Origin of the sequence: Bradyrhizobium lablabi (assembly GCF_900141755.1) — a bacterium.
In the GTDB taxonomy this organism is placed as follows: Bacteria; Pseudomonadota; Alphaproteobacteria; order Rhizobiales; family Xanthobacteraceae; genus Bradyrhizobium; species Bradyrhizobium lablabi_A.
The window spans coordinates 7,280,681-7,503,759 of the sequence record NZ_LT670844.1; the positions used below are offsets into that span (position 1 = coordinate 7,280,681).

Genomic DNA, 223,079 nt, shown 5'->3' on the forward strand with positions numbered 1-223,079 from the left:
CGTGCTTCCACTGGTCCCAGTGGACGACGACATCCTTGATGAACGGCGCCGAAGCTATCCATAGATTGCTTATGGCGGGCACGAAACCGCCCGAGCCTCCCTCGGGGCCACAACCGCAGAGCGAGTGCCAGGCCGACTCACCGGGGTAGGGACGGTCGAAGTTCGATGCGGTCCGCAGCACGGCAACGCGGTCGAGATCCACCAGCCCGGAGATGGCCCCGCGGGTAAGGGCCATGTAGGTGGCGTTATCCTCCTGTTGGGTGGTGCAATAGGTCCCTTTGCCGTTGGTCCACAGCGTGGTCCATGCCGTGGCGCGCTCGCCAAGCTTGATGCCGTGAAACCAGGTGTCGCCCGCCATCGTGTCGCACTGAATGACGCTGGGCGGGGCCTTGGCCTTCGCCTCGGCATAGCGGGCTCGATAGGCCTGGGCGGTCGGATTGTCGTTGACCGTGAGATCCACCTTGCTGGTCAAGGACAGGATCTTCTGCAGCAACGGTTCGTTCAACTGATACATCTCGCTGTGATACGGGGTGGGGATGCTGGGCAGCGAGTTCCAGGGCTGCGTGGACGTATCGGTCGGAAAGATCGCGGCGTATCCATAGGGCCAGACCGGGAAGGTCGGATCGGCTGCGCTTCCCGGAATCTCGCGCGCGTCGATCTCCCATGAAATGCCGTAGTCGATGAGATAGCGCGCCCACGCCGCCGAGCCGGTTGTCCCCTCGTGAGGATCGATCCCGGCAATGCCTGCGATCAGGAAGTAGGTGCGGCGCAAGTCGAACTTTTCGCTGAGGATCAAGGCCATGGTCGATGCGGCCACGTTCGCGTGACCCTCGCCGGCGACCATCTGGCACACATCGTCGGAGTTGCACAAAATGTTGGGATAGTCGGGCGACAGGCCCCGAACTTGTATCGATTTCGTCAACCCGAGATTGGAGGTGAAAGCCGACGCCTCGGAGAATGGGAAGGGGGTGCCGCCGAACATGTTGATGATCATGACCTTCACGGGTCGTGCGTCATCGTCGGCGAACGACGGACCGGCGAACAGTGCAGCAACGAGGACGCTTGCGCCGGCTAGCAAGTATCTGGTTATCGACAGGACAGTTTCGAACATCCTATGGCTATGCATGGAAGCGCCTCCTTTTTGGGTGTCGATATTTGCGCAATAGAGCCCAGCGAACCTTTCGGCCTTTTGGTAAGCGGTTGCACGATTCCGGGATGTTACAGTCGGGATGTGATGGTTATGTATCGGCCAGGTTTGGTTGGCGGCTCTCCTCTCTGAACAACCAATTCGCTTTGTCCGATTCTTAGTCGATCTGCTCAAATGTGAGGCGATGGTGCGCGAGGTTTTGCTTGAGGCCGAACCGTCCGAACACGATCTGATGCTTAAGATCGTGTTGAAAACGATGACGGTCAGCAAAGCTGCGACACGAGAAATCGCCGCATCGTCGCAGTGACGCTGTTCATTTGGGGTGAGGGTTGGCCGCCCCGCCCGGGCTAGTGCGGATGTCCCGCAATCTTGGCCGCGAACACGGTAAGGCCGGCGCAGAGCAGGTGAAAAACGAACGCCACGAAATAGACTGGCCCTGCGAGGACGTTTCTGATGGAGAGACTTCGGTGGTCGGGCGCGCGGACGATCAGTGCGGGAGAGCTGATGTTGTCGGGCTCGCCTCGCTCATTGACGTACCAGCGCCCTCTCAAAAACAGGCTCTCTACCAGAAAGGGATAATTCCCGGCCTTGCCGCCGGAAGGAGGTTCGATCGCACGGGCAGCGAATCCCGGAAATTTCAAGCGATAGATTTTACCTACCTGAAGCCCGCGCCCAGGTGCGATGATCTTCCCGTCTTTCACTGGAGCCGGCCAGTTGCCGGTCTCGCCTTGAGAGATATTTCCGTACATCATCGCCGCTTCGCCCAGATGCCGAATCACATAATAGCGCAAAAATGCGGCCCGCTCTGCGGCAAAGGCTTTCCCCAACCGGGAATTATCAAATCAGGAGCATCGCCGTGGCCCATCGATCAGCAGGCGATGATCGCCCGCACGAACGGAGCCGCGGTGCTTCAAAACGAGAAATATCCTCAGCCACCTTGGCAAACTCCCAGCCGCTACCCAATAGCACGCCTCAAACCCTAACGCGCTGTTCCGGACAGTTGGTCAGGCGCGCCGGAACGCCGACAGCGGTGCAGCCGGCCGGCACATCCTTCGTGACAACCGCTCCGGCGCCGATTTTGGCAAAGTCGCCGATGCTGATGTCGCCCAGGATCGTTGCGCCCGCGGAGAGGTACGCGCCGCGGCCGATTCTCGGTGCGCGACCGCCGAGCGCATCTTTCCGTCCCACGGTGACGCGCTGCAGGATCGTCACCTCGTCGCCGATCTCCACAAGACGGCCCACGACGATTTCAGTCGCATGATCAAGAAAGACCGGCGTTCCGATTCTTGCGGATGGATGGATGCTCACCTGAAGCGAGTCGGAGGATTGGCTTTGCAGCAACAACGCAAGATCGATCCGGCCGTTGCTCCAGAGCCAGTTCGACACACGAAAGACTTGCAGTGCGATGTATCCCTTGAAGTTGAGAAGCGGCAGCAGCAAACCCATGGTCGCGGGATCACGAACTGTAATCCAGCGCAGATCACGGCTCGCCGCCTCAACCAGATCGGGTGCAGCCAAAAATGCCTCGCGAGCTATCTGCGCAAACCGTCCGCGCTCGGTGCTGTTTTTTCCAAGCCGCCCGCCGATCTGGTAGGCAACCGCGCTATCAAGATCGGCGTGATCAAGGATCGCGGATGACAAGGAGCTGCCAAAAATCGGATCGATCGCACCGGCCACTACTGCCTCGTGCCGGATCGACTGCCAGAGGTCGTCGCTGGATGCAATTCCGTTGGGATTCATGGCCGCCAACCCGCCCGTTCGCCGCTTGGCCAATATAGGCTCGCCCTGCCGCAGCGCCAATACCGGCTTTCATGGAAGCCCGCGTTGGAATTCCTTGGCATTTCTCTATCGGTGGAGACGTTGCCTCCGATGTTAAATTGTGCAGTCATGGTCGCTAACCGCTTATCAATGCGCTGCGGAAGCGCTGAGTCAGTAACCGGCCATGTTATCGATGGCCGTCTGACACGGTGGCAGAATTCGAGGCACGCCCATATGACCCGCTCGTTCCGGACGACAGCCATTCCCGCATGACGTACGAACGCGCCCATCTCAAGGCCATGCAGGGCTACACGCCGGGGCAGCAGCCTGACACGCCAGCCATTAAGCTGAACACGAACGAAAATCCCTATCCACCCGGCCCCGCCGTTGCGCACGCCTTGAGCTCCTTTCCACTCGACATGTTGCAGCGCTATCCGGATCCGCTTGCCGGTAATTTCCGCGCGAGCGTCGCTCGCCTGCACCGCCTCGCTCCTGCAAACGTCATAGCGACCAACGGTGGTGATGAGCTGCTCAGGCTGGCCTTGACGACATTCCTCGATCCCGGAAAGCCGCTCGGGCTGTTGACGCCGAGTTACGGTCTCTATTCCGTTCTGGCGACCATCCATGGCAGTCCTCTCGCCAGCGTACCGCTTGGCAACGATTGGTCGGTTCCTGATAACACCGCCGAACGATGGAATGCGGCGGGAGCTCCTCTCGCCATCATGACAAATCCTCACGCACCATCAGGCGCGCTTGCCTCGGCAGCCGAACTCCATAAACTCGCGCTGACCTTCCGCGGCGTGCTGCTCGTCGACGAAGCCTATGTCGACTTTGTCGATCCCGAGATCGGACATGAGACATCCACGATGGTCGCCGCCTATCCCAATGTGCTAATTCTGCGAACGCTCAGCAAAGGCTATTCGCTCGCGGGCCTGCGGCTCGCCTACGGCCTCGGAGCTAATGAACTTGTCGCTCCCATGCTGTCGAAGACGAAGGATTCCTATAACGTCGACGCCATCGCACAAGCCGTTGGGACAGCCGCGCTCGAAGATGTCCGATCCGCGGCCAGAAGTTGGGAGGCGGTGCGCCATGAGCGGAGAGCTCTTGATCGGGCCCTGACCGCGATTGGTTTGCCATGCTCGCCGTCGCAGGCGAATTTTCTCCTCGCCACTGTTCCCGCCGGCGGGCGATGGCACAGCGCGGAGAAAGTCTATCGCTCTCTCATGGCCCGAGGCATCTTTGTGCGATGGTTCGATGAGGAGGGATTGCGCGATAAACTACGGATCAGCATCGGTACGCCCGACGAAAACCAGCACCTTGTGGAAGCTCTCCGGCTGCTTGGCGGATCGCAGTAGATTGGCGCGCCATTCGGGATAAAGATGGGCACTCAAATAACCGGGAAATCCAGGTCGTCCGATAGCACGCTTAGCTAATTGATTTTGGAAAGCCTATCGGGTGCCGGTGTGCTGTCCAATATCCGTTACTGGATATTCCGCTGATTTGGCCATGTCCGCTTTTAGGATGAGGACAACCCACGACCCCGATTTCGAAATTCGCGCTACGTCTAGGCCGAGCTCGCGATCGTCATCCGCACTTTACTCTTTGAACCCTCCATAGGTCCCCGCGACTTCAGCTGATAGCCGTCATCCACGTCGAGAAGGCTTCGATGACAGGCGCCCGCGGACTATGGGCCATCGAGACGAGATAAAACCCGTAGCCGGGCAGGGAGAGCGGATGCGTCTTCACGAGCAGCCCACTCCTCAGTTCATTGCTGACGACCACGTCGCTGCAGATCGCAACCCCCTGTCCACCGACAACGGCGTCAATCGCGTGCAGCTCCTCGCGGAAACTCAGGTCCCAGACCTTTTCGAGGGGTTTGAAATCGGGATCGATCGACCGCGCGACCGCCAGCCATTGCCGCCAGGTCGGCGCTTCCGGATCGCGGTTCATCCAATCATAGTGGATCAAAGGAAGACGCTGGAGATCTGCAGCCCGCTCGATCGGGCCATAGTGCTCCAACAGACGCGGGCTGCAAACGGGAACGTACACGTCCCGAAACACCTCGTGCGCTACAAAGTCGAGCGGCGGCTTTCGTGCATAACGGATCGCTACGTCTGCGGCGCCCGCTCTCACATCGAGTACCGCATCCGTGCCGATGATTTCCAAAGGGACCGTGGGGTTTTCTTCACGCCATTTCGGCAGTTGCGGGACCAGCCATTTGCTGGCGAATGCGCTCGGGCTCGTCACGCGAAGCGGCGCTTGCACATCCTCTTCTGCCAACAACGCCACCGCCGAGGCCAGCGCATCGAAGCCATTGCGCAAGGCCGGATAGAGGCGTGCCCCAGCGCTCGTCAGGAGCAAAGGCCGCGGGCGGCGCTGGAACAGCTTTACTCCGCAGGCCTCTTCCAATTGTCGTATCTGGTGGCTGATTGCCGTCGGCGTGACGCCGAGCTCCTTCGCGGCAGCCCCGAAGCTATGATGCCGGGCAGCGGCCTCGAAGGCATGGAGAGCTCGAAGGGGCGGAAGCTTCCTCATGCAATCAGTGTAGATGAGGTTTTCTCATCCAGCACCTGAATTCTATGATTTTGCAATGGTTTGGCGCTCCGTGAGATGATGGCATGGGCATCCATGGCCGGAAGCAAATCGTCTGTTTCGAATGGCCGCCCAGCTCTCCGTTTCCGGTATCGATGCGATGACTGAGGAGCCCGACCATGCCGCTGACCCGCATTTCCCTCCGCCGCGGCAAACCCGCCGCTTACCGCAAGGCGATCCGCGACGGCCTCTATCGCGCCATGCGCGAGACCTTCAACGTGCCGGAGGTTAATCGCTTCATGCTGATCACCGAGCATGAGGAGGTCGATTTCGACTACGGCGCCAACTATCTCGGCATCGCCCGCAGCGACGACCTCCTGATCATCCAGCTCACCGTCAACAACACCCGCACCCTCGCCCAGAAGAAGGCGCTCTACCGCCGCATCGTTGAGTTGCTGACCGAGAGCCCCGGCCTGCGGCCGGAGGATATCTTCATCAGCCTGGTCGAGGTGCTGCCCGAGAACTGGTCCTTAGGCCATGGCGAGGCGCAATATGCGCCTCTTAATGTGCCTGCGCCCACGTAAAAGGGCGGCCGGCCCGAGAGTCTGACCGCCGCATCGGTGCGTCGCGACCAGGATCAGGGCTTCGATCGCGGCTTCCCATGCCGGGATGGCGCCGCGCGGCCCGAAGGGACTAGCAATCGCCCAACATATGGGGCTTGCGTGGCGGGCCTACCGCGCATCGTGGTGCATCGCCTCTTTGCGATGCTTTAACCTACCGTGGGGTGAATGGCTGCCCGACTCCTAGGCTTCCTCCTCCCGGTTGCGCGGTGATGCCTGGAACAGCAGCGGGCGCGTTTGGGCCAACTCCAACGGGATTCTGGGATAGCGAATTGCCCGTTTGGACCACCGAAGCTCCCGGGAGAGCGGTCACGTTACCCACGACTGACCCGACCGAACTGGGCGCCGCCACGTTGCCACGCGAGCCGCCGCCAAGCGACCCAGTCCCAACGCCGCTGGATACCCCGCCAGTCGTAACGCCGCTGGACACCCCGCTTCCAACGCCGCTGGACACCGCGCCGCCGGACACCCCGCTTCTAACACCGCTGGGCGCCCCGACAGTCGCAACGCCGCTGGACACCCCGCTTCCAACGCCGCTGGACACCGCGCCGCCGGACACCCCGCTTCCAACACCGCTGGGCACCCCGACAGTCCCAACGCCGCCGGACACCCCGCCAGTCCCACCGCCGCCGGACAGCCCGCCAATCCCACCGCCGCCGGACACCCCGCCAGTCCCATCGCCGCTGGACAGCCCGCCAATCCCACCGCCGCCGGACACCCCGCCAGTCCCAACACCGATGGACACCCCGCCAGTTCCAAAGCCGCCGCCGGACATCCCGCCAGTCCCAACGCCGATGGACACCCCGCCAGTCCTACCGCCGCCGGAAACCCCGCCAGTCCCAAAGCCGCTGGACATCCCGCCGCTCACGCCGCCAGTCCTTTGGGCTAGGACGCCGTAGGGCGTGCATAGAAGGAAGGCGGCGGTTAACAATCCAAGTTTATAAGCGACCATGGCCTACTCCTGTGGCTGAGCCCCAGGATTTGAGCGTCATCGCTGAGCACGGCGACACTGAGGCCGTCACGCATGAATGATCGCGAGCCCCGCGATAAACATCGTGCACATGATGGTGCGGCGGCCGATGCGGTTTCACGCTCGATGTTCCCGATTTTGGCGCGCGGCCTCATTGACTTTGGCGCGGTCGCGCGGCATCGGGCATCGGATTTCTAAACGGACCCTGTACTACCCACCGGGAACCCGCCTATAAAACCGCAGTCACAAAGTTTTTATCCTCCCTCCTGCCAGCTGGTGGTGCAAATCTGCGAGGGACCCCCAAATCTCCGAGCGCGGATGGCATGACGTTCGTCATGGCATCGTCCCGAATTTCCTGCCTTGGATCGCACATGGGCGAAGTTGTTCAATTTATCCCGAAGCGTGAGGTCGAACGGGCCCGTCTTATTGAACAGGCCCGCGCGATATACGAGCGCATCTTCCCGACGGAGGGCCCGGCCAGCTTGCAGTCCAGGACATAGTGGCGCAAGGAAACACGGCGATGAAGCGACTGGCTCTGATCCTGCTGCTCCTCTGTACTCCTGCGCTCGCCCACGTTGCCAACCATCCCGAGCTAAATAGCTGGTTCGATCATCTCGCGAGCGGTAAAGGGTTGTGCTGTTCTATCGCGGATGGCCATGCGGTCGCCGATCCAGACTGGGATTCCAAAGACGGCCATTACCGCGTCCGTCTCGACAACCAATGGATCGTCGTTCCTGACGACGCCGTGATCACGGAGCCGAACCGCGCCGGCCGAACGATGGTCTGGACGTGGTTCTTAAATGGTCAGCGAGCGATCCGCTGCTTCATGCCCGGCAGCATGACGTAGTCACCCACGCCCCGCCGCCTCGATCCAACGCAGCACGGGCCGTTTCTGATCCGGCGACGAACATTGCAAGATGGGCGAACGGTGATGCTGGAAACGTTGGACTACGCGGCGATGATCCTGCCATTTGTCGCGGCGGTCTGGAGCGGCTGGAACGCATATGACGTGCGGGACAGGGGGGAACCCAACTTGAGCCGAAGGTTGTCGAGGAGTGCCGGTTATGCTACAATTTGGCAACGCTCCAGGGGGATATCTCAAAGGAGCTGACGATGACCAAAAGCATTCTTGTCAGTCTTGCTATCCTCACTCTCTCTACTTCTGCCGTTTTGGCCGCGCAGCGGACTCATCATCGCCAGGCGATGAACGCAAATGCCGGTGTGGGTGCTGCCGGTGTGGGTGCTGCCGGCGTGGGTGCGTCTCCGGTCTTCTGGACGGGCGGTGTGAGTAGCAGCGACCACGCCATGTATATCAAAAATCTGCACGACTCCGGGTATAATACGAAGAACAATTTCAACGCGAGCGGGAACGTGGCGCAATAGCGTCAGGTCTCGTCGTCCATCGTCCATCTTCGTCTTCCCCTCGGGCTGGGCTGACAGCATCTTGGGGAAGGGCTTTTTTGCGTTTGGCGACCCTAAGCGCTACCAATTTGTCGCCTCGCAAATGCGCCTTGATGTGCTCGGGCATGTCGGCTCTATGGCGCGGCCTTCGAACGCACCAGCGCGCTCGCCAGCGCCAGCGCGGAGAAAGTCTATCGCTCTCTCATGGCCCGACGCATCTTTGTGCGATGGTTCGATGAGGAGGGATTACGGGATAAACTGCGGATCAGCATCGGTACGCCCGAGGAAAACCAGCACCTTGTGGAAGCTCTCCGGCTGCTTGGCGGATCGAAGTAGATTTCAAAATGATACAAGCGAAGTAATCGACGAGGAGGATAAAGTCTCGCGGCACGACCAATCGGCGAAACGCGCACGGCTCTGTCTAATCGAGCCATTCTCCTCGAATAGGGATGCCCCAGTCCTCGGCGATGCGCCCCTCCTTGAATCGGTAAATTGCCATCGATGCGATGGAGAGTGGTTCGCCACGGTAGGTTGCGGATAATTGCCAGCGAACGGCGACACGGTCAGCTTGCTCGACCATATCGAGCGCAACGTATCGCACGGGAGGGGTGAGCGTCCTGAAAAGGTCGAGTAGCTTGCTGGCGCCCTCGTGTCCCCGAGGCCAGTTGGGCTTGGTTGGCTCAACCAGTCTGAAATCCTCGGTGAACCACTGGTCTATCCGATAGGGACCGTTGCTGGTAATGACCGACGCAATCTCGCGCAAAATTTCCGTTTGCTCCGACATTACCTCTCTCCGTCATGCCGCGATCGAATTGAGAGTCCGCTCAAATGTTGCCGAGTGGCGCGCCACGGCCGATGAAGATGGGCACTACTCCCTCGCGATTCCCCTATGATGCCGAAGCCCGCGATACGCTACAATCGGCAAGTCTACGATGCTCTGCCATCTAGCACTACGCATCGTGGATCCCCCGATGTTGCGGGGTGCTCCGCTTACCCCTCAATAGCGGTAATCTCGATCAGCCTCCCAGATAGACGCGAAGGGCCAATGCACAAAACGCGACATTGCGTTGCTTTCCGGGTCTACGCAAGTCCCCGTTCGCGATCTATAACTGTTTCAGGAATTCCAGGAGCGCATTGCTTACGTCATTGGCGCGCTCTTGCTGAGTCCAATGACCGCAACCTTTCAAGACTATTGTCTCGCGAAGCAAGGGCACGAACTGTTTCAGGCTAGGGACGAGATGGCTCCAACTCGGCGATCTGTAAACCCCGTCTCGATCGCCAACGACATAGAGTGCCGGGACCTGAACCTTTGCGCCGGACCATGGTGCGAGCAACTCCCAATTGCGATCAATGTTGCGATACCAATTCAAACCTCCTCCAAAGCCGGTGCGCTTGAACTCTTCAACGTAAAATTCGATGTCACTGTCCGTGAGCCACGTCGGCAATGATTGGGTTGTAGGCTTCCCATCAAGCCAACCCCCCTCACTAGGAAGCATCGTGAGCGACGCAGGATCTTCAACCGGCGCATCGCCAGATAGGGCGAACAATGTCGTCTTGATTGCGTTGTGGACGTCTTTTTCGAGTTCTGCCTCGGCAACGCCCGGCGTCTGGAAATACAGTTGATAGAAGCGCTGCTTTTCGGTCCTCGGCATGACGGTGCTTGGTCGGTTGGGACCACGCACCTGAAACGGCACGCTCAAGCCAACGACGGCCCTAAATCGATCCGGTCTGAACAGAGCGCAGCGCCAAGCGACCGGCGCTCCCCAATCATGTCCGACAACGACTGCTTGATCCGTGCCGATCGCGTCGAGCAATCCGACCATGTCTCCGGTCAAATGCAATAGAGTGTATTGATCGATCGCATCAGGTTTGTCCGTCTGCCCGTAACCACGCATGTCGGGCGCGATGGCGCGATATCCGGCGGCAGCGAGCGCTTCCAATTGGTGCCGCCACGAATACCAGCACTCCGGAAAGCCATGGCAGAGAAGCACGGTGGGGCCGCTCCCTGCTTCGGCCAGGTGCATTCGAATGCCATTTGTCTCGATAAATCGATGCGAGATCGTCATTGCCAACCTCCGTAAGATCCAGTCACATTGTGAGCTCCAGCCACAACCGAAGTGGCTCCGCCGACACCCAGTCGAACGGCGGACCGCCAAAACGACATGCTCTACGAATTTATTTTCGAGCCCGCACCGTGCCTCCGGCAGCATCGGCGCAAGGTCGGCTTCGGGTCAATCGCGTCGATTTTGCGACGTCTGCTTTAGCGTCCGCTATCCACAATACCGGACATTCACGTCCGATTGGGACTGGCCTGCCTGTCGCCTTGCCGCGCCCGAATTGCAAACGACCGGCGCAGCCGCGGCAGCTCCGGCGTTCTGCCCTCGACCGGCTAAGAGACATGAGCTGCACCTGCGGTCGACAAAGACCCGGCATATCAACTGCGCCAAATCCACGCGGAAGCTGCTCGCGTCATGCTTGTCCTGGTTTTTGTCCGATGGCGGTTTGGCGAACGATAGCGCAGGACCGGCGAGGCGCAGACAACCGACCGCTTGATAGCAGGATAAAAGGGCAAGGTGCGCCGTGGTCGATCTTCAGACAGTGCAGAAGCTTATCGCAATTTTTCTGGCATCTCCGCACATTGCAAGAATCCGGGTTCTCCTTTGCGCTCATGAGGTCAGTGCAATGTGCGGCCGAGACCGACCTGGCTTGGCGTTGCTGAGCGATCGGCGCTTGGAATGGCGCTGCCGGACCAGGCGACGCCGGTCAAGGCTCGCGCTCGCGCGCGCCCGGCTCTGCCGGCTCACGGCCTTGACGGGCCTCGCCTGCGCCGGCGTTTGACGGCCACGCGCTGATGGCTCAGCGCGAGCGAGTTGCCGCTCCTCGTCGAATGAATCGGCGGACAAACTTGCGCCGTTCTCTCGATTGAGTCTGCTTGCCGAAGGGGCGCCATGGCTCATCATCAGAAATCTCGGCCGAGGCGAACGCGGTCATTGGGTCCGTTGCCCGACGACCTCTACGACCATTTGCGGCCACCAGTTCGACGAAGGGGCCGCCCGGCAAAGAAGAAGCAATCTGAGTGGACCGTGACCGACGACTGGCCTGATGAGGTCCCGATCACCGAGGCCGAGATCGAGGTATTCGAGGCCTGGTTCGGCGACCTGTTCGACGAATTGTTTTCAACCCGCCACTGAGCCCTTTGCTTTGGAGATCGCCATGACGATGCCGGTTCGTGCAGCCCTCTATCTGCGAGTCTCGACAGGCCGGCAGGCAGAGAATGATCTTTCCATCCCGGACCAGCGCCGCCAGGCGAAAGGCTATTGCGCGTCTCGCGGATGGGAGATCGTGGCTGAATATGTCGAGCCCGGCCTGTCCGCGACCGATGATCGGCGGCCGGAATTCCAGCGCATGATCGACGCGGCAACCACCAAGCCGCCGGCGTTCGACGTGATCCTGGTTCACAGCTTCAGCCGCTTCTTCCGCGACCAGTTTCAGCTCGAGTTTTACGTGCGCCGCCTCGCCAAAGCTGGTGTCCGGCTGGTGTCGATCACCCAGGAGCTCGGTGACGATCCCATGAGCAACATGATCCGCCAGATCATGGCGCTGTTCGACGAGTACCAGTCCAAGGAGAACGCCAAGCACACGCTCAGGGCCATGAAGGAGAACGCGCGGCAAGGCTTCTGGAATGGGGCCTTACCGCCGATCGGCTATCGGATCGTGGAGGCCTCCGAGCAACGCGGACACCGGACCAAGAAGACCTTGGAAATCGACCCGGTCCAGGCCGAGACCGTGCGCCTGATCTTTCGTCTGGCGCGCGAGGGCAGCGGAAGCTCGGGGCCGATGGGCGTCAAGTCCATAGCCACGCACCTCAATGCATCAGGAATTCGCACCCGCGACGGCGGACGCTGGGGTGTCGATGCCGTCCACAAGGTGCTGACCCGAACGACCTACATCGGCCGGCACCGTTTCAACACCAAGTTCTGGAAGACCCGCGAGCGCAAGGCGGAGACTGAAATCGTGGAAATGGCGGTGCCGGCAATCGTCGACGCGGAGGAATTTGAGGCCGTCCAAATGCTGCTCAAGAGCCGGAGCCCAGCGATGATCGCACCGAGAATCGTCAGCGGCCCGACCCTCCTTACCGGCATCTGCTTTTGCGCCGCGTGTGGTGGAGCGATGACGCTGCGCACCGGCAAGAGCGGCCGTTACCGCTACTACACCTGTTGCACCAAAGCCCGGCAGGGGGAGACCGGCTGTCCGGGTCGCACCGTCCCGATGGAAAAACTCGACAATCTGGTCGCGGAGTACATCGAGCAGCGTTTGTTGCAGCCCAAGCGTCTTGAGCGGCTTTTGTCGCACGTACTCGATCGTCGCACCGAGCGCGCCGAGCGACGAAAGTCGCATATCGCCGAATTGCGCAAGCGGGCGACTGAGGCAGACGCCAAACTCAAGCGGCTTTACGACGCCATCGAGAACGGCGTCGCCGATCTCTCCGATCCCCTGCTGAAGGACCGCATCGGTGAACTGATGGCCACGCGCGATCAGGCCCGCCTTGACGCAGAGAGGGCCGAGGAAGCGATTGATCGCGCCGGCCCGACCATCACGCCACAGACCCTCAAGACCTTTGCCAGGACAGCCCGCAAGCGGATGCGAACCGATGGCGGTGGCTACCGCCGCGATCACCTTCGCGCGTTCGCCCAACGCGTCGAAGTCGACCAGAAAGAGCTGCGCATCATAGGGTCGAAAAGCGTGCTTCTGCGCACGCTCGTCGCCGCTGAAAGCGCAAAAACGGCAGGTTTTGGCGTGCCCAGTTCTGTACCGAAGTGGCGCGCTCGGAGAGATTCGAACTCCCGACCCTCGGATTCGAAGTCCGATGCTCTATCCAGCTGAGCTACGAGCGCGTCTTTTCAATGGGTTAGCAAAGGCGTCGATTTGCACTAGCCAACGCTCGCTAGTTCGCATTTAGCCGCCGCCATTTCAAGGCGATTTGCATACGACAGTCGGCTCGACGATGTCAGACGGGGCCGCGATTCGCGCTTTATTGCCCGCGCAACCGCCGTTCACAACACATTCAGCTTGGACCCCTAACTTAAGCGCATTCAATCGGAGGCTGCCCCCATGCGACTTCTATTGAGTGTCATCCTCGCGGCAGCCTCACTCGGCTTCGCGATCGCGGCTGTGGCGCAATCCACCACGCCGTCTGTTCCGGTCAATCCCGCACCTGCGGTGCCGGTCGCGGGCGGCAAGCGATTTGCCTGCCAGGCCGCGTCGCAGGGATTCAAGGGCCAGGAGCAAAAGGACCAGATGCAGCTCTGCATGGCACAGGCGCGTCTCGATTGCCTGAAGCAGGCGATCGATCAGAAGATCATCGGTCCGCAGCGACGGGATTTTATCAAAAACTGCGTGCAGGACGTGCCCGAATAGAAGCAGCGATGCGGCGATCGCGGCCGCCGATTTTTCAACACTGAACCGTCGCGCGGCTCCTCAGAAGCAGGGGTGCCTCTGGCCGTCCTGGCCGATATAGGCCGCCGAGCCCTGATAACAGTAATTGGTCGAGGGACCGTCATAATAGGCGAAGGTGCCGGGCAGGGCCCCCGGGCCGTAATTGTGGAGGTAGCTGATCGGGTAGGGTAGGCCGTAATACCGGCCATGGGAGTGGTGGTGGTGATGGATCCTCGCCTGCGCCAGGCTCGGCGCCGCGGCGAGTGCGACTAGTACGGCGGCGGCTGAAAGGAGTTTCGGTCGGGTCATCTGGGTCTCTCCGGCAGGGGCGTGAAAAGAGGGCATTTTGGGCAAGGACTTAGGCGAAATACGGGTTCCGATCCAGACCACCATGCCCTGAAAAGATGAGGGAAATTCGTCACAACGCGGAATTTTTGGCCGTTTCGGCATGCTTAACCAAATTCCAACACACTCCAGCCAGAGTTGTGCCGTCTGGTCCGCTCCGGGGGGACCGGCTTTCCCGTGTTCCCGTCTCCTGGGGGTTGCCGACCGATCCATGCGCATCACGCCCGTTGCCCTGATCTTGCTCTCGCTTCTCGCCGCGGTGCCGGCGCGCGCCGATCTGCATATCACCCGCGATCACGGCGGCTATGTTGAGGAATACAAGGCGAAGTACAAGCACATCAGGGATCGGCATGAGCGCGTCATCATCGACGGCATCTGCAATTCGGCCTGCACGCTGGTGTTCGGCATCGTGCCGATGAACAAGATCTGCGTGACCCCGCGCGCCAGTCTCGGCTTCCACCAGGCCTATTACGACAAGGCCTTCACCTTCGGCATCAAGGTGACGAGCTCGGAGGGGACCTCCGACCTGATGTCCTATTATCCCGACACGGTGAAGGACTGGATCCGCCGCAACGGCGGGCTGACCACCGAGATGAAAAAGATCAAGAACGGCGAAGATCTCTGGAAGATCGTCGATCCCTGCCCGGAAGAGTGGTGATCTGGTTTGGCGACGGCGGCTCGCCCTCCAGGCGGGCCTCTCGATCGCATCAGCTATTTTCGGTCCGCGATGTCAGCGGCGAAAACCCGCAGGAAGATCGCGCGCCGGGCGGTCTCGCGGTTGTTGCAATACCTGATCATCGGATTAGCCATCATGCCCTGGAAATAATCGTACCAGAACCCGCAGGTCAGATCGCGGGTCTGGATCCATGATCGCTGCATCTCGCGCAGCTTGGCCTGCTGGTCGGGATCGAGCGCGTTCATCATGGTCTTGTAGGAATCGTTGACGATCTTGTCCCAGACCTGCTGCTCGCGATCCAGGCAGTCGATCTTGCGCCGGTCGGCCGCGCTTGCTTCATCGCCGCCCATGCATGGCTTCGCTACCGTCATGAGGCAGGCCGCCTCTTCGGCTTCCTGCGATGTCCCCCCCTTCTTCTTCTCCTGCTTGCGCAGGCAGTCGCCGATCGTGGCGACATCCTTTGCCGCCGGATCATCCGCCCGCGCCGGAAGCGGGCCGGCAATGATCAGCGCGACAGCGAGCGACAACAGATGACGGAATGGCATGTGCCCTGAACCCACCGACAAACACAAAGAAGGATCTCCTGCGATAGGTCGTCTCTGCCCGACCACCGGTTCGAACATCGCATATCGGTCCACGACCTCCTCGAATGGCCGCTTGTGGACTTGCGCCAAAACGAAAAATTGTTGAACAAAATCAGGCTGATTTGGGTCGTCCAGATCTCTGCGCAAAAATATTCCGCTTCGCGATTTGCCCAAATCACCTCTAGGACTCACCCCGTCCTGCTCCACAGAGGGGCGGCTCGCGATCGTCACGGACGCGGGGCGGGATGCGGTGGACGCAGGTGGTGCCAAAGACGAGGGCGCTGTCCTGCGGACGGCGAAGTCGTGTGGTCCTGACACCCCGACGCTGGTGTCAAGTCGGTGGAAGCAATTCCGCCGGCGACGGTGGCAAAAGAGCCCGGTCGCCGGGGAGAGCACGAAATAAGCCGTAAACCATTGCGCGGGGAGTGCCGGGTGATTCCGGTGTGACCTGACTAACGCGTGTGCGCTCTCACACTATCATTGCACACGCGGCTATCGGGCGCATCGGGCGCCCGGCATTCCCTGCGCCCTCTGATTTAAGAGGGCGGGAATCAAGAGCAAAACTCGGGCGCAAGGCGCCGCGAGATCGCGAAACTGTAGCTGTTTGAAATTCGAATCCGTAGGACCCCCCCCCCGCTGTCATCGTCCGCGAAGGCGGACGATCCAGTATTCCAGAGACGCCAGCGATAGAACCGAGAAGCCGCAGTGTGCTGGATACCCCGCATGCGCGGGGTATGACGACCGATGATAATGGCAGCACCCCCGACCAAAAACCGCAAATTGGCGTTGCCGCCCGATGCGTGATCGGGCATCCAAGCGGGCAATGAATAAAAAATTCGAAAAACTTGCCGCGCGCGCGGCGCCGGCGGTTTTTGTCGTGCTCTGGAGTACCGGATTCATCGCCACCAAATACGTGCTGCGCGATGCCGAGCCGCTGACCTATCTCGCGATCCGCATGGCCCTGGTGGTTGGCTTGATGGCGATCATCGTCGCGATCGCGCGGCCGCGATGGCCCGACGCAACCGGCATCGCCCACAGCGCGGTTGCGGGCATTCTGGTGCATGGGATTTATCTCGGCGGCACCGCGGTCGCGATTTCGCATTCGATCCCGGCCGGGTTGTCGGCGCTGATACCGGGGCTGCAGCCGATCCTGACCTCGACCTTGGCGAACCGCTGGCTCGGCGAGCGGGTGACGCCGCTGCAATGGGGCGGACTATTGCTCGGTCTCGCAGGCGTGGTGCTGATCCTGCATGACCGTCCGATGAGCGGGGAGGCGGGCTGGGGGTGGCTCGCCTCCGGCGTGTCGCTGGTCAGCATCACCTTAGGGACCCTGTATCAGCGGCGCTATTGCGGCAAGATCGACTGGCGCGCCGGCAATCTCGTGCAATACATCACGGTCACGGTCCTCTATGGCATCGGCGCGCTTCTATTCGAGAACAATGTCGTGCACTGGACCACCGAGTTCGTGCTGGCATTGGCCTGGCTTGCGGTGGTGCTGTCGATCGGATCGATCGGGCTGCTGTACTGGTTGATCCGGCGTCAGGCGGCCACGTCAGTGGCGAGCCTGTTCTATCTGGTGCCGGCGGTGACTTCGGCGATGGCCTATCTCTTGTTCGGCGAACGGCTCGATGCGGTTGCGATCGCGGGCATGGTGGCGTGCGCGGCCGCAGTGTTTCTGGTCAACCGGCGCGGCTAATTGGATGAAGCGGAAACCAAAAGCAAAAGCCCCCGGCGCTGGTCCGGAGGCTTGGTGCGAGAGAGGCTCGGCGCGAGTGAGGCTTGCGCGATGCGCTCAGCGCTTCGACTTCTTGGCCTTCTTTTTCTTCTTGGCGGCTTTCTTGGGCGCTTTCTTGACCGCTTTCTTGGGCGATTTCTTCGCCGAAGATTTCTTGGCGGCCTTTTTGGCCTTCTTGGCTTTCTTCGGCATCACCTTTTTCGCGGTCTTCTTGACGGCTTTCTTGACCTTCTTGACCGCCGTCTTGGCGGCTTCCTTCGTCGCCTCGACAGCGCTGCCCATCGTATCCGTCATGTGCTCAAGAACAGGTTTCTCGTCGTCCATATGGTCCCCCAGGGTTTAAACGAAGCGATCACGATAGCGGGATTCGATCGCGGGTTAAAGAGAGGCGGTGGGTTACGCCGCGCGGAGCTTCGCGTAGGCCTTCAGCGCGCGCTCGCGCCCCTTGCTGTGATCGATGATCGGCGCGGGATAGGTCGTGCCGAGATCGACTTAGGTCCGGGGAAGACATTGCAACTCTCTCAAGCCCGATCCGTAGCTGAAATCAAGATGCCCGGACGCACTGGAGGTCGCCGTGAAACGGTACATCGTTCTCTATCTGGCGACGCTGATCGTGCTGGTCCCAGTGGATTTTGTCTTTCTCGGCATCGTCGCCAAGGGCTTTTTCACCGCGCAAGTCGGCGACATGCTGGGCGAGATCAGGCCTCTCCCGGCGATCCTGTTCTATTTGCTCTACGTGGTCGGCATCCTGATTTTCGTCAGCGGCCCGCGCGAGGCGACCTCGCAATCGGCGCTGCTTTACGGCGCGCTGTTCGGATTGTTCTGCTACGCGACCTTCGAGCTGACGTCGCTGTCGCTCTTGAAGCACTGGACCTGGCCGGTCGCGGCGGTCGATGTGTCCTGGGGGTCGTTCGTCACCGCGGTGTCGGCGACCGCAGGGCTTGCGATCGCCGATTGGCTGACGCCGCGAAACTAGCCGCCGTCATTCCGGGGCGATGCGAAGCATCGAACCCGGAATCTCGAGATTCCGGGTCTGGTGCTGGCGCACCATCCCGGAATGACGGTCTCGATTGCTTCGCTTCGCTTGCAACCGCGAACCGTCACTTCGGCTGCGGCACGATCCGGATGTAAGGCTTCGGCGATTTCCAGCCCTGCGGATAGATCGTCTTGGCCTCGTCGTCGCTGACCGAGCCTGCGATGATGACGTCCTCGCCCTGTTTCCAGTCGGCGGGTGTCGCGACGCGATGCTTGGCGGTCATCTGCAACGAATCGATCGAGCGCAGGATCTCCTGGAAATTGCGCCCAGTGGTCATCGGATAGACCATCACCAGCTTTATCTTCTTGTCCGGACCGATGACGAAGACGTTGCGGACGGTCTGGTTATCGGCAGCGGTGCGCGTCGCGGGGTCGCCGGAGGTCGAGGCCGGCAGCATGTCGTACAGTTTCGACACGTTGAAATCGGTGTCGCCGATCATCGGATAGTTCGGCGCCGCGCCTTGCGTCTCCCTGATGTCCTCGGACCATTTCGCGTGTTTTTCCACGGGGTCGACGCTAAGCCCCATCAGCTTGACGCCCCGCTTGTCGAATTCCGGCTTCAGCTTGGCCAGCGCGCCGAGTTCGGTGGTGCAGACCGGCGTAAAATCCTTCGGGTGCGAGAACAGGAGCGCCCAGCTGTTACCGATCCAGTCATGAAACTTGATCCTGCCGTCGGTGGTTTCGGCCTCGAAATCCGGGGCCACAGCGCCTATCTGGAGAGCCATGTTACGACCTCATGTCATTCGAGTTGCAGGTGAATTTTGTCTGTTGATTATAGGAGGAGGGGACGCCATAGGGAACGGCCGCCGACAAAATGGCAAATCCTTCTCCCGACCGCGGGACCTCTAGCATCTTCTTTTGATCCGCGTCCCTGCGGCGAAAAGACCACAGCGGCGGCAAAAGTTCCCTCCGCCCCGATATTGCCGCTTAAAGCCCCCATCACCCCGCCTCCGGTTGTGATAACCCCGAACCATGACAGTGCTCACAGCGACAAATAAGCAACCATCTAAGAATCTCGCGAACCGAGTTTCGAATCATTAACCACTCGTTTACGCCCGCACCGACATGCTGACCCAGAGCAAGAAACTGAGAAGAAGTAGTACCCAATGTCTGCCCCTACGTTGAAGTCCGCCGAACCGATCGGCGCGGTCGAACCGACGAAGATTTCCTGCCGCGATACCGCAGCCCTTGCCCTTACCGTCGTGCGCGATGGCGTGATCACCGGCGAGGGCCCGACCACCAGGGGCCGTGTTCATTTTTCGCGTGAGTTGGACGCCGATGACGCTGCCTGGTGCGCGCGCATCCTGACCGCGACCGCGGTCGAGCATCAGCCGGTCAGCCGGGCAGAGGCCGAGGCGCTGTTCGAGATCAATGACGCGGCCACGGAGCGCAGCGACGACGGACGCTTTGACGATCTGCTGGCCAAGGCCGTGGTGCACCACGCCGCCTCCGCCTCCGGCCTGCCGGTGCCGCCGCGCACCGTGGCGCTGTCGCCGGAAACCGCGATCGAGAGCTGGGCGCCGGCGCATGCTACCGGTGTCGATATCGAAGTGCTGGAATGGATCGCAAGCCAGATGCGCGGCAAGCGCCGCAGCAACCGCACCCTGATGTCGCTGGTCGCCACCATCGTCGGCGTCGCGGCGCTGCCGCTGGCGCAGCTGCCGAAGGTTTTCGACATCGGGATGTGATCGGCAATAAATGCAGAGATCGCGACGGCGGGGTTATTTCCCCGCCGTTTTTTGTTTGCCGCTTTCCGCGTCGAGCCCGACCGTCCGGCCCGGAAATCCCGCCACGTCGAAATAGCGCTGCGACAGCACGCGCTGGTACTTCACGACCGTCTGCAGGCCGTTCGAGGCCGGCTTGGAGACGATCTTTGCGTCTGACGCCTTCGGGGTTATGCCGTTGGGCAGGGCTTCCGACATCACCCGGCCGACCAGTCCGCCTGCGGCAACGGCGTGCAAGCCCATGAGCTGGGCGATGGTCATGCCGACATCGGCATTGCTGACCGGCAGCGGATCGACATAGCCGGCTTTGAAATCCGGCCCGATCGCGGCCATGAAATTCATGGTGTCGCCGCGACCGAAACTGCCATGCATGCCCTGGCCCTGGCGCAGCACGGTGTCGGCGACTTCGACCGAGCAGTTGGTCGGCTCGTCGCATCCGGCCACATAGGAACGGAAATTGACCACGATCGACGGGTTCGGCGTCGCCGCTTTGCCCTTCAGCGCGATCTCCGACATCGGCAGCGTGCCCGGGAAGCGTCCGAGACTGTCGTCAACGAATAATCCGCTGACATAGTCCTGCTCGAGCAGCGCCTTGATGGTGCGCTCGGCGAGCTTCTTGTCCTTGTTCGGCAAATAGATCAGGTCAGATCCGCCATTGGTGGCAACCACCAGATCGGGTTTTGCCGGGTCTTGCCCGAGCACGCCGTTTCCGGCCTTGGGGTGAGCATTGTCGGCGACGGGTGCGTTCTTGTCGTTGGGATCGAACAGCGGCAAGCCAAGCGCTTTGGCGAGATCGATGGCGACAAAGCCCATCGGCAGGAAATCCTTCGGCGTATCCTCGTAGCTTGCTTTCGCCGCGGGGCTGGTCTTGCTCTCCTTCGAGATCGTCGAGAATCCGTGATCGGCCGACACCATGACGTCGGTGGTGGCGGAGAGGCCGAGATCGTCGAGCGCCTTGCGCAACTGCGCCAGATTGTTGTCGGCATTCTTGATACCGGCCATCGATGTGGGGCCGTTGATCCCGGGTGTCACGGTGTTGAGGCTGTCGCCGGTATTGTGCTGGGTGCCGTCGGGATCGCGCGACCAGAACACCAGCACGAACGGCTTCTTGCGGTCCTTGAACATCGGCAGCACGACCTTGCTTGCGACGTCGGCGAAATAGGCCTGCTGCGCGGTATTTGCGACCAGCGTCCCCGGCGTCTTGGCGTCACCGGCCTTGCCGTTGTCGCCGCGCGAGGGTGCGACCAGCGGAAGATTGGCTTTCGTCAGCGCCGCCGTCATTTCGTCGGAGAGCGGCACGCCGTTCTTGGCGCCGGTCGAATCATCGATCACGATCGAATGCAGTCCGGGACGGTCGGCGCGGTCGGTATGGTCGAAAATCAGCGTCGGGCCGACCTTGCCGATCGCCGCGGTGCTGAAGCCTTGCGCCCGCGCCAGCTTCAGGATCGTTTCCTCGTTCAGATAATTGCCGCCGAAATGCTCGTCGATATCGCCGATCACCGCATCGTTTTCGATGAAGGGGACAACGGTATCGCCGGCAGGCTTGACCGTGTAGCCGGTGAAGATCGTGTTGCTGAAGGTTCCGGTGTCACCGAGAAAATGCCCGGTCGACATGCCCGAGGCATTGGCCATGGTGAAGGTCGGGAACAGCGAGTGCGGATTCTTGAAGTTGACACCCTTGTCGCGGACCGCGGCCATCGCAGGCGCGGTCTCGGGGGTGACTTTCAGCGCGCGCAATCCGTCGGGCACGAACAGGATGAGATTGTGGGGCGTGGCGTTTTGCGCAAGCGCGGTACCGGCGGAAAGCAAGGTCAGGCCGGCGGACAGCAACGCGAGTGAGCGGCGCATCAACATCTCCCTGGGAAGGTGGATTTCCGGCCAGTCAGGCCGTCGCCTCTGTTTAGTTTTGCTGTGTGACAGATTTGTTACGGCGCAGCTTGCATGCCTTTAGAGCGGGTCCGCGGCAGCCGCAGGTGCGGCGACAGGAAGATTCAGCCGAAGGTCTTGTTTGTTGCCCGCAGCCGCTGCGCGAGGACACGCATCACCTTGAGGGCGAAATAGGGGGTCTGGCTTACCAGAAACAGGAATTGCTTTTCCGACACCGCGACAAGCTCGACATCGGTGATCGCGATAGCGGTCGCGCTGCGCGGTTCGTTGTCGATCAGCGCCATTTCGCCGAAAACGCAGTCCGCGGTAAGCTCGGTGATGGTTCGGTTGCCGATCTGGATTCGGACCTCGCCGCTTTTGATGACGAAGAGTTCGTGAGCCTCGTCGCCCTCCCGAAAGATGACGCCCCCGGCTTTCACCGGCCGGGCATCGATATTATTGCCCGTCAATACGCTAAAACTCGCATCATCCTTCATCGCCGGCCCCGCTTGACAGTTTTGTGACATGCTAGGGGTCTGAGGGCTTTGGAGCAAGAACTCGCAAGCCGCGCTGCCGCCTGGCGGTCCAGGCAAGGGGATCGTCAGGTCCGCCCGCGGCAATTGTAGGCCCGCCGGAATCCTGCCGCCTGGGCGTCGTCTTCGGAACAGAACCAGCGATCCGGTTGTGTCAGCGCGGGGTAACTGCGGCAGCCCTGCAAGTGATAGACCCCTACATTGCCGGTGAAGCGGGCGCGCACGGCAAACTTGCCCTTGATGCTGCAACCCGACGGCATGGCCGGCTCCTCCGGAAACAGCGCCGCGCGTATCTCGCGGTCCTTGTCGGCCCGGCACGAGGCGCCCAACAGGGCGCCATCCTTTCGCCCATGGCGAAATTCCTGCGGGGCGACGAAGCAGCCTTTCCAAAGCCCGCGGCGATCGTCCTTGGCGCCGGCCTCGTCTTCCCTGAATCGTCCCCTCGCATAAGGTTCGAAATTCAAGGCAAAACCCTGACGGACCAGAAGCTGGTTCAGATTGGCCGTTTCACCCTCGACGGTGCAGATACCGACATGTCGTTTCTTGTAGGGCGTCGCCAGGCCCAGATCCTCGCAGCGCACCTGGCGGCCACCAATCAGTTTCGATAATTGATCGCGCGCTTCGACGCCGCAGGCCCAGGGGTCGGCGTGCTCGTCGATGCACATCTGGTCCAGCTCCGGTGCATCGATCCCGTCGAGCCGGTACGTCGTATCGGCAAGCTGAAGGGTAGCGCCGTCCCTGACGATCGCGCCGGCGGCGAAGCTTTGGACAGGCGAGAAAAGTAGCAGAACCAGGATGAAGAGCATCCAGGACGTCGAACTCGCCTGGATGGATGCTCGTGACCGCATTTTCTTCTCGCACAGTTCGTGTTTGGTCAGAGCTTACTAGCATGGGCGGGCATTCTGTAACCAACTTCCGGCTTGCCAACAGCGAACCCGGAAGGGGCCATCGGGCGGATCGCGGGCTCAACGCCCCTCAGCTTTCATTGTTCTGAAAGTGATCGAGTATCGACGCTGCTCGACCGCGGGGATGCTGTGCTCCCACACGTGGCGGGATTCGCCGCTCATCATGTAGAGCGAGCGCGGTTCGGCGGCGAGCGCGAAGCGCTCCCATTTGTCTCCGACGGCGCGGCGAAACCGAAACCTGCAAGAAGCTTCCAGCGAGAGCCCGAACACTTTGTCGAAGTGTGGCTTATCGCGGTGCCACCCGATGCCGACGCCGACATCGTATTCGGTGCAAAGGATCTGGCGAACGCTTCCGCCCGGCAGATCGCCGAACTTCTCGACCGCAGCAATGATCGGTGTGAGCCATGTAGGGATTGGGTCAGCTTCTCGCAGCTTTCTCTGCTCGTAATCGTAGCGGAAGCCGAACGAGGCGACCCGCCTTTTGCCCTCGAACGCGCCGAACTGAAACGGCTGCAGCGGCAGCTCCGAAATGCGGGAGACGAGTTCGCGTTCAGTCGTCTGCGAGATGAATTCAGGCTGGTAGCGCAGGCCCGCGGGGCCGGTGCGGGGGTTCGGAAAAAGGGCAAGCTGCGTCACGGTGGAGCACTCGTTGCGGACGCTCTGGAGAACGTTCCGCTTCCGGAACCGTTCCCGACCGTCGTTTGCGGGCATTCAAAATGCACTGATGACACCCATATTTCTCCCATGAGCAGAGCCTTTGTAAACGAAGACCATTTCGTCGAGGACTTGCCGGATCGCGCCCTTTCCGAGCATCCGAATTATGTCACCCAGCGTGGATTGGAATTGATCGAGGCGGCGCTGGAGGTGGCACGGCGGAGCCATGGCGAAGCCCAGGCGGCGGGCGACCGCGATGCGCTGGCGAAGGCCGCGCGCGATCTTCGTTACTGGAATTCCCGACGCGCCAGCGCGCAGCTCGTCGCCCCCGATCCCGATATTTCCAATGTTCAGTTCGGAAGTACCGTGACGATCGTTCGCGATGATGGACGGCAGCAGACCTTTCGCATCGTCGGAGAGGACGAGGCCGATCCCGCGCACGGAACGATCTCGCACGCGTCTCCGCTCGCCCGCGCACTTCTCAGGAAGGCCGTCGGAGATGTCGTCAGGGCCGGGCGCGACGAGGCCGAGATAACGGCAATCGAATAAGGTCATATCGAAGACTGCAACGAACTCGCTTCCATCTTGACATAGTCAGAACAAAATAGGAACATTCGGGAATAGCAAATAATTGGAACACGTCATGTCCTCTCGTTCACAGTCGAGCACGCAGGATGATGACGGGTTGGAAGCCGCCGTGGACCAGGCGATCACGGCCTGCGGCGGGGACGTGCGCGCCACGATCCGCGCGCTGATCGTTGCCAATGATTATCTGGAGTCCGAGGTGAGCGAGCTGATGAAGGCCGTTTCGCACGCCTATACCCGCGGCAGATTTCACACCTATTCGGGCTGACGTGCCGCTGACGCGAATGAGAGAACTCGCAAGTCTGATAAGACTGCCGATATAGACCGTTGCCTCCCGTTCGTTTTGCTGTACGACGGAATTGTTACGTCTGCCCCCGCGTGCCAGATTGCGGCCCTGTCCCGCTAGGCAAAGTCCCGCCCCAGAGGTTTTCAAGTAAGCAAGCAAATGTTCAAACGAATTCTGATCGCCAATCGCGGCGAGATCGCCTGCCGGATCATCAAGACTGCCCGCCGCATGGGAATAGAGACGGTTGCGGTCTACTCCGAGGCCGACCGCGACGCGCTCCATGTCGAAATGGCCGACGATGCCGTCCTGATCGGACCGCCGGCCGCGGCCGAGAGCTACCTCTTGATGAACAAGATCATCGAGGCCTGCCGCAAGACGGGCGCCGAGGCGGTGCATCCCGGCTACGGTTTCCTGTCCGAGCGCGAAGCCTTTCCGCGCGCGCTGTCCGAGGCCGGTATCGTCTTCATCGGCCCCAATGCCGGGGCGATCGCCGCCATGGGCGACAAGATCGAATCGAAAAAGGCCGCAGCGAAGGCAAAAGTTTCGACGGTGCCGGGCCACCTCGGCGTCATCGAAGACGAAAAGCATGCAGTGAGAATCGCCGACGAAATTGGCTATCCCGTAATGATAAAAGCCTCCGCCGGCGGCGGCGGCAAGGGCATGCGGATCGCGCATTCGAAGTCGGAAGTGGCGGAAGGGTTCAACCTCGCCAAGGCGGAAGCCAAGTCCTCGTTCGGCGACGATCGCGTTTTCATCGAGAAGTTCATCGTCGATCCCCGCCACATCGAGATCCAGGTGCTGGGCGACAAGCACGGCAAGGTGATCTATCTCGGCGAGCGTGAATGCTCGATCCAGCGCCGCAATCAGAAGGTGATCGAGGAAGCGCCGTCGCCGCTGCTCGATGAAACCACCCGCCGCCAGATGGGCGAACAGGCGGTGGCGCTGGCGAAAGCCGTCAATTACGATTCCGCCGGCACGGTCGAATTCGTCGCCGGCCAGGACAAGAGCTTTTTTTTCCTCGAGATGAACACCCGCCTGCAGGTCGAGCACCCCGTCACCGAGTTGATCACCGGGATCGACCTGGTCGAGCAGATGATCCGGGTCGCCGCCGGCGAGAAGCTCGCGTTGGCGCAAAAGGACGTCACGCTGACCGGCTGGGCGGTGGAGACGCGGGTTTATGCCGAAGACCCGTTCCGCAATTTTCTGCCGTCGATCGGCCGGCTGGTGAAATACCGGCCGCCCGCTGAAAGCACCGCGGATGGCATCACCGTGCGCAACGACACCGGCGTGCAGGAGGGCGGCGAGATCTCGATCTATTACGATCCGATGATCGCCAAACTCGTCACCCATGCACCTTCGCGGGCGGCTGCCATCGAGGCGCAATCGACCGCGCTCGATTCGTTCTACATCGACGGCATCCGCCACAACATTCCGTTCCTCTCGGCGCTGATGAACCATCCGCGCTGGCGCGGCGGCAATCTTTCCACCGGCTTTATCGCGGAAGAATTTCCGAAGGGGTTTGCGGTCCGAACCCCCGAAGGCGAGATCGCGCGACGCTTGGCCGCGGTCGGGGCTGCGATCGATCATGTGATCGGCGAGCGCAAGCGGCAGATTTCGGGCCAGATGAACGGCCGGCTGGTGCAGCGCGAGCGCCGCCGCGCGGTGTGGCTCGAGCGTGACGAGATCGCGCTCGATGTTGCCCGCGAGGCGGCCGGGATCGCGGTACGGTTTGTTGGCGCCGACGGCACGCTCGGCGCACCGCATCTTCTGGTCTCGCCCTGGGTGCCGGGTGACCCGGTTTGGCAGGGCACCATCGACGGGCATATCGTGGCGATGCAGGTGCGCCCGATCGCCAACGGCTTTCGCCTCGCGCATCAGGGGTTCGAGGTCGCGGTCAACGTCTTCACGGAGACCGAGGCTACGGCGGCGCGGCTGATGCCGGTCGGCGCCAAGGCTGATACCGGCAAGAAACTATTGTGTCCGATGCCCGGGCTCGTGGTGTCGATCGCTGTGACCGAGGGCCAGGAGGTCAAGGCCGGCGAGACGCTCGCGGTGGTCGAGGCGATGAAGATGCAGAACGTGCTGCGCGCCGAGCGCGACGGCACGGTGAAGAAAATCCACGCCGCCGCCGGCGCGACGCTGGCGGTCGATGCGCTGATCTTGGAATTTGCGTAATATCGTCATTCCGGGGCGATGCGAAGCATCGAACCCGGAATCTCGAGATTCCGGGTCTGGTGCTAACGCACCATCCCGGAATGACAGTAAGTCCTAAAGAGGTTCCCCGATGACTTTCCAAAAGCGCCGTGTTGCCTTGCGTTCGATCCTGTCGGGATCGACGTGCATTCGGCCCGGCTCGGTCTATGACGCGATATCGATCCGCATTGCCGAGGACCTCGGTTTTGAAGTCGGCATGTTCGGGGGATCGGTGGCCTCGCTCGCGGTGCTCGGCGACCCCGACGTCGCGCTGATCACGCTGACGGAGCTGGCCGAGCAGATGCGCCGGATGTCGCGCGCGGCAGCCTTGCCGGTTCTGGTCGATGCCGACCATGGCTACGGCAACGCGCTCAATGTCCGCCGCACCGTGGAGGAACTGGAAATTGCGGGCGCCGCCGGCCTCACCATCGAGGACACTTTGCTGCCGCAGGCCTTTGGGCAGACTGCGACGCAACTGATTCCGCTTAGCGAAGGCGTCGGCAAGATGAAGGCGGCGCTCGATGCGCGCGACGATCCGGAGTTGGTCATCATCGGCCGCACGGGTGCTGCATCGATCACCTCGCTCGATGATGCGATCGCGCGCGCCAAAGCCTATGAGGCGACGGGTGTCGATGCGCTGTTCGTCACCGGCATCAAGGCGCGATCCGAACTGGAGGCGATCGCCCGTGCGACGACACTGCCGATCGTGCTCGGCGGCGCGCCCGAAGAAATGTCCGATCTCGGTTACCTCGCTTCGCAACGGGTGCGGATCGCGCTGCAGGGCCATGCGCCGATCGCCGCCGCGACGCAGGCGGTCTACGAGACGCTCAAAGCCTTGGGCGAGGGCCAGTCACCGAAAAGCCTGAAGGGCCTGGCGTCCTCCGAACTGACCGGGCGCGTGATGCGCGATGCGGACGTCAAAGCGCGCAGCGCTGAGTTTCTCGGTCTGAAGAAATAGATGAGCGACGCGATCCGCCACGTGACGATCCGGGGCAGGGTGCAGGGCGTCGGCTACCGCGCCTGGGTCGAGCACCGGGCCCAGGCGCACTTGCTCGAGGGCTGGGTGCGCAACCGCAGGGACGGCAGTGTCGAGGCGGTGTTTGCGGGGCCTGCGGATGCCGTCGCCGACATGGTTGCGTTATGCCGTCGCGGGCCGTCATCGGCGCGGGTCGATGCCGTGCAGGAGGAACCCGCTGGTCCCGACGCGCTGAAGCTGCGGGCGGCCGGCGAGCGGTTTTCGGTACTCCCGACAATTTGACGAAAATCACCGCCAAGCGGGCGCACCGGGCCTGTTGACTTCCGTCTGTTTCTGTCAGATATTTCTGTCATGACAGAAATAACAGCCAAGAAGAAATTGCCGGCCGCGGTCGAACGGTTTGTCCTGCATTGGGGCGACATGGGCGACGAATGGGGCGTCAATCGCTCGGTGAGCCAGATCCACGGGCTGCTTTATTTGTCCGAAGCCCCGATGACCGCCGACGATATCGCGGACACTTTGGGCATGGCGCGGTCGAACGTCTCCAACTCCATCAAGGAGCTGTTGGCCTGGAATTTGATCCGGCGCGTGCCGATCCTCGGCGACCGCCGCGATCATTTCGAGGCCGAAACCGATATCTGGGAGGTCGCGGCGCGGATCGCCGCCGGCCGCAAGGTGCGCGAGATCGACCCCGCGGTCGAAGCGCTGCGCGCCTGCGTCACCGACGCCGCCGACGATCCGACGATGAGCCCGGTTGCGAGCAAGCGGCTCAAGGAAATGCTGGCGTTCACCGAATTGGTCGACCGCTGGTATACGCAAATGTTGACCGTGCCACGCCCGAGACTGGTCGCCTTGATGAAGCTCGGCGAAAAGATCGTCAGTTTCCTGCCGGCAGGGAAGTCCAGGTAAAGCGTAAGCGTGCTGGGGCGCATCATGGCGTTGCAAGGCAAACACTCCAGGCTTCCCGCGCCAACCGTTCCCGATCAAAATATCGTCCTCGACGATTTCAGATTCCGCGCGTTGCTGTGCCGCGACGATTGGGAGCGCTTGCCGCCGGCTACAAGGCGACGTTTCTCAAAGCGTCTCGCCGGGGGCGAGACCACCGTTTACGTCGGCGAGATCGTCGAGGCGAGGTTCGCTCCGGTCGGCTGGTGGCTCGCCCAGGCGGCGCGCCTGATTGGTGGACCGCTGCCGACCGGAAGCGAAACCCGTGTTCCGATGATCGTGACCGTGACCGAAGATGTGGCGACGAGCGGGCAGGTCTGGACCCGCATCTGCGCGCGCAGGCAGGGGTTTCCGCAGGTCATTCATTCATCGAAGCGCTTCGCGGGACCGACGGGTCTGGAGGAGTATGTCGGATGCGGCCTGTGCATGGCGCTGCGGATCCTGGTCGATGGACAAACCCTGTTGTTTCGCAGCGCGGGTTACTTTCTGCAGCTGGGGCGTCGCAGGCTGCGGCTGCCGGCGTTCCTGACACCCGGCGTTCTCACCGTTGGCCATACCGACCTCGGCCGCGGCGAATTCCAGTTCACGCTCGAAATCGTTCATCCCCGCTTCGGCACGCTCATACGTCAGTCTGCCGTGTTCAAGGAGGCATCGTCATGACCTCACCGTATCTCTGGACGTTGATCGCCATTCAGATCGCGATGGGCGCGTTCGATACGCTTTATCATCACGAAATGACGGAGCGGCTGGCCTGGCGGCCTTCGCAGCGGCATGAGCTTCAGCTCCATAGCGTGCGCAACGCGCTTTATGCGCTGCTGTTCCTGACGCTCGGCTGGCTGGAGGTTCACGGCATCTGGGCGATACTGGTGATCGCGGTGCTTGTCGTGGAAGTCGTCATTACGTTGATGGATTTTGTCGAAGAGGACATGAGCCGGAAACTTCCGGCGAGCGAACGGATCAATCACACTTTGCTGGCGCTGAATTACGGCGCCATCCTCGTATTGTTGCTGCCGATCCTGATCGAATGGGCCGGCGACGCAAGCGCCGTCAAACCTGCGTATCACGGTTTTTGGAGCATCCTTGCCGCGGTGTCGGCCATTGGCGTCGGCGTTAGCGGCTTACGTGATTTCGCGGCATCCAAACGTCTGGCGCGAATGACCCACGCACCAGCCGGCGGCCTCGCCAAAGAATTGTCCGGACGGCAGACCGTCATGGTCACCGGCGCAACCGGCTTCATCGGCAGCCGGCTTGTCGCGGGCCTCACTGAGGCCGGTCATCAGGTCATCGCGCTGGTCCGAAATCCGGCCAAAATTGATCTGCTGCATCCGCCGATCACCCTGATTACCAGCCTCGATCAGCTGCCGCCCGATGCCAAGATCGATGCGATCGTGAATCTGGCGGGTGAGCCGATCGGCAACGGGCTGTGGACCGAGGCCAAGCGCCGCAAGATGATCGATTCCCGGATCGGGATGACCGAGGACATCGTTCGCTTGATCGCGCGCCTCGAGCGCCGGCCCGCGGTGCTGGTCAACGGTTCGGCGATCGGCTGGTACGGTCTGTGGCAGGATCAGCCCTTGACCGAGTCGGCAAAGGCCCATGCGTGTTTCAGCCATGAACTCTGCGATGCCTGGGAGAAAGCGGCAAGCCGCGCGGCAGAACATGGCGTGAGGGTCGTCTACTTGCGGATCGGTCTGGTCGTCGGCACCGAGGGCGGGTTGCTGACGCGGATGCTGACGCCATTCGAATTCGGACTTGGCGGCCCGATCGGATCGGGACAGCAGTGGATGTCATGGATCGAGCGCGACGATCTGATCCGCCTGATCGTTCATGCCGTCGCAAGGCCCGATATCAACGGACCGATCAACGCGACCGCGCCGATCCCCGTCCGCAACATGAAATTCACCGAGGAGCTCGGCCACCGGCTTGGGCGCCCCGCGATATTTCGTGTTCCGGGAACATTGCTTCATTATCTGGCCGGCGATTTTGCGGACGAACTTCTATTGGGCGGGCAGCGCGTGATCCCGAACAAGGCCTTGAGCAGCGGTTTTGTGTTTCGGCATGAAACCCTGCGCAGTGCTTTCGAGGCCATTCTGTAAGGGAGCCGTCGGCGCGGGATTTGAATTTGCGGCGAACAGGAGTATCCGCGTCCCCTCAGGTCGCCGCAACCACGCTCCGGAATGTTGCCGCTAGCGTCCGCAGCGCGGCGAGTTTTAAGGGCTCGCTGACCTTCGAATGCAACATCACCTTGGAGAACCCAAGCTGCGGCAATCCGTTTGCGGGTCCGATATCGACCATGCCCGGTGGCGCGATCCGCCGCGCCAGGGGCGCGACCGCGAGGCCCGCGAGCGCGGCCGCGATCACCGCCGTCACGCCGCCGCCGACAAACGCCTCGTTCCACTCGATGCCTGACTTTTCCAGCGCGCGAACCGCGGTCGCGCGCACCCCGCAAGGTGGCGCCAGCGTCGCCAGCCGCAACTTTTCGCCGCGGTGCCATTGCAGCCGCGGCGCAGCGAACCAGCCGAATTCGTCCTCGGTCAGCTTCTCGCCGCCGCGCCGGCTGCCTTCCTGCCGCACGATCACCGCGTCCAGATCTCCGCCATCGTAGGCTTCCAGCAGGCTGCGCGAAAAACCGATGCTCACCGCGAGCGAAAGCTGGGGGGACACCGCATGTAGCCTTTCGAGCAGAGGCACCAGTTCCGGACCCGCGGCATGATCACTGATCCCGAGCGACATCTGCTGCCGGGCCGGCCGCTCGCCCGACAAAGCGCGATCGTGGGCCTCCATCAGGGCGCGCGCCGAATCGAGAAACCCCACACCGTCGGCCGTCAACCTGACCGCACGCGGCGAGCGTTCGACCAGCCGCTTGCCGGTCACGGCCTCGAGCCTCTGCAGCTTCATGCTGACGGCGGCCTGGGTGGTGCCGAGCGCTTCCGCTGCGCGGGTAAAGCTTTGCAGTTCAGCCACCAGCAGGAAGGCCTGTACCGTAGAAATATCGAGGGTGGTCATCTTATCATCACGAACAGTTATCATTACTATTTATATAGATAAGATACCAAAATGATGCGGGCGGGTCTAGGTTTATTGCACGCAATCAACCGCGTGCCGCTCACTAGGAGAACGATCATGCCGCTCATCACTGTCACTTATTCGAGCCCGCGCACCGCGCCGTCGCTGAAGGCCGACATTGCCGCCGCCGTCTCGGAACTCACCGCCCAAATCCTGCACAAGGATCCGAAGGTCACGGCGATCATCGTCAAGTCAGTCGACGCGGCCGACTGGTTCGCCGGCGGCAAGTCGCTCGCGGACGAGAGGCTCGCCAGCTACTGGCTCGACATCCACATCAGCGAAGGGACCAACACCAAGGACGAAAAGGCGGCCTATCTCGCGGCCATGTTCAAGCGCATGGGCGAATTACTCGGGCCGCTGCACAATGAGAGCTATCTCCACGTCGACGAAGTCCGGGGTGATGCCTATGGCTTTGGCGGGCTGACGCAGGAGCGTCGCTACATCGCCGGCAAGCTCGAGGTTTCGCCGCAACGCGCCGCTAGATGAAGCAAAGCCCAAATCGTCGTTTACGAACAGATGTGCACCACAGCGGTGGATGTGTTCATTCACGGCCTCGGCGCGCTTCGGTCCGAGCCAGCCTGAAGGCCCCCTAGACTGTCGCTACCGGCAGCCGCGCTTCCCGCGGACCGAACACTTCCTCGAAGGCTTGCCGGAGCGCGATGTCGACGTCCGCCATGGTCAGGACATGGCCGAGATCGGCAAGACTGGTGACGCCGTAGCGCGGATCGACCACACCACAAGGTACGATCGCGTCGAAATGTGCAAGCTCCGGCTCGACATTGATCGCGATGCCGTGGAACGACACCCAGCGCTTGAGCCGCACCCCGATGGCGGCAATCTTGTCTTCGAAGTCTTTGCCCTTGTCTGGCCGCTTCACCCAGACGCCGACGCGATCCTCGCGCCGCTCGCCGCGTACATTGAAAGCCGCCAGCGTCCGGATGATCCATTGCTCCAGGGCGGCAACATAGGCCCGTACGTCAGGCCGCCGCCGCTTGAGGTCGAGCATCACATAGGCCACCCGCTGGCCGGGGCCGTGATAGGTGAGCTGCCCGCCGCGGCCGGTGGCAAATATCGGAAACCTCGGCTCCAGCAGGTCCGAGGCCTTGCCGCTGGTCCCCAAGGTGTAGAGCGGGGGGTGTTCCAAGAGCCAGACCAGTTCCGGCGCGCTGCCGGCCGCGATCTCCGCAACCCGTGCCTCCATGGCCGCCACGGCCTCGGGATAGGCGACCTGGGAGCCGGAAATCCGCCATTCGACCGCGCCGCAAGCAGGGCCCGCGAACGTCGTCAAATCAAGGCTTTGGCGGTCATTAACCATTGGCTAACCATAACGTGGTGATCTCTCCTAAAGGCAATTTTGCAAGCGTCAGTCGGTCCAGGTTCCGGAAGTGCCAACCCTCGATAAAGTCAGTGTCGACCTCATGGTGGTCCTCGGGACCACCACGATGCCCATCCATCAGGTAATGCGGCTGAGCCGCGGCGCCATCATCGAACTGGACGCCACCGAGGCGGACGAGGTCAAGATCCTCGCCAACAACCTGCCGATCGCCAGCGGCGTGGTGCTGGTCGATCGCAACCGGATCGCGGTCGAAGTCAAGCAAATGCTGCCGAAATCCCCCGGCGTTCGGTAGGCCTCTAGGCCTTGTCCCTCCATCCCTGATTTGTTACATCGGCGCCGTTGATCCGGCCCGGCCTTCCCCGTGCCGATCTCTCTAGCGCTCGTGGCGGAATTGGTAGACGCGCTGCCTTGAGGTGGCAGTGAGTAACATCGTGGGGGTTCGAGTCCCTCCGAGCGCACCAAAATCCTAGCGATGGTGACGCACCGGCCGGAACGCCGGTACGTCAATGCCTGACATCCGCGCCGCTGTTCCCTGCGGAAACGGAACGGGGCAACCGGCGCCGAAACGCCGCGTCCGTTGCCTTGCTGCGATAACATTGGCATACATCGGCGGACGCGGGGGGAACATACGCATGAAATTTCTGGGCCACGCCTACCGGTTCGTCTCCAACTTTGTTTTCCTGGCGATGGTCTATTACGGGTTGAATTTCATCGACAAATATCCGCAGCGTGCGGTTCTCGCGCTGCTCGTGCTGGTCTATTCCGCGATGCGCGCGGCCACGACATTGCGTTCATTTTATTTCTTTCAGCGCGTCGAGCGGCTCGAGCTCGAGGCGCGGCGCCTTGCGGCCTTGGGCGGTGAAGGCCCCGCCGCATCGGCCTCGCGCAAGCAGATTGTCAGCGACGTCAGCGCGCTGCGCCGCGGCGGCGAAGTGAATGCCTATATCGACCTGCTGTTTCTGGCGATGGTCGTGCTGCTGTGCGTCTCGAAGATCGTGACGAATTAAGCCGTCACGCGCTTCGTTTTCTGACCTGGACCAAATGCTTCAGCTTGCCGCCATGCCCTTGCGCCGGATGCGGAGTTGCGTGACTGGCAATTTGGCGAGCGTGCCCGGAGTGAGGTTTGCCACGGCTGGCCCGCCGCGATTTGCCCTTCTCGATCGAACGGACTTCGTGCTCCGCAACGGTTTGTTCGGTACGGTGAGGCGGGGGCGCCGCGGCGCGCAAGGCGACGTGCAGCCCTTCCTGGACCTCGAAGATAATCTGCGCCGGCACCGGTAGCTCCGGCGCGGCGCGGTCCAACGGGAGCTCCATTTGCCGCGGCCAGGGGGCTTCGCGGGGCAGCGGAACGCCGCGCGCGTTGCCCCTTCCGTGATCGAGCGCCTCCGCAAGCGTCATCGCTTGCGCCTCACGCCAGTCCAGCTCCGGCAGCACGCGGGTGGACAGGGTTTCATCGCCGCTAAAGGCAAAATTCGGAACTTTGGGCCAGTGCGAGATCGCCACATTTTCCGATGGCGGATGCAACTGCCATTGCACCGGCTCGGTCGGCGTCGCCGGCCGCTCCGCCGTCGCCGGCACTACGTGGACGATGCGGTAGCCGCGCGCCTTCAGCTCGTGCAGGATCTTCGGCAATGCCGCGACCGTTCGCGCCTGGATGTCGTGGAGCAGCAGAATGCCTTTGCCCTTCTCCTCGAGCCGCTTGATCGCGAGATCGTACACGCGTGAGGACGAAATATGCCGCCAGTCGTCGGCCAGAAAATCGGCGCTCCAGATCTGGATGCCCTGCGATGCCAAATACTCTTCGACGCCGTCGGCGCGGAGCAGCCCGGGAACTCGAAAGAACGGCGCCAGGGCTGCGTCGTCACCAAGTGCCGTTTTCACCGAGGCAATGCCGTCATCGATCTCCTGCTTGGCGCGTTCGATCGGCATCTTATCCATCGTGAGCGGATGGTCCTCGGTGTGGGTGCCGATGCTGTGGCCGGCGGCGCGCAGCTTGCGGACGCCTTCGGGATAGGCCTGCGCCATGCGGCCGATGGTGAAGAAGGTCGCCTTCACGCATTGCGAGGCGAGAATGTCCAGGACCTGATTGCTGTTGCGCGGCAGCGGCCCGTCATCGAACGTCAGCACAACCTCATGGTCTTCGAGCGGCAAGGTTTCCGGATATTGCATGGTGCCGATCCGGGGATGCTCCCTCGGATCAACCACCAGGACCCGTGAGGTGCCGAGCGCGTCGGGATGGCCGGGACAATCGGCGGCAGCGACGGGCCGGCCGGTGATGCAGGCCAGCAGCAGTGTCAGGAATAGAGCGGCCCCTGGCCGCGTCCGGACGCCGACTGACACATTACCGATCATGAAACACCGTCTGCTTTCACATATTGGGGGCAAATCATTACATAGGGCGCGATGAACGGCGCCTTAATGTTCGACTTTCGTACATGATTTCGGATTTCAGGGCACGCCACTAAACTGGACCCCCGGCCGGGCCGGCACCAGATGGACCACGTGATAGTGATTGTCCCTGAGATAGCGGAGAAACGCCGGCAGCATGGCAGCGGTTTGCGCCTTGGGGTCGTGCAGCAGGATGATGCCCCTGCCGGCGCTCTTGAGCCGGTTGGTGAGCAGCCTCAATTCCTGCTTCGGCGTCATCTTATTCCAGTCGCTGGCCCAGAGGTCGGTGCCGAACACGACGATACCGCGCGATTGCAACAGCTCGAGCGTCGCCGGTGTCGTCTCGAAGCCGGGAAAGCGAAAAAACGGCGTGCTCGGGGTCGTGGTTGCAACCCCGTTAAGCGCCATTTCAACCGCTGATATGCCGTGGTCGATCTCGTCCGTGGTCTCGCTCGGGGGAATTTGCATCAAACTGCGGTGCAGCCAGGTGTGATGCCCGATGGTGTGGCCCTCGGCCGCGATCCGTCGCACCAAATCGGGGTGTTCGGAAGCCGGCTTGCCGATCAGGAAGAACGTCGCCTGCACGCATTCGTGCGCCAGTGCCGCCAGCACCTTCGGGGTAGTCGGCGGCCATGGGCCGTCGTCGAACGTCAGTACCACCTCGTGGTCGGCGAGCGGCAGCGTCAGCGGATAATTTTTCAATCCTACCCGCGGCCAGGTGGCGGCATCCATCTTGAGGACGCGCGAGGTGCCAAGCGTTCCCTGGCGCGGACAGTCCGCGGCCTGGGCCGCCGCGATCCCAGCCATCGAGGCGACGAAGCCGGCCGCGGCCAATTTCATGAACTTCCGAGCCGGTTTGCCGCGGCGCATCTTTGTCATTGCACTAAGCGTTGCCCATTGGGTAATGCGTGGAGCGATAGCTCAAACGAATTCTGCAAATCTGTCAAACCGGCGAGGCGTGGCATGGCCGAACGAATCGAAATTGCCCAACCCGCCGATACCACCGTGCTCGACCGTCTGCCGATGCGCGACGAAGACGGCGAAATTCGTCACGAATTCGTCGCGGAGATGACGCGTGCGATCCATGCCGCCGATACGCCGTTCTTGCGCGCGGAGGTCGCCGAACTGCACGAGGCCGATCTCGGCGATCTGGTCGCCGCGCTCGAGCCGCAAGATCGTGTCAGCCTGGTCGAACTGACCGGCACGGATTTCGACTTCTCGGCCTTGACGAGGTCGACGGCGCCGTCCGCGAGGAGATCCTCGAAGAGCTCGAGCCCGAGACGTTAGCGGAGGGCGTTCGCGAACTCGAATCCGACGACGCCGTCGAATTGCTCGAGGCGCTGGACCAGGAGGAGCAGGAGGAAATCCTCGAAAAGCTGCCGCCCTCGGAGCGCGTCGCACTCGAGCGCAGCCTGGAATTTCCCGAAAATTCCGCCGGCCGGCGGATGCAGACCGAATTCATCGCGGTGCCGCCGGACTGGACCGCGGGACAGGCGATCGACTACATGCGCGACACGCCCGACCTGCCGGATCGCTTCTACGAAATCTACGCGGTCGATGGCGCGCAGCGCTTGCAGGGCGCGGTGCCGCTCGACGCGCTATTGCGTTCGCGCCGGGCGGTGCCGCTCGCCGACCTGATCGAGGAAGACCGCCGCCGCGTATCGGTGCTGGAAGACCAGGCCGAGGTGGCACGGCTGTTCGAGAAATACAATCTGGTCGCCGCGCCCGTCGTCGATACCGAAGACCGGCTGGTCGGCGTCATCACGGTCGACGACGTGGTCGACGTGATCGAGGAAGAGGCGGATGAGGATTTGAAGGCGCTCGGCGGCGTCACCAGCGACGAAGAACTTTCCGACAATGTCTGGACCATCGCGCGGGGCCGCTTCAACTGGCTGCTGGTCAATCTCGCCACCGCCTTTCTGGCCTCTTCCGTGCTCGGCCTGTTCGAAGGCCAACTGGAGAAGATGGTGGCGCTGGCGGTGCTGGCGCCAATCGTCGCGAGCCAAGGCGGCAATGCCGCCACGCAAACCATGACGGTCGCGGTGCGCGCGTTGGCCACCCGCGAGCTCGGCTCCAACAACGCGTTTCGCGTGGTGGTGCGCGAGGGCCTGGTCGGCCTCGTCAATGGGCTTGCGTTTGCGATCATCACCGGCGTCGCCGCGGTGGCCTGGTTCAAGATCCCCGGGCTCGGCGTCGTGATCGGGCTTGCGATCATCTGCAACCTGGTGGCCGGTGCGCTCGGCGGCATTTTGATTCCGATGGTGCTGGAGCGGGTGCGCGCCGATCCGGCGGTCGCGTCAGGCACGTTTGTCACGACCGTTACCGACGTGGTCGGCTTCTTCTCGTTCCTCGGCATCGCGACGCTGTGGTTCGGGCTGAAATAGGCCCGCCGCGACAGCTATTTGTATCGTTAATCGAGTATTAATGCGCTTCGACGATGATCGGTTCGCGAGGGGATCGGGCATGCGGCGTTTGCGGCTGAAGGCGGACGGACGGATCGTCGAATTGCGCGACGGGCAGGAATTTCCGCTCGCGCCGGTGATGCCGGTCGACGCGGCTGCTCCGGTGGTGCGCGACCTTCGCCGGCGCGCGCGCCTCACCCAGCAGGAATTCGCCGCGCGATTAGGCGTGCCGGTCGAGACCATCCGCAACTGGGAGCAGGGCAAACGCATGCCGCGCGGACCGGCGAGGGCGCTTCTCGCCGTGATCGCGCACGCGCCGGAGACCGTGTTTGCCGCTTTGGCGAGAGCTTAACCACCGGAGCAAGTCCTTATCCCGGCACCACACCTGCGTCCCGGCCTTGTTGGCAGCGCGGCCGCCGCGGGACATAATGGGGCTCGTTTTGTTCGAGTTCCCAAGATGCAATATGTCGAGGCTAACGCCGTCAAAATCCCAGCCATCGGGCTCGGTACCTGGGAGCTGCGTGGGCGCACCTGCGCCCGGCTGGTCGAGCAGGCGTTGCGGCTCGGCTACCGCCACATCGACACGGCGCAGGTCTATGAGAACGAGCGCGAGGTCGGCGAGGCGCTTCGCGCCTCGCGGGTAAAGCGCGACGACGTCTTCGTGACCACCAAGGTCTGGACCAATCATTTCGCGCCGAACGATCTGGAGCGCTCGACCAAGGAGAGCCTTACCAAATTGCGGCTTTCCGAAGTCGACCTGTTGCTCCTGCATTGGCCCAATCCGCACGTGCCGCTGTCGGAAACGTTGGGCGCGCTGGCCAACGCCAAGAAGCTCGGCATGGCAAGACATATCGGCGTCTCGAATTTCACGGTAGCGCTGATCGAGGAGGCCGTCGCCGCCTGTCCCGAGCGGCTCTCCTGCGACCAGGTTGAATTCCATCCCTATCTCGACCAGACCAAGGTGAGGGAGGCCTGCGCGCGGCATGGTATGGCGTTGGTCGCCTATAGTCCGGTAGCGAAGGGCCGCATCAAGGGCGACGCGACGCTGACGCGGATCGGTCAGGCCCACGGCAAGACCGCGGCGCAAGTCTGCCTGCGCTGGCTGGTGCAGCAGAATGTTTCGGCGATCCCGCGAACCTCGAAGATCGAGCGGCTGTCGGAGAATATCGAAATCTTCGACTTCGAACTGTCGGAGGAGGAGATGAACCAGATCTCGCAGATGGGAAGCGCCAAGGGCCGGCTAACCGATTTCGGTTTCGCGCCGAAATGGGATTGAGGCCGCGCCAACGCCCGCTATGCTGGCGGCGGGCAGGGGCGCCCCCAAACGTTGCAAACGTTGATTGACTACTACGGTGGAACCACTGCGGTTCATACGGTCGGGCATCGCGGCGTCGGCGATCGGCCATCTGTCAATTTTGACAATGGTCCTGATTTTCACCGAGGTGCATCCGTTCGGCTCGGTCACGGCCGAGCCGATCACGGTCGATCTCGTCTCCCCGGCCGAGGTGACGGCGCCCCCCAAGAAGGAAGAGCCGCCAAGGCTGGAGCTGCCAAAGCAAGAGCCTTCCGACGCCTTGGACCTTTCCTCGAAATCAGCGCCTCCGCCAGCACCGGCATCTGCCGCGCCGCAGGAGGCCGCCGCCCCGCCGCAAAAGCAGGCCGCGCTGACGCCAAAGCAAGCGGCATCGACACATGCGCCCCCTGTCAAGCAACCGGCAGCCGCCCAGCCGCAGCCGCCGGCGACGTCGCCGGTGCCGGGCTTCGTTCCGCCTCAGCCCGACCTGACCATCAAGTACAACGTGCTGCTCGGTCTGCCCCCGGAACTGCCCCCAACGGTGCCACAAGACAAACCTGGCGACGGATTTGACGCCCCGGCATCACAGACCGCCGACATCGCTTCCAGCATGATCGCGGAGTTTCGCCGTCATCTTAAAGCATGTTCGAAGCTGCCGGCGTCGATCGCGCCCACCGATCCGATCAGGGTAAAATTGCGGGTATTGATGGCGCCCGACGGCAAGCTCGCCGCCGATCCGATCCTGATCGAGGCCAGCGCCTCCGCCAAGGGACCGGCCTTGATGCAAAACGCGATCGCAGCGCTCGAGGCTTGCCAGCCCTACGCGATGTTGCCGGCCGACCGCTACGGCGAATGGAAAGTGCTCGATCTGAGTTTTACGCCGCAGGATTTTACGGGCGGCTGACGGTGTTCTTAGTGGATTCTTGGCGTCAATGCGACGGCGGGGCGGGCGCTTATTTCCCCATCGCGCGCCAGGCGTTCGAGGCGAACTGCCGGCGCCAGGTGACGATCACGACCAGGGCGGTGGTGACAAACAATACCCACGGACTGACGAACCAGCCGAGATAGCCGAGCGCGAAGAAGAACGCGCGCTGGCCGCGGTTGAAATGCCGGCCGGCGGCTTCGAATAGCCTGGTGGTCCGGATCACATGCGCTTCGGCTTCCGGCGTGTCGCGCGCCTCCGCCGGCGGCATCGCGCCGAGCAGGATCGCGACGTAATTGAACAACCGGTAGGCCCAGGCGAATTTGAAGAACGCGTAGACGAAGATCAGCGTCAGCCCGACGCATTTGATCTCCCACAGCGCCGGCGTCGGGCTGAGATCGATCGGCAGTTCGCTCAATACCGCGAGCGCATCCCTGGTCGAGCGCAACAGCGCTAGCGCACCGCCGATCGCGAGCAGGCTGGTAGAGGCGAAAAACGCGGTGCCGTTTTGCAACGACGCCATGATCTGCATGTCGACCATGCGGGCCTGGCGGTCGAGCATGCGGCGGATCCAGACCTCGCGATAGGCATGCATGCGGGCGGAGAGGCTGTCGCGCCCGTATTTGGTATGCTCCAGCGTGACGGCGTACACGCTCCATTCAAGGATGAAGAAGGCAACCGCTAGGATATCGACCAAATATGCACGCATCGCCGCCCCCAATGGAGCGCGAATGCTGCCATGCGTGGGCAATCGCGGCAACCGGCACGGTGGCGGATGTGCGGTTGAACACTTCCGGCGCGCTATGGCAGGATGACGAACGGATTGAAGGGATTTTCTCGCATGGCCTTGACGCTCGTGATCGGCAACAAGAACTACTCGTCGTGGTCGATGCGGCCGTGGCTGGCGCTGCGCGCCAGCAACATCGCATTCGACGAAATCTTCATCCCGCTCTATACGGGTGCGGCCGACAAGCAGCGGATTCTTGGTTTCACCCATTCCGGCAAGGTGCCGGCGCTGATCGATGGCGACATCACGATCTGGGATTCGCTTGCGATCATCGAATACGTCGCCGAAAAATTTCCCGACGCGCGGCTGTGGCCGGAGGACCGCGCGGCCCGCGCGCATGCGCGGTCGATTTCAGCGGAGATGCATTCGGGCTTTGCGGCCTTGCGCAACGAATGCGGCATGAACCTGCATCGCCCGGTCGGCGCCGTCGCGCTGTCGGACGATGCGCGCGCCAATATCGCGCGCATCGAACAAATCTGGCTCGAATGCCGCGCGCGCTACGGAACCTCGGGGCCGTTTTTGTTCGGCGCCTTCGGCGGCGCCGACGCCATGTTTGCGCCGGTGGTGCATCGCTTCCGCACTTACGCGATTGAGGTGGCGCCGGAAGCAAAGGCTTATATGGAGACGATGATGTCGTTAGCGGCGTTTCAGGAATGGACCAGAGCGGGGCTCGTCGAAACCATCGTCATTGACAAATTTGAGACGGTGTAAGCGCTAATTTGCGCCAAGCTTGGTCATATTCGCAGCTTGACGGGAGCTGGCGAAAGCGGTCTGAATCCTAACAACCGCATCCAGCGAAAGGGCCTGGCCATGGGAATTCTCGATTCACTTGAAAATTCACCGGCGTTCAAGGGGATCCTCGGCCAGCTCGAGTCGGCCGTGGTGCCGGTCGTGCTGAGCGAAGTGCTCGGCAATGGCAGCCAGGGCGGGCTCAACGCGATCGTCGCCAAGCTGCAGCAGGCAGGCCTCGGCGATCAGGTCAAATCCTGGCTCGGAAACGGTCAGAACCTGCCGATCACGGCCGACCAACTGCAGCAGGTGCTGGGCAGCGACACCGTCAAGCAACTGGCGGCCCGGTTCAATATCCCGATCGATCAGCTCGGCCCGGTTTTGGCGCAGGTGCTGCCCGCGGTCATCGATCACGCTAGTCCGAACGGCAAGCTCCCACATACGGCTTAAAGCGGGGCAGAAGCGAGTTCGCGGCGGCGCCTAGTAGATTTGCCGGTTACCCGCCGAATTGCCTTTATCGTGCTGAAAAACCTGCAAAATCCGCGTATTTGCCATGTGCGGATGTAACTGGCCAACGCGGCCGCCGCCGTGCTATACCGCGCCCGGGTTTTCCAGTCAGCCGTTGCAGCGGGACCGTGAGCGCGGCCGACTTTTGTTGTGATGGAGAGGGTGTTGAAGCACAAATTCACCGTTGGAGAGACCGTCTATTTCACTGCCAGCAATGTCGCACGTCCAGCCGCCAGCGGCACCTATGAGGTGGTCCGCCTGCTCCCGACCGACGGCGACGACTGCCAGTACCGGATCAAAAGCTCGACCGAGGCCTTCGAACGGGTGGCCAAGGAAAGTCAGCTCGACATTAGCTGACAAATAGCGCGAGCTGACAAATAGCGCGGACCGACGGATGGTACACACGGCCGGGTGACGCGGATTCCGCGTCGCTGCCGTGAAAAGGCCCCGTTCGCAGAACCATTCTGCCAGAATCTGAGTGCGGAAATGGACGCACTCACTTTCGCTGAATGCGTTTGTGCTGCGTCGAGGGGACATCGCGCATGAACTGGGCCTGGGCTAGCTCGCTTGATCATATCTGGCGTTCGCCAACTTTCCCGATGTGGCTGACGCTGGCCGCGGCGGGATTCTTCGGGATCATCGTTCTGATCACGCTGTTGCGCGCCGAGAAATCGGTCGCCAACGGCGCGCTGACGGTGATCACGCTATTGGCGATCGGCATCGCGGCCGCCGCCACCATCCGCGGCTTCGGTCCTTTCGATAGGACAGCGTCTTCCGAGCCGCCATCTTCCCGGCAGGCGAGCATCGCGCTGCCGGCACTGTCGTGTATCGACGATATTGCCGGGGAGACCGTGCTGACGGCGTGCGAAAAAGCGCTGTTCGGTGCGCCCGAAACCGCGGCGGCGGCGCTGTCCTATGCGGCGTCCCAGATCACGCGGCTGACCGCGCTCGGCGATGTCACCACCGCCAACAAGAGCATGACGCCTGAATTGCAGATGGTGCGCCGCGCGATCGAACGCGACCGCTACGGGCTGATGGCTTACGTGCTCGCCGCGCGCGACCATTGCACCGCCGCGGACTGCGCGGCGTTCCGCGCGCTGACGGATTATCACCAGATCGTCGTCAACATGGACGAGCGGACCTATGAGGGCCTGATCGCGCGTTACGCGCCGTCGTGGAACGCGCCGCCGCCCACGGCTGCGGCTCCAGTAGCAGCACTTGCGCCGACCATGCCGACGGGCAAACCCACCAACGCCGAGTTTCCCTCCGCAGCCTCGACCCCGCCCGTCAGCATCATGACGCCGGAACCGGGCACGGCGCCTGCGCCGCGCGCGGCTGCGGCGGCACCGGCGGCGAACGCGCCGCTGCCGTCACCGCGTCCACCAGCCTCGGCCTTGGCGTCAGCGAAAAAGCCGGCTGCAGCCAAGCCCGCTCGCAGCGCCGCCGCCCCGGTTCAGATCGCGCCGACTGCGCCGGCGCCTGCAGCGTCAGCCCCGGCGGCGTCGAACGATTGATCCTCGCAGAAGCCGGCAATCTTTTGGGGAAAACCGGTTTCCACTTCGCAGGATCATGCTCTAACGTCTTTCCATGCCGCTACATCTCATCAAGCTTGCCGTCGGCTGCGAGTCGGTCAGGGAACTCAAAGGCTGGGTCGCCGAGCGGATGCAGACCGCCAGGAAAAAAGGCCTGCCGCTTCATCACATCCATATCACCCGGATGACGCCGAAGCGCGTCGACGAGATATTGGCGGGCGGCTCGCTATATTGGGTCATCCGGGGCGAGATCGCCGCGCGGGAAAAGATCATCGCGATCGAGCCGTTCCGTGATCGCGACGGTATCGGGCGCTGCCGATTGGTGATGCAGCCCAAGGTGATCGCGGTGATGCCGCGGCCGATGCGCCCGTTCCAGGGCTGGCGCTATTTTGCGCAAGCCGACACGCCGCAGGATCTCAAATCCGCCGGCACCGGCGTCGCCGCCATGCCCGAGCCGCTCCGCCGCGAACTGCGCGACCTCGGGCTGCTATAGAGCGTCCTAGAGCATGATGATTTTGAGTTGAATCGTCGCCTGTGCAAGTTCGATCACCTCGCCCCGCTTGCGGGGAGAGGCATAGGCCGCCTTGGCGGCCGTCCTTAGATAAGAAGGACGCCGAAGCGAAGCTTCGGCTATGTCGCGCAGCGATCCGGGTGAGGGGGATTCTCCGCATAATTTGTGCTTCACCATTCGCGGAAACAGCCCCTCACCCCAACCCTCTCCCCGCAAGAGCGGGGCGAGGGGGAAGTCACCGCTGCGCCTCAACCTAAAGTCATCACGCTCTGACCGCGATATTGTCGATCAGCCGCGTGGCGCCGATTCGCGCCGCGACCAGGATCCGCATCGGCCCATCTTTGACGGACGTGACCGGCGCCAGCGTCTCGGCGTGGCGGAGTTCGAAATAATCCAGTGCAAAACCGGCGCCGGTGACGAGGGCCGCGCCTTCGGCCATCGCCGCCGCGATCTCCTCGCCGGCGCGCAAGGCCTGCACGCTCGCCTGCATCGCGCGGTAGAGTTCCGGCGCGGCACGGCGCTGATCCGGCGACAGATAGACGTTTCGCGAGGACATGGCGAGCCCGTCGCGCTCGCGCACGGTTCTCGAGCCGATCACCTTGACGCCGAGGTCGAGATCGACGGCCATCCGGGTCACCACCCGCAATTGCTGGAAATCCTTTTCCCCGAAGATCGCAAAATCCGGCCGGACCTGGGTGAACAGCTTGCCGACCACGGTGGCGACGCCGGCGAAGAAATGCGGCCGGAAGCGATCCTCCAGCCCCGCGATGGCGGGTCCCTCAGTCAGGATCTTGGTGGCGAAGCCGTCGGGGTACATGGTCTTGACGTCTGGATTCCAAATCAGGTCGACGTCCTCATTGGCAAGCCTTGCGACATCGGCCTTCCAGGTGCGCGGGTACGAACCAAAATCCTCGGTCGGCGCGAACTGGGTCGGGTTGACGAAGATCGAAACGATCACCCGTCTGGCGCGGCGTTTTGCCAGCCGGACCAGCGACACATGGCCGTCATGGAGTGCTCCCATGGTTGGCACCAGCGCGGTGGTGGCCTTCTTCGCGCGAAGGCTGTCCATGGCGCGACGCAATGCGGGGATCGTGCGGGCGATCATGGGGGTTCGCGGCATCGGGGTTCGATCTTTGGGGGTTAAGGAACCGGCCGGCTCCGAGCCTCTCGGCGGGAACGAAGACCTTATCAACGCCAACGCTTGGTCGCCAAGCCGTCGCCGCGCGGACGAGACTTGCACGCGCGAGAATCAGCGCCCGGCAATTGTGCGTTCGATCACAGACGCGCCGATCCGGACGTGCGATCCACGATTAAGTCACACCATCAGCGATTCAAGAATCTTATCACGCAATTTACTTGACCGAAGTCGCGCGTAATTTGATGATGCTGCAAGGGTCGAAAAATGCTGCTGCAGGCTAGTCAGGGGCAATCGGGCTCGGCGCACGTGGTCGTGCTGGGCAACGAGAAGGGCGGGTCGGGAAAATCCACGACGGCCTTGCATATCGCCGTTGCCTTGATGAAAGCCGGCCAGCGCGTCGCCACCATCGACCTCGATTGCCGCCAGCAGAGTTTCACCCGTTACATCAACAACCGAAGCGCCTGGGCCCGCCGCACCGGGCTCGATCTCGAAATTCCCGTGCATTGCTGCATCAAGCTCGGCCAGACCATGCAGATCGCGGAGAATGAAACCTCCGAGTTCCAGCAATTCATGGATGCCGTCAGCGTGGTCGAGCGTATCTTCGATTTCATCGTGATCGATACACCGGGGTCGGACAGCTATTTGATGCGGCTGGCGCATTCGATGGCCGACACGCTGGTGACGCCGATCAACGACAGCTTTCTGGATTTCGACGTGCTCGGAACCGTCGATCCCCAAACCTATGCCGTGACCGGCGAGAGCCATTATGCGGAGATGGTGCGCGACACCAGGCGAAAACGCCGCCAGCTCGACGGAGCCACCTCCGACTGGATCGTGGTCCGCAACCGGCTGTCGATGCTGGGCTCGCGCAACAAGCAGCTGGTCGCCGACGGCCTCAACGAATTATCGTTCCGGCTAGGTTTTCGCGCGATCGACGGCTTTGCCGAGCGCGTGGTCTATCGCGAGTTCTTTCCGCGCGGGCTGACCGCGCTCGACGATCTCGATGAGGCAACGCTGGGCACCCGCCCGAACCTCGGCCATGTCACCGCGCGCGAGGAGGTCACGAGCCTGCTGCGCCAGCTAAAACTGCCGCTCGACGAACGCGGCCGCCGCCGCGCCGCCAACCGCGCCGAGTGGTTCACCCAGGTCGACAAGCCGCTCGAAGTGCACGACATTCTCGGCGCGTGATTTGCTATTGCCCAAATAATGCGCTCGCGCGATCGCTTCGCTGTGTCGCGACGGCAACAGCTCGGGCGCTTCCTTCGTCGTCAACGGCGCGGCGCAAGCGAGCGATTCCGCACTGACCACGGCCTCTGCCGAGATGAAATGGATGAACGGCTGGTCCGCCGCCGCGACCTTTGAAGGCGAGTTCTCTGATGTCACCCGCTCCTACGCCGGGAAGGGCGTCGTCCGGTACACTTGGTAAGCCCGTCGGGAGTTGAACCCGAAAGTCCCAGATTCAAAGCCGTGAACCTTTCGCTTCTAAGGCGAACGGCTCGATCAATTGTGCTAACGGGGCTTTGGCGGGTAGGGATGAATTCGAACCAACTATGTTCACCACACAGGGATCAGATTTACAGTCTGACGCAACACCGCCATCGTTGCCGCCTACCCAAAGGCAAAACGCGGAGGAGCGTCAGTAAGGTAACAGGAGGAGCGGGAGGGTCGGGGCGGCAGGATTTGAACCTGCGATCCCAGTATTCCAAGTGCGGCGGGGGCGGCCAAACTCCCCCACGCCCTCAGTCGAGCGCGGTTGTACGGGAGAATTGTTGACCATCGAAGTCATGCAAATCGCTTACCATCAACAACGTAATTTAAGCAAGTCCCAGATGCCCTACCAAATCCACGAGGTTAATGGCGTCAGCTTCGCAGCAACAATCAACGCCTTTAATAAACTCGTGCCAGCATGGCCGGAGCTGCAGCAGCGTCATTTCACTAACGGATATTGGTGGTTCGCTTATCTTGACGACAAACCAGTTGCATTCGCTGGTTTGGTTCCTTTCGAACCATTTCCCAATATAGGATATCTCAAACGCTGCTATGTCATGCCGGATCATCATGGGCATGGATTGCAGCTTAGATTGATGTCCGCGCGAGAAGTGAAGGCCAAGCAATTGGGCTGGACGCATCTCGTTTCAGAATGCCGCGCCGAAAATAAATTCTCAGTTGCCAACTTTCTCAAGGCCGGATTTGAGCTATGCGAGCCGGAGCAGCCCTGGGAGGAGAATTCGGTATATTGGGTGAAGAGGCTTTGATGGCACGATGAGCCATTGAAGTGGACGGCGCCGCCGCGATCGCGCTTCATACGAAGCATTTACGATTTTGTCCGCACCCATCAGACGCTCAAGCGATGGCCGCTGGGGTTTCGAAGAAACTTGGTCGGTCAAAAACTAGCCGGTGGGTAACTTTTCCAAACTGACCCCACTGCCGCGCATTCCGGCCGGGCGGAAACCGGCTGGTTCCCGGCGGGCAGTTCCATGGCCGCCACAGTTCCATGGCCGCCACAAGGAACCGCCTCAAAGAAACGTTCTATCTCCGGCTTTTACCGCGATTTTACCCAAGATTTGAACCGAACCTTGATCTGTCCCGTCTCACAGTGCGAGCACAAGCGGGGTGGCACTTTCCGGTTGTGCACTGCCCAATTATGGTGCGCCGCACAAGGAACAGGCGGTCAAGTCACAACATTTACTCTTCCCGTCACGGGGGCGTGACATATATCCTTAACAAGGGACCGAAGAGTCCCGGTACTGGAACAGGGCCCCTTAAGGGGACGGCGTAAGCCGAGGACAACATGAAGCGTGGAATTACCATTCTGCTTTCGCTTTGCGTGCTCGTGACCGTTGGATATTTCACCGCGAGCAAATGGGCGATCCGTCACGAGACGATCACCTTCCTTGACCCGACACGCGACAACCGCCCGGTGGCCGTCGACGTCGCGGTCAGGCGCGACAAGGAGCTGCAGGCCAATGCCGGCATGCTCACGCTGCCGGTTGCGATCCTCAATCACGGCAACACCGTCAAATTCACCGAATATTCCTTCCTCGCAAACGCGTTCGCCGCCCGCGGCTATCTCGTCGTGAGTATCCAGCACGATCTGCCGACCGATCCGCCGATGGTGACGAAAGTCGGCGAGCTTTATGTTGGCCGTCTGCCGCAGTACCAGCGCGACATCGCCAACATCAAGTTCGCGATCGAGGAAATGCAGAAGGTCCAGGCCAACGCCGACTACGACCATCTGACCATGGTGGGACACTCCATGGGCGCCGACGTCTCGCTCTACTTCGCCAAACTGTACCCCGACCACATCAAGAAGGTCGTGACGCTCGACAATCTGCGCGTGCCGTTCATGACCGACGGCCGATTCAAGATCCTCTCGTTCCGCTCCAAGGATCCTGTCTTCAAGACCGACCCCGGGGTCATTCCGGCCGACGATGTCTGCGAGAAGGCCGGCATTACGGTGGTCCGCACCGGCTTCCAGCACAACGATATGCGCGATACCGGTCCTGACGAAGCGAAGGCATCGATCCAGGGCATGCTCGACAAATTCCTGGATGATGACAGCCCGCTCAAGCCGGTCGAAACCACCACCCCTGTCATGACCGATGCCGGTCCGGTCGCGCCCTATGCGCCGGTTGGGCCGGTCCAGAACTGAAAAACTGACCGGCGCCAGCATCCTGCCCTGACCGAAGCTTCGATCGCGCTCCGCGGGCGTTGCCCTTTTGCGCCCTTTGCACGCATTGACCGTTCGCCGATCCCGGCCCACATAGAGCTTGCAGCTTTTTTGCGAGCCGCTGATGTCCCGCGAACCGACCAAACCGAAATCCGAGGGCGAAGTGTCGCCCGCGCAAAAGGCCGCGTCCGGCAAAGCCGGTTCGCTGCCGGAGACAAAAGCCTCGGCCTCGGAGGACATCGCCGCCTTTGTCGCCAAGGCGCACGCGATGTCGCCGCATGCCGCAGGCGCGCGGGGCCGGCTGGTGTTCGCGCTCGATGCCACCATGAGCCGGCAGCCGACCTGGGATTTGGCCTGCGCGCTGCAGGCCGACATGTTTCGCGAAGCGGCCTCGCTTGGCAGTCTCGATATCCGCCTGGTCTATTATCGCGGCCTCAACGAGTGCCGCGCCTCGGGGTGGATTTCCGACAGCGCGCAATTGGCAAAGCTGATGAGCAAGATCGATTGCCGCGGCGGCAACACCCAGATCGGCAAGGTGCTTTCCGAAGCGCGCCGCGAGGCGGTGGCGTCCGCCGTGCGCGCGGTGGTGTTCGTCGGCGACGCCATGGAGGAGCAGGTCGACGCGCTCTGCGTCAAGGCCGGCGAACTCGGGCTGCTCAAAGTGCCGGTGTTCATGTTTCAGGAAGGTCATGACGACACCGCCGAGCGGGCGTTCCGGGAGATCGCGCGTCTGACCGGCGGAGCCTGGTGCAGGTTCGATCCCGGCGCCGCGGCGCAATTGCGCGAATTGTTGCGCGCCGCGGCCGCCTATGCGGCCGGCGGACGCGAGGCGCTATTGCGATTGTCTAGAACCGGCGCCGGCGCCGCCAAATTGCTCGGCCAGATGAGGTGATGCCAATTGCTCTTTAGGGATCGAGATGGGCAACGCCCATCTGTTTGAGCAGCGTCAGATTATCTTCGATGTGCCAATTGTCCGCGATCTTGCCGTCTTCGACTTTGACGAGATCGGTGGCGATGAAGTCGATCTCCTGGCCGTGGCCCTGGGTTTGCCCGAGCTTGCCGGTGAAATGGCCGGTGAATTTCATGTGCACGGTAACGTAGCTTCCGGCGACGATCATTTTTTCCACGACCACTTTGAGGTCCGGTACCGCGCCGCGGAACTGCCGCGACGCGAAAGCCGGGCCCTCCGGTCCCTGGGGCCGGCCGGGCGGCAGCGTGTGATCGGTGAAGTTGGCGGCGATAGCCTGCTTCAAGAGGCTCTCGTCGCCGCTGTTCCAGAATTCGTAGAACGCGCGGACCGCTTTTAGGCCGGCTTCGCCTTGCGGACTGCCGATCGGCGCGGCGATCACGAGGTCGTTGATCTCTACGCTCTCGGCTGTGGTGGCCGACGCCAAGACCGCGACCGCCGCCACGACAAGACTGATCTTAATCGACATGGCGTTGTTCCCGATCACGACAAAGCCATCGCGCCAAAGCGCTAACCCGTCGTCGCGGCTTTTGCGACGGCAGCCAGCGCGCCCGTCATCATCTTGACCGCCGCCTCCGTCTCGCCGCCGAGCCCGTGCCGCTTCGCAAGCCAATCCGGGTCATTGTAGGAAAGCCAGGTCTTGCCCGAGGCATCCTGCCAAACCAGCGCCTTCAACGGCAGGTCGATCCCGATGGTCTGGACCGATTGCATCAGTGGCGTGCCGCCTCTGGCATTGCCAAAGATCAGAAGCTCGGTCGGGCGCAGCGGCAGTCCGACCGCCGCCGCGCCCGCGGCATGATCGATCCGGGCGAATACCGTCATGCCCTTTGCCTTCACCGCGGTCTCGAGCCGGTTCATGGTATCTTGCGGCCCGAAGCCGCTCGGTATCGTCGTCAGTCCGTCCACCGCCATCGCGCGCTCCCTGGCTATCCGGCTACGGTCATACCGAAGATTAATAAACTCGCGTTGACAACGCCACGCAGCTTTTCGCTCACCGGCCCTTTTGGGCCCGGAGGGGCGGCGTGTTTTTTGCCGCCGATCCCACTATATTGGACGCATGCCTACCCTGATCGCCGGCGTCGTGGCCGTCATACTTCTATACTCGCTGCTGCAGATGTTTCGTGCGGCCAATCCGGTCGTGCTCGCGCGCGCCATCAAGATCGGCGGCGGCATCGTAGCCCTCGCGGTTGCCGCCTTCACCGGCATCAAGGGCGAACTCGCCGTCGCCATCCCGCTCGGCATTTTCGGCGCCGGGTTATTGGGCTGGTCGCCGTTCGGGGCCTCGGGTTTCGCCAATATCGGTGGGCTGTTTTCAGGCGCGGGCGCGCAGCGCTCGGCGGGGCAGACCTCGCGGGTGCGTTCGCAGTTTCTCGATATGATCCTCGATCACGACAGCGGCGAACTGTCGGGCCAGATCGTGGCCGGCCCCCATGCCGGCCGTTTCGTCGGCGAATTCGACCTCGCGCAATTGACCGCGATGATCCCCGGCTTCGATGCCGAGAGCGTGTCGTTACTTGAAAGCTATCTGGACCGCCGGTTTCCCGCCTGGCGTCAGGACGCGCAGGGAAACCCGGCAGGGGGGCAGCGCCGCCCGGCGCCGAGCGGCAAAATGACGGACGAGGAGGCCTATCAGATCCTTGGCCTGCAGCCGGGGGCGGGGCGCGACGAGATCGGCCGGGCGCACCGCGCGCTCATGAAGAAACTGCATCCCGACCAGGGGGGGTCGACGTACCTCGCCTCCCGTGTAAACGAGGCCAAGGATACTCTGCTTCGCACGCATCTCAGCTAACTCCGGCAACGCTACCAAACGCTACGAACCGCGAGCTGCCTCTGTCTTGGTCTCTGGCCGATGCCCCTTTGTCGCCCGCCGTTCCGGCGTGGTCGATCGTTGATCTCAGTTCTAATCGCAAAGTCTTGACGAGAGGTTTGCAAGCGCGCGGATTTACGCCGGCACCGGGATCGTAGGGTGGGCAAAGCGAAGCGTGCCCACCATGGAGCCACTCATGCGCATGGCGGGCACGGCGCAAGCGCGCCTTTGCCCACCCGACGATTTCGGATGAATCAGTTCCGAACGGTGATGCAGGAGATGTCGGAATGCTTCAAGGTCCGGCACACCGCTTCCGCCTGATCGCGGTCGAGGCCGGCAAAACGGGCCCGGAACAGCTTTCGGTCGCCTTTGGCCACCACCGGTTCGGTGAACGGATCGGCCTTGGCGAGCAGGCCGTGGGCCTGACTGCGCGCCGCGTCGATGCGCTGCAGCGCTTCACTTTCGCTTTCCAGCGCGCCGACCTGAACGATCCATCCGGTGTGGACGGCGAGCGGCTTGTTGGCGGAGTTCTGCTGGGTGGCCTGCGGCTGCGGCAGTTGCGGGCGAGGGGTTGGATCGGCATAGGCCAGCGCCTGCGGGGCGGGAGAGGCGGCTACGCTCGATGCCGGAAGCACGCCAAGCACGCCGTTTCCGGTGCCGTGGTTTGCCGGCTGGGGCGGCATGCCCGGAACGTCGTCCTTGCTGGTTTCCACCTTGTTGATTTCAGCTTTGGCCACGAGCGCGCTCGAGGTCTCCGGCATCTCCGGACGCGCCGGGGGGATCGCGCTGGTGCTCGGGGACGCAGGCTGCGACGGTCCGGCGGAAGCTAGTTTGATCTGCCCGGCCTTGATCTGGACGGTCTTGACCTTGACAGGCTTCATCGGTTCGGACGAGCCGGGGATAGCGGCGATCGCCTGAGTCTGGATCACGCCGGAAGTTAGCGGGGCTGGTTCGGTTTTGGCTTGCTCAGGCTTAACTTGCTCAACCTTTGGTTCAGTCTTTGCTTGTTCAGTCTTGGCCTGCGGCGGCGGCACGGCGGCGGTGGCTTGGGCCATGACCGACCGGAAAGCCGGCGCGCGCGGTGTCGGGACGGGTTCGGGCGCGGCGGCGGCGGGCTCGGCTGCGCCCTGCGACGGGGCTTCGGATTCCGCCACCTCGACATTTGCGTCGGCAGAATTGCGCTCGGTGATCGCGGCAACCGTGCGCGTGGTCGCGGCTTTTTGCAGATTTTCGGCCAGCAGATTGCGCATGATGGCGTCGCGCGAGCCGCCGCTGTGGCCTCCCATGACAACGCCGACCAGATGGCGGTTGCCGCGGCGCATCGAGGTCACGAGATTGAAGCCCGACGCGCGGGTGTAGCCGGTCTTGATGCCGTCGACCCCTTCGACGCTGCCGAGCAGATGATTATGGTTGCGGATCGATTGGCCGTGATAGTTGAATGCCTCGGTCGAGAAGTAACGGTAGTAGCGCGGGAAACGGTCCTGGATGGCGCGGCCGAGGGTTGCTTGATCGCGCGCGGTCGTCACCTGGTCGTCGTTGGGTAGCCCTGAGGCATTGCGATAAACCGTTTTGGACATGCCGAGCGCGCGCGCCTTGCGCGTCATCAGCTTGGCGAAATCGTCCTCACTGCCGCCGATCGCTTCCGCGATCACGACGGCGGCATCGTTGGCCGAACGCGTCACCAGGCCCTTGATGGCGTCTTCGACCTTAATGGTCTGGCCCGGGCGCAAGTCGAGTTTGGTCGGCGCCTGTTCGGCAGCGTGCTCTGAAACTTCCATCTCGGTGTCGAGCTTCATCTTGCCGGCGTCGAGGCGCTCGAACAGCAGATAGAGCGTCATGATCTTGGTGAGCGAAGCGGGATGGCGGCTGCCGTCGGGATTGTTGGCCGACAGCGTCGCGCCGGAATTGCCGTCTACGATGATCGACGAGAAAGCGGGGCTGTAGCTCTCCTCCGCTTCATGGTGATGAGTGTGATGGGCATAATGGCGATGCCGGTAATGGCGCGCATCGGCGGTGTCGTTTGTGAAGACGACGGCTGATGCGATCGTGACCAGCCCGAACACGCCAACTCGCACCACGCGCGAGGAAGCCAAATTTGTACGAAGCATAGACTTCCCCGTCCCAATTTCTGTCTTGATCACCGGTTCGTGAGGCCAAATTATGCCCAACGGCCGGCGATGTTTCCCTGCTTGAACCGTTTGCGCCGGCCAGACTTCGCAGGACGCATCGCGGTTCACGCCGCTATTCTAGCTAAGAGACTGTGCGCGAACGACTTTTCGGGTGCCTGCCCGGACCGCGGACAAGTCGGGAAAGAGGTTAGGTTGCCGGAGTTTCCAAAAAGTTAAGAAACCCTTGCGTAATCCCCCTGTGTTTATAGCGAGTTGCAATTACCGATTGAAATATTATTGTGCGTCGCACAAGATTCTTGACTTTTTTGTGCATCGCGGTACACGTGCACGGCGTCGGAGGCGGGGACCTCCGGGCAAGGTCAATCGCACATCCAGTCCGGAAAGGGCGCCATGATGATCAAGGTTGAAGACATTCAGCAGTACGGCAAGGAACATCTCGAGACCTGCGTTGCTTCCGCGGCCACCGTTCAGAACGGCCTCCAGGCCATCGCAAGCGCCTATGGCGACTACACCAAGAAATCGTATGAAGACACCAAATCGTTTGTCGAAAAACTGTCCAGTGTGAAGTCGCTGGACAAGGCGCTCGAAGTGCAGACCGAATTTGCAAAATCGGCCTACGAGAGCTTCGTGGCGGACGCGCAGAAGATCGCGGGGCTCTATGGCGATCTTGCCAAGCAAACGTTCAAGCCGGTGGAAACCCTGGTCGCGAAATTCACGCCAGCCTCTGCCGCCTGACACCAACGCGCTTTCGAAAGTCAAAAGCCCGGCCGTCATCGCCGGGCTTTATTTTTTGGCGTTTCGCAGGCATCGCCCGCTGCGCCAGCCAGGCAGCCCAAGCCGCCGGCGGCTTTGCTTTGTCAAATCCGACAGAATTGATTAACCTTGGGCGGATTGCCGAACCTGGAATCGGGCCGGCCGCGGGCTGCATCCGAGCAAATCTACGCGCTTGCGGCGACCCGATGCTGGACCCATATTCCAAGCTGATCGATCCGGCTGATGGGTCGGGCCGGGAGCGGTGATCCGGAATTCGTGCCTGGGAACTCATGATGGCTCCGGCAGGAGTACATCAGCCGGCCGTTTTCCGATTTTCCGTGGGGATTTCGAACGCCTGTGCCATGCTGCAACTAACTTTCAGACCCGATTCGTCCGCGCCGTCAGTGCTTGCGGCATCTGCTCCCCGAATGGGCAATGATGAGAACCGCACAGGCGGGACCGGCGGCCCGGCGACATCCGTCATCGCCAAGGTCAAGCCGAAGACCAAGCGCCCGAATCTCTACCGTGTGCTGATTTTGAACGACGACTACACGCCGATGGAATTTGTCGTTCACGTCTTGGAGAAGTTCTTCCAGAAGGATGTCGAAGCCGCGACCAAGATCATGCTGCACGTCCATCACCATGGCATCGGCGAGTGCGGAATATTCACCTACGAGATCGCCGAGACCAAGGTGACGCAAGTGATGGATTTCGCGCGCAAGCACCAACATCCCCTGCAATGCGTGATGGAAAAGAAGTAACGCCGCGCGAAATCCGCCGGAAACGGGAACGGGTTTTGCATTAAACCTGCAGGCAAGCCTGCGGGAAGAACGCAGGAACAATGCGACGGATCAGGCCAGCATTCGCCGTCCCCGGGTGATTGTCCGTATTTGCCCGGGTATGGCGCATGTGGACTGCGCGGAAAACGAGAAGCGGGAACCGGTCTTTCGCCCCGATCGGGTGTAACTATATGACAAAGGTTGTTGTTGCCTGATCGGGCAACGGCGATCATGATGGCCCGGGGGCCATAGAGGACGCGAATGCCGACTTTTTCCCAAAGCCTAGAACAATCCCTGCATCGTGCGCTGGCGATTGCCAACGAGCGCCACCACCAATACGCGACGCTTGAACACCTTCTGCTCTCGCTGATCGATGACTCGGATGCGGCCGCCGTGATGCGCGCCTGCAGCGTCGATCTAGACAAGCTACGCACCAGTCTCGTCAACTATCTTGAAACCGAGTTCGAAAATCTGGTGACCGACGGCGCCGACGACGCCAAGCCGACCGCCGGTTTCCAGCGCGTGATCCAGCGCGCGGTGATTCACGTCCAGTCATCGGGGCGGGAGGAAGTCACCGGCGCCAACGTCCTGATCGCGATCTTCGCGGAACGCGAAAGTCATGCCGCCTATTTCCTGCAGGAGCAGGACATGACGCGCTATGACGCGGTGAATTACATCAGCCACGGCATCGCCAAGCGGCCCGGGGTGTCGGAAGCGCGGCCCGTGCGGGGCGTCGACGAAGAGACCGAGACCAAGGGCAACGAGGACACCAAGAAGAAGGGTGAGGCGCTGGAGACCTACTGCGTCAACCTCAACAAGAAGGCGCGCGACGGCAAGATCGATCCGGTGATCGGACGAAACTCCGAGATCAACCGCGCCATCCAGGTGCTGTGCCGCCGGCAGAAGAACAACCCGCTGTTCGTCGGCGAAGCCGGCGTCGGCAAGACCGCGATCGCAGAAGGCCTGGCGAAACGGATCGTCGATAGCGAAGTGCCCGAAGTGTTGGCGGCGGCCACGGTGTTCTCGCTCGACATGGGCACCTTGCTCGCCGGTACCCGCTACCGCGGCGATTTCGAGGAACGGCTGAAGCAGGTCCTGAAAGAGCTCGAGGCGCATCCGAACGCCATCCTGTTCATCGACGAGATCCACACCGTGATCGGCGCTGGTGCTACGTCCGGCGGCGCGATGGACGCGTCCAATCTGTTAAAGCCGGCGCTGGCGTCAGGCACCATCCGTTGCATGGGCTCGACCACGTACAAGGAATATCGCCAGCACTTTGAAAAGGACCGCGCACTGGTGCGCCGGTTCCAGAAGATCGACATCAACGAGCCGACGGTCGAGGACGCCATCGCGATCCTCAAGGGTCTAAAGCCTTACTTCGAGGACTACCACCGGCTGAAATACACCAACGAGGCGATCGAGGCCGCGGTGCAGCTGTCGTCGCGTTATATCCACGACCGTAAATTGCCGGACAAGGCGATCGACGTGATCGACGAATCCGGTGCGGCGCAAATGCTGGTTTCGGAGAACAAGCGCAAGAAGACCATCGGCATCAAGGAAATCGAGACCACGATCGCGACCATGGCGCGGATTCCGCCCAAGAGCGTGTCGAAGGACGATGCCGAGGTGTTGAAGCATCTCGAAACGACGCTGAAGCGCGTGGTGTTCGGCCAGGACAAGGCGATCGAAGCGCTGTCGGCCTCGATCAAGCTGTCGCGCGCGGGCTTGCGCGAACCGGAGAAGCCGATCGGCTCCTATCTGTTCTCAGGGCCCACCGGCGTCGGCAAGACCGAAGTCGCAAAGCAGCTCGCAGCTTCGCTGGGTGTCGAGCTGATCCGCTTCGACATGTCGGAATATATGGAGCGGCACACCGTGTCGCGCCTGATCGGTGCGCCTCCGGGCTATGTCGGCTTCGACCAGGGCGGGCTGCTGACCGACGGCGTCGATCAGCATCCGCATTGCGTGGTACTGCTCGACGAAATCGAGAAAGCGCATCCGGATCTCTACAACGTGCTGCTGCAGATCATGGATCATGGAAGGTTGACCGACCACAACGGCAAGCAGGTCAATTTCCGCAACGTCATCTTGATCATGACCACCAACGCCGGCGCCGCCGATCTGGCGCGTCAGGCGTTCGGCTTCACGCGCAACAAGCGGGAAGGCGACGATCACGAAGCGATCAATCGCCAGTTCGCGCCCGAATTCCGCAACCGGCTCGATGCCATCGTCTCGTTCGCGCATCTCAATCCCGACGTGATCGGCATGGTGGTCGAGAAGTTCGTGCTGCAGCTCGAGGCGCAGCTTGCCGACCGCGACGTCACCATCGAACTGTCGGAGCCGGCCAAAGCGTGGCTGATCCAGCATGGCTATGACGAGCAGATGGGTGCGCGGCCTATGGCACGCGTGATCCAGGAGCACATCAAGAAGCCGTTGGCGGACGAAGTGCTGTTCGGCAAGCTCAAGGGCGGCGGCCATGTCCGCGTCGTGCTGGTAAAGGACGAGGCGGCGGCCGAGGCCGACCAGCAGAAGATCGGCTTCGAATATGTCGAGGGGCCGGTGACGCCGAAGCCGGAAAAACTGCCCGGCGCGCGCAAGCGCACTGTGCCGCGCAAGCCGAAACCGAGTGGCCCGAGCGGCGGCGGATCGAAGGGCCCGGCCTCACGAGGTCCGCTGGTCAAGGTTTGAGCGGCTGAAATACCAACAAGAAGCCGGCGCGTCGCAAGACACTGCCGGCTTTTTTGCGACTTTTTTGATGCGGATCGAAGCGCGCGATGGCGTTTGTCAGTTCTTGACCGCCGCCGCGGATAGGGCGAGCTCGTTGGGCACGGTCACCTTCGGCTGATTGGTCGCGCCCGGATTGGGCGGAGTGTCGTCCTCCAGGAATTTGTCGAGAATGCTGCTGATCTTCGACTTGACCTCATCGGGACCGCGATCGCTCATATCGGTGTGCTGATAGCCGGTCTTGACCACGGTGATGCCGGCCTTCGCGCAGGCCTCGTCGTCGGGAACGACGCCCGGATCGGCCTTGAAGACCGGATCCTGCGAACGAAACGAGAGAATCTTGAATTTGCCGTCGGTCATGAATGGGACGCGCAAATTGTCGAGCGTGACGACCTTTTTGATCATGTCGGGATACCGCTTGGCGAAGTACATCGAGATGTCGCCGCCATTGGAGTGCCCCACCATGGTCAGATGGTTGTAATCCGAGTTCGGCTGGAGCCTTTTCAACTCGTCGACCGCGAACTTGATATTGGCAATGCCGCGGTTGTACTGCGACCGCCGGCCGACATATTCCTCGTCGACCTTCGTCACCATCGGCTCATCGGTTTCCAGATCGTGCTGGATGCTCACGACCATGTAGCCGCGGGCGGCGAAAACGTTTGCCAGGAAAGAATATTCGGTGAATTTGACGGTGTTGCCGTGGCTGAGGATCGCCACCGGCAGCTCGATCACGTCGGCCATCGCCTCGAGCTCGCGGTCGTAGCGGACGGCGATATCGACCGATACCGGACGGTCGCTGCGCAAGGGGTCGCTGAATGTCAGCGTCTTGTGATGGATTGCCCACTTGCTGGCGGTGAAATACGCGGCGGTCACCAGCGCGCAAACCGAAAGCAGAACGGCAATAGTGCGTTTCATGTTAAATCCCTTTGTGTCCGCGTGGACCGACGCCATGCAGCCATCGTTGGGTTGAGCCGACCGAGCGCTCGGATTTTTCCATCAAATGTCATCGGAGGCCGGGCGCTCTGAGCACAGTTTTTGCGGTTATATTTGGCGCTCTTAACAATCCCATGACCGCCGCAAGACCATCCACCGCGGGGCGAACCACGGGCAGCGGCAGGCTGGAGTAGCAGAGCACCACTAAACTGCCCGGTGCGTCGAATATCCCTTGGCGTTAAGGGCATCATGAACTCGAACTGCAAGACCGGCAGATCTCTCATTCTCTCCTAAGTATCGGACCCTAGGCATGATCGATCGAATGCCAACCCGTTCCTCGAGAAGGATCATTCATGATGAGGTTTTTCGCCGGCCGGACCCTTGGTGCCATTTGCCTTCTGCTGTTCGCACTCGGCCTGACCGGCCGGGCCCCGGCGCAGGATGCGGCAAACCAAAATCAGCCGGTGGGAGACCTTTCGCCGTTCCGCACCATCGCCGCGGACACGCTCGCGATCGTCAATACCGGAAACCTCACCCGTGCCAAGGCGCGGATCAAAGATCTGGAAACGAACTGGGATCGGGCTGAAGCGAAGCTCCGTCCACGCGATCCCGAGCGATGGCTAACGATCGACAAGGCAATCGACGCCGCCCTCGTGCAACTGCGTGCCCACAAACCGGAAGCTTCGGCGTCGAAAGCTGCGTTACAAAGCTTGCTCGCGAGCTTTGATCGATCCAACCAAGGCGCAACGGCTGCAGCTGGAGAATCCGCCTCTATCGAAACCGCCAGGCTCTCGGTGACCGACATCATTGCCGCGGCTGAGAAGCTGCGGGCCGGCGCGAGCGTGCTTGACGTAAGCTTCGAGCCTAAGGACGGCAAGCCGGCCTATGCGGTGCGGACCTACGCGAACGGAAAGGTATGGGACGGTCTCCTCGACGGCATCAGCGGCGCCGCCATCGATCAAGGCACGGCGATGGATGAGTCCGCGCTTGACGCCGAGGACAAGGCTGAGTTGGCGGCGTTGAAAAGGGCCAAAATCACGCTGCGCCAAGCCGTTGCGTCAGCCGAGAAAGCGGGTGGGGGCCGTGCACTGAACGCGGGATTGGAGCAGGTGCGCGGGCGCGCAATATGGGAAATTCTCATTCAAGACACAACAAAGCCCCAACAGATTCACATCGACCCGATCACCGGCAAAATTCTGTAACGGTCGTCGGCCGGGCATCCGGTGCCCGATTTCGAACGACCTATTTGTACCGCGGGCCCGTGAATAGAAAGGCAAGACGATGCCTTCTTGCCCCGGCCGGACGCTGGACCATGCCAATTGACCGTTGTCGGCCTCCGCGAGTAAGCTAGCCGCGAAGATGGGGATGGAGTCCCCCGATACCCGCCCGTCGTGGGCTGATGACTCCTGCTGGGTGGGGCGACCAAAAGCCCCGTCGCGGCGGGAGCATCTCTGTAACCCGCCACTGGCGGGTTTTTTTTGTTGTCCTGAAGCAAGGGGCAGCGACAACGCGGATGACGGCGGCGGACAAGACGAATTATCCTCGGAAGCGAGCGTTCCCGCGGGATCGCCTCGATCGCGCAGTCGATCTGCGAACGAGAAGGAAATCGAAAGATGCAAATTCCTGAAAAAGCCTCCCTCTTGCGAGTTTTCATTGGCGAGGACGACAAGGCCGACGGCAGGCCGCTCTATGAGGCGATCGTCCTCAAGGCCCGCGAGGTTCATCTGGCCGGTGCGACCGTGCTGCGCGGGCCGCTTGGTTTTGGCCGCTCGAGCATGCTGCATACCGCCAAGGTGTTGCGCCTGTCGCAGGACTTGCCGGTGGTCGTGGAGATCGTCGACACCGAGGAGAAAATCAACGGCTTCCTGCCGGTCCTCAAAGAACTTACCAAGAGCTGCCTGATCACCTTGGAAAAGGTGACGGTCATTCGTTACGGCGAGGACGAATCGGGCCTTGCTCCTGAGCATGCCAGCACCTGAACGCGCGCCCGATGATCCTCAACCGCTGACGGAAACCCGATCGTGATGACATTCCAATCCTGCGCCCTGGTGTTGCTCGGAGGTTTCTTCGGCGGCATTTTGCGCTTTTTTGTCTCCGGCTTTGTCGGACGCAGGATTGGCGAGACCTTTCCGTGGGGAACGCTGGTCGTGAACGTCTCGGGCGCCCTCGTCATTGGCGCGCTTGCCGGGCTCGCCCGTGCGCAGGGAGGGATCTTTGCAGGCGAGATGTTTCGCGATCTGGCGTTCGTCGGCTTTCTCGGCGGCTATACGACGGTCTCCTCGTTCTGCCTGCAAACGCTCAACCTCGCAATCGACGGTCAGGGGCTGCCGGCCGCGATGAACGGCATCCTGTCGACCGGCCTCTGCATCGCGGCGGTCGGAGCCGGGTTCTGGAGTGTGGTTCGGGTTTTGGCATGAAAGCGCGGCGCGCGACGAAAAGAGGGCGGTGTTGAAAGTCTATCTGGCTGTGGGGTTGGGGGCGGCGCTCGGATCGCTGTTGCGGTTTCTATCCGGCGTTCTGATCGTATCGGTCATGGGGCTGAGCGCCTTGTGGGCCACCGGCTTTGTGAACGTCGTCGGTTCGTTCGTGATTGGGCTGTTCGCAGCGCTCACGGCTCCCGACGGCCGGCTGCTGGTCGGCGCCGCGGGCCGGCAGTTCGTCATGGGAGGCATTTGCGGAGGTTTTACCACCTTCTCGGCGATGAGCCTCGACACCTTCGTCCTGCTGCTACAAGGCGATATCCCGCTCGCCGGGATTTATCTGGTGCTCGTGGTTGTGCTGTCGCTGGTTGCCGCCTGGGTTGGCCACATAGTGGCCGTGCGCCTCAATCATTGACAAGATGCAGGGTCATTCCAAGCCTGCCATGGTTCCGCGTTTTAGGGGCGGGTGCAGTGCGGTTCTGACGCCTGGCAAGCGAAGCCCACATTCGAGCAGAAAACGCCGTCCGGATTGCGCGCGCACGCACGGCACCCATCGGTCCATGCGGTGCAAGCTGCGTGGGGACCTCTGGCAAAATCCTCAAGCCGCATTTCGCCGTTGAGCTTCGGTGCAGGGCTGGTCGGCATTCGGGTTCGGGCATGGCCGGAGACGAGCGGCAGATCGGCGGCATATGTTGCGCCCGTCTCGAAATTCGCTCCGATAAATAATAGGGTGAGGACTGCGGCGATCTGAAACAGGTGTGTCATTTCCGATCCCCATCTACTGAACCACTGACATCACATTCGCCAGACCAGCACTGTGACCAAGATCATACAAGAACCAGCGGAACGTGCGCCATAGCGGCTGCTGGTCCGTACATGAAAGGCAAGCCAACGCGGGAAATTCCGAGAACTCAAGGGGGGACCGCCATGCGGTTAGCGTGTTTTGCGATAGCTTTTGTGATCGGCTTTTGTCGCGTCGCCGCCGCCGACGAGGCGCAAAACGCTGCATTCGTCGCAGGTTGTGACCGCGCGGCGGCAAGCCCGTTCGATGCCAGCAAGCCGGCCGGAATCGCCGGCATTCCCGTGGACAAGATCGAATCCAGTTCTGCGATTGCGGCGTGCCAATGGGCGGTACAGGCAGCGCCCACCAACGACCGGGTGGTAATGCAGCTCGGCCGCGCCTATCTCGCCGCCAAAAACTATGATGCCGCGCGGATGCAGTTCGACAAGGCCAACCGGATGGGCAATGTGCTCGCCGCAACCGAACTCGCGGGCTTCTATCAGAAAGGGCTCGGGGGCCTTCCCGTCGACGATACTGAAGCCTTGCGCCTCCTGAGGAAGGCAGCCGATTCCGGATCTTACATCGCGCAGACCAATCTCGGATATTTCCATCAGATGGGACGGGGCGGCCTCGACAAGAACGAGAACGAGGCCGGGCGCTTATATAAATTGGCCGCGGACCAGGGATACGCGTCCGCGCAAATCAATCTTGGCACGTTCTACCAAAGCGGTCGCGGCGGACTTCCCCGGGACGATTTGCAGGCCGCGCGCTATTACAAATTGGCCGCCGACCAGGGAAATGCCTTTGGACAAAACAATCTCGCCAATTTCTATCGGGACGGACGCGGCGGCCTTGCCAAGGACGACACCGAGGCCGCACGCTTGTTCAAGTTGGCCGCTGACCAAGGGCTCGCGCCGGCGCAGGCTAATCTCGGAAAATATTATCAGGATGGACGCGGCGGGCTTGCCAAGGATGACGTTCGGGCGGCGCGTCTGTACAAGACGGCCGCCGACAAAGGAGACGCTTACGGGCAAAGTCTGCTGGCCTTTTTTTATGAAAGCGGGCGCGGTGGACTTCCCAAGCTGGATACCGAGGCCGCGCGCCTGCATCGGCTTGCGGCCGACCAGGGAAATCTGGCATCGCAGGATGCGCTTGGGGGTTTCTATGAAAATGGCCGAGGCGACCTGCCGAAAAACGAGGGCGAAGCGCTTCGCTTCTACAAAATGGCCGCCGATCAGGGTTTTGCCGCCGGGCAATACCACCTTGGCTGCTTTTACGAGGGCGGTCTCGGCGGGCTCCGCAAAGATGAGTCTGAGGCCGCACGGCGTTTCAAACTGGCCGCCAACAAAGGCTATGCCCCCGCGCAATTGAGCCTTGCGCTCTATTACGAACAAGGCCGCGGCGGCCTCGCGAAAGACGATAATGAGGCGGCACGGCTGCTGAAACTGGCGGCCGACCAGGGCGATGCCAAAGCGCAAGCCGAGCTTACCGAACTCAACAAGCGGCTGCCGAAGTAGGGCCCGTATTCAGCGCTCGCCCAAAAGCTCCTCGATACGCCGCTGCAACTGGCGCTTCTTCTGCTCGCTCTTGCGCAGGCGCTCGGCGAGATCGGAGACAGGGACTTCCGGCGGCGTCTCCGAAAAGGCAACGCCGACAAAATTGTCGCGCCACCAGATGATCCTGGCCAGGAACGAGCGGCCCTTGCGCGCGATCGTCAGCGACATCTGCTGTTTCGGCAGCTTGACGACGTTGCTGAACTCAACCTGGGCGCCGTTTTCGGAGATATTGCGGACGACACACTCCTTCGTCGCGCCGTGTTCGCCGAGCTCGGCGACGCCGCCATACATAACCTTGTCGCGCGCGCTCTGGCGTCGGTCGAACATCGAAAAATCTCCCAATAAAGAGGGAGGACCATATCCGGCTTGGCCGCCGGCGAAAGACCGCAGCCGCCAAAATGCGGCGTTAACGTAAACCGATCCGCGGCGGGAGGGCGGGGATTTCCGGGTTTTGCGCGGTGATTTCTGGGTTTTGCGCTGCAGCGGCGACCTCACGGTGGTTTGCGTGCCGGGTGCTTGCTGCCGCGCGCGCGGCGGTGTAGCCGGTCGCCGCACAATAGTCTCGCGGGGAACGAGATATGGCGATGCAATCGTTCATCGGTCTGCGCGCGACGCTTTGCGGTGTGTGGCTGACGCTGTCTCCGGTAATGTGCGCGATCGCGGAGGATGCCGTACCGGCGCCGAGCAGCGGCAACGTCGCGCGGCCGAGTGTCGAAGAGCTCGCCATTCCGCTGCCGGAAAACAAGGGCGTGCTGCAAAAACCCGCGGACACCGCGCGCGAAACCGACACCCGCGAGGCGATGTGCCTGATGATCGAATCGGCGGCGCGGGCCAACGACCTGCCGCTCGAATTCTTTGCGCGGGTGATCTGGCAGGAAAGCCGCTTTCAATCCGACGCGGTCGGACCTGTCACCCGCAGCGGCCAGCGTGCGCAGGGCATCGCGCAATTCATGCCCGGCACCGCCAATGAGAGGCGGCTGCTCGATCCCTTCGATCCAGTGCAGGCGCTGCCGAAATCCGCCGAGTTCTTGAACGAATTGCGCGCGCAATTCGGCAATCTCGGGCTTGCCGCTGCGGCCTACAATGCCGGGCCGCGCCGCGTCCAGGAATGGCTCGCCGGAAGTGGCTACATGCCGCAGGAGACGCGCAATTACGTGGCCGCGATTACCGGCTCCACGATCGACGAGTGGGCCAAAGCCAAGAATGACAAGCCGCCCGCCCGCGCACCGAATACCAGTTGCCGCGAATTGATGGCCTTGCTCCGGCGCGCGCCCAATCCCTTTGTCACGCAGCTCGAAGAGCACGTGAACCTTGCCGCGGCGAAAGTCTGGGGCGTGCAGCTCGCCGCCGGCTTTGACCGCAACAAGGCGCTCGCGATGTATGGGCGCGCGATGACACGGTTGCGTGCGGTGATCGGCGATCAGGACCCGAGCCTGTTAAGCTCGGTGATGCGCAGCCGCGGCAACCACGCCTTCTATCAGGTGCGCATCGGCGCCGACACGCGTCCCGCGGCCGACGACCTCTGCAACCGCATCCGCCGCGCGGGAGGGGCGTGTTTTGTGCTGCGGAACATGGGCGTGAGGGGGTGAGACACCCACCGTCATGCCCGGCCTTGTGCCGGACATCCACGTCTTGACGGTGGCGCAGCAAGAAAGACGTGGATGGCCGGGCATAGGCGAGCGGGAGCGACGCCGTCCTTCGGACGGCTATGCCCGGCCATGACGGAGTGTGAGAGTAGCCCGGATTACCGATCGTTAGGCGTCGGCGCCGTGCGTGCAGTATGGAACAGCCATGAGTAAAGACTGTTTCGACGCGGTACCGGCCGCCCAGCGCGCGGCGCTCGCGGCCGCCGATCAGGGCGCTCGCCGGCGTGATCTGCGGCGACTGGTGATCCTTGCTGGCAAAGGGTGGCTCGGCTGATACTGTGCGGCAAAAAGCACGGGGGAAACGGCATGGGTTCGCGCGCAAGGTCGGCCTTGATCTCGCTGTCGGTGATGGTTGCGGCATTTGCGGCGGTGCCTGACGCGAGAGCCGCGGAGTTTCCGGCGCGCCCGATAAAACTCGTCGTTCCCTATGCCGCGGGCGGTCCGACCGACCTTCTCGGCCGGCTGGTCGGCGATTTCCTCAGCAAGGATCTCAAGCAGCCGGTCATCATCGAGAACAAGGCCGGCGCGCAAGGCGCGATCGGCGCCGAGGCGGTCGCCCGCTCCGAGCCCGACGGTTACACGTTGTTTATTCCGGCGGGTTCGATCATCGTGCTCAATCCGATGCTCTACAAGAAACTGTCGTACGACCCGGTCAAGGATTTTCGGATGCTGGAGCTCATCACCGATTTGCCCGTGGTCATGGAGATCCATCCCTCGGTGCCTGCGAGGACGGTGGCGGAGTTCGTCGCCTACGCCAGGCAAAATCCCGGCAAGCTCAATTTCGGTTCGGCCGGCACCGGGGGCACCACTCACCTGGCCGGCGAGATGTTCAAACAGATGGCCGGAATCCAGATGACCCATGTGCCCTACAAGGGCGCGGGTCCGGCGTTGACCGACCTGATCTCGGGTAACATCCAGGTGATGTTCGACGGCATCAGCGCAGCGTTGCCCCCGGTCAAATCCGGACTGGTGCGCGCATTGGGGGGTTAGCTCTGCGCAGCGCAGCCCCGATCTTCCGGATGTTCCGACGATTGCCGAAAGCGGCTATCCTGAGTATCGCGTCAGCGTCTGGTATGGTATCGCCGCGCCGGCGAAACTGCCCGACGATATCGCGCAGAGGATAGTCGCGAGCCTCGACCGGGCGCTGAACGACGACGCGTTTCGCGCCTCGCTGGAAAAGGTCGGCTTTCCGGTGTTCCGGCCGCGCAGCGCCGCCGAGATCAAGGAATTCATCGATGCCGATCGCGCACGGTGGTCGGGTGTGATCAAATCGCAGAACATCACATTGGATTAGAGATATGGTGGATTGAGAGACATGGTTCGAGAAAGTGAAATCCGCGAGGGCGAGCTCGCCGTCGAGACGCCGCCGCCGCGCGACGCTTCCCTGGTCTTCATCGGCCGCATCCGCACGCCCTGGACCTCACGGCTCGACGCGCCGCGGCAGGGCCGCCATGATGGTCCGGTGTGCCGGATCGAGATTTTTGAACCTTGGGTGCCGGCGCTGAAGGGCGTCGATTTCTACACTAATCTTGAAGTGATCTATTGGCTGCATCTGTCGCGCCGCGACCTCGTGTTGCAGAGCCCGAAGAACAATAAATCGACCCGCGGCACGTTCTCGCTGCGCTCCCCGGTGCGGCCGAACCCGATCGGCACCTCGATCGTCAGGCTGGTCGGCATCGAGGGCTCGACCGTGCTGGTGCGCGGCCTCGACTGCCTCGACGAGACGCCGCTGCTCGATCTAAAACCCGACCGCTGCGAATTCTCGCCGCTGGCGCCGCCGCAGGCCGGGGATTTTCAGACGGAGTGAGGGGCTGTCGTCATCCCGGGGCGATGCGCAGCATCGAACCCGGAATCTCGAGATTCCCCGATGCGCAATTGCGCATCTGAGGTCTGGTGCTAACGCACCATCCCGGAATGACGAGGAGGGTTACTTCAACGCCGCCACCAGCTTCGCCGCATTCTCTTCCAGCACTTTTGGATCTTCCTTTCGGCTTGCCGGCGGCAGCAGCGCGACGCCGTTGTGGCGGGGCATCACATGCATGTGCAGATGAAACACCACCTGTCCGCCGGCAGGCTCGTTGAATTGCTGCACGGTGATGCCGTCGGCCTTGAACGCCGTCATCGATGCGGCCGCGATTCTGTGGGCGGCGCGCGCGACATGGGCAAAATCCTCCGGCGTGATGTCGAGGATGTTGCGAGCCGGCGCCTTCGGAATCACCAGCGTATGCCCGCCAGAGCGCGGCATGATGTCGAGAAAAGCCAGCACATGGTCGTTCTCATAGACCTTGTAACAGGGGAATTCGCCGCGCAGGATTTTCGCGAACGGGTTTTGCGGGTCATACGCGGTCATGGCGGCTCCTCACATCAAACGGTCAGGACGGGTCGGCAGTCTTGCGGAACGGCGCGGCCTCGGTGAGTTCGCGTCCCGCCTCCGCCACATAGGCGCGTTCGCGCTTAAGGTAATCCGAAATCGCGCGGCGCAGATCGGGGTCGGCGATAAAATGCGCGGAATAGGTGGTTTGCGGCAGATATCCGCGCGCGAGCTTGTGCTCGCCTTGCGCGCCGGCCTCGACCACTTTCAGGCCACGCTTAATCGCAAAATCGATCGCCTGATAATAGCAGACCTCGAAATGCAGAAACGGATGATGCTCGATCGCTCCCCAGTTGCGGCCGAACAGCGTATCGGAGCCGATGAAATTGATGGCTCCAGCGATCCAGCGGCCGTTGCGCTTCGCCATCACCAACAGCACGTCCTCAGGCATGCTCTCGCCGATCAGCGAGAAGAAGGCGCGGGTAAGGTAGGGCCGGCCCCATTTCCGCGAGCCGGTCTCCATGTAGAACGCGAAGAACGCGTCCCAGGCGTCTTCGGTGATGTCGCTGCCGTTGAGCGCGTGGATCGTGATGCCACTTCCGACCGCCTCGCGCCGTTCGCGCTTGATCGCCTTGCGGTGGCGCGAATTCAGCGTCGCCAGGAAATCGTCGAACGAGCCGTAGCCCTGGTTGTGCCAATGGAACTGCTGGTCGGTGCGCTGCAGGAAGCCGTGAGCGGCAAGATGTTTGGCCTCAGTCTCGCGCGCAAACGTCACGTGAACGGAGGAAGCTTTGGTCGCCTCGCACAATGCCACCAATCCGCTCGCGAGCGCCGTGCCGATCACCTCGCGATCGACGCCATTGCGAATCAGAAGGCGCGGTCCGGTCGCAGGCGTAAAGGGCACCGAGACCTGCAGCTTTGGGTAATAGCGTCCGCCGGCGCGCTCATAGGCATCGGCCCAGCCGCGGTCGAACACGTACTCGCCCTGCGAATGCGATTTCAGATAGCACGGCACGATGCCGGCGATCGCGCCGTCGAGCCGGGCCAACAGATGGCGCGGTCCCCAGCCGGTCCGCGGAGCAGCCGACCCGGAGGCTTCCAGACTTGAAAAAAACGCGTGGGAAACAAAGGGGTTATAGCTGAATGTTGAATTGGTGCAGGAACGGCCGCCGGGTGAAGCCAGGGTGTCGAGCCCATTCAGGCTCCCTGGGTCAGGAGCCGGATTGGCGCAGGCATCCCATTCCGCAGCCGGGATCTGGCTGACCGAGGACACGGCTTCAAGGATTAGTTCGGATGACGCCATCGAGGATTTAAGACCGGTCACGCGTTACGATCAGCCATCGCACATGGTGACCTCATGCAAAGATCGTGCATTGCAGCGACGACTTCAAGGGCGCGCCGCTTGGTCAGGTTATGGGCATGATCCCGAAAAGTGGGAACCGGTTTTCGGATAAGATCATACCCAAAACTAAAACGACGGGTCTGGTCCAGCAGAGCTGGATCAGACCCTACGGCAAAAAGCCTTCAAAAATCATCTGATCGGCATAACGAGAAGCCCACTCGCGCTGTACCGGCGTGCGTACGGTCCAGGTGAGCAGCGGACAGCCGAAGATGTTGCGGGCGATCCAGGGCGCGGCAGCCGGCAATTCGTCGACCCAATAGGCGATGAAATCCGGCCTGCTGCGAAAGAAGTGCCGCAGATGCGTCATGCCGCGGCGCTGGGCGGGCGAGGCCTCCGGCCAGTCGGCTTCGGTGTAATGGCGTTCGGCCACGATGCCGCGCGGGCGCGACGGGATGAGCTTGCGCAACGCCTCGACCTGATCCGGGTCGAACGACATGCCGACCGCTGGGCCGTCGTAGGACGACAGCACCTCAGCCATCCGCTTCACCAGCTTGCGGTCGCCGTCGAAATGGCTCTTCACCTCGATGACGAGCGGCACGCGGCCGTTGACCAGCGCGCAGAGATCGCCAAGCGACATCATTCGCTCGGACGTATCCTTGAACCTGACCGCCCGAAGCTCGGATGCGGTCATGCCGAGCAGGGGCCCTGAGCCTTCGGTGAGGCGCCCGAGCGCGTCGTCATGATGCACCATCGCTTCGCCATCGGCGGTAAGCTGGATGTCGCATTCGATGGCAAAATTGCCTGATACCGCGGCCTGTGCCGCGCCCGGCATGTTCTCTATGATGCTGCGGGCGCGGTCGTGCAGGCCGCGATGGGCTACCGGGCGGGCCGTCAGCCAGTCGGGCGCGCTCACCTTGAACCGTCCGTTACGAGACCTCGAAGATTCCTTCGACCTCCACCGATGCGTCAGCGGGAAGCGACGCAACGCCGACAGTGGTGCGGGCATGGCGCCCCTTATCGCCGAAGGCCGCGACCATCAGGTCGGAGGCGCCGTTCAAGACTTTTGGACCATCGAGAAAATCCGGGGCGGAATTGACAAAACCGCCGAGCCGGACCACGCGCACCACCTTGTCAAGGTCGCCGAGCGCGGCCTTGATCTGCGCCAACAAATTGATGGCGCAACCGCGCGCCGCGGCGTTGCCCTGTTCGACGGTGACGCCGGCGCCGAGCTTGCCCTTGGCGATCAATTTGCCCTGCGCGTCGAAGCAAACCTGGCCCGACACGAACAGCAGGTTTCCGGTGCGCACGAAGCCGACATAATTCGCCACCGGGCTTGCGGGCTCGTGCAAGACGATGCCCTGTGCCGCCAGTTTCTGCTCGACCGTACCCGCCATGTTTCGTCCCCGTTTGATTTCACTTGCGCCCGATCCCGCTCGGATCGGGCCCGCTTGTTTCGCGCATCGCGCCCTCACATGCAAGCCAGCGCCGCTCAGCGGCGGAATGCCAAAAAACATGGCATGGCGGTGGCAAATCCGTACGTTTTCGTGAAGTGGCCCTAGTTGCGGCGCAATAGGGCGGTCATTAAGGTGACATATCCCAATTTCGAGGAAAACACATGGCCTGCTCGTTCCGGATTTCGTCCCGAAATGTCCGATCGCTGCTGTGGACCGCGGCCGCCGTTGCGGTTGTATCGAACGTTGCGACCACGGGCGTCGAGGCGGCGGCGGGCGGACCCTTTCTGGCACATCAGGCGCTGTATGAACTGAGCCTCGTGAAATCGCGCGGTTCAAATTCGATCAACAGCGCGCGGGGGCGCATCCTCTATAATTTCTCCGGCAGTGCCTGCGAAGGCTACACCTCGGAATTCAGGCAGGTCTCCGAACTCGACAGCGGCGAGGGCAAGCTGACGCTGAGCGATCTGCGTTCGACCTCCTGGGAGGATGGCGCCGGCAAGAGCTACCGCTTCAAGATCGATGCGCGGATGAACGACGCCGATTCGAGCCCGGTCGACGGGGTCGCGGAGCGCACCGGCGATCACATCACCGTCAAATTGAAGCTGCCCGAGGTCAAGACGTTCACGCTCGATGGTGCCACGGTGTTCCCGACCGAGCAGATTCAGCGCATCATTGCCGCGGCGAAGGCGGGCAAATCGTTGCTCGAGCTGACCGTCTATGACGGATCGGACAATGGCGAAAAAGTCTACAACACGCTGACCGTGATCGGGCAGCCGATCCCGGGCGACCGCACCATCGCGGAGCCCGATCCCTCCACCACCAACGATCAGATGAAAGCGATGACGCGCTGGCCGGTGACCGTGAGCTATTACGACCGCGACGCCAAGGCCAAGGAGGGCGAACAGACGCCGGTTTACGCGATGTCGTTCGAGCTGTTCGAGAACGGCGTCTCGCGGGCGCTGGTGCTCGACTACAATGATTTTGTCATTTCCGGCGCGCTCGGCAAATTCGACGCCAAGGATTCCAAGCCGTGTAAGACGGCGGAAGCGCCGAAGTAGCCCGCGTCATTGCGGGCCAAGCTCCTTCCGCCATCATTGCGAGGAGCGCTTGCGACGAAGCAATCCAGCCTGTTCCGCGGAGACATGGATTGCTTCGCAGAGCCTGTCATCGGGCGCGCGTTCGCGCGACCTGTTGGCTCGCAATGACGGTGGTAGGCGGCTCGGGTGTCACTCGTCCTCCTCCGCCGTCTTCTCCGGCCCGTCATACGCAATTCCCCTGATCACGGCGGTGCTGCCAAACTTCTTGCGCAGGTCGTCCATCGCGCGTTCGGCATGGGCCGAGCGGCGGTCGAGCATGTCGGTGTCGTCGGCCTGCGAGCCCGGGCGCAGCGCGCTGACGCCGGTGCCCATCAGTCGGAACGACGTGCCGTCGATTTCCTTGGCCAGCATTTCGCGGGAGATTGCAAAGATTTTTGCGGCGAGCTGGGTCGGGGCGTGGATCGATTGCGATCGGGTGCGCTGCCGGAAATCGGCGGTCTTCAGTTTTAAGGTGATGGTGGATCCCGCAAGCTCACCATTTTTGAGCCGCGCTGATACTTTCTCGGAAAGCCGCCACAACAGTTTTTCCAGCGTCGCAAAATCGCGAATGTCATTTTCAAAAGTGGTCTCGCTGGAAATGGTCTTGGCGCCGCGATCGGCAACGACGCGGCGATCGTCGATGCCGCGCGCCAGCTGCCACAGCCGGCGGCCTTCGCTCGAGAACTGTTTCATCAGTTCGACCTCATCGGCGCGCTGCAGATCGGCGATGGTGCGAAAACCGCGCTGGATCAGCCGCTCCTGCGTTGCCGGTCCAACGCCAAAGATGAATCCGACCGGCTTTTCGGCGAGCATGGCGCGGGCTTCCTCCTGATCGAGCGCGGCAAAGCCGCGCGGCTTGTCGAGGTCGGATGCGATCTTGGCCAGAAACTTATTGCAGGACAGGCCGACCGAAACCGTGATCCCGATATTGCGCTCGACCTCACGGGCGAAACGCGCCAGCACTTTTGCCGGGATCATCCCGTGCACGCGCTCGGTCCCGGAGAGATCGAGAAAGGCTTCGTCGATCGAAAGCGGCTCGACCAGCGGCGTCAGCGCCTGCATGGCATGGCGCACCTCGCGTCCGACCCGGACATATTTTGCCATATCGGGCCGGATCACCGTCGCCGACGGGCACAGCGCGAGTGCCTTGAACATCGGCATCGCCGAGCGCACGCCAAAGGTGCGGGAGATGTAGCAGGCCGCCGACACCACACCGCGCTTGCCGCCGCCGATGATGACCGGCTTGTCGGCGAGATCAGGGTTGTCGCGCTTCTCGACGGTGGCGTAGAACGCGTCGCAGTCGATATGGGCAAGCGTCAGCTGTGGCAGCGCGCGGTGGCGGACCAGACGAGGGGAGCCGCATTCGCCGCATCGCCGCGCCGCCAAGTCCAGGTCATGGAGGCAGTCCCGGCAAAAGCAGGTCGGCCCCCCGAGCGCTGGCGCGGCAGGTTTCACGGCACATCGCGCTCCCACTGGGGATCGTTGAGCGCCTGGTGCGCTGCGGCAATGTTGGTCGGATGAAGTTGCGAGGCGCTCGCAAACGCCTTCACGGTTGCGTCATCGCGCATCACGAAATCCAGCACGCTGGCAAGAAAGCGCGGGTCGGCCGCCGCGGTGCGCAGGGTCTCCGGGCCAATCCCGCTTTCGGCCAGGAATAACCCTAACCGTTCGGGCTCGCCCGCAATGAAAGAGAGAGCCTGAACTGCAACGATTTCAGCTACTTCCCGGGGGTTTTGAACAGGCTTTTTCAACGGATGCGTTTGCCTTTCGCTAACTTATGGTCTCTATTTTAAAACCATCATGCCCGAGTCTGCGGAACGTGTTCAAGCAAGTGGAAACCACTTCGCGAACCATCGCACCCGGGCTTAACGGGTTGGAGCGAATCTGGCGCTAGTTTGAATTCACTTTTTGAGACGCCCGGCGGGGTCTGTCTCCGGGGAATGGGAGGGACGGGATGGCAAAAACCGTCCTGATCGTGGAGGACAACGAGCTGAATATGAAGCTCTTTCGCGATCTCTTGGAAGCGCATGGCTATCAGACGTCGGGCACCTCCAACGGTTTCGAGGCGCTCGATCTCGTCCGCAAGCTGCGTCCTGATCTCGTGTTGATGGATATCCAGCTGCCACAGGTTTCCGGCCTCGAGGTGACGCGCTGGATCAAGGACGATCCCGAGCTGCGCGGGATTCCCGTGGTCGCGGTCACGGCCTTCGCGATGAAGGGCGACGAGGAGCGCATCCGCGAAGGCGGCTGCGAGGCGTATTTGTCCAAGCCGATCTCGGTCGGCAAATTTATTGAAACGGTTCGGCGCTTTATCGGGTAGGGGAAATTTTCAATGTCCGCGCGTATCCTTGTCGTCGACGATGTCCCCGCCAACGTCAAGCTATTGGAAGCGCGACTGTCGGCGGAGTATTTCGACGTCCTGACGGCGGCCAACGGCGCGGAGGCGCTGGCGATCTGCGCGCGCGCCGAATGCGACATCATCCTGCTCGACGTCATGATGCCCGATATCGACGGTTTTGAAGTCTGCCGCCGCCTGAAGTCAAATCCGGCCACCCATTTCATTCCGGTGGTGATGGTGACGGCGCTGGACAGTCCCGCCGATCGCGTCCGCGGCCTGGAGGCTGGCGCCGACGATTTCCTGACAAAACCGGTGTCCGACATCGTGTTGATCGCGCGGGTGCGCTCGCTGACGCGGCTCAAGATGATGACCGATGAATTGCGCATGCGCGCCATCACCTCGCTCGAGATCGGCGTGCAGGCGCCGGAGCGAAGTGCGGTGGCCGACACCGGCAAGGGCGGACGCATCCTCCTGGTCGACGACCGGCCGTCATCCTATGAGCGGCTGGCGCCGATGCTCTCCGCCGAGCACAGCGTCGACGTCGAAACCAATCCATCCGAAGCGCTGTTTCATGCCGCCGATGGCAACTACGATCTTCTGATCGTCTCGCTTGGCCTGGACAATTTCGACGGCCTTCGGCTGTGCAGCCAGGCGCGCTCGCTGGAGCGGACGCGGGCGGTGCCTATACTCGCCATCGCGGACGCCGACAACAATACGCGGCTGCTCCGCGGGCTCGAGATCGGCGTCAACGACTATCTGCTGCGCCCGGTCGACAAGCACGAATTGCTGGCGCGCGTGCGTACCCAGATCCGCAAGCGCCGCTACACCGACCATCTGCGCGACAACGTGCAGAATTCGATCGAGATGGCGATCACCGATGCGCTGACCGGCCTGCATAACCGCCGCTACATGGAAAGCCATCTCAGTACGCTCGCCGAGCAGGCCGCGGCCCGCGGCAAGCCGCTGGCGCTGATGATGCTCGACATCGATTTCTTCAAGGCGATTAACGATACTTACGGCCACGACGCCGGCGACGACGTGCTCCGTGAATTCGCGGTCAGGGTGCGCAAGTCGATCCGCGGCATCGATCTCGCCTGCCGCTATGGCGGCGAGGAATTCGTCATCGTCATGCCGGAGACCGATCTGCATGTCGCGGGCATGGTGGCCGAACGACTGCGACGCTCGATCGCGGGCGAACCTTTCTCCGTCAACAAGGGCGCAAAGCGAATCGAGGTCACGATCTCGATCGGGCTGTCGACGCTGGAGCTGAAAGGCGAGCCCGTCGCCGACGTGCTCAAGCGCGCCGACAACGCGCTCTATCGCGCCAAGCATGACGGCCGCAACCGCGTGGTGGCAGCCGCGGCATAGTCGTCACCATCAGCGGTCATGGTTGAAAGTAATCTAGCCACGGCCACCTGTTTCACATCGCACGGTCACGGCGTATGGATCCCCGCTTTCGCGGGGACGACGAGGGTGTGTGCTCGCCGACCTCAACGCCCGCATTCTCCAGCAGCACCCGCGCGGCTTGCTTCGCGGCACGCGCCATCGACGGATCGTTGCGCACCAGATCCTGCGCGATCGAGCCATCGACCAAAAGCGTGAGCTGTGTCGCCAGATCGTCGGCGTTGGCGACCTTGAGCTTGATCAACAGATCGCGAAACCAGACGCGGCGGCTTTCCTTGAAGGCGACCGCGATCTTCTTGACCGCCGCGTCTTCCGCGCCGAGTTCGGCAACCGCGTTGACGAACGGGCAGCCGCGAAAATCGCGTGAGCCGAAGCGCCGCTCCAGCGAATCGAAGGTGCGCAGAATCTGCTCGGCCGGCGGCCTGTCGGATGCCGGCGCCTGGATGAAGCGGCGCTCGAGATAGGCCGATATCAGCGCGTCTTTCGACGGAAAATGGTTGTAGAGCGTGCGCTTACTGATGCCGATCTCGGCGGCAATCGTATCGACGCCGACGGCGCGGATGCCCTGCAGATAAAACAGCCGGTCGGCGGTTTCGAGAATCCGCTCTTTCATGGTGGGCTTTTCGGGGGTGGACATCGTTACACAGACCTGTGTTATTTTGCCCTTGACAGCAGCGCCGAATGCCATGTTAATTACACAGATCGGTGTAATCAAGCCCGATGCGACGGCTGGCCGCAATTTTCAAAGCTGCGACCGAGAGGGAGAACAAGAAAAATGCCCCTGGTGCAGATGCTCCGCCCCACGCTTCCCATTCTGATCGGTGCCTCGCTGATGCTCAGCCTGAGCATGGGCCTGCGGCAGTCGCTCGGCATCTTCCTGCAGCCTTTGACCCACGACGTCGGCATATCGGTGACCCAGTTTACGCTGGCGATTGCCGTGCAAAACCTCGCCTGGGGTTTCCTGCAGCCGCTCGCCGGCGCCTTCACGGTGCGGTACGGCTTTCGCACCATCATGATGGTGGGCGCGCTGCTTTATATCGCGGGGCTGACGCTGATGGCGGGCGCGCAGGGGTTTGTCAGCGTCATGCTCGGCGCCGGCGTGTTGATCGGGATGTCGCTGGCCTGCACGGCGGCAGCAATTGCGATGTCGGTGGCGGCGCGTGCGGTACCCGCGGTCGTCCGCAGCACGGTCCTCGGCATCGTCTCGGCGGCGGGGTCGCTCGGCGCGTTATTGTCGGCGCCGATCGGGCAGATGCTCAATGAGGGCTACGGCTGGAGAACCGGCCTTGCCGGTTTTGTCATTTTGTCGCTGGCGCTGCTGCCAGCCGCCTGGTTCGCCGGCAGGGTGGACAAGGTCCCGCTGCCGCCGCGGGCCTCCGACGATATCGCCGATACTTCGGCGGCGGTCGCGACGAAAATCGCGTTCGGCAACGCCTCCTTCGTGGTGATGACCTGCGCCTATTTCGTCTGCGGCATGCAGCTCGTCTTCATCACCACGCATCTGCCGTCTTATCTGTTGATCTGCGGCATGGACCCGATGTTGAGCGCGCAGACGCTCGGCGTCATCGGCGGCTTCAATGTGCTGGGCAGTCTGTTTTTCGGCTGGGCCGGCGGGCGCTGGAACAAGCTCGCGCTGCTCGGCGGCATCTACGTTTTCAGGTCGCTGGCGCTCGGCTGGTATTTCATGCTGCCGCCGTCGCCGGCAACGACCTTGCTGTTCGGCGCGATCATGGGATTTTTGTGGCTCGGCGTCGGGCCGCTCGTCGCAGGCGCGGTCGCCGAGATGTTTGGGCTGCAATGGCAGGCGATGATCCAGGGGCTTGCCTTCATGAGCCACCAGCTCGGCAGTTTTGTCGGTGCATATGGCGGCGGGCTGATCTATGACGCGCTCGGCTCGTACACGCTGGCCTGGCGGATCGGCGTCTCCGTGGGGCTTGCGGCGGGGATCATCCAGGTGGCGTTCGCGCTGATACGGCCGACACGGCCGCCTTTGGTGGCTACGGCGTAGTCCGGCGCACAAATAAGAACGGGGCCGCAAGGCCCCGTCGAAGTCACGCTATCCGCGATCTTACTTGATCTTGGATTCCTTGAACTCGACGTGCTTACGCGCGACCGGGTCGTACTTCTTCTTGACCAGCTTGTCGGTCATGGTGCGGGAATTCTTCTTGGCGACGTAATAGAAGCCGGTATCCGCCGTGGAAACGAGCTTGACCTTGATGGTGACCGCTTTGGCCATGTTAAAAACCTTTGATTTCTGGAATCGGGCGCCAGCCCATCAAGGGGGCGCATTCGCCGCGCAACCTAGCTTCTGACGGCCCAAAGTCAAGGTTTGAAGGTCGAAACCGGCATATTTTCGGTAATTAGCTTCCCAAGAGGCGGTTTTTTGGCTGCTACGACCTGTGCTACAAAGTTGCGCACCCCGGATGCCAACATTCACGAGGCCCTCCGCGGCTATGGCAAGGACCGGGAAGCAAGCCGGCGATGGATCCAATCAGACGCACTATACTGGCAACGGGTGTCGCGGCGACGGCGGTGGCGACCGCGGGCACGCGCCTGTTTGCGCAGCAAACCGGGCAGGGAGGAGCGGCCATGGGCACTTACGAGAAAGGCGCCGTTCGCATCTACTTCGAGGAGGCCGGTTCCGGCTTCCCGTTGATGGTGATTGCCGGCGGGGGACTGAACTCGACGATCTCAGCCCTGACCAGCAGCTCGCCCTTCAACCCGATGGAGGAGTTCAAGGGGGAATACCGTTGCATCGCGGCGGACCTGCGCAATGCCAAGGGCGGCCAATCGTCCGGCCCGCTCGAAGCCGACCGACCCTGGGACGCCTACACCGACGACCACCTTGGTCTGATGGACCATCTGGGCATCGACAAGTTTCTGGTGCTGGGATTCTGCATCGGCGGTCCCATGATCTGGAACCTGTTGCGGCGGGCACCCGATCGTATTGTTGCGGCCGTGCTGGCGCAGCCCAGCGGGTCGCGTCCGGAGATGCGCGACCTCTTTTACGAAAACAATATGAAGGGCTGGGGCCCGGAGCTAGTCGCCCGGCGGCCCGATATCACAATGGAGGTGGTCGATAAATTCCTGACCAGGATGTACCGCATCAACCCGGATTTCGTCTTCACCGTGACGCGCGATTTCGTCCGCAATTGCCAGACGCCCGTACTGATCCTGCCCGATGACATCCCGGCGCATCCGTATGCCGTCGCGATGGAGGCCGCGACGCTCGCGCCCAAGGCCGAAGTGAGCATGTTCCCCTGGAAGGAGCCCAAGGAGCGGATACCGTTGGCGGTGCGCCAGATACGTTCCTTCCTCCGGGCACATCTTCCTGCCTAGACGGCGGTCACAAACCGACGCCGGCTTTCTTGAAATAAGCTAACCCTCAAAGAACCGGTTTTTCGGCCTCGGCAGTCCCAGATTTTCCCGCAGTGTCCGGCCCTCATAGTGGGTGCGGAAAATTTCGCGCCGTTGCAGTTCCGGCACGACCTTGTCGACGAAATCGTCGAGGCCGGCGGGCAGGAACGGGAACATGATGTTGAAACCGTCGCAGCCAAAGCTGGTCAGCCATTCCTCCATCTGATCGGCGATGACCTTGGGCGTGCCGACGAACGACAGCCCGCCATAACCGCCGACGCGTTGCGCCAGCTGGCGCACCGTGAGCTTGTCGCGGGCGGCGATATCGACCAGTCGCTGGCGACCGCTCTTGGAGGCATTGGTCTCGGGGATGTCTGGCAATTGCCCGTCGGGATCGAAGCCGGACGCATCGGTGCCGAGCATGACCGAGAGCGAGGCGATCGCGCTTTCGTAATGCACCCGGCTGTCGAGCAACGCGCGCTTCTCTTTTGCCTCTTCGACGCTGTCGCCGACCACGACAAAGGCGCCCGGCAGGATTTTAAGGTCGTCACGGTTGCGGCCAAGTTTGTCCATGCGGCCCTTGATGTCGGCATAAAGCTTTTGGCCGTCAGAGAGGCTGCCGCCGCCGGTGAATACGGCTTCCGCGGTTTCCGCCGCAAGCTGCCTGCCGTCATCGGAGGCGCCGGCCTGGACGATCACGGGCCAGCCCTGCACCGGGCGGGCAATATTGAGCGGGCCGCGCACGGACAGATATTTTCCCTTGTGATTGAGCACGTGCATTTTTTCGGGATCGAAGAAGAGACCGCTTTCGACGTCCCGCACAAACGCGTCGTCGGCAAACGAATCCCACAGGCCCGTCACCACGTCGTAGAATTCGCGCGCACGACGATAGCGCTCGGCGTGCTCCATGTGGTCGTCGAGCCCGAAATTCAGCGCTGCGTCCGGGTTCGACGTGGTGACGATGTTCCAGCCGGCGCGGCCGCCGCTGATGTGATCGAGCGAGGCAAAGCGGCGGGCGACATGATAGGGCTCGTCAAACGTGGTCGAACCGGTCGCGATCAGCCCGATATGTTCGGTGACGGCCGATAGCGCCGACAACAGCGTGAACGGCTCGAACGAGGTGACGGTGTGGCTGCGTTTCAAGGCATTGACCGGCATGTTCAGCACGGCCAGGTGATCGGCCATGAAGAAGGCGTCGAATTTGCCGGCCTCCAGCTTCTGGATCAGGCGCTTGATGTGGGCGAAGTTGAAATTGGCATCCGGCCAGGCCCCGGGATAGCGCCACGCGCCGGTATGAATGCTGACCGGCCGCATGAACGCGCCGAGCTTGAGTTGCCGTTTTGCCATGGCCCCGTTCCGTGATGGTTGTTGTTCAGGAATAGATGGGGATTTTGCAAAGCCGTGCCATCAGGATGGCAGGAAGAATTTTGCAATTTGCACCAGGACGGGAGGATTATTCCTGCGTCATTGCGAGCGAAGCGAAGCAATCCAGCTTTGGTATGCCGAGGCATGGATTGCTTCGTCGCAAATGCTCCCTTGCGCAAACGCTTCGCGTTTGTCGCAGGCAATGACGGGGAGGGGCCGCTACGCCCCCAGCACATCCCTGTGCATCCTGCCGCCGTAGAAATGGAAAAACGGCACTGGCGCGTCGTGGTTTAGGGGTCCGGTGGCGAGGCGCTTTTCGAGTTCGCCCAGAACATTCTTGGTCATGGGATGAAGGTCGGCGAGCGGCTTTGAGCCGATCTCGACCCAGACCAATTCCACCAGTTCAGCATCGGCATGGATCACGCCCTCGACGCGATGGGCAATGGTCGAAGCGTCCGCAGTGAAAAACCGCGTATCGAAGCGGCGCACGCGGCCGGGCGGGGTGATCGCGCGCGCGATCAGAAATAATCCGGATGGATCGGGCAGCAGGCCTGCCTCGGTAAAGGGCTTCCAGGCGCCTTCGAGGGCCGGTGTCGCGCCGTTGCTCTTGCTGCCCAGGCAAAGGCCGGTCTCTTCGCAGGCCTCGCGGATCGCTGCGATGGTCAGCGAGCGCGCCCGCGAGGCTGTGATTTTTGGACTGCCTCTGAGCAGGTTTTCCTCAAGCGCTTTTGGGATCGGCGCGGCCACGGGAACGCGGTTGTCGGTCTTGTCGACGCGCCCGCCGGGAAAGACGAATTTGCCGGGCATGAACACCACCTTGTCGTGGCGCTTGCCGACCAGAACCTTGGGGGTGGTCGCGCTGCGGTCGACCAGGATCAGCGTGGCGGCGTCGACCGGGCGGCGATAGGGGTGATGATCGGCTTCCTTTTCAATCTTTTCCGTCTCGCTCATCTCACTCCCGCCACCCCATTTTCGTTTCTTGATTGTAACAGCCTGATCTACGGCTCCGGATTTTGTTCGTCAAATCCATGCATGCGCATCGCCCATTGCACGCCGACCACGGCGCCTTTCACCGGTTGCAGCAACAGCAACGACAGCACCAGCGTGAGCGGCAGATAGATCGCAAGCTGCAGCGGCACTGGCGGCGAATAATTGGTTTCAACCCACAGGATGGTCGGCACCACGATGTGGCCGACGATGACGATCACAAGATAGGCGGGCAGATCGTCGGCGCGGTGCGGGGTGAAATCGAGCCCGCAGACCTCGCAGTGATCGGCGACCTTCAAAAAGGCGCGAAACAGTTTGCCCTGGCCGCAGCGCGGGCAGCGGCCGCGCAATCCGCGTTTCAAGGCGAGCCAGACGTTGCGTTTTTCGCCTGACGCGGAATCCTGCGTCCAGACTTTTGGCTGTTCGCTCACGGTTTCCATGACCTGTCCTTTGAAGCTTTGCCCTTTCGCGATTTGCCGGGCTTGGCCTTGCCCGGGCTGCGATCCTTCTTGCGCTGTTTATTGCCGGGATGCGCCTTCGCCTGCGCCCTGGAACCATCGCGCGTCGGTTCGCGCCTTCTGCCGCGCGAAATGGACTGGCCTTCCGACAGCAATTCGAACCGCAGCGCGCCGGCAACGGGTGCAGCTTCTACCAGACGGACGTCGACAACGTCACCCAGCCGGTGCATGGCACCGCTGCGCGAGCCGATCAGCGCATGGCGCGTCTCGTCATAGTTGAAATACTCCGTCCCCAAGGTGCGGATCGGCACAAAACCGTCGGCGCCGGTATCCGAAAGTTTGACGAACAGTCCGGCGCGGGTGACGCCGGAAATGCGGCCCTGAAAGGTCGCCCCGATGCGGTCGGCGAGAAAATGCGCGATCAGGCGATCGGCGGTTTCGCGCTCCGCCTTCATCGCGCGCCGTTCGGTGACGGAGATTTGCGCAGCGACCTCGGTCAGCGTTTCCACCGTCTCGGTCTCCGGTAGCGCGCCTTCGCCGAGGCCCAGGCCGCGGATCAGGGCGCGGTGCACGACGAGGTCGGCGTAGCGGCGGATCGGCGAGGTGAAATGCGCATAGCGCCGCAGGTTGAGGCCGAAGTGACCATAGTTCTCGGCGGCGTATTCGGCCTGGGCTTGCGAGCGCAACACCACTTCATTCACCAGCGGTTCGGAATCATGTCCCTTGACCCGCGCCAGCACGCGATTGAACAGCGAGGGGCGCAACGCGCCGCTTTTCGCGAACGGCAGATCGAGCGTCTTCAAAAATTCCTGAAGGTTATGAACCTTCTCGAGCGTCGGTTCATCGTGCACCCGGTAGATAAGCGGCAGTGCCTGTTTTTCAAGCATTTCCGCCGCGGCGACATTGGCAAGGATCATGAATTCTTCGATCAATTTATGCGCATCGAGCCGCTCCGGCACGATGACGCGATCAACCATGCCGTCGGGTTTCAGCAAGATCTTGCGCTCGGGAATGTCGAGATCGAGCGGGTCGCGCTCATCGCGCGCGCGCTTTACCACAGCATACGCGTCGTAGAGCGGTTTTAAAATCGGATCGAGCAGGGGACCGGTTACGTCGTCGGGCCGTCCGTCGATCGCGGCTTGCGCCTGCGCGTAACTCAGTTTCGCGGCCGAGCGCATCAAGATCCGATGAAAGCTGTGCGAGCGCTTGCGGCCGTCATTGCCGATCGCCATCCGCACCGCGAGCGCGCCGCGCGGCTGGCCCGGCACCAGCGAGCACAGATCATTAGAAATGCGCTCGGGCAGCATCGGCACCACGCGATCCGGAAAATACACCGAATTGCCGCGGGTCAGCGCGTCACGATCGAGCGCCGATCCCGGCCGCACATAGAACGCGACGTCGGCGATCGCGACGTTGACGATGTAGCCGCCCTTGTTGTTCGGATCGGGATCAGGCTCGGCGTGCACCGCGTCGTCATGGTCCTTGGCGTCGGGCGGATCGATCGTCACCAGCGGCACGTCGCGCCAGTCCTCGCGGCCCTTCAATGTTGCGGGCTTTGCCTCTTCCGCCTCGCGGAGTGCTGCGGGCGAAAACGCCTGCGGAATTTCGTGGGCATGAATGGCGATCAGGCTGACCGCTTTCTCGCTCGCCAGCGAGCCGAGCCGCTCCTTGACCTCGCCGGAGGCGAGCCCAAATCCGCGCGTGCGTATCAGATCGACGCTGACGAGATCGCCATCCTCGGCGCCGCCGGCGTCGGCCTTGGCGATGTTGAGCTCGCGGCCGGCCTGCTTCTTGTCGACGGGAATGAGCCGTCCACCGCCGCCGGGGAGAGCACGAAAGATCCCGAGCACGCGGGTCCTGGCGTGATCGATGACCTTGATGACGCGCCCGCGGTAGAGCGCGCCGTCGCGCTCTTCCAATTTCTCGATCCGCAGCAGCGCGCGGTCGCCGACGCCGGCCGCGGTGCCGGGCTGCGGACGCCGCGGGATATGGATGCGGATTTTCGGCGGCTCGCCGTTTTCGACCTCATCCCACTCGGTCGGCGTGGCGATCAATTCGCCATCGCTGTCGCGCCCGGTGATGTCGGCCATCAAGGTCGCCGGCAGCACCGCGGGTTCGCTAATTGTCTTGCCGCTTTTCTTGATGGTGCCTTCGTCGGCTAGTTCGCGCAGGATGCGCTTGAGTTCGGCACGGTCGGCATTCTTCAGGCCGAATTCCCGCGCGATCTCGCGGGTTCCGATTTTTTCCGGATGGGCGCGGATAAAGGCGACGATGGCGTCCCGGGCCGGAAAGCCGAGCTCGCGGTTCTTCGCCACTCTATCCCCGGGCCTTGCCCGCGCTTTTCTTCGCGGGCGTTTTGGCGGCTGATGCCGGCTTTGCGACCGAGGTCTTGGCGGCCGGTGTCACCGGCGCGCGCGCCTTGCTGACGGCGTCCGATGTCGGCTTTGCGGCGGATTTCTTGGCCGGCGCCTTCTTGACCGGCTTTGTCACCTTGGTATCGGCCTCAGTCTTGGCAGGTTTCTCCACTTTGGCTTTCTTGGCGCCGCGCTTGGGCTTGCCGCCGCCTTTGGCGACGCGTTCGTCGATCAGCGCGATGGCTTCCGGCAGCGTGATGGTATCCTGCGTCTTGTCGCTCGGGATCGTGGCATTGACGCCACCCGCCGTGACATAGGCACCGTAGCGTCCGCTCTTGACCGCGACCGTGCCCAGCGTCGGATGATCGCCGATCGGTTTTCCCGGGTCGGCGCCGAAGCGGCGGCCGCTCGGGCCCTTTGCGACTTTCTCGGCAATCAGCGTCACCGCGCGGTTGAGCCCGATGTCGAACACCTCGTCGCCGGCCTCCAGGCTCGCATAGGTCTTTTCGTGGCGCACGAACGGCCCAAAGCGGCCGAGACCCGCGGTGATCGGCTCGCCGGTCTCCGGATGCTTGCCGATCTCGCGCGGCAGCGACAGCAGTTTTAAGGCGAGATCAAGCTCGATATCGGAAGGCGAGATGTTTTTCGGAATGCCGGCGCGCTTCGGCTTTTCGCCCTCTGCATAATCCTTTTGCTCGCCGAGCTGGATGTAGGGGCCGAACCGGCCGGCCTTCACCACGACGTCGAGATCGGTCTCCGGATCCTTGCCCAGGATACGGTCGGCGCTGGCTTCGCTATCGGCGGCGAGCGGCCGCGTATAGCGGCACTCCGGATAATTGGAGCAGCCGACGAAAGCGCCGAATTTTCCGGCCTTGAGGTTGAGCTTGCCGTTCCCGCAGCTCGGGCACTGCCTGACATCACCGCCATCCTCGCGCGGCGGGTAAATGTGCGGTCCCAGCATGTCATCGAGTGCATCCAGCACTTGCGTTACCCGCAGGTCCTTGATGTCGTTGACCGCACCAATGAAATCGTCCCAAAAATCCTTCAGCACCTGCTGCCAGGAGATCTCGTTGTTGGAGATGCGGTCGAGCTGCTCTTCCAGATCGGCGGTGAAGTCATACTCCACGTAGCGCCTGAAAAAATTCTCCAGGAACGCGATGACGACGCGGCCCTTGTCCTCGCCATGCAGGCGCTTCTTCTCGAGCTTGACGTAGCCGCGGTCTTTTAAGACCTGCAGGATCGAGGCGTAAGTCGAGGGGCGGCCGATGCCGAGCTCTTCCATGCGTTTTACCAGCGATGCTTCCGAGAATCGCGGCGGCGGCTCGGTAAAATGCTGGGTGACGGCGAGGTCCTGGCGCTTCAGCGCTTCGCCTTCGCTCATGGCGGGGAGGCGGCGGCTGTCCTCGTCATCACCGTCGTCGTCGCGGCCTTCCTGATAGAGCGCCAGAAAACCGTCGAATTTTATCACCTGCCCGGTGGCGCGCAGTTCCAGCACGCGGGCGCCGGCTTTCGCTGTGATATCGACGGTGGTGCGCTCCAGTTCGGCCGATTCCATCTGGCTGGCGATGGTGCGGATCCAGATCAGTTCATAGAGTTTTGCCTGATCGGCATCGAGGCGGCGGCGCATTTCCGCGGGCCGGCGCGACAGATCGGTCGGACGGATCGCTTCGTGCGCTTCCTGCGCGTTCTTGGCTTTGGTCTGGTACTGGCGTGGTGCGTCCGGCACATAGGCGTTGCCGTAATCCTCGCCGATCACTTTGCGCGCCTGGGTGATCGCCGAATTGTCGATCTGGACGCCGTCGGTTCGCATATAGGTGATGAGGCCGGTGGTTTCGCCGCCGATGTCGATGCCTTCATAGAGCCGTTGCGCGATCCGCATGGTGTGCGCCGGCGCAAAGCCGAACTTGCGGCTCGCTTCCTGCTGCAGCGTCGAGGTCGTGAACGGCGCCTGCGGATTGCGCCGCGCCGGTTTTGCCTCCACGGTGGTGACCGTGAAGTTAGCTGCCTCGATCGCCTTCTTGAAATCTTCGGCTTCCGCGCCGCTGCCGATGTCGAGCCTTTGAATCTTCTTGCCGTCGGCGCCGACCAGGCGTGCCTCGAACGCGTCGCCGCGCGGCGTCGTCAGGGTCGCAACCAACGACCAATATTCGCGCGGCACGAATTTCTCGATCTCCAGTTCGCGGTCGCAGACCAGCCGCAGCGCCACCGACTGCACGCGCCCCGCCGAGCGCGCGCCCGGCAGTTTGCGCCACAACACCGGCGAAAGGGTAAAGCCGACCAGATAGTCCAGCGCGCGGCGCGCCATATAGGCATCGACCAGCGCGCCATCGATCTGGCGCGGATGCTTCATCGCGTCGGTGACCGCCTGCTTGGTGATGGCATTGAACACCACGCGCTCGATCTTCTGGTCTTTCAGCGCGCGCTTTTCTTTCAGCACTTCGAGCACGTGCCAGGAGATCGCTTCACCCTCGCGATCGGGGTCGGTGGCGAGGATCAGGCGGTCGGCGCCCTTGATGGCGCGGGCGATGTCGTTGAGCCGGCCGGCGGCCTTGGGGTCGACCTCCCAGATCATCTGGAAATTGGCGTCCGGATCGACCGATCCATTCTTGGCCGGAAGGTCGCGGACATGGCCGAACGAGGCCAGAACCTCATAGGACGAGCCCAAATACTTATTGATCGTCTTGGCCTTTGCAGGCGACTCCACAATGACGATATTCATGTCATTCCAATGGCTTACGGGAAAAATAAAGGCCGGTTCCGCGAGACTCGCGTCGGCCGTTTCGACCCGAACATGGGTGGTGAGGGGCCCCCTGTCAAATCGACAGATGTTGATGGAGGCCGCAGGGGCCGCATTCCCTGGTCAAAAAAGTTGTAAAATGCGTCCCATAGTTGCACTCTCAATAGGAGAATTTTTCCAGAAGACACCTACTGGAAGTCATTTTTGGCCAAGACAAAGCGGGGGCGAACCAGCAGATCCCGGGGCAGGGGCTCGCAAAACGACGAGCCGGTGGGCGATGGCGGGCCGGACGAGGCCACCGCCTTCATTGCCGAAACGACCACCGAGCTGGCCAAACTGGCGCGGCGCCACAAGCTCGGCATGCTGATCCTTCTGCTCGAGATGGCGCAAATGGAAGCGGAGGAGCGTGCCCGGTTGCGCGGCAAGCGGAAGCTGTCGTGAGGGAATGTTTTCTCGTCATGGCCGGGCTCGTCCCGGCCATCCACGTCTTTCTTGCGTTGGGGTTGGAAAGACGTGGATGCCCGGCACAAGGCCGGGCACGACGAGTTGAGGGCGCGGCGCCCCTCACGCTGAAACGCGCCTTGGGCGTTTTGCGCTCGGATTCGGCCGCAGCTCCGTATCGCCGTCGCCGAGCAGCCTTCCATCGCTGGCGCGCAGCTCGAGCTTTCGCACCGGCCGGCCTTTGTCCCGATCGACCAGAAGCGTCGGGAAGCCGCCGCCCTCGGCGGAAAACTCCTCGCTCCATTGCCGGAGCGCGACCAGCACCGGAAACACCCCGCGCCCCTTCGGCGTCAGCACATATTCCTGATAGGCGCTGCCGTCGGAGGCCGGCACCGTCTTGAGAATGCCGTGCTCGACGAGGGCACGCAGCCGCACGGTGAGGATGTTTTTTGCCAGCCCGATGTTCTTCTGGAATTCGCTGAAGCGGCGGAGCCCCAAGAAAGCGTCGCGGATGATCAGGAGCGACCACCAGTCGCCGAACACGTCCAGCGATCGCGCAACCGGGCAATCGGCCTTTTCAAGGCTAGTCCGTTTCACCATCGTGTCCTCCGGCCGTCGATGCTCCCGATCACGGCGTTGTGTGGTTGCATTATGAAACCAGATGCCCTAGATGGCAACCAAGTTTAATAATGCAACCACCTGACCGAAAGAGGATCACCATGCGGCTCGCAAACAAGACGGCATTCATTACCGGCGGCAACAGCGGCATCGGGCTTGCGACCGCGCGGCTGTTCGTGGCCGAAGGCGCCCGCGTCGTTATCACCGGGCGAAATCAGGCGACGCTGGAAGCCGCCGCCAAGGAACTCGGACCGAACGCGCTGCCGATCGTGGCCGACGCAACCGATATCGCGGCCACCGAAAGGGCGATCAAGCAGGCGGTGGAAAAATTCGGCAAGCTCGACATCGTGTTCGCCAATGCCGGCATCAGCGCAAGCACACCGGTGGGTGGTACGTCGCTCGAAACATTCGAGTCCGTGCTCAAGACCAATATCACCGCGGTTTTCTTTACCGTGCAGGCGGCAGCACCGCATCTGAGCGATGGCGCCTCGATTATTCTGAATGGCTCGGTGATCTCAGTGCTCGGCAATCCCGGCTATGCCGCCTATGCCGCCAGCAAGGCCGGCGTTCGCGCCATGGCCCGCGTGATGGCGTCGGAACTGTCGCCGCGCGGCATCCGGGTGAATGTCGTGTCGCCGGGCGGCACCAGCACGCCGATCTGGAACCGCACCGCGCCGACGCCGGAAGCCATCGCGGCTTTGGAAGCGCGCATCGCGAAAGCAATCCCGCTTGGACGCTTCGGCAAGCCGGAACAGGTCGCGAAAACCGTGCTGTTCCTCGCCTCTGACGATGCTTCGAATGTTCAAGGGGCGGAGATTTTCGTCGACGGAGGCGCTACCGCATCCCCCGCTGGCGCGCCGATCTATCGCGGATAAATGGAACTCGACAAAATTTGTGAATCCGATCAGCACGATCGACGATGATCAGCATCGCGATCGTGCTGTTGGTTCCATCGTGCAGCAGAGCTATCTTGCGGAACGCGGCTGACGAATTGAACCTTTGTCGCGGCAGGCCCGACAATCTCAGTGGACGCCAATTTGACCACTGACGCATTGGAGAGCTTGATATGCAGAGGGCCATTAACTTCTTCACACCGATGTCGACATTTACAGCCGCATCGGAGAAAACCGATCGCTCGGTCGATCCCGCCGTGTTGTTTCCCGGAATTTGCCTGGCCGCATTGCTGGTCGCGATCCTCACCGGCGTGCAGGGCGTTTGGCTTTAAACGCCTTCGACAAAATCTCAAATGTTTGTCATGGCCGGGCGTCGTCCCGGCCATCCACGCCGTCCTTAACTCTGCCCCAAGACGTGGATGCCCGGCACAAGTGTTTAGTCCAGGGACATGGCCGGGCATGAGGATGATGGTCGCTTCTATCTGCTGTATTGCGAGTAAGACCGCTACGCCGCGTGAAGATTGGTTGCCGCCTGCAGCGCATCTGCGAGCGCCTTCTCGCGGTGCTCCGGTCCGACCTGCACACCGTCGGCGGAAATCAATTCGAGGTTCTTGACGCCGATGAAGCCGAACACCCAGCGCAAGTAGGTTTCCAGATGTTCGCCGACGGCTGCGGGCGTGCCTGAGCCATAAAATCCGCCGCGCGAGATCGCGATGATGACGCGCTTGTTGCCGGCCAATCCTTCGGCGCCTTGTGCGCCATATTTGAACGTCTTGCCTGCCACCACGATGCGGTCGATCCAGGCCTTGAGCTGGCTCGGGATGGTAAAATTGTACATGGGCGCGCCGAGCACCACGATGTCGGCGGCCAAAAACTCGTCCAGCACGGCCTGACCGGCGGCGAGGTCATGCAATAGCGCGGCCTCGGGCGTAGCCCCTTGGGCGGCGGCAAGATGCGAGCCCGAAAGATGGGCCAGCGGCGTCGAAGTGAGATCCCGATAGACGATTTCAAGACGAGGTGTCGCCTTGCGCAGGCGATCCACGATTGCGGCGGAAACCTGGCGGCTGACGGAATGGGGGCCGAGAACGCTGGAGTCGATATGCAGGAGTTTCATTTGGGTCACCCTTGGTATAAGTTTGTAACTGAGACTATATGAGTGACTGTCCGCAAACCGCGCAAGAACGCACATTTTTGATACAAGAGCACATCAGTGAAACCCGAGCACATCAGAGTACCTGTCCTGCCGCCCCAACCGCATCTCGACAGCGATTGCCGTGGCGTCGCCTCGATCCTGGCGCGGGTCGGCGACAAATGGAGCGTGTTCGTCATCATGCTGCTCGGCGACGGCCCGCGGCGTTTCAACGAGATCAAGCGCATGATCGGCGGCATCTCGCAGCGGATGCTGACCTTGACCTTGCGCGGTCTCGAGCGCGACGGCCTGGTCACGCGCACCGTATTTCCAACCATCCCGCCGCGTGTTGACTATGAACTGACCGATCTCGGACGGGGGCTCTCACACCCGGTGGTGGCGCTCGGCGAATGGGCGAAGGATCATCAGGCCGAGATCGAAGCCGCGCGGGCGCGCTTCGACGGGCGCAATGACACCGGCTGATCGCTAGATCAGCGACACCAGCCCGCCGCCATGGCGTTCGAGACGGCCGGCGAGTTCGAGCTCGAGCAGCACGGTGCGCACGATCGCAGGCGTTGTCCCGGCCATCCGAATGAGATCGTCGAGCAAAATTGGCGTTGGACCGAGTAACGCCACGATGCGGGCGCGATCGGTTGCCTCGGGCTCGGAGGCGAGCGGCTGGTCGTCCGGCTCACGCAGTTCGATCGGCCGTTCCATGATCGGCTCGACCGCGTTGATGACGTCGGCGGCTTCCGTCGTCAGCGTCGCGCCCTGTTTGATCAGGTCGTTGGTGCCGGCGGCGCGCGGATCGAGCGGCGAGCCGGGGACTGCGAACACCTCGCGGCCCTGCTCGGCGGCGATCCTCGCGGTGATCAGCGAGCCCGAGCGATGTGCCGCCTCGACCACGACGACGCCGAGCGCCACCCCCGATATCAGCCGGTTGCGCCTCGGAAAATCCCGTGCGCGCGGCGCATGGCCGAGCGGCATTTCGGAGATCGCCGCGCCTCCGGAGGCGATCAACTCCGCCAGCAGGTCCTGGTGCTCGGGCGGATAAATCCGGTCGTGACCGCCGGCCAGCACGGCGACGGTGCCGCTTTCGATGCTGGCGCGATGCGCCGCCTGGTCGATACCGCGCGCCAGCCCCGAGGCAATGACAAAACCGGCTTCGCCTAGATCGCGCGACAGCGTGCCGGCAAATTTCAGCCCGGCGCCGGAGGCGTTGCGCGAACCGACCACCGCGATGATCGGCCGCATCAACGTATCGAGCGCGCCGCGCACGCCAAGCAGCGGCGGCGCGTCGTCAAGCGTGGCGAGCCGCGGCGGATAGCCGGCTTCGCCCGGCGCGAGAAGCGTGACGCCGAGCCGCTTGCTCGCGGCAAGCTCAGCGCGCGCATCTTCCTCGCTGCAAATCCGCCCCGGACGATCAGCCCCGCCACGCCGCGCCAGATCGGGCAGACGTTGCAGCGCGGTTCGCGCGCTGCCGAAATGACGGATCAGAGAACGAAACGTCCGCGGCCCAACATTGTCGGAGCGGATCAGCCGCAGCCAGTCGATGCGCTCGGCGTCGGTCAGGTGTGTGGTCTCTGAGGTTTGGATGTCCACGCGGTCCCCCATGGGGCAGCATGGATCAACCTGAGCGCGTGGGGAAGGGGGCCCGTCATTTCCCCATGTGCAATTGCGCATCGGGGAATGCGCCATGCGGCGGGCTCGGGCGCTTGCCCGATCCCGAGCCGGTTCGTAAAAGCGGTTCGGTCTCGTTTAAGGGGAAAAATGCCGATGATGTCGCTCGCCGAACTTCAGCGCCGTATCGACCACGGCGATCTTTCGGCCGACGACGCGATAGCCCAGTCGTGTGCGGCCACCGACGAGCGTGACAAGACCATCGGCGCCTTCGTCTGCCGGGCGAAAGGCGCCCGCGCGGCGAGCACAGGTCCCCTGCGTGGCATCGCCGTCGGCATCAAGGACATCATCGATACCTCGGACTTTCCGACCGAAATGGGCTCGACGATCTACCGGGGATGGCGGCCGCGCGCTGATGCGCCCGTGGTGATGATGTTGAAGCAGGCGGGCGCAACGATCGTGGGCAAGACCACGACCACGGCGTTCGCGGCCAACGATCCGACGGCGACACTCAATCCGCACAACCCGGCTCATACGCCGGGCGGGTCTTCGTCGGGCTCGGCGGCGGCCGTAGGCGCCGGCATGATTCCGCTGGCGCTGGGGACGCAGACCGGCGGTTCGGTGATCCGGCCGGCCTCGTTCTGCGGCGTGGCCGCGATCAAGCCGACCTATCGGTTGCTGCCGACCGTCGGCGTAAAATGCTTTTCGTGGACGCTCGACACCGTGGGGCTGTTCGCAGCCGGCGTCAGGGATCTGGCGCACGGGCTTGCGGCCATGACGGGCCGGCCCGAATTGCTGCCCGGAGCGGCGAGCTCAGCCCCGCGCATCGGCGTCGTGATGCAGGATTTTGCCGGCGAGCCGGAGGCAGCCGGCAGCGAGGCATTGCGGATTGCGCTGGCTGCAGCGGAACGCGCCGGCGCGTCGGTTCGCGCGCTGGCTCTGCCGGAGATCATTGCGGAAGCATGGCGCATCCACCCGACCGTGCAGCAATTCGAGGCGCACCAGGCATTCGCATGGGAATATCGCGTCAATTACGACGCCATGCCGCCTTTGCTGCGGGGCAGGCTCGACGAAAGCAGGGGCACGACGCCTGCCGAATACGACGAGGCGCGACGGATCGCGGATCGGGCTCGAGCCGCATTGGCCGCCATCTTCGAGGACATCGACGTCCTGCTGACGTTCTCCGCACCAGGTGCCGCGCCAAAGGGATTGGCATCGACGGGCGATGCGCGTTTCAACCGGCTCTGGACGCTGATGGGGACCCCTTGCGTCAATGTTCCCGCCACGATCGCCGAGGGCGGATTGCCGGTGGGCGTGCAGGTGATCGCCGGATTTGGCGACGACGCGGGAGCGCTTGAGGCTGCGCGCTTCGTTGAAGAGGCGCTGGCGCGGGGATGACGGGAGAGAGGGTGACTTACTTCTCCCCGATCCGCCCTTCGGTCCCCGCCTGCAACCGCTTGATATTTTCGCGGTGCATGTAGAACAGCAATAGCGTCAGCACGACGAACAGCGAGGCCAATTCGGGATGGCCGAACCACCACAGGAAAATCGGCGTGATGAAACTCGCAACCAAGGCCGACAGCGAGGAGTAGCGCGTGGTCACGGCGGTCGCGAGCCATAGCACGCAAAACACCAGGGCGGCGGGGGGGAACATCCCGATCAGCACGCCGATATAAACCGCGACACCCTTGCCACCCCTGAAGTTGAGCCACACCGGAAACAGATGGCCAAGAAAAGCGCCGAGGGCCGCCAGCATCGCTGCGTTAAAGCCGCCGAAATAGTTGGCGATCAGCACCGCGGCGGTGCCCTTGAGCATGTCGCAGATCAGCGTCGCCGCGGCGAGGCCCTTGCGGCCGGTGCGCAGCACGTTGGTGGCGCCGATATTGCCGGAGCCGATCGAGCGCAGATCCTGGGTTCCGGCGAGTTTTGTCAGAATCAGACCGAACGGGATCGAGCCCAAGAGATAGCCGAGCCCGAACGCAACGACCAGGAAGGCGTCACTAGACATCGCGGTTGCTCCCGTCCCTGCATATTTCCCGCGCATCGGTTGCGCCTATTAGCGGATTGTTAACCATAAATCTGGATCGTGGCGCGGATATTAAGGGAGATTAACATGCCGCTTGCGCGCAGGCGATTCGAACTGATTTTCCTCGGTCTCTATCTTGCGGCCATCCTCGTCGGCACATCGATGGAAGCGCTGACGCAAATGCTGGCGCGCTGAAGTCGCCGGCGCCGCTCTTCCGCTCATTGGGCTTCAGACGAGTTCATAGACCGTCCGTCCGCCCACAATCGTGCGCACGACACGGCCCGAGAAGCGGGCTTCGTCGAACGGCGTGTTCTTGCATTGCGATTTGAGATCGGCGGGGTCGAGCACCCATGGCGTGTCCGGATCGATCACGATGACATCGGCAGGCGCGCCCGGACGCAAAGTTCCGCCGGGCAGGCCCAGCAACTCGGCCGGGCGCGTCGACATCGCGCGGATCAGCGTCGTAAAATCCATGTCGCCATTGTGGATCAGCCGCAGGCCTGCCGGCAGCATGGTCTGCAGCCCGATCGCGCCCGCGGCGGCTTCCGCGAACGGCAGCCGCTTGACTTCGACGTCCTGCGGATTGTGATCGGACATGATGACGTCGATCAGTCCGGAGGCAACCGCTGCGACCAGCGCCTGCCGGTCCTCTTCGGTGCGCAGCGGCGGCGATAGTTTTAAGAACGTCCGGTAGGGGCCGATGTCGTTCTCGTTCAGCGTCAGATGGTTGATCGACACCGAGGCGGAGACCGCAAGACCGGCGTCGCGGGCGCGCTTCAAAATTTCCAGCGACTCGATGCAGCTCAGCGAGGCCGCGTGATAGCGCCCGCCGGTTAAGGCCACCAGGCGCATGTCGCGCTCCAGCATCACCGCTTCGGCGGCGTTAGGGATGCCGACCAGGCCGAGGCGCGCCGCAAATTCGCCTTCGTTCATGACGCCTTCGCCGACCAGATCAGGATCCTCGGTGTGGTGCACGATCAGCGCGTCGAAATCCCGCGCATAGGTCAGCGCGCGGCGCATCACCTGCGCATTGGTGACGCTGGTCTCGCCATCGGTGAAGGCGACGGCGCCTGCCGCCTTCAACAGGCCGATCTCGGTCATTTCCGCACCCAGCAGGCCTTTTGTCAGCGCCGCCATCGGATGAATGTTGACGATGGCGGTGTCGCGGGCGCGGCGCAGGACAAAATCCACCGTCGCCGAATTGTCGATGACGGGCGAGGTATCCGGCTGGCAGATGATGGTGGTGATGCCGCCGGTTGCCGCCGCCTGGCTTGCGGAGGCAAAGGTTTCCCGGTGGCTGGCGCCGGGCTCACCGACAAAGGCGCGCATGTCGACGAGCCCGGGTGCAACGATCTTGCCGGCGCAATTGACGATGTCGGTCCCTTCGGGAACGCCGGCCGCGCCGATGCCGCGCCGGGACTCGCGGATCACGCCGTCGGCAATCAGCACGTCGCCGATACCGTCGAAATCGCGCGAGGGATCGATCAGGCGGGCGTTGGCGAGCAGGATCGGGCGGCGATCGGTCAACATTCTTAAGCGTTCGGCAGGTTGCGGGCGAGCGCTTCCAGCACCGCCATCCGCACCGCCACTCCCATTTCGACCTGCTCGCGGATCAGCGACTGCGCGCCGTCGGCGACAATGGAGTCGATCTCGACGCCGCGGTTCATCGGCCCCGGATGCATCACCAGCGCATCGGGCTTGGCGTAGGCCAGCTTCTTCTGGTCGAGGCCAAAATAGTGAAAATATTCCTGGCTTGACGGCACGAACGAGCCGTTCATGCGCTCGCGCTGCAGCCGCAGCATCATCACAATGTCCGCGCCGTCGAGACCCTGGCGCATGTCGCGGGCAACCTCGACCCCCATCCGCTCGATGCCGCGCGGCAGAAGCGTCGACGGCGCGACCACGCGGACGCGGGCGCCCATGGTGTTGAGCAGGATGATATTGGAGCGCGCCACCCGCGAATGCATGACGTCGCCGCAGATCGCGATCACGAGCCCCTCGAGCCGGCCCTTGTTGCGGCGGATGGTGAGCGCATCGAGCAGCGCCTGGGTGGGATGCTCATGGGCGCCGTCGCCGGCATTGATCACGGAACCGTCAACCTTGCGCGCCAAAAGTTCCACCGCGCCGGAGGCATGGTGCCGCACCACCAGGATGTCCGGGTGCATGGCGTTGAGCGTCACCGCGGTATCGACCAGGGTTTCGCCCTTGCGCATCGAGGAGGAGGACACCGACATGTTCATGACGTCGGCACCCAACCTTTTGCCGGCGATTTCGAACGAGGATTGCGTACGGGTCGAGGCCTCGAAGAACAGATTGATCTGGGTGCGGCCGCGCAGCGAGGTGCGCTTTTTGTCGACCTGGCGGTTGAGCTCGACATATTCCTCGGAGAGATCGAGCAGGCCGGTGATGTCGTCGGCGGAAAGCCCCTCAATGCCCAGCAGGTGCCGGTGACCGAGGACGAAGGTCGATTTCGATTTAGGGGTCATTAAAGCGAGAGCTATAGGCAGAGATGCAGAGCGGGGCAAGGGCGAATAGGGGGCTAAAGAGTTTTCCCCGGTTTCGTCGTGCCCGCGCTTGTCGCGGGCATCCACGTCTTCTTTCACTATTAACCGTAAAAAAGACGTGGATGGCCGGGACAAGCCCGGCCATGACGAATGGAGGGATTGGCCCTCGTGAAAGTAATTGTGATCGCGCTTGCTGTCGTTGCCTTCGCCTCGCCAGCGACCGGGCAGAGCCTGCCCGGCGGTTTTGTCTATCTGCGCGACATCGATCCGACCATCCTCGAGGACATCCGATATGCCGGATCGAATAATTTCGTCGGCCGGCCGCTTGCCGGCTACGAGGCGGCCGACTGCGTCGTGAAGCGCGACGTAGGGCTTGCGCTGGCGCGCGCGCAGCGGGAACTCGCGCCGCAACACCTGTCATTGAAGATGCTGGATTGTTACCGCCCGGCGCGCGCGGTGCACGATATGGTGATATGGGCGCAGAACGGCCGGGAGACGCCGGCCGAGCGGCGGTATAATCCGGCGTTCCGCAAGAAGGACCTGTTCCGGCTCGGCTACATCGCCGAGCATTCCGGCCATTCCACCGGTGCCGCGGTCGACCTGACCTTGGTGGATTTGAAGGCCGACAATTCAGCCGCCTTCGATCCCGGCAGAGCCTACGCCGACTGCACCGCGCCCACCAGCGCCCGCGCGCCGGAAGCAAGCGTCGATATGGGTACCGGTTATGATTGTTCCGACGTCAAGGCGCACACCGCGGCGCGGTTGATCACCTCGGACCAGCGGCGGTGGCGGAACGTGCTGGTTTCGGCCATGGCGAAGCAAGGTTTTGTAAATTATTCGAAGGAATGGTGGCATTTTTCGCTGCCGGGTGCGGGCGGGCCCGCGTATGATTTTCCGATCGAGGCGCGATTCAGATAGAGTTTCGTCAATCTTCACCTCTCCCCCCGTTGGAGAGGTCGGATCGCATCGAAGATGCGATCCGGGTGAGGGGTTACGGCCTATCGATAGACCGTGACCCCTCACCCCAACCCACTCCCACAGGGGGAGAGGGAGCTCACCGCCGTCGTTGCAACATAGTGCCTTCGATCAGGAAAGTTCGATGACGCAAGCCACATTCGCCACCCACGAGGTGTTCAATCAGTCGCCGCCGTTCGAGGACGTCGATCTGTACGCGCTGGACCGGCCGCTGGCGGAGGCCGTCGCGGCCAATGGCGGCAAAGATGCGGAGAAAGAATTATCCGCATTCGGGCAGCACTGGGGGTCAGCCGCGATGGCGGCGCGGGGCCGCGTCGCCAATGAGAACAGCCCCAAGCTTCGTACGTTCGACGCCCGCGGCGTCAGGCGCGACGAGGTCGAGTTTCACCCAGCCTATCACGAATTGATGGCGCGTAGCGCCCATGCCGGCATGCACAATTCGACCTGGACCGCCGACGGCAAGCCGGCCGGAGGTGCTTCCGAAGTCGTGCGTGCCGCAAAATTCTATATGGCAGCAGGAGTCGAGACCGGGCATCTATGCCCGATCACCATGACGCGCGCCTCGGTCGCGGCACTGGCGGCGCAGCCGGATCTGCTGGCGAAGGTGATGCCGGTCATCGCCACGCGCGCCTACGATCCAAGCTTCGCGCCGTGGCCGACCAAACGCGGCGTGACGCTCGGCATGGGCATGACCGAGAAGCAGGGCGGCACTGACGTGCGCTCGAACATGACCCGGGCTGCGCGCGACGGCGACGCCTATTCCGTCACCGGGCATAAATGGTTCATGTCGGCGCCGATGTGCGACGCTTTTCTGGTGCTGGCGCAGGCCGATGACGGCCTGACCTGTTTCTTCATGCCGCGCTTCAGGCCGGACGGATCGGTGAATGCGATTCAGTTCCAGCGTTTGAAGGACAAGCTCGGCAACCGCTCCAACGCATCCTCGGAAGTCGAGTTCCATGGTACCCATGCCCTGCGCGTCGGCGACGAGGGCAAGGGCATCCGCACCATCATCCAGATGGTGCAATTGACGCGGCAGGATTGCGCGATCGCCTCCGCCGGCCTGATGCGGTCCGGGCTTGCGCATGCGCTGCATCACGCGCGGCATCGCAGCGTATTCCAAAAACATCTCGCCGATCAGCCGCTGATGCAGGCGGTGCTTTCGGACATGGCGCTGCATGTCGAGGCGACGATTGCGCTGGTGATGCGGCTCTGCCGTTCGTTCGACCGCGCGCCGCAGGAAGCGGGCGAGGCGGCCTATATGCGGCTGTTGACGCCCGCCATAAAATACTGGGTCTGCAAAAGCGCGCCGGGATTTTTGTACGAGGCGATGGAGTGCCTTGGCGGCAACGGCTATGTCGAAGAGGGCATTTTGGCGCGGCATTTTCGCGAGTCGCCGGTCAATGCGATCTGGGAAGGCTCGGGCAATGTCATGTGCCTCGACGTGCTGCGGGCGTTGTCGCGCGAGCCCGAGGCGGCTTCGGCCGTATTGCAGGGCCTGGCCGGGCAAACCAAGGGCCTGCCGGGCGCAAGCGAGGCGGTCGTGTTCATCGGCAAGGTTTTTCGAAGGCCGGATGGCGAGCGCGTGGCGCGGCTTGCGGTCGAGAAGCTTGCACTGCTCGCGGCCGCGGCCGCGCTTCAAGACGCATCGCCGCATCAGGCGGAGCTGTTCGCGCGCACCCGGCTTGCTCAGAACCACGCCAGCATGTTCGGCGCCGTCGATCTCGCGGCCAACGATATCAGGGGTCTCCTGGAGCGGGCGCTGCCGTGATGACGGACCAATTGCCGCGCGTCTTTGTCATGGCCGGGCAAAAGCGCGAAGCGCGTCTTCGCGCAGATGTCCCGGCCATCACGTCTTTCACTCGCATTCAAGAAAGACGTGGATGCCCGGCATCGCAGACAAGTTTACGCAGTCTGCGCAAGGCAGACTGCTTTGGCCGGACATGACGGCAACTAACATTTGAAAGTCGATTGATGGATTCCCTCACTCCCGCCGATCCGGTAACGCCCGCCCCGATCATCCGCACCGAACGCCCGCCACGCATCTGGAAATTCTGGGGCACCCTGCTGTGGGGCCTGTTCGTCTTTGCCGCGATGTTCGTCGGACAGCTCGCGGTCATCGGATGGTTCATCCTGCGGCAGGAGGGGCCGCTCGATATGGCCGCCATGATCCGTGTCGTCGGCGGTGGCCTCACAATTTCGCTGTCCGTGATCACAGGTTTGCCCGCTGTTCTCGCCGCGCTGTGGGTTGCGATCCGCATCTCCGGCACGCCGTTTGCCGATTATCTCGCGTTGCGCTGGCCATCGTGGCGCAGCCTTCTGTTCGGTGCTATCGCGCTGTTCGTGCTGGTGATGGGCTGGGACATGGTCTCGCGCGCGACCGGCCGCGAGGTCGAACCCGGGTTCATGGGCGATGTCCTGAAATCGGCGCGCGCCGCCGGCGCGCTGTGGCTGTTGCTGTTCGCCTTCTGCGTCGCGGCGCCGATCTCGGAGGAATTTTTCGCCCGCGGCTTTCTCTACCGCGGCTGGTCGGAGTCGTTTCTTGGGCCGATAGGCGCCATCTTCCTGTCGTCGCTGGTATGGACGGTGCTGCATCTGCAATATGACTGGTTCTTCCTATGCGAAGTGTTTTCGATCGGGCTGTTGCTCGGCTATCTCCGCTATCGCTTCAATTCGACCTGGCTGACGGTCATCCTGCACGGGATGAATAATTTTGCCGCGGTGGTGCAGACCATCCTGCTGACCGGGCAGTAACGAGCTGCCGGTTTCGAACCGGCCCGAAGCTCGGTGCGACCAAAGCCTATGTCATCGGTCGAAACGCATTTACCGCCAATCATGGCCACGCCGCGCTTGCCCCGCACCTGGTATTTTCTGGGCACCGCGATCTTCGGGCTGCTTGCCTATGGCGTGATGTTGCTTGCACAGACACTAATGCTGATCGCGGCGGCGATCCGATATGGCTTATCCTCCGAAGCGGAGTTCAGAGAGTTCTTTCATCAAGCTGGCCCCATGGCCGCTATGACCATCGCCGCAAGCCCATTCGTGCTTGCTGTGCTCTGGATCGCGATCCGGATCGCCCGGCGCCGATTCGCGAGTTACCTCGCGCTGCGCTGGCCGAGCCGTGGCGCGCTTGCGCGCGGTCTCGCGATCACATTCGGTTTTTTTCTGGTGTGGAAGCTGCTTTCCTATCTCGTGGGGCAGCAGACACCTGCCTTCGTGGTCGATATGTACCGGACCGGGAAAGACGCCGGATCGTTGTGGCTGGTGCTGATTGCATTGTGCGTCGCTGCGCCAATTACCGAAGAATTTACGGTGCGCGGCTTCCTTTTTCGCGGCTGGTCGAAATCGTTCCTCGGTCCCACCGGCGCCATTGTCCTGTCATCGGCGCTTTGGGCGGCCATGCACCAGCAGTATAATTGGTACTATATTTCGCAAATCTTCCTCGTCGGGCTGATTTTCGGTTATCTGCGATATCGCAGCAATTCGACATGGCTCACGGTGATGACTCACGGGTTCTTCAACCTCGCGGTCATTCTGTGGACCGCGGTGATGGTCGCTTATTTCTGATCTTTGCTTCGACACACATCCTGGGACGATCAGCAGGCGAGCTGCCACAGGCGCCGCAAGAACGACCCCCATCCTCAACGATCTCAGCGCTTCTCCCGCAGATTTGCCAGCCGGTCGAGCGCGCCCTGCAGGATGAAGATCGCCGCGTGCTCGTCGATCACCTCGGCGCGGCGTGCTGTGGCTCCTGATCCTCGCCTTCTGCGTCGCCGCGCCGATCTCGGAAGAGCTTTTCGCGCGTGGCTTTCTCTACCGCGGCCTGCACGGCCTGAACAATCTCGGTGCGGTGGCACAGAGCATCTGGCTGGCGGGGCAAACCTAGGCACTTGTGATCGAACCAAGCTCCGCTGCGGCGCAACTAACGGCGGAGGAGACCGGGATGCTATCCCTGCCGGAATCTGCGCCCTGGATCGTCCCGACCGTTCCGATTGCCGTGGCGGCCGCGCTGCGTCGACCTCGCACGTGGTATTTTTGGGGCACAGCGTTTTTTGCAGTGATCGCCTGCCTCGTCCAGTCGATTGCCGCGACTCTGACCTTCCTCGTACTGCTTGCCTGTTGGGTGTGCGTTGTGCCACACACGCCCGAGGAATTGCGCGCCTTGATTTATGACGGCGCTTGGTTGGCTCTCGCCGCGATCATGGCCGGTCCCTTCGTGCTTGCCGTACTTTGGGGCGCGATCCGGCTCGCGCGGCAGCGGTTTGCCGATTATCTTGCATTGCGTTGGCCAAGCGGCCGCGAGCTTGCGCGCGGGCTTGCGATGACGTGCGCGTTTTTGCTCGTTTGGCTGGCTATCGCGTATCTGACGGGCCAAAAGGCCCCGGCGTTTGTGATCAACGGCTACATGAGCGCGCGAGCGACTGGCTGGTTGCCGGTTTACCTGATCGCGATGTGCATCGCCGCGCCGGTCACGGAAGAGTTTTTCGTGCGAGGCTTTCTTTTTCGCGGCTGGTCGCAATCCTTCCTGCGTCCCACAGGCGCCATCGTGCTGAGTTCGGCGGTTTGGGCTGCCGCGCACACCCAGTATAACCTGTTCTACGTCTCCGAGATATTCACCATCGGCCTGTTGCTCGGTTACCTCCGCTACCGCTACGGCTCGACCTGGCTGACCGTGATTATTCATTCTGCCATCAATCTGGCAGCCGTCATTGAGGTCGCGCTGATCGTCGCCTACGCCTGAGCGCGAGCGGGTTGCGGCGCGGTAACGCTCAGCTATCCACGCAAATTCGCCAGCCGGTCGAGCGCGCCCTGCAGGATGAAGATCGCGGCGTGCTCGTCGATCACCTCCGCGCGGCGGGCGCGGCTCATGTCCATGCCGATCAGTTCGCGCTCGACGGCCACGGTAGACAGCCGCTCGTCCCATAGGGCAATCGTCAGATCGGTCAGTTTTGCAAGATTGCGGGCAAACGCCCGGGTCGATTGCGCGCGCGGACCCTCGCTGGCATCCATGTTGACGGGCAGGCCAAGCACAAAACCAACGGCATTGCGCTCGCCGGCGATGGCGAGCAGCCGCGCCGCGTCGGCCTTGAATGCCTTGCGCTGGATGGTTTCGACGCCGGTCGCGAGCTTGCGATCGGGATCGGATACCGCGACCCCGATGGTCTTGGTGCCCAAATCGAGTCCAACCAGCGCGCCTCGCGCAGGCCAGTGCACGACGGCGTCGGTCAAGGGTAGGATGAGGGCAGCCATGGCGTTCGCATAACATGCGTTAGGCTTTGCGGGAAAGGTTGGGAATGGACCGGCTGACTTTATTCGGATTGTTCGCGGTGACGTTGATGCTCGTGTGCTACGCGCTGGAGGACCGCAGCCGCTGGTTCGTGCTGGCGTTTGCCGTCGCCTGCGCGCTGGGCTCGGCTTACGGATTTCTGCAGGGCGCCTGGCCGTTCGGGCTGGTCGAGGCGATCTGGGCGGTAGTGGCGCTGCGGCGCTGGAGCGTCAGGCCGCTTTGACCTCGCCATTTTTCGCCAGGCAGCTGATGAGACCTTGCAGCGCGCTGTATTGATGGGTGCTGCGGCGCCGAATAAAGAGAGTATCGACCCGCGACTGCGACGCCCTGAGTGCGTGGAGATGGATGCTGCCGGCGAGATCGCGGCGCTCGACGACGGCGCGCGGCAGCAGCGTGACGCCCATGTCGGCCGCGACGCAGCCGATCATGCCGTCGAGCGTGCCGAATTCGAACCGCGCGGCGGACGGCCAGCCGAATTCCGTGAACACCTGCTCAAGCCGCTGCCGGTAGGTGCAGCCGGTGCGGAACACCAGCGCCGTCGGACCGGATTCGCTCGTGCCGGCGCGGAGCGCCGCGAGACTTTTCCAGCGGCCTGCCGTCACCAGCACCAGCTCTTCCCTGAAGGCCGTGGTGACCGCGAGCTCAGCGTGATCGATTGGGCCCGCGACAAAGGCGCCGTCGAGCGTACCGTCGAGAACGGCAGCGACCAGATCGGCGGTGGTCGCTGTTCGGAGGCTCAGCTGCACCGCTGGAAAACGCCGATGAAAATCGGCGAGCAGCGACGGCAGGCGCACGGCGGCCGTCGTCTCCATCGAGCCGATCGAAAGCGGCCCTTTCGGTTCGCCGTCGTCACGCGCGGCCAGCACGGCCTCGCGCAACAGCGCCGCCATGCGCTGGGCATAGGGCAGCAGCCGGCGGCCGGCGCCGGTCGGCGTCATGCCGCGGCTGTGCCGCTCAAATAATGGTGTTCCGATTTCGGCCTCAAGCGCCTTCACCCGCTGGGTGACGTTCGATTGAACCGTGTTGAGTTCGTCGGCGGCGCGGGTGATGCCGCCGGTGCGTGCCACCGTTGCAAACGTCATCAGATCGGACAGTTCCATGGCATCGGCCCCGTTTCATTTTAGAGATGGTAGCGTTCGCAAGAAATCATTTATCGAGAACGATAGCCGCGACTATTCTCGCTGTCCAGATCGGGAAGAGGATTGGATATGCCGAACGACGCATCGCTCACTGCTCTCCTGGGTATCCGGCACCCGATCCTGCTGGCGCCGATGGATGTTGTTTCCGCCGCCCGCCTGACCGAGGCCGTCAGCAACGCCGGAGGTTTTGGAATTCTCGGCGGCGGTTACGGCGAGCGAGCCTGGCTGGAACGGGAGACCGCCAGGCTCACAGAGGTGTCGGCCCCGTTCGGCATCGGCTTCATCACCTGGAGCCTGGCAAAGCAGCCCGAGCTGTTGGACGTCGCGCTCGATGCGCAACCTCGCGCGGTGATGCTGTCGTTCGGCGATCCCAGGCCATTTGCGCGCCGGATCAAGGCCGCGGGCGCGCGGTTGATCTGCCAGGTGCAAAGCGAGGACATGGCCGAGCAGGCGCTGGAAGCAGGCGCCGATATTCTCATCGCACAGGGCTCGGAGGCCGGCGGCCACGGCGCCTCCCGCACCACCATCGATATCGTGACGTCCATTGTCGATCTTGCGGCCGGCCGCGCGCCAGTCGTCGCAGCCGGCGGCATTGCCGACGGCCGCGGGCTGGCGGCCATGATGATGCTCGGTGCCGCCGGCGTTCTCTTGGGGACCCGATTCTATGCCAGTCAGGAGGCGGACGGCGCGGAGGAGGCCAAGAGACGGATCTGCGCCGCAAGGAGCGGCGGCACCACGCGCGGCATCATTTTCGATATGTCCCGCAACAATGTCTGGCCGGCGCCGTTTACCGGACGTTGCCTGATCAACGATCATGCGCGGCGCTGGTCGGGCCGCGAACTGGAACTCTTGCAGAATGTGAACACGGTCGCCGCCGAATATGCGGCCGCCAAGGCCGCCGGCAATTTCGATATCGCGGCAGTGATCGCCGGCGAGGCTGTCGGGCTGATCCACGACATTCCCAGCGCGGCCGAGATTGTCGATCGCATTGCCACCGAGGCAGAGCAGATACTTCTCGGAAGGCGTAACTCCTCCGGGGCCTTGCGAGGCTAACGCGCGGGCCGGTGTCACTCCCTGCGATGCATGTTACGATGCTCGCGCCAATCCATTCGAACGAATGAGCACACCATGTGGCCGGACCGCCGACTTCTCAAATTGATCAAGACCGAGCTTCCGATCGTGCAGGCGCCGATGGCGGGCGTGATGGACGCGGACCTCGTGATCGCGGCGGCGCAGGGCGGAGCGCTCGGCTCGCTGCCCTGCGCGATGCTCTCAGTGGAGATGGCGCGCGAGCAGGTCAATATCATCCGCCAGCGCGTGTCGGCGCCGGTCAACATGAACTTCGTTTGCCACAAAAGCGTCGATGCCGATCCCAAGCGCGAGGCCGGGTGGAAGCAACGGCTTGCGCCTTATTATAAGGAGCTCGGGCTCGACCCGGCGGCACCGGTCAACGCCGCCAACCGCGCGCCGTTCGACGCGGCGATGTGCGAATTGGTCGAGGAACTGAAGCCCGAAGTGGTCAGCTTCCATTTCGGCCTGCCGGATCAGGCGCTCATGAAGCGGGTCAAGGCGGCCGGCTCGGTCGTGATCTCGTCGGCGACCACGGTGAAGGAGGCGATCTGGCTCGAGGAGAACGGCGCCGACGCCATCATCGCCCAAGGCGCGGAGGCCGGCGGCCATCGCGGCATGTTCCTGACCGAAAACATCAGTGAGCAGCCCGGCACCTTCGCGCTGGTGCCCCAGGTGGTCGACGCGGTGAGGGTCCCCGTGATCGCGGCGGGCGGCGTCGCCGACGGGCGGGGGATCGCGGCCGCCTTCGCGCTGGGGGCGGCCGGCGTCCAGATCGGCACCGCCTATCTGCGCTGCCCGGAATCCAGGGTGATTGCCCCGGCGCGCACGGCGCTCGCGCAGGCGCGGGATGATTCCACCGTCATCACCAATGTCATGACCGGGCGTCCCGCGCGCGGCGTCGCCAACCGGGTGATGCGCGAGGTCGGCCCGATTTCGGCCGACGCGCCGGCGTTTCCCCACGCCGCCACGGGACTGGCGCCCCTGAAAGCGGCTGCCGAAAAACTCGGCAAGGTCGATTTCACCAATCTTTGGGCGGGACAAGCGGTGCGGCTCGGCCGCGAGATGCCGGCGGCCGACCTGACCCGGGCTTTGGCCGGCGCGGCACTGGCGCGGCTGAGCCAGATGGCGCGCTAGCAGCCCATCCCGCGGTTGCGGCGCAAAAGCCCCGTCTGCTATACGGCGGGCTCAATTTCCCGCCGCAAAGGCCTATATAATGTCCGTCGACGCCGCCACCGTCCGCCGTATCGCCCATCTGGCGCGGATTGCGGTCGCTGAAAACGAGGTTCCGCACCTGCAGGAGGAACTGAACGCGATGCTCGACTTTGTCGAGCAATTGTCGGAGGTCAATGTCGATGGCGTCGAACCGATGACCTCGGTCACGCCGATGGCCATGAAGAAGCGCCCGGACGTGGTCAATGATGGCGGGATCCCGGACGATATCGTCCGCAACGCGCCGGCCACCGAAGACCATTTTTTCCTCGTGCCGAAAGTGGTCGAATAATTACATTCGCGCAAAGGAAGCGCGCCAAGCACTGGAATCTTCGAGACTGGAAATCCGATGTGTCTGCTCTGCGACGATGAAAAGGCCTATCAGGCCTATATGAACTATCTCGACGCGATGGAGCGGCAGGGCAAGGCTGCCGATCCCGACAAGGCGGTCGACGCGGTGCTCGATGCGCTGGAAGCCGCCGACAGAGCGAGCGGCAAGGCTTTGCGCGATGACTCGGCCAACGACAAGACGCTGTCTCCATTCTTCTGCAGCCCGGTTAATAAATGACCGATTTGACATCGCTGACGCTCGCCGAGGCTCGAGACGGCCTCGCGAACAAGTCCTTTACGTCGCTTGAACTGACAAGCGCTCACCTCGAGGCGATCGAGGCCGCGCGTGCGCTCAATGCCTTTGTGCTGGAAACGCCGGATCAGGCCCGCGCCATGGCGCGCGAGGCCGATGCGAAAATCGGAAAGGGCGAGGGCGGACCGCTTGCGGGGATTCCGCTCGGCATCAAGGATTTGTTCGCGACCAAGGACCTGCGCACTACCGCCTGCTCAAAGATCCTCGGTAATTTCGTGCCTCCTTACGAATCGACCATCACCTCGCAGCTCTGGCGCGACGGCGCCGTGTTGCTCGGCAAGCTCAACAATGACGAGTTCGCGATGGGCTCGTCCAATGAAACCTCGTGCTTCGGCCCCGTCGTCAATCCGTGGCGGCGCGAGGGCGCCAATACCGATCTGGTGCCCGGCGGCTCTTCCGGCGGCTCGGCGGCGGCGGTGGCGGCCTTATTGTGCATGGGCGCGACCGCGACCGACACCGGCGGCTCGATCCGCCAGCCGGCGGCGTTCACCGCGACCGTGGGCCTCAAGCCGACCTACGGCCGCTGCTCGCGCTGGGGCATCGTGGCGTTTGCCTCCTCGCTCGATCAGGCCGGCCCGATTGCGCGCTCGGTGCGCGACGCGGCGATCCTGATGCGCTCGATGGCCGGCCACGACCCCAAGGACACTACGTCAGTCGATGTTCCCGTGCCGGATTACGAGACGGCGATTGGAAAGTCCGTGAACGGCATGAAGATCGGCATTCCCAAGGAATATCGCCTCGACGGGATGGCGCCGGAAATCGAAAAACTCTGGAGCGAGGGGGCGGCCTGGCTGAAGGCCGCCGGCGCCGAGCTGGTCGACGTCTCGCTGCCCCATACAAAGTACGCGCTGCCGGCCTATTACATCGTCGCGCCCGCGGAAGCCTCCTCGAACCTCGCGCGCTATGATGGCGTGCGTTACGGCCTGCGCGTGCCCGGGCGCTCGATCGGCGAAATGTACGAGGACACGCGCGCCGAGGGATTTGGGGCGGAAGTCCGCCGCCGCGTCATGATCGGCACCTATGTGCTCTCGGCCGGCTATTACGACGCGTATTATCTGCGCGCGCAAAAGGTCCGCACCCTGATCAAGAAAGATTTTGAAGACTGCTTTGCCAAAGGCGTGAACGCGATCCTGACGCCGGCGACGCCGTCGTCAGCGTTCGGCATCGGGGAGAAGGGCGCCGACCCCGTGGAAATGTACCTCAACGACATCTTTACCGTGACGGTGAACATGGCGGGGCTGCCCGGCATCGCCGTTCCCGCCGGCAAGGACGCCCAAGGCCTGCCGCTCGGCCTGCAATTGATCGGTCGTCCGTTCGACGAGGAGACGCTGTTTTCGCTCGGCGAGGTGATCGAGCAGGCGGCGGGACGTTTTACCCCGGCGAGGTGGTGGTGAAGATGGCCGAGTTCAAAGCCAGTGTTTCCGGCGCGGCACCGGCGCAAGGTCTCGACGCGCCGCTGGCCGCCTTGTGGTGGGCCGCCAAAGGCGGCTGGGACCGGGCGCACAAGATCGTGCAGGACGAGGAAACCATTGAGGCGGCCTGGGTGCATGCCTATCTGCACCGCGTCGAAGGCGACCTCGGCAACGCCGGTTATTGGTACCGGCGGGCGGCAAAGCCGGTTGCGACCGGTTCGCTCGAGACCGAATGGGAGCAGATGGTTGCGAAGCTGCTTGAGGGACGAGCATGAGTGCGGCGAACGGCAAATTGATCAAAGGCTCAACCGGCGACTGGGAGATGGTGATCGGGCTGGAAGTCCATGCCCAGGTCACCTCGAAGTCAAAGCTGTTTTCCGGGGCCTCGACCGAATTCGGCGGCGAGCCGAACAGCCATGTCTCGCTGGTCGATGCGGCAATGCCGGGCATGCTGCCTGTCATCAACGAGGAATGCGTCCGGCAGGCGGTGCGTACCGGGCTCGGCCTGAACGCGCAGATCAACCGGCGCTCGGTGTTCGACCGCAAGAACTATTTCTATCCGGACTCGCCTCAGGGCTACCAGATCAGCCAGTACAAGTCGCCGATCGTCGGCGAGGGCGAGGTCACGGTCGAACTCGGTGGCGGCAAGACCGCCACCATCGGCATCGAACGGCTGCACCTGGAGCAGGACGCCGCCAAATTGCTGCATGACCAGTCGCCGTCGATGTCCTTTGTCGACCTCAACCGCTCAGGCGTGGCGCTGATGGAGATCGTCTCCAAGCCGGACATCCGCGACGCTGAGCAGGCCAAGGCCTATGTGACCAAGGTGCGGTCGATCCTGCGCTATCTCGGTACCTGCGACGGCGACATGGAGAAGGGGAACCTGCGCGCGGACGTCAACGTCTCCGTTCGCAAGCCCGGCGCGGAGCTCGGCACCCGATGCGAGATCAAGAACATGAACTCGATCAACTTCATCGGGCAGGCGATCGAGTACGAAGCACGGCGCCAGATCGAGATCCTGGAGGATGGCGGGCAGATCGAGCAGGAAACGCGCCTGTACGACCCCAACAAGGGCGAGACGCGGTCGATGCGTTCCAAGGAAGAGGCGCATGACTACCGCTATTTCCCCGATCCCGACCTGTTGCCGCTGGAATTCAGCGAGGCCTATGTCGCCGGCCTAAAGGCAAACCTGCCGGAACTGCCCGACCAGAAGAAGTCCCGCTTCATCGCCGATTTCGGCCTCTCGCCGTATGATGCGAGCGTGCTGGTCGCCGAGCGCGAGAGCGCGGATTTCTATGAAACCGTGCTGACAAAACTCGCGCACAAGGCCCGCGACGGCAAGCTTGCCGCCAACTGGGTGATCAACGAGCTGTTCGGGCGGCTCAACAAGGAAGGCCGCGACATCTCGTCGTCGCCGGTCTCGGCCGAACAGCTTGGGGCCGTCGTCGATCTGATCGGTGAGGGCACCATCTCCGGCAAAATTGCAAAAGACCTGTTCGAGATCGTCTGGAGCGAGGGCGGCGATCCGCGCGCGCTGGTCGAGACGCGCGGCATGAAGCAGGTCACGGACTTGAGCGCGATCGAGAAGGTGGTCGACGACATCATCGCCGCCAATCCGGACAAGGTCGCGCAGGCCAAAGCCAAGCCGGCGGCGGTGCAATGGTTCGTCGGCCAGGTGATGAAATCGTCCGGCGGCAAGGCCAACCCGCAAGCCGTCAACGAACTGCTCAAGTCGAAGCTCGGCCTCTGAACGCCGCACGGCGACGCGGCGACGCGTCGTCGCCGGCATCTTGCATCGCGCGCGTCACGCGCGTGCACCAATCATTCATCATACGCGGCGACGGATCGCGCCACGGTGGAGGTCGCCCAGTTGCGAATCAGTCGCGCGCGATTCGCGCAAAAAACCGGTTTTGGCGAGCCTCGATGCGGCGCAAAGCGGGGGAGCACGAAAATTTTTTTATTGCCAAAAACCGCGACTCAGAGTCCACGCGGCGCGCTTTCGGCGATCTCTGACGAAGTGCCATGACGTCGATCGCTTCTTGATGGCGTGATAGGCGAATAACGAAAACACCTGCGGCACAGGCGCTTCTTGCAACATAGCTGGTCTTGCGCGTCGCCCTTTCGCGCGCGCTTCGCGTCGTTGCATCAATGCTTTGCGGTGTTGTCGATCAACGCGCCGCGCGCGCTCTCGCTTTCGTACGTCAACACTTCCTTAAGCAGGACGCTGTTTTTTTGCATGTGTTGGTGTATTCGGGAGGTAGTGCATTTCGATTCCCGAGTGCACGCAGCGATTAAGCCATCTCACTACATTAGGAGGGCAACATGGCGAAGAAAGCTAAGAAGGCAAAGAAGGCGAAGAGCGCAGTGAAGAAGACTGCGAAGAAGACCCGCAAGGTCGCGAAGAAGAAGAAGTAACTTCGCTTCGAGCAAAATTGCCGGCGGCTTGACGCCGGCACGTCACGAGAGCCTTCAGGATAGTTTGCTACAAGGCAGATCTGGATAGGCGGCTCTGGTCGACGAAAGAGGGTGTCGGCGAGACATCAGGTCAAACGGCTGGATCGTATTCTCGTAAAGGGTTCGCTCTTTTCGAAAACCGGTCCGGCAGAAGAAACGAGTTTTCTTCGTTCGGTGCGGATCTTAAAAAAAGCTCCGCAATTTCACCGGCGCTCTGCCCAAGTGAAATCTGGTCCTGACGTGTTCGCCGACGCCCTCGTTCCCTTTGGGGGACGTGTTCCTCCCAAAGCCGGCGTGGCTCGTGCCCCGGCATTTCATTTTTCCCAAATCCCAAAAGCAGCCGTCATCGCCCGCGAAGGCGGGCGATCCAGTACGCCGCGGCTTCTCGGTCAATCACCACCGCCTCTGGAATACTGGATCACCCGCTTTCGCGGGTGATGACGGCGGTGATTGCGAGACGCTCTTGTCCCAATGGTTATCGTTTCGCGAAACCGCAGGGTAAACCGAATATCGCAACCGGGCGAAAGCCCGCGCGCAGTATGCACTTCTGCGATTTCCCGGCATTCGGCGCCCGAGCCGCGTTTACATCCCGTTCATCGCGATACTTAAACTGCCCTTCAAATTTGGTCGGTCATGATCATCCCAACAAGCCGGCAAACGGCGAGGGGAATAACGGGACGTTTTGACAAGTGGACAGGGGCCGCGCTCGGACGCGTGAGGCGCGGCAAAAAGCAAAAAGGGGATATTTCGATGTTTCACGGACACTTCGATCTGGATACGGCAATTGCGGTTGAGGCGAGCGCAATTCCCGACCTGCTGTTCGAGCGCGGACTCTATTGGGCGAGCGGGCGTTCCGGCGTGGTCAATCTGGTCGCCGCTCATAAATGGTTCAATCTCGCAGCCCTCAAGGGCCGCACCGACGCCATCCCGCTGCGCCGCGAGGTCGCCGAGCTGATGTCGGACGTCGAGATCGCCACCGCCCAGCGCGAAGCCCGCGCCTGGATGACCGAGCATTAAGCGCCGGCAGTTCGCTTATCGCGATGGCCACGTCCAGTTCGGCGGCTCACCGTCCCTGACGACGGTTTCGCCGAGCTCCTTCTCCAGGACAATCTGGCTGCTATCGCCCTGGGCGTCGAGCGCGGCAACGAGTGTCTGGGCGTGCGAGACCACAATGATCTGCGATCGCTTCGACGCTTGCGCGATCAGACGCGCCAGCGGCGGCAACAGGTCCGGATGCAGGCTGGTTTCGGGTTCGTTGAGGATCATCAATGCCGGCGGTCGTGGCGAGAGCAGGGCGGCGACCAGCAAAAGGTAGCGCAGCGTACCATCCGACAACTCCGCAGCCTTGAGCGGCCGAAGCAGGCCATGCTGGCGCATTTCGACCTCAAAATATCCGTCCGTGTGGGTGACCACGACACGCCCGCCGGGAAACGCATCGGCGATAGCGGCGTCCAGATCACCGCCGGCGCCCATTCCACGGATGGTTTGCACAGCTGCCGCCAGATCCGATCCCTCACTCGCCAGCACCGGCGTATAGGTGCCGACCTGAGGCCTGCGCGAAGGCGAGTCCCGGTCGGTGCGCAAATGATCGTAGAACCGCCAGTCCCTCATCCTCTCGCGCAGCAGCAACAGTTCCAGGGCTTCGCGAGGGTCGCTGCAATGGGTCATCATGCTGTCGAACGGCGCGAGATGCTGGTAGGCGTCCCGCCATTCGCCGTTGTCGTTTCGAATGCGCACATAGGGGCCGTTGCGAACGGCAAATGCGTTGGCCCGGCCCAGTCGTTCGCCGGTCCACAGGCTCTCCACTTTGATGACCGGATCGTTTGGGAAGATTGAATCCTGGGGAAGTCCGAGATCGATGGCGTAGCCATAATCATCGCCGGCGAATCCGAGCTTCAGGCTGATCGGATTTTTGCGGACCAGGCCCTGGACCGGCTGCGTGCCGGCTTTCATTGCCCGCGAAAAGGCTTCCGGGCCAGCCCACAACGTCGATTGCAGTCCGCCTTCGGTCGCCAGCGATTGAATGATCCGCCCCTGCGCGATGTCCGCCAAGAGTCTCAGCGCGCGATAGAGGCTGGACTTGCCGCTGCCATTGGCGCCGGTCACGACATTGAGCGGGCCAAGCGTCACCCTGATGTCGCGCAGGGATCGATAGCCGGAGATGGCAAGTCTCGTGATCATCACGGCGCTTGTACCAGCAATGCGGCGGCCGACGAAATCAGCTCGCGTCGCAACCACAGGTGCTTGCGTGCAAATGCGTGGCCGGGGCCGGATTTGAGTAACTTCAAACCGTCATGTTACCGGGGGCCAAGATGGGTATTCTTGCCGTCCCGGTCGTCCTACTCGTGGCCTCGACCGGTCTTTCACGCGGTCTTTCAAAAATGAACGACAAGCCCGGCGTCGCGGTTTAGAATGAGTGGTCTGTTACGACCGAACCGGGAATGTTCCGGACCAGGCGGGGTTCAAATAAGCGGCCTCGGCACGAGATTGCCCCCTGGAGATCGGGAGAGACGTATGAGCAAATTTGCGATCAGGCTTCTAACGCTGGCCATGTTCTCAATGGCGCTGCTAGCGGCCCCCATGTTCGCTTCCGTCTGCGCCGCCGGCGGCGATCCAACACCATCGTCGTCGCCACCGCCGACCGACAGCAAGCCGGCGGCCAAGTCAAAGAAGAAAACCAGCGAATTAAGCCCCGGCAGCGAGGACGCGGCCTTCGTCAAGGGTTATCGCGCGGCCTATGCCGCGATCTATGACCGCAACGACTATGCGTCAGCCATCGAGCAGTTGAAGGCGCTCGGTCATGACGACAACGCCGCCGTTGCCAATCTGATCGGCTACTCCTATCGCAAGCTCGGCGACTACAAGGTCTCGCAGCTCTGGTACGAGCGCGCGCTCAAGGCTGACCCGGACCACGTCAAGACCTGGCAATATTACGGACTGTGGCAGGTCGAACAGGGCAACCGCGATCAGGCGCAATACCATCTGAGCCGGATCGCCGCTTTGACCGGCACCAACAGCGAGGAATATCGCTCGCTCGCCGCGGCGCTGGAAAAGCCGCCCGGCACCGGCCTCGTTTACTGAGTTAGGCGACACAGAAGTTAGTCAGCCCGCGCAGCCGTCGCGTGTTCCGCGAAAGCTTGCCCTCGGACTTGATCCGAGGGCAAGCGCGGGTATCGGTTTTGCGATCGAGGCGGGCGCAGCCGCCTTGCTGCATGGCAGGCATTCTGTTACGCGCATTTTCATGCCGAAACAGGACAAAGCGCAAAGCCTGCAATTGGCGTTTTCGCTGCATCGAAGCGGAAACTTTGCCGAGGCCGCGAAGCTTTATCGCAAATTCATAAAACGGGATCCGAGAGCCGAACGCGCTTCATTCGCTTGGAATCATCGAGGCTGCGAACGGCAACCTCACCAAGGCGCTCGAGGGCGAGCGTATTCATTCCAGACTATATCGTCGCGGACCCCGTTGTTATTCCACCGTCGCATCGCGACGGCTTTCTCGAGAAGATCGCTTATCTTCCGCACAGCTATATGCCGCATGACGATAAAAGCCGCCGGATATCGGATCGGCCTTTCGAGCGTGCGGAGTTCGGACTGCCCGGGCACGGGTTTGTCTTTTGCTGCTTCAATCATGCCTACAAGCTCAATCCAGCCGTCTTTGCATCCCGGATGAAGCTTCTGAAGGCGGTTGCAGGCAGCGTGTTGTGGCTGTCCAAGAATAATAATGAGACGGCCGCAAACAACTTGCGGCGGGAGGCGGTCGCCGCGGGCGTCAATCCCACGCGCTTGGTATTCGCCGATCGCCTTCCGTCATCGGCGGATCATCTGGCGCGACATCGTTTGGCGGACCTGTTTCCGGATAATTTGCCCTACAATGCCCACACCACCGCCAGTGATGCCCTCTGGGCGGGCCTGCCTGTGCTCACCCAAATAGGTGGGACGTTTGCGGGCAGGGTTGCCGCAAGCTTGTTGGCCGCGGTCGGGTTGCCTGAGCTGATCGCGGAGACGCCGGAGCAGTTCGAAAGCCTCGCCGTCGAATTGGCGACCAAGCCAGACCTTTTGGCTGCGATCAAAGCCAAGCTCGCGCAAAATCGTCTGACCGAGCCTTTATTCAATATGCCACTGTATACGCGGCATCTCGAGGGTGCTTACAGGGCGATGGTTCAGCGTTTTCGGCAGGGGCTTCTTCCCGAACATATCCAGGTTCCACAATAAATCCCGGCGCATTCTCGCCGCCGCAATTGCCGATTCCGCACTCTGAAATCTGCCCGCTTGCGGCTCGCCCCCGCGTCGGGCATATCGACCGTTAACGGAGCTGTGGCCGAGTGGCTGAAGGCGGCGGTTTGCTAAACCGTTATAGGGTTGTAAAGCCCTATCGAGGGTTCGAATCCCTCCGGCTCCGCCACCTCTAGTCTGGTCCAGCCCGGTCGGCACCGGCGTTCCCCGCCCAACTCAAAAATTCATTTCGTGCCCGAAAAATAAGGGTTTCTGCAATCCCCTCGGCCACGCCAGGGCGTAGCTCTCCGCTGCGATCAAGCTCCGCGCGCGGTCGCGAATCCCAAGCCTTTGAGACTCACGCTGCGTATCAAATGGATATGACGCGGAGGCTACTCTCTCTAGTTTGCCCCGCGCTTTTCCCGTGGCGTGGCGATCGCTCCGGTCACTCGATTCGGCTCCAAAGGGGTGTGAGAGCCGGACGGCGGGGCCGACGGCTGCCTCCGCAACGATCTGCGCGCCAAATGAAACGTTTCCAAGAACGCCTGATAGAACAATGGGTTGCGTGGAAAGCCCGATCGCTGCTGAGTGTTATTTGTGCAACACCCTTCCAAAAACGGCAGGCTAGCACCGTTCTGAGCGGTTCCTTTATTGCGTGTGCAGAAACGTTCGGTAATTGTGATGTTGCGACGGAGGGGGGCATCCCGAGGTCGTCCCGTTTTTAGGTGGTTCGCTTAAGTCCCTCGCGTTCTTGCGGGAGTGTCCGAAAGCGCGAAGCGGCTAAGCGGGTTTCAGGGATTAAGGGAACCAACCTTCGGGTGTTTACACCCAGCGGATCCGGAACCTTCCCTACAGAGCAACTTGGAGGTTTAACATGAAGATGGTTAAGAGCCTTATCCTCGGCTCAGCGGCGGGTTTGCTCGCTCTGAGTGGGGCTCAGGCAGCTGATCTTCCCGTCAAGGCCAAAGCGGTCGAGTACGTGAGGATCTGCTCCCTGTATGGTGCCGGTTTCTTCTACATTCCGGGCACCGACACCTGCATCAAGCTGGGTGGTTATCTGCGCGTTGACACCACGTTCAATGGCGGCGTTTACGGTCAGCCGGCATGGAGCAGTGATTTGGGCCAAGGCAATCGCTACCGCGATTACTTCGTTTCCCGTTCGCGTATGGCGCTCACCGTCGATACGCGTACCGCGACTGAGTACGGCGTCGTCCGTACCTTCAGTCAGTCCGACTGGCAGTTCCAGAACAACGGCACTTACAACCCGGCCGCCACCGCAGCCGCCCCATATGCCGGAGGCGGCATCAACAGTGCCTTTCTGAGCACCGCAGGCGGCGGCTATGTCGCAGTCGAGTATATTTTCCTGCAGTTCGCCGGCTTCACCTTCGGTAAATCGTCCTCGGCCTATGCGACTCCGTGGAATGGTTATCCGGGCAACAACAACTCGTTCCTGCTCGGCGGCGAAGACTCCGTCACCGGTGTGAACAACATCCAGTACACCGCCCAGTTCGGTAACGGCGTGTCGGGCAGCATCGGTCTCGATGATCCGACAGTGTTTAACCGCACCAGCATCTTCAATATATCTGTCGGCCTTCCCGCGACTTTGGGGACCGCCAGTGCTTACGGCGGCACTCACGCTCCTGACATCGTCGGCAACATCCGTGTCGATCAGGCCTGGGGTCTGTTCCAGATTTCGGCCGAGGGACATGAAAACAACGCCTCGTACAATATCCTGGCGCCTGCCACCGCGTTCCCGACCTCGTTGTCGGAAATCAGCGGTCACCCCGATACCAAGTGGGGCGGCTCGGTAATGGCTGCGTTGCAGATCAAGAACATCCCGACCGGTGCCGGCGACGACATCAAGATGGATGCGACCTACGCCAAGGGTGACACGAAGAACGTGATCTCCACCAGCGGAGGCTCGCCGAGCTTTGCGATGTACAGCGGCAGCAGCCGCGCGTATCAAAGCGTCGGCTTCGGTGCGACCACCGACGCCGTTTACCTTCCGGTCATCTTCGGGGGTACGGGCAACCTTGAGCTGACCGAAGCTTTTGGCTTCCGTGGCGCGTTCAACCACAACTGGGATCCCTATTGGTCGTCCAGCCTGTGGGGCAGCGCGTCTGCGGTGCGGTATAATGGAAATGCCAAGCTCGAGCTTTGCGGTGCTTACATTGCGGCCACTGGTGGGTTTGCGACCAAGTCCGCGGACTTCAGTTGTAACCCGGACTACAACGTCTTCCAGGTCGGTATGGTCACCCGTTGGACTCCTGTCAAGAACCTCACGTTCTCGGCCGAAGTCGGGTTCTTCCAACTCGACCAGAAGTTCACTGGCACTTCGGTTCTGGCTGCCGCGGCTCCCAAGCCGACGACCGTCTACGAGTTCAGGAACCAGAACACCGAGTACCTCAACGTCCGCGTTCAGCGTAACTTCTGATCCCGATCGTCTAAGAACTCTGTAGGAGAACCCCCGGCAGGAAACTGCCGGGGGTTTTTCTTTGCACCCTCGGGCGCGGCAGCACAGCCGATGGCGTGCGAAGTCTGACCAGCTCTTTGGACCGCATTGTCCGATGGTCGTGGCCAGGCGCACATGCTGATGACCGGCTTCGCAAAGCGCTGCCATCTTCGAAAAAAATGCCTCCTCCACATTCCGGCGCAACCCGTCGAGATGCGATTCTGCCGAAATCGCATAGTGAGACGATAGTTCTTCGGTCAATGTTACGGAAATAGCGCAGGTCGCTTGCAACCCGGGAGCTCGGGATGAGGCTCGTCGATACGAAATCGTGTCGCTCCGACATATCGTGCGAGAATTCGGCAGAAGCCGGGATGCTGCTTGTCCCAGGCGGTACCTATCGTATGGGTTCGGATCGGCATTATCCGGAGGAAGCACCTATCCATCACGTCAGCGTGAACGAATTCTGGATGGACCGCACGCCCGTCACTAATCGCCAGTTCTGCGAATTCGTCGATTCGACCGGCTATGTCACCTTTGCCGAAATTGCACCGGAAGCAAAGGACTATCCGGGTGCGCTGCCTCACATGCTCAAGGCCGGCTCGCTTGTCTTTACACCGCCCAACCAAGCCGTTGACCTGCGAAATTGGGGACAATGGTGGACATTCAAATTCGGCGCCAATTGGCGCCGGCCATACGGTCCGCGCAGCAACATCAGCGGGCTCGATGAGCATCCTGTCGTCCACGTCGCCTACCGGGACGTCGAAGCCTATGCGAAATGGGCCGGCAAGGAATTACCGACCGAAGCCGAATGGGAATTCGCCGCGCGCGGCGGACTGGACGGCGCGGAATTCGCTTGGGGCGACGAGCAATTTCCCGGCGGCAAGCACATGGCGAACACCTGGCAGGGCAATTTTCCGTACCAGAACCTCGCCACCGATGGCTTCGAGCGCACGTCGCCCGTCGCCGCATTCCCGGCCAACGGCTACGGCCTGCACGACATGATCGGCAATGTCTGGGAGTGGACCACCGATTGGTATTCGCGGAAGCATGACGCTGACGCGCCCAAGGCGTGCTGCATTCCGGAAAATCCCCGCGGCGGTCCGGAGGCCGCGAGTTACGATTCTCGTGACCCGAACACCAGGATCCCACGCAAGGTGCTTAAAGGCGGCTCGCATCTCTGCGCTCCCAATTATTGCCGCCGCTATCGTCCGGCCGCGCGTCATGCAGAGCCCGTCGACACCTCAGCAAGCCACGTCGGCTTCAGGTGTATCAGGAGGAGGATCACGTCATGAGCAAGGATAGGGTTCCAGAAAGTATCGAGAGCGACGCGAGGCCAGTCAGCGCCGGATTGAAGCGCCGCGATCTGTTGTTGAGTGGTAGTTCCGTCGTCGCCGCTTCAGCACTCTCGGCTGTCGGTCTGACGAGCCCCGCGCAAGCGCAACAACCGGCAACGGCGCCGGCGGCAGCCGGACAGCGGCCGAACATCGTCGTCATCATGGGTGACGACATCGGCATGTGGAATATCGGCGCCTACCACCGGGGCATGATGGCCGGGCGGACGCCGAACCTCGACAAGCTCGCCGCTGAAGGCATGCTGTTCACCGATTACTACGCCGAGGCGAGCTGCACGGCGGGCCGCGCCAACTTTATCACCGGCGAGCTTCCGATACGCACCGGCATGACGACGGTCGGCCAGGCCGGCGCGCCCACCGGCATCCCGGCCCAGGCGGTTACAATTGCGACCGTACTCAAAGGAATGGGCTACGCCACCGGCCAGTTCGGCAAGAACCACCTTGGCGACAAAAACGAATTTTTGCCCACAGTGCACGGCTTCGACGAGTTCTTTGGCTACCTGTATCACCTCGACGCGATGGAAGATCCAGCGCATCCCGGCTATCCGCAGGACTTACTGAACACTGTGGGTCCGCGCAACATGGTTCATTGTTATGCGACCAATGTCGACGACGCCACCGTGGATCCACGCTGGGGCAAGGTCGGCAAGCAGAGGATCGAAGACGCGGGAACGCTTTATCCCAAGCGGATGGAAACCGTGGACGACGAAATCCGCGACTTTGCTTTGAAGTTCATCGACAAAGCCAAGGCGGACAACAAGCCGTTCTTCCTCTGGCTCAATCCGACGCGCATGCACATCGTCACCCATCTGTCGCCGAAATACGAGGCGTTGCGCAACTCAAAGAACGCCTGGACCATCCATGAGGCCGGCATGGCGCAGCTCGACGACGATGTCGGCATCGTGATGCAGAAGCTCAAGGACATGGGCGTCGATGACAACACCATCGTGGTCTTCACTACCGACAACGGCACCGAAGTCTTCACCTGGCCGGATGGCGGACAGACACCGTTCGCGCAGAGCAAAGGCACGGTCCTGGAAGGTGGCTTCCGCGTACCCTGCATGATCCGCTGGCCGGGCAAGGTGCCAGCCGGCAAGGTCGAGAACGGTATTATTTCCGGGCTGGACTGGTTTCCGACCTTCCTTGCGGCAGCCGGTAACCCGAACATCGCCGAGGAGTTGAAGAAGGGCAAGCAGATCGGTGACACGACCTACAAATGTTATCTGGACGGCTATAACCAGATGGACATGATCACGGGCAAGGGGCCGTCGAACCGGCACGAGATCTGGTACTTCGGCGAAAGCGAACTGGGTGCCGTGCGCATCGACGACTTCAAATATCGTTTCATCGACCAGCCTGGAGGCTGGCTGGGTGAAAAAACCAAGCCTGACGTTCCCTATCTGATTAACCTTCGCCTCGATCCGTTCGAGCGCACGGGCTGGCCCGATAGCGGGACTAAATACGGCGCGCAAGAATACTTCTCGTGGTTCCAGTACGAATTCTGGCGCTTTGTGTTTGTTCAGCAGCAGGTGGAAAAGCTGGCGATGACGGCGATCGAGTTTCCGCCGATGCAAAAGGGCGCGAGTTTCAATCTCGATGCCGTGAAGGCGAAAATTGCCGCAGCCCAGGCGTCAGTCGCCAAGTAGGCACAACAGGGCTCTGAGGACCTTTATGGCGGACGCCCCACACCGGGGCGCCCGTCTGACCAGATCCACCTGCAGCCCAGCTTTGGGGACGAGAGACTCGACCTCCTGACGCGTCGGGGCGCGGGGTGGCAGCGAGGTCAAAATATGCTATGTTTGAACCATGAGCCTTGGACTTAAAGAATTGTTGGAAAAGACCGCTTCCTGGCCAGAGGAAGACCAGGCAGAGCTCGCCGAGGCCGCGGCCGAAATCGAGGCGCGGCGCACTGGTCGATATGTCATGACCGACGCTGAGCGCGCAGCGGTGGACAACGGCTTACAGCAGGTCCGGCGCGGAGAATTTGCGTCTGATATCGAGATGCAATCGTTTTGGAAGCGCTTCGGCGTTGCATGAAAGTTCGTTACAGCCCGCAAGCGCGTAGCGATCTCCATGACATCTTTCACTATCTTAATCAGCGGAGCCCATCGGGGGCCGAGAATGTGATGCGGGCAATCTATGCCGGCATCGAGTTTTTGGCGGAAAACCCGATGGCGTCGCAGGAAACGGGTCTGCCGGAGATTCGTGTAAAGATCGTGCGCCGCTACAATTTCAAAATCTTCTACAGGATTGATCGCGACGCAATCGATCTGGTTCACGTTCGACATGGCGCGCGACGACCATTCGCAGAATCGAAGTGACCGGGACTTGATGCAAGCTATTCGACGCTGGCGCCGCGGTGCAGGTCGGCCTCGATCTGCAGCCGCGTTCCGCCGCCGAAACGGGCGCGATAGACCTGCAGATTCTCCATGATCCGCTGCACGTAATTGCGGGTCTCGGAGAACGGGATCAATTCCACCCAGTCGACGGCGTCGACCTTGGGATCGCGCGGGTCGCCGTAACGATCGATCCATTTCTTGACGCTGCCGCGGCCGGCATTATAGGCCGCGAATGTCATGATGTAGGAGCCGCGATAATCCTCGATCAGCCCGCCGAGCTCGGCGGCGCCGAGCGCTGCGTTATAGACCGGATCGTTCTTCAGACGGGCAAGGTCAAAACTGGCGCCGTATTTCTTGCAGACATATTTGCCGGCATCCGGCGTCACCTGCATCAGCCCATAGGCTTGCGCCGGCGAGACGTCGTTGGGGTTGAACGCGCTTTCCTGGCGTGCAATCGCGTAGACGATGCTCCGTTCGACGTCCGGCCCGATCGACTTGAACGGCGGGATTCCATTCACCGGATAGGCGTAGAAATCGAACGGCAATCCGCGATTGAGCGCCGCCTTGCCGAGCAGCAGCATGCCGCGCGCGTCACCACTGCGGTTGGCCAGCTCGCCGAGGCCGACCAGCGCGTCAGGATCGCCGTTCTCGCCCATGTCGGCGAAAATCGGGATCGCGATTTCGCGTTCGTCCAGATCGTAGAGCAGTTTTACGGCGCGGACGATCTCGAGCCTCTCCACGCCACGCGTGCTCGGAGCAGGCACGCCATTCAATTCGATCTGGGGAAGACCGAGCTTGGCGCGCGCGAGCTGACCGTAGTAGCTCGTCGACTGTGCTGCGGCCGCGCTATAGGCGGCGCGGGCTCCTTGCGCGTTGCCGGCGGCTTCCGCGGCACGGCCCTGCCAATAGCCGGCCCGCGCCAGTGCGGTCGGGTTGACGCTGCCGACGCCGATGCGGGCAAAATGCTGCGCGGCGGTGGCCGGGTCGTTCAGAAAGCGCAGCGCAATCCAGCCGGCGGTGAACTCCTGCTCGGTCTTGTAGATGTCCTTTGCGGGCAGTGCCGCGTCGCGCGCGATCAAATAAGCGGTGCGGTGCTCGCCGACGTCGAGCATTTTTCGCGCCAGCAATCGCCGTTCGATCCACCATTCGTCGACATTGTAGAGCCGGCCCGGGTCCCGCGGCGCGCTCATCATGAGCTGGGCGGCGTCGGTGAATTTCTCCTCGCGGCGAAGCAACTGGATTTTGCTGAAGATGTAGCCGGCGTCGCCATGCAGCTCGTGCGGAACCGCTTCCAGCAAGGCTTTGCTGTTGGAGGCCTTGCCGTAGACCGCAATGCGCGCCTTCGCCAGCGCGACGTGCGCGGCCCCGAGCCGCTTCGCGGCGCGCAGCGCGATCTCGTGCTCGCTGCCATAGAGAAACAGATCCATCCGCGCCTTGTGGTCGCCGGGCGTCAGCAATGCGCCGAACAGGTCGAGCGCCGTGCTTTCGGTATCCTCGGACATCGGATCGTTGCGCCAGGCATCGCGCACCAGGCGCTCGGCATTGGCGCGGTCGCCGCGCCCGAGCATCGCGCGCGCCAGCGAGAACTTGCCCTTGGCCGACACCGGCGATTCGTTTTCGAACCATGACCACACCGTGGCGTCGTCGCGATGGTCGTCCCACAGCGCCGCTTCAAGACGCCGGCGCAGGAAGGTTTGCGACGGCCAGCTCGGATTGGCGGATAGGAAGGCGCGATAGCGCTCGACGGAAGCGCCATTGTTGTCGCTGCGCAGGATGATCCATTCCGCGAGCTTCCTGGCGACCGGATCCGATATCGCCGCCTCGGTCTGCGTTGCATCCGCGGGGTTGTGCTTGCGCACGAGTTCGATGACGTTTTCCAGCGCATCGGTGTCGGCCTGTGAGGTCGATGACGTCGCGGCCAGCGCGGCCTGCGGGACCTGCTTGCGCGCGGCCGGCGGCGGCAAGGCGGCATGCTGGCGGGTCGCAGGCAGGATGGCGGGAGCCGCGGCAACTGCAGAAGCGGGGGCGGCTGCGGCACCCTTGGCGGCAACGGTTGCTGTTTGCGTGGTTTTGGGCACGACGTTACGCGCGATCGGCCGCGGCTTTGGCAATGGAACTTTTGGCTTGGTCGGGGTTTGGGCGACAGCCGACAATCCCATGGCGAGCACAAGGCTTGCCGCCAGGGCAGTCGAGCGCAATGCGGCTGGGCGGCAAAAGGAGGTCACGGCGTGCTTTCGCGGCGAATCATGTGATGCCCGTCGCCCCAGCTGTATTTCATTGAATATGCGGACAAAATACTAAATACGTCGTCGCTTGCGGTTGTCTGGGCCAAGACAGCGGCAAAATCGCGGCCAGCGTGGGCGGTTGAGACTTCCGCCTGATCACTAGACCCGATATGAATGACCCGTTGTTAGTAACAAAGCCGTAAACCGCGCGTTTGGGAGGAAATCCATGGCAGCCAAGACCAATTTCCGGGGTTCATTCACCGCCTTGGTCACGCCCTTCAAGAACGGCTCGCTCGATGAAGCGGCGTTCCGCGGCCTGGTGAGCTGGCAAATCGCCGAGGGTACCAATGGCCTGGTGCCGGTCGGCACCACCGGCGAAAGCCCGACCGTGAGCCATGACGAGCACAAGCGCGTGGTCGAATGGTGCATCGAGGAGGCGAGGGGTCGCGTTCCCGTGATCGCCGGCGCCGGTTCCAATTCGACCCGGGAAGCAATCGAGCTCGCGCAGCATGCCGAGAAGGCCGGCGCCAACGCGGTCCTGGTGGTGACGCCGTATTACAACAAGCCGACCCAGGAAGGCATGTATCAGCACTTCAAGGCGATCAACGACGCGATCGGAATCCCGATCGTGATCTACAATATCCCGCCGCGCTCGGTGATCGACATGAGCGTGGACACCATGGCGCGATTGTTCGAGTTAAAGAACATCGCCGGCGTCAAGGACGCGACCGCGAGCATGGTGCGGGTATCGCAGCAGCGCGCCAAAATGGGCGAGGATTTCAATCAATTGTCGGGCGAGGATGCCACCGTGCTCGGTTACATGGCCCATGGCGGTCATGGCTGCATTTCCGTCACCTCCAACGTCGCACCGCGGCTGTGCTCCGAATTTCACGTCGCCTGGCAGAAGGGCGATCTCAAAACCGCGCTCAAGCTCCATGACAAGCTGATGCCGCTGCACACCAATCTCTTCGTCGAAAGCAATCCGGCGCCGGTGAAATACGCGCTCTCGCTGCTCGGCAAGATCGACGAGAAGCTGCGGCTGCCGATGGTGCCGGTATCCGAGCCGACCCGCGTCGCGGTGCGCAGCGCCATGGTGCATGCGGGTCTTATCAACTGAGACTTCGTGCCAGCGATGAGCAATCCGGTGAGCGAGGTCGAACAGACGGGTTTGCGGATGCTGAAGGAATTCCGCGAATTCGCCATGAAGGGCAACGTCGTCGATCTTGCGGTCGGCGTCATTATCGGCGCGGCGTTTGGCTCAATCGTCACCTCGCTGGTCGGCGACGTCATCATGCCGATCATCGGCGCGATTACCGGCGGTCTCGATTTCTCCAACTATTTCACGCCGCTGTCGAAAGCGGTTACCGCGAGCAATTTGGTGGACGCGAAGAAGCAGGGCGCGGTCTTGGCCTGGGGCAATTTCCTGACGCTGAACTTCATCATCGTCGCCTTCGTGCTGTTCGTGGTGATCCGCTTCATGAACCAATTGAAGCGCAAGGACGAAGCCTCGCCATCGCCGGCGAAACCGAGCCGCGAGGAAGAGCTGCTCACCGAGATCCGCGACCTGCTCAAAAAGTCTTGACGTGCATGGGCGCGGCTTAAGTGCTATCGCTGAAATTTGCCTGAGACAATTTTATCATGGCCGAAAAGAACGAGCGCGCGATCAAGGTCGTCGCCGAAAATCGCAAGGCCCGGTTCAACTATGCGATCGAGGACACGATCGAGGCCGGCATTTCCCTGACCGGCACCGAGGTCAAGTCGATCCGCAACGGCAAGACCACGATCGCGGAATCCTATGCCGATTCCAAGGACGGCGAGATCTGGCTGATCAACGCCAATATCCCGGAATATCTGCAGGCCAACCGCTTCAACCACGAGCCGAAGCGGCCGCGCAAGCTGCTGTTGCACAGGAAGCAGATCAACCGCCTGATGGGCGCGGTCGACCGCGAGGGCATGACGCTGATCCCCTTAAAACTCTATTTCAACGAACGCGGCCGCGCCAAGCTCTTGCTGGCGGTCGCCAAAGGCAAGAAGCTGCACGACAAGCGCGAGAGCGAGAAGAAACGTGACTGGGGCAGGGAGAAGGGCCGCCTGCTGCGGGCGCGGGGGTAAAGCGCCAACCCCTCATCCTGAGGAGCGCGTTCTTACGCGCGTCTCGAAGGATGAGGCCACCGTTGTGGCTTCATGGTTCGAGACGGCGCAAGTGCGCCTCCTCACCATGAGGTCGAGATTGGAAGCCGAGGAAAAAAGCCATGAACCAGAAAAACCTGCTGGAAGTCGACTGGAGCAAAATCCCGGCGCCGGCCGACGACGGCGCGGCGGCGCATCTGGTCGGCATGACGATCCCACCGATCAGCCTGGTCGCCACCGACGATAGTTCCGTGACGCTGTCGGCGCTAAAGGGCCGCATCGTGGTGTTCGCCTATCCGCGGACCGGCGAGCCCGGCAAGATCGCGCTGGTCGACGACTGGGACATGATTCCCGGCGCCCGCGGCTGCACCCCGCAAACCTGTGCCTTCCGCGACCTGTTCGCCGAGCTGAAAGCCGCCGGCGCCGCCCACGTGTTCGGCCTCTCGACCCAGGAAAACGCCTACCAGACCGAGATGGCCTCGCGGCTGCATCTGCCGTTCCCGGTGCTGTCGGACGAAAAACTGCAACTGACGCGCGCGCTCGACCTGCCGACCATGGAAGTGGCGGGGCTCACCCTGATCAAGCGAATGGCGCTGATCATTGATGATGCGCGCATTACCCACGTGTTCTATCCGGTGTTCCCGCCCGACCGAAACGCCGGCGACGTGCTGGTCTGGTTGAAGGAAAATCCGGGTTAGTTGCGCGTTCTTTCACCGTCATGGCCGGGCAAAAGCGCGAAGCGCGTCTTCGCGCTAGATGTCCCGGCCATCCACGTCTTTGGTGCTGCGACGAAGAAAGACGTGGATGCCCGGGACAAGCCCGGGCATGACGAAGTTGATGTCACCCCAAATCCGCTCTGACCCTTGCAAACACGCTTTGAAACATCGCCGGGGTCAGCACCCGCGTGTTGGTGTTGTAGCGCGAGCAATGATAGCTGTCGTAAAGCTTTACCGCTCCGGCCTGGTGGATGGCGCCGTGGGTGAACGGTGCGGCTGTGCTGCGAAGGCTGAGCACCTTCAGCATCGAGTCATGCGCGACGCGGCCGAGCGCCACGATCGCCCGCAGTTTTGGCATGCTGGCGATCGTCGCCGACAAAAACGGCCGGCAGGCATTGATCTCAACCGGTAGCGGCTTGTTCTGCGGCGGCACGCAGCGCACCGCGTTGCTGATCCGGCAATCGACCAGTCTCAAGCCATCGTCGGGCCGGGCCTGATAGACACCTTCGGCAAAACCGTAGTCGATCAGCGTCGCATAGAGCAGGTCGCCTGCGAAATCGCCGGTAAACGGCCGGCCGGTGCGGTTGGCGCCCTGCAGACCCGGCGCGAGGCCCACGATCAATAACCGGGCGTCGGGATCGCCAAACGAAGGCACCGGCGAATTGAACCAGTTCGGTTCTTTCGCCCGCGACACCTCGCGAAAACCTGAAAGCCTTGGACAGAGCGGGCAATTACGATCGGGTTCAGCGCGGAGCGGGGCGGCGCCAGGGGGCGGCCCGCCGCCCGCTGCGTGCTTCCTAGTCGTCGAAATCGTCGTCATCGCCCCTCGGCGCCATGGTGGTCGCGCGCTGCAGGAATTGCGGCGCGTGATGCCGCGGCTCGCGCGGGGCCGGGCGCTCGGAGGGATCGCGGCCGAGCTTGGATTGCAGTTCCACCAGATCCGTGAAGACGTCGGCCTGGCGCCGCAATTCATCGGCAATCATCGGCGGCTGGCTCGAAATCGTCGAGACCACGGTAACGCGGACGCCGCGGCGCTGCACCGCTTCGACCAGCGAGCGGAAATCGCCGTCGCCGGAGAACAGCACGATCTGGTCGACATGCTCGGCCAGTTCCATCGCATCGACCGCGAGCTCGATGTCCATGTTGCCCTTCACCTTGCGGCGGCCGGAGGCGTCGATGAACTCCTTGGTGGCCTTGGTGACGACGGTGTAGCCGTTGTAATCGAGCCAGTCGATCAAAGGGCGAATCGACGAATATTCCTGATCCTCGATGATCGCGGTGTAATAGAACGCCCGCAACAGGGTACCGCGGCTCTGGAATTCCTTGAGGAGGCGCTTGTAGTCGATGTCGAAACCGAGCGTCTTGGCGGTTGCGTAAAGGTTGGCGCCATCGATGAAGAGCGCGATTTTGTTGGAGGAAGCGGACATTCAGTTTCTCGCGAGTTGTTGTTGCTAAACGTTTTTGGCGCGCCGGCAACGGCCGCGCATTTCAAACAAACATATTGCCCAGCCCGGCGGATCGGTCTGGTCAGACGCCACCGCATATAAGAAGAGGTAAGGGCAATTGTCGTATACTTTACACGACGTAATAAAGCCTTTTCTTGTCCGAACCGCGGTTTGAGTGGTCCGGACCGGCTCGTGGGCTCCAATATGGGGGTAGCAGAGGGATTTGGGCAGGCCAAATCACAAAATAGTCTTGCGAAAAGCCCTCCAGGCCTATAACTAGCGCGCATAATCATCATATCCGGTCCCATTTAACGAAAGCGACAGCTGATGGCGCGCGTCACCGTGGAAGATTGCATTGACAAGGTAGACAACCGGTTCGACCTCGTCCTGTTGGCGGCGCACCGCGCCCGCATGATATCGTCGGGCTCACAACTCACGGTTGATCGGGATAATGACAAAAACCCGGTCGTTTCGCTACGGGAAATCGCCGACTCGACGATTTCGCCGGAGGATTTGCGCGAGGAATTGGTGCATTCGCTGCAGAAATTCGTCGAAGTGGACGAGCCGGAACCCGATACGGTGCCCTTGATCGGATCGGCCGGCGCCAGCGTCGATGCCGACGATACCGAGGTCGCGGTTGAGCGCATGACCGAGGAGGAGCTCCTGAAGGGCCTCGAGGGCCTGGCGCCTCCGGAGGAGCAGCCCGAAGAGGACGAGTAGACCGTCCAGGTCGCCCGCCCCAAGGCGTCGCAATCCCGCCCAATTTAGAAAAGGCCCGGACTTTTGTCCGGGCCTTTGCTTTTATTGACCTTTTCATGGTTACCTTGGGTCCTCATGGGCGCGGACCAATTCCAGCAAGGCTAGCTCCGATTTGATCGGAGGATCGCCGGTTTGGCGTTAGACTGCGTCCCGATCTCCGAAATCGAGCGTTTCCGCAAGCCGCCAATGGCTGCTGCTTCGCTCAAAAACGCACTTGAGTAATATGTCGGCGGGCCGCATCTCGGCCCGCTCGTGAAGGCGGTAATTGCGATGGCGTATTGGCGCCGCAGCCGGGAGCAGATGCAGGCCGCGACCGAATCGGTCGCCGTGGCGCCTTCCGCGCCTGTGGCGGCGAAGACGCCCAAATCGCCGCGCTCGCGCATGATGCGGCAATACGATCTGGTCGAACGCGTCAGGTCCTATAATCCGGATACCAACGAGGATCTGCTGAACCGCGCTTACGTCTACGCCATGAAGGCGCATGGCGCGCAGACCCGCGCCTCCGGCGATCCCTATTTCTCGCACCCGCTCGAAGTCGCGGCGATCCTAACCGACCTCAAGCTCGACGACGCCACCATCGTAGCTGCGCTATTGCACGATACCATCGAGGATACCGAGGCGACCCGCGGCGAAATCGACCAGGTTTTTGGCCATGAAATCGGGGCACTGGTCGAAGGCCTCACCAAATTGAAGCGCCTGGAGCTGGTCTCGCGCGAGGCAAAGCAGGCCGAGAACCTGCGCAAATTGCTGCTCGCGATCGCCGACGACGTCCGCGTGCTGCTGATCAAGCTCGCCGACCGCCTGCACAACATGCGCACGCTGGAATTCGTGCCGCCGGCGTCGCGCAAGCGCATCGCCGAGGAGACGCTCGACATCTATGCGCCGCTGGCGGGGCGCATGGGCATGCAGGAAATGCGGGAGGAACTCGAAGACCTTTCGTTCCGCACGCTCGATCCGGAAGCCTATGCGGTGGTGAAGCAGCGGCTCGATGCGCTCGCCGAACGCAACCGCAATTTGATCGGCGAGATCGAGACCCAGCTCTCCAAGAATCTCCAGAACAACGGGCTGACCGCGCATGTCTACGGCCGGCGTAAGCAGCCGTTTTCGATCTGGACCAAGATGGAGCGCAAATCGGTCGGCTTCGAGCAATTGTCCGACATCTTCGGTTTCCGCGTCGTGCTCAACGACGTCGAAGCCTGCTACCGCGCGCTCGGCGTCGTCCACACCACCTGGCCCGTGGTGCCCGGCCGCTTCAAGGATTATATCTCGACGCCGAAGCAGAACGATTACCGGTCCATCCACACCACCGTGATCGGTCCCGGCAAGCAGCGCGTCGAGTTGCAGATCCGCACCAAGGAGATGGACCAGATCGCCGAATTCGGCATCGCCGCGCATGCCTTCTACAAGGACGGCGTGGGCTCGCCGACCGAACTTTTAAAGCGCGAATCCAACGCCTTTGCCTGGCTGCGCCACACCATCGCGGTATTGTCCGACGGCGCCAATCCGGAAGAGTTTCTGGAGCATACCAAGCTCGAGCTGTTCCACGACCAGGTGTTCTGTTTCACCCCGAAGGGCAAACTGATCGCACTGCCGCGTCAGGCCAATGTGATCGACTTCGCCTATGCCGTGCATACCGACGTCGGCAACAGCGCGGTCGGCTGCAAGATCAACGGCAAGTTCGCGCCATTGTCCTCCGAACTGCAGAACGGCGACGAAGTCGAGGTCTTGACCTCTGAGGCGCAGTCGGCGCCGCCATCGGCCTGGGAATCGCTCGCCGTCACCGGCAAGGCGCGGGCCGCGATCCGGCGCGCGACCCGCACCGCGGTGCGCGACCAATATGCCGGGCTCGGCCGCCGCATCGTCGAGCGTTTGTTCGCCCGGGCAAAAATCGAATATGCCGACGACAAGCTGAAAGGCGCGCTGCCGCGGCTCGCGCGGGCCTCGATCGATGACGTCATGGCGTCCGTCGGGCGCGGCGAGATGAAGGCTTCCGACGTGGCGCGTGCGATGTATCCGGACTACAAGGAAGAGCGGGTCAAGCAATATGGCGCCAAGAAGAGTCTTGCCGACAAACTGAAGCTGAAATCGCCGCCCGATCCCGTGCGCAGCCCGTCGGCGATCCCGATCCGCGGCATAAATTCCGATCTGCCGGTCAAATTCGCGCCGAACGGCGGCGCGGTGCCGGGCGATCGCATTGTCGGGATCGTGACGCCGGGCAAGGGCATCACCATCTACCCGATCCAGTCGCCGGCGCTGAAGGATTTCGAGGAGGAGCCGGAGCGCTGGCTCGACGTGCGCTGGGACGTCGACGAGAGCACCCCGCAGCGCTTTCCGGCGCGGATCATGGTCGACAATGTCAACGAGCCCGGCAGCCTCGCCCAGGTCGCAACCGTGATCGCCGAGCACGACGGCAATATCGACAATATCAGCATGTCCCGCCGCTCACCCGATTTTACCGAGCTCACCATCGATCTTGAGGTCTATGACCTGAAGCATCTCAGCGCTATTATCGCCCAGTTGCGCGCCAAGGCCGTCGTCGCACGGGTCGAGCGCGTCAATGGGTAGTAAGCTCGTCATTGCCGGGCTTGACCCGGCAATCCATCTTGACGAAGAGGATGGATGCGCGGGTCAAGCCCGCGCATGACATTCAGTTATCCGATAGCGTTCTGAATTCGTCAGCGAGTCTAATAATGACAAAAGCTCCTCCGCTGCGCCTCGGCGTCAATGTCGATCATGTCGCGACCCTTCGTAACGCCAGGGGCGGCGCGCGGCCGGATCCCGTGCGCGCGGCGCTGACCGCGATCGAGGCCGGCGCCGACGGCATCACCGCGCATTTGCGCGAGGACCGCCGCCACATCCGCGACGCCGACATGGCGCGGCTGAAGGCGGAGATTTCAAAACCGCTGAATTTCGAGATGGCGGCCAACGACGATATGCTCCGGATCGCGCTGGTGACAAAACCGCATGCGGTGTGCCTGGTGCCCGAGCGCCGCGAAGAACTCACCACCGAAGGCGGCCTCGACGTCGTCGGCCAGCACAATGTGCTAAAGCCGTTCATCGCCAAACTGAGCGATGCCGGCGTGCGGGTGTCGTTGTTCATCGCCGCCGACCCGCGGCAGATCGAAATGGCGGCAAGCCTGCGGGCGCCCGTCATCGAAATTCACACCGGCGCCTGGTGCGACGCCGTGGTCGACGGCCACACCGCAAAGGCGGACGCCGAATGGCAGCGCATCGTCGCGGGCGCGCGGCTGGCGCGCTCGGCCGGGCTCGAAGTTCATGCCGGCCATGGGCTGGATTACGCGACCTCCGAGAAGATCGCAGGGCTTCCCGAGATCGCCGAACTGAATATCGGCTATTTCATGATCGGGGAGGCGTTGTTCGTCGGCCTCGCCGGGACCGTGCGGGCGATGCGGGCGGCGATGGATCGCGGCCGCGAGCGTCTTGCGAGCCAGCCGGATGCGGGCAACGCATGATCATCGGCGTCGGCTCCGACCTGATCGACATCCGCCGCGTCGCCAAGGTGATCGAGCGGCACGGTGACCGCTTCCTCGACCGCATTTTTACCGATGCCGAACGCGCCAAGGCTGAGCGCCGTGCCAAAAATGAAAAAATGGTGGTGGCGACCTATGCCAAACGGTTTGCCGCCAAGGAGGCCTGTTCCAAGGCGCTCGGCACCGGTATCCGGCGCGGCGTCTGGTGGCGTGACATGGGGGTGGTGAACCTGCCGGGCGGCCGCCCGACCATGCAATTGACCGGCGGCGCACTGGCCCGGCTCGAGGCGCTGACGCCGGAGGGTTTTACGGCGCGGATCGATCTTTCCATCACCGATGACTGGCCCTTGGCGCAGGCCTTCGTCATAATTTCGGCCGTCGCTGCGGGCAAACCCTAGGCCTCTCGCGGCGCCCCGTCAGCGGGCGGTCGCAAAACTAAAAATCCTTGATTTGTCAAAGGATTAGACAGTTTTGATGCGGCCGTTGATTGCGCGGCTGCGAACAACCGTCTAAAACGCCGCAGGGATCGAGCCAGGGCGAATTCGGGTTTGCGCCGGAATTCGTTCCAACTATCAGAATCAGGACCATGTTCTTGACGCGGAAAGCGAACAGCTCGTCGCGTGAGGAAAATGTTCTGCCACCGCGCGGGGATTCGCGCCGGGAATTGGGAAAGCCGGGAACTGGGAAAGCAATGAGCGTGACATCCGGAACAAAAACTGAGAGCGGCTTCGGCGAGACCATCCGTGTCGTCATCCACGCTCTATTGATCGCGCTGGTGATACGCACCTTCCTGTTCCAGCCCTTCAACATCCCCTCGGGTTCGATGAAGGCGACGCTCCTGGTCGGCGATTATCTGTTCGTCTCGAAATTTTCCTACGGCTACAGCCATTATTCGATACCGCTGTCGCTGCCGCTGTTTTCGGGCCGCATTTTCGGCTCGGAGCCCGCGCGCGGCGATATCGTCGTGTTCCGCCTGCCGAAGGATGATTCCACCGACTACATCAAGCGCGTGATCGGATTGCCCGGCGACCGCATCCAGATGAAGGAAGGGCTGCTCTACATCAACGACGTGCCCGTAAAACGCGAGCGGCTGAGCGATTTCATCGGCGAAGACCCCTGCGGGTCGGACGCGACCGCGCGGGTAAAGCGCTGGAAGGAAACGCTGCCGAACGGTGTTTCCTACGAATCGCTCGATTGCGTCGATAACGGTTTCTACGACAACACCAATGTCTACACGGTGCCGCCCGGCCACTTCTTCATGATGGGCGACAACCGCGACAACTCGACCGACAGCCGGGTGCTGTCGGCGGTGGGTTACGTGCCGTTCGAGAATATCGTCGGCCGGGCCCAGATGATCTTCTTCTCCATTGCCGAAGGCGAGCACGCCTGGATGTTCTGGCGCTGGCCCACCGCGGTGCGCTGGAATCGTCTATTTACAATCGTGCGATGAACGACGAAGCGCCTGACATCCAGACCGCGCCATCCGGCGAAGCCAGCCCAAAGCCTGACGCCGGCCGCGAAGCCGCGCCGCCCAAGAAGAAGCCCGGCAAAGCCGCCGCCGCCAGGGCGGCGATTGCCGCGATGGAGGGGCGGATCGGGCACAAGTTTGCCGACACCTCGCTGCTGACCACCGCCATCACCCACGTCTCGGCGCTGAAATCCACGCGCAAGCGCGGCGACAGTTACCAGCGGCTCGAATTCTTAGGCGATCGCGTGCTCGGGCTCGCCGTGTCCGATATGCTCTATCGCACCTATCCGAAGGCCGACGAGGGCGAGCTTTCAAAACGGCTCGCCGATCTCGTGCGCAAGGAAAGCTGCGCCGATGTCGCAAAGTTGCTCGGACTGGTCGATGACATCAAGCTGGGCCAGGTCGGAGCGTTGGCAAGCGCACGCCTGCGCAAATCCGTGCTCGGCGACATCTGCGAGGCGGTGATCGGGGCGATCTTCCTCGACGGCGGCTATGCGGCCGCGGCGCAGTTCGTCGAGCGCAACTGGGCCGAGCGGATGCGCAAGCTGCGGCGGCCGCTGCGCGATCCCAAGACGGTCTTGCAGGAATGGGCGCAGAGCAAGCGCCTGCCGACGCCGGTGTACCGCGAGATCGAGCGCACCGGGCCGCATCACGACCCGCAGTTTCGCGTCGCCGTGGATTTGCCGGGCTTAGAGCCTGCCGAAGGCGTCGGCGGCAACAAGCGGGCCGCCGAAAAGGACGCGGCATCGGTGATGATCAAGCGCGAAGGCGTCGGTGGCGGCGGCAATGACGGATAATTCCCAAGGCGATGCCGCGCCAGCCGCGCCGGCCACCCGCTGCGGTTTTGTCGCGCTGATCGGCGCCCCCAATGTCGGCAAGTCTACCCTGGTCAATGCGCTGGTCGGCTCCAAGGTCACGATCGTCTCGCGCAAGGTGCAGACCACCCGCGCGCTGATCCGCGGCATCGTGATCGAGGACAGATCCCAGATCATCCTGGTCGATACCCCCGGGATCTTCTCGCCGAAGCGGCGGCTCGATCGCGCCATGGTGTCGACCGCATGGAGCGGGGCGCATGACGCCGATCTCGTCTGCGTTCTGCTCGACGCGAAGGCGGGCCTCGACGAGGAGGCTGATGCGATATTGACAAAACTTGCGAGCGTGGATCACGAGAAAATTCTGGTGCTGAACAAGATCGACCTGGTGCCGCGCGAAAAGCTGCTGGCGCTGGCGAAGGCCGCCAATGACCGGCTGAAGTTTGCCAGCACCTTCATGGTTTCGGCGCTGTCGGGCGACGGCGTCGGCGATTTGCGCCATAGGCTTTCGGAGATGGTGCCGCCGGGGCCGTTTCATTATCCCGAGGACCAGATGTCGGACGCGCCGATGCGGCATCTGGCGGCCGAGATCACGCGCGAAAAGATCTTCCGGCAGTTGCATCAGGAGCTGCCGTATCAGTCAACCGTCGAGACCGACAGCTGGACCGAGCGCAAGGACAAATCCATCCGCATCGAGCAGACCATCTTTGTCGAGCGCGAAAGCCAGCGCAAGATCGTGCTTGGCAAGGGCGGCGCCGCCATCAAGTCGATCGGTGCCGAAGCGCGCAAGGAAATTGCCGAAATCGTCGGAGTGCCCGTGCATCTCTTTCTATTCGTGAAGGTGCGCGAAAACTGGGGCGACGATCCCGATCGCTATCGCGAAATGGGACTGGAATTCCCCAAAGGAAAATAGCGGAATAGCTCTGCGATGAACGTACCCAAGAACGTGTTGTGGTTCGAAGTGCTGCTCTATCTGTCGCTGACGCTCGACGCGCTGTCGGTCGCGTTCCAGGACCGGACGCCGAACGTGGAGATGACGGAGCAGATGATCACGGTCGCGACCGTGATGGCGGCCTTGCTGATCCTGCTGTTGGTCTATTTCGTCTGGCTCGCCGCCCAGCGCCGCAAGAACTGGCCGCGCTGGGCGCTGCTTGCAGCGCTGGTGCTGTCGGTGATCTCGCTGATCCAGGCCATCGGCGATGCCGGCGTCGAATTCGACAGCGCAATCGAGATCGTCTCCTGCGGCCTGACCGCGGCGGGACTGTATTTTTCCTTCACCGGTGACGCCAAGGGCTGGTTCAACGGGTAGTCCGAGATGCCGTAGGCGGGTTAGCCAAAGGCGTAACCCGCCGCCCGAGGAAATAAGAGCGGCAGATTACGCTGCGCTAATCCGCCCTACATGTTACATTGTGTCCCATGGAATGGACCGACGAAGGCATCGTGTTGGGGGTGCGGCGGCATGGCGAATCCTCTGCCATTGTCGAACTGTTGACGCGCGAGCACGGCCGCCATCTCGGGCTGGTGCGCGGCGGAGCCGGTTCGCGGATGCGCCCGTGGCTGCAGCCCGGCAACAGCGTGCGCGCGGTGTGGCGGGCACGGCTCGATGAGCATCTCGGCACCTACGCGATCGAAGGCACGCGGCTGCGCGCGGCGACCGTGCTTTCGTCTTCGCATGCGGTCTATGGCGTGACCCATCTCGCCTCGCTGGCGAGGCTGTTGCCGGAGCGCGATCCGCATGAAGAGATTTTCGAGATGCTCGAGCGCACGCTGGATGACTTCGACGATATCGGCGAAGCCGCCGCCCATCTCATCCGGTTCGAGCTCGCGATGCTCGCCGAACTCGGTTTCGGGCTCGATCTGGAAAACTGCGCCGCGACCGGGGCCACCACCGACCTGATTTACGTATCGCCAAAATCCGGCGGCGCGGTGTCGCGGGCTGCCGGCGACGCCTGGCGCGACCGGCTGTTGCGCTTGCCGGCGTTCTTGCGCGAAGGCGAGGGCGGCGCAAATAGTTGGTCCGACCAGGACCTGCAGGACGGTTTCAAACTCACCGGATTATTCCTGCTGCGCCACGTGCTGGAGCCACGCGGCCAAGGCCACTCCGACGCCCGCGAGGGGTTTATCAATGCGGTGGCCAAGCACCGGGCGAGGGTTGGGGCCGCCTCACTCTAGCCGTCGTCCCTGCGAATGCAGGGACCCATAGCCACCGATCTAAATTGTTAGAAAGCCGTCTGGCCCTGGCGCTAAATCGCAACCGCCGCGGCGTATGGGTCCCGGCGTTCGCCGGGACGACACGTGGTTGGCTTCTAATCGAAGCATCAATGAATAGTCCTATTCGCACTATCCTTGGTTTCGCCGATGCCCTCAAGATCGGCTTCGAGTGTTTGCACCGCCTCGTCGAGACGCTCGCGTCCGCAGATCTGGGCGATGATCGAGCCGATGACGTGAAAGGCCTTGGCGGCATCTTCGTCGAAAGCGTTGGGACCCTCGCGGTCGTAAGTCTCCTTGAGCGATTTGAGGATTTCGACAGCGAGCGGCGGTAACTCGTCGGTAAGGGGCATAAGGTGCTCCCGGTCTAAGAACTAAGATATTGCCGGACTTCCATTTGTTGCATCCGGCGTTGTGGACGGCTTACGCGCGTCGCGGCGTCGGTCAAGTTACTGAAATGTAAGAAATGTCCGCAAACAGCTTTTTTGCAACGTGGTCTCATTTCCCACCAAAAGTGCGTAAAAAAGCCCCGCGCAATGCGGGGCCTTTTTTCAGTTGTAGCCGCTGGTACCGGGAGACGAGCCACCGAACGTGGAATCGCCGGTGCCGCTCAATGTGGTCGGACCGTCCGGATTGCCGTTCGGATTGCCGTTGTTCGGATGCAGGACGACGGAGGGTTCAGCATCCCGATAGATGTGATTGGTCCTGACGTGCGTCTGATGACGAACCGTGTTTGCAAATGCGCAGGTGCTGGAAAGCACAAACACAGAGGCGAAAGCTATTGCCGCAAGTTTCATATTCTTTTCCTTGTAGATAGTTGTCTCCCCTGTCGTGTAGATAAGAGGGGACCGCGGTCCTTCCATTAAATTCGCCTTTAGCTGGATGGCGCCAACCGGTCACACCTCGCAGAGCCTCAATGCTCCGCATCGTCTCCAATCGCGCGTGAGGCGTCATTAGTCGCGATGGCGTTTTGCGCCATGCGCGGCCGTGAGGATCGCTGCAGCAGGCGATGTTGAATGCGCGGTAATAAATGCCGCTGACGTGGAGGCTTTCGGCGCGACCAATAATCGGGGTTTTCCTCGCCCACTCGCCTTCGCAGCCTCGTTATTTCCGATATAAGCGGGCAATCTGATTGGCCCGAATGAGTCGTCATAGGCAGCTTCCCGGTCCACTGGGAAAGCCTCGTAAAACCCTTAAATATTGGCTGCGAAACCACTGAAAGTCTTGAACTTATGGGCAAAACCCTGATTCCGCCGGAACCGGCCGAAGTCCACGAGGTCATGCTGCGCGATGCGCTGGAAGAGCGCTATCTCGCTTATGCGCTCTCGACCATCAAGGACCGGGCGCTGCCGGACGCCCGCGACGGCCTGAAACCCGTGCACCGGCGCATCCTCTACGGCATGCGGCTGTTGCGGCTCGACCCGGGCACGCCGTTCAAGAAATCCGCAAAAATCGTCGGCGACGTCATGGGCTCGTTCCATCCGCATGGCGATCAATCGATTTACGACGCACTGGTGCGTCTCGCGCAGGATTTTTCGTCGCGCTATCCGCTGGTCGACGGCCAGGGCAATTTCGGCAATGTCGACGGCGATAATCCCGCCGCCTACCGTTACACCGAAGCGCGCATGACGGAGGTCGCGCGGCTTCTGCTCGACGGTATCGACGAGGACGGCGTCGAGTTCCGCCCCAACTATGACGGCCAGTCGAAAGAGCCGGTGGTGATGCCCGGCGGCTTTCCGAACCTGCTCGCCAACGGCGCGCAGGGCATCGCGGTCGGCATGGCGACCTCGATCCCGCCGCACAACGCGGCTGAACTTTGCGACGCGGCGCTGCATCTGATCGACAAGCCCGAGGCGAAGTCGAAGACGCTGCTGAAATGGGTCAAGGGTCCGGATTTCCCGACCGGCGGCATCATCGTCGATTCCAAGGAGGCGATCGCCGAGGCTTACACCACCGGGCGCGGCTCGTTCCGCACCCGCGCCAAGTGGAACCAGGAAGAGGGCGCCCGCGGCACCTGGGTGATCGTCATCACCGAAATTCCCTTCATGGTGCAGAAGTCGCGGTTGGTGGAAAAGATCGCCGAGCTGCTCAACGAAAAGAAGCTGCCGCTGGTCGAAACCGTCCGGGATGAATCGGCCGAAGACATCCGCCTCGTGATCGAGCCGAAATCGCGCGCGGTCGATCCGGAACTCCTGATGGAATCGCTGTTCCGGCTGACCGAGCTGGAAAGCCGGATTCCGTTGAACCTCAACGTGCTGGTGAAGGGCCGCATCCCGAAGGTGCTGGGCCTTGCCGAGTGCTTGCGCGAGTGGCTCGATCACCTGCGCGACGTGCTGGTCCGCCGCACCAATTATCGGAAAGAGCAGATCGAGAACCGGCTGGAAGTGCTCGGCGGCTATCTGATCGCGTATCTCAACATCGACAAGGTGATAAAGATCATCCGCACCGAGGATGAACCAAAGCCGGCCTTGATAAAGGCGTTCAAGCTCACCGAGGTGCAGGCCGACGCCATCCTCAACATGCGGCTGCGCAGTTTGCGCAAGCTCGAGGAATTCGAGATCCGCACCGAGGACAAGAATCTTCGGAACGAATTGAAAGGCGTCAAGGCGATCCTCGCCTCCGAAGCCGAGCAATGGTCCAAGGTCGGCGAGCAAGTGCGGAAAGTCCGCGACATGTTTGGGCCGAAGACGCCGCTCGGCAAGCGCCGCACCCATTTTGCCGATGCGCCCGAGCACGATCTCGCCGCGATCGAGGAAGCGTTCGTTGAGCGCGAGCCGGTTACCATCGTCGTCTCCGACAAGGGCTGGGTGCGTACGCTGAAGGGCCATGTCGACGATCTCTCGGGGCTGACGTTCAAGACCGACGACAGCCTTGGTTTTGCGTTCTTCGCCGAGACGACGTCAAAACTGCTGCTGTTCGCGACCAACGGTAAATTCTATTCGCTCGATGTCGCAAAACTGCCGGGCGGGCGCGGCCATGGCGAGCCGATCCGGATGTTCATCGACATGGAGCAGGACGCGGCCATCGTGTCGCTGTTCGTCAACAAGGGCGGCCGCAAATTCTTGATCGCGAGCGGGGAGGGCCAAGGTTTTGTCGTCAACGAGGACGATTGCGTCGGCAATACCCGCAAGGGCAAGCAGGTGCTCAACGTCGAGATGCCGAACGAGGCGCGGGCGATTGCAACCGTTGCCGGCGACACCGTTGCGGTGATCGGCACCAACCACAAGATGGTGATCTTCCCGATCGACCAGGTGCCGGAGATGGCGCGCGGCCGCGGCGTGCGCCTGCAGAAGTACACTAGTGCCGCGCTGTCGGATGTCACGACCTTCGATTCCAAGGCCGGCCTGACCTGGAAGGATTCGGCCGGCCGCGACCAGAGCATGAGTTTCAAGGAACTGTCCGACTGGCGCGGCAACCGCGCCGACGCCGGCCGTCTCGCGCACGGCCTGCCGAAGTCGAACAAGTTTGGAAGAGGCGTGGAGTAATCTCTCGTCGTCCCTGCGAAAGCAGGGACCCATACGCCGCGGCTTATCGTTAAGGCGCAGCGACAGTTGCTTTCTTTAACAACGAGCACCTGTGGTTATGGGTCCCTGCTTTCGCAGGGACGACGTAAACTCAAATCACCCCCACCAGCCGCAACAACACGCCCGCCACGCATGAGCCGCCCAGCACGGTCAGCATCCCCAGATTGAAGCGGAATACCGCGGTCGCAGCCGCCACCGCCAGCACCAGCGCGGCGACATCGACGCTGGAAAACACCGGCATATCGAACGAGAGGCCGAACGACCGCACGGCTACGGTTTCGCGGAACACGGTGTGCAGCGCGAACCAGATCGACAGATTGAGGATGACGCCGACGACGGCGGCGGTGATCGCGGTCAGCGCGCCGGCAAGGCCCCTGTTGCCGCGCAGGGTCTCGATGAAGGGCGCGCCGAGAAAAATCCAGAGGAAGCAGGGCGTGAAGGTGACCCAGGTCGCCAGCAATCCGCCGAGCGTACCCGCCAGCATCGGCGACAGCGTGCCGGGATCGCGGAACGCGGCCATGAAGCCGACGAACTGCAGCACCATGATCAGCGGCCCCGGCGTGGTCTCGGCCATGCCCAGACCGTCGAGCATCTCGCGCGGGGCCACCCAGTGATAATGCTCGACCGCCTGCTGGGCGACATAGGCCAGCACCGCATAGGCGCCGCCGAAGGTCACCAGCGCCATCTTGCTGAAGAACAGCGCGATCTGGCTGAACACGTTGGCCTGGCCGAATGCGATCAGAAGCGCCGCGACCGGAACCAGCCACAACAACAACCAGACCGCGCTCACTCTGAGCGCGCGCGGCACGCTCGGACGGACGTGGTCGGGCGATTCGTCGCCGAGCATGCTGTCGATTGCGGCGGAGCCTTTGCCGCCGCCGTGCGGCACGGCGGCAAATTCGCGGCGGCCGAGTTTGGCCCCAACATATCCGATCACGCCGGCACCGATGATGATGACCGGGAAGGGAACATTGAAAAAGAAAATCGCGATGAAGGCGATGGCCGCGAGCGCGATCATGATTTGGTTGCGCAACGCGCGTTTGCCAACGCGGACCACGGCCTGGATCACGATCGCCAGCACCGCGGCCTTCAATCCGAAAAACAACGCCTCGACAAAACCGACATGGCCGTACGCCGCGTAGATATAGCTCAATCCCATGATGGCGATGACGCCGGGCAGGATGAACAGCCCGCCGGCCATGATGCCGCCGGCGGTACGGTGCAACAGCCAGCCGATATAGGTCGCAAGCTGCTGCGCCTCGGGGCCGGGCAGCAGCATGCAATAGTTGAGCGCGTGCAGGAACCGGCTTTCGGAAATCCAGTTCTTTTCCTCGACCAGAATGCGGTGCATCACCGCGATTTGCCCGGCCGGGCCGCCAAAACTCAACAGCGCCACCCGCAGCCAGACCCGAAAGGCCTCGCCAAAGCTGATGCCGTGGCCGGCCTCAGCTTTGGCGGTGGTCGCGTCAGCAGAAATATCGATCACGGCTTTGCCTTGTTGGTCGGCCAGTTGTGGGTCTCGCCGGTGGCATCGCGGCACCAGCGGTAGAATGCGTCGTAGAGCGCGATGCCGGCCTCGAGCTGCTCGAGATCGTCATCGTACATCCGCGACAGTCCGAGCGACGCCGCGAGCAGCCCAGGCGCTTCCGGACTGAGATCGAGCCGTGCGGTATCGGCGGCGCGCACCATCGTCGCCAATCGCAATAGCGGCGGCGTGGCGAGGCCAAACTCTTCGACCATCACGTCGAACGTACAGAGCTCGCCGCGATGGCTCCAGAATACATTCTCGATATCGAACGGAGCGGCGTTAAAGCGCTCGCCGACCGCGACCACTTCGGACGGCGCGACAAACAGAAACACCGCGTTCGGATCGACGAACCGCCGGATCAGCCACGGGCAGGCGATCCGATCAATCTTCGGTCTCGCGCGCGTAACCCACACGGTTTGCCCCTGCGCGTTTCGCCCCGGCAGTTTCGATGCGGGCACCAGCGGAAGCTTGGCGGCCTTCCAGCCCTCAAAACCGCCTTCGAGCGTCTCGGCATCGACATGGAGGTGCCGGAGCCACGCCGCAGTGCCCTGCGCGAGTTTTTGCCCGCGCAGGCAGAACACGATCGCCGGGTGACCGGAGAATTCCTCGCCCCAGTCGGCGGCCTCCTCGTGGTTCCGTCTGACGGCACCGGGAATCAGCCGCGGATCGGCGGCAAAGTCTTCTTCCGTGCGCACGTCGATCAGGGCAGGCGTCTTCGCCGTGCCGATCAATCGCGCCAATTTGTCTGGAGATATCAGGGTTGGGGATGACATGAATGCGCCCTCGTGAGAGATACGGGACGCGATACTTGGGCATGTCGCCTCGTGGGGGGATCGCAAAACCCCCATGGCCGTATTACAGCGAAACCGGCGCCCGCTGTCAATGCGCTTCGTCGGGCTTTGCCGCCATCGTGAGGATGGGGTTTCGATATGCATACATTCGCCGCGGCAGGAACTGGCTTCCTGCTCGCTGTGCTGTGGTTCGACCTGATGTTCGACGTGCAGACGCGGAAGTACGACGGCGAGGTGCTGCCGCCCGAAGTACTGGCCTCGATATCGAACTATTACCGCCGCGTCACCACGGAAGCCTATCCGATGAATCGCCTGGTCGCTTTGGTCATGTTGCTGACACTTGCCGCCATCTGCGCCGAGATCGTGGAAGGCAAAAACCCGTGGTGGATCGGATGGGGCTCGATTGCGCTGGCCGGGAGCGGCTTTGTGCCGACCATGATGCGCACCGTCCCCAACGCTCGCCGGCTCGGCAGCGCTAAGGATTCACCGCAAGAACAATCGAGGCTCGCCCGCGCCGTCTGCCGCGATCACATGTTCAGTTTTGCGCGGATGCTTGTGGTACTGATCCTGCAACTGATCGCGAAATAAAGTAGGACGGATTAGCGTCAGCGTAATCCGCCGTTACGCCGGTCGGGATGGCGGGCTACGCTTCGCTAACCCGCCCTACACACCGCAATTTGATCCCGCGATACGCGCAGAAATAATATCAGTGCGTCGGCGTGATTTTCCGCGTCTGCCGCTGAGGGAGGAATAATATGATCCGGACGAGTGCTCTCGTTGCCGTGCTGTTGTCGGCTGTTGTTTCTGTTGCTCCCGGCCAGGCGCAGTCCGCAAAACCGGGCGTCGAGAAACTTTACATTCTCAATTGCGGCGAGGGTGTTGCCGGCGATATCTCGCGCTGGACGCCCGGGGTCAACGAGGGCAAGTCGATGGATTTCGTCGACACTTGCTATCTCATCAAGCACGCGCAGGGCTGGTTTTTGTGGGACACCGGCATTCCTGATGCGGTCGCGGCGATGCCGAACGGCCTGCCGCCGGCCGATCCGAAGGCCGTCTATTGGCGCCGGCCGAAGACGTTGGCGGCGCAGCTCGATCAGCTCGGCGTAAAACCTTCCGACGTCAAGGCGATGGCGGTTTCGCATACCCATCCCGACCATATCGGCAATGTCGAGATGTTCCCGACCGCCATGCTCTATGTGCAGAAAGCCGAATACGAATGGCCCGGCGCCAACAATGCGCCGCGATTCAAGCCGGAGCATCCCGTGACAAAACTGGACGGGGACCGCGATGTCTTCGGCGACGGCAGCATCACGATTCTCTCGACGCCGGGCCATACGCCCGGTCATCAGTCGCTATTGATAAAACTGCCCAAGACGGGCGCGCTGGTTCTCTCCGGCGATGCCGTGCATTTCAAGAGCAATTGGGATAACCGCGGGGTTCCCGTCAACAATTTCAGCAAAGAGCAGACGCTGGCCTCGATGCAAAAGATCGCGGATACGCTGACCAAGGAAAACGCCCAATTATGGATCAACCACGACAAGGCGCAGCGCGACGGCCTCAAAATGTCTCCCGAGTTCTACGATTGAGGAAAAGCGCATCGCGCTTGGGGGAGGCGGCGGGTGAGTGAATGGATCGGGGTCGCGATCGCATTGCTGTCGAGCTGCCTCGGCGGATCGGCGGCGGCAATCACGCGCTATCTGGTTGGCAGCGCCGATCCGGTTACGCTCGCCATTCTGCGCTGGGGAATAGGGTTTGCGTGCCTGCTGCCGACCGCGTGGCTGCTCCGTGTGCGATGGCCGCCGCGCCGCGATTGGCCTGCCGTCGTCACGCTGGGGCTTTGCTTCTTCGGACTGTTCTTCGTGCTCTATAATATCGCGATCGGCTATACCACCGCGGCGCGCGCAAGCCTGGCGCTGGCGACGCTGCCGCTGCACACCATGGTGGTCGGGGCACTGCTCGGTGTCGAGCCGCTGACGATGCGCAAGACCATAGGCGTCTCCGTGGCCGTGCTCGGCGTGGTCGCGGCGCTTGCATCCGGGCTGTCGGCGGCCCCGCAAGGCGCGTGGCGCGGCGAACTGATTATGACCGGGGCGGTATTTTGCATGGCGTTCTATAACGTCTGGTCGCGTCCCTTCATCCAGCGATCGAGCGCGCTCGGTTTTCTCACGGTCGGGATGGGGGCGGGCGCCGCGGCGCTGATCCTGGTGGGATCGTTGACCGGCAGTATAGCGGTGTTGGGCGCGCTCAATACGGCGCAATGGATTGCCGGCGTCTATCTCGGCATCGGCGGCGGCGCGCTGGCGTTCATCCTGTGGGTGATGGCGCTCGCCCGCGCGACGCCGACCCGCGTCGCCTCGACCATGACGGTCAATCCGATCGCGGCGGGGCTGCTCGCGACGCAGTTGGTCGGCGAGCCGATCACGCCCAATCTCGTCGTCGGGCTCGTTGCCGTATTCGCCGGCATTTGGATCGCAACGACCGAACCCGCAAAGCGTGAAATCCCGACCTCATCCTGAGGAGCGCGCTCTTGCGCGCGTCTCGAAGGATGGCCGCGAGTCCAAATGCTGCATCCATCCTTCGAGACGCTTGCTTCGCAAGCTCCTCAGGATGAGGTCGGAGATATATCGCGCCTAGGTTCGAAACACCGGATCGCCGTAAGGGTAATACTGTTTCAGGTCGACATTCTCGTAAGGAAGTCCGTCCAGACGAACCGTTCCCAGAAACGGCTCGGTCGGTTCGACCAAAAGAATCGTCTTGGCAAACCCGTTGTCGTAAAAACCGCGCCGGAAATGCACGCGCGACTTGATCGCCATGACCTGGAACGCATCGATGTCCAGTCCCAGATTTTTCAGCGGGAACGGCTCCATGATCTGCACCAGATAGGTGCTCAGGATCAGCACATTGCCGCGGCCGAATTTTACGCACACCCAGAACTGACCGTGGCCCTCTATGGCGTTCAGGATGGTGCCCTGGATGCGCACTGGTTCTCCTGCCGATTCATCCGCCAGTCCGCCGACCTCCATGTCAAAGGGATCGCCGGCTTTCGCGCCCTGCGCCTTGAGCTTTGCGGTGGTCTTGGCGTCCGCGATCGTTGCGATCAGCGTGTTGGAAAGATCGTGCGCGATGATCTCCTTCAACAGCCAGGTCGCATAGCCGGAGCGGTCGCTGTGATCGGCCAGCACGACCGGCGTCTTGCCGGCCTCGACGGCTTGTTTTGCGAGTGTGACGCCCTCGGGAATGCTGTGCACCTTGGTCGACGTCAAAAGCGCTTTCCGTTGCCGCCACGCCGTCTCTGCCATGTCGCGGCTGACCTCTGCGGCGAGTGCGGGATTTCCATTGGTCAGCACCTGCACCGTCATGCCGACATCGGGCACGTCGGCAAACGGAAAGCCGAAGAAGACATTGACATAGACGTCCGGCTCGCGCGCTTCCCACACCAGCGCCCGCTGGATCAGGTCCATCCAGGGCGACGCGCCGGTCCATTGCAGCACGGTCGGCGAGATGATCGGGATTTTTTTCGTCACATGCGCCGGCTTGTAGTCGCCCCGGATCGCCCGCACCAGGGTTCGCGCCGCGCGCTCGCCCTGCAAATAGCCGTCATAATGCGGAAAATATTTCACCGCGAACGCCATGTCGGCGTATTTCAGGAATTGCTCGTCCTCATTGCCATGGAGATCGAAGGTCGCGGCGATGAAGGCTTTCGGGCCGACCACCTCGCGCACCCGCCGCGCCAGCTCGGCCTCCGGGCGAGGGACGCCACGCACCGCCATGGCACCATGCAGGCAGAGATAGATGCCGTCGAACGGTTTTTCCGATTTGATCCCGTCGATCATCTTGCCGACGAAGGTCTCATAGGCCTCTTGCGTGACCCATCCGGATCCCATGTAGGTCTTCGGCCATAGCGGCGACTCGATGCCGACCAGTTCGACGCCATCGAACTCCCGCGCCATCTTCACAAAGCCGCCCATGAAATATTTCGGGTCGAAATTTAATAGCGCCTCGCCCTTGGCCGGCGAGCCCGGATAGATGAAATCGTCCAGCGTGGTATCGTTTTTGAGAAAGGTAACGGTCTCGTGCGAGAAATGCAGCACGCCGATACGGATAGGATTACTCACGACCGCTTGCCCTCCAAATTGACCGCACCGCATCTCAGCGCGTCCGATGCGCCATTGTGGCATCGAAAAAGGGCCGCGCCAATGTCAGAGCTTACGGGCTAGGGCGGCGCGCGACATAACCAACGCGAAGCCCCGGCTCGAAGCCGCAACGCTGATAGAAGCGATGCACGCGCGGGTCCTTGCGACCGCTTTGCAGCAGCACGTGGTAACAGTCTTTTGCCCAGGCCAAAGCAAGCGCGGCATGAACCACGGCGCGGCCATGTCCTTGGCCTTGAAACTCCGGATGCGTCACCACGTTTTCGAGAAAGCCGTGCCGCTGTCCCCCTCGCAAGATATTTGGCGCGGTGATCAGCATGCAGGTCGCAACGATCTTTGCGTCCACGGCGGAGACGAACACGGCGACGCCGTCGTGGGACAGCATTTCCAGCCAAATCTGCTCGGCCCGCGCCATCGGCTCCGCACTGGCGCTTACCTCGGCGACTCGATAGAGCTCGAGCAGCGAAGCAAGGTCGGCCGCTTGAGCAAGCCTGGCGTTGGGCATCTGGAATACCGAATTGTGAATCGCAGGCCAGTCTAACAGATTCACAACGCCGTGATGGCTCGATCTCGATCATCGAACGCGTTGGCTTTCGAGCACCGTCACGCGGGAGTGTATCAATTCCGCGGCGCGGACATCGGGGGAGGGCCGAAGCCAGTGGCCTTCTTCGGCTTCAGCGTTCCGACATAGAACGACGACCCCGCGACCAGGAAAAGGCAGACGAGATAGACGACATAGGATTGCGGCGGCGTGATTGCCCACTGCACGAAGCGTCTGATTGCCGATCCCGGGCCGGTCTCTCTTTCCATGGCGAGGTTCTGCTCGAAATAGTGCGGAATTGGAAGGGCAAATGTATCAGGCGCGTTCCGTTCCCGGCGGCTGCTTCCGCAGCAATGACAGCGCCAATAGCGCCGACAGGCTGAGCGCGGAGGAGACGATCAGGATGCTGCTTCCCATGATGTCGATCAAGAGGCCGAATACCAGGGGTGCTGCCGCCTGCGCCATCCGCGCCGGCGCGCCGATGATGCCGAGCCGGTAGCCATAATTCTGCGGCCCAAAAATCGCCAGTGGCAGCGTGCCGCGCGCAATCGTCAGCACGCCGTTGCCGGCGCCATGAAAGATCGCGAACACACTGGCCGCTGCACCCCCGCCGAGCGCGACGATGGCCGCGCCGATCGGATGCATCACGCAGGCAAGTTTTGTGGAAAACAGCGGATGATAGCGGGCGAGCACGCTCGCCTCTACGACGCGGGCGAACACCTGCGCCGGCCCGATCAGCGCGCCGGCCGCCACCGCCTGTAGCGCGGTGGCGCCGGCTGATTCCAGGATGCGGGGGAGATGCGCCGCCATCGCGCCGGTGACGCTCCAGGCCGCGGCAAAGGCGAACGCCAGCAGCACCATGGTGCGGTCGATCGGGATATGCGGTTTTGTCGATGTCGCGACCGTAGCCTTCGCGCCCGCTACCTTCGGCAGCATGAAAAAATTGATCGGCAGGCCGATCAGGATATGCGCGAGAGCCCAGGCGAAACAGGTGTTGCGCCAGCCGATCGCCTCCAGGCCCCACGCGGTCAGCGGCCAGCCGACGGTAGAGGCAAACCCCGCGAGCAGCGTGATGCCGGTGATCGGCCGCCGCGCCGCGTCGCCATAGATGCGCCCGAGTGCGGCGAAGGCGGCGTCGTATAGGCCAAATCCCATGCCGATGCCGAGCAGCAGCCAGGCCGCGACCAGCATCGGTATCGAATAGGTAAACCCGAGCAGCACCAGCCCCCCGGCCAGCGTCAGATTGGAGGCCGACAAAACGGGCCGGCCACCGACGAGATCAATCTGCCGGCCGACGCGCGGGCCGAGCAGCGCCGATATCACCAGGGATGCCGAGAACGCGGCAAAAATCCAGTTCGAGGAGACGCCGAGATCGCGCGCGATCGGATCGGCCAAAATGGCGGGCAGATAGTAGCTGGAGGCCCAGGCCAGGGTCTGCGTCGTGCCGAGCGCCAGGATCAGGGGAAGCTGGCGTCCGTTCATGGCTTCACGTCTCTCACCAACAATCGCCTCGGGGTTGACAGCGATACCTTATTTCTATAATTCTGGATATATGGAATCAGAGCAAGCCATTTTAGCGCTCGCGGCGCTGGCTCAGTCCACCCGGCTCGGCGTGTTCCGCCTGTTGGTGAAGCACGAACCGGAGGGGCTTGCGGCCGGCGATATCGCGCGGGCGATTGCGGTCCCGCAGAACACCATGTCGGCGCATCTTGCGATCCTCGCGCGCGCGGGACTGGTGATGAGCGAGCGCAAGAGCCGTTCGATCATCTACCGGGCAAATCTGGCGAGGTTTCAAGAGCTGACGTCATTCATGGTTGAAGACTGTTGCGGCGGTCGCGCGGAACAGTGCGCGCCGATTGCCGGATGCAAGCCCGCGCGCGGCAAGCGCGCCAAGGTTACGGCCTGAGGGAGGGATGTCATGAAGCGCCTTCACGTACACGTCGCGGTAGAGGATCTGCCGCACTCGATCGGTTTCTACTCGGCACTGTTCGCAGCGCGTCCCGCTGTGGTCAAGACCGACTACGCCAAGTGGATGCTCGATGACCCCCGGGTGAATTTTGCCATTTCGACGCGGGGTCGCCAGCCCGGCCTCGATCACCTCGGCATTCAGGTCGAGAACGCCGATGAGCTGCAAGAGGTTTATGCGCGATTGCGCAACGCCGGCGGCGAAATCATCGAACAAGGTCAGACCGCCTGCTGCTACGCAAAATCTGAAAAATCCTGGATCGACGATCCCGCCGGGATCGCCTGGGAAACCTTCCTCACCACCGGCGAGAGCACCGATTATGGCGACGGCAGCGGCGAACGCGGTCCGCAGGTGGCGCACGAAAAGCAAAGCGCGTGCTGCGCCCCGCAAGCCGCGCCCATAGCTGTAAGTTCAGCCTGCTGCACTTCGAAATAAAGATTACGGGGTCGCCGCTCAAGCCCGGTCTACTGACGTACCAGTGGGTGCCACAACAGAGCGCGGACGATAAGAGGAATCCCGACCGCTGCAGGCAACAGCCAATACGCCACAGGGGGAAGGTCTCTCCAGAGCGGCAGGCTCTTTCCGTTGTCGACATAAAACGCGATCAGCAGCAGGACGTAAGACGATCCCATTCCGGTGATGTGCAGCCTGACCCAATGGCGCCAGCGGCGCCGTCTGGCCTCACGGCCAAAACAAGCCGCCGCAAACGACAAGGTTCCGAGGATGAACAAGTGGTAGTCTTCAGCCCAGCGAACCGCGGCCAAGCCTGTTGCAGTCAGGAAGACCCCGGCCAAACACCAAAAGTAGATCGTCCCGTTTCGAGGATGGCGGCCCGCGCGCTTCTCACTAAGCATCGCGATAGCGCCCGTGACCACGCAGGCGAGCCCCAGCAGGACATGAACCCCCACGACTGTCAGGAACACGGGATTGGTCGAGGGTATTTCGATGCCCGCCACGATGGTCGTTGCTTCAGTGGTCATGGCTTCACGTCTCAGCGTCGACGAGCCGGCGGTCGACGGCGGGGCACCCAAGCGCGAGAGCAATCGCAATGCAAGCTCAGGAATTGCCGCCGTGGACGGCCCGAAATCTGCGCGCCGCTGATCGAGAACCTCACGCCTTGCTGTCCACCGAAACAGAGGAGAAAGGTCCATGTCTGAGCACATCTATAACGTTCTCTTCCTGTGCACCGGAAACAGCGCCCGTTCCGTTCTGGCGGAATCGATCATGCGTAAGGACGGCCACAGTAAATTCCGCAGCTTTTCCGCCGGCAGCCAGCCAAAGGGATCGGTAAATCCGTTCGCGATCAGGGTTTTGAAAAGCCTCGATTACCCCACGGACGGTTTGCGCTCGAAGAGCTGGGAAGAATTCGCACGCCCCGATGCGCCGGTGATGGATTTTGTCTTTACGGTTTGCGACAACGCGGCGGGTGAGACTTGCCCGGTATGGCCGGGACAGCCGATGACGGCACATTGGGGGATCGAAGACCCCGCCGCAGTCGAGGGCACGGACATCTTGAAAGAAGCTGCGTTTGTTGCCGCGTTTCGTTATCTCAAAAACCGGATCGCGATCTTCACAAGCTTGCCGCTGCGAAGCATCGATAAACTGTCGCTCGGGACAAAGCTGCGCGATATCGGCCGTATCGCGGGAGCAACCTCCGGCCAGGAAAAGGCCGGCTAATGCAAAAGTTCGATCTGCCGCGCCGCTTGGTGGCCGAGGCGCTGGGAACGGCGCTATTGGTCGCGACCGTCGTCGGGTCCGGCATCATGGCCGAAGCCCTGACAAAAGATGTGGCGCTCGCGCTGCTCGGCAACACGCTTCCGACCGGCGCGATGCTGGTGGTTCTCATCACGATTTTCGGCCCGATATCGGGGGCGCATTTCAATCCCGCCGTGACCATGGTGTTTGCGTTGAAGCGCGAACTGAGCGCCAACGAGGCGCTGTCCTATGTCGCGGCCCAACTTGCCGGCGGCATTATCGGAACCATGATGGCGCACGCGATGTTCGCATTGCCGCTACTTGATGCGTCGCTGAAAATGCGAACCGGCGGGTCGCAGTGGCTCGCCGAAGCGGTTGCGGCGTTCGGCCTGGTCGCGACCATTCTTGCCGGCATTCGCTTCGACCGCGCCGCCGTGCCCTGGCTGGTTGGCCTCTACATCACGGCGGCCTACTGGTTCACCTCGTCTACTTCGTTTGCAAATCCCGCCGTCGCGATCGCGCGATCCCTGACCAATACCTTTTCCGGAATTCGCCCCGTCGACCTGCCGGGTTTTGTCATCGCCGAACTTTTCGGTGCGGTCATAGGCCTGATGCTGATGAACTGGCTATTGCGCGGTGGAGGCGAGGGCGCCCCAATGACAAAGGAGGCACAGTTATGAGCGTGACGATCTATCACAATCCTGATTGCGGCACCTCGCGCAACACGCTCGCCATGATCCGGCAAAGCGGCGAGGAGCCCGAGATCATCGAATATCTGAAGATACCGCCGAGCCGCGCGCGGCTGATCGAGCTGATCAAGGCGATGGGAATATCCGTTCGCGCGCTGTTGCGCGAAAAAGGCACGCCCTATGCGGAACTGGGACTCGCCGATCCCAACTGGAGCGAAGACGATCTGATCGACTTTATGATCGCGCATCCGATCCTGATCAACCGGCCGATCGTGGTGACGCCGAAGGGCACCAAACTGTGCCGGCCGTCGGAAGCGGTGCTCGATCTGCTCGAAAATCCCGCAGCCTCCTTTGTCAAAGAGGATGGTGAGCGCGTCAGGCGCGCAAAATCGTAGGTACCTCATGGTGAGGAGCCGCGCAGCGGCGTCTCGAACCATGATGAGTGCCGCTTTCTCATCCTTCGAGACGCGCGCAAGAGCGCGCTCCTCAGGATGAGGACTGCCTTTCGTCGCGCCGGATTGCGCGGCATAATGGCGTATGGAATTAGCCCCCCGCCTGCATTTGATGAACTGGCTGGTCAGCCAGGGCCTGACCGGCCTGCCCGAGAACGACCTGATTCGCGGTTTTTGCGAGCGCTGCCGGGCCTGTGGCCTCGAAATCTCCCGCGGGGCGGTGTTCATCGACACCCTGCACCCGATTTTCGAGGGGCGCGGCTTCCGCTGGAACGACACCGAGACCAACGAGGCCGCTGTCTTTGAATACGGATCAACCGAGACGGGCGATGCCGCGCAAAGCTGGCGGCGCTCCACCTTCTATCACATGCTCGAACAGAACCTCGAGGAGATGCGTATCGATCTCGGCGATATCGCCTCGCTCGATTTCAACATGATCGATGAGCTTGCGGCCAAAGGTCACCGCCATTTCGTGGCCTTCGTGCACAAGTTCGGTGAGGCCGGCACGATGGGCCAGATGGATTGCCTCTATTCGTACTGGCTGACCCGGCGCGCGGAGGGTTTTGGGGAGCAGGACCTGTCGGCGCTGCGCGACCTGGTGCCGGCACTGGGGCTCGCGATCAAATCCGCCGCCCAGGTCGAGATCGCGCGCACGCTGGGCCGGGTCTATCTCGGACGCGATGCTTCCGAAAAGGTGCTGCACGGGCGGATATCGCGCGGGATCACCGAGCGCATCAACGCGGTGCTGTGGTTCTCCGATTTGCGCGGCTCGACTGCGATCGGCGAAGGTGTCGAACCCGGCGAGATCATTCCGTTCCTCAACGATTACGCGCAGGCCGCTATCGACGCCATCCATGACGCCGGCGGCGATGTGCTGAAACTGATCGGCGACGGCGTGCTGGCGATGTTCACCGGCGAAGACATGATGCAGGCAAAGCGCGCCGCGCTCAAGGCCGAGCATCGCTTCCGCCGCAACATGGCTGCTCTCAATTCGCGCCGCGGCGGCGACGGCCGGGCGACGACGTCGGCCTATGTCGGCCTGCATGTCGGCGAAGTGTTTTACGGCAACATCGGCAGCGAGGACCGGCTTGATTTCACCGTGGTCGGGCCGGCGGTCAACGAGGTCAGCCGGATCGCCTCGATGTGCAGTTCGGTCGATCGCGAACTTCTGTTGTCGTCGGCATTCCAGGCCGGCCTCGATGCGGCCGGGCGGCGCTATCTGGTCTCGACCGGCCGGTTTGCGCTGCGCGGCATCGGCCGCGCGCAGGACCTTTTTACACTCGATCCAGATATCGGGACCGATGAGGTCATGGCCGGAAGCTACGAGCGCTATCTCGCGAGCTAACTCGTTTTCGCCCGCATCGGGTAAAGCGCGATCGCCAGCAGCGAGGCGATTGTCAGCACGATGCCGAGCGCGAACATCGCATCGTGCGAGACGGTGGCAGCCAGCGCGACGCCGATCGCGGCCCCCATCATCTGCCAGAAGCCGAGCAATGCCGAAGCAGCCCCGGCTTTCTCGCCGAACGGGGAGAGCGCCTGCGCCGTGCCCAGCGGATTGACGATGCCCATGCCGAGCACGAAGACCGACATCGCGGCGAGGAATGGCACGAATTCCGGGTCGAACATCGACACCAGCAGCACCGCGACGCTGCCGATCGCGGTTAGCACCAGGCCGAACTGCACGGCGCGATCGAGGCCGACACGTGGCGCGAGCTTTGTTGCCAGCATGCCGGCGCCGAACACGAACAGCACGGTGCCGGCAAAGAACCAGCCGAGCCCGAGTGGGGTGAAGTGCAATCCCTCGATCAACACCCGTGGCGCCGCCGAGAACATCGAGAACAGCGCGCCCAGGATGAGGCCGACGGTCGCGGCCGGGATCAGGAAGCGGCGATCGGCTGCAAGGCCCAGATACGTCTTGGCGATGGCGACCGGATTTAGCGGGATCCGCGTCGAGCGATGGGTTTCGCCGAGCACCGCGCCATAGGCCACGGCGCCAAGCGCGGCGAAGGCGGCGACAAAGACGAATTCGGAACGCCACCCAAAAGCGTGATCGAGCGCGCCGCCGAGCAGCGGCGAGAAGCCGGGCGCCGCCGCCATCGCGATCATGATCAGCACCATGGCACGGCCGAGCGCCGCCCCCGAGTAGAGATCGCGGGCGATCGCGCGCGACAGCACCGAGGTCGCGCAGGCGCCGGCGGCCTGGATGACCCGGCCGATCAAAAGGCTCGGCAGGTCATACGCCAGGTAGCACCAGAGGCTGCCGGCGAAAAACACCGCAAAGCCTGTTAGCACCGGCCAGCGCCTTCCGTAGCGGTCGGAGATCGGCCCGACCACGAGTTGGCCCAGCGCAAACACCGCCAGGAACACCGTGATCGCCGAAGTAACCGCCGCGCTCGACACGTTTAGCGACAGCGCCATCTGCGGCAGCGACGGCAGCAGGATATTGGTGGCGAGCGTTCCCGTCGCCGCCAGTACGGCGAGGACGGTGATTTGCATAAAAGTCGAGGAAGCTTCGGGGCGCGGCGCCGCGGTGAGGGTGGAAATGGTCTCGTCGGCCATGGATGCTCCCGTTGGATATGACATGATACATATCATATTATACGGGCGAGGGAACCTCCTTTGTCTCGTCATGCCCGGCCATAGCAGTCTGCCTTGCGCAGACTGCGTAAACTTGTCTGCGATGCCGGGCATCCACGTCCTTCTTTTCCGTGAGACAGCAGACGTGGATGGCCGGGACAAGTCCGGCCATGACGGAAAGAGCCGTGTTGATCTCTCAACAAGCCCGCAACACCGCCGGTCCATCCCCGACCATCTCCGGCTGCGTCGCCAGCGAAACCGCCGGCGACAGCAGGATCACCAGCGCCTGCGAGCCGAAGATCGCGACCGCCAGATAGAGGCACGCTTCGGCGCCATAAAACCCGCCGACGATGGCGCCGAGCGCAGAGCCGAGCGGGCGCGCGCCGTAGCTCATGATGTTGATGGCGGAGACCCGGCCCAGAAGCCGCGGCGGCGTCACTGATTGGCGCAAGGTGGTGGTCGAGATCACCCACAGGATGGGACCGACGCCGAGCAGGAAGAAGCTCAGACCGGCAAGCCACGGCGAGGCGATGAAAATAGTCAGCGCCATCACCACGGCCGCGACAAAACCGGTCACCGGGCCGAGCCCGATCACGGTGCCGAAGGCGAGCCGCCGCATCAGGCGGGTCGCGACCAGTGCGCCGACCATCATGCCGACGCCGTACATCGCAAGCACCGTGCCGATGCCGAAGGCCGACAGACCAAAACGGCGCACCGCATAGGGCACGAACACCGCGAGCATCACGAACCATGCGGTGTTGAAGACGAACTGGGTGACGAACACCGGACGCAACAGCGGATGATGCAGCACGAACGCGGCGCCTTCCTTGATGTCCTGCAGCGGATGGCGGCGCGGCACGGGCTCGCGCGCGGGCTCGTAAATTCCCGACAGCAGCACCACCGCGATGACGGAGAGCGCGGCGGCAAATCCAAACGCAGGCGCAGCGCCGACCCATCCGACCAGCACGCCGCCGAGCGCAGGCCCACTCGCGAAGGCGATCGTGCGCGCTAGTTCGATCCGCGCGTTCGCGGCGGGCAAAAGCTGCGGCGAAACGAGCGACGGCACCAAAGCGGGCGCAGCGACGCTATAGGCGACGGTTCCGCAGACCGCGACAAAACCGGTGAGAGCGAGCAGCGGCAGCGTCAGCAGGCCGAGCCAGATCAGCAAAAGGATCGCAAGCAGCGCCGCCGCTCGCAACGCTTCCGCGCCCGCCATCAGCCGCCGCCGCGAGATACGGTCGGCGAGGAGGCCCGCGGGGATCGCGAACAGGATGAACGGCAGCGTCAGCGCGGTCTGCAACAGGCCGCTCTGGCCTTCGCCGACGCCGAGCAAGAGCACCGCGACAATGGGGGCGGCGGCGAGCGCGATCTGCTCGGCGGATTGCGCCGCGAGGTTCGACCAGGCCAGGCGGTTGAAGGTCGGCGGCAAATGAGGTGTCGCGTCGGGTGACATGGCGGAATTCCCTGGGTTTGAATCTCGCCGCAATATCTGGCCTCAGGAAGCCAAAACCCACCCGCTTTCCGACAAGTCCCGCGGCAAAGAAAAAAGCCTCCGCGCGAGCGAGCGCGAGGAGGCGTTTTCGATTTCGGTCTGAACGACCGTTCAGGCCGCTATTTTGATCGCGACTTGGCTCCAGGGGCAGGCTCGCTCGGTGCCGCATCGCTTGCAGATGCTACCGTGACGCTGTAGGCGGCGGGCGGTAGTTCAGCGGAGAGCTCCGTGGGACTGGCGAGTTGTTTGGCGGCCAGCGCTTGGGTGAGGCTGGTCAGGGCGTCGGGCCCGGCGGCGAAGCCGGCCTCGGTGAGGATCTTGTCGATGATCGGCTTGAACGCCGAGACCGACAGCAACTGACTGGCGAGGCCATCGCCGAGACCGAGGCCGCCATTGCCGCCATGGCCGTTGGCACCATTGCCGCCACGGCCCAACAGGCTTCCGGTATCGAAAATCCGGATATCGGAGATCTTCTCGATCGGCTTCACCGCTTCGGCCAGCGCGTTCGGGATGATGTTGATGCGGGCAAGCCCGAGGTCGTAATCGACCATCGCAGGGCTCAGCTTGTTGCGCGCTTCGGCTTTCAAGGTCGCGACTTCCGCTTCCGCCTGGCCGAGCGCCTTGACGCCGGCGGCCCGGGTGGTCGCGGCCGCGGCGTCCGCTTTCGCCAGCACGCTGGTGGCTTCGGCCTTGTTGGCGGCGGCCTGCTTTTCGGCTTCCGCCATCACGGTGATCGGCATCGCGTTGGTTTCGGCGGCCTTGCGCGCCGCGATGACGTTGATGATCTTGTCGCGCTCGGCCACTTCGGTGGCGCGCGCGGTCGTGACCTTTTCCTCGGCCGCAATGGCGAGCGCCCGCGCGGTCTCGGCGATGGTCTGCGCCTCGGATTGCTCCTTGCTCTTGGTGGCGACGACAATCGCGGCTTCCTGCGCCACGATCTGGAGCTCGCGCTCCATCTCGGTGGTGCGGCGCTTGACCGCGAGATCGGCTTCGATCTTTCTTGTATCCTTGGCCTGGTTGGCCTCGGTCTGCTTGTTGGCGACCGCCAGTTCCTGCTGGATGCGATATTCGGCTTCGTTCTGCAGCGCCGTCTGTTCGACCTGCGCGGTCTGCGCGCGCATCGCGGCGGTCTTGTTGGCGATGTCGCGCTGCTGCGCCAATTCCGCTTCGCGCTTGGTGCTTTCGATCGTCAGCGTGGTCTGCCGCGCCACCAGATCCTGCTGCGCGATATTCACCTCGGTGGTGCGAACGATCTGGTTGCGCTCCTGCTCGCGTTCCTTGGTGATCTTGGTCAGCGTCGTGAGGCCGTGGGCGTCGAAGAAATTGCTGGGATTGAAGTGCTTGATGTCGCTCTGGTCGAGCCGCGTCAGGGAGACCGATTCAAGCTCGAGGCCGTTGTTCTGGATGTCGGCGCCGACGGCGTCCTGCACCGCCTTGACGAAGGTCGCGCGCTGTTCCTGCAATTCCTCCAGGTTCATGGTGGCGGCGACCGAGCGAAGCCCGTCGACGAATTTCGCTTCGACCAGTTCGCGCAGCTCTGCCGCGTCGTTGGTGCGGTTGCCAAGCGTTTGGGCGGCGAGCGCGATCGAGGAGCTATCGGGTTTGACGCGGAGATAAAATTCAGCGCCGATGTCGACGCGCATGCGGTCCTTGGTGATCAGTGAATCCGGGCCGCCGCGGGCGACTTCGAGCCGCAGCGTCTTCAGGTTTACAGCGGCGGTGGAATGGAAAATCGGAAGCACGACGGAGCCGCCGTCCAGGACCACTTTCTGTCCGCCGAGGCCGGTGCGGACATAGGCTTCGTCGCGCGTCGAGCGCTTGTAGAGCCGCGCGAACATGAGGCCAATGACAAGAATGACGATGACGCCAATGGCGACGGGTAATGCAAGGTCCCACATCTTTTAAATCCTGTTTGACGATGGTTGTTGGGCAATGAGATCGGCTGGTGCGGAAATGGCGATAAAGCTTTTGGCGTCGCGATCGACCAGCAACACGCTGGCGCCGACCGGAAGCACGTTCGAATCGTGGCTGGCGCGCGCTGCAACAGAATGCCAGTTGCCGAAGACACCCTTGAGACGGACCCGGCCGGGCAATCCCTGGTCGAGCGGACCGACCGTGACCTCGCCGACATGGCCGACGAAATCGTTTTCGTTCACCGCATAGCTCTCGTCGCGCGGGATGATGCGGGCGATGCCGCGGCTCGTGCTGCGGATCAGCGGAATACTGCCGGCGGCGGCGACGAGCGCGGCGATCGCGGTCGGCAAGTTGACGCCCAGGCCGTGCGCGATGGCGTAGAGCAGGAAGCCGATGATCGAGAACAGGCCGAGCGCCAGGATGATCAGGATCAAAAGCGGTAGCCGTCCCGCATTGATCCAGAGAAACAGGCCGCCGAGGCCGGTGTGGTGGTCGGCGTCGATGTCGACGTCCTTGCCGAAGAGTTCGCCGATCGACAGCCCGACCAGGGTGGTCAGCACTTCGATGCCGCCGAGCGCGACCATGATCGCGGCGGCAACCGCGAACGGCCGTACTTCGGGCGCCAGCAGGACCTCGCTCATGGCACTCATTGCTGCGATTTGATCCTTTCAAGCCGCGCCGCGATTTCCTTTTCGCGGTGCAACCGGTCGAGTTCGTCGAGCTCCTTGTCGCCGAGCACGCTGGCCGCGGGAACGCCGGTGACGCGCGCGATCGCGGCCATGGCACGGTCGGCACTTACCGTTTTAGTCGCCGGCACCCCCCGTCCGGTTTCCTGCGGCGCATGCTGCGCAAGGCTCGCTTCGAGATCGGCAAGACGGACTTCGGCTTCACGCCGCGCACCCAGCATGGCAGTTAAGGCCTTGGTCTGCTCATCGATTTCGAGCTCGATGAAATCCATCGCGCGCTCCAGCGCGATTACTTGGGACTCCAGATCAATTTGCCGTGCGACGCCTGCGCGCGCGAGGTCCTCGCGGTTTTCCGCAAGTGCGAGACGGATTTTCTCCGTGAGACTCGCGGTCTCACGATCGAGCTCTTCGCGCCGCCGCTTGAGACGGAATTCCTCGGCGCGCGATTTGCCGAGCGCATAGCGCGCCTCGTCGGCGCCGGCGTCGATTTCGCGGATCGCCTGTTTGACCAGCGCGACCTTGCTGCTGCTCTCGGCGTTGTCGATGGTTTGGCTGGCGATGGCGGCGAGAAGCCGCCCCATACGTGCAAGGATGCCTTCGTGAAGCATGGTCTTCTCCTCCGGTTGTGCTGATTTCGATTTGACGGCGATCTGGATTTCGTAACTGCGGCCGTCGAAGACCAGGTGAGCCGGGAAGGGACTTTCCCAGCCTGCAAGATAACCTGGGACTTCGAACGGCACCAAGACGCGTCCGCTGACAGTGCTAATGGTCAGTGAAGTTGGGCCCTTGATCGCAAACAACTTGTCGTCGAGTGGCATTTTGCGCGGCATGGCGCCGGCCACGTAGAAGGCGCGGTCGCGCAGACCGAGCGTCACCAGGCGCGCGGGCAGACCGGTCTCGACGCGGATTCGCTCATAGGCCTGGGCGTGCAGCGAGACCAGGTTGGCGCCGACAGGCGCCACTTCGGCGAGGATCGCCATCATGCGGTCGTAGGCGGCAAACGTCGCCTCGATCGCCTGGATGCCAGCTTCGTCCGGGGCCAGCGTGTAGCGCAGCGTGGAAGAAGGAATCTCGACGGGTAATTTGATCATAGCTCTAACGTAAAGCACTTCCTCAGTACTTTACAAGAAGGGGCTGCGGTATCATTTTCGTGATGGCCAGATGCAGTTGCAAATGAGTTGCAATAAAATCAATTATCCGTATCTTGTGGGGATGGATGCCCGTTCTCCCGATTTGGCCTCGGAGTCCCTGCCAGAGGCCGTATCCACCCCTGTGCTGCGCGGTTCAGGCTGGCGCGCGGCGCGGGGTGAACCGTCGCTGGCCGGCATGTTCGGCTCGGTGCGGACCGCCAAACAAGGCTCGTTCTGGCGCAAGCTGCTGGCCTTCCTCGGGCCGGGTTATCTGGTTGCCGTCGGCTATATGGATCCCGGCAACTGGGCGACCTCGCTCGCGGGCGGCTCCAAATTCGGCTACGCGCTGCTGTTCGTGGCGCTGTTGTCCAACGTCATGGCGATCGTGCTGCAGTCGCTGTGCACGCGGCTCGGCGTCGGCGCGGGACGCGATCTGGCACAGGCCTGCCGCGATTCCTATCCCCGCTATATGTCGTTGCCGCTGTGGCTGTCGGCGGAGATCGCGATCACCGCGACCGACCTTGCGGAGGTGATCGGCACCGCGATCGGCCTCAATCTGCTGTTTCACATTCCGCTCGAGATCGGCGTCATCATCACCGCGGCGGACGTGTTTCTCATTCTCGCGCTGCAGGCTTTTGGATTTCGATGGATCGAAGCGTTTGTCGTCGCGATGCTGGGCGTCATCGCCGCCTGTTTTGCGGTGCAGATCGCGCTCGCCGATCCCAATTGGGGCGCGGTGATCAGGGGCTTTGCGCCGACCACCGATATCCTGGCCAACCGCGAGATGCTCTATCTGGCGCTCGGCATTCTGGGCGCGACCGTGATGCCGCATAATCTCTATCTGCATTCGGGATTGGTGCAGACCCGCGGCTATGGCGACAGCGTCGAGGAGAAGCGCGAGGCGATCACGCTTGCGACCATCGATTCCTCGATCGCGCTCTGTCTCGCGCTCGTCATCAACGCCTCCATTTTGATCCTCGCCGCGGCGACCTATCACCGCGCCGGCAAGACCGATGTCGCCGAGCTCGATCAGGCCCATGCGTTCCTGGCGCCATTGCTCGGTTCGACCTTGGCGCCGACACTATTTGCGATCGCGCTTCTCTGTTGTGGTCTGAATTCGACCATCACGGCGACATTGTCGGGCCAGATCGTGATGGAGGGATTTCTCAAGCTACGCATCGCGCCGTGGCTGCGTCGGCTGGTGACGCGGCTGATCGCGATCGTGCCGGCAGTGATCGTGACGGTCTGGGCCGGCGAGAAGGCCACGGGGCAGTTGTTGATCCTGAGCCAGGTCGTGCTCAGCCTGCAACTGCCGTTCGCGGTGGTGCCGCTCGTGATGTTTACCGCCGATCGCGCCAAAATGGGCCCTTACGTCGCCCCGCGCTGGCTGACGCTGCTCGCCGCCGTGACGGCGGCGATCATCATCGCGCTCAATGCGAAGCTGGTGTGGGATTTTGTCAGTGGGTGAGGGGTAAACCCTCATGGTGAGGAGGCGCTCTTGCGCCGTCTCGAACCATGCGGCCACGCCGGGGGCCTCATCCTTCGAGACGCGGCGAAGACGCCGCTCCTCAGGATGAGGGTTGAAAATCAATCCTGCGGCTCGGTCGTCACTTCGCCCGAGGCGTCGATGCGCAGCCAGCCGGAGGGGGCAAGGCGCTGCTGCGGCAGGAACCGGCCCTTGTAGTCCATCTTCTTCGAGCCTTCGATCCAGTAGCCGAGATAGACGTAGGGCAGTCCCTGGCGTCTGGCGCGTGCGATGTGGTCGAGGATCATGAAGGTGCCGAGCGAGCGGCTTTCCTCCGACGGCTCGAAGAACGAATACACCATCGACAATCCGTCACTGAGCACGTCGGTCAGCGCCACCGCCAACAGCTCGTCGCTGCGGCCGCTGGCGCCGGCCTCCTCGCCGCGGCGGCGGTATTCGATAATGCGGGTTTCGACGTGGCTGTCCTCCACCATCATGGCGTAGTCGAGCACTGTCATGTCGGCCATACCGCCATGGCGATGGCGCTGGTCGAGATAGGCGCGGAACACCGAATATTGCTCGGAGGTCGGCACCGCGCTGCGCTGCTCGCCTGATATGTCGGCGTTGCGGGCGAGGATCTTGCGGAAATTGCGCGAGGGCCGGAACTCGTTGGCGATGACGCGCACGGAAACGCAGGCCCGGCACTGGTCGCAGGCCGGGCGGTAGGCGATCGACTGGCTGCGGCGGAACCCGCCATGGGTCAGCAGATCGTTGAGGTCGCCCGCTTTGTCGCCGACCAGATGGGTGAACACCTTGCGCTCATGCCGGCCCGGCAAATAAGGACAGGGCGAGGGCGCCGTCAGGTAGAACTGGGGGGTGTCACGCGAATGCTGGGTCACTTGTATCGTCAGTCTTTCGAAACGAAGCCGGCCCCAGCATCGCGCCGCCGAGGCTGACGGTCAATCGGTTTGCCGCGCCCGCGCGCTGCCGGTTCACCAGGTCCGGGCCGGCTGCCCCACGGGGTTGCGGATCGAGCTGTTGATCACGACGGTTCCGAGTACGATATCGTGCAGCAGCCGCCGGCGGCCGTTGAACAGGCCGACCAAGAGCACCAGCGGCGACAGCATCGATACTGAAATCCAGAACAGCACCGCATGCATGGCGCCCAGCACGAAATACCCGGGCGCGCCGTACCAGGTGCGCAATTCCAGGTCCATTACCCGCATGCCCAAGGTAGCCGAGTGCGGTCCGCCCAGCGAGGTGCCGTAATAGATCACTGCCCAGACCACCGAGGCCGGCCAAACCAGCCAGAACAACAGCCAGCCCAGTCCGAGCGTGATCAGACCGAATACCGCTATGAACAAATAAGCAAAGATCACCGGGATCGACAGCACGACGAGGTCGATCAAGAAGGCAAAAACCCGCCGGGTCAGCACGCCGCGAAACAGTTCCGGCTGCGTCCAGGGATCGAAGGCATGCGGCGGCACGCCGCCGGCGCTGCGCCAGGCGTTGCCCGAGTAACCGGAACCGCTGTCAGACATGACCATTCCTCCCCGACTGTGCGTTCTCAGGAAGCAGGACATGGGAACCGGCGTTGTGCTTGCAAGGGGCCATCGTCATTACCGAATCGCAATATTTTGCGCCGGAAGTGACAATATTCCGTTGCCCCGGTGCGAAGCGTGCGCCTTTGCCCACCCCTACCGTCTATCCCGTCATTGCGAGGAGCGAAGCGACGAAGCAATCCAGCTTTCTTTGCTGCGTCATGGATTGCTTCGCTGCGCTCGCAATGACGGGGAGGGTTCTCAGCCCCCCGCCTTCAGCTTCTCCGCCGCCTGCGCCGCGAAATAGGTCAATATCCCATCCGCGCCGGCGCGCTTGAAGCCCACGAGGCTCTCCATCATCGCCCGCTCGCCGTCGATCCAGCCATTATTGCTGGCGGCCGCGATCATCGCGTATTCGCCGGACACCTGGTAGACGAAGGTCGGCATCGCAAAGGTGTCTTTGACGCGCCGCACGATGTCGAGATACGGCATGCCCGGCTTCACCATCACCATGTCGGCGCCCTCCGCGATATCGAGCTCGACCTCGCGCAAGGCTTCATCAGAATTGGCGCTGTCCATCTGATAGGTGCGCTTGTCGCCGGTTAAGGTTTTCGCCGAGCCGATGGCGTCGCGGAACGGGCCGTAGAAGGCGGAGGCATATTTCGCGGCATAGGCCATGATCTGGACGTCGACAAATCCGGCGGCATCGAGCGCCTCGCGGATCGCGCCGACCCGGCCGTCCATCATGTCCGACGGGGCGATGATGTCGCAGCCGGCTTCCGCCTGGACCAGCGCCTGCCGCACCAGCACCGCCACCGTCTCGTCGTTGAGGATTTTGCCGTCTTCGATCAATCCGTCATGGCCGTGGCTCGTAAAAGGATCGAGCGCGACGTCGCAGAGCACGCCGAGGTTCGGAAATTCATTCTTGATCGCGCGCACGGATTGGCAGACGAGATTTTCCGGGTTGACGGCTTCGGAGCCGTGCTCGTCGCGCAGGCTCGCCTCAGTATAGGGGAACAGCGCGATGCAGGGGATGTTAAGCTGCATCGCACGCTCGGCGTCGCGCACCGCCTGGTCGACGCTCAGTCGGTCGACGCCGGGCATCGAGCTGACCGCCGAGCGCTTGTTGTGGCCATCGACCACGAACAGCGGCCAGATAAGATCGTCCGTGGTCAGCACGTTCTCGCGCACCAGCCGCCGCGCCCATTCCGATTTTCGGTTGCGGCGCGGACGGACCGCGAGATCGAGGGAAGGGGTGGGGAGCACGGTCTTGGCTTCGGCCTTTGCTTCGGCCTTGGGCTCGGTCTTGGCTTCGGTCTTGGGCCGCGGCGCGTCGTGCATTTCGATCGGACGCCCGAATTTGATCGCCATTTGTTTGTCTCTCCCGGAAGCGCGGCTGGCTTGATTTGAATGGTTCCAACCCTAGCACTTTGCAGGCGCCCCGTCACCGCAGCCTTGACCTGTCGCAAATGCCGGGCGCCGGATTGATTTTGCCGCGCCGAGGGGTCAAGAGTTAGCGGAGAGTTAAACCGATCAACCGAAGTTCCCGACCATGAACCGCCACCAGGCCTGGATTTCAAATGACTGAAATCCCATCGCGCGACCCGTCGCGGGACAATGCCATGTCGGTGGCGGCGATTTCGTCCGAACGGATCGAGGCCGACGACAATGTCTGGACCAGGCGACTGGTGTTTTTCCTGCGCATCATGGCCGTGCTCTCCATCCTCAAGGGCCTCTATCACTGGTCGCAGGTCACGGGTTTTATCGGCGGCGAGGAAGACGCCTTCGAAAACCAGCCGATGGCCTGGCAGACCGCGACCGTCTATTTCGCGGTGATCGAACTCGTCGCCGCGGTGGGCTTATGGCTGGCGACGCCGTGGGGCGCGGTGGTGTGGCTGACCACCGTGGTGTCGATGGCGGTGATCGAACTGATGTTTCCGGGAATCTATGGCGGCAGCCTGACGGTGGTCGGCGTCGAAGCCTTTATGCTGGCCGCCTATCTCGCGCTGGCCTGGATGGCCGCGCGCGAACGCCCGCCATAGAGCTTGTGGAATATTTCTCCGACCTCATCCAGAGGAGCGCGCTTTTGCGCGCGTCTCGAAGGATGGCCGCGAGTCCACGCGTTGCGGCCATCCTTCGAGACGCTTGCTGCGCAAGCTCCGCAGGATGAGGTTTCATCTAAAATTTTCTGGACTTTCCTACGGTAACTTTTCAGTCACCGTAAACCCTGCGGCCACAGCGGTTACGTTAGCGTTTCGAATTCGTACGATGCTGTTTCCATATGCGACACCTGGTCAGACGAAGCGTGAACAGGGCCCTCTCACCGTCAATGAAAGGTTGCGAAAACCCCTTGTGTCGTGGGCTTAATCCGCGATTCACTGTCTTAAATTCATGATCTCTTTATTGTCTTATTTAAGCTGATCTTCAAACGGCCCCATTAAGTTGACGCTATCAGACGGAACAAAAGTTTCGTCGAATAAGTCGATAAAACGACAACAGGGGAAGTGTCATGATGAAAGCCGTTGCAACGGCGGTGGAAACCGCTGACCGCGCTCCGGGCCAAGCTCCGGTGCAGCCGCTCTACCTGGAAGCTTTGACTTTGGTGGAGCGGCTGCATCGCCGCCTGCTCGACGTCATCAAGGATGAATTCGATCGCCGCGGCCGCGCCGACATCAATTCGGTACAGGCTCTGCTGCTCTATAACATCGGCGACAAGGAACTGACCGCGGGCGAATTGCGCACGCGCGGTTATTACCTCGGCTCCAACGTCTCCTACAATCTGAAGAAGCTGGTCGAACTCGGCTTCCTCGATCATCAGCGCTCGCGCGTGGATCGCCGCTCGGTCCGCATCCGCCTGACCCCGCAGGGCCAGGAGATTCGCCGCATCGTCGATGCGCTGTATCAGAAGCACGTCAAGACCGTGGAACAGGTCGGCGGCATCTCGAACGAGGAGTTCGCGACCCTGAACAAGTCGCTGCACCGGCTCGAGCGGTTCTGGACCGACCAGATCCTGTATCGGCTCTGAGATTTTCGGCCAAGCCGGCGTACTCTAAAAAGACCGGCGGCCACTCGATAAAAAGAGAGACTTCCCCAAGCGCATCGGCCCGGATTTTCCGGACCGGTGCGTTTTGTTTTTGCGCGGTGATTTCGAAACCGCCTTCGCGTGAAGAAAGTCCGTGAAATAAAGGAGTTAGCGCCCTGTCGGCGCCAACGGGGCAAAAACGTGTTCCCGAAAATGGAACCTTTCGCCGGCCCCGGGCTTTTATCCGTCCCTGTAGGAGGATCAAAACCCATGCTGGTCGAGCGCGGATTGCGGGTGATGCATGTCGGGGTGGTGGGCGATGCCTATGCCATCGCCGCGAATTATCTGCGACGGACCGGCGCCCTCAGTGACACCGTCGCCCCCAACGAACGCTTGCTCAAGATCATCGCCGCGATGTTTCAGCGCGGTGAATGATCCGCCTCGCCAACAGGGCGATCACGCAGTTCGAAGCCACCGCGCGCCGGTGACACCAGAAGAGGAACCCATGGAAGCCGCCATCGACCGCATCATGCAGACCTACGATCTCCTGATGAACCGCACCGCCGCCGCCAGCGCGGAAGCGCGCGCCAAGGTGACGAGCTATGTCACCACCTTGTTCGAGGCCGGCGAGAGGGATCCGCACCGGCTGACGGTTTGCGGGCTTACTTATTTGCGCGAGCTCGACGGCTCGAGCGATCCGGTGAAGGCGGGGTATACGGGGTTGTAGCGGGCGAGGGGGTTAGTGCGGGCGCACGACCCTTGCCTCACATTCGGTCGTCATACCCGCGAAAGCGGGTATCCAGTACCCCGGGGCCTCTCGATTGATCATCAGCGTCTCTGGAATACTGGATCGTCCGGTCATAGGCGAGCGGAAGCGACGCCGTCCTTCGGACGGCTATGCCGGACGATGACAGTGGTGTGTGTGTTGCTGACACCCTGCAATAATGTCTGCTACACCTCCGGCCACAACAATAGCGCCAGGGGAAACCCCAATGCTCACGCTGCATCACCTCAACGACTCCCGCTCGCAGCGGATTTTGTGGCTGCTGGAAGAGCTCGGCACGCCCTATGAAATGAAAAAATACCAGCGCATGGAAACGCGCCTCGCCCCGCCGGAGCTTGCGGCCGTGCATCCGCTGGGCAAGTCGCCGATCATCACCGACGGCGATATCAAGATCGCGGAGTCAGGCGCGATCGTCGATTACCTCATCCGCCGCTACGGCCAAGGAAACGGTAAGCCCGCGATGATGCCCGCGCCCAGCAGCGCCGATTACGAAGTCTATAACGAGTGGCTGCATTATTCCGAAGGCTCCGCGATGCTGCCATTGATGCTGCACCTCTATGTGTCGAGGCTGAAGGAAGCCGGCGCGCCGCTGCATCCGCGCATCGACAGCGAAACGGCAAATCATCTCGGCTATGTCGACGGCGCGCTGAAGGGCAGGGAGTTCTTTGTCGGCAACTCGCTCTCCGGTGCTGACATCCAGATGAGCTTTGTCGGCGAGATGGCAAAAATATTCGACAAGCTCGGGCCCTATCCGAATCTCAGCGCCTGGCTGTCGCGAATGCATGCGCGGCCGGCGTTTCAGCGTTCGATCGAGAAGGGCGGGCCGTATAGGTTTGTGTAGTTCACAGTCGTCATGCCCGGCCTTGTGACGGGCATCCACGTCTTTCTATGCTGAAGCCAAGGGCGTGGATGGCCGGGTCAAGCCCGGCCATGACGACTGATTTGAACGTCTCGCTCAGGTGATTTGCCCGTCGGGCAAAAACCTGTCCAGCCTCGTTTGCAAAAATATTCTGCTTCGCGATTGACCCAAATCACTCGTATATCCATCACCGTCTCGTCCCACTCGAGGGGCGCTTCGCGGTCGTCACGAACGCGGGACGGGATGCGGTGGACGCTGATAGTGCCATTGACGAACGGCACGAAGGCGGACGGCGAAGTCGTGTGGTCCTGACACCCCGACGCTGGTGTCAAGTTGGCGGAATTATCTTCCGCTGATGACGGTGGCAAAAGAGCCCGGTCACCGGGGAGAGCACGAAATAAGCCGTAAAACCATTGCGTGCGGGAATGCCGGGTTGTTCCGGTGGACCTGTGGTGACTAACGCGCGTGTTTACTACACTACACGCGCGGCTGCGGGTGCATCGGCGCCCGGCATTCCCCACGCCCTCAAACGGGCGGAAACTACATGCACAACCCGGGCGGATCGCGCCGCGGGATCGCTGAAACTTGCGCCGGAAGGCAGCATCCGCGCCGCGTTACCGGTCGTCATGCCCGGGCTTGACCCACGGGTGTCTGGCACGGTCCATGCTTGAAGGAGCGCACGGCATTGATTCTACTCGTTTCCAGCTGGTTGCGAATCATCTGGACACGAAAAGGGATCAACGCCGTGCGGCATCAGAATATCGTTTTTCATGGGCTTCTGAAGCATATTCCGTGGTCGATGCTCGATCGGCTTGTGGATCAGTACAATGCCGACTGGGATGGCCGTGTCGTCAAGACCAGGGCTCATTTGATCGCGATGCTGTATGCGCAGTTTTGCGGCGCGCGGAGCCTGCGCGAGATTGAAACGAACCTGCAAAGCCACGCCGGCAAGCTTTACCATCTCGGCGGCCGCACCATATCGAGATCGGCGCTCTCGACCGCCAATGCTTCGCGTCCTGTGGAGGTCTTCGCAGGCCTGCTTTCGGCCCTGATGGCGCAGTTGCAGGCCGGCTATCGGCGGAAGATCGGCGATTGCGTTCGGCTGATTGATTCGACCAGCGTGCAGCTGAGCAGCCTGAGCGGCGATTGGGCGACGTTTTCGGCGGGAGTTTGCGGCGCCAAAGCGCACATCATCTACGATCCGGATGCCGATCAACCGCTGTACCTGATGGTGACACCGTCGAACGTCAACGACATCACGGCCGCCAAGGAGATGCCAATCGAGGCGGGAGCGACTTACGTTTTTGACCTCGGCTATTACGATTATGGTTGGTGGGCGGAGCTTGATCAGGCGGGTTGCCGCATTGTCACGCGCCTGAAGTCCAACACGCCTTTCACCGTCGTCGAGGATCGGCCGGTGTCGCCGGGATCGTCGATCCTCAGCGATCGGACCGGGTATCTTCCCAAACGGCTCGCCGCGTCGCGTCAAAACCCGATGGCGGGTCTCGTCCGTGAAATTCGCGTCATGATCGAGACCGGCAAGGTGCTGCGCATCTTCACCAATGACCTGGAGGCAAGCGCGCAAGAAATCGCCGATTTGTACAAGCGGCGATGGGCCATCGAGTTGTTCTTTCGATGGGTCAAACAGACCTTGAAGATCGGCCACTTCTTGGGAACCTCCGAAAACGCCGTTCGCATTCAGATCACTGTCGCGCTGATCGCCTTCCTGCTGCTGCGGCTGGCTCACGACGCCAACAGGATCGTGACCGGCCCGCTCGCCTTCGCAAGGCTCCTGCGAACAAACCTGATGCATCGGCGCGCGATCGCTGAGCTTCTCCAAGCTACGCCACCCCCCGAGCCACAACAGTCCAGATTTGACTTCGGACCACACGCAACCCGTGCGGCGCAACGGCGCAGCCATATTCGTGTGGATGCCGCCATGGAGAAGGCGGCATGATAAGCACAGACCGTGCCAGACACCCGTGGGCTTGACCCGGGCATCCACGCCTTCCTTCCCTCCGGCGGCAAAGACGTGGATGGCCGGGACATAGGCGAGCGGAAGCGACGCCTTCCTTCGGACGGCCATGCCCGGCCATGACGTGGCGGGTTGGGAAAGACGGAAGGCTCGCAATCCCCCACTATCCCCACCATATCTTGCATAAATAACAGGCTGATACCGCAAGTGCTTGGCCGCCGCCGCCCGATATGGTATCCCGCGAGGGCAGCTTCCGACCGCCACAAATGACCGTCCGCATCCGCCCCAAAGGCTTGCGGCGGTGGAGATATTCGCCGATGAGCTCTTCCGCCAAGACCGCTTCCGCGCCCGACTCGTTCTTTACGGCCACGCTTGCCGAGGCCGATCCGGAAATCGCCGCCGCGATCAAGGGTGAACTCGGCCGACAGCGTCACGAGATCGAATTGATCGCCTCGGAAAACATCGTGAGCCGCGCCGTGCTGGAAGCGCAGGGCTCGGTGATGACCAACAAATACGCGGAAGGCTATCCCGGCGCGCGTTACTATGGCGGCTGCGAATGGGTCGACGTCGCCGAGACGCTGGCGATCGATCGCGCCAAGAAATTGTTCGGCGCCAATTTCGCCAACGTGCAGCCGAATTCCGGCAGCCAGATGAACCAGGCGGTGTTTCTGGCGCTGCTGCAGCCCGGCGACACCTTCATGGGCCTCGATCTCGCCGCCGGCGGTCATCTCACCCACGGCGCGCCGGTGAATGTTTCCGGCAAATGGTTCAAGGCGCAGCATTACTCGGTGCGCCGCGACGACCAGATCATCGACATGGATGAGGTCGCGCGCCGCGCGGAAGAGGTAAAGCCAAAACTGATCATCGCCGGTGGATCGGCCTATTCGCGCTCCTGGGACTTTAAACGTTTTCGGGAAATCGCGGACAGTGTCGGGGCCTATTTCATGGTCGACATGGCGCATTTTGCCGGCCTTGTCGCCGGCGGCGTGCATGCCTCGCCAGTGCCCTATGCGCATGTCACGACGACGACCACCCACAAATCGCTGCGCGGCCCGCGCGGCGGCTTGATGTTGTGGAACGATGAGACGCTGACCAAGAAGTTAAACTCGGCCGTATTCCCTGGTCTGCAAGGCGGGCCGCTGATGCACGTGATCGCCGCGAAAGCGGTGGCTTTTGGCGAAGCGCTGCGGCCGGATTTTAAAATCTACGCGAGGAACGTGGTGGAGAACGCAAAGGCGCTAGCCGAGGCGCTGCGCGCCAATGGCCTCGACATCGTCTCCGGCGGCACCGACAACCATCTGATGCTGGTCGACCTCCGGCCGAAGGGATTGAAGGGCAACGTCTCGGAGAAGGCGCTGGTGCGCTCGGCGATCACCTGCAACAAGAACGGCATTCCGTTCGACCCCGAGACCCCGTTCGTCACCTCCGGGCTTCGGCTGGGCACGCCGGCCACGACCACGCGCGGCTTTGGCGTCGGTGAATTCAGGCAGGTCGCAGGCATGATCGCCGAAGTGCTCAACGCGATTGCGCAATCGCCTGATGGTAAGGCGCCAATGGTGGAAGCTGCGATCAAGGAACGGGTCAAAGCGCTCACCGATCGTTTTCCGATCTATCAATAAGGTCTTCCGCGGATGCGATGCCCCAGCTGCAATAGTCTCGATACGCAGGTGAAGGACTCGCGTCCGACCGAGGATTCCGCCGTGATCCGGCGGCGGCGGGTGTGCGTCGCCTGCAATTTTCGCTTTACCACTTTCGAGCGCGTGCAGTTGCGCGAACTCACGGTGATCAAACGCAATGGCCGCCGGGTGCCGTTCGATCGCGACAAACTGGTGCGTTCGGTGCAGATCTCCTTGCGCAAGCGGCCGGTCGACCCGGAGCGGGTCGAGAAGATGGTCTCCGCCATCGTGCGCGAGCTCGAAAGCGGCGGGGAAGCTGAGATTTCATCGGAAGCGATCGGCGAGATCGTGATGGAGCATCTGCGCCAGCTCGACGACGTGGCCTACGTCCGTTTCGCTTCGGTCTATCGCAACTTTCGCGAAGCAAAAGACTTTGAGGCCGTGCTCGGCGAGCTCTCCGGCGACGAGGACGCGCGGGTTACGCTGTTACGCAAATGATCTTCCGCATCCTGGAAGACCAACTCGCGGAAAAATCGAAGCAGTCAAAGGCCGCCGATGCACGCTTCATGCGGCTCGCGCTGACGCTCGGGCCGCGCGGACAGGGCCGCACCTGGCCCAATCCCGCCGTCGGCGCGGTCGTGGTCAAGGATGGCGTGATTGTCGGCCGCGGCTGGACCCAACCAGGCGGCCGTCCCCATGCCGAACCCGAGGCGCTCAAGCGCGCCGGCGAGGCGGCGCGTGGCGCCACGCTCTATGCGACGCTGGAGCCGTGCTCGCATTTCGGCAAATCGCCGCCCTGCGTGGACGCCATCATCGCCGCCGGTATCGCGCGCGTGGTGTCGGCGATCGAGGATCCCAATCCGGAAGTCGCTGGCCAAGGCCACGCAAAACTCCGTGCCGCCGGCATCAAGGTCGATATTGGCCTGGGCGCTTCGGAGGCGGCGCATGATCACGCCGGTCACTTCAGCCGCATCCGCGACAAGCGCCCGCATGTCATCCTGAAACTCGCGGTATCGCCAGACGACAGGATTGGAGCTGCCGGCCACAAGCCCGTCGCCATCACCGGCGATATGGCAAAAGCGCGGGTCCATCTGCTGCGCGCGCAATGCGACGCCATCCTGGTTGGGATCGGGACGGTGCTCGCGGACGATCCGCTTCTGACCTGCCGCCTGCCGGGCATGGAGGCACGCTCGCCGGTGCGGGTGGTGCTCGACCGCGCCTTGCGCATCCCCGGCACCGCAAAACTGGTTCATTCCGCGCGCGAAACGCCGTTGTGGGTGATGACCTCGAGCCTGTCGGAGGCGCCCGCCGCCATGAAGCTCGGGGCCGCCGGCGCGCAAGTGATCCGCGTCGCCACCACGAAAGCGCCGCCGCCGGGGCTCGATCTTCTGGCGGTGCTGCATGCGCTGGCGGAGCGGGGCATCACCCGGCTGTTGGTGGAAGGCGGCGCCCGGGTGGCGTCATCCTTTGTCGCGGCCGGCCTCGTCGACGAAGTCTGGCTGCTGCGCGGCGCAAATCCGGTCGGCGCCGACGGCGTGCCGGCGCTGGACGCATTGCCGCTGTCCGCTCTCACGCAGTCGCCCACCTTCAAGCGACGTGCTAGCGAAACGCTGCAAAACGACACACTCACAATATACGAGCGCGCATAATGTTCACCGGCATCGTCACCGACATCGGCGAGATCACAGCCCTGACGCCGACCGCGCAGGGGCAATTGCACCGCCTGCGCATCGCCTGCCGTTACGATCGCTCGACCATCGCCGACGGCGCCTCGATCGCCTGCAACGGGGTCTGCCTCACGGTGGTGGCGTCGGGTGTTGCGGGCGACAAGACCTGGTTCGATGTCGATGCCGCCGCCGAAACGCTGGGCATGACCACGGCCAAACATTGGGCCGTGGGAACAAAACTCAATCTCGAACGGGCGCTGAAAATCGGCGACGAACTCGGCGGTCATATCGTCGCGGGACACGCCGACGGCATCGCCACCATCGTGCGGCGCGACGATCTGCCGGATATGGCGCGGTTCGAACTGCGCACCACGCGCGAACTGGCGCGCTTTATCGCCGCAAAGGGCTCGGTGACGCTGGATGGCGTGTCGCTGACGGTCAATACGGTCGAGAATGTGGTATTTTCGGTGCTGATCATCCCGCACACGCTCAATGTGACCACACTCGGTGGCTGGCGCGCGGGGGCTGAGGTCAATCTCGAGGTCGATCTGATGGCGCGCTATGCCGCGCGGTTATCGGAAATGAAGTAGAAGCGTACTTGGCATGGGGCATCGCTGCGCCTAAAAGCAGCACAACTGACACATAATACCGATTGGCATGTAATGGCGGACGCGCGGCGCGCACAATTAAAAGATCAAACCGACATCTCCGGCGCCCGCGCGCTGATCGTCGAGGCCCGCTTCTATGACGACATCCAGGATGCGCTGTTGGAAGGCGCGCTCGCCGAGCTGAAGGCTGCCGGCGTTTCCCATGACGTGATCACGGTGCCCGGGGCGCTGGAAATTCCGGCTGCGATCGCGATCGCGCTCGATGCCGCGGAACAGAGCGGAAAACCCTATGATGCGGCGATCGCGCTCGGCTGCGTGATCCGGGGCGACACCATCCATTTCGAAATCGTGTCGATGGAATCTTCGCGCGCGCTGATGGATCTCGCGGTGGCGCGAAAGTTTCCGCTCGGGAACGGCATCATCACCGTCGATACCGACGCGCAGGCCTGGGCGCGGGCACGCGCCGGCGAGCTCAACAAGGGCGGCGACGCCGCGCGCGCGGCGCTCGCAATGCTGCGCATCAAACGCCGCGTGACGCGGACCTGATCATGACAGAAAACAAGACAAAACCGGCAAAAGGCCAAGAAAAAGGTAAAGACAAAAAGGCTAACCGGCGCGGCGCGGCCCGGCTCGCCGCCGTGCAGGCGCTCTATCAAATGGATATCGCGGGCGCCGGCATCAACGACATCTTTGCCGAGTTCGAGAGCCACTGGCTTGGCAGCGAGGTCGAGGGTGACAAATATCTGCCGGCGGAAGCGGCATTTTTCAAAGACGTCGTATCCGGCGTGGTGCGCGACCAATCAAAACTCGATCCCTTGATCGACGACGCGCTTGCAAAAGGCTGGCCGCTGAAGCGGATCGACGCGATTTTGCGCGCGGTGCTGCGCGCCGGCTCCTACGAATTGGAGCATCGCAAGGATGTGCCCGGCCGCGTCGTGGTGTCGGAATATGTCGATGTCGCGCATGCCTTCGTCGATGCCGACGAGACCGGCATGGTGAACGCGGTACTCGACCAGATCGCCCGCCAGTTCCGCGCCGACGAGTTTTCGCGGGGGTAGGAGAGGTGAGCGGCTGCCACACATTCCGCCGTCATCATCCGCGAAAGCGGATGATCCAGTACGCCGCGGCGGTTGTGCTTGATCACCGGACTCCCGGCGTACTGGATCGCCCGGTCAAGCCGGGCGATGACAGCCCTGGGATGGATGGCTCGTTGTGACTGATCGGCAGAACAGTCCTTCCGGCGAAGACTCCTTGATCGCGCGCTACTTCAAGCCGCTCGCGACCGATCCCGGCGCGTTCGGTCTCGGCGACGACGCCGCGATCCTCAAGGCTGAGGGCGACGAGATCGTGGTGACGACCGACGCCATTGTCGAAGGCGTTCATTTCCTGTCCGGCGATCCGCCCGACACCATCGCGCGCAAGGCGCTGCGGGTGAACCTCTCTGACCTCGCCGCCAAGGGTGCGACGCCGGCAGGTTTTGTGCTAACGCTGGCGCTGCGTTCCGCCGAGGATGCCTGGCTGACGGCGTTCGCGCGCGGACTTAAAGAGGATGCCAGCCACTTCGGTTGCCCGCTGCTCGGCGGCGACACGGTTTCCACGCCGGGCCCAGCGATGATCTCGATCACCGCGTTTGGGCGGGTGCTACCCGGCAAGATGGTCCATCGCAGCGGCGCCAAGCCCGGCGACCGTGTGGTGGTGACGGGGACGATCGGCGACGCCGCGCTTGGCCTCGATATACTCCGCGGTGGCGACGTTGCGAGAGCGCTCGGCGCCGACACCGCGGCAAGAGAGATGCTGGTTTCACGCTACCGCGTGCCGCAGCCGCGCAACGCTCTCGCGCAAGCGGTTCGCGCTCATGCGAGCGCCGCGATGGATGTTTCCGACGGTCTCGCCGGCGATCTCGCAAAATTATGCGCGGCGTCGGGCGTCTCGGCGGTGATCGACGCGCCGGGCATCCCGTTGTCCGCACCCGCCGCAACACTGCTCGCACGCGGCACGGTCGGCATCGAGGCCATCGTCTCCGGCGGCGACGATTATGAGATCTTGTGCGCCATCCCGGAAGATCGCTTTGAGGCGTTCGCACGCGCGGCAGGGATCGCCGCAGTGGCCGTGACCTCGATCGGGACGATGATCGCGGAGGCCTCCGTTCCGAGGTTTTTCGATGATAGGGGCAGGCAGATTGCCCTAAAGCGCCTCTCCTACAGCCATTTCTAGGAGAATTGCCCATACCGCCGGTTCCGAGACAAAAAGCCTGCCGAATTCGACCGATTAGGCGCCGCGCGGCGTTGCGCCGGGGGTGCGATTTTGGCATGGTCCCCGCCGATTTAAGGCCGCCCTTTTGGGCAGGGCAGGCCTTCTTTTTATGCGCTCGCCGCTCCCGCGGCGACGGGGTGGGTTGAGATTCAAAATCTGAGGCAAATTCAATGACAGCATTATGGTTGATTGTGCTCTGCGGAGCGCTTTCCATCGCTTACGCAATCTGGGCAACGGCGTCGGTTTTGAAGGCGGACGCCGGCAATCCGCGGATGCAGGAAATCGCGGCCGCCGTGCGCGAGGGCGCGCAGGCCTATCTGAAGCGCCAGTACATGACAATCGGCATGGTCGGCATCGTCATCTTCGCGCTGTTGGCCTACTTCCTCGGCATGCTGGTTGCTGTCGGCTTCCTGATCGGGGCGGTGCTGTCGGGTGCCGCCGGCTTCATCGGCATGAACGTCTCGGTCCGTGCCAATGTGCGCACCGCGCAGGCCGCGACAACGTCGCTGGCCGGCGGACTTGAACTCGCCTTCAAGGCCGGCGCCATCACCGGCATGCTGGTTGCGGGTCTGGCGCTGCTCGGCGTCACCATCTACTTCGCCTATCTCACCCACTTTCTCGGGCTCGCCGCCAACAGCCGCACCGTGGTCGATGCGTTGGTCGCGCTCGGCTTCGGCGCCTCGCTGATTTCGATCTTCGCGCGTCTCGGCGGCGGCATCTTCACCAAGGGCGCCGACGTCGGCGGCGATCTCGTCGGCAAGGTCGAAGCCGGCATTCCCGAAGACGATCCGCGCAACCCCGCCACCATCGCCGACAACGTCGGCGACAATGTCGGCGATTGCGCCGGCATGGCCGCCGACCTGTTCGAGACCTATGCGGTGACCGCGGTCGCCACCATGGTGCTGGCCGCGATCTTCTTCGCGAACTCGCCGCTGCTGGTGAACATGATGACGCTGCCGCTCGCGATCGGCGGCGCCTGCATCATCACCTCGATCGTCGGCACCTTCTTCGTGAAACTCGGCGCCAACCAATCGATCATGGGCGCGCTATACAAGGGCCTGATCGCGACCGGCATCCTTTCCCTGATCGCCGTTGCCGGCGTGATCTACTGGCTGGTCGGCTTCGGTCCGCTACAGGGCGTGAAATTCACCGGCATGGCGCTGTTCGAATGCGGCATCGTCGGCCTCGTCGTCACCGGGCTGATCATCTGGATCACCGAATACTACACCGGCACCGAATTTCGTCCGGTGAAGTCGATCGCGGCGTCGTCCGTCACCGGTCACGGCACCAACGTCATCCAGGGCCTGGCGATCTCGATGGAGGCGACCGCAGGGCCGGCGCTCGTGATCATCGCCGGCATTCTCGTCACTTACAGCCTTGCCGGCTTGTTCGGCATCGCGATTGCCACCACCACGATGCTGGCGCTGGCCGGCATGATCGTGGCGCTCGACGCCTTCGGCCCCGTCACCGACAATGCCGGCGGCATTGCCGAAATGGCCGGTCTTCCGAAGGAAGTGCGCAAAGCGACCGACGCGCTCGACGCCGTCGGCAACACCACCAAGGCCGTGACAAAAGGCTATGCTATCGGCTCCGCCGGTCTCGGCGCGCTGGTGCTGTTTGCGGCCTACAATGAAGACCTCAAATACTTCATCTCCAACACGGCCAAGTTCCCGTACTTCCAGGGCGTGGTGCCCGACTTCTCGCTGAATAACCCTTACGTCGTGGTCGGCCTCCTGTTCGGCGGCCTCTTGCCCTATCTGTTCGGCGCCATGGGCATGACGGCGGTCGGCCGCGCGGCCGGCGCCATCGTCGAGGAAGTCCGGCGTCAGTTCCGTGAAAAGCCCGGCATCATGCAGGGCACCGACAAGCCGGACTACGGCAAGGCGGTCGATCTTCTGACCAAGGCGGCGATCAAGGAGATGATCATCCCGTCGCTGTTGCCGGTGCTGTCGCCGATCTTCGTGTACTTTGCGATCTATGTGATCGCGGGCGGCGGCGCGGCCGGCAAGTCGGCGGCGTTCTCGGCGGTCGGCGCGATGCTGTTGGGGGTGATAGTGACCGGTCTGTTCGTCGCAATTTCGATGACCTCGGGCGGCGGCGCCTGGGACAATGCCAAGAAGTACATCGAGGACGGTCATTTCGGTGGCAAGGGTTCTGAGGCCCACAAGGCCGCGGTAACCGGCGACACCGTCGGCGATCCCTACAAGGATACGGCCGGCCCCGCCGTCAACCCGATGATCAAGATCACCAACATCGTCGCGCTGTTGCTGCTGGCGATCCTGGCGCACTGAGCGGCGACAGATGATCTCGAAACAAAGACCCCGCGGTGCGAACCGCGGGGTCTTGTCATTGGCGCTATCGCGTCTAGTTGAAGCTGAGCAGCTTGAACAATGGCGTCAGGTAGCTGAGCTCTTGGCCGGAGGTCGGTGTGGTGCGGCTGATGAAGTCGAAGATCTTGCCGTCCTGCAGCCCGTAATTGGCGAGCCGTTTCACCTGGCGGTTCTTGTCGAAATAGATCGCGATCACCCGCTGGTCGACCACCCGCTGATTCATGAACGCGACCGGGCGCTCGGAGCGCTGCGAGATGTAATAGAACACCTCGCCGTTGAGGGTGGCGACCGTGGACGGCGTGCCCATCACGATCAAGACCTGATCCTGGCTGGCGCCGATCGGGATTTGCTCGAGCGCGCCGGGAGGCAGGATGTAGCCCTTCTGGAATTGCTCGCCGGTGCAGCCGCCTAGCACCGCGCACACCAGGGCGATGGCGGCAGCAGTGCGCAGGCCGCGCCACTGCGCCGTCAGGCCGCGCGGAGGACGCAGGCGTGAGCTCTTAAGCCTCGTCTCGGTCATGTCTGGAACTGGTCCCGTCCCCTTGCATCGCGCGAGGCGTTGACGTACCCGGCAGCATGTTCAATTGCAACATGCGCGAGCCCGGAGGCTCGCCTGTGGAACCCACAATGCTTTGGCCGTTCAATCACTTCAGGAAACCCCGGACACCCCAAGGCACCATCGAGGCCATCTATGGCACGATCGTGACGCAAGCGCGAGAACCCTTGTTTTATCGAGACTTGGGGGTGCCGGATACGGTTAACGGCCGTTTTGACCTGTTGGTGCTGCATTTGTGGATGGTGTTGCGCCGCGTGCGGCCGATTGCCGGCGGCGCGGGCCTCTCCCAGGCGCTGTTCGATCACTTCTGCGAGGATATGGACGGCAATCTGCGCGAAATGGGCGTCGGCGACCTCACCGTGCCCAAACGCATGCAGGCCTTCGGGGAGGCGTTTTATGGCCGCAGCGCGGCCTACGATCTCGCTTTGGCCGCCGGCCGTGAACCACTGGCGCAAGCGCTGGGCAAGAATATCTTGAATGGCGATCAAATTGAAAACGCGAGGCGACTTGCCTTCTACGCCGAGGCAGCCATCGCGGCGCTGGATGGATTGAGCGACGCGGCGATACAAAACGGATCCTGGCGATTTCCTTCGCCGGCTCGCGTGGGCGTAACGCACTAGACGGAACGAGCGACATGACAGACAAAGCCCATCCATGGAGCGTTCCCGTCACCGTAGCGCAAATACCCGATACCGGGTTGCATCGCGACATCGAAACTGACCAAGCCGCGCGCGAGGCGATGGCTGAGATCGCGGATTTGCGCGAGATCCTCTCGGCGAGCGCCTCGCTCGATGTGATGCCGAAGGGCGGGGGCGGCTTCCATGTTACCGGCCGGGTTCGCGCACGGGTCGGACAGACCTGTGTCGTGACGCTCGATCCGATCGAAAACGACATCGACGAAGAGATCGATCTGATCTTCGCACCGCCGGACCAAATTCCCGGGCTGTCCGATCTCGTCGACGATGCTGCCGAGAGCGATGAGGAAATTCCGGATCCGCCGGAGCCGATCATCAACGGCGTCATCGATCTTGGCCGGCTCGCAACCGATGCGCTGTTTCTCGCAATCGATCCCTATCCGCGCAAGCCGGATGCGGTTTTCGAGCCGCTGGTGGTCGCTGATGATCCCGATGACCATCCGTTTGCGGCGCTGAAAGCGTTGCAGGTTGACGCAAAGCCGCAGGGTCCGAAAAAGCCTGACAAGCACTGACGGCGCGCTGAACCATCGTAACTTGTTCGCTGAATTCGTGTTCCGGCGGAGGTGGATACCGGCTTGCGTCAATAATCCGACGTAATATATTGAGTTAGCTTGCTTTATTGGCGTGCGCCGATTCCGCGTTGTTCCAGTCCGGCACCCAAAAGAGGGTGGTCAAGAGGTTGTGTCGGGGCGGGGACACGCTATTGTCGCGGCCCGGCCGAGGTGCAGCGTTGCGCTTCGCCGATCACCGCTTATCCATAGCGATTTCGAGTGTCCGCGGCTTAAGGCGCTTCAAGACCGCAAGAGATCAGGTTTCCGGGACGTTCATGCCTCAAAAGGTTCGAATCGCGCTTGACGCCATGGGTGGCGATGTCGGCGCATCGGTCGTCATTCCCGGCGCCGCGATTTCATTGACCCGACATCCCGACAGCGAATTTCTGCTGTTCGGCGATCGCGCGCTGATCGAGCCGCAACTGGCAAAGCATCCGGCGATGAAGAAAGTCTCGCGCGTCGTTCATACCGACGTCGCCGTCAGCAGCCACGACAAGCCGAGCCAGGCCTTGCGCCGCGGCCGCAAGACCTCGTCGATGTGGCTGGCGATCGACGCCGTCAAGAAAGGCGAGGCCGATGTCGCGGTATCGGCCGGCAATACCGGCGCGCTGATGGCGATGGCGCGCTTCAACCTGCGGACGCTGCCGGGGATCGACCGCCCGGCGATCGCGGCGGTATGGCCCACGATCCGCGGCGACTCTGTGGTGCTTGATCTCGGCGCCACCATCGGCGGCGACGCGCATCATCTGATGGAGCTGGCGGTGATGGGCAGCGCGATGGCAAGCGTCTTGTTCAATCTCGAACGGCCGACGGTCGGCCTGCTCAACATCGGCGTCGAGGAAATCAAGGGCCGTGAGGAGATTCGCGAGGCTGCGGAATTGCTGCGGGCGATGAACCTTCCACAGCTCGAATATATCGGCTTCGTCGAGGCCGATGGTATCGGCAAGGGCGCCGCCGACGTCATCGTCGCCGAAGGTTTTAGCGGCAATATTGCCCTGAAGGCGACCGAGGGCACGGCCCGCCAGATCAACGATTTTCTCCGCGCCGAGCTGTCACGGACCTGGCGTTCCAGGATCGGCTACCTGTTCGCGAAAAATGCGTTCAAGGCATTGCGCGACAAGCTCGATCCGAACAAGTCCAATGGCGGCGTGCTGCTCGGTCTGAAAGGCATCGTGGTCAAGAGCCATGGTGGAACCGACGCCGAAGGCTTTGCATATGCGGTCGACGTTGGCTATGAGATGGTCCATTACGATCTCCTCAACAAGATCAATCAGATGCTCAACCCGGACGGCGGCGCGCCTCCGTCGGCACCGACCGCGCAGGAGGCTGTCTCGTGACTGCAACACGTTCGGTCGTGCTCGGCTGCGGCTCCTATCTGCCGCGGCAGATCCTGACCAATGCCGAACTGGCAGCGCGGATAGATACCTCTGACGAGTGGATCGTGCAGCGCACCGGCATCAAGCAGCGCCACATCGCCGCCGAAGGCGAGTTCACCTCGCACTTAGCGATCCACGCGGCGCGCGCGGCCATTGCCGATGCCGGCATCGACGCGCAGTCGATCGACCTGATCGTGCTGGCGACCTCGACGCCGGACAACACCTTTCCCGCGACCGCGGTCGCGGTGCAGGAGGCGCTCGGCATCCACCACGGCGCGGCCTTCGATCTGCAGGCGGTGTGTTCGGGCTTCGTGTTCGCGCTCGCGACCGCCGACAATTTCCTGCGCACGGGTGCATTCAAGCGCGCACTGGTGATCGGCGCCGAGACGTTTTCGCGGATCCTCGACTGGAACGATCGCGGAACCTGCGTGCTGTTCGGCGATGGCGCCGGCGCCATCGTGCTCGACGCGCAAGAGCAGCCCGGCAAACCATCCGACCGCGGCGTGCTGACGACCCATCTGCGCTCCGACGGCCGGCACCAGTCGAAACTATACGTCGATGGCGGTCCGTCCTCGACCCAGACGGTAGGCTATCTCCGGATGGAGGGGCGCGAAGTCTTCAAGCATGCGGTCGGCATGATCACCGACGTGATCGTGGATGCGTTCAAGGCCACCGGCACCTCGGCCGAGGAGATCGACTGGTTCGTTCCACACCAAGCCAACAAGCGAATCATCGACGCTTCCGCGCACAAGCTGCATATTGCGCCGCGGAAGGTTGTGTTGACGGTCGACCTGCACGGCAACACCTCGGCGGCGTCGATCCCGCTGGCGCTGACGGTCGCGGTCAGGGACGGACGCGTGAAGAAGGGCGATCTGGTGCTGCTGGAAGCAATGGGCGGCGGCTTCACCTGGGGATCGGCGCTGTTGCGCTGGTGAGCGTTACGTTAAAAAGTCTGTGCACTTTGTTGACTTCTTTCATGCTATTGCATTGATGAGCGCTGTTGACCGGCGTATATTAAGCTCATAATTTCAGATAGATATTGTTCGCCGAGAGCGCGGGGCAAGGCGATGACCGGAACCGGAAAAACTGTAACACGCGTTGACCTATGCGAAGCGGTCTACCAGAAGGTGGGGCTGTCGCGTACGGAATCCTCAGCCTTCGTGGAATTGGTGCTGAAGGAGATCACCGATTGCCTGGAGAAGGGCGAGACGGTGAAACTGTCCTCGTTCGGCTCGTTCATGGTGCGCAAGAAGGGCCAGCGCATCGGCCGCAATCCGAAGACCGGCACCGAGGTGCCGATTTCTCCGCGGCGGGTGATGGTGTTCAAGCCGTCGGCGATCCTGAAGCAGCGGATCAACGGTCACAGCCCCAGCAACGGCGAAAGCAAGACCGACTAGGTTTCATCGGGGGCGAGCGGACAAGCAGAGGGAGACTTAAGCATTTGGACAAGGCGCCGGATGCGTTCCGAACCATCAGCGAGGTCGCCGCCGACCTCGACATCCCCCAGCACGTGTTGCGGTTTTGGGAGACGCGGTTCGCCCAGATCAAGCCGATGAAGCGCAGTGGCGGCCGGCGCTATTACCGGCCGGACGACGTCGATCTGCTCAGGGGCATCCGCCGACTGTTGTACGGCGAGGGCTACACCATCCGCGGGGTGCAGCGCATCTTGAAAGAGCATGGCATCGGCTCGGTCCAGCGTCTGGCCGATGCGTCGGCGGTTGCAGCTTTCGGCGCGATCGAGGAGGTGGTCGGTCAGAGCCTGCTGGAGCAGGATGATGACGCCATCCCCGGCCTCGGCCTCGACCTTGACGACGACGATTATGACGGCGGCAACGAAGGCACAGATTTCCGCCGCGCCGAGCCCGACGAGGACGGCATCCCGGCGTTCGACGCTGACCCCGTTCCGGGCACCCAGGGTGGCGCCCGCCCGCTCGACGTCGCCCGCCTCAAAGGCGTGCTGCAGGACCTCATCGCCTGCCGGCAATTGCTGGATTCCGCGCTGAAGGACGGCTAGCCGCCGCGCGACGCCGGAACCGGCTGTTGGCGCTAGGGATATGCCTAATCCCGCGCCCCGTCAGGCTTCTTGCGCCCAACGCTGATCGAAGCTAAGGGAACGGCATCGGAGCGTGGCGCAGCCCGGTTAGCGCACTAGTCTGGGAGACTAGGGGTCGGAGGTTCAAATCCTCTCGCTCCGACCAAAGAAAGCCCCGGTAATACGGGGCTTTTTTCATTTCCAACCGGTCATGCAAGAGCACGAAAACCGAACAAAAGCCGGAATAATTCGGGATTTCCGGACAGAAAGTCCCCAGAAAAGTCCCCAGACTGATCGGGCGCGTTCATGAGAGGTTCTTTGTTGCCGGTACAAAAGGCCGGAGCTTAACGGCTGCATGAGCGTAGACTCATCGCTTCCCGCACCCCGTTACGACCCCAAGTCCCAAGTCGAAGCGGGGTGCAACCCGGGGTCGCTGCCTCCATCGTTGCGCAGGACAACTAATCGTCCCGATATTGTTCCACCAGCGACGCGGGCGCGCCTCATTTTCGTTCAGGTCAGCGCAAATTGGGATCCCAAAGAAAAAAACGTCGCTTTCCCGGGTCAGGTGGCAGGGAGGATCGGACCATGCCTGAGGACTACGACTGGAAGGAACGTCGAGATCAGGTGGAGCGCTACCGCATTCTAGCACAAGAAACTACGGACCCAATTGCGGCTCGTTTGCTCCGCGATATCGTCCTGGACTTGGAAGCCGAGTTGAAAGGATCGCCGCAAAGTGGCGCCCTCGATGCCGCATGAGCGCCGAGGCATGGCTTACCGCACAAAAGCCATTCCCGGAAGAAAGGCCCCGAAAGGCTGGCGGTCTCAGCGGTGCGCCCGAGGCGCCCCGCCAAGCAGAAACCTCACCAGTGGCCCGCGCTGGGCCGTTTGCCGCGCTATCAGTTGGGCCACACCGGCTCATCGAATAGGACCGCGGCCCGAGCGATCATACGCCCGCTCGGGAGGCGTTTTGCATTCGAGGTGGCGTTCGCGATCAGCGTCGCGAAATTTCCTAAGCGTTGCCATCTTTTCGAACGGGGGCGCATGCCAAGGTACTATTGAGGGTTGTGGTGTGTTGCGTGGAGTAGTGCCATGGTCACTGATCTTCAAACCAAAGTGGAAAAGTACGAGATCAAAGCCGCCCAGTGCGAAGAGTCGGCTCGGCAGGCGACGGATAGCCCCCAGAGGGCCTTGTATGAGGTGCTTGCTCGTTACTATGGCGAGCTGGCAACGGACTTCCGGCAAGTTATCGAAAAACGGAAGGCCGCGTAGCTGCCGGTCGCCCCGGCTGATCGCATGCTCGCGTAGCGGCGAATAAGTCGCGGCCGGAGCGCTTGTCGTTTTCTTTGTCCGGAAGAGTGACCTAGCTCACATGTCGTGCGCGCAGGATACCGCTGGGTTACACGAGGGTTTCATCTGTTCCCTCTCTGGAACCGGCCTTGCGGCGCGGTGCGCCTCTAACAATTTCGCCCCAGCCACCGCCAGGTCGTTGTTCCGAGCCACATAGCTATCAATGATCGCCATGAGGGAGGCGATCAGTCGATGGGTGCCTATTTCAGGATGAGTTTTTGGTCGGAGGACAATCGCTAACACCGCCCGCCGGACCGAGGCCACGCGATCACAAGCCAGCCGAAGGCAGGACACTATCGTCGGAAGATTTCGAGTGACCATGCCGGCCGGTCGCGGCTTGCGCTCCTCGAGCCAGTAGTTCTCATACCAGGAACTATCGACTTGAAGGAAGCGCATCGTGTGGTCGAGGCCTCTCGGATGGCGATGCGAATAATCGGCTGGCATGGCACTCTCCCTTGCATTCAGACGAGGCCGATCATCAGGTCCTCAAGTGACTGATGCCGGAAGTCGGCCCCGGGAAACGGTGCGATTGGTCGTGTCCAATTTCGGTCATCCATCGGTCCCGGATATCGGAGGGATGGATCGGATGCGTCGCGAGTCGATAGCGCGGTTCGAGGCGACGTAGTCGATCTCGCCGCGCGCAATGCCGATGTCCTGTAGCTCCCTGTCATCTAGATCGCACAAGGTCGCTCGTAACCTCTGGCGTTTGCGCCGTTCCTGAAACGCACCCCAATATCTGCTGAAGAGGTTGGAGACGCGCCGCGTCGACGCGGGCGTCTGGTCCAGCCACGTTACACCGTGAGCCGTGTTCATCGTCGTATCTCCCGAGGACGTTGTTTTCCACCGGACCAGGGTGGCAAGACATCGTCGGGCGCGCTTGACATTCGGCTTACATTTTCCTTACCGACGGCTTATTCTTTGTGTTGCAACCGTTGCTAGAGCCTCGACGATTCGGAGGCCGCCTAAGGGATTGGCAGCTTGCGCTATCTCTTCGAGGAGTACGCATTCGACACTGACCGGCGCGAGCTGCATCGCGGGGCGGACGCCGTCTCGGTCGCGCCACAGGTATTCGACCTGCTCGACTATCTGATCCGCAACAGGGAGCGTGTTGTCAGCAAAGACGACCTCATCATCGCCATTTGGAATGGGCGCAGCGTGTCCGATGCAGCACTGACGACCCGCCTGAATGCCGCCCGGAGCGCGATCGGCGATTCCGGCGAGGAACAGCGCCTCATCAAAACACTGCCGCGCAAGGGCTTCCGTTTCGTGGGTACAGTGCGGGAAGCGCAGAGGCCCGCAAGTGTGGCGGTCAGCGATGCACCGGTGCAACAGCCGAATCCCGCCCTTCCGCTCCCCGACAAACCCTCGATCGCCGTTCTCCCCTTCACCAACCTGAGCTCCGATCCGGAGCAGGATTATTTCGCCGACGGCATGGCCGAGGACATCATCACGGCGCTGTCTCGTTTCAAGGCGCTGTTCGTCATCGCCCGCAACTCGAGCTTCACATACAAGGGGCGTGCCGTCGACGTGAAGCAGGTCGGGCGCGAGCTTGGGGTGCGCTACGTGTTGGAAGGGAGCGTTCGCAAAGCGGCAAATCGAGTGCGCATCACGGGACAGCTCGTCGATACCGCCACTGGGGCCCATCTTTGGGCGGAACGTTTTGACGGCGGGTTCGGCGACATCTTCGATCTGCAGGACCAGGTGACCGAGAGCGTTGTCGGGGCGATCGCGCCAGCGGTGGAAAAGGCCGAGATCGAGCGTGCCAAGCGCAAGCCGACCGAGAGTCTCGACGCCTATGCCCTCTATTTACGCGGTTTGGCCAGGTTTTATCAGTTTGGTAACCGGCAAGCGAACGACGAGGCATTACGCCTGTTCAACAGCGTGATTGAGCTCGATCCAGATTTTGCGGCCGCCTACGGTCGTGCCGCCCATTGTTACGTCAGTGCCAAGATCAATGGCTGGATTTCAGACACAGCGAACGAGATTGCCGAAGTGAAGAGGCTCGCCCAACGGGCCGTTGAGTTGGGCAAGGATGACGCGATCGCGCTCACCCCCAGCGGGTGGGCGCTAGCGTATGTTGTTCGCGATCTCGAGGTAGGCGCCGGCTTAATCGATCGCGCGCTTGCGCTCAATTCCAATTTGGCCGAGGCATGGTTTTACGGCGGCTGGGTAAAAAACTTTCTCGGCGAGCCGGAAACGGCGACCGAGCGCTTCGCGCGTGCCATGCGCCTGAGCCCACTTGATCCGTTGGCGATAGGAATGCGAAGCGGGACCGCGTTTGCCCATTTTCTCCTGGGCCGCTATGCCGAAGCGGCATCGTGGGCGGCAATGGCATTGCAGGACAAACCGGACTATCAACCTGGATTACGTATCGCCGCCGCAAGCAACGCAATGGCCGGACGGCCGGAGCAAGCACACAAGGCAATGGCTCGGCTGCGGCAACTGAATCCCGCGCTACATGTTTCCACCCTCAAAGACGTGGTGGGCCCTTATCGGCGTGCCGAAGACCTCTCGCGATACGAAGAAGCATTGCGGCAAGCCGGACTGCCCGAATGACCATCGCGGCTGGAGCCGGGGGTGGGTTCATGATGGCGTTGCTGTCCACTGAATGTTGGAGGCTTTTGACCCTGACCGGACATCGGTTTTTTTCCATTCGAACCGTCTGCCTTGGGTTAGCGACCAACTCACCGACACCGCACCTCACGCCCGGAGAGGAGCTGCCATGCCGAACGTCGAAAGTCATTCGTTCGATTTGCCTGTTTTTGCCTGAGAATCGAAGGATATTGCGATGAACGCGTCGTCCATCGAAAAACTTTCCGTCGGTGACGTCGGAAGCTTTCGTGAGCTGAATGCCAAGAGAAATCCAGACGGGCTCGCTCTTGTTTACATACCTGGGCTTGCTGCTCTTCTTGAGCGCGCCAGACAACTCAAGGGCTCCGAACTGTCTGAAGAAGAATCGGCGCGTATTGCAGAGCACGCAACTGTGATGGCAGCGCCACCGGAAGTAGCGAAAGAAACAATCGAAAATAGAGGCTATGAGTAGTCGCGTTCCTTCGGCTACGCATGACGCAGGCGCAATACGGGCGCCACGGGTTCGCGCCTCCAGCGCGAGCCGCAGGGAACCAATCCAGGCGTAAAAGCCTTATTCCATATGATCGATCCCATTGAAGACGTGCTCGCTCCCATCGTTATCGAACGGTCGATGAGCATCTTTGAGAGTTTTAGGGATACGAAGCATGTCGACATCGTGCAGGCGCGCAAGGCCGTGACGCGGCACGTGTTCGAATTGATCGGATCGGGGCAGACGGACGAAAAAGAACTGGTGGTGTCAGCTCTGACCTACCTCAAATCACTCGAGGCGAGAGCCGAGGCGACAAAGCCATGAAAATCCTGGAGCACTCCGAAAGTCACATCGTCAAACTGGATGATGGATCGAGCTGGCAGATTTTTCCCGGCGATATCGACCGCACCTTGACATGGTTGCCGACGACGGAGCTCAGGCTGTTCGAGATAAGCGACGAAGTCGCCTCGCATGCCCTGATCAATTCCGATGACGGAACCCGTGTCCGCGTGCGGCCTTTAGGCGAGCGTTGGCCCGCTGCGAGGGTCAAGAACGTCTTGAAGCAGGGCTGACAGATCGTCCGAAAACAAATCTGATGCGGCGCTTTCGACGTCCGCAGGCGCCGAAGTCCGCCTCTCGCCCCCAGGGGCGGACATGAGGGTCAGCCGGACATCGGCCCACAATTCTGCTATATGACCATTCAATTTCCCTGCGCATTGCCAACAAGAACAACGCTGAAGGATACGACACATGAGCCGTCATCCCGATTTCGTGCCTCAAGGTGTGATTCCGGCGGTGCTGCTGCCGTTCCACGAGGATATGTCGATCGACGAGCCGAGTTTCCGAGCTCATCTGCGCGAAGTCGGGGCGGTGCAGGGGCTGTCTGCGATCACGGTCAACGCCCACTCTACCGAGGTCGCCTCCTGCACCGAGGACGAGCAGCGTCGCGTCATGGAGATCGCCGGCGAGGAGGTCGGCGGCGCGCTGCCGATCATTCACGGTGTCTGGGCGGACGGTAGCCTTCAGGCGGCGCGGATCGCTCGGCAGGCTCAGGCCGGCGGGGCTTCGGCGCTGCTGGTGTTTCCGCCGGGTCCCTTCACGCTCGGCCAGTCGGCCGAGATGGCGTTGGCCCATTTCAAGACCATCGGCGATGCGACCGATCTGCCGCTGATCGTTTTTCAGTATCCGCTGGCGACAGGGCAGGGCTATCCGGCAGGGACGCTGGAGCGGCTATTCGACGAGGTGCCGACCATCCGCGCCATCAAGGACTGGACGCCATTGGTGCCGCAGCACGAGCGCCAGATTCGGGCGTTGCAGGGGCGCAAGCGTCCCGTCAACGTGCTGTCCACCAACAGCGCATGGCTTTTGAGTTCGCTGGTGCTCGGCTGCAACGGCCTGCTCTCCGGCAGCGGAAGCGTCATCGCCGATCTTCAGGCCAGGCTCTATCGCGCCGTCAGGGCCAACGATCTCGCCGAAGCCCGCCGGCTGAACGACCGGATCTATCCGATGGCGCGGGTGTTCTATGCCGATCCCTTTATCGACATGCATAACCGCATGAAGGAAGCGTTGGTGTTGCTTGGCAAACTGCCGCGCGCGGTGGTGCGCCCGCCACTGGTCAAGATCACGGACGCAGAAATCGCGCTGATCAAGGATGCGCTGATGGAGGCGGAGCTGCTCGGCACGCGAACGGCCAAGGGGCGCCAGGCCGCATAACGGTCGGCTCGGACGCGGCGCTTTCGACGTCGGCGATCTCGGTGCGGTGTTTGAGCCGCCGCTGCCGCCTCACTCCCTGGGTTTGGTGAAAAGCCTCTTCATGTCGGCGGCGATGCGCAGTTGCTCGGCTTTTTTGAGCGCTTCGCTGCGTTCCGGACCGTTGGGCAGCTCGCGTGCTTCGGCGAGCAGCTGTTTGACGCGGGCATCCCAATCGTGAGCGGCCGGCTCGTCTTTCCACCGACGTATCATGATCGCGGACCTATTCGGATGCTGGCACTAATTGCAGCAATCTGCCGATGATAGGCGAGCGCAAGGGATCCTCGCCTTCGCAATCGATGCATTGGTATTTGCGACCCCGCATATCCTTCACGAGCATGAGCTTCATGGGCTTGCGGCATTTCTGGCAAATTGGCTTTTCGCGCTGGGGCACCTGGACTTGGTTTTGCTGGAACACGGACGCTCTCCATCAAGAATTGTCTGTAGCGTGCGCCCGAAATTGCGGTTTGTAAACAAGTAAGTTATTGATTTTATTGGAGTAATTTACTAATTTTGGGGCATCTGCATCATCGATGGAACTGATATCGATTGAGTGAATTGAGTAACTTACCAATTTCACGTCGAACGCTGAAAAAACTCATTCTCGAGGGCCGCCATGAACGATCTCCGCGGTGAGCGATTGCAGATCATGCTTTCGCCCGAAGAACTGTCGGTGGTTGACGACTTCAGATTTCGCCATCGAATGCCAACCCGAGCCGCAGCTGTTCGCGAGCTGCTCAAGCTTGGCCTCGCGGCGGGAACGACCGATGGTGGACCGCGCATGAAATCCAGCGACTACGGGGTGTTTCACCGCGGCCCCGCGGGTCATTTGGATCAGGATGGGAGCGGCGAATAGATCGCGGCCCGAGCGTTTGTTGTTTTCTTTGTCCGGAAGAGTGACCTAGCTCACATCTTGTGCGCGCAGGCTGAGCTAGCAATGCCAAACCGACCTCATTCCCCGGGGTCGTGCTTTGGAGGTCGCAAATGACTGCTATCGCGAGGGTTCTTTCGCGCGTTTCCGGAACCCAGGTTGACGTCGAGATTCTCAAGACCATTGCCATGTTTTGCGGCGTAGGCCTGTTCGTGTCGCTGCTGCTCGCGACTTACGGCCTGGATTTGAGTGCAGGCTTCTTCTGACGGCGGCTCGCCTTTTTGAGATCGAGCACGCAGCGCCCCAAGCGCACTATACGTGGCCCTCGGGCGTCAGGCTCTGTTTTGGGCCGACGCCTTCGATGACATCAGCCGCCGAATGCTTCATCGCGCAAATGCCCGTCCGCGACCCGCGCGTCAGGATTGTGCGTGATGGTCATGAACCAAACGAGACTGAAGAACAGCGACCACGCGGTGTCCCAATAAAACCAGTCCATGTGATTTCCTCGCCGAATCCCGTCGAGAGCCGGGACCTTATCAGCATCTAGGCTCTGTTGGTGAAGATGCACGCTTCTCGCCTGCATTTTGCGCTGCGATATTGGCGAGTGAACACGGTGCGTTGCGGTAGCGAACGCCAGGTGATTAGCGGGGATAAGTTGATCGGCGTCATCACCCGTTCTTTAATCTCGCGCGGGGGCGCTCAGGATCAACGGCGGAAACATGAGCCAATGGAGGTAACATGCTGGTTCGCCCCCATGATCTGGCCGAGCGTATGTCCGGCATTCGGCAGCCGGAGATATTCAGGCTGCCGATCGATGCGGCACGGCTGAAAGCCCGCGAAATCCTCGATCAATTTCCGCAAGGGGGATACATGGCGGTGATCGAAAACTGGCGGCAGCTTCCCGATGGCCGTATCGAATTCACCATGCGGCATCTACCGACCGCGGAATGAGCCGGTCGGGGCGCGAAAAGCTCCTCCAATCGATCAACCCGAAGGCGCTTCGATCGATCGTCACCGCTCGCGCAAACTCTCCTGGGAGTGACGCAGAATGGGCGAGAGCAGATAATCGATGATCCGCCGCGTGCCGGTCCTGATCTCGACCGTGACGGCCATGCCCGGCGAGAGATTGACCAGTTTGTCGTCGACCTGCATCTGGGTTTGGTCGAGCGACACGCGGGCCGCGTAGGCGGGCTCCGACGTGGCGCCGTCACCGGCACCGGGTTGTTTTGGCGGGTCTGATTTGCCCGCGCCCTCGCGCGGGATCGCGTCCTGCGACAGCGTGACCACCTTGCCGTGCAGCAAGCCATAGCGGGTGAAATTGAAGGTATCGACCTTGATCTCGGCGTCCTGACCGGAGCGCACGAAGCCGATATCCTGGTTGTCGACCATGGCCTCGATCTCGAGTTTACTGTCGGCGGGAACGATCGACAAAAGGGTCTGGGCCGGGGTGACGACGCCGCCGACGGAATGCACCGCCAGTTGCTGGACCGTGCCGTCGATCGGCGCGGTCAGGGCCTGGAATTTGGTGCGCTGCTCCGATTTGGCAACGTCCTGCGCCAGGCCGCTTGCCTTGCGGGTGGCTTCGGCCAAATCGTTCAAATTCTGCCGGCGAAATTCGGCGCGGGTTTCCTCGAGCTTCGCCTTCGCAGCAGTAACGGCTGCATCGGCCTCCTTGAGGCGGCTGGTCTGCACCTCGAGGTCCTGCTGGCTCGACAGCAGTTCCTGCAGATTTTCCAGATACGCAAGCTTCGAGCCGGTCTGGTGATCGTAAAGCGTCTTGCGCATCTGGGTGCGCTCTTCCATCAGCGGCAGCAGCGTCTGGATCTTGCCGATCGAAACCTTCTGACTTTCCAGTTCGGCGCGCTTCTGCGCCGCTTCGCCAGCAAGCGCGGCGAGCTTGCTGCGATATTGCGACACCTGGCCGGCGAGGAATTGCGCGCCCATCCTGGCCTGTTCGGGGGTCGCGCCCTCCGGCGCCACGAAGCGGGCATCGGGATTTTCTTCGCTCTCGAGCGCCGCCGTCAGCCGCGCGATGTCGATCTTCGCCGCCATCAAGTCGTTGCGCTGATGGTCGAGATCGGCCTGGTTCATGGTCGGGTCCAACTCGATCAGGACATCGCCGACCTTCACCTTTTGGCCATCATGCACCAGGATGGCGCGGACCACGCCGATCTCGAACGGCTGCACGATCTTGGTGTGGCCCGTCGGGATGATCTTGCCCTTGGAAACGGCAACGATATCGACGCGGCCGATCCAGGACCAGACGAATGCGAGGGTAAACACGCCGACCAGGCAATAGGCCCCGAGACGGCCGATCGGCGAGGGCGGTGTCTCGACGATTTCGAGGGCTGCGGGGAGAAATTCGCGCTCGGCGCGGCGAACGGGCTTGTTCGGAACGGGGACGATGGCTGTGGTCATCTGGCGCTCATCGGTCAGTATCTGGCTCGATCAGGACTGCATGGCGTAAAGCGCGGCGTAGCGGCCGCCCTTGCGCAGCAGATCCTCATGGGTACCGTCTTCGGTGAGGCGTCCGCGCTCGATGGTCAGGATGCGGTCGGCGACCCGCACCGCCATCAGCCGATGCGCGATGATGAAGACGGTGCGGCCCTTCACGATCTGGCGCATGTTGTCGTGGATGATCCTTTCGCTCTCGTAGTCGAGCGCGCTGGTCGCCTCGTCGAAGATCAGGATGCGCGGATTGGTGACCAGCGCGCGCGCGATCGCGATGCGCTGACGCTGGCCGCCGGAAAGCGTGCTGCCGCGCTCGCCGATCATGGTGTCGTAACCGTCGGGCAATTCCAGGATGAAATCGTGGGCGCCGGCAAGGCGCGCCGCGGCGATGACGTCCTCGCTCGGCATCCCCGGATTGGCGAGGGCGATATTGTCGCGCACGGTCGCGTTGAACAGCACGTTGTCCTGCATGACGACGCCGATCTGCCGGCGCAGCCAGGAACTATCGACCTGCGCGAGGTCGACGCCGTCGACGAAGACCCGGCCGCTTTCCGGCACATAAAGCCGCTCGATCAATTTCGCAAAAGTGCTTTTTCCCGAGCCGGAGGAGCCGACGATGCCGACCACCTGGCCGGCGGCGATGTCGAGCGTGACATCTTTGAGAATTTCCGGCCCGTCGATGCGGTAGCGAAACGTGACGTGCTCGAACCGGATGTCGCCGATCAGCGCCGGCAGGGCGGGCTTGGTCGCATTGTAGGACGGCTCGACCGGCGTGTTGAGGATATCGCCTAATCGCGCAATCGACAGCCGGGCTTGATGAAAATCCTGCCAAAGCCCGGCAAGGCGCAAGACCGGCGCGCTGACCCGGCCCGCCAGCATGTTGAAGGCGACGAATTCGCCGACCGTGAGTGAACCCTGGATCACGAGCTTGGCGCCGAAGAACAGAATGGCCGCCATCACCATCTTGTTGATGAACTGGATCGCCTGACTGCCGACATTGCCGAGGTTGAGAACGCGAAAGCTCGCGCCGACGTAACCTGCGAGTTGCTCTTCCCAGCGGCGCTGCACCTGGGGCTCGACCGCCATCACCTTCAGCGTTTCGATCCCCGCCACGGTCTCGACCAAAAATGCCTGGTTTTCCGCGCCACGCCGGAATTTTTCGTCGAGCCGGGCGCGAAACAGCGGCGTCATGCCGGCGGAGACGGCGACATAGAAAGGCAGGCTCGCGATCACGACCCAGGTCAGAAACGATGAATACAGGAACATCACCGCCAGAAACACGAAGGTGAAAAAGGCGTCGATCACCAGCGTCAGCGCCGAACCGGTCAGGAAGTTGCGGATATTTTCCAGTTCGCGAACGCGGGCGACGGAATCGCCGACCCGACGCGCCTGGAAATAGGCCGAGGGCAACGCCAACAGATGCCGGAACAGCCGCGCGCCCAGTTCGACGTCGATGCGGTTGGTGGTGTGCGCGAACAGATAGGTCCGCAACATTCCAAGCAATGTCTCGAAGATCGATATGGCGACAAGGCCGATGATCAGCACGTCGAGTGTGCTCTCGCTGTGATGCACCAGCGATTTGTCGATCACGACCTGGAAGAACAATGGTGAGATCAGCGCGAACAGCTGCAGGAAAAACGAAAACAGAAAGACCTCGCCGATCAGCCGGCGGTATTTGTTGATCGCGGTCACGAACCACGAGATGCCGAAGCGGTTGGTGAGATCGCTTAAGGTGGCGCGCCGCGCCATGAAGACGAGCCGGCCGTCCCAACGCTCCTCGAACGCCGTGCGGGTCAGCATCTCCGGGCGTCCGACCGAGGGGTCCGACACCAGAACCTGATCGTCGGACGCCTTGCCGATCAGCAGGAAACCGCCAGCGCCAAGGCAGCCGATCGCCGGCAGCGGGCTTGCCGCCAGACGCGCCCATTTGGTTCTGACGACACGCGCCTTCAATCCAAAATCCTTCGCGCAGCGAAGCATTTCGGTAACGCCGATCGCCGTACCGCCGAAGCGGTGAAGGATTTGATCCGGCTCCGCGGCGACGCCCTGGAAGCGCAGCAGCATCACCAGCGTGGCGAGACCGGTGTCGGCCGGCCTTGTCTTTATGTCATGCATCGCTTCCTCGGCTACGGGCCGCCGTCAGGACATCTTCTTCCCGGGCCGGCCGAAATTTTTGGGGATCGCCGTGCCGGCCCGAAGGCCGGCACGGTTCGATCGAATGATCAAGCGTGGGGGGTAGCCAGATTTGGGTGCTGGCTTTGAGCGTCGGCGATGACCATCCCGCCGATCTGGCCTGGCGGCGTCGTGAACGACGACGCGATGGCGTGGCCGAGCATCGACGCCTGGTCGGCGAAGGATGCCATCAGATCGGGCTTGGCATCCTTGTCGCCGGCCGCGGGCTGTGGGTCGGCCACGAAGCTGACGCCGTGCGGCGACGAGAAGTTGAAGCCCGGCGCGTTGTCGGCCGACAGCAACGGCGTGAATGCACCGGTGGTCGGATCGACCTGGCCGAACGCTTTCAGGCTTCCGACCGAAGCATAGTAGTCGTTGGTGTTGAGGCCCGTCGCGTGGAACGAGTAGACCTTGTTGGTCGCGGTATCCGTCAGCGTGAAGGTGCCTGACGGGGCATCCGGCTTGATGACGTCGTCGAGACCGGCGTGGCCGGCGGTAACACCCGCTACCGGCGTAAACGACACCGACTGCTGCGCGGTGCCGGCCTTGCTGATGTCGATGATGGCGCCATCGTCACCGCTGGACAGAATCAGGTCGCCGTTCGGCGCCATTTTCATGGAGTCCGGATCGTTCAGCGGCACGGTTTCGATCTGCCCGGTCACGGTATCGAGGCCGGTGGCGCCGAACGCCAGCACCGTCTTGGTGGTGAGCAGGCCGGTCGGGTGATCGCCCTGCACCAATTGCACCAGCACCGGGTCCCCGGTATTGGCCGGGTTGGTGTAGCTCAGGAACACCTTGTTGCCCTCGAATACGACGTCGTCATAGCCGCGGGTAGCCGTCGAATTGGCGAAGCTGAGCGGGTCGGAGACGTTGTGCGTTTTCGGATCGATCAGCGTCAGGGTCGGATTGCCGTCCTGATTTTGCAGCGCCCAGAGCTCATGGGTGACGGGGTTGAACTTCAATCCGTCGACCGATCCCGGTAGCGAATAGGAAAATTCGATGTTGCCGGCCTTGTCGTACTGCACGATCGTGCTGGAGCCGCCGCCGCCGGTGGTATCCGCACCGTTGCCATATTCGACAAAGGTAAAGCCGTCACCGGTCGCGACCGAGTCAGGTTGGGTGGAACCATCGAACGGAGTCTGGAATGTCTTGATCTCGCCGATCTGCGGCGAGGGGGCCGCGTTCTGGTCCGGAATGAAGGTGACGCCGTGCGGGGAGCCGAAGGTGAAGCCCGGCGCATCGCTGGCGGAGACCAAAGCGGTGAACTTGCCGGTATTCTCGTCGACCTGGCCGAACGCGCCGAGCGCGCCGACCGAGGCGTAATAGGCGTTCGGGTCGAGGCCTGACATATGCACCGACAGCACATGGCCGTCCTTTGCATCCGAGATCAGGAACGTGCCGGAGGTGGCGGTCGGCTTGATCACGTCGTCGAGCCCGGCATTGCCGATCGTGGCCTGGGGAATCCCCTGGATCGGGGTGAAGGCAATCGCCTGCTTGGATGTGCCGGGGTTCTGGATGTCGATGATTGCGCCATCGGCATTGCTTGTGAAGATCAGGTCGCCATTGGCGGCGAGCTTGAGCGAGTCCGGATCGGTTTGCGGCACCAGCTCGATCTTGCCGGTCACGGTGTCATAGCCCATCGCGCCGTCGAGCAGCACCGGCGTGGTACGCAAGAGGTCGCCCGGCTTCGGGTTCGGCCCGTTCAAGAGCTTGACGATGGTCGGGTCGCCATTGCCGGTCGGGTTGGTGTAGCTCAAGAACACGTTCTTGCCGTCGAATACGACGTCGTCATAGCCCCGCGTGGTCGAGGTGTTGGCGTAGTTGAAATGCGCCGTGACCGTTTGCGTCTTGGGATCGATCAGCGACAGCGACGAGCGGCCGTCCTGGTTCTGCAGCGCCCAGACCATCCCGGTATCGGGATTGTACTTCAGGCCGTCGACCGAGCCTTCGATCGGATAGGCGTGCACGAAGTTGCCGGATTTGTCGTACTGGATGATCGTGCTCTTGCCCGGAATGGCCCCCGTCGAGTCGACGTTGTTGCCATATTCGACGAACACGTAGTTGCCGGCGATGGTGATCGAGTCCAGGCCGCTGACGCCATTCGGCGTGCTGCCGAATGTCTTGACGGAATCGACATGCGCCTGCGGCGGCGCGTTTTTATCGGGCACGAACACGATGCCGTGCGGCGAAGCGAAGTTGATGTCGCCGGCGTTCGCGGGAGTAACGAGCGGGGTGAAGACACCGGTCGTCGGATCGACCTGGCCGAACGCCTTCTGGCTTCCGAGGGAGACGTAATAGTCGTTGACGTTCAAGCCGGTAGCATGAAACGAATAAACCTTATTGGTCTTGGTGTCGGTCAGGTAGAATGTTCCGGCTGTAGCGCTGGGCTTGATCACATCATCGAGGCCGGTCGCGGGCACGTTGTTGATCTTTTTGATCGTCGTAAAGGAGACCGACTGACTGGCCATCCCCGCATTGTGCACGTCGATGATGGTGCCGTCGGCGCCGCTGGTCAGGATGAGATCGCCGTTCGGCGCCAACTTCATCGAATCGGGATCGGAGAGCGGTATGGCTTCGATCTTGCCGGTCACCGTGTCGAAGCCGGTCGCGCCGTCGGTCAGGATCGTCGACGTCAGCAGCAAACCACTCGGGTGGTCGCCGTTGAGGAGTTCTACCAGTACCGGATCGCCCGCGCCGTTCGGATTGGTATAGCTCAGGAACACCTTGTTGCCTTTGAAGACAACATCGTCGTAGCCGCTGGTCGCGGACGGATTGGCGAAGTTCAGCGGACCGGTGACGTGGTGGGTGACGGGATCGATCAGCGTAATCGTCGAATTACCGTCCTGGTTCTGCAGCGCCCAGATCTGGCCGGTATAGGGATTTAATTTCAGGCCGTCGACCGAACCCGGGATGGTGTAGGTATGCTCGATATTCCCTGCCTTGTCGTACTGGATGATCGTGCTCGAACCGCCGCCGCCGGTGGAGTCCGCGCCGTTGCCGTATTCGACAAAGAACGTGCCGTTCGCTGTCGTGATCGAGTCGGGAGCAGTGTCGCCAGTCGGCGCCGCCGCGAAAGTTTTTACCTTACCCACCGAAGCCATGTTTCGTTCCTCCTTGGTGATTGACCAGAGGCGCGCAAATGACATGGTGCTGACGACGACCGTGTGACGCTGAGGCGAATGAAATTTGGTCAAAAATGAGAAGGCAGGAACTCTTTCAAAAATAAAGTTGAGAAGGCAGGGAACTTTTCGAGCAGTTGAATTTCGAAAGGTCTTCCGTCGTCACAGTGCGAAAATAGAAAGCTATCTAAAATTCATTTTCTTCAGGACGGCGTCAGCGCCGGCCGGCGCTTACCGTGTTTGCAAGCAGCACACCAAGGCAACCGAACAACAAGATCGCGCCGGCCGCCAACGCCAGGCCAAGCATTGCCATCACGCCGGCAAGTGCTACGACCGCAAGGATCGCAAGCGCCAGCGCACCGTCGTCGACGAACAGCCCGGCAAGTTCCCGCAACACGTTGGCCAGCATGGTCATGGCAAAACCTCGGCGCTGGGGCGGCGCACCAGCACAACCGCGGCAGCGCTCACCGCGAGAAACAGCGCGGCAAATGCGACGATGGCGAGATCCGCGCCCGGCCAGTCCAAGCCGAGACCTTCACCAGTCCAGAACACGCCGAATGCCGACAGCATCACACCGACGGCGAATTTCAGCGTATTTTCCGGAACCCGCGCCAGCGGCCGATGCACGATCAAGCCGATGCAGGCAACCAGGAGGCAAGCGGCCAGCGCGCCCGCGCTTGCCGGCACCAGCATCCCGCGGCCGGCGCTGAGCGCGATCACGATGAACACCACTTCAAGTCCTTCGAGCAGCACCGCCTTGAAGCTCGCAAGGGAAGCGAGCCAATCGAGCCGCGCCTCGTGGCGGCGGGCTTGCTCGCGCAGTTCCGCGGTCTCCGCCGCGAAGGCGGTTGTTTCATCGTGGAGCGGAATGATTCCGGCCGAGCGCAGGATCGCCTTGCGCAGCCAGCGCATGCCGAACAGCAAGAGCAGGATTCCGATCACGAGCTGCAACAGATGCAGCGGGACGCGATCAAGCAACGGGCCGAGCGCGACCACAATGAGCGCCAGCACCACGAGGCCCGCAAACGCGCCGAGCCCGGCCGGGCGCCAGCCGCGCACCGTGGCGACGGCCAGCACGATGGTCAGCGCTTCGACCGCCTCGACCAGCGAGGCCAGGAACGCGGCCAGCATTGCCGGCCAAACCACTGCCAAACTGCCTGTCACGCGACGTCTCCCAGTCGGGTGGCCGAAAGAACCATCCGACCCCGTTGCTTGGACCAGGTCCAATAATATGCGCCCATCGTCATCAGCAGTACACCCGCGGTGCCGGCGAAAATCTGAACCCAGAGCGCGTTCAGGCTTAGCTCGATCGCGGCATGAGCGCAAAACGAAAGTACGATGCCAATACAAAATACCTGAAGCGAGTTCTGACCGCATTTGATCAACGGCACGAGCGAGCGCAATCGTAGGATCGGCGAATCTGCCGGCAGAAACCGCGTCACGACAACAGCCAAAGCCAGGAGATGTACGATCCGGTAGGGCGCGAGATTGGTCTTGTCGTTGGGGTCAAACGGCGCCAACAACCAGGCAGGGAGAAGACCGCCCAGTTGAGGTGATGGATTTGCCATCGTCACCACGAAAGCAAAGACGAGGTAGGCGATCGCAAGCCAGAACACCGTCCGTGTTCGAACGATCGATTGAGCCGCTTCCGCACCGCCAACGGCGATCCAGGCGCCCAGGAAAAACAGCAATTGCCAGGCGAACGGATTGAAATACCAAACCGTCACCCGAGAGGTTGCGAGATTCCAGCCAAAATGCCTCGCCGCGAGATATACAACTATTGAACCCATCAAGGCCAGCGTCGGCTTGCGAACCATCAGCCACAGCGCCGGCGCAAAGGTCCCCATCAACAGAATATAGAGCGGAAGCACGTCGAGATTGACGGGCCGGTATCGCAAAGCGAGGATCTGAAAGAATTCCCAAAGCGGTTTGTTGATGAACGCGGCGACGTTGAACACGTCCAGATCGTTAGGGTCGTTAAGACCTCGCGACACGGACGCTACAACGGCGATATAAACGAACACCACCATGATGTGCGCGGCATAAAGTTCCAAAGCGCGCTTTAGCAGCCTTGACACGGCTGCAAGATAGCCCCGCTCGATCATCACTCTTCCGAACACGAAGGCGGCGGTGTAGCCCGATATGAAGACAAACATATCCGCCGCATCGCTAAAACCGTAATGCCGGCTTGTCACCCAACTCAACACCTCGTGCGGGATATGATCCAGAAAGATCGCCCAATTCGCCAGGCCGCGAAACAGGTCAAGCCTGAGGTCTCGGCCGGCGGGAGGAAGATGGGCGCAAACCTGCATGGCCGGCGCCTCTCATCACCGGGACGCTGTCGAAGGTGACGCCGGTGCGGCGGCCGGCGGTGTTGCGGCAGCTACCCGAACCGTATCGCCCGCCGTCAGGGTTTCCGGGGGATTATTGATGATCCGGTCGGACGGCGACAGACCGGAAATCACTTCCACACTGTCGCCGAGATCGCGGCCGAGCTGCACTTGCTTGAGGACGACCTTGTTATTGCTGTCGAGAGTTGCGACCTGCGTGCCCTGATTGCCGGTCACCAGCGCGGTGGATGGAATTCTCACCAGATTGCCGTCAGTCGGGATTTCGAAGTGCACATTGCAGTAACTCCCGGCGAAAAACTTGCCGGCCGCATTATCCGCCTGGAGCTCGACCTGCATGCTGTGGGAAGTCGCGTTCATGGCCCTCGAAATATGCGAGAGCGTCGCATCGAATTTCACGCCAGGATATTGCGGCATTTCAAAAGTCGCCTTCAGGCCCGGGGCGAGCCCGGCTGAGAACGCTTGCGGCACCTGCACGAAAATGCGAACCCGATGCAAATCGGATACCTCGAACAGCGGCTGACCTGACCCTCCCGAGTTGATCAGCTGCCCGATTTCCACATTGCGGGCGGTCACGACACCGTCAAAGGGCGCGGCGAGCGTCTTGAACGATTGCATGGCCTCGAGCTGCCGGACGTTTGCTTCATTCGCGTCGACGACCGCCTCTTTCGCCTTGGCGTCGGCTGTGGTCTGGTCTGCGAGCTGCTGGGCGACGATCTCCTTTTTCAGCAGGATGTTGTTCCGGTCGGCGGTGAGCGACGCAATTTGCAGATTGGCCCTCACGCTTGCCAATGTCGCTTTCGCTTGACTGAGCTGCTGATCAAGATCGGGAGCATCGATGGTGGCCAGGACTTGCCCGGATTTAACGGATGATCCGATGTCGTGGTCCCAGCCCTTCACGTAACCATTCACGCGCGCGAAGATCGCCGCCTTGTTGAAGGGTTGAATGTTGCCGGGCAGCGTCAGCGTTTGAGTTGGGCTGCCGGGAAGGGGCTGAGCGAGCGCGACGGTCGGCAGGGCCTGCGTGTTGGTCCATTGCACGACTTCCTGCTTGCTCTGGGCGCGGTCTATAAGGCCATAGCCGACAACTGCGCCCGCCAGCAGCACCGCGCCGGCAGCGGTGGTTATGAGGCTCCGCCTGCTTGGCGGTTTGATGTCTTCCGAGCTCATTTTTATCCCCTTAATGCGACAAGGCAGCTGCAGCGCCTGCCAGATTTGCGGTGTCGCGTTGCCGGCCGTGCACCAGGCTGAAGATGGCGGGCACCAGAACCAGGGTGGCGCAGGTGGCAAAGATCAGCCCGCCGATCACGGCGCGGCCCAGTGGTTGGTTCTGTCCCGGCTCGATCGCCATCGGCAGCATGCCGATGACCATCGCAAGCGCCGTCATCAGGACGGGGCGAAACCGCGCGCGGCCAGCCTCGAATGCCGCCGCGGTCGCCTCCAGCCCGGCTTCCATCTGGTCGCGGGCAAAGCTGATCACCAAAATGCTGTTGGCGGTCGCAACCCCCATGCACATGATCGCGCCGGTGAGCGCCGGAACCGAAAGCGTTGTTCCGGTCGCAAACAGCATCCAGACGATGCCGGCCAGCGCCGTCGGCAGGGCCATGACGATGACGAAGGGATCGGCCCAGGATTGGAAGTTGATGACGATCAACAGGTAAATCAGCACGATCGCCACGGCGAGGCCGACATAGAGCTGCCGATAGGCGCTCGTCATGGTGCTGACCTGGCCGCGCAGCGCAACGCTGGCGCCCTTGGGCAAATCCTTGGCCGTGTCGTGAACCACCTTCTGAATATCGGACGCAAGCGCGCCGAGATCGCGTCCCTGCGGTGTCGCATAGATGTCGATCACCGGCGTAACATTGTAATGGGACACAACCGCGTTGCTGTTGGTCCGCTGGACATTCGCCAGGCCGCCAAGCAGCTGCGGATTGGCGGCGGAAGACGTCACCGGAATGTTTTTCAAACCGGCCATGGTGTTGATGTCGCGCTGCGGGGTCTGGATCGAGACCGCGTAGGAAACGCCATTGGTCGGGTCCAGCCAATAGGTGGGGGCGGACTGGGAACTGCCCGACAACGTCGTCTGCATGGAGGTGGCGACGTCTTTCTCGGTAAGGCCGACAAGCGAGGTCAGCGAGCGATCGACATTGACGTCGAGGGTCGGCTGCTGGAACGCCTGCTGGATGCGCGCATCGGCGATTCCGGGAATCTCCCTGACTTTTGCCAATAGGGCATTGGCATAGGTCCGATCCGCAGTAAGGTCCCGGCCGGCAACCTGCAGGTCGATCGGTGCGGGCACCCCGAAATTCAGGACCTGACTGACGATATCGGCCGGCAGGAAGGCGAAGGTCGTGCCGGGGAATTGCGGCGGCAATTTTTCCCGCATGGTCTTGATGTAATTGTCGGTCGGCGCGTGATTGGGCTTGAGGCTGATCAGGATGTCGGCGTCGCCGACGCCGATGGTTCCGGAGTTATTGTAGGCCATATTGATGCCGCTGACGGTGAGCCCGATATTGCTGACGATGCCGTCGAGCTCGTTTGCCGGAATGATGTTGTGAACAGCTGCTCCGATCCGATCGGTCAGGCTTGTCGTCTGTTCGAGCCGTGTTCCCGTCGGCGCCCGAATATGGAGTTTTATTTGGCCGCCATCCACGGTCGGGAAAAAGTCCTGGCCGAGATAAGGCGCAAGGCCGAATGACAGCAGGCTGAAGCACAGGAATCCGGCAATCAGCTTGATCCGGTTTTGCAGGGCGAGCTGCAGCAGACCGAGATAGGTTCTGCGCAGGTTTTCGAACTGGCGTTCAAAACCGCGCTGGAAGCGTGCGAATGGATTGCGGCTGGCTTTGGCCGAACCGTCGCCATCGGCCGAATTGTGTACGTGCTGATTGCGCAGAAGATAATTTGCCAGCGTCGGCACCAGCGTGCGCGACAATACATAGGACGCCGCCAGCGCCAGCATCACAGCCTCCGCGAGCGGCCGGAACAAATATCCGGCGACGCCGCCGAGCCCGAACATCGGCACGAAAGCGATGCAAATACAGAGCAGCGACACCGTTGCCGGCACCACGATCTGCCGCGCGCCGTCGAGGATCGCCGGCTCGATTTCCTTGCCCTGCTCGAGATGCCAGTTGATATTCTCGATCGTGACCGTGGCGTCGTCGACGAGAATGCCGACCGCGAGCGCCAGTCCGCCGAGCGTCATGACATTGATGGTCTCGCCGAGCAGCGAAAGGCCTGTTAGGGCCGCCAGGATCGCAAGCGGGATCGAAAGCGTGATGATCAGCGTCGAGCGCCAGCTGCCGAGGAACAACAGGATCATCACCCCGGTCAGCGCCGCCGCGATCACGCCCTCCCTGACGACGCTGGACACCGCGTCCGTGACATAGACCGATTGATCGCCGACCGCCGTCAATTTCAGGCTGCTCGGAAGCGTCTGCGATACCGACGGCAGCAGGCTCTTGACGCCGTTGATAATGTCGAGCGTCGAGCTTGCGCCGGCCTTCACGATGGTGAGTAGCACCGCGCTGGCGCCGTTGACGTGGACCGCATTGGTCTGCGGCGGACTGCCGTCATGGACATAAGCGACGTCGCGCATGTAGATCACCGTCCCGTTGACGGTCTTGATCGGAAGATCGTTGAAGGCTTTGACCGCTTTCGGCGAGTCGTTGAGGTTGACGGTGTATTCGTAGGAGCCGATCTTCTGTGTTCCGACCGGGGTGATCAAATTCTGCAGCGAGAGCGCGCTGATAACGTCGTTCGCCGAAACGCCGTATTGATGCAGCGCCTGCTGATTGAGATCGGCCTGGACTTGCCGCACCTTGCCCCCAAATGGAAGCGGCAGCGCGGCGCCCGGCACCGGCGCCAGCGCGGGGCGGATGAAATTCAGCGCATCATCGAAGATCTGGGTTTCGGACAGCTTATCGCTGGAAAGCGCAAGCTGCAGAATGGGAACGCTCGAGGCGTTAAAGCTGAGAATCAAGGGCGGGGTGATGCTCGGCGGCATCTGCTTCAGCACGGTCTGTGACATGCCGTTGACCTGCGCCAGCGCGGCGTTGATGTTCACGGTCGGCTGAAAGAAGATCTTGATAATGCCGTAATTGGCGATCGATTGGGATTCAATGTGCTCGATGTCGTTGACGCTGTTGGGCAACGAGCGCTCATAAAACGTCACGACACGGCCGGCCATGTCGTCGGCAGGCAGGCCGGTGAAGCTGAAGACGACGCTGATGACAGGGATGTTGATGTTCGGGAAGATGTCGGTCGGGGTCCGCAGGGCTGACGCCGTCCCGAAAATCAGGATCAAAAGCGCCATGACGACGAAGGTATACGGCCGTCGCAAGGCGAGCCGAACGATTCCGAGCATCGCGTTCTCCTATGCGGAATGGCGAGCCGCCTTAGCGGCCGATCATTAGAGCCGACTTAGCGCGGCGCTTTCGAGCTTCCCGTAACCAAACGCGTTCGTGCGTCCGGTGAAGTGCCCGCTGTTCCAGGTCACAAGTCCGAATCTAGGGTTGAGTTTCGCATTCGAAAAATGCATTCTCGTCATTTGAACATGTTTAATCTGAATGACGTGCGGGAGTTTCCGGTCGCTTGAACACGACGGCCCCCAAATTAGGCGCCATCGACCTGAACCTGCTGGTGGTGTTCGACGCCATCATGCGGGACCGATCCGTGACACGCGCCGGGCAGCGACTGGGTCTTAGTCAGCCTGCCATGAGCCATGCGCTGACCCGGCTGCGCCACATGCTGAAAGACGAATTGTTTGTGCGCAGCCCGAACGGGATGATGCCGACGCCGCGGGCCGAACAGCTCGCGACGCCGATCAGGATCGCGCTGGACGGACTGCAAGAGTCGCTGGAACCGGTTCGGTTCGACCCGGTAGAGGCAACGGCGACCTTCCGCGTGGCCGTGGACAACTATGCCGCGATCGTGCTGGTCGCACCGATAGCCGCGCATGTTTCCAGGATTGCTCCCGGGGTGACGCTGGATTTTCGGCCGAGCGGCACGTTGAACGTTCCGGAACTGCTAGATCGAAGCGAACTGCATCTGGCGATCGGCCCGTCGAGCGCCCACGGCGAGCGATTTTCGCTCAGGCGATTGCTGCAGGATCAATTCGTGGTCGTGCACCGCAAGGGACATCCGGCAGCGAAAGCGCGGGAATTCTCGACGGAAAAGCTTGCTGCTCTTCCCCAACTGGAAATCTCGTCCGCCCAATTCGGGCCCGAGTTTGTCGAGACCGGCCCTGGAAGGCCAAAGTCTGCGCCGAAACCGGCGATGCGTGCGCCATTCTTGTCGGCTGCGCAGATTCTCGCGACATCGGACCTGGTATCGGTTCTTCCGCTCAATGTCGCGAGGAACCTGACGAGGTCACATCACCTCGTCTTCCGTCGGCTGTCGCGTTCGCCAAAGCCGATCGAAGCAACCATGATGTGGCTTCGGCGGCTCGACAACCAGCCTGCGCATGCCTGGCTGCGCGATGTGATCAGTAACGTTACACAGGGCTTACATTCCAGCTGACGGTTCGCGCGAGGCGCAGGCCATCGCTATCCGACTCACTGTTAGTTTACCGCCGAGGCTTCTTCGTCGGCGAATAATCCGGTTGCGTCGGTGTCCCATGCTCGTAGGGCGGCGGCACAGAAGGAGGGAAGCATGGCGCGGAGATTGGTATTGGCTCTGTTGGCGTTGGCAGCGATCGGCCTGGTTCAGCCGGGCGTTGCATCGGCTCGTGGCGGCGGTCACGGCGGTGGTGGCGGCTTCCACGGCGGCGGTGGCGGCTTCCACGGCGGCGGAGGTTTTCATGGCGGTGGCTTCCACGGCGGTGGTTTCCATGGCTTCCACGGGGGAGGTTTCCATGGCTTCCACGGGGGAGGTTTCCACAGCGTTGCCTTCCACGGTGGCTTCCACGGGTTTCATCACGGGTTTCATCACGGGTTTCACCGGCGTGCGTTCATTGGGATTGGCTTTGCACCGTATGCGTATTACGACGACTATCCGTACTATGATGAGGGTTGCTACATCGTCCGCCAGCGCGTGTTGACGCGCCGCGGCTGGCGGTTACGCCCTGTGCAGGTTTGCGGATGAGCTTGCTTGCTTGGATAGCACCGCCGGGCATAGCCGTCCGAAGGACGGCGTCGCTTTCGCTCGCCTATGCCCCCCGGCGGTCCTAGGCTGAGGCGGTGAACAGCGCCATCGCGCGCCAGCGTTCCAGCCACGGTCGCGGATGAACGATCGTCTTGAGCCGGGATTCCCAGCGGCCGGGGTGATAGGTCTCGATGGCCACGCGCCAGGCGTCGCCTTCCTTCCATTCGATGCTGAGCACGCGCTCGCGCGCTTCGGCGGCCTGGCCGGAGGCGTCGATGGTAAGCAGCAGGGGCGAGCGGTGCGGATGGTAGGCAACCGTCAAACCGTCGCGCTCGGCGACGAGAAATGCCGAGGGATTGTGTTGTGAGCGGCCGTGCTTTCTGACGAACCTTATCGCCAGCGCCCGCGCCTCGTAGAGTGTGGGAGCCCAGTCCGGATCATCGGTCAAGATCTTCATGGTACGTTCCCGAAATCGTTCCGGCTATCGAGCGTCATTTTAGGCGGATTTCATGTCAAAAAATAGCGCCAAGCCGCGCCTTGGCGCGGCCTCGCGAAATCCTGGGATCGGTCGTTGTTCCCGGCCTATCGACCCCGCCGTTCGCCAAGCACAACCTTGCACCACGGTTTGAACGAAGCTAGAGACGGACAAAGAGAGTTCAACGGAACTGGGAGGTTAGCGGTCTGCCATGAAGGATTTTGCCGGAAAGATCGCTGTGATCACGGGCGGCGGTACGGGCATGGGGCGCGAACTGGCGCGCCAGCTGGTGGCCGAAGGCTGCAATGTCGCGATGTGCGACGTCTCGGCGGACGCCATGGCCGAAACCAAGCAGCTTTGCGAGGTCGAAAAGCTGCCGCAGGGCCTGCGCGTCACCACCCATATCGCCGACGTCTCGATCGAGGACCAGCTAAAACGCTTCCGCGATGAAATCACAGAGCAGCAGGCGACCGACAAGATCCATCTGTTGTTCAACAATGCCGGCATCGGCGGCGGCGGCAGCCTGTTCACCAACACCAGGGACCAGTGGGAAAAGACCTTCAATATCTGCTGGGGAGGGGTCTATCTCGGGGTCCGCACCTTCCTGCCGATGCTGCTGAAGGCCGATGAGGGCCACATCGTCAACACCAGTAGCGTGAACGGGTTCTGGGCCTCCGTCGGCATGGGCGTCGCGCACACCGCCTATAGCGCCGCTAAATTCGCGGTGAAGGGATTTACCGAAGCACTGATCAACGATCTCCGGCTCAACGCGCCGCATATCAAATGCTCGGTGGTGATGCCCGGCCATATCGGCACATCCATCGTTTCCAACTCCCGCAAGATCCAGAGCGGCAGCGAATCCGAACGGCTGAACGACAATGAGCTCCTCGCCACCCGCCAGCGGCTGAAAGGCATGGGCGTCGACACGGCGCCGATGTCGGACGAGGATATTCAGCAGATCGCACTCGATCGCGCACGCAGCTTTCGCGACGAGGCGCCGACCACCGCAGCCCAAGCCGCAAAGATCATCCTCGATGGCGTCAAGGCCGAGCGCTGGCGCATTCTGGTTGGTGACGACGCCCATCGCCTCGATGAGCGCGTGCGGCAGACGCCGGAACGCGCCTATGACGGCGAGTTTTATCAGAGATTCGCGGAAGACGTCGGCTGGCGGCTGGGCTGACGTGGCGTCACGCCGCGCGAACGCTGTCGAGGAATTTCTCGAACTCATCCTTGAGATGCGTGCTGACGTCGGAGAGTTCCTGGGCTGATTTCAGCATCAGGCCCGACGTCGTTCCGGTTTCGCGGGCTTTGCTCGCGACCTGCTCGATATTGTCAGCGACATCGAGGGTGCCGGAGGCGGCGGCCTGGACCCCTTGCGCGATGCTTTGGGTCGCGGTGCCCTGCTGCTCGACCGCGGATGAAATCGAGGTGGTGATCTCGCTGATGCGCTCGATGGTCTGCCCGATCGCCTTGATGGCGTCGACCGACTCTCCCGTCGCGCGTTGCATGTTGACAATGTGCGCTGATATCTCGTCGGTGGCCTTTGCGGTTTGGCCCGCCAGCGTCTTGACCTCTTGCGCGACCACCGCAAATCCCCGCCCGGCGTCGCCGGCGCGGGCGGCCTCGATGGTGGCGTTGAGCGCGAGCAAATTGGTCTGTTCCGCGATCGAGGTGATCAGCTTCACCACGTCGCCGATCCGGTCGCCGGCCGCCGTCAATTCCGCCATCCGCTGATCGGTTGCGTCGGCCTGCTTGACCGCATCGGCCGCAACCCCGTTCGATTCCTGAACCCGGCGGCTGATTTCGACGATCGACTGCGACAGCTCGTTCGAGGCGGCGGCGGCGTTACGGACGTGCTCCGAGGCTTGCCGCGAAACATCGGCGGATTGGCCCGACATTTCCGCCGTCGAATGTGCGGTCGCCGACAGTCTTTGTGCGTCCTTTTCGAATTGCCCCGAGGAGCTCAGCACCCGCTCGATGATTCCGCCGACCTTGGCACGGAAATCCTCGACAAACCGATTGAGCTCTGCCTTGCGCTTTTCCACCGCAAGCTTCTCGGCACTGATGCGCTCGGCCTCGAGCTGGCGCCGCTCGATCCGGTTGTTCTTGAAAACATCGATGGTGCGGGCAATCGCGCCGATCTCGTCGTGCCGATCAGCGTGCCGGACTTCGACGTCGGTCCTCCCCTCGGCGAGAACGGTCAGCGCCTCGGTCACGGCCTTGAGCGGCTTGGTGACGCGGTGGACGATCAGCATCGTGATCCCGAGCACCAGCAGAGCCGCGATCGCCGCCGCAATCGCCATGGCCCAGAGCGCCTGCGACAACATCCCGTCGAGCTGCCCGGTTGGAATCCCGACATAGACGATGCCGATGACCTTACCGCTCGTGCCGAACACCGGCTGATAGGCCGTGTAGAAGCGGCGGCCGAACAGCATCGCCGGACCCTTATAGGCCGCACCGCGGCGCAGGACGCCTTGCGCCGGATGATCAGGTGCGAGTTGCGTGCCGACCGCGCGGTCGCCATTTTCCTTTTTCACATTGGTGGTGCGGCGAACGAATTGCTGCGAGGCCTCGTCATAGACGAACAGCGTGGCGGTGCCTCCGACATAAGAGGTTGCCCGGTCCACGATCTTGTGGTCGGCAAATTCCGGCATCTGCGGAATCTCGATGCGCTGAACCACGCCGTCGCGAATATCGAGCTTTGCGTTTGGAAAAGTCTCGCCGAACGCGAGACTGAGCGTGCGCAAATTGGCGTCGATATCGCGCTCGGCGCGGGCGTCGAACTCGCGCGTCAGCGACCAGTAGCCAGCGCCAACCACCAGTGCAGTATTCACGGCGATCAGAAGAGCGGCGCTCATGACGGCCTTGGGCCCAAGATTAAGCCGCAAGCGCGCGAAGCTGGTTGCCTTGATTCCAAACGCCATGCCGGCTCTCCAGGGGACCTGCTTTGATTGTAAGAGCCTATTTTGGGCGATTTCCTTTACTGTCAGCTTAATGGTGGCTAGCTACCTAGATACCGGTCCGCGTCTTCGATGGACGGCATCAAGCGGGGATTCTCGATCGTCGTTCAGCCCGATGCACGTGCAACGCGATCAAGCGCGCCACTTCATTGGCGTGGGTTGCGATCATAAAATGCGCGGCTCCCTCAATCGCCCCGACAGTGGCCCCTTTCAGTCGCGCACCAAGCAGGACATTGGCGCGTTGCACCGCAGGGTGACTTGCGCCGCCCCACAGAACGAGGGTGGGAAGCCGGATTGTAGCCAGCAACTCCGCGGAGAGCGGAAAACCAAAGGCACTTGCCCAATCAAGGACGTTTACCGCGGTCGTCTCCACGGCGTAAGCACGAACCCGCGGTGGCCAGGACGCAAAGGTGCCTTTGCCGCCGTAAAAATCGATCATTGTCTCGATCGCTCCGGGGTCACCACCTGCGAAGGCAGCGAAATAGACATCCGTCATTTGGCGGAATGCGCGGTAATGCTGATCCTCCATCGGTTCCCCCAACACCTCCGTCGCGGGTGCCTCGAGGATCGCCAGACTTGCCAAGGGAACCCGGTTGCGTAGAGCCACCGCAAGCGCCACCAGGCCGCCAAAGGAATGACCGACCAGATGGACCTGACCACCGGCCTTTCGGATGACTGACTCCAGTGCTTCGGCTTCGTAAGAAATGGAAGGATCGGATGCGCTGCGGCGTTCGGCGGTTCGGCCATATCCGAGCAGGCTCGTGGTCACGCTACGAAACTGGTTATCCCATGCGGCAATTACGGGCCGCCACGCCGCGCCCGTGCTGCACGATCCGGGCACCAGCACAATTGTCGGCCCGGCCCCGCACTCATCGTAATCGATACGGCCCCGAGTTTCCTCGATCATGGTGGAATCCTTTTTCAACGGCGGGGAGCGGCGTGGCACCGGCCAGGACCGGTGCCACCATCCAGTTGAGCTCGAGTTGATCGGTCAATTCGACCGACGCCATGGCACCAGCATTGACACTCTGTCCTTGTAGCGGCGGTAGTCATCCCCGAAGAGATCGACCAGATCACGTTCTTCAAGCGCGATACCGACCAGGATGTAGGCCGTGGTGACGGTTGCGAACAACAAATGCCCGACCGTCATCGTCGGCGCAGCCCAGAACGCGATGATAAAGCCGAGATAGATCGGATGTCGCACGAACTTGTAGAACAGCGGCGTGCGAAAGCGCGGCGCCGGCATCGGGTTGCCAGCGAGATTGTTGGCGACCTGATGCAGCCCGAACAGCTCGAAATGGTTGATGAGGAACGTGCTGGTCAGCACGATCAGCCAGCCAACCATGGAAAGTCCGGTGATCACCATGGCGATTTGCGGATCGTCGATTTGCGAGACCACGGTCGGAATCGGACGCCACTGCCAGAACAGCAGGATGAGCGCCAGGCTCGCGAACAGCACATAGGTGCTGCGCTCGACCGATTTCGGCACGTATTGGGTCCACCATTGTTTGAACTGCCTGCGCGCCATCACGCTGTGCTGCAGGGCGAAGACGGACATCAGAACAACGTTGACGATCAGCGCTTCTGTGACCGGCGCGACCGGGCCGGCATCGATGGTCTTATCGATGGTCTTGGGCACCACCAAACCTGATACGAAGCCGATGGCGTAGAGGAACGACACAAAGAACACGAGATAGGCTGCGAGCCCATAGAGAAACGCAGTGAACCTGGTTATTGGATTTCCCCGTATCTCCGGGCTGACTGTGTGGGTCTGGGTCATGGCCTCCTCCAATCGAACGCAAAGGGATCGCAATTGCGAGTTGCAGAGGATGCCGAGAATTCGCCCGAAAGACCTTGCCCGATGCTTGATTTGTGCTTGAGATGGGCTTGATTATTCCTTGAGAGCGGCGTCGAGTTCTCTGGCTTTGGGGCACCGCTGTGCAATTTCTGTTTGGCAACCATACCCTCGACCTCGACCGGCGCGAATTGCGCAATGGTTCCGAACCGATTGCCATTGAGCCACAGGTATTCGACCTGCTGGTTTATCTGGTTGAGAACCGCGATCACGTCGTCAGCAAGGACGATCTTATCGCTTCGGTCTGGGGCGGCCGGATCGTCTCGGATTCGACGCTGACAAGCCGCATCAACGCGGCGCGCAGGGCGGTCGGCGATAGCGGCGGCGACCAGAAGCTCATCCGCACCATCCCGCGCAAGGGCCTCCGCTTCGTCTGCGCCGTCCGTACGCAACCAGATTTGGGCGAACCGCTGCGGGCCGGACGGCCGGCCGATGAAGTCGCCGAGGCGTCGCGCCCGGCGCTGCCGCTACCCGACCGGCCCGCGATCGCCGTACTTCCCTTTATCAACATGAGCGGAGACCCGGAGCAGGAATATTTTTCTGACGGCATCAGTGAGGACATCATCACCGCACTGTCGAAGCTGCGCTGGTTCTTCGTGATCGCGCGCAACTCTTCGTTTATCTACAAGGGCAAGGCCGTCCACATGAAGCAGGTCGCCGCGGAGCTCGGCGTCGGCTATGTCGTCGAAGGCAGCGTGCGCAAGGGTGGCGACCGCGTGCGCATCACGGCGCAGCTCAACGACGTTGCCACCGGCAGCCATATCTGGGCTGAGCGCTACGACCGCGCCCTTGCCGACGTTTTCGCGGTGCAGGACGAGATTACCGAGGCCATCGTCGCCGCCATCGAGCCGCAGCTTTATGCTGCGGAAAACTTTCGTGCCTCACGCAAGCCGCCGAACAGCATGGACGCCTGGGATTTGGTGGTGCGGGCGTTATCGCATTACTGGCGGGTGACGCGACAGGACAATCTGGTCGCGCAAGCCTTGCTCGAGAAGGCGATCGCCATCGATCCGAACTACGGTCAGGCGCTCGGCGTGCTCGGTGCCAGCCACACCTTCAGCGCTCACATGGGCTGGGCGGATATGGCGAAGGCTGCGCCGATCGCCGAGCGCGCGGCGCTGGCGGCGATCCGGGCCGACAGCGAAGACCCCTGGGCGCACCACGCGCTGGGCACCGCTTATTTGTTCATGCGGCGCTTTGACGATTCGTTGGCCGAATTCGAGCTGGCACTGCGGCTCAACCCGAACTTCTCGCTGGCACAAGGCTATTACAGCCTGACATTGTCCTATTGCGGGCGTTGGGAGGAAGCCAACACTGCCGTGCGCCGTGCCCTGCGGCTGAGCCCGCGTGATCCCTTCACGGCAGTCTATTGTGGTGTTGCGGCCTACGCACAATTCGTCGGACGCAATTACGAGGAGGCGATGCGCTTCGCGCGCGACGGCATCCGGCAACGCGGTGATTTTGTCGGCGCCCACCGCGTGCTGACAGCCGCCGCAGGCATGGCCGGACACCATGACGTCGCGCGCGCCGCATTACAGGAGCTCCGCCGCGCGCAGCCCAATATTTCGCTGGCCTTTATCGCGAACCATATGCCCATCAAGCAAGACGCCGATCGCGAGCATTATTTGGAAGGTTTTCGCCGCGCGGGTTTGGAGTAAGGCGCGTACTCATCATGCGACATGTTTGGTGCGGCTTGCACGATGTCCGCTATGACTCCGATAGCTGCCAAATTCTGCGGTGCAGCGAAATGACGCGATGTGCCGCGCTCGGACATTGGGGCAGCCGCCTCACTGTGACGACGGCGATCTCGGCCGAAGAGAGTTTGTGCCGGTGCTCGGCAGGTTTCTCTTGGTTTCGGCTAACGTCCTTGCGGCCTGCAAAAAGCCGATCGGCTCCCCGGCCGACCGGGCTCCGGCCGAGCGCGCTATTGCGCGTTGGCTGCGGTGCAGCACGTGAATGTTCAACCTCGTGCGGCGGAATGTCTCTCCCCGTCGGCCATTCTTTTTTGTGGCCGTGCTGAAGAGGGAGTATCATGACTTGCACCGCCGGGGGCGGCTCATGCTCAAGAGTGGTGGAGCGCGCCGACTGACCTTGGTGGTGCCGCCCGGTCCATCGGCTGTCGCTGACGGCCGGCGCTGTATCGATGTGTTCTACAGGGGCCCCAATGGTCATTTGTGGACGAACTGGTGGGATGGTCGGTTGTGGAGCGCGCCCACTGACTTAGGCGGGGTTGAGCTATCGTCGGAGCCAGCTGCCATTGCTGGTGGGCCCTAGGGTATCGACGTATTCTATCGCGGCCCGAATAACCATCTTTGGACCAGCTGGTGGCCGGACCAACCAGGAGGTCAGTTTTGGAGCGCGCCTGCGGACCCAGGGGGCGAGGCTCTTACATCGGCGCCCATCGCAGTCGAGGAACTAGGCTAAGGCGTTTTCAGCGCCAGCCTGCGAACGAGCCCCACCACGTTGCCGTCTGGTTGGTCAAGACAACGACTTGTCAGGAGGAACCAAACATGCGCTCAGGACGAAAAATTTCCAGGTCAGCCGTCACACGACGAGGGTTCTTGAAGCGGGTGGGCGCCGCCGCTGCAGCTGTGGGTCTGGCGCCGGCGGTTTCGTCGCCCTTTGTGTCTACCGCTCTTGCACAGGCCAAGACGCTAAAGATCCTCCAGTGGAGCCATTTCGTGCCGCAGTACGATAAATGGTTCGATGGTTTCGCAACGGAGTGGGGCAAGAAGAACGGCGTCACCATAACCGTTGATCACATGCCGCATCTGGAGCTACCGGCGCGCGCCGCGGCCGAGGTTGCTGCGGGAGCCGGACATGACATTTTTGCCTTCAATGGATCGGGCGGCCCACACCTGTTCGAAAAACATGTCGTCGATCTCAGCAGTCTCGTCAGCGAGGTGGAGAATAAGCACGGCAAGGTCCAGCCGATCGGTCGCCAGATCGCGTACAACGAGGGTACGAAGGTCTGGAGCGCGCTTCCGGCCTACTACATCCGGTTCCCCGGCCTTTACCGGAAGGACCTGTGGGACGAGATCGGGATGAAACCCGATACCTGGGAAGATATCCGCGTCGGTGGGGCCAAGCTGAAGGCAAAGGGCACCCCGATTGGTATCGGGCTTGGGCACTCCGTCGACCCGAATCTCTCTTACCGCAGCATGCTGTGGAGCTATGGCGCGTCTGAATGCGACCAGACGGGCAAGCGGGTCACCCTCAACTCCAAAGAGACGCTCGAGGTCGTGAAGTTCGTTCGCGCCCTTTATAAAGACGCCATGGAACCGGAAGTCCTGTCCTGGGACGATGCCGGCAACAACCGGTATCTGGCGTCCGGTCGAGGTTCATGGATTCACAACCCGATCTCCGCATACCGGTCGATACAGAAGGCCAACCCCGAATTGGCCGACAAGATCTACATCTGGAAAACGCCGGCCGGCCCTGTGCGTAGGTTGGCGTGTGGAGCGCCCAACTCCTACGTAGTCTGGCGTTTCGCGCGCAACAAGGACACGGCAATCGAGTTCCTGCGCCACTGGACTGACAATTGGGTGGCAGCCTTCGAGGCGAGCACGGGCTACAATCATCCGCTGTTCGAGAACATCTTGCCCAAGCCCATGCCGATCTTGTCGAACGACCCAACCTCGCACCCAGCCGACAAGCTGCAGGTGCTGGAGACCGCCAATGAGTGGCACGCCACTTATGGCTATCCGGGACCGGCCGGAGCGGCGTCGGACGAGGTCGCGGACAATTTCATCCTCGTCGACATGATGGCCAAGGCCGCGACCGACAAAGCGACGCCAGAGGAAGCGGTCGCCTGGGCGCAGAAGGAGATCGAGCTGATCTATAAGAAGTGGTCGGAGGTATTATGAACCGATGCCAACAGCGGGGCGGGCGGATAGAGCTGCTCGCCTCGCGAAATGTCAGCGCTTCCGTTACCGGCGAACGTTGATACCGATCGGGCAAGGCAACTGCAGCCTGCCGGACGCGGAGGGCAGCTTTAGGCGTTCCTTGCTCAAGGCACAGAGGAAGTCCAGATGGCCGCGGTTGGTACCAAAGACATCAGGAAGGATTTCGGTGACGTCGCTGCCGTCGATGGTGTCAGCTTATCGGTCCGCGACGGCGAGTTTCTGGTGCTGCTCGGTCCATCGGGTTGCGGCAAGACCACCTTCCTGAGGATCATCGCCGGTCTCGAGCGGCAAACGTCCGGCGACGTCCTGATCAACGACGAAATCGTCAATGACATCACGCCGCGCGCGCGGGGCGTCGCCATGGTGTTTCAGACCTATGGCCTCTATCCGCACCTGACTGTCGCCAACAACATCGCATTTCCGCTGAGGACGCAGGGTACGCCACGGTCCGAGATCAAGCGCAAGGTCGATTGGGCCGCCGGCCTGCTCGGCATCGACCACCTACTTCACCGGCGTCCCCGCCAGCTTTCGGGAGGCGAGCGTCAGCGTGTGGCGCTGGCCCGCGCGCTCGTACGCAATCCAACCGTGTTCCTGCTAGATGAACCGCTGTCCAATCTGGACGCAAAGCTACGGGCAAGCGCGCGCAGTGAGCTGAAGCAGTTCCAGCAGAAGATAGGAACGACCACCATTTACGTCACGCACGACCAGGTCGAGGCCATGGGCATGGGCGATCGCATCGCGGTTATCGACCATGGCAAGCTCCGACAAGTCGGAACTCCAAGCGAGATTTACGACCACCCCGCCGACGATTTTGTCGCGAGTTTCCTCGGCACCCCGCCCATGAACCTGGTCGAACATAAGGATGGACTCTTGGGCTTTCGGCCGGAGCATTTCCTGCCGCGGGAGATGCTCGACGGAGCCGCTCTCTCCGAGCTGCCCTTCCGCATCGACCGCATGGAGTATCTCGGATCGGAGCGAATCTTGTACGGCGCGCTGGATGGCTTCCAGGCAAAGCGCGAAGTCACGGCGAAGCTGCCGGCCCACGTTCCGCTGTCTGGCATCCGCGCCGGTGAATGGCACAAATTTGCGGTTCGGGAAGCTGAGCTGCGCTATTTCGACCGGGACGGTCGGTGTACGGTCAGCCCCAAGGAGCAAGCTCGATGAGCGTGATCGCCCAGGCAGCCGCGCCCCGTCGGCTGGCGCGATCGCGGTTTACGTTCGATCGGCTCGAGGTGCTCGGGCCGCTGTTCATCCTCCCCGCGATCCTTTATGTCGTCGTGCTCGTCGGGCTGCCATTCCTACTTGCCCTATATTACAGCGTCAGCGCCTACAGTATCTTCAATCCGAGCTACACGTTTGTCGGGTTGAAGAACTTCCGCGAGGTCATCGACAGCGAGATATTCCGGCGGACGCTGGCCAACACCCTCATCTTCACGATCAGTTCCCAAATCATCGGCCTGCTGCTGGGCAAGATCGGCGCCATGCTCCTGATGCAGGAGTTCCCGGGGCGCCGGCTTGCCCGCGCGCTTATCGTTCTGCCCTGGGCAGTACCGGTGTCACTGGCGACGCTGGCCTGGGTGTGGATGTTCGACTCGCTCTACAGCGTCATCAACTGGACGCTGGTCGCGGTAGGATTGATCGATGCGGCAAACCGGCCACAATGGCTTGGGCAAGAGGATTTGGCGATGATTGCCGTGGCGGTCGTGCATGCCTGGCGGTTGTTTCCTTTCGGCGTCGTGATCTTCCTTGCCGGATTCACGTCGGTGCCGCAGGATGTGCTCGATGCCGCCACGATCGACGGTGCGGGCTTCTGGCGGCGCAACTATCAGATCATCTTGCCGATCATCGCCCCGATCATCATGATCGCTGTGATCTTTGGCACCGTGTTCACCTTCACGGATCTCAGCGTCGTCTATTTGCTGACGAAGGGCGGACCGATCAACAGCACGCAGGTGCTCGGCTCGCTAGCGTTTCAGGTGGGTATCCTCTCGGGCGATGTCGCTCACGGAGCGGCCATTTGTCTCTTCCTGTTCCCCTTCCTCTTGGTCGCGGTGATCCTGCTCTTGCGGTCGCTGCGGCGGCGGGAGATTTGATATGCCGCGGCTTGCCAGGAAAGTAGTTGGGCAGAGTTCGTTTTATGCCGCGGTGGTTACTTTGGTTGTATTCGCCGCGTTTCCCTTCTATTGGATGCTGATCACCACCTTCAAGACGGACGGCGACCTCTACAATCTCAAGTCCATCCCTTATTGGTTCAACGCGCCACCTACGCTTGAGCATCTCAAGTATTTGTTTGAAGAGACGCTGTTCGTGCAGTGGCTGTCCAATTCCGCCCTTATCGGGCTTTGTGTCGTGGCTATCACTCTTCTCGTGGCCCTGCCAGCCGGCTATGGGCTAGCGCGCATGCCGGGCCGTAGCGGCGAAAATCTGAGCATCGGCATCTTCCTGACCTATCTGGTGCCGCCGACGCTTCTGTTCCTGCCTCTCGCGCGAGTGGTTACGTTGCTCGGATTGCAGGACAGCCTGTGGGCTCTTGTCGTTGTCTACCCCACTTTCACCATCCCGTTCTGCACCTGGCTGCTTATGGGCTTCTTCAAGTCGGTGCCGCGGGAGATCGAGGAGGCCGCAATCGTCGACGGCTGCACTGTCGTGGGAGCATTCGTGAAAACGGTCCTTCCCCTTTCGGTGCCTGCCATTCTGACCGTAGTGATCTTTGCGTTCACGCTAACGGTGCAGGAGTTCGTGTACGCGCTGACCTTCATCTCCTCTTCCAGCGAGAAGCCCGTTACTTTGGGAGTCGCGACAGATTTGATCCGCGGAGATATTTTTTATTGGGGCGAATTGATGGGCGCGGCGCTCATTTCCAGCGTCCCGGTGGCGATCGCTTATAATCTCTTTTTGGACCGCTTCATCAGCGGCATCACAGGCGGCGCGGTCAAATAATCGGCCATTTCCGGGCTGCGCCTAGCACGCACTGGCTCCCGGTGCCGCGAGACCATCAAGCTCCGAGGTCCACAGAAAATTCAGGCGGGGATGACGCGCAATCGCGCAACAGAACATGCTTTGACGGCAACATGACCGAGTTGGGTCATTCTCGATCGAATTGATCTGTCTGCGTCATGTCCAGCACCCCAACTAGCGACTGGATAGCGGACATCCGGATTGGCAACTTCGTGCCAGAAGCCGACATCACAGCTATCAGAACTCGACGCCCTCAGCAGAGCGCCCTACGGATTGCGTGGGCGCACGGTGACTGTATCGCCGATTTCGAAGGACATTAGGTCCTCACCAACCTGCAGCGGGCCACAATAGGTTTCGCGCGTTCCCGCCACGACATCGTCAACGCTTGCCCGAGGAACCCTGTCGCTGGCGAGAAAGACCAGATGCGTAAAGGCGGCCAATTTCGGCTTGGCCAAAGAAAACACCTGTCCAGCTTCCCGGGGACTAGTGTGGTGGGCGATGACGCGCTGGATGTAGATATTTGACAGCAGTTCAGGTCGTGCGATGCAGACCTCGTGAATCAAATCGATTGAATCACCCGTGCACGACACTCTTCGCGATCATGCAATGGATGCCCTTGGAGCCATTGACCGTCTGCGTCACGCGCAAATCGGCAGCCAGGCTGCAGAGCGTATAGGCGTCCTCGCGCGACAGGTTCCGCTTTTCGCCGAGCAGCACGATCATGTCGCGCAGCGCGCGCACCACGCACTGATCGAGGTCGGGATCCATCGCCATGGTCATGTAGTGCGAAGGCGTCTCAGCGCGGGGATAATTCAGCCGCAAATCCTTGCGCAGCGTCAGCCGAAAGCGTCCCTGCAGCGCGGTCTCGATGGCGGTGACGCAGACTTCGCCGTCGCCTTGCACGCCATGGCCGTCGCCGCAGGAAAATAGCGCGCCCGGCACGAACACCGGCAGATAGAGTTTGGCGCCCGGCGTGAGTTCCTTGTTGTCGAGATTGCCGCCCATCGCGCGCGGGATCAGCGAGGTGATGCGGCCCCAGGCCGGGGGTGGCGCCACGCCCATCACACCGAAAAACGGCCTTAGCGGCAAATCGAGCCCCCAGGGCAGCCGGCCCACCATCCGCTTTTGATCGAGCGGAATGTTGAGCAGCCGGGTTTCGTGGAAATCGTCGGGCAGGGTGCCGGCGAGCGGCCGGATCACATTGTAACCCCAATCCTGCCGGAGGCTGATGTCGAGAATCTCGACCTCCAGCACGTCGCCGGGCTCGGCGCCCTTGATTGCGACCGGTCCGGTCAGGATATGACCCGGCACCATCCGCTCGCTTTTGGCGTGAACTTCGCCGAGTTCGGGCGGGACGTGGAATTTATTGGGGTCCGGCACCACGTCGGGACCGCCGCTGATGGTGTCGATTGTCACCTCATCGCCGCTGTCGATGGTGAGCACGGGCTTCAGCTTGGCTTCGAAAAAGCCCCAATGGCAGGTCTCGGGGCTGGAATGCAGATGATGATGCGTCATGAAGGGGGCTTCTCGTCTTTCTGTTCGTCATTGCCGGGCAAAAGCGCGAAGCGCGTCTTCGTGCTAAATGACCCGGCAATCCATCTTCTTTGAAAAAATCACTTTTGCGAAGAGAGATGGATACGCGGGTCAAGCCCGCGTATGACACTGAACAGGAGGTTCGACGAAACGTCCATCCGAAAGAGAAATCCCTTGTTTTTTGTGCTCTCCAAGACGCTCGGCGTCATGCTGTTGCCTGCCAATTTCCTGCTCGGCGTGGGGATCGTCAGCGTGATCCTGATGGCGACGCGGTTTGCGCGCTTAGGCCGGGCGCTCGCGGTCGCCTCGATCGTGCTGCTTGCGATCTGCGGATTTTCCCCGCTTGCAAGCTGGCTGCTTTATCCCCTGGAGCAGCGATTTCCACCCTGGAACGCCGCGCGCGGCGCGCCGGACGGGATCATCGTGCTCGGCGGCTCGATCGATGCCGATCTTTCGGCCACGCGTGGTACGCCGGTGGTCCGAAACGCGGCTGACCGCATCATCGCCGCGGCGGCGCTTGCCCGGCAATATCCGAATGCGCGCGTGTTGTTCTCCGGAGGCAACGGGAATTTGCTCTCGAACGATGCCAAGGAAGCCGACCAAGCCGGCGCCATTTTGGAAAGCCTCGGGATCGCCAAATCGCGGCTGATGATGGAACGGAGTTCGCGCAACACCCAGGAGAACGCCGAATTCTCAAAAGCGCTGGTCGCACCGAAAGCGGGGGAACGTTGGCTGTTGGTGACATCGGCCTTCCACATGCCGCGATCGATCGGCCTGTTTCGAAAGGCGGGGTTTGCCGTGGAGCCCTATCCGGTTGATTGGCGGGTCGGCGGGCGCGAGGACCTCGTCACGTTTGGCAACATCGCGGTTGACGGGCTGGGACGAACCGACGTTGCGGTGCGTGAATGGCTCGGTCTTTTGGCGTACCGGCTCACCGGCAAGATCGATGAATTGCTGCCGGGACCGGCGGAGAAGTAGAAGCAGCTGTCGCAACGTGGCATCGATCGGGCTAGAATTGACGAAACGGGCGCGCTTCCGCGCGCCGACTTGGGAGGTTACGCCATGCAACAGCAAACCCCGCCGGAGCCCTTCGATCTGGCCGGCATGGTCGCCGATCTCAACAATCTGCTGCGGCTGAAAACCACCGTGATCGGCATGAAAATGTTCGCCACCGTTGAGGAGATGGCGGCAATCCCGAAGATCAGGCGTCCGACCGCGACGCATACTACAGACCAGATCGTCAGCATGGCCTCGCGGCTCGGCTGGACCGTTGGCATCACCGCCGACGATCTCGTGGGCGCGCAGTGCCGCGCGGTGATCGGGCTTGCACCGCAGGACGAGAAGTGGCTCGCCGGTGAAGCCTATGTCGGCGTCTGGCACGAGAACGCCCAGGACGCGCGCAAGCGCCAGGAAGCGCTCGACGTCGTTCCGCACGGCCGATATCAGGCGCTCGCGGTGAGCCCGCTCGCCAGCGGAAGATTGAACCCGCCGGATATTTGTCTGGTCTATGCGACGCCGGGCCAGATGATCATCCTGATCAACGGCCTGCAATACACCGGCTACAAGAAGTTCGAATGGGGCGTGGTGGGCGAGACCGCGTGCGCGGATTCATGGGGGCGGGCGCTGAAAACCGGTGAGCCCAGCCTGTCGCTGCCGTGCTTTGCGGAGCGCCGTTATGGCGGCGTGCCGGACGAGGAGATGCTGATGGCGCTGTCGCCGGCACATCTTGCCAAGGCGATCACCGGCATGAAGGCGCTGGCGAAGAACGGCTTGCGCTATCCGATCGCGCCCTATGGTATCCAAAGCGACGTCCGCGCCGGCATGGGTGTTTCCTACGCCAAGAAATAAGTGCTATCCGACCGGTCCGGCGCGAGCCCACAATTCTCTCCCAGGATTAGATTATGAAGTCTTCGTCGAAGTTCGACATCGTTGTCTATGGCGCTACCGGTTTCACCGGCCAGCTCATCGCCGAATATCTGGCCACGCATTATATCGGCAAGAACGATCCGAAATGGGCGATGGCCGGCCGCAGCCTGGAAAAGCTTGCTTCCGTGCGCGACGCAATCGGCGCGCCGGCCGATACGGCCTTGATCAAGGCCGACGCCAGCGATCCCGCGTCGCTAAAGGCGATGATCGATCAGACCAACGCGGTCGTCTCAACCGTCGGCCCGTATCAGCTTTACGGCTCCGAATTGGTCGCGGCCTGCGCCGCCACCGGCACCGATTATGTCGATCTCTGCGGTGAGCCGGTATGGATGCGCCAGATGATCGATGCGCACGAGGCGACGGCGCAATCAAGCGGCGCCAGGATCGTATTTTCCTGCGGCTTCGATTCGCTGCCCTTCGAACTCGGCGTGTTCTTTTGTCAGGAGACGGCCAAGAAAACGCTGGGCGCACCGGTTAGCCGCGTCAAAGGCCGCGTCCGCGACATGACGGCAACAGTTTCGGGCGGCACGGTGGCCAGCATGAAGGCGAACTTCGCGGCCGCGGCGAAAGACCTAAGCCTGGTCGCGCTGCTCCGGAGTCCGTTCGTCTTGACGCCGGGCTTCGAGGGTCCAAAGCAGCCACCGGGCAACAAGCCGGTGTTCGATCAGGACCTGGACGCATGGACCGCGCCGTTCGTGATGTCGACCATCAATACCCGCAGCGTCCACCGCTCGAATTTCCTGATGGGCTTTCCCTACGGCAAGGATTTTGTCTATGACGAGATGGTGCTGACTGGTCCGGGCGAGAAGGGTGAAGCTGACGCCAGGCGCGTCGCTGCCGCTAATCTGGATAAGGTCGGCCCCGGCGCGCCGAAGCCGGGCGAGGGTCCATCGAAAGAGGAACGGGAGAACGGCCTTTACGATCTTCTGTTCGTCGGTCTCGCGCCGGATGGACGGCAAATTCGCATCGCCGTCCGCGGCGATCGCGATCCCGGCTATGGTTCGACCGCAAAGATGATCGCGGAATGCGCGATTTGCCTGCGCGAATCGACGGATGTCAAAGCCGGTATCTGGACGCCTGGCGCTGCCATGGGTAATCGGCTGATCAGGCGGCTGGTCGATCACGCCGGCCTGACTTTTGAGGTAGAGAAATAGGTCCCCGCATCACACCGCACGCGGATCGTAGCTGTACATCCAGCTCTGGCCCTTCGATGCGAGCGGGATCAGCATCTTGAACATCTGGTTGCGGATCCATGCGCCGGCCGCACTGAACTCGCCCTTCTGGTTGCCATTGCGGCGGGCGGTGGCCACGATCCGCTCCGCGCGCGGGCGGCGTTCGCTTTCGAACCTCTGGAAGATTGCGCCGAGTTCCTGTCCGTCCTGCAACAGCCGGGCCAGCCGCATGGCATCCTCCAGCGCCAGCGAAGCGCCCTGGCCGGCGTGCGGGCTGGTGGCGTGCGCGGCATCACCAATCAACAGCGTCCGTTTTCGCGACCATGTCGGCAAGGTCGCGACGTCGAGTGTTGCCGTGACGCCGATGTTTTCGGCCGCTTCCAAAAGTCGCGGGATCGGGGCGTGCCAACCGGCGTGGAAGTCGAGCAGGTGCCGCCTCAGCGCATCCTGGTCCATGGCGCGGAAAGTCGCGGCGTCGATGCCGTGCGACGGTTGGGTGCTCCACCACATCACGCCCTCGCGCGGATCGGGGCTGCAAAAGCCATAGCCGAAAAACCCGCTCTGCCCGAACGTCGTCTCGACGCGTTGCCCGATCGAGGTGTTCTCGAGCAATGATCTCGGCAGAAAACCGCCAAAACCAATGAGGCCGGTATCGAAGGGCTTTGGGCCATCGGGGATGACGTGCGTGCGTACCGCCGAATGCACGCCGTCGGCGCCGATCAGGAAATCGCCCTCGGCGC

230 protein-coding genes, 7 tRNA genes, 7 pseudogenes and 1 riboswitch (2 of these 245 running past the window's edge) are annotated in these 223,079 nt (G+C 62.2%); of the genes and pseudogenes, 151 read left to right on the forward strand and 93 right to left on the reverse strand.

Annotation, left to right across the window (positions count from 1 at the left end; genetic code table 11):
- A protein-coding gene (locus B5526_RS33935) for a purine-nucleoside phosphorylase (RefSeq protein ID WP_197688394.1) crosses the window boundary here: on the reverse strand, positions 1–994 show its 5' portion. The gene continues 14 nt to the left of window position 1, outside the view; the window shows 994 of its 1,008 coding nt (coding positions 1–994); it begins with the start codon at positions 992–994; its stop codon lies off the left edge, out of view.
- A 265-nt stretch (positions 995–1,259) separates the two neighbouring features.
- Between B5526_RS33935 and B5526_RS38210 the strand changes: the two genes are divergently transcribed.
- Positions 1,260–1,454 (forward strand): hypothetical protein, encoded by a 195-nt coding sequence (locus B5526_RS38210; protein ID WP_154071594.1) that lies wholly within the window; start codon positions 1,260–1,262, stop codon positions 1,452–1,454.
- 40 nt (positions 1,455–1,494) lie between these two features.
- Here the strand turns inward: B5526_RS38210 and B5526_RS33940 are convergent, their stop codons facing one another.
- The gene (locus tag B5526_RS33940; RefSeq protein WP_079544023.1) at positions 1,495–1,974 is read right to left on the reverse strand and encodes a hypothetical protein; all 480 of its coding nucleotides are present in this window, start codon (positions 1,972–1,974) and stop codon (positions 1,495–1,497) included.
- A 145-nt stretch (positions 1,975–2,119) separates the two neighbouring features.
- The gene (locus B5526_RS33945) at positions 2,120–2,887 is read right to left on the reverse strand and encodes a serine O-acetyltransferase (RefSeq protein WP_079545833.1); all 768 of its coding nucleotides are present in this window, start codon (positions 2,885–2,887) and stop codon (positions 2,120–2,122) included.
- 287 nt (positions 2,888–3,174) lie between these two features.
- On the opposite strand from B5526_RS33945, the gene B5526_RS33950 reads away from it, so the two are divergent.
- Positions 3,175–4,260 (forward strand): pyridoxal phosphate-dependent aminotransferase, encoded by a 1,086-nt coding sequence (locus tag B5526_RS33950; protein ID WP_079544024.1) that lies wholly within the window; start codon positions 3,175–3,177, stop codon positions 4,258–4,260.
- A 274-nt stretch (positions 4,261–4,534) separates the two neighbouring features.
- Here B5526_RS33950 and B5526_RS33955 read toward each other — a convergent pair whose 3' ends face one another.
- Positions 4,535–5,440 (reverse strand): LysR substrate-binding domain-containing protein, encoded by a 906-nt coding sequence (locus tag B5526_RS33955; protein ID WP_079544025.1) that lies wholly within the window; start codon positions 5,438–5,440, stop codon positions 4,535–4,537.
- Between the two features lie 176 nt (positions 5,441–5,616).
- Between B5526_RS33955 and B5526_RS33960 the strand changes: the two genes are divergently transcribed.
- The 3 genes from B5526_RS33960 to B5526_RS33970 all read left to right on the forward strand — a co-directional run bounded on the left by B5526_RS33960 (position 5,617) and on the right by B5526_RS33970 (position 8,410).
- Positions 5,617–6,021, forward strand: a complete 405-nt coding sequence (locus tag B5526_RS33960) for a tautomerase family protein (RefSeq protein WP_079544026.1) — start codon at positions 5,617–5,619, stop codon at positions 6,019–6,021.
- A gap of 1,526 nt (positions 6,022–7,547) precedes the next feature.
- The gene (locus B5526_RS33965; protein ID WP_079545835.1) at positions 7,548–7,874 is read left to right on the forward strand and encodes a hypothetical protein; all 327 of its coding nucleotides are present in this window, start codon (positions 7,548–7,550) and stop codon (positions 7,872–7,874) included.
- A gap of 266 nt (positions 7,875–8,140) precedes the next feature.
- Positions 8,141–8,410 carry a hypothetical protein gene (locus B5526_RS33970; RefSeq protein WP_154071596.1) on the forward strand — a complete coding sequence of 90 codons (270 nt, stop codon included), beginning with the start codon at positions 8,141–8,143 and terminating at the stop codon, positions 8,408–8,410.
- Positions 8,411–8,849: 439 nt separating this feature from the next.
- Here the strand turns inward: B5526_RS33970 and B5526_RS33975 are convergent, their stop codons facing one another.
- Together B5526_RS33975 and B5526_RS33980 are read right to left on the reverse strand one after the other, a co-directional pair.
- On the reverse strand, positions 8,850–9,212 hold the full coding sequence (locus tag B5526_RS33975; protein WP_079544028.1) for an ester cyclase: 363 nt from the start codon (positions 9,210–9,212) through the stop codon (positions 8,850–8,852).
- Between the two features lie 319 nt (positions 9,213–9,531).
- Complete coding sequence (locus B5526_RS33980; RefSeq protein ID WP_079544029.1) at positions 9,532–10,494, reverse strand: alpha/beta fold hydrolase; 963 nt, start codon at positions 10,492–10,494, stop codon at positions 9,532–9,534.
- Between the two features lie 1,153 nt (positions 10,495–11,647).
- Between B5526_RS33980 and B5526_RS39645 the strand changes: the two are divergent.
- Positions 11,648–12,673, forward strand: a pseudogene (locus tag B5526_RS39645) (recombinase family protein); the annotation flags it as partial.
- Positions 12,674–13,246: 573 nt separating this feature from the next.
- Here the strand turns inward: B5526_RS39645 and B5526_RS33995 are convergent.
- Positions 13,247–13,323, reverse strand: a tRNA-Arg gene (locus B5526_RS33995).
- Between the two features lie 217 nt (positions 13,324–13,540).
- On the opposite strand from B5526_RS33995, the gene B5526_RS34000 reads away from it, so the two are divergent.
- Complete coding sequence (locus B5526_RS34000; RefSeq protein ID WP_079544031.1) at positions 13,541–13,846, forward strand: hypothetical protein; 306 nt, start codon at positions 13,541–13,543, stop codon at positions 13,844–13,846.
- A gap of 60 nt (positions 13,847–13,906) precedes the next feature.
- Here B5526_RS34000 and B5526_RS34005 read toward each other — a convergent pair whose 3' ends face one another.
- On the reverse strand, positions 13,907–14,173 hold the full coding sequence (locus B5526_RS34005; protein WP_079545837.1) for a hypothetical protein: 267 nt from the start codon (positions 14,171–14,173) through the stop codon (positions 13,907–13,909).
- Between the two features lie 247 nt (positions 14,174–14,420).
- Between B5526_RS34005 and B5526_RS34010 the strand changes: the two genes are divergently transcribed.
- Positions 14,421–14,867 (forward strand): hypothetical protein, encoded by a 447-nt coding sequence (locus tag B5526_RS34010; protein ID WP_079544032.1) that lies wholly within the window; start codon positions 14,421–14,423, stop codon positions 14,865–14,867.
- 53 nt (positions 14,868–14,920) lie between these two features.
- Here B5526_RS34010 and B5526_RS34015 read toward each other — a convergent pair whose 3' ends face one another.
- Positions 14,921–15,430, reverse strand: coding sequence for a lysozyme inhibitor LprI family protein (locus B5526_RS34015; RefSeq protein WP_172842168.1), 510 nt, complete (start codon positions 15,428–15,430; stop codon positions 14,921–14,923).
- A gap of 862 nt (positions 15,431–16,292) precedes the next feature.
- Between B5526_RS34015 and B5526_RS34020 the strand changes: the two genes are divergently transcribed.
- Positions 16,293–17,165, forward strand: a complete 873-nt coding sequence (locus tag B5526_RS34020; protein WP_079544034.1) for a DMT family transporter — start codon at positions 16,293–16,295, stop codon at positions 17,163–17,165.
- A gap of 96 nt (positions 17,166–17,261) precedes the next feature.
- Here B5526_RS34020 and B5526_RS34025 read toward each other — a convergent pair whose 3' ends face one another.
- Positions 17,262–17,528, reverse strand: coding sequence for a histone (locus tag B5526_RS34025; protein ID WP_079544035.1), 267 nt, complete (start codon positions 17,526–17,528; stop codon positions 17,262–17,264).
- Between the two features lie 250 nt (positions 17,529–17,778).
- Here B5526_RS34025 and B5526_RS34030 point away from each other — a divergent pair, with 250 nt between their 5' ends.
- A complete protein-coding gene (locus B5526_RS34030) occupies positions 17,779–18,180 on the forward strand; it encodes a DUF2177 family protein (protein ID WP_079544036.1) in 402 nt (133 codons plus the stop codon).
- Between the two features lie 124 nt (positions 18,181–18,304).
- Here B5526_RS34030 and B5526_RS34035 read toward each other — a convergent pair whose 3' ends face one another.
- A complete protein-coding gene (locus tag B5526_RS34035; protein WP_079544037.1) occupies positions 18,305–18,964 on the reverse strand; it encodes a peroxiredoxin in 660 nt (219 codons plus the stop codon).
- 381 nt (positions 18,965–19,345) lie between these two features.
- Here B5526_RS34035 and B5526_RS34040 point away from each other — a divergent pair, with 381 nt between their 5' ends.
- A complete protein-coding gene (locus B5526_RS34040; RefSeq protein ID WP_079544038.1) occupies positions 19,346–19,927 on the forward strand; it encodes a hypothetical protein in 582 nt (193 codons plus the stop codon).
- Positions 19,928–19,960: 33 nt separating this feature from the next.
- On the opposite strand, the gene B5526_RS34045 is transcribed toward B5526_RS34040, so the two are convergent.
- From B5526_RS34045 to B5526_RS34060, 4 genes are all read right to left on the reverse strand, one after another.
- Positions 19,961–21,811: an alkaline phosphatase family protein gene (locus tag B5526_RS34045; RefSeq protein ID WP_079545840.1), complete on the reverse strand. Its 1,851-nt coding sequence runs from the start codon at positions 21,809–21,811 to the stop codon at positions 19,961–19,963.
- A 143-nt stretch (positions 21,812–21,954) separates the two neighbouring features.
- The gene (locus tag B5526_RS34050; RefSeq protein WP_244562136.1) at positions 21,955–22,449 is read right to left on the reverse strand and encodes a Crp/Fnr family transcriptional regulator; all 495 of its coding nucleotides are present in this window, start codon (positions 22,447–22,449) and stop codon (positions 21,955–21,957) included.
- Entirely contained in the window at positions 22,431–23,168 is a 738-nt protein-coding gene (locus B5526_RS34055) for a thermonuclease family protein (protein WP_433994671.1), read from the reverse strand. The genes B5526_RS34050 and B5526_RS34055 overlap by 19 nt, the downstream gene beginning before the upstream one ends.
- Positions 23,169–23,327: 159 nt before the next feature.
- Positions 23,328–23,903 carry an alpha-ketoglutarate-dependent dioxygenase AlkB gene (locus B5526_RS34060; RefSeq protein ID WP_079545842.1) on the reverse strand — a complete coding sequence of 192 codons (576 nt, stop codon included), beginning with the start codon at positions 23,901–23,903 and terminating at the stop codon, positions 23,328–23,330.
- A gap of 108 nt (positions 23,904–24,011) precedes the next feature.
- Between B5526_RS34060 and greA the strand changes: the two genes are divergently transcribed.
- The 8 genes from greA to B5526_RS34100 all read left to right on the forward strand — a co-directional run bounded on the left by greA (position 24,012) and on the right by B5526_RS34100 (position 31,002).
- Positions 24,012–24,470 (forward strand): transcription elongation factor GreA, encoded by a 459-nt coding sequence (gene greA / locus B5526_RS34065; protein ID WP_079544041.1) that lies wholly within the window; start codon positions 24,012–24,014, stop codon positions 24,468–24,470.
- A 94-nt stretch (positions 24,471–24,564) separates the two neighbouring features.
- Entirely contained in the window at positions 24,565–24,774 is a 210-nt protein-coding gene (locus B5526_RS34070; protein WP_079544042.1) for a hypothetical protein, read from the forward strand.
- A gap of 177 nt (positions 24,775–24,951) precedes the next feature.
- Positions 24,952–26,967: an acetyl-CoA carboxylase biotin carboxylase subunit gene (locus B5526_RS34075; RefSeq protein WP_079544043.1), complete on the forward strand. Its 2,016-nt coding sequence runs from the start codon at positions 24,952–24,954 to the stop codon at positions 26,965–26,967.
- A 109-nt stretch (positions 26,968–27,076) separates the two neighbouring features.
- The gene (locus B5526_RS34080; RefSeq protein WP_079544044.1) at positions 27,077–27,943 is read left to right on the forward strand and encodes an isocitrate lyase/PEP mutase family protein; all 867 of its coding nucleotides are present in this window, start codon (positions 27,077–27,079) and stop codon (positions 27,941–27,943) included.
- Complete coding sequence (locus tag B5526_RS34085) at positions 27,944–28,243, forward strand: acylphosphatase (RefSeq protein WP_079544045.1); 300 nt, start codon at positions 27,944–27,946, stop codon at positions 28,241–28,243.
- 69 nt (positions 28,244–28,312) lie between these two features.
- Positions 28,313–28,870, forward strand: coding sequence for a GbsR/MarR family transcriptional regulator (locus tag B5526_RS34090; RefSeq protein WP_079544046.1), 558 nt, complete (start codon positions 28,313–28,315; stop codon positions 28,868–28,870).
- A 24-nt stretch (positions 28,871–28,894) separates the two neighbouring features.
- Entirely contained in the window at positions 28,895–29,566 is a 672-nt protein-coding gene (locus B5526_RS34095; RefSeq protein ID WP_079545845.1) for a DUF4166 domain-containing protein, read from the forward strand.
- On the forward strand, positions 29,563–31,002 hold the full coding sequence (locus B5526_RS34100; protein WP_079544047.1) for a TIGR01777 family oxidoreductase: 1,440 nt from the start codon (positions 29,563–29,565) through the stop codon (positions 31,000–31,002). The genes B5526_RS34095 and B5526_RS34100 overlap by 4 nt, the downstream gene beginning before the upstream one ends.
- Before the next feature lie 55 nt (positions 31,003–31,057).
- On the opposite strand, the gene B5526_RS34105 is transcribed toward B5526_RS34100, so the two are convergent.
- Positions 31,058–31,912, reverse strand: a complete 855-nt coding sequence (locus tag B5526_RS34105; protein WP_079544048.1) for a LysR family transcriptional regulator — start codon at positions 31,910–31,912, stop codon at positions 31,058–31,060.
- Positions 31,913–32,029: 117 nt separating this feature from the next.
- On the opposite strand from B5526_RS34105, the gene B5526_RS34110 reads away from it, so the two are divergent.
- On the forward strand, positions 32,030–32,458 hold the full coding sequence (locus tag B5526_RS34110; RefSeq protein ID WP_079544049.1) for a tautomerase family protein: 429 nt from the start codon (positions 32,030–32,032) through the stop codon (positions 32,456–32,458).
- 103 nt (positions 32,459–32,561) lie between these two features.
- Here the strand turns inward: B5526_RS34110 and lipB are convergent, their stop codons facing one another.
- Entirely contained in the window at positions 32,562–33,287 is a 726-nt protein-coding gene (gene lipB, locus B5526_RS34115) for a lipoyl(octanoyl) transferase LipB (protein ID WP_079544050.1), read from the reverse strand.
- A gap of 70 nt (positions 33,288–33,357) precedes the next feature.
- On the opposite strand from lipB, the gene B5526_RS34120 reads away from it, so the two are divergent.
- The 3 genes from B5526_RS34120 (at position 33,358) to B5526_RS34130 (ending at position 34,315) form a co-directional block, all read left to right on the forward strand.
- Positions 33,358–33,600, forward strand: coding sequence for a FliM/FliN family flagellar motor switch protein (locus B5526_RS34120; RefSeq protein WP_079544051.1), 243 nt, complete (start codon positions 33,358–33,360; stop codon positions 33,598–33,600).
- 84 nt (positions 33,601–33,684) lie between these two features.
- A tRNA-Leu gene (locus B5526_RS34125) sits at positions 33,685–33,769 on the forward strand.
- A gap of 171 nt (positions 33,770–33,940) precedes the next feature.
- Positions 33,941–34,315, forward strand: a complete 375-nt coding sequence (locus tag B5526_RS34130; RefSeq protein ID WP_079544052.1) for a hypothetical protein — start codon at positions 33,941–33,943, stop codon at positions 34,313–34,315.
- A 4-nt stretch (positions 34,316–34,319) separates the two neighbouring features.
- Here B5526_RS34130 and B5526_RS34135 read toward each other — a convergent pair whose 3' ends face one another.
- Complete coding sequence (locus B5526_RS34135; protein WP_079544053.1) at positions 34,320–35,660, reverse strand: polysaccharide deacetylase family protein; 1,341 nt, start codon at positions 35,658–35,660, stop codon at positions 34,320–34,322.
- 96 nt (positions 35,661–35,756) lie between these two features.
- Positions 35,757–36,536, reverse strand: coding sequence for a polysaccharide deacetylase family protein (locus B5526_RS34140; RefSeq protein WP_244562137.1), 780 nt, complete (start codon positions 36,534–36,536; stop codon positions 35,757–35,759).
- Between the two features lie 123 nt (positions 36,537–36,659).
- On the opposite strand from B5526_RS34140, the pseudogene mgtE reads away from it, so the two are divergent.
- From mgtE to B5526_RS34160, 4 genes and pseudogenes are all read left to right on the forward strand, one after another.
- Positions 36,660–38,080 (forward strand): annotated as a pseudogene (gene mgtE / locus B5526_RS34145) (magnesium transporter).
- A 79-nt stretch (positions 38,081–38,159) separates the two neighbouring features.
- A complete protein-coding gene (locus tag B5526_RS34150) occupies positions 38,160–38,450 on the forward strand; it encodes a helix-turn-helix domain-containing protein (RefSeq protein WP_079545850.1) in 291 nt (96 codons plus the stop codon).
- Between the two features lie 105 nt (positions 38,451–38,555).
- Positions 38,556–39,374 (forward strand): aldo/keto reductase, encoded by an 819-nt coding sequence (locus B5526_RS34155; protein WP_079544054.1) that lies wholly within the window; start codon positions 38,556–38,558, stop codon positions 39,372–39,374.
- A gap of 145 nt (positions 39,375–39,519) precedes the next feature.
- Complete coding sequence (locus tag B5526_RS34160; RefSeq protein WP_244562138.1) at positions 39,520–40,296, forward strand: hypothetical protein; 777 nt, start codon at positions 39,520–39,522, stop codon at positions 40,294–40,296.
- A 49-nt stretch (positions 40,297–40,345) separates the two neighbouring features.
- On the opposite strand, the gene B5526_RS34165 is transcribed toward B5526_RS34160, so the two are convergent.
- The gene (locus B5526_RS34165; protein WP_079545853.1) at positions 40,346–41,023 is read right to left on the reverse strand and encodes a DUF599 domain-containing protein; all 678 of its coding nucleotides are present in this window, start codon (positions 41,021–41,023) and stop codon (positions 40,346–40,348) included.
- A 132-nt stretch (positions 41,024–41,155) separates the two neighbouring features.
- On the opposite strand from B5526_RS34165, the gene B5526_RS34170 reads away from it, so the two are divergent.
- The 5 genes from B5526_RS34170 (at position 41,156) to B5526_RS34190 (ending at position 44,362) form a co-directional block, all read left to right on the forward strand.
- The gene (locus B5526_RS34170) at positions 41,156–41,812 is read left to right on the forward strand and encodes a glutathione S-transferase family protein (RefSeq protein ID WP_079544056.1); all 657 of its coding nucleotides are present in this window, start codon (positions 41,156–41,158) and stop codon (positions 41,810–41,812) included.
- Positions 41,813–41,911: 99 nt separating this feature from the next.
- Positions 41,912–42,280 (forward strand): YidB family protein, encoded by a 369-nt coding sequence (locus B5526_RS34175; protein ID WP_079544057.1) that lies wholly within the window; start codon positions 41,912–41,914, stop codon positions 42,278–42,280.
- A 210-nt stretch (positions 42,281–42,490) separates the two neighbouring features.
- On the forward strand, positions 42,491–42,694 hold the full coding sequence (locus B5526_RS34180; RefSeq protein WP_154071599.1) for a hypothetical protein: 204 nt from the start codon (positions 42,491–42,493) through the stop codon (positions 42,692–42,694).
- A 185-nt stretch (positions 42,695–42,879) separates the two neighbouring features.
- A complete protein-coding gene (locus B5526_RS34185; RefSeq protein ID WP_079544058.1) occupies positions 42,880–43,851 on the forward strand; it encodes a hypothetical protein in 972 nt (323 codons plus the stop codon).
- A gap of 73 nt (positions 43,852–43,924) precedes the next feature.
- Positions 43,925–44,362 carry a DUF1489 family protein gene (locus tag B5526_RS34190; RefSeq protein ID WP_079544059.1) on the forward strand — a complete coding sequence of 146 codons (438 nt, stop codon included), beginning with the start codon at positions 43,925–43,927 and terminating at the stop codon, positions 44,360–44,362.
- Positions 44,363–44,642: 280 nt separating this feature from the next.
- On the opposite strand, the gene panC is transcribed toward B5526_RS34190, so the two are convergent.
- Positions 44,643–45,500: a pantoate--beta-alanine ligase gene (panC, locus tag B5526_RS34200; RefSeq protein WP_079544061.1), complete on the reverse strand. Its 858-nt coding sequence runs from the start codon at positions 45,498–45,500 to the stop codon at positions 44,643–44,645.
- Positions 45,501–45,782: 282 nt separating this feature from the next.
- Between panC and B5526_RS34205 the strand changes: the two genes are divergently transcribed.
- Positions 45,783–46,706, forward strand: a complete 924-nt coding sequence (locus B5526_RS34205; protein WP_079544062.1) for a division plane positioning ATPase MipZ — start codon at positions 45,783–45,785, stop codon at positions 46,704–46,706.
- A gap of 64 nt (positions 46,707–46,770) precedes the next feature.
- Positions 46,771–46,944: pseudogene (locus tag B5526_RS39825) on the forward strand (autotransporter outer membrane beta-barrel domain-containing protein); the annotation flags it as partial.
- On the opposite strand, the gene B5526_RS38220 reads toward B5526_RS39825, so the two are convergent.
- From B5526_RS38220 to B5526_RS34215, 3 genes are all read right to left on the reverse strand, one after another.
- Positions 46,939–47,039 (reverse strand) — tRNA-Leu (locus B5526_RS38220). The pseudogene B5526_RS39825 and the gene B5526_RS38220 sit on opposite strands and share 6 nt — an antisense overlap.
- Positions 47,040–47,132 (reverse strand) — tRNA-Tyr (locus B5526_RS38225). It lies immediately after the preceding tRNA gene.
- 52 nt (positions 47,133–47,184) lie between these two features.
- Positions 47,185–47,259 (reverse strand) — tRNA-Pro (locus B5526_RS34215).
- Between the two features lie 28 nt (positions 47,260–47,287).
- Here B5526_RS34215 and B5526_RS34220 point away from each other — a divergent pair.
- The 3 genes from B5526_RS34220 (at position 47,288) to B5526_RS34230 (ending at position 50,080) form a co-directional block, all read left to right on the forward strand.
- Positions 47,288–47,773 carry a GNAT family N-acetyltransferase gene (locus B5526_RS34220; protein ID WP_079544063.1) on the forward strand — a complete coding sequence of 162 codons (486 nt, stop codon included), beginning with the start codon at positions 47,288–47,290 and terminating at the stop codon, positions 47,771–47,773.
- Positions 47,774–48,309: 536 nt separating this feature from the next.
- Positions 48,310–49,170: an alpha/beta fold hydrolase gene (locus B5526_RS34225; protein WP_079544064.1), complete on the forward strand. Its 861-nt coding sequence runs from the start codon at positions 48,310–48,312 to the stop codon at positions 49,168–49,170.
- Positions 49,171–49,312: 142 nt separating this feature from the next.
- Entirely contained in the window at positions 49,313–50,080 is a 768-nt protein-coding gene (locus tag B5526_RS34230) for a hypothetical protein (RefSeq protein WP_079545858.1), read from the forward strand.
- A gap of 13 nt (positions 50,081–50,093) precedes the next feature.
- Here B5526_RS34230 and B5526_RS34235 read toward each other — a convergent pair whose 3' ends face one another.
- Together B5526_RS34235 and B5526_RS34240 are read right to left on the reverse strand one after the other, a co-directional pair.
- Positions 50,094–50,624, reverse strand: coding sequence for an ester cyclase (locus B5526_RS34235; RefSeq protein ID WP_079545860.1), 531 nt, complete (start codon positions 50,622–50,624; stop codon positions 50,094–50,096).
- Positions 50,625–50,665: 41 nt separating this feature from the next.
- The gene (locus tag B5526_RS34240; RefSeq protein WP_079544065.1) at positions 50,666–51,067 is read right to left on the reverse strand and encodes a DUF302 domain-containing protein; all 402 of its coding nucleotides are present in this window, start codon (positions 51,065–51,067) and stop codon (positions 50,666–50,668) included.
- A gap of 145 nt (positions 51,068–51,212) precedes the next feature.
- Between B5526_RS34240 and B5526_RS34245 the strand changes: the two genes are divergently transcribed.
- Positions 51,213–51,944 (forward strand): DnaJ domain-containing protein, encoded by a 732-nt coding sequence (locus B5526_RS34245; protein ID WP_079544066.1) that lies wholly within the window; start codon positions 51,213–51,215, stop codon positions 51,942–51,944.
- A 272-nt stretch (positions 51,945–52,216) separates the two neighbouring features.
- Here the strand turns inward: B5526_RS34245 and B5526_RS34250 are convergent, their stop codons facing one another.
- Entirely contained in the window at positions 52,217–54,070 is a 1,854-nt protein-coding gene (locus B5526_RS34250; RefSeq protein WP_079544067.1) for a serine hydrolase, read from the reverse strand.
- Between the two features lie 414 nt (positions 54,071–54,484).
- Between B5526_RS34250 and B5526_RS34255 the strand changes: the two genes are divergently transcribed.
- The 3 genes from B5526_RS34255 (at position 54,485) to clpA (ending at position 58,308) form a co-directional block, all read left to right on the forward strand.
- Positions 54,485–54,826, forward strand: coding sequence for a phasin family protein (locus B5526_RS34255; protein ID WP_079545863.1), 342 nt, complete (start codon positions 54,485–54,487; stop codon positions 54,824–54,826).
- A 446-nt stretch (positions 54,827–55,272) separates the two neighbouring features.
- A complete protein-coding gene (clpS, locus tag B5526_RS34260; protein WP_079544068.1) occupies positions 55,273–55,605 on the forward strand; it encodes an ATP-dependent Clp protease adapter ClpS in 333 nt (110 codons plus the stop codon).
- 279 nt (positions 55,606–55,884) lie between these two features.
- A complete protein-coding gene (gene clpA / locus B5526_RS34265) occupies positions 55,885–58,308 on the forward strand; it encodes an ATP-dependent Clp protease ATP-binding subunit ClpA (RefSeq protein WP_079544069.1) in 2,424 nt (807 codons plus the stop codon).
- Positions 58,309–58,404: 96 nt separating this feature from the next.
- Here the strand turns inward: clpA and B5526_RS34270 are convergent, their stop codons facing one another.
- On the reverse strand, positions 58,405–59,259 hold the full coding sequence (locus B5526_RS34270; RefSeq protein ID WP_079544070.1) for an alpha/beta fold hydrolase: 855 nt from the start codon (positions 59,257–59,259) through the stop codon (positions 58,405–58,407).
- A gap of 371 nt (positions 59,260–59,630) precedes the next feature.
- Here B5526_RS34270 and B5526_RS34275 point away from each other — a divergent pair, with 371 nt between their 5' ends.
- The 4 genes from B5526_RS34275 (at position 59,631) to B5526_RS34290 (ending at position 62,112) form a co-directional block, all read left to right on the forward strand.
- A complete protein-coding gene (locus tag B5526_RS34275) occupies positions 59,631–60,479 on the forward strand; it encodes a PepSY domain-containing protein (RefSeq protein ID WP_079544071.1) in 849 nt (282 codons plus the stop codon).
- A gap of 150 nt (positions 60,480–60,629) precedes the next feature.
- Positions 60,630–60,693, forward strand: a riboswitch (Fluoride riboswitch).
- A gap of 197 nt (positions 60,694–60,890) precedes the next feature.
- On the forward strand, positions 60,891–61,256 hold the full coding sequence (locus B5526_RS34280) for a DUF190 domain-containing protein (protein WP_079544072.1): 366 nt from the start codon (positions 60,891–60,893) through the stop codon (positions 61,254–61,256).
- 45 nt (positions 61,257–61,301) lie between these two features.
- Complete coding sequence (crcB, locus tag B5526_RS34285) at positions 61,302–61,694, forward strand: fluoride efflux transporter CrcB (protein ID WP_079544073.1); 393 nt, start codon at positions 61,302–61,304, stop codon at positions 61,692–61,694.
- 28 nt (positions 61,695–61,722) lie between these two features.
- Positions 61,723–62,112, forward strand: a complete 390-nt coding sequence (locus B5526_RS34290; RefSeq protein ID WP_244562139.1) for a CrcB family protein — start codon at positions 61,723–61,725, stop codon at positions 62,110–62,112.
- Positions 62,113–62,153: 41 nt separating this feature from the next.
- On the opposite strand, the gene B5526_RS38230 is transcribed toward B5526_RS34290, so the two are convergent.
- Positions 62,154–62,462 (reverse strand): hypothetical protein, encoded by a 309-nt coding sequence (locus B5526_RS38230; RefSeq protein ID WP_154071601.1) that lies wholly within the window; start codon positions 62,460–62,462, stop codon positions 62,154–62,156.
- A 162-nt stretch (positions 62,463–62,624) separates the two neighbouring features.
- Between B5526_RS38230 and B5526_RS34295 the strand changes: the two genes are divergently transcribed.
- Positions 62,625–63,995 (forward strand): SEL1-like repeat protein, encoded by a 1,371-nt coding sequence (locus tag B5526_RS34295; protein WP_172842169.1) that lies wholly within the window; start codon positions 62,625–62,627, stop codon positions 63,993–63,995.
- Between the two features lie 9 nt (positions 63,996–64,004).
- On the opposite strand, the gene B5526_RS34300 is transcribed toward B5526_RS34295, so the two are convergent.
- Complete coding sequence (locus B5526_RS34300; RefSeq protein ID WP_079544075.1) at positions 64,005–64,361, reverse strand: PilZ domain-containing protein; 357 nt, start codon at positions 64,359–64,361, stop codon at positions 64,005–64,007.
- Between the two features lie 320 nt (positions 64,362–64,681).
- Here B5526_RS34300 and B5526_RS34305 point away from each other — a divergent pair, with 320 nt between their 5' ends.
- The 5 genes from B5526_RS34305 (at position 64,682) to tsaA (ending at position 67,487) form a co-directional block, all read left to right on the forward strand.
- Positions 64,682–65,623: a lytic transglycosylase domain-containing protein gene (locus B5526_RS34305; protein ID WP_079545867.1), complete on the forward strand. Its 942-nt coding sequence runs from the start codon at positions 64,682–64,684 to the stop codon at positions 65,621–65,623.
- Positions 65,624–65,825: 202 nt separating this feature from the next.
- Complete coding sequence (locus B5526_RS39545; protein WP_283807585.1) at positions 65,826–65,954, forward strand: hypothetical protein; 129 nt, start codon at positions 65,826–65,828, stop codon at positions 65,952–65,954.
- Between the two features lie 32 nt (positions 65,955–65,986).
- Positions 65,987–66,670: a Bug family tripartite tricarboxylate transporter substrate binding protein gene (locus B5526_RS34310; protein ID WP_283807586.1), complete on the forward strand. Its 684-nt coding sequence runs from the start codon at positions 65,987–65,989 to the stop codon at positions 66,668–66,670.
- Positions 66,671–66,710: 40 nt separating this feature from the next.
- Positions 66,711–66,974, forward strand: coding sequence for a tripartite tricarboxylate transporter substrate-binding protein (locus tag B5526_RS39830; RefSeq protein WP_433994672.1), 264 nt, complete (start codon positions 66,711–66,713; stop codon positions 66,972–66,974).
- Positions 66,975–66,995: 21 nt separating this feature from the next.
- Positions 66,996–67,487, forward strand: a complete 492-nt coding sequence (tsaA, locus tag B5526_RS34315) for a tRNA (N6-threonylcarbamoyladenosine(37)-N6)-methyltransferase TrmO (RefSeq protein WP_079544076.1) — start codon at positions 66,996–66,998, stop codon at positions 67,485–67,487.
- A gap of 120 nt (positions 67,488–67,607) precedes the next feature.
- On the opposite strand, the gene B5526_RS34320 is transcribed toward tsaA, so the two are convergent.
- The 4 genes from B5526_RS34320 to B5526_RS34335 form a co-directional block, all read right to left on the reverse strand.
- Positions 67,608–68,030 carry an HIT family protein gene (locus tag B5526_RS34320; RefSeq protein ID WP_079544077.1) on the reverse strand — a complete coding sequence of 141 codons (423 nt, stop codon included), beginning with the start codon at positions 68,028–68,030 and terminating at the stop codon, positions 67,608–67,610.
- A 22-nt stretch (positions 68,031–68,052) separates the two neighbouring features.
- On the reverse strand, positions 68,053–69,294 hold the full coding sequence (locus tag B5526_RS34325; RefSeq protein ID WP_079544078.1) for a GNAT family N-acetyltransferase: 1,242 nt from the start codon (positions 69,292–69,294) through the stop codon (positions 68,053–68,055).
- 205 nt (positions 69,295–69,499) lie between these two features.
- The gene (locus B5526_RS34330) at positions 69,500–70,246 is read right to left on the reverse strand and encodes a glycerophosphodiester phosphodiesterase (protein WP_079544079.1); all 747 of its coding nucleotides are present in this window, start codon (positions 70,244–70,246) and stop codon (positions 69,500–69,502) included.
- Between the two features lie 13 nt (positions 70,247–70,259).
- A complete protein-coding gene (locus tag B5526_RS34335) occupies positions 70,260–70,727 on the reverse strand; it encodes a RidA family protein (RefSeq protein WP_079545870.1) in 468 nt (155 codons plus the stop codon).
- A 221-nt stretch (positions 70,728–70,948) separates the two neighbouring features.
- Between B5526_RS34335 and B5526_RS34340 the strand changes: the two genes are divergently transcribed.
- Positions 70,949–71,845 carry a cell envelope integrity EipB family protein gene (locus B5526_RS34340; protein ID WP_079544080.1) on the forward strand — a complete coding sequence of 299 codons (897 nt, stop codon included), beginning with the start codon at positions 70,949–70,951 and terminating at the stop codon, positions 71,843–71,845.
- A 168-nt stretch (positions 71,846–72,013) separates the two neighbouring features.
- Here the strand turns inward: B5526_RS34340 and B5526_RS34345 are convergent, their stop codons facing one another.
- Together B5526_RS34345 and B5526_RS34350 are read right to left on the reverse strand one after the other, a co-directional pair.
- Entirely contained in the window at positions 72,014–73,336 is a 1,323-nt protein-coding gene (locus tag B5526_RS34345) for a DNA polymerase IV (protein ID WP_079544081.1), read from the reverse strand.
- The gene (locus B5526_RS34350; protein ID WP_079544082.1) at positions 73,315–73,614 is read right to left on the reverse strand and encodes a DUF3572 domain-containing protein; all 300 of its coding nucleotides are present in this window, start codon (positions 73,612–73,614) and stop codon (positions 73,315–73,317) included. The genes B5526_RS34345 and B5526_RS34350 overlap by 22 nt, the downstream gene beginning before the upstream one ends.
- Before the next feature lie 203 nt (positions 73,615–73,817).
- Between B5526_RS34350 and B5526_RS34355 the strand changes: the two genes are divergently transcribed.
- Positions 73,818–74,183, forward strand: coding sequence for a response regulator (locus B5526_RS34355; protein ID WP_079544083.1), 366 nt, complete (start codon positions 73,818–73,820; stop codon positions 74,181–74,183).
- Positions 74,184–74,195: 12 nt separating this feature from the next.
- On the forward strand, positions 74,196–75,569 hold the full coding sequence (locus tag B5526_RS34360) for a PleD family two-component system response regulator (protein ID WP_079544084.1): 1,374 nt from the start codon (positions 74,196–74,198) through the stop codon (positions 75,567–75,569).
- Between the two features lie 52 nt (positions 75,570–75,621).
- Here the strand turns inward: B5526_RS34360 and B5526_RS34365 are convergent, their stop codons facing one another.
- On the reverse strand, positions 75,622–76,242 hold the full coding sequence (locus B5526_RS34365) for a TetR/AcrR family transcriptional regulator (RefSeq protein ID WP_079545872.1): 621 nt from the start codon (positions 76,240–76,242) through the stop codon (positions 75,622–75,624).
- A gap of 138 nt (positions 76,243–76,380) precedes the next feature.
- Here B5526_RS34365 and B5526_RS34370 point away from each other — a divergent pair, with 138 nt between their 5' ends.
- A complete protein-coding gene (locus B5526_RS34370; protein ID WP_079544085.1) occupies positions 76,381–77,613 on the forward strand; it encodes an MFS transporter in 1,233 nt (410 codons plus the stop codon).
- Between the two features lie 60 nt (positions 77,614–77,673).
- On the opposite strand, the gene rpmG is transcribed toward B5526_RS34370, so the two are convergent.
- Complete coding sequence (rpmG, locus tag B5526_RS34375) at positions 77,674–77,841, reverse strand: 50S ribosomal protein L33 (protein ID WP_027537094.1); 168 nt, start codon at positions 77,839–77,841, stop codon at positions 77,674–77,676.
- 245 nt (positions 77,842–78,086) lie between these two features.
- Between rpmG and B5526_RS34380 the strand changes: the two genes are divergently transcribed.
- The gene (locus B5526_RS34380; protein ID WP_079544086.1) at positions 78,087–78,944 is read left to right on the forward strand and encodes an alpha/beta fold hydrolase; all 858 of its coding nucleotides are present in this window, start codon (positions 78,087–78,089) and stop codon (positions 78,942–78,944) included.
- A 39-nt stretch (positions 78,945–78,983) separates the two neighbouring features.
- Here the strand turns inward: B5526_RS34380 and B5526_RS34385 are convergent, their stop codons facing one another.
- The 5 genes from B5526_RS34385 to topA form a co-directional block, all read right to left on the reverse strand.
- Positions 78,984–80,309 carry an LLM class flavin-dependent oxidoreductase gene (locus B5526_RS34385; RefSeq protein ID WP_079544087.1) on the reverse strand — a complete coding sequence of 442 codons (1,326 nt, stop codon included), beginning with the start codon at positions 80,307–80,309 and terminating at the stop codon, positions 78,984–78,986.
- 237 nt (positions 80,310–80,546) lie between these two features.
- Positions 80,547–81,278 (reverse strand): NUDIX hydrolase, encoded by a 732-nt coding sequence (locus tag B5526_RS34390; protein WP_079544088.1) that lies wholly within the window; start codon positions 81,276–81,278, stop codon positions 80,547–80,549.
- Between the two features lie 47 nt (positions 81,279–81,325).
- Positions 81,326–81,754 (reverse strand): DUF983 domain-containing protein, encoded by a 429-nt coding sequence (locus B5526_RS34395; RefSeq protein ID WP_079544089.1) that lies wholly within the window; start codon positions 81,752–81,754, stop codon positions 81,326–81,328.
- Complete coding sequence (rnr, locus tag B5526_RS34400; RefSeq protein ID WP_079544090.1) at positions 81,742–84,087, reverse strand: ribonuclease R; 2,346 nt, start codon at positions 84,085–84,087, stop codon at positions 81,742–81,744. The genes B5526_RS34395 and rnr overlap by 13 nt, the downstream gene beginning before the upstream one ends.
- 1 nt (position 84,088) lies before the next feature.
- A complete protein-coding gene (gene topA, locus B5526_RS34405) occupies positions 84,089–86,845 on the reverse strand; it encodes a type I DNA topoisomerase (RefSeq protein ID WP_079544091.1) in 2,757 nt (918 codons plus the stop codon).
- Positions 86,846–87,067: 222 nt separating this feature from the next.
- Between topA and B5526_RS34410 the strand changes: the two genes are divergently transcribed.
- Entirely contained in the window at positions 87,068–87,304 is a 237-nt protein-coding gene (locus B5526_RS34410; protein ID WP_079544092.1) for a hypothetical protein, read from the forward strand.
- A gap of 123 nt (positions 87,305–87,427) precedes the next feature.
- Here B5526_RS34410 and B5526_RS34415 read toward each other — a convergent pair whose 3' ends face one another.
- Positions 87,428–87,904, reverse strand: coding sequence for a winged helix-turn-helix transcriptional regulator (locus B5526_RS34415; RefSeq protein WP_079544093.1), 477 nt, complete (start codon positions 87,902–87,904; stop codon positions 87,428–87,430).
- A 119-nt stretch (positions 87,905–88,023) separates the two neighbouring features.
- On the opposite strand from B5526_RS34415, the gene B5526_RS34420 reads away from it, so the two are divergent.
- Positions 88,024–88,797, forward strand: coding sequence for a glucose 1-dehydrogenase (locus B5526_RS34420; protein WP_079544094.1), 774 nt, complete (start codon positions 88,024–88,026; stop codon positions 88,795–88,797).
- A 191-nt stretch (positions 88,798–88,988) separates the two neighbouring features.
- Positions 88,989–89,147, forward strand: a complete 159-nt coding sequence (locus B5526_RS38235; RefSeq protein WP_154071604.1) for a hypothetical protein — start codon at positions 88,989–88,991, stop codon at positions 89,145–89,147.
- 173 nt (positions 89,148–89,320) lie between these two features.
- Here the strand turns inward: B5526_RS38235 and B5526_RS34425 are convergent, their stop codons facing one another.
- Positions 89,321–89,929 carry an FMN-dependent NADH-azoreductase gene (locus tag B5526_RS34425; protein ID WP_079544095.1) on the reverse strand — a complete coding sequence of 203 codons (609 nt, stop codon included), beginning with the start codon at positions 89,927–89,929 and terminating at the stop codon, positions 89,321–89,323.
- 96 nt (positions 89,930–90,025) lie between these two features.
- Between B5526_RS34425 and B5526_RS34430 the strand changes: the two genes are divergently transcribed.
- Positions 90,026–90,427, forward strand: a complete 402-nt coding sequence (locus B5526_RS34430; protein WP_079544096.1) for a winged helix-turn-helix transcriptional regulator — start codon at positions 90,026–90,028, stop codon at positions 90,425–90,427.
- 3 nt (positions 90,428–90,430) lie between these two features.
- Here B5526_RS34430 and dprA read toward each other — a convergent pair whose 3' ends face one another.
- Positions 90,431–91,558, reverse strand: a complete 1,128-nt coding sequence (gene dprA, locus B5526_RS34435) for a DNA-processing protein DprA (protein WP_154071605.1) — start codon at positions 91,556–91,558, stop codon at positions 90,431–90,433.
- Positions 91,559–91,720: 162 nt separating this feature from the next.
- Between dprA and B5526_RS34440 the strand changes: the two genes are divergently transcribed.
- Positions 91,721–92,962, forward strand: coding sequence for an amidase (locus B5526_RS34440; protein WP_079544097.1), 1,242 nt, complete (start codon positions 91,721–91,723; stop codon positions 92,960–92,962).
- Positions 92,963–92,978: 16 nt separating this feature from the next.
- Here B5526_RS34440 and plsY read toward each other — a convergent pair whose 3' ends face one another.
- From plsY to B5526_RS34455, 3 genes are all read right to left on the reverse strand, one after another.
- On the reverse strand, positions 92,979–93,572 hold the full coding sequence (gene plsY, locus B5526_RS34445; RefSeq protein ID WP_079545877.1) for a glycerol-3-phosphate 1-O-acyltransferase PlsY: 594 nt from the start codon (positions 93,570–93,572) through the stop codon (positions 92,979–92,981).
- A gap of 246 nt (positions 93,573–93,818) precedes the next feature.
- The gene (locus B5526_RS34450; RefSeq protein WP_079544098.1) at positions 93,819–95,120 is read right to left on the reverse strand and encodes a dihydroorotase; all 1,302 of its coding nucleotides are present in this window, start codon (positions 95,118–95,120) and stop codon (positions 93,819–93,821) included.
- A 2-nt stretch (positions 95,121–95,122) separates the two neighbouring features.
- A complete protein-coding gene (locus B5526_RS34455) occupies positions 95,123–96,076 on the reverse strand; it encodes an aspartate carbamoyltransferase catalytic subunit (RefSeq protein WP_079544099.1) in 954 nt (317 codons plus the stop codon).
- Positions 96,077–96,244: 168 nt separating this feature from the next.
- Between B5526_RS34455 and B5526_RS34460 the strand changes: the two genes are divergently transcribed.
- The 4 genes from B5526_RS34460 to B5526_RS34475 all read left to right on the forward strand — a co-directional run bounded on the left by B5526_RS34460 (position 96,245) and on the right by B5526_RS34475 (position 100,633).
- On the forward strand, positions 96,245–97,012 hold the full coding sequence (locus B5526_RS34460) for a M15 family metallopeptidase (RefSeq protein ID WP_079544100.1): 768 nt from the start codon (positions 96,245–96,247) through the stop codon (positions 97,010–97,012).
- A 181-nt stretch (positions 97,013–97,193) separates the two neighbouring features.
- Positions 97,194–98,837, forward strand: a complete 1,644-nt coding sequence (locus tag B5526_RS34465) for an acyl-CoA dehydrogenase family protein (protein ID WP_079544101.1) — start codon at positions 97,194–97,196, stop codon at positions 98,835–98,837.
- Between the two features lie 203 nt (positions 98,838–99,040).
- Positions 99,041–99,820, forward strand: coding sequence for a CPBP family intramembrane glutamic endopeptidase (locus tag B5526_RS34470; protein WP_079544102.1), 780 nt, complete (start codon positions 99,041–99,043; stop codon positions 99,818–99,820).
- 81 nt (positions 99,821–99,901) lie between these two features.
- Complete coding sequence (locus B5526_RS34475) at positions 99,902–100,633, forward strand: CPBP family intramembrane glutamic endopeptidase (protein WP_172842170.1); 732 nt, start codon at positions 99,902–99,904, stop codon at positions 100,631–100,633.
- A gap of 83 nt (positions 100,634–100,716) precedes the next feature.
- On the opposite strand, the pseudogene B5526_RS39310 reads toward B5526_RS34475, so the two are convergent.
- Positions 100,717–100,809: pseudogene (locus B5526_RS39310) on the reverse strand (Holliday junction resolvase RuvX); the annotation flags it as partial.
- On the opposite strand from B5526_RS39310, the pseudogene B5526_RS34485 reads away from it, so the two are divergent.
- Together B5526_RS34485 and B5526_RS34490 are read left to right on the forward strand one after the other, a co-directional pair.
- A pseudogene (locus B5526_RS34485) lies at positions 100,803–100,952 on the forward strand (CPBP family glutamic-type intramembrane protease); the annotation flags it as partial. The pseudogenes B5526_RS39310 and B5526_RS34485 sit on opposite strands and share 7 nt — an antisense overlap.
- A gap of 57 nt (positions 100,953–101,009) precedes the next feature.
- The gene (locus B5526_RS34490) at positions 101,010–101,807 is read left to right on the forward strand and encodes a CPBP family intramembrane glutamic endopeptidase (RefSeq protein ID WP_154071606.1); all 798 of its coding nucleotides are present in this window, start codon (positions 101,010–101,012) and stop codon (positions 101,805–101,807) included.
- Positions 101,808–101,839: 32 nt separating this feature from the next.
- Here the strand turns inward: B5526_RS34490 and ruvX are convergent, their stop codons facing one another.
- Positions 101,840–102,316, reverse strand: a complete 477-nt coding sequence (gene ruvX / locus B5526_RS34495; RefSeq protein ID WP_079544106.1) for a Holliday junction resolvase RuvX — start codon at positions 102,314–102,316, stop codon at positions 101,840–101,842.
- A 44-nt stretch (positions 102,317–102,360) separates the two neighbouring features.
- Here ruvX and B5526_RS34500 point away from each other — a divergent pair, with 44 nt between their 5' ends.
- The gene (locus B5526_RS34500) at positions 102,361–102,576 is read left to right on the forward strand and encodes a hypothetical protein (RefSeq protein WP_079544107.1); all 216 of its coding nucleotides are present in this window, start codon (positions 102,361–102,363) and stop codon (positions 102,574–102,576) included.
- On the opposite strand, the gene B5526_RS34505 is transcribed toward B5526_RS34500, so the two are convergent.
- Positions 102,563–103,453: a LysR family transcriptional regulator gene (locus B5526_RS34505; RefSeq protein ID WP_079544108.1), complete on the reverse strand. Its 891-nt coding sequence runs from the start codon at positions 103,451–103,453 to the stop codon at positions 102,563–102,565. The two genes, B5526_RS34500 and B5526_RS34505, sit on opposite strands and share 14 nt — an antisense overlap.
- 108 nt (positions 103,454–103,561) lie before the next feature.
- Here B5526_RS34505 and B5526_RS34510 point away from each other — a divergent pair, with 108 nt between their 5' ends.
- The 9 genes from B5526_RS34510 (at position 103,562) to B5526_RS34545 (ending at position 111,298) form a co-directional block, all read left to right on the forward strand.
- Complete coding sequence (locus B5526_RS34510; protein ID WP_079544109.1) at positions 103,562–104,545, forward strand: NAD(P)H-dependent flavin oxidoreductase; 984 nt, start codon at positions 103,562–103,564, stop codon at positions 104,543–104,545.
- 75 nt (positions 104,546–104,620) lie between these two features.
- Positions 104,621–105,697 carry an NAD(P)H-dependent flavin oxidoreductase gene (locus tag B5526_RS34515; RefSeq protein ID WP_079544110.1) on the forward strand — a complete coding sequence of 359 codons (1,077 nt, stop codon included), beginning with the start codon at positions 104,621–104,623 and terminating at the stop codon, positions 105,695–105,697.
- A 79-nt stretch (positions 105,698–105,776) separates the two neighbouring features.
- On the forward strand, positions 105,777–106,064 hold the full coding sequence (gatC, locus tag B5526_RS34520; protein ID WP_079544111.1) for an Asp-tRNA(Asn)/Glu-tRNA(Gln) amidotransferase subunit GatC: 288 nt from the start codon (positions 105,777–105,779) through the stop codon (positions 106,062–106,064).
- A gap of 57 nt (positions 106,065–106,121) precedes the next feature.
- Complete coding sequence (locus B5526_RS34525) at positions 106,122–106,340, forward strand: hypothetical protein (protein ID WP_079544112.1); 219 nt, start codon at positions 106,122–106,124, stop codon at positions 106,338–106,340.
- Positions 106,337–107,809: an Asp-tRNA(Asn)/Glu-tRNA(Gln) amidotransferase subunit GatA gene (gene gatA / locus B5526_RS34530; protein ID WP_079544113.1), complete on the forward strand. Its 1,473-nt coding sequence runs from the start codon at positions 106,337–106,339 to the stop codon at positions 107,807–107,809. The genes B5526_RS34525 and gatA overlap by 4 nt, the downstream gene beginning before the upstream one ends.
- Before the next feature lie 2 nt (positions 107,810–107,811).
- Positions 107,812–108,102 (forward strand): hypothetical protein, encoded by a 291-nt coding sequence (locus B5526_RS34535; protein WP_172842171.1) that lies wholly within the window; start codon positions 107,812–107,814, stop codon positions 108,100–108,102.
- Positions 108,099–109,577, forward strand: a complete 1,479-nt coding sequence (gene gatB / locus B5526_RS34540) for an Asp-tRNA(Asn)/Glu-tRNA(Gln) amidotransferase subunit GatB (protein WP_079544114.1) — start codon at positions 108,099–108,101, stop codon at positions 109,575–109,577. Before B5526_RS34535 ends, gatB begins: the two co-directional genes overlap by 4 nt.
- Before the next feature lie 776 nt (positions 109,578–110,353).
- Positions 110,354–110,719, forward strand: coding sequence for a hypothetical protein (locus B5526_RS38240; protein ID WP_154071608.1), 366 nt, complete (start codon positions 110,354–110,356; stop codon positions 110,717–110,719).
- 312 nt (positions 110,720–111,031) lie between these two features.
- Complete coding sequence (locus B5526_RS34545) at positions 111,032–111,298, forward strand: hypothetical protein (protein WP_079545881.1); 267 nt, start codon at positions 111,032–111,034, stop codon at positions 111,296–111,298.
- 15 nt (positions 111,299–111,313) lie between these two features.
- Here the strand turns inward: B5526_RS34545 and B5526_RS34550 are convergent, their stop codons facing one another.
- Complete coding sequence (locus B5526_RS34550) at positions 111,314–112,462, reverse strand: AAA family ATPase (protein ID WP_079544115.1); 1,149 nt, start codon at positions 112,460–112,462, stop codon at positions 111,314–111,316.
- Between the two features lie 333 nt (positions 112,463–112,795).
- On the opposite strand from B5526_RS34550, the gene B5526_RS34555 reads away from it, so the two are divergent.
- From B5526_RS34555 to B5526_RS34595, 8 genes are all read left to right on the forward strand, one after another.
- Entirely contained in the window at positions 112,796–113,362 is a 567-nt protein-coding gene (locus B5526_RS34555) for a tetratricopeptide repeat protein (protein WP_079544116.1), read from the forward strand.
- A gap of 447 nt (positions 113,363–113,809) precedes the next feature.
- Entirely contained in the window at positions 113,810–114,493 is a 684-nt protein-coding gene (locus B5526_RS34565; protein ID WP_079544118.1) for a hypothetical protein, read from the forward strand.
- A 96-nt stretch (positions 114,494–114,589) separates the two neighbouring features.
- Positions 114,590–114,683: transfer RNA gene (locus B5526_RS34570), tRNA-Ser, on the forward strand.
- Positions 114,684–115,367: 684 nt separating this feature from the next.
- Positions 115,368–116,927 carry a porin gene (locus B5526_RS34575; protein WP_079544119.1) on the forward strand — a complete coding sequence of 520 codons (1,560 nt, stop codon included), beginning with the start codon at positions 115,368–115,370 and terminating at the stop codon, positions 116,925–116,927.
- 323 nt (positions 116,928–117,250) lie between these two features.
- A complete protein-coding gene (locus tag B5526_RS34580) occupies positions 117,251–118,237 on the forward strand; it encodes a formylglycine-generating enzyme family protein (RefSeq protein WP_079544120.1) in 987 nt (328 codons plus the stop codon).
- A complete protein-coding gene (locus tag B5526_RS34585; protein ID WP_154071609.1) occupies positions 118,234–119,943 on the forward strand; it encodes an arylsulfatase in 1,710 nt (569 codons plus the stop codon). The genes B5526_RS34580 and B5526_RS34585 overlap by 4 nt, the downstream gene beginning before the upstream one ends.
- A 160-nt stretch (positions 119,944–120,103) precedes the next feature.
- Positions 120,104–120,334, forward strand: a complete 231-nt coding sequence (locus tag B5526_RS34590) for a hypothetical protein (RefSeq protein WP_079544121.1) — start codon at positions 120,104–120,106, stop codon at positions 120,332–120,334.
- Positions 120,310–120,618, forward strand: coding sequence for a type II toxin-antitoxin system RelE/ParE family toxin (locus B5526_RS34595; RefSeq protein ID WP_154071610.1), 309 nt, complete (start codon positions 120,310–120,312; stop codon positions 120,616–120,618). Before B5526_RS34590 ends, B5526_RS34595 begins: the two co-directional genes overlap by 25 nt.
- A gap of 17 nt (positions 120,619–120,635) precedes the next feature.
- Here the strand turns inward: B5526_RS34595 and B5526_RS34600 are convergent, their stop codons facing one another.
- The gene (locus B5526_RS34600; RefSeq protein WP_154071801.1) at positions 120,636–122,795 is read right to left on the reverse strand and encodes a lytic transglycosylase domain-containing protein; all 2,160 of its coding nucleotides are present in this window, start codon (positions 122,793–122,795) and stop codon (positions 120,636–120,638) included.
- A gap of 292 nt (positions 122,796–123,087) precedes the next feature.
- On the opposite strand from B5526_RS34600, the gene dapA reads away from it, so the two are divergent.
- The 4 genes from dapA (at position 123,088) to B5526_RS34620 (ending at position 125,689) form a co-directional block, all read left to right on the forward strand.
- Entirely contained in the window at positions 123,088–123,978 is an 891-nt protein-coding gene (gene dapA / locus B5526_RS34605) for a 4-hydroxy-tetrahydrodipicolinate synthase (protein ID WP_079544123.1), read from the forward strand.
- 57 nt (positions 123,979–124,035) lie between these two features.
- Positions 124,036–124,443 carry a large conductance mechanosensitive channel protein MscL gene (gene mscL, locus B5526_RS34610; RefSeq protein ID WP_172842223.1) on the forward strand — a complete coding sequence of 136 codons (408 nt, stop codon included), beginning with the start codon at positions 124,036–124,038 and terminating at the stop codon, positions 124,441–124,443.
- 56 nt (positions 124,444–124,499) lie between these two features.
- The gene (gene smpB, locus B5526_RS34615) at positions 124,500–124,973 is read left to right on the forward strand and encodes an SsrA-binding protein SmpB (protein WP_079544125.1); all 474 of its coding nucleotides are present in this window, start codon (positions 124,500–124,502) and stop codon (positions 124,971–124,973) included.
- Positions 124,974–125,113: 140 nt separating this feature from the next.
- A complete protein-coding gene (locus B5526_RS34620; RefSeq protein WP_079544126.1) occupies positions 125,114–125,689 on the forward strand; it encodes a peroxiredoxin in 576 nt (191 codons plus the stop codon).
- A 142-nt stretch (positions 125,690–125,831) separates the two neighbouring features.
- On the opposite strand, the gene B5526_RS34625 is transcribed toward B5526_RS34620, so the two are convergent.
- Complete coding sequence (locus B5526_RS34625) at positions 125,832–126,527, reverse strand: uracil-DNA glycosylase (protein WP_079544127.1); 696 nt, start codon at positions 126,525–126,527, stop codon at positions 125,832–125,834.
- Positions 126,505–127,134 (reverse strand): NYN domain-containing protein, encoded by a 630-nt coding sequence (locus tag B5526_RS34630; protein ID WP_079544128.1) that lies wholly within the window; start codon positions 127,132–127,134, stop codon positions 126,505–126,507. Before B5526_RS34630 ends, B5526_RS34625 begins: the two co-directional genes overlap by 23 nt.
- A 345-nt stretch (positions 127,135–127,479) precedes the next feature.
- On the opposite strand from B5526_RS34630, the gene rpoZ reads away from it, so the two are divergent.
- From rpoZ to recO, 9 genes are all read left to right on the forward strand, one after another.
- Positions 127,480–127,872 carry a DNA-directed RNA polymerase subunit omega gene (gene rpoZ, locus B5526_RS34635; protein ID WP_024512695.1) on the forward strand — a complete coding sequence of 131 codons (393 nt, stop codon included), beginning with the start codon at positions 127,480–127,482 and terminating at the stop codon, positions 127,870–127,872.
- A 309-nt stretch (positions 127,873–128,181) separates the two neighbouring features.
- On the forward strand, positions 128,182–130,476 hold the full coding sequence (locus B5526_RS34640) for a RelA/SpoT family protein (protein WP_079544129.1): 2,295 nt from the start codon (positions 128,182–128,184) through the stop codon (positions 130,474–130,476).
- Positions 130,477–130,601: 125 nt separating this feature from the next.
- Entirely contained in the window at positions 130,602–131,384 is a 783-nt protein-coding gene (locus tag B5526_RS34645) for a pyridoxine 5'-phosphate synthase (protein WP_079544130.1), read from the forward strand.
- A complete protein-coding gene (gene acpS / locus B5526_RS34650) occupies positions 131,381–131,800 on the forward strand; it encodes a holo-ACP synthase (RefSeq protein WP_079544131.1) in 420 nt (139 codons plus the stop codon). The genes B5526_RS34645 and acpS overlap by 4 nt, the downstream gene beginning before the upstream one ends.
- A 293-nt stretch (positions 131,801–132,093) precedes the next feature.
- The gene (lepB, locus tag B5526_RS34655) at positions 132,094–132,852 is read left to right on the forward strand and encodes a signal peptidase I (protein WP_079544132.1); all 759 of its coding nucleotides are present in this window, start codon (positions 132,094–132,096) and stop codon (positions 132,850–132,852) included.
- Positions 132,849–133,667: a ribonuclease III gene (gene rnc, locus B5526_RS34660; protein WP_079544133.1), complete on the forward strand. Its 819-nt coding sequence runs from the start codon at positions 132,849–132,851 to the stop codon at positions 133,665–133,667. Before lepB ends, rnc begins: the two co-directional genes overlap by 4 nt.
- Entirely contained in the window at positions 133,657–134,595 is a 939-nt protein-coding gene (gene era / locus B5526_RS34665) for a GTPase Era (RefSeq protein ID WP_079544134.1), read from the forward strand. The genes rnc and era overlap by 11 nt, the downstream gene beginning before the upstream one ends.
- Positions 134,596–134,610: 15 nt before the next feature.
- Positions 134,611–134,991 (forward strand): hypothetical protein, encoded by a 381-nt coding sequence (locus B5526_RS34670; RefSeq protein ID WP_079544135.1) that lies wholly within the window; start codon positions 134,611–134,613, stop codon positions 134,989–134,991.
- A 107-nt stretch (positions 134,992–135,098) separates the two neighbouring features.
- On the forward strand, positions 135,099–135,854 hold the full coding sequence (gene recO, locus B5526_RS34675) for a DNA repair protein RecO (RefSeq protein ID WP_079544136.1): 756 nt from the start codon (positions 135,099–135,101) through the stop codon (positions 135,852–135,854).
- Positions 135,855–136,000: 146 nt separating this feature from the next.
- Here the strand turns inward: recO and B5526_RS34680 are convergent, their stop codons facing one another.
- Together B5526_RS34680 and B5526_RS34685 are read right to left on the reverse strand one after the other, a co-directional pair.
- Positions 136,001–136,243, reverse strand: coding sequence for a hypothetical protein (locus tag B5526_RS34680; RefSeq protein ID WP_079544137.1), 243 nt, complete (start codon positions 136,241–136,243; stop codon positions 136,001–136,003).
- Between the two features lie 198 nt (positions 136,244–136,441).
- Positions 136,442–136,687 (reverse strand): hypothetical protein, encoded by a 246-nt coding sequence (locus B5526_RS34685; RefSeq protein ID WP_079544138.1) that lies wholly within the window; start codon positions 136,685–136,687, stop codon positions 136,442–136,444.
- A gap of 435 nt (positions 136,688–137,122) precedes the next feature.
- Here B5526_RS34685 and parC point away from each other — a divergent pair, with 435 nt between their 5' ends.
- A complete protein-coding gene (gene parC, locus B5526_RS34690; RefSeq protein ID WP_079544139.1) occupies positions 137,123–139,375 on the forward strand; it encodes a DNA topoisomerase IV subunit A in 2,253 nt (750 codons plus the stop codon).
- A 130-nt stretch (positions 139,376–139,505) separates the two neighbouring features.
- Here parC and chrA read toward each other — a convergent pair whose 3' ends face one another.
- The gene (chrA, locus tag B5526_RS34695) at positions 139,506–140,891 is read right to left on the reverse strand and encodes a chromate efflux transporter (RefSeq protein ID WP_079545886.1); all 1,386 of its coding nucleotides are present in this window, start codon (positions 140,889–140,891) and stop codon (positions 139,506–139,508) included.
- 5 nt (positions 140,892–140,896) lie between these two features.
- Positions 140,897–141,715 carry a chromate resistance protein ChrB domain-containing protein gene (locus B5526_RS34700; protein WP_079544140.1) on the reverse strand — a complete coding sequence of 273 codons (819 nt, stop codon included), beginning with the start codon at positions 141,713–141,715 and terminating at the stop codon, positions 140,897–140,899.
- Positions 141,716–141,871: 156 nt separating this feature from the next.
- Here B5526_RS34700 and B5526_RS34705 point away from each other — a divergent pair, with 156 nt between their 5' ends.
- The 3 genes from B5526_RS34705 to B5526_RS34715 all read left to right on the forward strand — a co-directional run bounded on the left by B5526_RS34705 (position 141,872) and on the right by B5526_RS34715 (position 144,249).
- On the forward strand, positions 141,872–142,321 hold the full coding sequence (locus tag B5526_RS34705; protein WP_079544141.1) for a hypothetical protein: 450 nt from the start codon (positions 141,872–141,874) through the stop codon (positions 142,319–142,321).
- A 167-nt stretch (positions 142,322–142,488) separates the two neighbouring features.
- Complete coding sequence (locus B5526_RS34710) at positions 142,489–143,319, forward strand: N-acyl homoserine lactonase family protein (RefSeq protein ID WP_079544142.1); 831 nt, start codon at positions 142,489–142,491, stop codon at positions 143,317–143,319.
- A gap of 33 nt (positions 143,320–143,352) precedes the next feature.
- Entirely contained in the window at positions 143,353–144,249 is an 897-nt protein-coding gene (locus B5526_RS34715) for a DMT family transporter (RefSeq protein WP_079544143.1), read from the forward strand.
- 114 nt (positions 144,250–144,363) lie between these two features.
- Here the strand turns inward: B5526_RS34715 and B5526_RS34720 are convergent, their stop codons facing one another.
- The 4 genes from B5526_RS34720 to B5526_RS34735 form a co-directional block, all read right to left on the reverse strand.
- Entirely contained in the window at positions 144,364–145,848 is a 1,485-nt protein-coding gene (locus B5526_RS34720; RefSeq protein ID WP_244562141.1) for a M81 family metallopeptidase, read from the reverse strand.
- A gap of 91 nt (positions 145,849–145,939) precedes the next feature.
- Positions 145,940–146,389: a GNAT family N-acetyltransferase gene (locus tag B5526_RS34725; RefSeq protein ID WP_079544144.1), complete on the reverse strand. Its 450-nt coding sequence runs from the start codon at positions 146,387–146,389 to the stop codon at positions 145,940–145,942.
- 113 nt (positions 146,390–146,502) lie between these two features.
- Positions 146,503–146,694, reverse strand: a complete 192-nt coding sequence (locus tag B5526_RS34730) for a hypothetical protein (RefSeq protein ID WP_079544145.1) — start codon at positions 146,692–146,694, stop codon at positions 146,503–146,505.
- A 46-nt stretch (positions 146,695–146,740) separates the two neighbouring features.
- Positions 146,741–147,907 (reverse strand): MFS transporter, encoded by a 1,167-nt coding sequence (locus B5526_RS34735; protein ID WP_079544146.1) that lies wholly within the window; start codon positions 147,905–147,907, stop codon positions 146,741–146,743.
- Between the two features lie 70 nt (positions 147,908–147,977).
- Between B5526_RS34735 and B5526_RS34740 the strand changes: the two genes are divergently transcribed.
- Both B5526_RS34740 and B5526_RS34745 read left to right on the forward strand, forming a co-directional pair.
- Positions 147,978–148,331 carry an ArsR/SmtB family transcription factor gene (locus B5526_RS34740; protein ID WP_079544147.1) on the forward strand — a complete coding sequence of 118 codons (354 nt, stop codon included), beginning with the start codon at positions 147,978–147,980 and terminating at the stop codon, positions 148,329–148,331.
- Between the two features lie 12 nt (positions 148,332–148,343).
- Positions 148,344–148,826 (forward strand): ArsI/CadI family heavy metal resistance metalloenzyme, encoded by a 483-nt coding sequence (locus B5526_RS34745; protein WP_079544148.1) that lies wholly within the window; start codon positions 148,344–148,346, stop codon positions 148,824–148,826.
- 29 nt (positions 148,827–148,855) lie between these two features.
- Here B5526_RS34745 and B5526_RS34750 read toward each other — a convergent pair whose 3' ends face one another.
- Complete coding sequence (locus B5526_RS34750) at positions 148,856–149,371, reverse strand: hypothetical protein (RefSeq protein ID WP_079544149.1); 516 nt, start codon at positions 149,369–149,371, stop codon at positions 148,856–148,858.
- Between the two features lie 169 nt (positions 149,372–149,540).
- Between B5526_RS34750 and B5526_RS34755 the strand changes: the two genes are divergently transcribed.
- The 4 genes from B5526_RS34755 to B5526_RS34770 all read left to right on the forward strand — a co-directional run bounded on the left by B5526_RS34755 (position 149,541) and on the right by B5526_RS34770 (position 152,572).
- Complete coding sequence (locus tag B5526_RS34755) at positions 149,541–150,068, forward strand: arsenate reductase ArsC (RefSeq protein ID WP_079544150.1); 528 nt, start codon at positions 149,541–149,543, stop codon at positions 150,066–150,068.
- Positions 150,068–150,766, forward strand: coding sequence for an aquaporin (locus B5526_RS34760; RefSeq protein ID WP_079544151.1), 699 nt, complete (start codon positions 150,068–150,070; stop codon positions 150,764–150,766). Before B5526_RS34755 ends, B5526_RS34760 begins: the two co-directional genes overlap by 1 nt.
- Positions 150,763–151,170, forward strand: a complete 408-nt coding sequence (gene arsC, locus B5526_RS34765) for an arsenate reductase (glutaredoxin) (protein ID WP_079544152.1) — start codon at positions 150,763–150,765, stop codon at positions 151,168–151,170. Before B5526_RS34760 ends, arsC begins: the two co-directional genes overlap by 4 nt.
- Before the next feature lie 142 nt (positions 151,171–151,312).
- Entirely contained in the window at positions 151,313–152,572 is a 1,260-nt protein-coding gene (locus B5526_RS34770) for an adenylate/guanylate cyclase domain-containing protein (protein WP_079544153.1), read from the forward strand.
- On the opposite strand, the gene B5526_RS34775 is transcribed toward B5526_RS34770, so the two are convergent.
- The 5 genes from B5526_RS34775 to B5526_RS34795 form a co-directional block, all read right to left on the reverse strand.
- On the reverse strand, positions 152,569–153,786 hold the full coding sequence (locus B5526_RS34775) for a multidrug effflux MFS transporter (RefSeq protein ID WP_079544154.1): 1,218 nt from the start codon (positions 153,784–153,786) through the stop codon (positions 152,569–152,571). The genes B5526_RS34770 and B5526_RS34775 overlap by 4 nt on opposite strands.
- Positions 153,787–154,000: 214 nt before the next feature.
- Complete coding sequence (locus B5526_RS34780) at positions 154,001–155,257, reverse strand: MFS transporter (protein WP_079544155.1); 1,257 nt, start codon at positions 155,255–155,257, stop codon at positions 154,001–154,003.
- A 158-nt stretch (positions 155,258–155,415) separates the two neighbouring features.
- Positions 155,416–157,194, reverse strand: coding sequence for a flotillin family protein (locus tag B5526_RS34785; protein ID WP_079544156.1), 1,779 nt, complete (start codon positions 157,192–157,194; stop codon positions 155,416–155,418).
- A 3-nt stretch (positions 157,195–157,197) separates the two neighbouring features.
- The gene (locus B5526_RS34790) at positions 157,198–157,851 is read right to left on the reverse strand and encodes an OB-fold-containig protein (RefSeq protein ID WP_349642753.1); all 654 of its coding nucleotides are present in this window, start codon (positions 157,849–157,851) and stop codon (positions 157,198–157,200) included.
- Positions 157,852–157,856: 5 nt separating this feature from the next.
- On the reverse strand, positions 157,857–158,987 hold the full coding sequence (locus B5526_RS34795) for a PspA/IM30 family protein (protein ID WP_079544158.1): 1,131 nt from the start codon (positions 158,985–158,987) through the stop codon (positions 157,857–157,859).
- A 121-nt stretch (positions 158,988–159,108) separates the two neighbouring features.
- Between B5526_RS34795 and B5526_RS34800 the strand changes: the two genes are divergently transcribed.
- Positions 159,109–160,494 (forward strand): Nramp family divalent metal transporter, encoded by a 1,386-nt coding sequence (locus B5526_RS34800; protein WP_079545891.1) that lies wholly within the window; start codon positions 159,109–159,111, stop codon positions 160,492–160,494.
- 119 nt (positions 160,495–160,613) lie between these two features.
- Here B5526_RS34800 and B5526_RS34805 read toward each other — a convergent pair whose 3' ends face one another.
- The 3 genes from B5526_RS34805 to hemB form a co-directional block, all read right to left on the reverse strand.
- Positions 160,614–161,390 carry an arginyltransferase gene (locus tag B5526_RS34805; RefSeq protein ID WP_079544159.1) on the reverse strand — a complete coding sequence of 259 codons (777 nt, stop codon included), beginning with the start codon at positions 161,388–161,390 and terminating at the stop codon, positions 160,614–160,616.
- Between the two features lie 93 nt (positions 161,391–161,483).
- On the reverse strand, positions 161,484–162,032 hold the full coding sequence (locus tag B5526_RS34810; protein ID WP_154071612.1) for an RDD family protein: 549 nt from the start codon (positions 162,030–162,032) through the stop codon (positions 161,484–161,486).
- Between the two features lie 261 nt (positions 162,033–162,293).
- Positions 162,294–163,403, reverse strand: coding sequence for a porphobilinogen synthase (gene hemB / locus B5526_RS34815; RefSeq protein WP_079544161.1), 1,110 nt, complete (start codon positions 163,401–163,403; stop codon positions 162,294–162,296).
- A 209-nt stretch (positions 163,404–163,612) separates the two neighbouring features.
- Here hemB and B5526_RS34820 point away from each other — a divergent pair, with 209 nt between their 5' ends.
- The 14 genes and pseudogenes from B5526_RS34820 (at position 163,613) to B5526_RS34885 (ending at position 177,107) form a co-directional block, all read left to right on the forward strand.
- Positions 163,613–164,074 carry a DUF6163 family protein gene (locus tag B5526_RS34820; protein ID WP_079544162.1) on the forward strand — a complete coding sequence of 154 codons (462 nt, stop codon included), beginning with the start codon at positions 163,613–163,615 and terminating at the stop codon, positions 164,072–164,074.
- A 467-nt stretch (positions 164,075–164,541) separates the two neighbouring features.
- Positions 164,542–165,057: a transcriptional regulator LdtR gene (gene ldtR / locus B5526_RS34825; protein ID WP_079544163.1), complete on the forward strand. Its 516-nt coding sequence runs from the start codon at positions 164,542–164,544 to the stop codon at positions 165,055–165,057.
- Positions 165,058–165,324: 267 nt separating this feature from the next.
- A pseudogene (locus B5526_RS34830) lies at positions 165,325–165,542 on the forward strand (hypothetical protein).
- Between the two features lie 17 nt (positions 165,543–165,559).
- Positions 165,560–165,781: a hypothetical protein gene (locus tag B5526_RS34835; protein WP_079544164.1), complete on the forward strand. Its 222-nt coding sequence runs from the start codon at positions 165,560–165,562 to the stop codon at positions 165,779–165,781.
- Between the two features lie 265 nt (positions 165,782–166,046).
- Entirely contained in the window at positions 166,047–166,679 is a 633-nt protein-coding gene (locus B5526_RS34840) for a glutathione S-transferase family protein (protein WP_079544165.1), read from the forward strand.
- 763 nt (positions 166,680–167,442) lie between these two features.
- Positions 167,443–168,564 (forward strand): annotated as a pseudogene (locus B5526_RS34845) (IS4 family transposase); the annotation flags it as partial.
- A gap of 425 nt (positions 168,565–168,989) precedes the next feature.
- Positions 168,990–170,291, forward strand: coding sequence for a serine hydroxymethyltransferase (gene glyA, locus B5526_RS34850; protein ID WP_079545893.1), 1,302 nt, complete (start codon positions 168,990–168,992; stop codon positions 170,289–170,291).
- Between the two features lie 12 nt (positions 170,292–170,303).
- Positions 170,304–170,786, forward strand: coding sequence for a transcriptional regulator NrdR (gene nrdR, locus B5526_RS34855; protein WP_079544166.1), 483 nt, complete (start codon positions 170,304–170,306; stop codon positions 170,784–170,786).
- On the forward strand, positions 170,783–171,937 hold the full coding sequence (gene ribD, locus B5526_RS34860) for a bifunctional diaminohydroxyphosphoribosylaminopyrimidine deaminase/5-amino-6-(5-phosphoribosylamino)uracil reductase RibD (RefSeq protein WP_079544167.1): 1,155 nt from the start codon (positions 170,783–170,785) through the stop codon (positions 171,935–171,937). The genes nrdR and ribD overlap by 4 nt, the downstream gene beginning before the upstream one ends.
- Positions 171,937–172,545, forward strand: coding sequence for a riboflavin synthase (locus B5526_RS34865; RefSeq protein ID WP_079544168.1), 609 nt, complete (start codon positions 171,937–171,939; stop codon positions 172,543–172,545). Before ribD ends, B5526_RS34865 begins: the two co-directional genes overlap by 1 nt.
- Positions 172,546–172,617: 72 nt before the next feature.
- The gene (gene ribH / locus B5526_RS34870) at positions 172,618–173,109 is read left to right on the forward strand and encodes a 6,7-dimethyl-8-ribityllumazine synthase (RefSeq protein ID WP_079544169.1); all 492 of its coding nucleotides are present in this window, start codon (positions 172,618–172,620) and stop codon (positions 173,107–173,109) included.
- A gap of 2 nt (positions 173,110–173,111) precedes the next feature.
- Positions 173,112–173,621 (forward strand): transcription antitermination factor NusB, encoded by a 510-nt coding sequence (gene nusB, locus B5526_RS34875; RefSeq protein WP_079544170.1) that lies wholly within the window; start codon positions 173,112–173,114, stop codon positions 173,619–173,621.
- A gap of 154 nt (positions 173,622–173,775) precedes the next feature.
- Complete coding sequence (gene thiL / locus B5526_RS34880) at positions 173,776–174,777, forward strand: thiamine-phosphate kinase (RefSeq protein WP_079544171.1); 1,002 nt, start codon at positions 173,776–173,778, stop codon at positions 174,775–174,777.
- A gap of 209 nt (positions 174,778–174,986) precedes the next feature.
- Complete coding sequence (locus tag B5526_RS34885; RefSeq protein ID WP_079544172.1) at positions 174,987–177,107, forward strand: sodium-translocating pyrophosphatase; 2,121 nt, start codon at positions 174,987–174,989, stop codon at positions 177,105–177,107.
- Positions 177,108–177,180: 73 nt separating this feature from the next.
- Here B5526_RS34885 and B5526_RS34890 read toward each other — a convergent pair whose 3' ends face one another.
- On the reverse strand, positions 177,181–177,666 hold the full coding sequence (locus B5526_RS34890; RefSeq protein ID WP_079544173.1) for an outer membrane protein assembly factor BamE: 486 nt from the start codon (positions 177,664–177,666) through the stop codon (positions 177,181–177,183).
- 107 nt (positions 177,667–177,773) lie between these two features.
- On the opposite strand from B5526_RS34890, the gene B5526_RS34895 reads away from it, so the two are divergent.
- The 9 genes from B5526_RS34895 (at position 177,774) to B5526_RS34930 (ending at position 183,625) form a co-directional block, all read left to right on the forward strand.
- Complete coding sequence (locus tag B5526_RS34895) at positions 177,774–178,322, forward strand: ubiquinol-cytochrome C chaperone family protein (RefSeq protein WP_079545895.1); 549 nt, start codon at positions 177,774–177,776, stop codon at positions 178,320–178,322.
- A gap of 14 nt (positions 178,323–178,336) precedes the next feature.
- Complete coding sequence (locus B5526_RS34900; protein ID WP_079544174.1) at positions 178,337–178,909, forward strand: YceD family protein; 573 nt, start codon at positions 178,337–178,339, stop codon at positions 178,907–178,909.
- Positions 178,910–179,223: 314 nt separating this feature from the next.
- Positions 179,224–180,285: a phosphate acyltransferase PlsX gene (gene plsX / locus B5526_RS34905; protein WP_079544175.1), complete on the forward strand. Its 1,062-nt coding sequence runs from the start codon at positions 179,224–179,226 to the stop codon at positions 180,283–180,285.
- On the forward strand, positions 180,282–181,259 hold the full coding sequence (locus tag B5526_RS34910; RefSeq protein ID WP_079544176.1) for a beta-ketoacyl-ACP synthase III: 978 nt from the start codon (positions 180,282–180,284) through the stop codon (positions 181,257–181,259). Before plsX ends, B5526_RS34910 begins: the two co-directional genes overlap by 4 nt.
- A 132-nt stretch (positions 181,260–181,391) precedes the next feature.
- The gene (locus B5526_RS34915; protein ID WP_079544177.1) at positions 181,392–181,721 is read left to right on the forward strand and encodes an integration host factor subunit alpha; all 330 of its coding nucleotides are present in this window, start codon (positions 181,392–181,394) and stop codon (positions 181,719–181,721) included.
- 44 nt (positions 181,722–181,765) lie between these two features.
- On the forward strand, positions 181,766–182,338 hold the full coding sequence (locus B5526_RS34920; protein WP_079544178.1) for a MerR family transcriptional regulator: 573 nt from the start codon (positions 181,766–181,768) through the stop codon (positions 182,336–182,338).
- Between the two features lie 106 nt (positions 182,339–182,444).
- A tRNA-Pro gene (locus B5526_RS34925) sits at positions 182,445–182,522 on the forward strand.
- 419 nt (positions 182,523–182,941) lie between these two features.
- Entirely contained in the window at positions 182,942–183,112 is a 171-nt protein-coding gene (locus B5526_RS38585; RefSeq protein WP_172842172.1) for a hypothetical protein, read from the forward strand.
- 333 nt (positions 183,113–183,445) lie between these two features.
- Positions 183,446–183,625 carry a hypothetical protein gene (locus B5526_RS34930; RefSeq protein ID WP_079544179.1) on the forward strand — a complete coding sequence of 60 codons (180 nt, stop codon included), beginning with the start codon at positions 183,446–183,448 and terminating at the stop codon, positions 183,623–183,625.
- 96 nt (positions 183,626–183,721) lie between these two features.
- On the opposite strand, the gene B5526_RS34935 is transcribed toward B5526_RS34930, so the two are convergent.
- Both B5526_RS34935 and B5526_RS39650 read right to left on the reverse strand, forming a co-directional pair.
- Positions 183,722–184,147 carry a hypothetical protein gene (locus B5526_RS34935; protein WP_079544180.1) on the reverse strand — a complete coding sequence of 142 codons (426 nt, stop codon included), beginning with the start codon at positions 184,145–184,147 and terminating at the stop codon, positions 183,722–183,724.
- Positions 184,148–184,252: 105 nt separating this feature from the next.
- Positions 184,253–184,516, reverse strand: a complete 264-nt coding sequence (locus B5526_RS39650; protein WP_079544181.1) for a DUF1127 domain-containing protein — start codon at positions 184,514–184,516, stop codon at positions 184,253–184,255.
- A 165-nt stretch (positions 184,517–184,681) separates the two neighbouring features.
- On the opposite strand from B5526_RS39650, the gene B5526_RS34945 reads away from it, so the two are divergent.
- The 5 genes from B5526_RS34945 (at position 184,682) to B5526_RS34965 (ending at position 188,477) form a co-directional block, all read left to right on the forward strand.
- Positions 184,682–186,259 (forward strand): winged helix-turn-helix domain-containing tetratricopeptide repeat protein, encoded by a 1,578-nt coding sequence (locus B5526_RS34945; protein WP_079544182.1) that lies wholly within the window; start codon positions 184,682–184,684, stop codon positions 186,257–186,259.
- 232 nt (positions 186,260–186,491) lie between these two features.
- Entirely contained in the window at positions 186,492–186,746 is a 255-nt protein-coding gene (locus B5526_RS34950) for a hypothetical protein (RefSeq protein WP_079544183.1), read from the forward strand.
- Positions 186,747–186,854: 108 nt separating this feature from the next.
- The gene (locus B5526_RS34955; protein WP_079544184.1) at positions 186,855–187,088 is read left to right on the forward strand and encodes a hypothetical protein; all 234 of its coding nucleotides are present in this window, start codon (positions 186,855–186,857) and stop codon (positions 187,086–187,088) included.
- Positions 187,085–187,336: a hypothetical protein gene (locus tag B5526_RS34960; RefSeq protein ID WP_079544185.1), complete on the forward strand. Its 252-nt coding sequence runs from the start codon at positions 187,085–187,087 to the stop codon at positions 187,334–187,336. Before B5526_RS34955 ends, B5526_RS34960 begins: the two co-directional genes overlap by 4 nt.
- Positions 187,337–187,514: 178 nt before the next feature.
- Positions 187,515–188,477, forward strand: coding sequence for a dihydrodipicolinate synthase family protein (locus B5526_RS34965; protein WP_079544186.1), 963 nt, complete (start codon positions 187,515–187,517; stop codon positions 188,475–188,477).
- Between the two features lie 69 nt (positions 188,478–188,546).
- On the opposite strand, the gene B5526_RS34970 is transcribed toward B5526_RS34965, so the two are convergent.
- Positions 188,547–188,726: a hypothetical protein gene (locus tag B5526_RS34970; RefSeq protein WP_079544187.1), complete on the reverse strand. Its 180-nt coding sequence runs from the start codon at positions 188,724–188,726 to the stop codon at positions 188,547–188,549.
- 403 nt (positions 188,727–189,129) lie between these two features.
- Between B5526_RS34970 and B5526_RS34980 the strand changes: the two genes are divergently transcribed.
- Positions 189,130–189,369, forward strand: coding sequence for a hypothetical protein (locus B5526_RS34980; protein WP_079544189.1), 240 nt, complete (start codon positions 189,130–189,132; stop codon positions 189,367–189,369).
- 128 nt (positions 189,370–189,497) lie between these two features.
- Positions 189,498–189,650, forward strand: coding sequence for a hypothetical protein (locus B5526_RS38590; protein ID WP_172842173.1), 153 nt, complete (start codon positions 189,498–189,500; stop codon positions 189,648–189,650).
- A gap of 101 nt (positions 189,651–189,751) precedes the next feature.
- Here B5526_RS38590 and B5526_RS39315 read toward each other — a convergent pair whose 3' ends face one another.
- Positions 189,752–189,880, reverse strand: a complete 129-nt coding sequence (locus tag B5526_RS39315) for an inositol phosphorylceramide synthase regulatory subunit KEI1 (RefSeq protein WP_244562142.1) — start codon at positions 189,878–189,880, stop codon at positions 189,752–189,754.
- A gap of 242 nt (positions 189,881–190,122) precedes the next feature.
- Here B5526_RS39315 and B5526_RS34990 point away from each other — a divergent pair, with 242 nt between their 5' ends.
- On the forward strand, positions 190,123–190,335 hold the full coding sequence (locus B5526_RS34990) for a hypothetical protein (protein ID WP_079544191.1): 213 nt from the start codon (positions 190,123–190,125) through the stop codon (positions 190,333–190,335).
- Between the two features lie 60 nt (positions 190,336–190,395).
- On the opposite strand, the gene B5526_RS34995 is transcribed toward B5526_RS34990, so the two are convergent.
- From B5526_RS34995 to B5526_RS35030, 8 genes are all read right to left on the reverse strand, one after another.
- On the reverse strand, positions 190,396–191,802 hold the full coding sequence (locus tag B5526_RS34995) for an HlyD family type I secretion periplasmic adaptor subunit (RefSeq protein ID WP_079544192.1): 1,407 nt from the start codon (positions 191,800–191,802) through the stop codon (positions 190,396–190,398).
- Positions 191,803–191,832: 30 nt separating this feature from the next.
- Positions 191,833–193,950: a type I secretion system permease/ATPase gene (locus B5526_RS35000; RefSeq protein ID WP_079544193.1), complete on the reverse strand. Its 2,118-nt coding sequence runs from the start codon at positions 193,948–193,950 to the stop codon at positions 191,833–191,835.
- A gap of 107 nt (positions 193,951–194,057) precedes the next feature.
- Positions 194,058–197,108 (reverse strand): hypothetical protein, encoded by a 3,051-nt coding sequence (locus tag B5526_RS35005; RefSeq protein WP_154071613.1) that lies wholly within the window; start codon positions 197,106–197,108, stop codon positions 194,058–194,060.
- 232 nt (positions 197,109–197,340) lie between these two features.
- On the reverse strand, positions 197,341–197,541 hold the full coding sequence (locus tag B5526_RS35010) for a hypothetical protein (RefSeq protein WP_079544195.1): 201 nt from the start codon (positions 197,539–197,541) through the stop codon (positions 197,341–197,343).
- On the reverse strand, positions 197,538–198,257 hold the full coding sequence (locus B5526_RS35015; protein ID WP_079544196.1) for a COG4280 domain-containing protein: 720 nt from the start codon (positions 198,255–198,257) through the stop codon (positions 197,538–197,540). The genes B5526_RS35010 and B5526_RS35015 overlap by 4 nt, the downstream gene beginning before the upstream one ends.
- Positions 198,258–198,286: 29 nt before the next feature.
- A complete protein-coding gene (locus B5526_RS35020; RefSeq protein ID WP_079544197.1) occupies positions 198,287–199,438 on the reverse strand; it encodes an OpgC domain-containing protein in 1,152 nt (383 codons plus the stop codon).
- A 15-nt stretch (positions 199,439–199,453) separates the two neighbouring features.
- Positions 199,454–200,644: an efflux RND transporter periplasmic adaptor subunit gene (locus B5526_RS35025; RefSeq protein WP_079544198.1), complete on the reverse strand. Its 1,191-nt coding sequence runs from the start codon at positions 200,642–200,644 to the stop codon at positions 199,454–199,456.
- A gap of 10 nt (positions 200,645–200,654) precedes the next feature.
- Positions 200,655–203,837, reverse strand: a complete 3,183-nt coding sequence (locus B5526_RS35030) for an efflux RND transporter permease subunit (RefSeq protein WP_079544199.1) — start codon at positions 203,835–203,837, stop codon at positions 200,655–200,657.
- Positions 203,838–204,064: 227 nt separating this feature from the next.
- Between B5526_RS35030 and B5526_RS35035 the strand changes: the two genes are divergently transcribed.
- Positions 204,065–204,991, forward strand: a complete 927-nt coding sequence (locus B5526_RS35035; protein ID WP_079544200.1) for a LysR family transcriptional regulator — start codon at positions 204,065–204,067, stop codon at positions 204,989–204,991.
- A gap of 132 nt (positions 204,992–205,123) precedes the next feature.
- Positions 205,124–205,555, forward strand: a complete 432-nt coding sequence (locus tag B5526_RS35040) for a hypothetical protein (RefSeq protein WP_154071614.1) — start codon at positions 205,124–205,126, stop codon at positions 205,553–205,555.
- Positions 205,556–205,637: 82 nt separating this feature from the next.
- On the opposite strand, the gene B5526_RS35045 is transcribed toward B5526_RS35040, so the two are convergent.
- Positions 205,638–206,012, reverse strand: a complete 375-nt coding sequence (locus B5526_RS35045; protein WP_079544202.1) for a hypothetical protein — start codon at positions 206,010–206,012, stop codon at positions 205,638–205,640.
- Positions 206,013–206,241: 229 nt separating this feature from the next.
- On the opposite strand from B5526_RS35045, the gene B5526_RS35050 reads away from it, so the two are divergent.
- Positions 206,242–207,210 carry an SDR family NAD(P)-dependent oxidoreductase gene (locus tag B5526_RS35050; RefSeq protein WP_079544203.1) on the forward strand — a complete coding sequence of 323 codons (969 nt, stop codon included), beginning with the start codon at positions 206,242–206,244 and terminating at the stop codon, positions 207,208–207,210.
- A gap of 7 nt (positions 207,211–207,217) precedes the next feature.
- Here B5526_RS35050 and B5526_RS35055 read toward each other — a convergent pair whose 3' ends face one another.
- The 3 genes from B5526_RS35055 to mddA all read right to left on the reverse strand — a co-directional run bounded on the left by B5526_RS35055 (position 207,218) and on the right by mddA (position 210,770).
- Positions 207,218–208,954 carry a methyl-accepting chemotaxis protein gene (locus B5526_RS35055; protein WP_079544204.1) on the reverse strand — a complete coding sequence of 579 codons (1,737 nt, stop codon included), beginning with the start codon at positions 208,952–208,954 and terminating at the stop codon, positions 207,218–207,220.
- A gap of 118 nt (positions 208,955–209,072) precedes the next feature.
- Positions 209,073–209,897, reverse strand: a complete 825-nt coding sequence (locus B5526_RS35060) for an alpha/beta fold hydrolase (RefSeq protein ID WP_079544205.1) — start codon at positions 209,895–209,897, stop codon at positions 209,073–209,075.
- Between the two features lie 84 nt (positions 209,898–209,981).
- Positions 209,982–210,770, reverse strand: coding sequence for a methanethiol S-methyltransferase (gene mddA, locus B5526_RS35065; protein ID WP_079544206.1), 789 nt, complete (start codon positions 210,768–210,770; stop codon positions 209,982–209,984).
- A gap of 158 nt (positions 210,771–210,928) precedes the next feature.
- Here mddA and B5526_RS35070 point away from each other — a divergent pair, with 158 nt between their 5' ends.
- From B5526_RS35070 to B5526_RS35090, 5 genes are all read left to right on the forward strand, one after another.
- Positions 210,929–212,503 (forward strand): winged helix-turn-helix domain-containing protein, encoded by a 1,575-nt coding sequence (locus B5526_RS35070; protein ID WP_079544207.1) that lies wholly within the window; start codon positions 210,929–210,931, stop codon positions 212,501–212,503.
- 852 nt (positions 212,504–213,355) lie between these two features.
- Positions 213,356–214,711 (forward strand): ABC transporter substrate-binding protein, encoded by a 1,356-nt coding sequence (locus B5526_RS35075; RefSeq protein ID WP_079544208.1) that lies wholly within the window; start codon positions 213,356–213,358, stop codon positions 214,709–214,711.
- Positions 214,712–214,876: 165 nt separating this feature from the next.
- Positions 214,877–215,914, forward strand: coding sequence for an ABC transporter ATP-binding protein (locus B5526_RS35080; protein WP_079544209.1), 1,038 nt, complete (start codon positions 214,877–214,879; stop codon positions 215,912–215,914).
- Positions 215,911–216,843, forward strand: a complete 933-nt coding sequence (locus tag B5526_RS35085) for a carbohydrate ABC transporter permease (protein ID WP_079544210.1) — start codon at positions 215,911–215,913, stop codon at positions 216,841–216,843. Before B5526_RS35080 ends, B5526_RS35085 begins: the two co-directional genes overlap by 4 nt.
- Before the next feature lies 1 nt (position 216,844).
- Entirely contained in the window at positions 216,845–217,690 is an 846-nt protein-coding gene (locus B5526_RS35090) for a carbohydrate ABC transporter permease (protein ID WP_079544211.1), read from the forward strand.
- Positions 217,691–217,974: 284 nt separating this feature from the next.
- Here the strand turns inward: B5526_RS35090 and B5526_RS35095 are convergent, their stop codons facing one another.
- Together B5526_RS35095 and B5526_RS35100 are read right to left on the reverse strand one after the other, a co-directional pair.
- Positions 217,975–218,271, reverse strand: a complete 297-nt coding sequence (locus tag B5526_RS35095; protein WP_154071615.1) for a hypothetical protein — start codon at positions 218,269–218,271, stop codon at positions 217,975–217,977.
- 10 nt (positions 218,272–218,281) lie between these two features.
- Positions 218,282–219,223: an acetamidase/formamidase family protein gene (locus B5526_RS35100; protein WP_079544213.1), complete on the reverse strand. Its 942-nt coding sequence runs from the start codon at positions 219,221–219,223 to the stop codon at positions 218,282–218,284.
- A 192-nt stretch (positions 219,224–219,415) separates the two neighbouring features.
- Here B5526_RS35100 and B5526_RS35105 point away from each other — a divergent pair, with 192 nt between their 5' ends.
- The 3 genes from B5526_RS35105 (at position 219,416) to B5526_RS35115 (ending at position 222,321) form a co-directional block, all read left to right on the forward strand.
- The gene (locus B5526_RS35105; RefSeq protein ID WP_172842174.1) at positions 219,416–220,219 is read left to right on the forward strand and encodes a YdcF family protein; all 804 of its coding nucleotides are present in this window, start codon (positions 219,416–219,418) and stop codon (positions 220,217–220,219) included.
- A gap of 84 nt (positions 220,220–220,303) precedes the next feature.
- Positions 220,304–221,089 (forward strand): DUF169 domain-containing protein, encoded by a 786-nt coding sequence (locus B5526_RS35110; protein ID WP_079544214.1) that lies wholly within the window; start codon positions 220,304–220,306, stop codon positions 221,087–221,089.
- Between the two features lie 53 nt (positions 221,090–221,142).
- On the forward strand, positions 221,143–222,321 hold the full coding sequence (locus B5526_RS35115; protein ID WP_079544215.1) for a saccharopine dehydrogenase family protein: 1,179 nt from the start codon (positions 221,143–221,145) through the stop codon (positions 222,319–222,321).
- Positions 222,322–222,330: 9 nt separating this feature from the next.
- Here the strand turns inward: B5526_RS35115 and B5526_RS35120 are convergent, their stop codons facing one another.
- Positions 222,331–223,079, reverse strand: partial view of an FAD-dependent oxidoreductase gene (locus B5526_RS35120; RefSeq protein ID WP_079544216.1) — the 3' portion only. Its footprint extends 448 nt past the window's final position; the window shows 749 of its 1,197 coding nt (coding positions 449–1,197); the start codon falls outside the window, past its right edge; it ends in the stop codon at positions 222,331–222,333.

Coding starts and splice junctions, on each gene's coding strand:
- B5526_RS33945 (WP_079545833.1), bottom strand. CDS start 2,887: ATGAATCCCAACGGAATTGCATCCAGCGACGACCTCTGGCAGTCGATC.
- B5526_RS33950 (WP_079544024.1), top strand. CDS start 3,175: ATGACGTACGAACGCGCCCATCTCAAGGCCATGCAGGGCTACACGCCG.
- B5526_RS33955 (WP_079544025.1), bottom strand. CDS start 5,440: ATGAGGAAGCTTCCGCCCCTTCGAGCTCTCCATGCCTTCGAGGCCGCT.
- B5526_RS33960 (WP_079544026.1), top strand. CDS start 5,617: ATGCCGCTGACCCGCATTTCCCTCCGCCGCGGCAAACCCGCCGCTTAC.
- B5526_RS33965 (WP_079545835.1), top strand. CDS start 7,548: ATGAAGCGACTGGCTCTGATCCTGCTGCTCCTCTGTACTCCTGCGCTC.
- B5526_RS33970 (WP_154071596.1), top strand. CDS start 8,141: ATGACCAAAAGCATTCTTGTCAGTCTTGCTATCCTCACTCTCTCTACT.
- B5526_RS33975 (WP_079544028.1), bottom strand. CDS start 9,212: ATGTCGGAGCAAACGGAAATTTTGCGCGAGATTGCGTCGGTCATTACC.
- B5526_RS33980 (WP_079544029.1), bottom strand. CDS start 10,494: ATGACGATCTCGCATCGATTTATCGAGACAAATGGCATTCGAATGCAC.
- B5526_RS34000 (WP_079544031.1), top strand. CDS start 13,541: ATGCGACTTCTATTGAGTGTCATCCTCGCGGCAGCCTCACTCGGCTTC.
- B5526_RS34005 (WP_079545837.1), bottom strand. CDS start 14,173: ATGACCCGACCGAAACTCCTTTCAGCCGCCGCCGTACTAGTCGCACTC.
- B5526_RS34010 (WP_079544032.1), top strand. CDS start 14,421: ATGCGCATCACGCCCGTTGCCCTGATCTTGCTCTCGCTTCTCGCCGCG.
- B5526_RS34015 (WP_172842168.1), bottom strand. CDS start 15,430: ATGCCATTCCGTCATCTGTTGTCGCTCGCTGTCGCGCTGATCATTGCC.
- B5526_RS34020 (WP_079544034.1), top strand. CDS start 16,293: ATGAATAAAAAATTCGAAAAACTTGCCGCGCGCGCGGCGCCGGCGGTT.
- B5526_RS34025 (WP_079544035.1), bottom strand. CDS start 17,528: ATGGACGACGAGAAACCTGTTCTTGAGCACATGACGGATACGATGGGC.
- B5526_RS34035 (WP_079544037.1), bottom strand. CDS start 18,964: ATGGCTCTCCAGATAGGCGCTGTGGCCCCGGATTTCGAGGCCGAAACC.
- B5526_RS34040 (WP_079544038.1), top strand. CDS start 19,346: ATGTCTGCCCCTACGTTGAAGTCCGCCGAACCGATCGGCGCGGTCGAA.
- B5526_RS34045 (WP_079545840.1), bottom strand. CDS start 21,811: ATGCGCCGCTCACTCGCGTTGCTGTCCGCCGGCCTGACCTTGCTTTCC.
- B5526_RS34055 (WP_433994671.1), bottom strand. CDS start 23,168: ATGCTCTTCATCCTGGTTCTGCTACTTTTCTCGCCTGTCCAAAGCTTC.
- greA (WP_079544041.1), top strand. CDS start 24,012: ATGAGCAGAGCCTTTGTAAACGAAGACCATTTCGTCGAGGACTTGCCG.
- B5526_RS34070 (WP_079544042.1), top strand. CDS start 24,565: ATGTCCTCTCGTTCACAGTCGAGCACGCAGGATGATGACGGGTTGGAA.
- B5526_RS34075 (WP_079544043.1), top strand. CDS start 24,952: ATGTTCAAACGAATTCTGATCGCCAATCGCGGCGAGATCGCCTGCCGG.
- B5526_RS34080 (WP_079544044.1), top strand. CDS start 27,077: ATGACTTTCCAAAAGCGCCGTGTTGCCTTGCGTTCGATCCTGTCGGGA.
- B5526_RS34085 (WP_079544045.1), top strand. CDS start 27,944: ATGAGCGACGCGATCCGCCACGTGACGATCCGGGGCAGGGTGCAGGGC.
- B5526_RS34090 (WP_079544046.1), top strand. CDS start 28,313: ATGACAGAAATAACAGCCAAGAAGAAATTGCCGGCCGCGGTCGAACGG.
- B5526_RS34095 (WP_079545845.1), top strand. CDS start 28,895: ATGGCGTTGCAAGGCAAACACTCCAGGCTTCCCGCGCCAACCGTTCCC.
- B5526_RS34100 (WP_079544047.1), top strand. CDS start 29,563: ATGACCTCACCGTATCTCTGGACGTTGATCGCCATTCAGATCGCGATG.
- B5526_RS34105 (WP_079544048.1), bottom strand. CDS start 31,912: ATGACCACCCTCGATATTTCTACGGTACAGGCCTTCCTGCTGGTGGCT.
- B5526_RS34110 (WP_079544049.1), top strand. CDS start 32,030: ATGCCGCTCATCACTGTCACTTATTCGAGCCCGCGCACCGCGCCGTCG.
- lipB (WP_079544050.1), bottom strand. CDS start 33,287: ATGGTTAATGACCGCCAAAGCCTTGATTTGACGACGTTCGCGGGCCCT.
- B5526_RS34130 (WP_079544052.1), top strand. CDS start 33,941: ATGAAATTTCTGGGCCACGCCTACCGGTTCGTCTCCAACTTTGTTTTC.
- B5526_RS34135 (WP_079544053.1), bottom strand. CDS start 35,660: ATGATCGGTAATGTGTCAGTCGGCGTCCGGACGCGGCCAGGGGCCGCT.
- B5526_RS34140 (WP_244562137.1), bottom strand. CDS start 36,536: ATGAAATTGGCCGCGGCCGGCTTCGTCGCCTCGATGGCTGGGATCGCG.
- B5526_RS34150 (WP_079545850.1), top strand. CDS start 38,160: ATGCGGCGTTTGCGGCTGAAGGCGGACGGACGGATCGTCGAATTGCGC.
- B5526_RS34155 (WP_079544054.1), top strand. CDS start 38,556: ATGCAATATGTCGAGGCTAACGCCGTCAAAATCCCAGCCATCGGGCTC.
- B5526_RS34160 (WP_244562138.1), top strand. CDS start 39,520: ATGGTCCTGATTTTCACCGAGGTGCATCCGTTCGGCTCGGTCACGGCC.
- B5526_RS34165 (WP_079545853.1), bottom strand. CDS start 41,023: ATGCGTGCATATTTGGTCGATATCCTAGCGGTTGCCTTCTTCATCCTT.
- B5526_RS34170 (WP_079544056.1), top strand. CDS start 41,156: ATGGCCTTGACGCTCGTGATCGGCAACAAGAACTACTCGTCGTGGTCG.
- B5526_RS34175 (WP_079544057.1), top strand. CDS start 41,912: ATGGGAATTCTCGATTCACTTGAAAATTCACCGGCGTTCAAGGGGATC.
- B5526_RS34180 (WP_154071599.1), top strand. CDS start 42,491: ATGGAGAGGGTGTTGAAGCACAAATTCACCGTTGGAGAGACCGTCTAT.
- B5526_RS34185 (WP_079544058.1), top strand. CDS start 42,880: ATGAACTGGGCCTGGGCTAGCTCGCTTGATCATATCTGGCGTTCGCCA.
- B5526_RS34190 (WP_079544059.1), top strand. CDS start 43,925: ATGCCGCTACATCTCATCAAGCTTGCCGTCGGCTGCGAGTCGGTCAGG.
- panC (WP_079544061.1), bottom strand. CDS start 45,500: ATGCCGCGAACCCCCATGATCGCCCGCACGATCCCCGCATTGCGTCGC.
- B5526_RS34205 (WP_079544062.1), top strand. CDS start 45,783: ATGCTGCTGCAGGCTAGTCAGGGGCAATCGGGCTCGGCGCACGTGGTC.
- B5526_RS34225 (WP_079544064.1), top strand. CDS start 48,310: ATGAAGCGTGGAATTACCATTCTGCTTTCGCTTTGCGTGCTCGTGACC.
- B5526_RS34230 (WP_079545858.1), top strand. CDS start 49,313: ATGTCCCGCGAACCGACCAAACCGAAATCCGAGGGCGAAGTGTCGCCC.
- B5526_RS34235 (WP_079545860.1), bottom strand. CDS start 50,624: ATGTCGATTAAGATCAGTCTTGTCGTGGCGGCGGTCGCGGTCTTGGCG.
- B5526_RS34240 (WP_079544065.1), bottom strand. CDS start 51,067: ATGGCGGTGGACGGACTGACGACGATACCGAGCGGCTTCGGGCCGCAA.
- B5526_RS34245 (WP_079544066.1), top strand. CDS start 51,213: ATGCCTACCCTGATCGCCGGCGTCGTGGCCGTCATACTTCTATACTCG.
- B5526_RS34250 (WP_079544067.1), bottom strand. CDS start 54,070: ATGCTTCGTACAAATTTGGCTTCCTCGCGCGTGGTGCGAGTTGGCGTG.
- B5526_RS34255 (WP_079545863.1), top strand. CDS start 54,485: ATGATCAAGGTTGAAGACATTCAGCAGTACGGCAAGGAACATCTCGAG.
- clpS (WP_079544068.1), top strand. CDS start 55,273: ATGGGCAATGATGAGAACCGCACAGGCGGGACCGGCGGCCCGGCGACA.
- clpA (WP_079544069.1), top strand. CDS start 55,885: ATGCCGACTTTTTCCCAAAGCCTAGAACAATCCCTGCATCGTGCGCTG.
- B5526_RS34270 (WP_079544070.1), bottom strand. CDS start 59,259: ATGAAACGCACTATTGCCGTTCTGCTTTCGGTTTGCGCGCTGGTGACC.
- B5526_RS34275 (WP_079544071.1), top strand. CDS start 59,631: ATGATGAGGTTTTTCGCCGGCCGGACCCTTGGTGCCATTTGCCTTCTG.
- B5526_RS34280 (WP_079544072.1), top strand. CDS start 60,891: ATGCAAATTCCTGAAAAAGCCTCCCTCTTGCGAGTTTTCATTGGCGAG.
- crcB (WP_079544073.1), top strand. CDS start 61,302: ATGACATTCCAATCCTGCGCCCTGGTGTTGCTCGGAGGTTTCTTCGGC.
- B5526_RS38230 (WP_154071601.1), bottom strand. CDS start 62,462: ATGACACACCTGTTTCAGATCGCCGCAGTCCTCACCCTATTATTTATC.
- B5526_RS34295 (WP_172842169.1), top strand. CDS start 62,625: ATGCGGTTAGCGTGTTTTGCGATAGCTTTTGTGATCGGCTTTTGTCGC.
- B5526_RS34300 (WP_079544075.1), bottom strand. CDS start 64,361: ATGTTCGACCGACGCCAGAGCGCGCGCGACAAGGTTATGTATGGCGGC.
- B5526_RS34305 (WP_079545867.1), top strand. CDS start 64,682: ATGTGCGCGATCGCGGAGGATGCCGTACCGGCGCCGAGCAGCGGCAAC.
- B5526_RS39545 (WP_283807585.1), top strand. CDS start 65,826: ATGAGTAAAGACTGTTTCGACGCGGTACCGGCCGCCCAGCGCGCGGCG.
- B5526_RS34310 (WP_283807586.1), top strand. CDS start 65,987: ATGGGTTCGCGCGCAAGGTCGGCCTTGATCTCGCTGTCGGTGATGGTT.
- tsaA (WP_079544076.1), top strand. CDS start 66,996: ATGGTTCGAGAAAGTGAAATCCGCGAGGGCGAGCTCGCCGTCGAGACG.
- B5526_RS34320 (WP_079544077.1), bottom strand. CDS start 68,030: ATGACCGCGTATGACCCGCAAAACCCGTTCGCGAAAATCCTGCGCGGC.
- B5526_RS34325 (WP_079544078.1), bottom strand. CDS start 69,294: ATGGCGTCATCCGAACTAATCCTTGAAGCCGTGTCCTCGGTCAGCCAG.
- B5526_RS34335 (WP_079545870.1), bottom strand. CDS start 70,727: ATGGCGGGTACGGTCGAGCAGAAACTGGCGGCACAGGGCATCGTCTTG.
- B5526_RS34340 (WP_079544080.1), top strand. CDS start 70,949: ATGGCCTGCTCGTTCCGGATTTCGTCCCGAAATGTCCGATCGCTGCTG.
- B5526_RS34355 (WP_079544083.1), top strand. CDS start 73,818: ATGGCAAAAACCGTCCTGATCGTGGAGGACAACGAGCTGAATATGAAG.
- B5526_RS34360 (WP_079544084.1), top strand. CDS start 74,196: ATGTCCGCGCGTATCCTTGTCGTCGACGATGTCCCCGCCAACGTCAAG.
- B5526_RS34365 (WP_079545872.1), bottom strand. CDS start 76,242: ATGTCCACCCCCGAAAAGCCCACCATGAAAGAGCGGATTCTCGAAACC.
- B5526_RS34370 (WP_079544085.1), top strand. CDS start 76,381: ATGCCCCTGGTGCAGATGCTCCGCCCCACGCTTCCCATTCTGATCGGT.
- rpmG (WP_027537094.1), bottom strand. CDS start 77,841: ATGGCCAAAGCGGTCACCATCAAGGTCAAGCTCGTTTCCACGGCGGAT.
- B5526_RS34380 (WP_079544086.1), top strand. CDS start 78,087: ATGGATCCAATCAGACGCACTATACTGGCAACGGGTGTCGCGGCGACG.
- B5526_RS34385 (WP_079544087.1), bottom strand. CDS start 80,309: ATGGCAAAACGGCAACTCAAGCTCGGCGCGTTCATGCGGCCGGTCAGC.
- B5526_RS34390 (WP_079544088.1), bottom strand. CDS start 81,278: ATGAGCGAGACGGAAAAGATTGAAAAGGAAGCCGATCATCACCCCTAT.
- B5526_RS34395 (WP_079544089.1), bottom strand. CDS start 81,754: ATGGAAACCGTGAGCGAACAGCCAAAAGTCTGGACGCAGGATTCCGCG.
- topA (WP_079544091.1), bottom strand. CDS start 86,845: ATGAATATCGTCATTGTGGAGTCGCCTGCAAAGGCCAAGACGATCAAT.
- B5526_RS34415 (WP_079544093.1), bottom strand. CDS start 87,904: ATGGTGAAACGGACTAGCCTTGAAAAGGCCGATTGCCCGGTTGCGCGA.
- B5526_RS34420 (WP_079544094.1), top strand. CDS start 88,024: ATGCGGCTCGCAAACAAGACGGCATTCATTACCGGCGGCAACAGCGGC.
- B5526_RS38235 (WP_154071604.1), top strand. CDS start 88,989: ATGCAGAGGGCCATTAACTTCTTCACACCGATGTCGACATTTACAGCC.
- B5526_RS34425 (WP_079544095.1), bottom strand. CDS start 89,929: ATGAAACTCCTGCATATCGACTCCAGCGTTCTCGGCCCCCATTCCGTC.
- dprA (WP_154071605.1), bottom strand. CDS start 91,558: ATGGGGGACCGCGTGGACATCCAAACCTCAGAGACCACACACCTGACC.
- B5526_RS34440 (WP_079544097.1), top strand. CDS start 91,721: ATGATGTCGCTCGCCGAACTTCAGCGCCGTATCGACCACGGCGATCTT.
- plsY (WP_079545877.1), bottom strand. CDS start 93,572: ATGTCTAGTGACGCCTTCCTGGTCGTTGCGTTCGGGCTCGGCTATCTC.
- B5526_RS34450 (WP_079544098.1), bottom strand. CDS start 95,120: ATGTTGACCGATCGCCGCCCGATCCTGCTCGCCAACGCCCGCCTGATC.
- B5526_RS34455 (WP_079544099.1), bottom strand. CDS start 96,076: ATGACCCCTAAATCGAAATCGACCTTCGTCCTCGGTCACCGGCACCTG.
- B5526_RS34460 (WP_079544100.1), top strand. CDS start 96,245: ATGGAGGGATTGGCCCTCGTGAAAGTAATTGTGATCGCGCTTGCTGTC.
- B5526_RS34465 (WP_079544101.1), top strand. CDS start 97,194: ATGACGCAAGCCACATTCGCCACCCACGAGGTGTTCAATCAGTCGCCG.
- B5526_RS34470 (WP_079544102.1), top strand. CDS start 99,041: ATGGATTCCCTCACTCCCGCCGATCCGGTAACGCCCGCCCCGATCATC.
- B5526_RS34475 (WP_172842170.1), top strand. CDS start 99,902: ATGGCCACGCCGCGCTTGCCCCGCACCTGGTATTTTCTGGGCACCGCG.
- B5526_RS34490 (WP_154071606.1), top strand. CDS start 101,010: ATGCTATCCCTGCCGGAATCTGCGCCCTGGATCGTCCCGACCGTTCCG.
- ruvX (WP_079544106.1), bottom strand. CDS start 102,316: ATGGCTGCCCTCATCCTACCCTTGACCGACGCCGTCGTGCACTGGCCT.
- B5526_RS34500 (WP_079544107.1), top strand. CDS start 102,361: ATGGACCGGCTGACTTTATTCGGATTGTTCGCGGTGACGTTGATGCTC.
- B5526_RS34505 (WP_079544108.1), bottom strand. CDS start 103,453: ATGGAACTGTCCGATCTGATGACGTTTGCAACGGTGGCACGCACCGGC.
- B5526_RS34510 (WP_079544109.1), top strand. CDS start 103,562: ATGCCGAACGACGCATCGCTCACTGCTCTCCTGGGTATCCGGCACCCG.
- B5526_RS34515 (WP_079544110.1), top strand. CDS start 104,621: ATGTGGCCGGACCGCCGACTTCTCAAATTGATCAAGACCGAGCTTCCG.
- gatC (WP_079544111.1), top strand. CDS start 105,777: ATGTCCGTCGACGCCGCCACCGTCCGCCGTATCGCCCATCTGGCGCGG.
- B5526_RS34525 (WP_079544112.1), top strand. CDS start 106,122: ATGTGTCTGCTCTGCGACGATGAAAAGGCCTATCAGGCCTATATGAAC.
- gatA (WP_079544113.1), top strand. CDS start 106,337: ATGACCGATTTGACATCGCTGACGCTCGCCGAGGCTCGAGACGGCCTC.
- B5526_RS34535 (WP_172842171.1), top strand. CDS start 107,812: ATGGCCGAGTTCAAAGCCAGTGTTTCCGGCGCGGCACCGGCGCAAGGT.
- gatB (WP_079544114.1), top strand. CDS start 108,099: ATGAGTGCGGCGAACGGCAAATTGATCAAAGGCTCAACCGGCGACTGG.
- B5526_RS34545 (WP_079545881.1), top strand. CDS start 111,032: ATGTTTCACGGACACTTCGATCTGGATACGGCAATTGCGGTTGAGGCG.
- B5526_RS34550 (WP_079544115.1), bottom strand. CDS start 112,462: ATGATCACGAGACTTGCCATCTCCGGCTATCGATCCCTGCGCGACATC.
- B5526_RS34555 (WP_079544116.1), top strand. CDS start 112,796: ATGAGCAAATTTGCGATCAGGCTTCTAACGCTGGCCATGTTCTCAATG.
- B5526_RS34565 (WP_079544118.1), top strand. CDS start 113,810: ATGCCGCATGACGATAAAAGCCGCCGGATATCGGATCGGCCTTTCGAG.
- B5526_RS34575 (WP_079544119.1), top strand. CDS start 115,368: ATGAAGATGGTTAAGAGCCTTATCCTCGGCTCAGCGGCGGGTTTGCTC.
- B5526_RS34580 (WP_079544120.1), top strand. CDS start 117,251: ATGAGGCTCGTCGATACGAAATCGTGTCGCTCCGACATATCGTGCGAG.
- B5526_RS34585 (WP_154071609.1), top strand. CDS start 118,234: ATGAGCAAGGATAGGGTTCCAGAAAGTATCGAGAGCGACGCGAGGCCA.
- B5526_RS34590 (WP_079544121.1), top strand. CDS start 120,104: ATGAGCCTTGGACTTAAAGAATTGTTGGAAAAGACCGCTTCCTGGCCA.
- B5526_RS34600 (WP_154071801.1), bottom strand. CDS start 122,795: ATGGGATTGTCGGCTGTCGCCCAAACCCCGACCAAGCCAAAAGTTCCA.
- dapA (WP_079544123.1), top strand. CDS start 123,088: ATGGCAGCCAAGACCAATTTCCGGGGTTCATTCACCGCCTTGGTCACG.
- mscL (WP_172842223.1), top strand. CDS start 124,036: ATGCTGAAGGAATTCCGCGAATTCGCCATGAAGGGCAACGTCGTCGAT.
- smpB (WP_079544125.1), top strand. CDS start 124,500: ATGGCCGAAAAGAACGAGCGCGCGATCAAGGTCGTCGCCGAAAATCGC.
- B5526_RS34620 (WP_079544126.1), top strand. CDS start 125,114: ATGAACCAGAAAAACCTGCTGGAAGTCGACTGGAGCAAAATCCCGGCG.
- B5526_RS34625 (WP_079544127.1), bottom strand. CDS start 126,527: ATGACGACGATTTCGACGACTAGGAAGCACGCAGCGGGCGGCGGGCCG.
- B5526_RS34630 (WP_079544128.1), bottom strand. CDS start 127,134: ATGTCCGCTTCCTCCAACAAAATCGCGCTCTTCATCGATGGCGCCAAC.
- rpoZ (WP_024512695.1), top strand. CDS start 127,480: ATGGCGCGCGTCACCGTGGAAGATTGCATTGACAAGGTAGACAACCGG.
- B5526_RS34640 (WP_079544129.1), top strand. CDS start 128,182: ATGGCGTATTGGCGCCGCAGCCGGGAGCAGATGCAGGCCGCGACCGAA.
- B5526_RS34645 (WP_079544130.1), top strand. CDS start 130,602: ATGACAAAAGCTCCTCCGCTGCGCCTCGGCGTCAATGTCGATCATGTC.
- acpS (WP_079544131.1), top strand. CDS start 131,381: ATGATCATCGGCGTCGGCTCCGACCTGATCGACATCCGCCGCGTCGCC.
- lepB (WP_079544132.1), top strand. CDS start 132,094: ATGAGCGTGACATCCGGAACAAAAACTGAGAGCGGCTTCGGCGAGACC.
- rnc (WP_079544133.1), top strand. CDS start 132,849: ATGAACGACGAAGCGCCTGACATCCAGACCGCGCCATCCGGCGAAGCC.
- era (WP_079544134.1), top strand. CDS start 133,657: ATGACGGATAATTCCCAAGGCGATGCCGCGCCAGCCGCGCCGGCCACC.
- B5526_RS34670 (WP_079544135.1), top strand. CDS start 134,611: ATGAACGTACCCAAGAACGTGTTGTGGTTCGAAGTGCTGCTCTATCTG.
- recO (WP_079544136.1), top strand. CDS start 135,099: ATGGAATGGACCGACGAAGGCATCGTGTTGGGGGTGCGGCGGCATGGC.
- B5526_RS34680 (WP_079544137.1), bottom strand. CDS start 136,243: ATGCCCCTTACCGACGAGTTACCGCCGCTCGCTGTCGAAATCCTCAAA.
- B5526_RS34685 (WP_079544138.1), bottom strand. CDS start 136,687: ATGAAACTTGCGGCAATAGCTTTCGCCTCTGTGTTTGTGCTTTCCAGC.
- parC (WP_079544139.1), top strand. CDS start 137,123: ATGGGCAAAACCCTGATTCCGCCGGAACCGGCCGAAGTCCACGAGGTC.
- B5526_RS34700 (WP_079544140.1), bottom strand. CDS start 141,715: ATGTCATCCCCAACCCTGATATCTCCAGACAAATTGGCGCGATTGATC.
- B5526_RS34705 (WP_079544141.1), top strand. CDS start 141,872: ATGCATACATTCGCCGCGGCAGGAACTGGCTTCCTGCTCGCTGTGCTG.
- B5526_RS34710 (WP_079544142.1), top strand. CDS start 142,489: ATGATCCGGACGAGTGCTCTCGTTGCCGTGCTGTTGTCGGCTGTTGTT.
- B5526_RS34725 (WP_079544144.1), bottom strand. CDS start 146,389: ATGCCCAACGCCAGGCTTGCTCAAGCGGCCGACCTTGCTTCGCTGCTC.
- B5526_RS34730 (WP_079544145.1), bottom strand. CDS start 146,694: ATGGAAAGAGAGACCGGCCCGGGATCGGCAATCAGACGCTTCGTGCAG.
- B5526_RS34735 (WP_079544146.1), bottom strand. CDS start 147,907: ATGAACGGACGCCAGCTTCCCCTGATCCTGGCGCTCGGCACGACGCAG.
- B5526_RS34740 (WP_079544147.1), top strand. CDS start 147,978: ATGGAATCAGAGCAAGCCATTTTAGCGCTCGCGGCGCTGGCTCAGTCC.
- B5526_RS34745 (WP_079544148.1), top strand. CDS start 148,344: ATGAAGCGCCTTCACGTACACGTCGCGGTAGAGGATCTGCCGCACTCG.
- B5526_RS34750 (WP_079544149.1), bottom strand. CDS start 149,371: ATGACCACTGAAGCAACGACCATCGTGGCGGGCATCGAAATACCCTCG.
- B5526_RS34755 (WP_079544150.1), top strand. CDS start 149,541: ATGTCTGAGCACATCTATAACGTTCTCTTCCTGTGCACCGGAAACAGC.
- B5526_RS34760 (WP_079544151.1), top strand. CDS start 150,068: ATGCAAAAGTTCGATCTGCCGCGCCGCTTGGTGGCCGAGGCGCTGGGA.
- arsC (WP_079544152.1), top strand. CDS start 150,763: ATGAGCGTGACGATCTATCACAATCCTGATTGCGGCACCTCGCGCAAC.
- B5526_RS34770 (WP_079544153.1), top strand. CDS start 151,313: ATGGAATTAGCCCCCCGCCTGCATTTGATGAACTGGCTGGTCAGCCAG.
- B5526_RS34775 (WP_079544154.1), bottom strand. CDS start 153,786: ATGGCCGACGAGACCATTTCCACCCTCACCGCGGCGCCGCGCCCCGAA.
- B5526_RS34780 (WP_079544155.1), bottom strand. CDS start 155,257: ATGTCACCCGACGCGACACCTCATTTGCCGCCGACCTTCAACCGCCTG.
- B5526_RS34785 (WP_079544156.1), bottom strand. CDS start 157,194: ATGTGGGACCTTGCATTACCCGTCGCCATTGGCGTCATCGTCATTCTT.
- B5526_RS34790 (WP_349642753.1), bottom strand. CDS start 157,851: ATGAGCGAGGTCCTGCTGGCGCCCGAAGTACGGCCGTTCGCGGTTGCC.
- B5526_RS34795 (WP_079544158.1), bottom strand. CDS start 158,987: ATGATCAAATTACCCGTCGAGATTCCTTCTTCCACGCTGCGCTACACG.
- B5526_RS34800 (WP_079545891.1), top strand. CDS start 159,109: ATGGATGCCCGTTCTCCCGATTTGGCCTCGGAGTCCCTGCCAGAGGCC.
- B5526_RS34810 (WP_154071612.1), bottom strand. CDS start 162,032: ATGTCTGACAGCGGTTCCGGTTACTCGGGCAACGCCTGGCGCAGCGCC.
- hemB (WP_079544161.1), bottom strand. CDS start 163,403: ATGGCGATCAAATTCGGGCGTCCGATCGAAATGCACGACGCGCCGCGG.
- B5526_RS34820 (WP_079544162.1), top strand. CDS start 163,613: ATGACTGAAATCCCATCGCGCGACCCGTCGCGGGACAATGCCATGTCG.
- ldtR (WP_079544163.1), top strand. CDS start 164,542: ATGATGAAAGCCGTTGCAACGGCGGTGGAAACCGCTGACCGCGCTCCG.
- B5526_RS34835 (WP_079544164.1), top strand. CDS start 165,560: ATGGAAGCCGCCATCGACCGCATCATGCAGACCTACGATCTCCTGATG.
- B5526_RS34840 (WP_079544165.1), top strand. CDS start 166,047: ATGCTCACGCTGCATCACCTCAACGACTCCCGCTCGCAGCGGATTTTG.
- glyA (WP_079545893.1), top strand. CDS start 168,990: ATGAGCTCTTCCGCCAAGACCGCTTCCGCGCCCGACTCGTTCTTTACG.
- nrdR (WP_079544166.1), top strand. CDS start 170,304: ATGCGATGCCCCAGCTGCAATAGTCTCGATACGCAGGTGAAGGACTCG.
- ribD (WP_079544167.1), top strand. CDS start 170,783: ATGATCTTCCGCATCCTGGAAGACCAACTCGCGGAAAAATCGAAGCAG.
- B5526_RS34865 (WP_079544168.1), top strand. CDS start 171,937: ATGTTCACCGGCATCGTCACCGACATCGGCGAGATCACAGCCCTGACG.
- ribH (WP_079544169.1), top strand. CDS start 172,618: ATGGCGGACGCGCGGCGCGCACAATTAAAAGATCAAACCGACATCTCC.
- nusB (WP_079544170.1), top strand. CDS start 173,112: ATGACAGAAAACAAGACAAAACCGGCAAAAGGCCAAGAAAAAGGTAAA.
- B5526_RS34885 (WP_079544172.1), top strand. CDS start 174,987: ATGACAGCATTATGGTTGATTGTGCTCTGCGGAGCGCTTTCCATCGCT.
- B5526_RS34890 (WP_079544173.1), bottom strand. CDS start 177,666: ATGACCGAGACGAGGCTTAAGAGCTCACGCCTGCGTCCTCCGCGCGGC.
- B5526_RS34895 (WP_079545895.1), top strand. CDS start 177,774: ATGCTTTGGCCGTTCAATCACTTCAGGAAACCCCGGACACCCCAAGGC.
- B5526_RS34900 (WP_079544174.1), top strand. CDS start 178,337: ATGACAGACAAAGCCCATCCATGGAGCGTTCCCGTCACCGTAGCGCAA.
- plsX (WP_079544175.1), top strand. CDS start 179,224: ATGCCTCAAAAGGTTCGAATCGCGCTTGACGCCATGGGTGGCGATGTC.
- B5526_RS34915 (WP_079544177.1), top strand. CDS start 181,392: ATGACCGGAACCGGAAAAACTGTAACACGCGTTGACCTATGCGAAGCG.
- B5526_RS38585 (WP_172842172.1), top strand. CDS start 182,942: ATGCCTGAGGACTACGACTGGAAGGAACGTCGAGATCAGGTGGAGCGC.
- B5526_RS34930 (WP_079544179.1), top strand. CDS start 183,446: ATGGTCACTGATCTTCAAACCAAAGTGGAAAAGTACGAGATCAAAGCC.
- B5526_RS34935 (WP_079544180.1), bottom strand. CDS start 184,147: ATGCCAGCCGATTATTCGCATCGCCATCCGAGAGGCCTCGACCACACG.
- B5526_RS39650 (WP_079544181.1), bottom strand. CDS start 184,516: ATGAACACGGCTCACGGTGTAACGTGGCTGGACCAGACGCCCGCGTCG.
- B5526_RS34950 (WP_079544183.1), top strand. CDS start 186,492: ATGAACGCGTCGTCCATCGAAAAACTTTCCGTCGGTGACGTCGGAAGC.
- B5526_RS34955 (WP_079544184.1), top strand. CDS start 186,855: ATGATCGATCCCATTGAAGACGTGCTCGCTCCCATCGTTATCGAACGG.
- B5526_RS34960 (WP_079544185.1), top strand. CDS start 187,085: ATGAAAATCCTGGAGCACTCCGAAAGTCACATCGTCAAACTGGATGAT.
- B5526_RS34965 (WP_079544186.1), top strand. CDS start 187,515: ATGAGCCGTCATCCCGATTTCGTGCCTCAAGGTGTGATTCCGGCGGTG.
- B5526_RS34970 (WP_079544187.1), bottom strand. CDS start 188,726: ATGATACGTCGGTGGAAAGACGAGCCGGCCGCTCACGATTGGGATGCC.
- B5526_RS34980 (WP_079544189.1), top strand. CDS start 189,130: ATGAACGATCTCCGCGGTGAGCGATTGCAGATCATGCTTTCGCCCGAA.
- B5526_RS38590 (WP_172842173.1), top strand. CDS start 189,498: ATGACTGCTATCGCGAGGGTTCTTTCGCGCGTTTCCGGAACCCAGGTT.
- B5526_RS39315 (WP_244562142.1), bottom strand. CDS start 189,880: ATGGACTGGTTTTATTGGGACACCGCGTGGTCGCTGTTCTTCAGTCTC.
- B5526_RS34990 (WP_079544191.1), top strand. CDS start 190,123: ATGCTGGTTCGCCCCCATGATCTGGCCGAGCGTATGTCCGGCATTCGG.
- B5526_RS34995 (WP_079544192.1), bottom strand. CDS start 191,802: ATGACCACAGCCATCGTCCCCGTTCCGAACAAGCCCGTTCGCCGCGCC.
- B5526_RS35000 (WP_079544193.1), bottom strand. CDS start 193,950: ATGCATGACATAAAGACAAGGCCGGCCGACACCGGTCTCGCCACGCTG.
- B5526_RS35005 (WP_154071613.1), bottom strand. CDS start 197,108: ATGGCTTCGGTGGGTAAGGTAAAAACTTTCGCGGCGGCGCCGACTGGC.
- B5526_RS35010 (WP_079544195.1), bottom strand. CDS start 197,541: ATGACCATGCTGGCCAACGTGTTGCGGGAACTTGCCGGGCTGTTCGTC.
- B5526_RS35015 (WP_079544196.1), bottom strand. CDS start 198,257: ATGCTGGCCGCGTTCCTGGCCTCGCTGGTCGAGGCGGTCGAAGCGCTG.
- B5526_RS35020 (WP_079544197.1), bottom strand. CDS start 199,438: ATGCAGGTTTGCGCCCATCTTCCTCCCGCCGGCCGAGACCTCAGGCTT.
- B5526_RS35025 (WP_079544198.1), bottom strand. CDS start 200,644: ATGAGCTCGGAAGACATCAAACCGCCAAGCAGGCGGAGCCTCATAACC.
- B5526_RS35030 (WP_079544199.1), bottom strand. CDS start 203,837: ATGCTCGGAATCGTTCGGCTCGCCTTGCGACGGCCGTATACCTTCGTC.
- B5526_RS35040 (WP_154071614.1), top strand. CDS start 205,124: ATGGCGCGGAGATTGGTATTGGCTCTGTTGGCGTTGGCAGCGATCGGC.
- B5526_RS35045 (WP_079544202.1), bottom strand. CDS start 206,012: ATGAAGATCTTGACCGATGATCCGGACTGGGCTCCCACACTCTACGAG.
- B5526_RS35050 (WP_079544203.1), top strand. CDS start 206,242: ATGAAGGATTTTGCCGGAAAGATCGCTGTGATCACGGGCGGCGGTACG.
- B5526_RS35055 (WP_079544204.1), bottom strand. CDS start 208,954: ATGGCGTTTGGAATCAAGGCAACCAGCTTCGCGCGCTTGCGGCTTAAT.
- B5526_RS35060 (WP_079544205.1), bottom strand. CDS start 209,897: ATGATCGAGGAAACTCGGGGCCGTATCGATTACGATGAGTGCGGGGCC.
- mddA (WP_079544206.1), bottom strand. CDS start 210,770: ATGACCCAGACCCACACAGTCAGCCCGGAGATACGGGGAAATCCAATA.
- B5526_RS35075 (WP_079544208.1), top strand. CDS start 213,356: ATGCGCTCAGGACGAAAAATTTCCAGGTCAGCCGTCACACGACGAGGG.
- B5526_RS35080 (WP_079544209.1), top strand. CDS start 214,877: ATGGCCGCGGTTGGTACCAAAGACATCAGGAAGGATTTCGGTGACGTC.
- B5526_RS35085 (WP_079544210.1), top strand. CDS start 215,911: ATGAGCGTGATCGCCCAGGCAGCCGCGCCCCGTCGGCTGGCGCGATCG.
- B5526_RS35090 (WP_079544211.1), top strand. CDS start 216,845: ATGCCGCGGCTTGCCAGGAAAGTAGTTGGGCAGAGTTCGTTTTATGCC.
- B5526_RS35100 (WP_079544213.1), bottom strand. CDS start 219,223: ATGACGCATCATCATCTGCATTCCAGCCCCGAGACCTGCCATTGGGGC.
- B5526_RS35110 (WP_079544214.1), top strand. CDS start 220,304: ATGCAACAGCAAACCCCGCCGGAGCCCTTCGATCTGGCCGGCATGGTC.
- B5526_RS35115 (WP_079544215.1), top strand. CDS start 221,143: ATGAAGTCTTCGTCGAAGTTCGACATCGTTGTCTATGGCGCTACCGGT.